At 59.4% G+C, this 219009-nt stretch carries 238 protein-coding genes, 2 tRNA genes and 1 pseudogene (2 of these 241 running past the window's edge); 157 read left to right on the plus strand and 84 right to left on the minus strand.

All coding sequences use genetic code 11. The annotated features are described in order from the left end of the window. The 4 genes from ACRQ1B_RS02465 to ACRQ1B_RS02480 form a co-directional block, all read left to right on the plus strand. Nucleotides 1-1341, plus strand: partial view of a hypothetical protein gene (locus tag ACRQ1B_RS02465; RefSeq protein WP_432292080.1) — the 3' portion only. Its footprint begins 117 nt before the window's first position; the window shows 1341 of its 1458 coding nt (coding positions 118-1458); the start codon falls outside the window, past its left edge; the stop codon is at nucleotides 1339-1341. Between the two features lie 143 nt (nucleotides 1342-1484). Continuing rightward, nucleotides 1485-2486 carry an LLM class flavin-dependent oxidoreductase gene (locus tag ACRQ1B_RS02470; protein ID WP_432292081.1) on the plus strand — a complete coding sequence of 334 codons (1002 nt, stop codon included), beginning with the start codon at nucleotides 1485-1487 and terminating at the stop codon, nucleotides 2484-2486. A gap of 90 nt (nucleotides 2487-2576) precedes the next feature. Next, nucleotides 2577-2801 carry a hypervirulence associated TUDOR domain-containing protein gene (locus ACRQ1B_RS02475; protein ID WP_432292082.1) on the plus strand — a complete coding sequence of 75 codons (225 nt, stop codon included), beginning with the start codon at nucleotides 2577-2579 and terminating at the stop codon, nucleotides 2799-2801. Continuing rightward, on the plus strand, nucleotides 2791-3144 hold the full coding sequence (locus ACRQ1B_RS02480) for a hypothetical protein (protein ID WP_432292083.1): 354 nt from the start codon (nucleotides 2791-2793) through the stop codon (nucleotides 3142-3144). The genes ACRQ1B_RS02475 and ACRQ1B_RS02480 overlap by 11 nt, the downstream gene beginning before the upstream one ends. Here ACRQ1B_RS02480 and ACRQ1B_RS02485 read toward each other — a convergent pair. The 3 genes from ACRQ1B_RS02485 to ACRQ1B_RS02495 form a co-directional block, all read right to left on the minus strand. Continuing rightward, entirely contained in the window at nucleotides 3141-4073 is a 933-nt protein-coding gene (locus ACRQ1B_RS02485; protein WP_432292084.1) for an NAD-dependent epimerase/dehydratase family protein, read from the minus strand. The genes ACRQ1B_RS02480 and ACRQ1B_RS02485 overlap by 4 nt on opposite strands. After that, the gene (locus ACRQ1B_RS02490) at nucleotides 4070-4885 is read right to left on the minus strand and encodes a glycosyltransferase (RefSeq protein ID WP_432292085.1); all 816 of its coding nucleotides are present in this window, start codon (nucleotides 4883-4885) and stop codon (nucleotides 4070-4072) included. The genes ACRQ1B_RS02485 and ACRQ1B_RS02490 overlap by 4 nt, the downstream gene beginning before the upstream one ends. 157 nt (nucleotides 4886-5042) lie before the next feature. Next, complete coding sequence (locus ACRQ1B_RS02495) at nucleotides 5043-6263, minus strand: NAD-dependent epimerase/dehydratase family protein (RefSeq protein ID WP_432292086.1); 1221 nt, start codon at nucleotides 6261-6263, stop codon at nucleotides 5043-5045. Nucleotides 6264-6385: 122 nt separating this feature from the next. On the opposite strand from ACRQ1B_RS02495, the gene ybgC reads away from it, so the two are divergent. Further along, entirely contained in the window at nucleotides 6386-6835 is a 450-nt protein-coding gene (gene ybgC, locus ACRQ1B_RS02500) for a tol-pal system-associated acyl-CoA thioesterase (RefSeq protein ID WP_432292087.1), read from the plus strand. Between the two features lie 5 nt (nucleotides 6836-6840). Here the strand turns inward: ybgC and ACRQ1B_RS02505 are convergent, their stop codons facing one another. Beyond that, on the minus strand, nucleotides 6841-7455 hold the full coding sequence (locus tag ACRQ1B_RS02505) for a DUF4760 domain-containing protein (RefSeq protein WP_432292088.1): 615 nt from the start codon (nucleotides 7453-7455) through the stop codon (nucleotides 6841-6843). 462 nt (nucleotides 7456-7917) lie between these two features. On the opposite strand from ACRQ1B_RS02505, the gene tolQ reads away from it, so the two are divergent. The 9 genes from tolQ (at nucleotide 7918) to ACRQ1B_RS02550 (ending at nucleotide 17473) form a co-directional block, all read left to right on the plus strand. Next, entirely contained in the window at nucleotides 7918-8637 is a 720-nt protein-coding gene (gene tolQ / locus ACRQ1B_RS02510) for a protein TolQ (protein ID WP_432292089.1), read from the plus strand. 35 nt (nucleotides 8638-8672) lie between these two features. Further along, nucleotides 8673-9131 carry a protein TolR gene (gene tolR, locus ACRQ1B_RS02515; protein ID WP_432292090.1) on the plus strand — a complete coding sequence of 153 codons (459 nt, stop codon included), beginning with the start codon at nucleotides 8673-8675 and terminating at the stop codon, nucleotides 9129-9131. A gap of 10 nt (nucleotides 9132-9141) precedes the next feature. Then, complete coding sequence (locus ACRQ1B_RS02520) at nucleotides 9142-10275, plus strand: UCP034077 family protein (protein ID WP_432292091.1); 1134 nt, start codon at nucleotides 9142-9144, stop codon at nucleotides 10273-10275. A gap of 34 nt (nucleotides 10276-10309) precedes the next feature. Then, nucleotides 10310-11617: a Tol-Pal system beta propeller repeat protein TolB gene (tolB, locus tag ACRQ1B_RS02525; protein WP_432292092.1), complete on the plus strand. Its 1308-nt coding sequence runs from the start codon at nucleotides 10310-10312 to the stop codon at nucleotides 11615-11617. Between the two features lie 226 nt (nucleotides 11618-11843). Beyond that, nucleotides 11844-12383 carry a peptidoglycan-associated lipoprotein Pal gene (gene pal, locus ACRQ1B_RS02530; RefSeq protein ID WP_132271649.1) on the plus strand — a complete coding sequence of 180 codons (540 nt, stop codon included), beginning with the start codon at nucleotides 11844-11846 and terminating at the stop codon, nucleotides 12381-12383. Between the two features lie 169 nt (nucleotides 12384-12552). Beyond that, complete coding sequence (gene ybgF / locus ACRQ1B_RS02535) at nucleotides 12553-13548, plus strand: tol-pal system protein YbgF (protein ID WP_432292093.1); 996 nt, start codon at nucleotides 12553-12555, stop codon at nucleotides 13546-13548. A gap of 37 nt (nucleotides 13549-13585) precedes the next feature. Continuing rightward, nucleotides 13586-14914, plus strand: coding sequence for a tRNA lysidine(34) synthetase TilS (tilS, locus tag ACRQ1B_RS02540; RefSeq protein WP_432292094.1), 1329 nt, complete (start codon nucleotides 13586-13588; stop codon nucleotides 14912-14914). Between the two features lie 122 nt (nucleotides 14915-15036). After that, nucleotides 15037-16971: an ATP-dependent zinc metalloprotease FtsH gene (gene ftsH / locus ACRQ1B_RS02545; protein WP_432292095.1), complete on the plus strand. Its 1935-nt coding sequence runs from the start codon at nucleotides 15037-15039 to the stop codon at nucleotides 16969-16971. Between the two features lie 211 nt (nucleotides 16972-17182). Continuing rightward, complete coding sequence (locus tag ACRQ1B_RS02550; protein ID WP_432292096.1) at nucleotides 17183-17473, plus strand: hypothetical protein; 291 nt, start codon at nucleotides 17183-17185, stop codon at nucleotides 17471-17473. Nucleotides 17474-17549: 76 nt separating this feature from the next. On the opposite strand, the gene ACRQ1B_RS02555 is transcribed toward ACRQ1B_RS02550, so the two are convergent. Next, on the minus strand, nucleotides 17550-18089 hold the full coding sequence (locus ACRQ1B_RS02555) for a cytochrome b (protein WP_432292097.1): 540 nt from the start codon (nucleotides 18087-18089) through the stop codon (nucleotides 17550-17552). Next, entirely contained in the window at nucleotides 18070-18546 is a 477-nt protein-coding gene (locus ACRQ1B_RS02560; protein WP_432292098.1) for a MarR family winged helix-turn-helix transcriptional regulator, read from the minus strand. Before ACRQ1B_RS02560 ends, ACRQ1B_RS02555 begins: the two co-directional genes overlap by 20 nt. A 125-nt stretch (nucleotides 18547-18671) precedes the next feature. Here ACRQ1B_RS02560 and ACRQ1B_RS02565 point away from each other — a divergent pair, with 125 nt between their 5' ends. The 3 genes from ACRQ1B_RS02565 (at nucleotide 18672) to ACRQ1B_RS02575 (ending at nucleotide 21751) form a co-directional block, all read left to right on the plus strand. Further along, nucleotides 18672-19139, plus strand: coding sequence for a DUF1772 domain-containing protein (locus ACRQ1B_RS02565; protein WP_432292099.1), 468 nt, complete (start codon nucleotides 18672-18674; stop codon nucleotides 19137-19139). A gap of 199 nt (nucleotides 19140-19338) precedes the next feature. Continuing rightward, nucleotides 19339-20691: a phosphoglucosamine mutase gene (glmM, locus tag ACRQ1B_RS02570; RefSeq protein ID WP_432292100.1), complete on the plus strand. Its 1353-nt coding sequence runs from the start codon at nucleotides 19339-19341 to the stop codon at nucleotides 20689-20691. A gap of 223 nt (nucleotides 20692-20914) precedes the next feature. Beyond that, complete coding sequence (locus tag ACRQ1B_RS02575) at nucleotides 20915-21751, plus strand: outer membrane protein (RefSeq protein WP_432292101.1); 837 nt, start codon at nucleotides 20915-20917, stop codon at nucleotides 21749-21751. 175 nt (nucleotides 21752-21926) lie between these two features. On the opposite strand, the gene ACRQ1B_RS02580 is transcribed toward ACRQ1B_RS02575, so the two are convergent. Next, entirely contained in the window at nucleotides 21927-22565 is a 639-nt protein-coding gene (locus tag ACRQ1B_RS02580) for an outer membrane protein (protein WP_432292102.1), read from the minus strand. A gap of 410 nt (nucleotides 22566-22975) precedes the next feature. On the opposite strand from ACRQ1B_RS02580, the gene ACRQ1B_RS02585 reads away from it, so the two are divergent. Further along, nucleotides 22976-23584 (plus strand): NAD(P)H-dependent oxidoreductase, encoded by a 609-nt coding sequence (locus tag ACRQ1B_RS02585; RefSeq protein ID WP_432292103.1) that lies wholly within the window; start codon nucleotides 22976-22978, stop codon nucleotides 23582-23584. Between the two features lie 193 nt (nucleotides 23585-23777). On the opposite strand, the gene ACRQ1B_RS02590 is transcribed toward ACRQ1B_RS02585, so the two are convergent. Then, nucleotides 23778-24422, minus strand: coding sequence for an outer membrane protein (locus ACRQ1B_RS02590; RefSeq protein WP_432292104.1), 645 nt, complete (start codon nucleotides 24420-24422; stop codon nucleotides 23778-23780). 439 nt (nucleotides 24423-24861) lie between these two features. On the opposite strand from ACRQ1B_RS02590, the gene ACRQ1B_RS02595 reads away from it, so the two are divergent. The 5 genes from ACRQ1B_RS02595 (at nucleotide 24862) to ACRQ1B_RS02615 (ending at nucleotide 29564) form a co-directional block, all read left to right on the plus strand. Further along, nucleotides 24862-26043, plus strand: coding sequence for a phosphoserine transaminase (locus tag ACRQ1B_RS02595; RefSeq protein ID WP_432292105.1), 1182 nt, complete (start codon nucleotides 24862-24864; stop codon nucleotides 26041-26043). A gap of 80 nt (nucleotides 26044-26123) precedes the next feature. Next, nucleotides 26124-27719: a phosphoglycerate dehydrogenase gene (gene serA / locus ACRQ1B_RS02600; RefSeq protein WP_432292106.1), complete on the plus strand. Its 1596-nt coding sequence runs from the start codon at nucleotides 26124-26126 to the stop codon at nucleotides 27717-27719. Between the two features lie 197 nt (nucleotides 27720-27916). Further along, nucleotides 27917-28240 carry a PadR family transcriptional regulator gene (locus ACRQ1B_RS02605; protein WP_432292107.1) on the plus strand — a complete coding sequence of 108 codons (324 nt, stop codon included), beginning with the start codon at nucleotides 27917-27919 and terminating at the stop codon, nucleotides 28238-28240. Beyond that, the gene (locus tag ACRQ1B_RS02610; protein ID WP_432292108.1) at nucleotides 28237-28809 is read left to right on the plus strand and encodes a DUF1700 domain-containing protein; all 573 of its coding nucleotides are present in this window, start codon (nucleotides 28237-28239) and stop codon (nucleotides 28807-28809) included. Before ACRQ1B_RS02605 ends, ACRQ1B_RS02610 begins: the two co-directional genes overlap by 4 nt. 47 nt (nucleotides 28810-28856) lie before the next feature. After that, nucleotides 28857-29564, plus strand: a complete 708-nt coding sequence (locus tag ACRQ1B_RS02615) for a GIN domain-containing protein (protein ID WP_432292109.1) — start codon at nucleotides 28857-28859, stop codon at nucleotides 29562-29564. Nucleotides 29565-29630: 66 nt separating this feature from the next. Here the strand turns inward: ACRQ1B_RS02615 and ACRQ1B_RS02620 are convergent, their stop codons facing one another. Further along, nucleotides 29631-30392 (minus strand): SDR family NAD(P)-dependent oxidoreductase, encoded by a 762-nt coding sequence (locus ACRQ1B_RS02620; RefSeq protein ID WP_432292110.1) that lies wholly within the window; start codon nucleotides 30390-30392, stop codon nucleotides 29631-29633. 138 nt (nucleotides 30393-30530) lie between these two features. Between ACRQ1B_RS02620 and ACRQ1B_RS02625 the strand changes: the two genes are divergently transcribed. Further along, nucleotides 30531-31118: a TetR/AcrR family transcriptional regulator gene (locus ACRQ1B_RS02625; RefSeq protein ID WP_432292111.1), complete on the plus strand. Its 588-nt coding sequence runs from the start codon at nucleotides 30531-30533 to the stop codon at nucleotides 31116-31118. A 3-nt stretch (nucleotides 31119-31121) separates the two neighbouring features. Here ACRQ1B_RS02625 and ACRQ1B_RS02630 read toward each other — a convergent pair whose 3' ends face one another. Next, a complete protein-coding gene (locus tag ACRQ1B_RS02630) occupies nucleotides 31122-31913 on the minus strand; it encodes a hypothetical protein (protein WP_432292112.1) in 792 nt (263 codons plus the stop codon). Between the two features lie 338 nt (nucleotides 31914-32251). Between ACRQ1B_RS02630 and ACRQ1B_RS02635 the strand changes: the two genes are divergently transcribed. Continuing rightward, nucleotides 32252-33292, plus strand: a complete 1041-nt coding sequence (locus ACRQ1B_RS02635) for a Tim44 domain-containing protein (RefSeq protein WP_432292113.1) — start codon at nucleotides 32252-32254, stop codon at nucleotides 33290-33292. Between the two features lie 48 nt (nucleotides 33293-33340). Here ACRQ1B_RS02635 and ACRQ1B_RS02640 read toward each other — a convergent pair whose 3' ends face one another. After that, complete coding sequence (locus ACRQ1B_RS02640) at nucleotides 33341-33841, minus strand: DUF1810 domain-containing protein (RefSeq protein WP_432292114.1); 501 nt, start codon at nucleotides 33839-33841, stop codon at nucleotides 33341-33343. Nucleotides 33842-33964: 123 nt separating this feature from the next. Between ACRQ1B_RS02640 and ACRQ1B_RS02645 the strand changes: the two genes are divergently transcribed. After that, nucleotides 33965-35086 (plus strand): mechanosensitive ion channel family protein, encoded by a 1122-nt coding sequence (locus tag ACRQ1B_RS02645; protein ID WP_432292115.1) that lies wholly within the window; start codon nucleotides 33965-33967, stop codon nucleotides 35084-35086. 18 nt (nucleotides 35087-35104) lie between these two features. Here the strand turns inward: ACRQ1B_RS02645 and greA are convergent, their stop codons facing one another. Beyond that, on the minus strand, nucleotides 35105-35587 hold the full coding sequence (gene greA / locus ACRQ1B_RS02650) for a transcription elongation factor GreA (protein ID WP_432292116.1): 483 nt from the start codon (nucleotides 35585-35587) through the stop codon (nucleotides 35105-35107). A 418-nt stretch (nucleotides 35588-36005) separates the two neighbouring features. Here greA and ACRQ1B_RS02655 point away from each other — a divergent pair, with 418 nt between their 5' ends. After that, on the plus strand, nucleotides 36006-36908 hold the full coding sequence (locus ACRQ1B_RS02655; RefSeq protein WP_432292117.1) for an energy transducer TonB family protein: 903 nt from the start codon (nucleotides 36006-36008) through the stop codon (nucleotides 36906-36908). A gap of 152 nt (nucleotides 36909-37060) precedes the next feature. Beyond that, complete coding sequence (locus ACRQ1B_RS02660; protein WP_432292118.1) at nucleotides 37061-38872, plus strand: putative bifunctional diguanylate cyclase/phosphodiesterase; 1812 nt, start codon at nucleotides 37061-37063, stop codon at nucleotides 38870-38872. A 5-nt stretch (nucleotides 38873-38877) separates the two neighbouring features. Here ACRQ1B_RS02660 and ACRQ1B_RS02665 read toward each other — a convergent pair whose 3' ends face one another. Next, the gene (locus ACRQ1B_RS02665; RefSeq protein WP_432292119.1) at nucleotides 38878-39441 is read right to left on the minus strand and encodes a P-loop NTPase family protein; all 564 of its coding nucleotides are present in this window, start codon (nucleotides 39439-39441) and stop codon (nucleotides 38878-38880) included. A 234-nt stretch (nucleotides 39442-39675) separates the two neighbouring features. Between ACRQ1B_RS02665 and ACRQ1B_RS02670 the strand changes: the two genes are divergently transcribed. The 9 genes from ACRQ1B_RS02670 to ACRQ1B_RS02710 all read left to right on the plus strand — a co-directional run bounded on the left by ACRQ1B_RS02670 (nucleotide 39676) and on the right by ACRQ1B_RS02710 (nucleotide 45725). Further along, on the plus strand, nucleotides 39676-40791 hold the full coding sequence (locus ACRQ1B_RS02670; RefSeq protein WP_432292120.1) for a hypothetical protein: 1116 nt from the start codon (nucleotides 39676-39678) through the stop codon (nucleotides 40789-40791). Nucleotides 40792-40895: 104 nt separating this feature from the next. After that, entirely contained in the window at nucleotides 40896-41258 is a 363-nt protein-coding gene (locus tag ACRQ1B_RS02675) for a hypothetical protein (protein WP_432292121.1), read from the plus strand. Between the two features lie 305 nt (nucleotides 41259-41563). Further along, complete coding sequence (gene mnmA, locus ACRQ1B_RS02680) at nucleotides 41564-42760, plus strand: tRNA 2-thiouridine(34) synthase MnmA (RefSeq protein WP_432292122.1); 1197 nt, start codon at nucleotides 41564-41566, stop codon at nucleotides 42758-42760. A gap of 156 nt (nucleotides 42761-42916) precedes the next feature. Further along, nucleotides 42917-42993: transfer RNA gene (locus tag ACRQ1B_RS02685), tRNA-Met, on the plus strand. A 587-nt stretch (nucleotides 42994-43580) separates the two neighbouring features. Continuing rightward, nucleotides 43581-43799, plus strand: coding sequence for a hypothetical protein (locus ACRQ1B_RS02690; protein ID WP_432292123.1), 219 nt, complete (start codon nucleotides 43581-43583; stop codon nucleotides 43797-43799). A gap of 226 nt (nucleotides 43800-44025) precedes the next feature. After that, nucleotides 44026-44358: a hypothetical protein gene (locus tag ACRQ1B_RS02695; RefSeq protein WP_432292124.1), complete on the plus strand. Its 333-nt coding sequence runs from the start codon at nucleotides 44026-44028 to the stop codon at nucleotides 44356-44358. 141 nt (nucleotides 44359-44499) lie between these two features. Further along, nucleotides 44500-44853 carry a DMT family protein gene (locus tag ACRQ1B_RS02700; RefSeq protein ID WP_112733473.1) on the plus strand — a complete coding sequence of 118 codons (354 nt, stop codon included), beginning with the start codon at nucleotides 44500-44502 and terminating at the stop codon, nucleotides 44851-44853. Nucleotides 44854-44963: 110 nt separating this feature from the next. Further along, nucleotides 44964-45380 (plus strand): DUF983 domain-containing protein, encoded by a 417-nt coding sequence (locus ACRQ1B_RS02705; protein ID WP_432292125.1) that lies wholly within the window; start codon nucleotides 44964-44966, stop codon nucleotides 45378-45380. A gap of 96 nt (nucleotides 45381-45476) precedes the next feature. Further along, a complete protein-coding gene (locus ACRQ1B_RS02710) occupies nucleotides 45477-45725 on the plus strand; it encodes a hypothetical protein (protein WP_432292126.1) in 249 nt (82 codons plus the stop codon). 395 nt (nucleotides 45726-46120) lie between these two features. Here the strand turns inward: ACRQ1B_RS02710 and treY are convergent, their stop codons facing one another. From treY to ACRQ1B_RS02735, 5 genes are all read right to left on the minus strand, one after another. Beyond that, nucleotides 46121-48802, minus strand: a complete 2682-nt coding sequence (treY, locus tag ACRQ1B_RS02715) for a malto-oligosyltrehalose synthase (protein ID WP_432292127.1) — start codon at nucleotides 48800-48802, stop codon at nucleotides 46121-46123. Further along, complete coding sequence (treZ, locus tag ACRQ1B_RS02720; protein ID WP_432292128.1) at nucleotides 48802-50655, minus strand: malto-oligosyltrehalose trehalohydrolase; 1854 nt, start codon at nucleotides 50653-50655, stop codon at nucleotides 48802-48804. Before treZ ends, treY begins: the two co-directional genes overlap by 1 nt. Nucleotides 50656-50745: 90 nt before the next feature. After that, nucleotides 50746-51525 (minus strand): metallophosphoesterase family protein, encoded by a 780-nt coding sequence (locus tag ACRQ1B_RS02725; protein WP_432292129.1) that lies wholly within the window; start codon nucleotides 51523-51525, stop codon nucleotides 50746-50748. Beyond that, the gene (locus ACRQ1B_RS02730) at nucleotides 51522-52310 is read right to left on the minus strand and encodes a nucleotidyltransferase family protein (protein WP_432293794.1); all 789 of its coding nucleotides are present in this window, start codon (nucleotides 52308-52310) and stop codon (nucleotides 51522-51524) included. Before ACRQ1B_RS02730 ends, ACRQ1B_RS02725 begins: the two co-directional genes overlap by 4 nt. Nucleotides 52311-52521: 211 nt before the next feature. Then, complete coding sequence (locus ACRQ1B_RS02735; protein WP_432293885.1) at nucleotides 52522-52740, minus strand: hypothetical protein; 219 nt, start codon at nucleotides 52738-52740, stop codon at nucleotides 52522-52524. 162 nt (nucleotides 52741-52902) lie between these two features. Between ACRQ1B_RS02735 and ACRQ1B_RS02740 the strand changes: the two genes are divergently transcribed. Together ACRQ1B_RS02740 and ACRQ1B_RS02745 are read left to right on the plus strand one after the other, a co-directional pair. Continuing rightward, nucleotides 52903-53088 carry a DUF3008 family protein gene (locus tag ACRQ1B_RS02740; RefSeq protein ID WP_432292130.1) on the plus strand — a complete coding sequence of 62 codons (186 nt, stop codon included), beginning with the start codon at nucleotides 52903-52905 and terminating at the stop codon, nucleotides 53086-53088. Nucleotides 53089-53155: 67 nt separating this feature from the next. Beyond that, entirely contained in the window at nucleotides 53156-53386 is a 231-nt protein-coding gene (locus tag ACRQ1B_RS02745; RefSeq protein WP_432292131.1) for a hypothetical protein, read from the plus strand. A gap of 10 nt (nucleotides 53387-53396) precedes the next feature. Here the strand turns inward: ACRQ1B_RS02745 and ACRQ1B_RS02750 are convergent, their stop codons facing one another. From ACRQ1B_RS02750 to ACRQ1B_RS02765, 4 genes are all read right to left on the minus strand, one after another. Further along, nucleotides 53397-54008, minus strand: coding sequence for a hypothetical protein (locus tag ACRQ1B_RS02750; RefSeq protein WP_432292132.1), 612 nt, complete (start codon nucleotides 54006-54008; stop codon nucleotides 53397-53399). Nucleotides 54009-54320: 312 nt separating this feature from the next. Continuing rightward, a complete protein-coding gene (hutX, locus tag ACRQ1B_RS02755) occupies nucleotides 54321-54845 on the minus strand; it encodes a heme utilization cystosolic carrier protein HutX (RefSeq protein ID WP_432292133.1) in 525 nt (174 codons plus the stop codon). 11 nt (nucleotides 54846-54856) lie between these two features. Continuing rightward, a complete protein-coding gene (hmuQ, locus tag ACRQ1B_RS02760) occupies nucleotides 54857-55201 on the minus strand; it encodes a heme-degrading protein HmuQ (protein ID WP_432292134.1) in 345 nt (114 codons plus the stop codon). 26 nt (nucleotides 55202-55227) lie between these two features. Then, nucleotides 55228-55590, minus strand: coding sequence for a YbaN family protein (locus ACRQ1B_RS02765; RefSeq protein WP_432292135.1), 363 nt, complete (start codon nucleotides 55588-55590; stop codon nucleotides 55228-55230). Nucleotides 55591-55754: 164 nt separating this feature from the next. On the opposite strand from ACRQ1B_RS02765, the gene galE reads away from it, so the two are divergent. From galE to ACRQ1B_RS02795, 6 genes are all read left to right on the plus strand, one after another. Next, on the plus strand, nucleotides 55755-56744 hold the full coding sequence (gene galE, locus ACRQ1B_RS02770; protein ID WP_432292136.1) for a UDP-glucose 4-epimerase GalE: 990 nt from the start codon (nucleotides 55755-55757) through the stop codon (nucleotides 56742-56744). A 13-nt stretch (nucleotides 56745-56757) separates the two neighbouring features. Further along, complete coding sequence (locus ACRQ1B_RS02775) at nucleotides 56758-57153, plus strand: VOC family protein (RefSeq protein ID WP_432292137.1); 396 nt, start codon at nucleotides 56758-56760, stop codon at nucleotides 57151-57153. 15 nt (nucleotides 57154-57168) lie between these two features. Next, nucleotides 57169-57855, plus strand: coding sequence for a uracil-DNA glycosylase (gene ung, locus ACRQ1B_RS02780; protein WP_432292138.1), 687 nt, complete (start codon nucleotides 57169-57171; stop codon nucleotides 57853-57855). A gap of 146 nt (nucleotides 57856-58001) precedes the next feature. Then, entirely contained in the window at nucleotides 58002-58895 is an 894-nt protein-coding gene (locus ACRQ1B_RS02785; RefSeq protein ID WP_432292139.1) for a VOC family protein, read from the plus strand. A 65-nt stretch (nucleotides 58896-58960) separates the two neighbouring features. Continuing rightward, nucleotides 58961-59575: an alpha/beta hydrolase gene (locus ACRQ1B_RS02790; protein ID WP_432292140.1), complete on the plus strand. Its 615-nt coding sequence runs from the start codon at nucleotides 58961-58963 to the stop codon at nucleotides 59573-59575. 251 nt (nucleotides 59576-59826) lie between these two features. Continuing rightward, entirely contained in the window at nucleotides 59827-60246 is a 420-nt protein-coding gene (locus tag ACRQ1B_RS02795; protein ID WP_432292141.1) for a L,D-transpeptidase, read from the plus strand. Between the two features lie 16 nt (nucleotides 60247-60262). On the opposite strand, the gene ACRQ1B_RS02800 is transcribed toward ACRQ1B_RS02795, so the two are convergent. Then, complete coding sequence (locus tag ACRQ1B_RS02800) at nucleotides 60263-60832, minus strand: transglycosylase SLT domain-containing protein (RefSeq protein WP_432292142.1); 570 nt, start codon at nucleotides 60830-60832, stop codon at nucleotides 60263-60265. Nucleotides 60833-61052: 220 nt separating this feature from the next. On the opposite strand from ACRQ1B_RS02800, the gene ACRQ1B_RS02805 reads away from it, so the two are divergent. Continuing rightward, nucleotides 61053-62318: a DUF3422 family protein gene (locus ACRQ1B_RS02805; RefSeq protein ID WP_432292143.1), complete on the plus strand. Its 1266-nt coding sequence runs from the start codon at nucleotides 61053-61055 to the stop codon at nucleotides 62316-62318. A 37-nt stretch (nucleotides 62319-62355) separates the two neighbouring features. Continuing rightward, a complete protein-coding gene (locus ACRQ1B_RS02810) occupies nucleotides 62356-62640 on the plus strand; it encodes a hypothetical protein (RefSeq protein WP_432292144.1) in 285 nt (94 codons plus the stop codon). Here ACRQ1B_RS02810 and ACRQ1B_RS02815 read toward each other — a convergent pair whose 3' ends face one another. After that, a complete protein-coding gene (locus tag ACRQ1B_RS02815) occupies nucleotides 62641-63537 on the minus strand; it encodes a DMT family transporter (protein ID WP_432292145.1) in 897 nt (298 codons plus the stop codon). It lies immediately after the preceding gene. 199 nt (nucleotides 63538-63736) lie between these two features. Here ACRQ1B_RS02815 and ACRQ1B_RS02820 point away from each other — a divergent pair, with 199 nt between their 5' ends. The 5 genes from ACRQ1B_RS02820 to ACRQ1B_RS02840 all read left to right on the plus strand — a co-directional run bounded on the left by ACRQ1B_RS02820 (nucleotide 63737) and on the right by ACRQ1B_RS02840 (nucleotide 70080). Then, on the plus strand, nucleotides 63737-65035 hold the full coding sequence (locus ACRQ1B_RS02820) for an adenylosuccinate synthase (protein WP_432292146.1): 1299 nt from the start codon (nucleotides 63737-63739) through the stop codon (nucleotides 65033-65035). 65 nt (nucleotides 65036-65100) lie between these two features. Further along, nucleotides 65101-67536, plus strand: a complete 2436-nt coding sequence (locus ACRQ1B_RS02825; protein ID WP_432292147.1) for a hypothetical protein — start codon at nucleotides 65101-65103, stop codon at nucleotides 67534-67536. After that, complete coding sequence (locus ACRQ1B_RS02830; RefSeq protein ID WP_432292148.1) at nucleotides 67503-68024, plus strand: bleomycin resistance protein; 522 nt, start codon at nucleotides 67503-67505, stop codon at nucleotides 68022-68024. Before ACRQ1B_RS02825 ends, ACRQ1B_RS02830 begins: the two co-directional genes overlap by 34 nt. A gap of 71 nt (nucleotides 68025-68095) precedes the next feature. After that, a complete protein-coding gene (locus ACRQ1B_RS02835) occupies nucleotides 68096-68524 on the plus strand; it encodes a DUF2946 family protein (protein ID WP_432292149.1) in 429 nt (142 codons plus the stop codon). A gap of 134 nt (nucleotides 68525-68658) precedes the next feature. Then, nucleotides 68659-70080 (plus strand): PepSY-associated TM helix domain-containing protein, encoded by a 1422-nt coding sequence (locus ACRQ1B_RS02840; protein WP_432292150.1) that lies wholly within the window; start codon nucleotides 68659-68661, stop codon nucleotides 70078-70080. Nucleotides 70081-70160: 80 nt separating this feature from the next. Here ACRQ1B_RS02840 and rpoH read toward each other — a convergent pair whose 3' ends face one another. Both rpoH and ACRQ1B_RS02850 read right to left on the minus strand, forming a co-directional pair. Then, on the minus strand, nucleotides 70161-71063 hold the full coding sequence (rpoH, locus tag ACRQ1B_RS02845; protein WP_432292151.1) for an RNA polymerase sigma factor RpoH: 903 nt from the start codon (nucleotides 71061-71063) through the stop codon (nucleotides 70161-70163). Nucleotides 71064-71494: 431 nt separating this feature from the next. Beyond that, nucleotides 71495-72520, minus strand: coding sequence for an RluA family pseudouridine synthase (locus ACRQ1B_RS02850; protein ID WP_432292152.1), 1026 nt, complete (start codon nucleotides 72518-72520; stop codon nucleotides 71495-71497). Between the two features lie 41 nt (nucleotides 72521-72561). On the opposite strand from ACRQ1B_RS02850, the gene ACRQ1B_RS02855 reads away from it, so the two are divergent. After that, nucleotides 72562-72957 carry a hypothetical protein gene (locus ACRQ1B_RS02855; protein WP_432292153.1) on the plus strand — a complete coding sequence of 132 codons (396 nt, stop codon included), beginning with the start codon at nucleotides 72562-72564 and terminating at the stop codon, nucleotides 72955-72957. Beyond that, nucleotides 72957-73793, plus strand: coding sequence for a TrmH family RNA methyltransferase (locus ACRQ1B_RS02860; protein ID WP_432292154.1), 837 nt, complete (start codon nucleotides 72957-72959; stop codon nucleotides 73791-73793). The genes ACRQ1B_RS02855 and ACRQ1B_RS02860 overlap by 1 nt, the downstream gene beginning before the upstream one ends. Nucleotides 73794-73796: 3 nt before the next feature. Here ACRQ1B_RS02860 and ACRQ1B_RS02865 read toward each other — a convergent pair whose 3' ends face one another. Both ACRQ1B_RS02865 and ACRQ1B_RS02870 read right to left on the minus strand, forming a co-directional pair. Then, nucleotides 73797-74984, minus strand: coding sequence for a coiled-coil domain-containing protein (locus ACRQ1B_RS02865; RefSeq protein WP_432292155.1), 1188 nt, complete (start codon nucleotides 74982-74984; stop codon nucleotides 73797-73799). A 128-nt stretch (nucleotides 74985-75112) separates the two neighbouring features. After that, nucleotides 75113-75712, minus strand: coding sequence for a DUF1134 domain-containing protein (locus ACRQ1B_RS02870; RefSeq protein ID WP_432292156.1), 600 nt, complete (start codon nucleotides 75710-75712; stop codon nucleotides 75113-75115). A gap of 189 nt (nucleotides 75713-75901) precedes the next feature. On the opposite strand from ACRQ1B_RS02870, the gene chpT reads away from it, so the two are divergent. Together chpT and ACRQ1B_RS02880 are read left to right on the plus strand one after the other, a co-directional pair. Next, entirely contained in the window at nucleotides 75902-76549 is a 648-nt protein-coding gene (chpT, locus tag ACRQ1B_RS02875) for a histidine phosphotransferase ChpT (RefSeq protein WP_432292157.1), read from the plus strand. Nucleotides 76550-76646: 97 nt separating this feature from the next. Continuing rightward, nucleotides 76647-77009 carry a response regulator gene (locus tag ACRQ1B_RS02880; protein WP_432292158.1) on the plus strand — a complete coding sequence of 121 codons (363 nt, stop codon included), beginning with the start codon at nucleotides 76647-76649 and terminating at the stop codon, nucleotides 77007-77009. Between the two features lie 155 nt (nucleotides 77010-77164). Here ACRQ1B_RS02880 and ctrA read toward each other — a convergent pair whose 3' ends face one another. Further along, nucleotides 77165-77866, minus strand: a complete 702-nt coding sequence (ctrA, locus tag ACRQ1B_RS02885) for a response regulator transcription factor CtrA (protein WP_112733668.1) — start codon at nucleotides 77864-77866, stop codon at nucleotides 77165-77167. 442 nt (nucleotides 77867-78308) lie between these two features. Here ctrA and ACRQ1B_RS02890 point away from each other — a divergent pair, with 442 nt between their 5' ends. Beyond that, entirely contained in the window at nucleotides 78309-78662 is a 354-nt protein-coding gene (locus tag ACRQ1B_RS02890; RefSeq protein WP_432292159.1) for a flagellar export protein FliJ, read from the plus strand. Nucleotides 78663-78803: 141 nt separating this feature from the next. Further along, nucleotides 78804-79295, plus strand: a complete 492-nt coding sequence (locus ACRQ1B_RS02895) for a paraquat-inducible protein A (RefSeq protein WP_432292160.1) — start codon at nucleotides 78804-78806, stop codon at nucleotides 79293-79295. Nucleotides 79296-79338: 43 nt separating this feature from the next. Here ACRQ1B_RS02895 and sciP read toward each other — a convergent pair whose 3' ends face one another. The 3 genes from sciP to ACRQ1B_RS02910 all read right to left on the minus strand — a co-directional run bounded on the left by sciP (nucleotide 79339) and on the right by ACRQ1B_RS02910 (nucleotide 81819). Next, nucleotides 79339-79614, minus strand: a complete 276-nt coding sequence (gene sciP / locus ACRQ1B_RS02900; protein ID WP_112733674.1) for a CtrA inhibitor SciP — start codon at nucleotides 79612-79614, stop codon at nucleotides 79339-79341. Nucleotides 79615-79813: 199 nt separating this feature from the next. Continuing rightward, complete coding sequence (locus ACRQ1B_RS02905; RefSeq protein ID WP_432292161.1) at nucleotides 79814-80536, minus strand: sugar transferase; 723 nt, start codon at nucleotides 80534-80536, stop codon at nucleotides 79814-79816. A 257-nt stretch (nucleotides 80537-80793) separates the two neighbouring features. Beyond that, nucleotides 80794-81819 (minus strand): DUF2793 domain-containing protein, encoded by a 1026-nt coding sequence (locus tag ACRQ1B_RS02910; RefSeq protein ID WP_432292162.1) that lies wholly within the window; start codon nucleotides 81817-81819, stop codon nucleotides 80794-80796. Nucleotides 81820-82087: 268 nt separating this feature from the next. On the opposite strand from ACRQ1B_RS02910, the gene ACRQ1B_RS02915 reads away from it, so the two are divergent. The 10 genes from ACRQ1B_RS02915 (at nucleotide 82088) to ACRQ1B_RS02960 (ending at nucleotide 93030) form a co-directional block, all read left to right on the plus strand. Further along, on the plus strand, nucleotides 82088-83341 hold the full coding sequence (locus ACRQ1B_RS02915) for a sarcosine oxidase subunit beta family protein (RefSeq protein WP_432292163.1): 1254 nt from the start codon (nucleotides 82088-82090) through the stop codon (nucleotides 83339-83341). Between the two features lie 25 nt (nucleotides 83342-83366). Continuing rightward, complete coding sequence (locus ACRQ1B_RS02920; RefSeq protein ID WP_432292164.1) at nucleotides 83367-83645, plus strand: sarcosine oxidase subunit delta; 279 nt, start codon at nucleotides 83367-83369, stop codon at nucleotides 83643-83645. Beyond that, nucleotides 83642-86599, plus strand: coding sequence for a sarcosine oxidase subunit alpha family protein (locus ACRQ1B_RS02925; protein WP_432292165.1), 2958 nt, complete (start codon nucleotides 83642-83644; stop codon nucleotides 86597-86599). The genes ACRQ1B_RS02920 and ACRQ1B_RS02925 overlap by 4 nt, the downstream gene beginning before the upstream one ends. Nucleotides 86600-86609: 10 nt before the next feature. Then, nucleotides 86610-87158: a sarcosine oxidase subunit gamma family protein gene (locus ACRQ1B_RS02930; RefSeq protein WP_432292166.1), complete on the plus strand. Its 549-nt coding sequence runs from the start codon at nucleotides 86610-86612 to the stop codon at nucleotides 87156-87158. Nucleotides 87159-87475: 317 nt separating this feature from the next. Continuing rightward, the gene (locus ACRQ1B_RS02935) at nucleotides 87476-88378 is read left to right on the plus strand and encodes a branched-chain amino acid ABC transporter permease (protein WP_432292167.1); all 903 of its coding nucleotides are present in this window, start codon (nucleotides 87476-87478) and stop codon (nucleotides 88376-88378) included. A 37-nt stretch (nucleotides 88379-88415) separates the two neighbouring features. Then, the gene (gene livM / locus ACRQ1B_RS02940; RefSeq protein WP_432293795.1) at nucleotides 88416-89768 is read left to right on the plus strand and encodes a high-affinity branched-chain amino acid ABC transporter permease LivM; all 1353 of its coding nucleotides are present in this window, start codon (nucleotides 88416-88418) and stop codon (nucleotides 89766-89768) included. After that, nucleotides 89768-90643 (plus strand): ABC transporter ATP-binding protein, encoded by an 876-nt coding sequence (locus ACRQ1B_RS02945; RefSeq protein WP_432292168.1) that lies wholly within the window; start codon nucleotides 89768-89770, stop codon nucleotides 90641-90643. Before livM ends, ACRQ1B_RS02945 begins: the two co-directional genes overlap by 1 nt. Next, nucleotides 90643-91371, plus strand: coding sequence for an ABC transporter ATP-binding protein (locus ACRQ1B_RS02950; RefSeq protein ID WP_432292169.1), 729 nt, complete (start codon nucleotides 90643-90645; stop codon nucleotides 91369-91371). Before ACRQ1B_RS02945 ends, ACRQ1B_RS02950 begins: the two co-directional genes overlap by 1 nt. 39 nt (nucleotides 91372-91410) lie before the next feature. Beyond that, entirely contained in the window at nucleotides 91411-91764 is a 354-nt protein-coding gene (locus ACRQ1B_RS02955; protein ID WP_432292170.1) for a DUF6867 family protein, read from the plus strand. A 144-nt stretch (nucleotides 91765-91908) separates the two neighbouring features. Beyond that, complete coding sequence (locus ACRQ1B_RS02960) at nucleotides 91909-93030, plus strand: branched-chain amino acid ABC transporter substrate-binding protein (RefSeq protein WP_432292171.1); 1122 nt, start codon at nucleotides 91909-91911, stop codon at nucleotides 93028-93030. A gap of 331 nt (nucleotides 93031-93361) precedes the next feature. Here the strand turns inward: ACRQ1B_RS02960 and ACRQ1B_RS02965 are convergent, their stop codons facing one another. The 3 genes from ACRQ1B_RS02965 to ACRQ1B_RS02975 all read right to left on the minus strand — a co-directional run bounded on the left by ACRQ1B_RS02965 (nucleotide 93362) and on the right by ACRQ1B_RS02975 (nucleotide 97971). Next, entirely contained in the window at nucleotides 93362-93568 is a 207-nt protein-coding gene (locus ACRQ1B_RS02965; RefSeq protein ID WP_432292172.1) for a hypothetical protein, read from the minus strand. A 73-nt stretch (nucleotides 93569-93641) separates the two neighbouring features. Continuing rightward, nucleotides 93642-94580, minus strand: a complete 939-nt coding sequence (locus ACRQ1B_RS02970) for a response regulator (RefSeq protein WP_432292173.1) — start codon at nucleotides 94578-94580, stop codon at nucleotides 93642-93644. After that, nucleotides 94573-97971, minus strand: a complete 3399-nt coding sequence (locus ACRQ1B_RS02975; protein ID WP_432292174.1) for a hybrid sensor histidine kinase/response regulator — start codon at nucleotides 97969-97971, stop codon at nucleotides 94573-94575. The genes ACRQ1B_RS02970 and ACRQ1B_RS02975 overlap by 8 nt, the downstream gene beginning before the upstream one ends. 276 nt (nucleotides 97972-98247) lie before the next feature. On the opposite strand from ACRQ1B_RS02975, the gene olsC reads away from it, so the two are divergent. Further along, nucleotides 98248-99069 (plus strand): ornithine lipid ester-linked acyl 2-hydroxylase OlsC, encoded by an 822-nt coding sequence (olsC, locus tag ACRQ1B_RS02980; protein WP_432292175.1) that lies wholly within the window; start codon nucleotides 98248-98250, stop codon nucleotides 99067-99069. Here olsC and ACRQ1B_RS02985 read toward each other — a convergent pair whose 3' ends face one another. Further along, nucleotides 99070-100014 carry an AEC family transporter gene (locus ACRQ1B_RS02985; RefSeq protein ID WP_432292176.1) on the minus strand — a complete coding sequence of 315 codons (945 nt, stop codon included), beginning with the start codon at nucleotides 100012-100014 and terminating at the stop codon, nucleotides 99070-99072. It lies immediately after the preceding gene. Between the two features lie 97 nt (nucleotides 100015-100111). Between ACRQ1B_RS02985 and ACRQ1B_RS02990 the strand changes: the two genes are divergently transcribed. Both ACRQ1B_RS02990 and ACRQ1B_RS02995 read left to right on the plus strand, forming a co-directional pair. Continuing rightward, on the plus strand, nucleotides 100112-101005 hold the full coding sequence (locus ACRQ1B_RS02990; protein WP_432292177.1) for a LysR substrate-binding domain-containing protein: 894 nt from the start codon (nucleotides 100112-100114) through the stop codon (nucleotides 101003-101005). A gap of 100 nt (nucleotides 101006-101105) precedes the next feature. Next, a complete protein-coding gene (locus ACRQ1B_RS02995; protein ID WP_432292178.1) occupies nucleotides 101106-101234 on the plus strand; it encodes a hypothetical protein in 129 nt (42 codons plus the stop codon). Nucleotides 101235-101376: 142 nt separating this feature from the next. Here the strand turns inward: ACRQ1B_RS02995 and ACRQ1B_RS03000 are convergent, their stop codons facing one another. Then, a complete protein-coding gene (locus ACRQ1B_RS03000; protein WP_432292179.1) occupies nucleotides 101377-101790 on the minus strand; it encodes a DUF1801 domain-containing protein in 414 nt (137 codons plus the stop codon). A gap of 207 nt (nucleotides 101791-101997) precedes the next feature. Between ACRQ1B_RS03000 and urtA the strand changes: the two genes are divergently transcribed. The 17 genes from urtA (at nucleotide 101998) to ACRQ1B_RS03085 (ending at nucleotide 115803) form a co-directional block, all read left to right on the plus strand. Continuing rightward, nucleotides 101998-103287, plus strand: coding sequence for an urea ABC transporter substrate-binding protein (gene urtA / locus ACRQ1B_RS03005; protein WP_432292180.1), 1290 nt, complete (start codon nucleotides 101998-102000; stop codon nucleotides 103285-103287). A 227-nt stretch (nucleotides 103288-103514) separates the two neighbouring features. Beyond that, nucleotides 103515-105119 (plus strand): urea ABC transporter permease subunit UrtB, encoded by a 1605-nt coding sequence (gene urtB, locus ACRQ1B_RS03010; RefSeq protein ID WP_432292181.1) that lies wholly within the window; start codon nucleotides 103515-103517, stop codon nucleotides 105117-105119. Next, nucleotides 105116-106279 carry an urea ABC transporter permease subunit UrtC gene (gene urtC / locus ACRQ1B_RS03015; RefSeq protein WP_432292182.1) on the plus strand — a complete coding sequence of 388 codons (1164 nt, stop codon included), beginning with the start codon at nucleotides 105116-105118 and terminating at the stop codon, nucleotides 106277-106279. Before urtB ends, urtC begins: the two co-directional genes overlap by 4 nt. 14 nt (nucleotides 106280-106293) lie before the next feature. Further along, nucleotides 106294-107055 carry an urea ABC transporter ATP-binding protein UrtD gene (urtD, locus tag ACRQ1B_RS03020; RefSeq protein WP_432292183.1) on the plus strand — a complete coding sequence of 254 codons (762 nt, stop codon included), beginning with the start codon at nucleotides 106294-106296 and terminating at the stop codon, nucleotides 107053-107055. A 91-nt stretch (nucleotides 107056-107146) separates the two neighbouring features. Next, nucleotides 107147-107665, plus strand: coding sequence for a hypothetical protein (locus ACRQ1B_RS03025; RefSeq protein WP_432292184.1), 519 nt, complete (start codon nucleotides 107147-107149; stop codon nucleotides 107663-107665). A gap of 20 nt (nucleotides 107666-107685) precedes the next feature. Further along, entirely contained in the window at nucleotides 107686-108381 is a 696-nt protein-coding gene (gene urtE, locus ACRQ1B_RS03030; RefSeq protein WP_432292185.1) for an urea ABC transporter ATP-binding subunit UrtE, read from the plus strand. A gap of 213 nt (nucleotides 108382-108594) precedes the next feature. Continuing rightward, nucleotides 108595-109737 carry a CE1 family esterase gene (locus ACRQ1B_RS03035; protein WP_432292186.1) on the plus strand — a complete coding sequence of 381 codons (1143 nt, stop codon included), beginning with the start codon at nucleotides 108595-108597 and terminating at the stop codon, nucleotides 109735-109737. Next, nucleotides 109674-110498: an urease accessory protein UreD gene (locus ACRQ1B_RS03040; protein ID WP_432292187.1), complete on the plus strand. Its 825-nt coding sequence runs from the start codon at nucleotides 109674-109676 to the stop codon at nucleotides 110496-110498. Before ACRQ1B_RS03035 ends, ACRQ1B_RS03040 begins: the two co-directional genes overlap by 64 nt. 21 nt (nucleotides 110499-110519) lie before the next feature. Next, on the plus strand, nucleotides 110520-110822 hold the full coding sequence (locus ACRQ1B_RS03045) for an urease subunit gamma (protein WP_432292188.1): 303 nt from the start codon (nucleotides 110520-110522) through the stop codon (nucleotides 110820-110822). Between the two features lie 10 nt (nucleotides 110823-110832). Continuing rightward, on the plus strand, nucleotides 110833-111096 hold the full coding sequence (locus ACRQ1B_RS03050) for a DUF1272 domain-containing protein (RefSeq protein WP_432292189.1): 264 nt from the start codon (nucleotides 110833-110835) through the stop codon (nucleotides 111094-111096). 11 nt (nucleotides 111097-111107) lie between these two features. After that, nucleotides 111108-111413, plus strand: a complete 306-nt coding sequence (locus tag ACRQ1B_RS03055) for an urease subunit beta (RefSeq protein ID WP_432292190.1) — start codon at nucleotides 111108-111110, stop codon at nucleotides 111411-111413. Nucleotide 111414: 1 nt separating this feature from the next. After that, the gene (locus tag ACRQ1B_RS03060; protein WP_432292191.1) at nucleotides 111415-111771 is read left to right on the plus strand and encodes a GFA family protein; all 357 of its coding nucleotides are present in this window, start codon (nucleotides 111415-111417) and stop codon (nucleotides 111769-111771) included. A gap of 19 nt (nucleotides 111772-111790) precedes the next feature. Then, nucleotides 111791-112207: a lysozyme inhibitor LprI family protein gene (locus ACRQ1B_RS03065; protein WP_432292192.1), complete on the plus strand. Its 417-nt coding sequence runs from the start codon at nucleotides 111791-111793 to the stop codon at nucleotides 112205-112207. Nucleotides 112208-112257: 50 nt separating this feature from the next. Then, entirely contained in the window at nucleotides 112258-113967 is a 1710-nt protein-coding gene (gene ureC / locus ACRQ1B_RS03070) for an urease subunit alpha (RefSeq protein ID WP_432292193.1), read from the plus strand. 4 nt (nucleotides 113968-113971) lie between these two features. Then, nucleotides 113972-114415, plus strand: a complete 444-nt coding sequence (locus ACRQ1B_RS03075) for a GNAT family N-acetyltransferase (protein WP_432292194.1) — start codon at nucleotides 113972-113974, stop codon at nucleotides 114413-114415. Nucleotides 114416-114425: 10 nt separating this feature from the next. Further along, a complete protein-coding gene (locus ACRQ1B_RS03080; protein WP_432293796.1) occupies nucleotides 114426-115106 on the plus strand; it encodes a TIGR02117 family protein in 681 nt (226 codons plus the stop codon). A 154-nt stretch (nucleotides 115107-115260) separates the two neighbouring features. Beyond that, nucleotides 115261-115803 carry a peroxiredoxin gene (locus ACRQ1B_RS03085; protein ID WP_432292195.1) on the plus strand — a complete coding sequence of 181 codons (543 nt, stop codon included), beginning with the start codon at nucleotides 115261-115263 and terminating at the stop codon, nucleotides 115801-115803. Nucleotides 115804-115859: 56 nt separating this feature from the next. Here ACRQ1B_RS03085 and ACRQ1B_RS03090 read toward each other — a convergent pair whose 3' ends face one another. Next, a complete protein-coding gene (locus tag ACRQ1B_RS03090) occupies nucleotides 115860-116903 on the minus strand; it encodes a LacI family transcriptional regulator (RefSeq protein ID WP_432292196.1) in 1044 nt (347 codons plus the stop codon). Between the two features lie 364 nt (nucleotides 116904-117267). Between ACRQ1B_RS03090 and ACRQ1B_RS03095 the strand changes: the two genes are divergently transcribed. The 11 genes from ACRQ1B_RS03095 (at nucleotide 117268) to ACRQ1B_RS03145 (ending at nucleotide 127922) form a co-directional block, all read left to right on the plus strand. Then, on the plus strand, nucleotides 117268-118500 hold the full coding sequence (locus tag ACRQ1B_RS03095) for an ABC transporter substrate-binding protein (protein WP_432292197.1): 1233 nt from the start codon (nucleotides 117268-117270) through the stop codon (nucleotides 118498-118500). A gap of 95 nt (nucleotides 118501-118595) precedes the next feature. Then, nucleotides 118596-119534: a carbohydrate ABC transporter permease gene (locus ACRQ1B_RS03100; RefSeq protein ID WP_432292198.1), complete on the plus strand. Its 939-nt coding sequence runs from the start codon at nucleotides 118596-118598 to the stop codon at nucleotides 119532-119534. Continuing rightward, complete coding sequence (locus ACRQ1B_RS03105) at nucleotides 119527-120471, plus strand: carbohydrate ABC transporter permease (RefSeq protein WP_432292199.1); 945 nt, start codon at nucleotides 119527-119529, stop codon at nucleotides 120469-120471. Before ACRQ1B_RS03100 ends, ACRQ1B_RS03105 begins: the two co-directional genes overlap by 8 nt. Nucleotides 120472-120476: 5 nt before the next feature. After that, nucleotides 120477-121595: an ABC transporter ATP-binding protein gene (locus ACRQ1B_RS03110; protein WP_432292200.1), complete on the plus strand. Its 1119-nt coding sequence runs from the start codon at nucleotides 120477-120479 to the stop codon at nucleotides 121593-121595. Nucleotides 121596-121650: 55 nt separating this feature from the next. After that, entirely contained in the window at nucleotides 121651-122412 is a 762-nt protein-coding gene (locus ACRQ1B_RS03115; RefSeq protein WP_432292201.1) for a sugar phosphate isomerase/epimerase family protein, read from the plus strand. 25 nt (nucleotides 122413-122437) lie between these two features. Then, nucleotides 122438-123571, plus strand: coding sequence for a Gfo/Idh/MocA family protein (locus ACRQ1B_RS03120; protein WP_432292202.1), 1134 nt, complete (start codon nucleotides 122438-122440; stop codon nucleotides 123569-123571). An 82-nt stretch (nucleotides 123572-123653) separates the two neighbouring features. Then, nucleotides 123654-125261, plus strand: coding sequence for a glycoside hydrolase family 43 protein (locus tag ACRQ1B_RS03125; RefSeq protein WP_432292203.1), 1608 nt, complete (start codon nucleotides 123654-123656; stop codon nucleotides 125259-125261). Between the two features lie 105 nt (nucleotides 125262-125366). Further along, the gene (ureE, locus tag ACRQ1B_RS03130) at nucleotides 125367-125879 is read left to right on the plus strand and encodes an urease accessory protein UreE (protein ID WP_432292204.1); all 513 of its coding nucleotides are present in this window, start codon (nucleotides 125367-125369) and stop codon (nucleotides 125877-125879) included. A 6-nt stretch (nucleotides 125880-125885) separates the two neighbouring features. Further along, nucleotides 125886-126557, plus strand: coding sequence for an urease accessory protein UreF (locus tag ACRQ1B_RS03135; RefSeq protein WP_432292205.1), 672 nt, complete (start codon nucleotides 125886-125888; stop codon nucleotides 126555-126557). A 28-nt stretch (nucleotides 126558-126585) separates the two neighbouring features. Then, nucleotides 126586-127254, plus strand: coding sequence for an urease accessory protein UreG (gene ureG / locus ACRQ1B_RS03140; protein WP_432293797.1), 669 nt, complete (start codon nucleotides 126586-126588; stop codon nucleotides 127252-127254). Between the two features lie 14 nt (nucleotides 127255-127268). Beyond that, nucleotides 127269-127922, plus strand: coding sequence for a DUF6891 domain-containing protein (locus ACRQ1B_RS03145; RefSeq protein ID WP_432292206.1), 654 nt, complete (start codon nucleotides 127269-127271; stop codon nucleotides 127920-127922). A gap of 3 nt (nucleotides 127923-127925) precedes the next feature. On the opposite strand, the gene ACRQ1B_RS03150 is transcribed toward ACRQ1B_RS03145, so the two are convergent. From ACRQ1B_RS03150 to ACRQ1B_RS03175, 6 genes are all read right to left on the minus strand, one after another. Continuing rightward, nucleotides 127926-128609 (minus strand): Crp/Fnr family transcriptional regulator, encoded by a 684-nt coding sequence (locus ACRQ1B_RS03150; RefSeq protein WP_432292207.1) that lies wholly within the window; start codon nucleotides 128607-128609, stop codon nucleotides 127926-127928. A 201-nt stretch (nucleotides 128610-128810) separates the two neighbouring features. Next, nucleotides 128811-132137, minus strand: a complete 3327-nt coding sequence (locus ACRQ1B_RS03155; protein WP_432292208.1) for an efflux RND transporter permease subunit — start codon at nucleotides 132135-132137, stop codon at nucleotides 128811-128813. 11 nt (nucleotides 132138-132148) lie between these two features. Then, complete coding sequence (locus ACRQ1B_RS03160; RefSeq protein ID WP_432292209.1) at nucleotides 132149-133354, minus strand: efflux RND transporter periplasmic adaptor subunit; 1206 nt, start codon at nucleotides 133352-133354, stop codon at nucleotides 132149-132151. Between the two features lie 250 nt (nucleotides 133355-133604). Beyond that, nucleotides 133605-133829 (minus strand): hypothetical protein, encoded by a 225-nt coding sequence (locus tag ACRQ1B_RS03165; RefSeq protein ID WP_432292210.1) that lies wholly within the window; start codon nucleotides 133827-133829, stop codon nucleotides 133605-133607. Between the two features lie 155 nt (nucleotides 133830-133984). Then, nucleotides 133985-135895, minus strand: a complete 1911-nt coding sequence (locus ACRQ1B_RS03170; RefSeq protein ID WP_432292211.1) for a methyl-accepting chemotaxis protein — start codon at nucleotides 135893-135895, stop codon at nucleotides 133985-133987. A gap of 205 nt (nucleotides 135896-136100) precedes the next feature. Beyond that, a complete protein-coding gene (locus ACRQ1B_RS03175; protein WP_432292212.1) occupies nucleotides 136101-136310 on the minus strand; it encodes a hypothetical protein in 210 nt (69 codons plus the stop codon). Nucleotides 136311-136585: 275 nt separating this feature from the next. On the opposite strand from ACRQ1B_RS03175, the gene ACRQ1B_RS03180 reads away from it, so the two are divergent. From ACRQ1B_RS03180 to ACRQ1B_RS03200, 5 genes are all read left to right on the plus strand, one after another. After that, nucleotides 136586-137797, plus strand: coding sequence for an RNA ligase RtcB family protein (locus ACRQ1B_RS03180; RefSeq protein WP_432292213.1), 1212 nt, complete (start codon nucleotides 136586-136588; stop codon nucleotides 137795-137797). Continuing rightward, the gene (prfH, locus tag ACRQ1B_RS03185) at nucleotides 137784-138398 is read left to right on the plus strand and encodes a peptide chain release factor H (RefSeq protein WP_432292214.1); all 615 of its coding nucleotides are present in this window, start codon (nucleotides 137784-137786) and stop codon (nucleotides 138396-138398) included. The genes ACRQ1B_RS03180 and prfH overlap by 14 nt, the downstream gene beginning before the upstream one ends. A 217-nt stretch (nucleotides 138399-138615) precedes the next feature. Next, the gene (locus tag ACRQ1B_RS03190) at nucleotides 138616-139026 is read left to right on the plus strand and encodes a DUF2325 domain-containing protein (protein ID WP_432292215.1); all 411 of its coding nucleotides are present in this window, start codon (nucleotides 138616-138618) and stop codon (nucleotides 139024-139026) included. Between the two features lie 173 nt (nucleotides 139027-139199). Then, on the plus strand, nucleotides 139200-139640 hold the full coding sequence (locus ACRQ1B_RS03195) for a hypothetical protein (protein ID WP_432292216.1): 441 nt from the start codon (nucleotides 139200-139202) through the stop codon (nucleotides 139638-139640). Nucleotides 139641-139786: 146 nt separating this feature from the next. Further along, nucleotides 139787-140095 (plus strand): FliM/FliN family flagellar motor switch protein, encoded by a 309-nt coding sequence (locus tag ACRQ1B_RS03200; protein ID WP_432292217.1) that lies wholly within the window; start codon nucleotides 139787-139789, stop codon nucleotides 140093-140095. On the opposite strand, the gene ACRQ1B_RS03205 is transcribed toward ACRQ1B_RS03200, so the two are convergent. The 3 genes from ACRQ1B_RS03205 to ACRQ1B_RS03215 all read right to left on the minus strand — a co-directional run bounded on the left by ACRQ1B_RS03205 (nucleotide 140092) and on the right by ACRQ1B_RS03215 (nucleotide 141603). After that, on the minus strand, nucleotides 140092-140412 hold the full coding sequence (locus ACRQ1B_RS03205; RefSeq protein ID WP_432293798.1) for a DUF423 domain-containing protein: 321 nt from the start codon (nucleotides 140410-140412) through the stop codon (nucleotides 140092-140094). The two genes, ACRQ1B_RS03200 and ACRQ1B_RS03205, sit on opposite strands and share 4 nt — an antisense overlap. A 55-nt stretch (nucleotides 140413-140467) precedes the next feature. Next, entirely contained in the window at nucleotides 140468-140857 is a 390-nt protein-coding gene (locus ACRQ1B_RS03210) for a group II truncated hemoglobin (protein WP_432292218.1), read from the minus strand. A 392-nt stretch (nucleotides 140858-141249) separates the two neighbouring features. Beyond that, nucleotides 141250-141603, minus strand: a complete 354-nt coding sequence (locus ACRQ1B_RS03215; protein ID WP_432292219.1) for a hypothetical protein — start codon at nucleotides 141601-141603, stop codon at nucleotides 141250-141252. 62 nt (nucleotides 141604-141665) lie between these two features. Here ACRQ1B_RS03215 and msrA point away from each other — a divergent pair, with 62 nt between their 5' ends. After that, a complete protein-coding gene (gene msrA / locus ACRQ1B_RS03220) occupies nucleotides 141666-142178 on the plus strand; it encodes a peptide-methionine (S)-S-oxide reductase MsrA (RefSeq protein ID WP_432292220.1) in 513 nt (170 codons plus the stop codon). Between the two features lie 447 nt (nucleotides 142179-142625). On the opposite strand, the gene ACRQ1B_RS03225 is transcribed toward msrA, so the two are convergent. Both ACRQ1B_RS03225 and ACRQ1B_RS03230 read right to left on the minus strand, forming a co-directional pair. Further along, nucleotides 142626-142769 (minus strand): DUF1127 domain-containing protein, encoded by a 144-nt coding sequence (locus ACRQ1B_RS03225; protein ID WP_153360014.1) that lies wholly within the window; start codon nucleotides 142767-142769, stop codon nucleotides 142626-142628. A 114-nt stretch (nucleotides 142770-142883) separates the two neighbouring features. Next, a complete protein-coding gene (locus ACRQ1B_RS03230; RefSeq protein WP_432292221.1) occupies nucleotides 142884-143186 on the minus strand; it encodes a hypothetical protein in 303 nt (100 codons plus the stop codon). Nucleotides 143187-143486: 300 nt separating this feature from the next. Here ACRQ1B_RS03230 and ACRQ1B_RS03235 point away from each other — a divergent pair, with 300 nt between their 5' ends. The 13 genes and pseudogenes from ACRQ1B_RS03235 (at nucleotide 143487) to ACRQ1B_RS03295 (ending at nucleotide 149383) form a co-directional block, all read left to right on the plus strand. Then, on the plus strand, nucleotides 143487-143762 hold the full coding sequence (locus ACRQ1B_RS03235) for a hypothetical protein (protein ID WP_432292222.1): 276 nt from the start codon (nucleotides 143487-143489) through the stop codon (nucleotides 143760-143762). 28 nt (nucleotides 143763-143790) lie between these two features. Further along, complete coding sequence (locus ACRQ1B_RS03240; protein ID WP_432292223.1) at nucleotides 143791-143991, plus strand: hypothetical protein; 201 nt, start codon at nucleotides 143791-143793, stop codon at nucleotides 143989-143991. A 382-nt stretch (nucleotides 143992-144373) separates the two neighbouring features. Beyond that, nucleotides 144374-144625 (plus strand): annotated as a pseudogene (locus ACRQ1B_RS03245) (Arm DNA-binding domain-containing protein); the annotation flags it as partial. Between the two features lie 33 nt (nucleotides 144626-144658). Continuing rightward, the gene (locus tag ACRQ1B_RS03250; protein WP_432293799.1) at nucleotides 144659-145585 is read left to right on the plus strand and encodes a tyrosine-type recombinase/integrase; all 927 of its coding nucleotides are present in this window, start codon (nucleotides 144659-144661) and stop codon (nucleotides 145583-145585) included. Between the two features lie 187 nt (nucleotides 145586-145772). After that, nucleotides 145773-145976 carry a helix-turn-helix transcriptional regulator gene (locus ACRQ1B_RS03255; protein ID WP_432292224.1) on the plus strand — a complete coding sequence of 68 codons (204 nt, stop codon included), beginning with the start codon at nucleotides 145773-145775 and terminating at the stop codon, nucleotides 145974-145976. Next, on the plus strand, nucleotides 145973-146179 hold the full coding sequence (locus tag ACRQ1B_RS03260; RefSeq protein WP_432292225.1) for a hypothetical protein: 207 nt from the start codon (nucleotides 145973-145975) through the stop codon (nucleotides 146177-146179). The genes ACRQ1B_RS03255 and ACRQ1B_RS03260 overlap by 4 nt, the downstream gene beginning before the upstream one ends. Then, nucleotides 146176-146427: a hypothetical protein gene (locus ACRQ1B_RS03265; RefSeq protein ID WP_432292226.1), complete on the plus strand. Its 252-nt coding sequence runs from the start codon at nucleotides 146176-146178 to the stop codon at nucleotides 146425-146427. The genes ACRQ1B_RS03260 and ACRQ1B_RS03265 overlap by 4 nt, the downstream gene beginning before the upstream one ends. Further along, on the plus strand, nucleotides 146424-147110 hold the full coding sequence (locus ACRQ1B_RS03270; RefSeq protein WP_432292227.1) for a hypothetical protein: 687 nt from the start codon (nucleotides 146424-146426) through the stop codon (nucleotides 147108-147110). The genes ACRQ1B_RS03265 and ACRQ1B_RS03270 overlap by 4 nt, the downstream gene beginning before the upstream one ends. Next, nucleotides 147103-147393, plus strand: a complete 291-nt coding sequence (locus tag ACRQ1B_RS03275; protein ID WP_432292228.1) for a hypothetical protein — start codon at nucleotides 147103-147105, stop codon at nucleotides 147391-147393. The genes ACRQ1B_RS03270 and ACRQ1B_RS03275 overlap by 8 nt, the downstream gene beginning before the upstream one ends. Continuing rightward, nucleotides 147390-147710, plus strand: a complete 321-nt coding sequence (locus ACRQ1B_RS03280) for a hypothetical protein (protein WP_432292229.1) — start codon at nucleotides 147390-147392, stop codon at nucleotides 147708-147710. Before ACRQ1B_RS03275 ends, ACRQ1B_RS03280 begins: the two co-directional genes overlap by 4 nt. After that, nucleotides 147707-147964: a hypothetical protein gene (locus ACRQ1B_RS03285; RefSeq protein WP_432292230.1), complete on the plus strand. Its 258-nt coding sequence runs from the start codon at nucleotides 147707-147709 to the stop codon at nucleotides 147962-147964. Before ACRQ1B_RS03280 ends, ACRQ1B_RS03285 begins: the two co-directional genes overlap by 4 nt. Before the next feature lie 108 nt (nucleotides 147965-148072). Further along, nucleotides 148073-148267 (plus strand): hypothetical protein, encoded by a 195-nt coding sequence (locus tag ACRQ1B_RS03290; RefSeq protein WP_432292231.1) that lies wholly within the window; start codon nucleotides 148073-148075, stop codon nucleotides 148265-148267. 111 nt (nucleotides 148268-148378) lie between these two features. Next, nucleotides 148379-149383 (plus strand): P63C domain-containing protein, encoded by a 1005-nt coding sequence (locus tag ACRQ1B_RS03295; RefSeq protein WP_432292232.1) that lies wholly within the window; start codon nucleotides 148379-148381, stop codon nucleotides 149381-149383. Nucleotides 149384-149385: 2 nt separating this feature from the next. Here ACRQ1B_RS03295 and ACRQ1B_RS03300 read toward each other — a convergent pair whose 3' ends face one another. Continuing rightward, nucleotides 149386-151917 (minus strand): phage tail tape measure protein, encoded by a 2532-nt coding sequence (locus ACRQ1B_RS03300; RefSeq protein WP_432292233.1) that lies wholly within the window; start codon nucleotides 151915-151917, stop codon nucleotides 149386-149388. 101 nt (nucleotides 151918-152018) lie between these two features. On the opposite strand from ACRQ1B_RS03300, the gene ACRQ1B_RS03305 reads away from it, so the two are divergent. The 4 genes from ACRQ1B_RS03305 (at nucleotide 152019) to ACRQ1B_RS03320 (ending at nucleotide 155315) form a co-directional block, all read left to right on the plus strand. Beyond that, entirely contained in the window at nucleotides 152019-152423 is a 405-nt protein-coding gene (locus ACRQ1B_RS03305; RefSeq protein WP_432292234.1) for a phage tail assembly protein, read from the plus strand. 109 nt (nucleotides 152424-152532) lie between these two features. After that, a complete protein-coding gene (locus ACRQ1B_RS03310; protein WP_432292236.1) occupies nucleotides 152533-152955 on the plus strand; it encodes a hypothetical protein in 423 nt (140 codons plus the stop codon). Beyond that, complete coding sequence (locus tag ACRQ1B_RS03315) at nucleotides 152955-154769, plus strand: prohead protease/major capsid protein fusion protein (protein ID WP_432292237.1); 1815 nt, start codon at nucleotides 152955-152957, stop codon at nucleotides 154767-154769. Before ACRQ1B_RS03310 ends, ACRQ1B_RS03315 begins: the two co-directional genes overlap by 1 nt. Nucleotides 154770-154916: 147 nt before the next feature. Beyond that, nucleotides 154917-155315 (plus strand): hypothetical protein, encoded by a 399-nt coding sequence (locus ACRQ1B_RS03320; RefSeq protein ID WP_432292238.1) that lies wholly within the window; start codon nucleotides 154917-154919, stop codon nucleotides 155313-155315. Between the two features lie 4 nt (nucleotides 155316-155319). On the opposite strand, the gene ACRQ1B_RS03325 is transcribed toward ACRQ1B_RS03320, so the two are convergent. Further along, nucleotides 155320-155640, minus strand: a complete 321-nt coding sequence (locus ACRQ1B_RS03325; RefSeq protein ID WP_432292239.1) for a hypothetical protein — start codon at nucleotides 155638-155640, stop codon at nucleotides 155320-155322. Nucleotides 155641-155702: 62 nt separating this feature from the next. On the opposite strand from ACRQ1B_RS03325, the gene ACRQ1B_RS03330 reads away from it, so the two are divergent. Then, entirely contained in the window at nucleotides 155703-156122 is a 420-nt protein-coding gene (locus ACRQ1B_RS03330; protein WP_432292240.1) for a hypothetical protein, read from the plus strand. 119 nt (nucleotides 156123-156241) lie between these two features. Here ACRQ1B_RS03330 and ACRQ1B_RS03335 read toward each other — a convergent pair. Then, nucleotides 156242-156318 (minus strand) — tRNA-Arg (locus tag ACRQ1B_RS03335). Between the two features lie 272 nt (nucleotides 156319-156590). On the opposite strand from ACRQ1B_RS03335, the gene ACRQ1B_RS03340 reads away from it, so the two are divergent. Continuing rightward, nucleotides 156591-156773 (plus strand): DUF3329 domain-containing protein, encoded by a 183-nt coding sequence (locus ACRQ1B_RS03340; RefSeq protein WP_432292241.1) that lies wholly within the window; start codon nucleotides 156591-156593, stop codon nucleotides 156771-156773. Nucleotides 156774-156821: 48 nt separating this feature from the next. On the opposite strand, the gene ACRQ1B_RS03345 is transcribed toward ACRQ1B_RS03340, so the two are convergent. The 4 genes from ACRQ1B_RS03345 to ACRQ1B_RS03360 form a co-directional block, all read right to left on the minus strand. Then, a complete protein-coding gene (locus ACRQ1B_RS03345; protein WP_432292242.1) occupies nucleotides 156822-157313 on the minus strand; it encodes a hypothetical protein in 492 nt (163 codons plus the stop codon). 66 nt (nucleotides 157314-157379) lie between these two features. Next, complete coding sequence (locus ACRQ1B_RS03350) at nucleotides 157380-158216, minus strand: transglutaminase family protein (protein WP_432292243.1); 837 nt, start codon at nucleotides 158214-158216, stop codon at nucleotides 157380-157382. An 18-nt stretch (nucleotides 158217-158234) separates the two neighbouring features. Next, nucleotides 158235-159176: an alpha-E domain-containing protein gene (locus tag ACRQ1B_RS03355; RefSeq protein WP_432292245.1), complete on the minus strand. Its 942-nt coding sequence runs from the start codon at nucleotides 159174-159176 to the stop codon at nucleotides 158235-158237. Nucleotides 159177-159185: 9 nt separating this feature from the next. Next, complete coding sequence (locus ACRQ1B_RS03360; RefSeq protein ID WP_432292246.1) at nucleotides 159186-160595, minus strand: circularly permuted type 2 ATP-grasp protein; 1410 nt, start codon at nucleotides 160593-160595, stop codon at nucleotides 159186-159188. 329 nt (nucleotides 160596-160924) lie between these two features. Between ACRQ1B_RS03360 and ACRQ1B_RS03365 the strand changes: the two genes are divergently transcribed. Further along, nucleotides 160925-161830 (plus strand): DMT family transporter, encoded by a 906-nt coding sequence (locus ACRQ1B_RS03365; protein WP_432292247.1) that lies wholly within the window; start codon nucleotides 160925-160927, stop codon nucleotides 161828-161830. Here the strand turns inward: ACRQ1B_RS03365 and ACRQ1B_RS03370 are convergent. Continuing rightward, entirely contained in the window at nucleotides 161824-162348 is a 525-nt protein-coding gene (locus ACRQ1B_RS03370; RefSeq protein ID WP_432292248.1) for a YcxB family protein, read from the minus strand. The genes ACRQ1B_RS03365 and ACRQ1B_RS03370 overlap by 7 nt on opposite strands. Before the next feature lie 151 nt (nucleotides 162349-162499). Between ACRQ1B_RS03370 and ACRQ1B_RS03375 the strand changes: the two genes are divergently transcribed. Next, on the plus strand, nucleotides 162500-162808 hold the full coding sequence (locus ACRQ1B_RS03375; protein WP_432292249.1) for a hypothetical protein: 309 nt from the start codon (nucleotides 162500-162502) through the stop codon (nucleotides 162806-162808). A 101-nt stretch (nucleotides 162809-162909) separates the two neighbouring features. Here the strand turns inward: ACRQ1B_RS03375 and ACRQ1B_RS03380 are convergent, their stop codons facing one another. Next, nucleotides 162910-164700: a DEAD/DEAH box helicase gene (locus ACRQ1B_RS03380; protein ID WP_432292250.1), complete on the minus strand. Its 1791-nt coding sequence runs from the start codon at nucleotides 164698-164700 to the stop codon at nucleotides 162910-162912. A 457-nt stretch (nucleotides 164701-165157) separates the two neighbouring features. Here ACRQ1B_RS03380 and ACRQ1B_RS03385 point away from each other — a divergent pair, with 457 nt between their 5' ends. Both ACRQ1B_RS03385 and ACRQ1B_RS03390 read left to right on the plus strand, forming a co-directional pair. Continuing rightward, nucleotides 165158-168883, plus strand: a complete 3726-nt coding sequence (locus ACRQ1B_RS03385; RefSeq protein ID WP_432292251.1) for a response regulator — start codon at nucleotides 165158-165160, stop codon at nucleotides 168881-168883. Between the two features lie 221 nt (nucleotides 168884-169104). After that, nucleotides 169105-169881, plus strand: a complete 777-nt coding sequence (locus ACRQ1B_RS03390) for a glycosyltransferase family 2 protein (RefSeq protein ID WP_432292252.1) — start codon at nucleotides 169105-169107, stop codon at nucleotides 169879-169881. 3 nt (nucleotides 169882-169884) lie between these two features. Here the strand turns inward: ACRQ1B_RS03390 and mnmC2 are convergent, their stop codons facing one another. Then, nucleotides 169885-170592, minus strand: a complete 708-nt coding sequence (gene mnmC2 / locus ACRQ1B_RS03395; protein WP_432292253.1) for a tRNA (5-methylaminomethyl-2-thiouridine)(34)-methyltransferase MnmC2 — start codon at nucleotides 170590-170592, stop codon at nucleotides 169885-169887. Between mnmC2 and ACRQ1B_RS03400 the strand changes: the two genes are divergently transcribed. The 11 genes from ACRQ1B_RS03400 to ACRQ1B_RS03450 all read left to right on the plus strand — a co-directional run bounded on the left by ACRQ1B_RS03400 (nucleotide 170591) and on the right by ACRQ1B_RS03450 (nucleotide 178437). Then, nucleotides 170591-171766 (plus strand): NAD(P)/FAD-dependent oxidoreductase, encoded by a 1176-nt coding sequence (locus ACRQ1B_RS03400; protein WP_432292254.1) that lies wholly within the window; start codon nucleotides 170591-170593, stop codon nucleotides 171764-171766. The genes mnmC2 and ACRQ1B_RS03400 overlap by 2 nt on opposite strands. A 103-nt stretch (nucleotides 171767-171869) precedes the next feature. Continuing rightward, nucleotides 171870-172577, plus strand: a complete 708-nt coding sequence (locus tag ACRQ1B_RS03405; RefSeq protein ID WP_432292255.1) for a DUF1045 domain-containing protein — start codon at nucleotides 171870-171872, stop codon at nucleotides 172575-172577. 83 nt (nucleotides 172578-172660) lie between these two features. Then, the gene (puuE, locus tag ACRQ1B_RS03410; RefSeq protein ID WP_432292257.1) at nucleotides 172661-173590 is read left to right on the plus strand and encodes an allantoinase PuuE; all 930 of its coding nucleotides are present in this window, start codon (nucleotides 172661-172663) and stop codon (nucleotides 173588-173590) included. Beyond that, a complete protein-coding gene (uraD, locus tag ACRQ1B_RS03415; protein WP_432292258.1) occupies nucleotides 173587-174084 on the plus strand; it encodes a 2-oxo-4-hydroxy-4-carboxy-5-ureidoimidazoline decarboxylase in 498 nt (165 codons plus the stop codon). Before puuE ends, uraD begins: the two co-directional genes overlap by 4 nt. 36 nt (nucleotides 174085-174120) lie before the next feature. Next, complete coding sequence (locus tag ACRQ1B_RS03420; protein ID WP_432292259.1) at nucleotides 174121-174414, plus strand: nucleotidyltransferase family protein; 294 nt, start codon at nucleotides 174121-174123, stop codon at nucleotides 174412-174414. Beyond that, complete coding sequence (locus tag ACRQ1B_RS03425) at nucleotides 174411-174770, plus strand: HepT-like ribonuclease domain-containing protein (RefSeq protein WP_432292260.1); 360 nt, start codon at nucleotides 174411-174413, stop codon at nucleotides 174768-174770. The genes ACRQ1B_RS03420 and ACRQ1B_RS03425 overlap by 4 nt, the downstream gene beginning before the upstream one ends. 16 nt (nucleotides 174771-174786) lie before the next feature. Beyond that, on the plus strand, nucleotides 174787-175287 hold the full coding sequence (locus ACRQ1B_RS03430; protein ID WP_432292261.1) for an ureidoglycolate lyase: 501 nt from the start codon (nucleotides 174787-174789) through the stop codon (nucleotides 175285-175287). After that, a complete protein-coding gene (gene uraH / locus ACRQ1B_RS03435) occupies nucleotides 175284-175640 on the plus strand; it encodes a hydroxyisourate hydrolase (protein WP_432292262.1) in 357 nt (118 codons plus the stop codon). The genes ACRQ1B_RS03430 and uraH overlap by 4 nt, the downstream gene beginning before the upstream one ends. A gap of 206 nt (nucleotides 175641-175846) precedes the next feature. Next, nucleotides 175847-177184 carry an MFS transporter gene (locus ACRQ1B_RS03440; RefSeq protein ID WP_432292263.1) on the plus strand — a complete coding sequence of 446 codons (1338 nt, stop codon included), beginning with the start codon at nucleotides 175847-175849 and terminating at the stop codon, nucleotides 177182-177184. A gap of 153 nt (nucleotides 177185-177337) precedes the next feature. Further along, a complete protein-coding gene (locus tag ACRQ1B_RS03445; protein ID WP_432292264.1) occupies nucleotides 177338-178039 on the plus strand; it encodes a L,D-transpeptidase in 702 nt (233 codons plus the stop codon). 116 nt (nucleotides 178040-178155) lie between these two features. After that, nucleotides 178156-178437, plus strand: coding sequence for a hypothetical protein (locus ACRQ1B_RS03450; RefSeq protein WP_432292265.1), 282 nt, complete (start codon nucleotides 178156-178158; stop codon nucleotides 178435-178437). A gap of 92 nt (nucleotides 178438-178529) precedes the next feature. Here the strand turns inward: ACRQ1B_RS03450 and ACRQ1B_RS03455 are convergent, their stop codons facing one another. After that, nucleotides 178530-179675, minus strand: coding sequence for an alpha-hydroxy acid oxidase (locus tag ACRQ1B_RS03455; RefSeq protein ID WP_432292266.1), 1146 nt, complete (start codon nucleotides 179673-179675; stop codon nucleotides 178530-178532). A 179-nt stretch (nucleotides 179676-179854) separates the two neighbouring features. Between ACRQ1B_RS03455 and ACRQ1B_RS03460 the strand changes: the two genes are divergently transcribed. Together ACRQ1B_RS03460 and ACRQ1B_RS03465 are read left to right on the plus strand one after the other, a co-directional pair. Next, nucleotides 179855-180100: a type II toxin-antitoxin system Phd/YefM family antitoxin gene (locus ACRQ1B_RS03460; RefSeq protein WP_432292267.1), complete on the plus strand. Its 246-nt coding sequence runs from the start codon at nucleotides 179855-179857 to the stop codon at nucleotides 180098-180100. Further along, a complete protein-coding gene (locus tag ACRQ1B_RS03465) occupies nucleotides 180090-180371 on the plus strand; it encodes a type II toxin-antitoxin system RelE family toxin (protein ID WP_432292268.1) in 282 nt (93 codons plus the stop codon). Before ACRQ1B_RS03460 ends, ACRQ1B_RS03465 begins: the two co-directional genes overlap by 11 nt. A gap of 3 nt (nucleotides 180372-180374) precedes the next feature. Here the strand turns inward: ACRQ1B_RS03465 and guaD are convergent, their stop codons facing one another. Both guaD and puuD read right to left on the minus strand, forming a co-directional pair. Then, the gene (guaD, locus tag ACRQ1B_RS03470; RefSeq protein WP_432292269.1) at nucleotides 180375-181685 is read right to left on the minus strand and encodes a guanine deaminase; all 1311 of its coding nucleotides are present in this window, start codon (nucleotides 181683-181685) and stop codon (nucleotides 180375-180377) included. A 7-nt stretch (nucleotides 181686-181692) separates the two neighbouring features. Further along, nucleotides 181693-182922 carry a urate hydroxylase PuuD gene (puuD, locus tag ACRQ1B_RS03475; RefSeq protein WP_432292270.1) on the minus strand — a complete coding sequence of 410 codons (1230 nt, stop codon included), beginning with the start codon at nucleotides 182920-182922 and terminating at the stop codon, nucleotides 181693-181695. A gap of 283 nt (nucleotides 182923-183205) precedes the next feature. On the opposite strand from puuD, the gene ACRQ1B_RS03480 reads away from it, so the two are divergent. Then, on the plus strand, nucleotides 183206-183538 hold the full coding sequence (locus ACRQ1B_RS03480) for a hypothetical protein (protein WP_306838177.1): 333 nt from the start codon (nucleotides 183206-183208) through the stop codon (nucleotides 183536-183538). 9 nt (nucleotides 183539-183547) lie between these two features. Here the strand turns inward: ACRQ1B_RS03480 and ACRQ1B_RS03485 are convergent, their stop codons facing one another. After that, on the minus strand, nucleotides 183548-184444 hold the full coding sequence (locus ACRQ1B_RS03485) for a LysR substrate-binding domain-containing protein (RefSeq protein WP_432292271.1): 897 nt from the start codon (nucleotides 184442-184444) through the stop codon (nucleotides 183548-183550). Nucleotides 184445-184617: 173 nt separating this feature from the next. Here ACRQ1B_RS03485 and ACRQ1B_RS03490 point away from each other — a divergent pair, with 173 nt between their 5' ends. Continuing rightward, entirely contained in the window at nucleotides 184618-184851 is a 234-nt protein-coding gene (locus ACRQ1B_RS03490) for a hypothetical protein (RefSeq protein WP_432292272.1), read from the plus strand. Here ACRQ1B_RS03490 and xdhC read toward each other — a convergent pair. After that, on the minus strand, nucleotides 184826-185698 hold the full coding sequence (xdhC, locus tag ACRQ1B_RS03495) for a xanthine dehydrogenase accessory protein XdhC (protein WP_432292273.1): 873 nt from the start codon (nucleotides 185696-185698) through the stop codon (nucleotides 184826-184828). The genes ACRQ1B_RS03490 and xdhC overlap by 26 nt on opposite strands. Before the next feature lie 208 nt (nucleotides 185699-185906). Between xdhC and ACRQ1B_RS03500 the strand changes: the two genes are divergently transcribed. From ACRQ1B_RS03500 to ACRQ1B_RS03510, 3 genes are all read left to right on the plus strand, one after another. Next, on the plus strand, nucleotides 185907-186848 hold the full coding sequence (locus tag ACRQ1B_RS03500) for a GGDEF domain-containing protein (RefSeq protein WP_432292274.1): 942 nt from the start codon (nucleotides 185907-185909) through the stop codon (nucleotides 186846-186848). A 99-nt stretch (nucleotides 186849-186947) separates the two neighbouring features. Next, nucleotides 186948-187862: a DMT family transporter gene (locus ACRQ1B_RS03505; protein WP_432292275.1), complete on the plus strand. Its 915-nt coding sequence runs from the start codon at nucleotides 186948-186950 to the stop codon at nucleotides 187860-187862. 121 nt (nucleotides 187863-187983) lie between these two features. Then, the gene (locus ACRQ1B_RS03510; RefSeq protein WP_432292276.1) at nucleotides 187984-188199 is read left to right on the plus strand and encodes a sunset domain-containing protein; all 216 of its coding nucleotides are present in this window, start codon (nucleotides 187984-187986) and stop codon (nucleotides 188197-188199) included. A gap of 1 nt (nucleotide 188200) precedes the next feature. Here ACRQ1B_RS03510 and xdhB read toward each other — a convergent pair whose 3' ends face one another. From xdhB to ACRQ1B_RS03535, 5 genes are all read right to left on the minus strand, one after another. Beyond that, complete coding sequence (gene xdhB, locus ACRQ1B_RS03515; RefSeq protein ID WP_432292277.1) at nucleotides 188201-190537, minus strand: xanthine dehydrogenase molybdopterin binding subunit; 2337 nt, start codon at nucleotides 190535-190537, stop codon at nucleotides 188201-188203. A gap of 2 nt (nucleotides 190538-190539) precedes the next feature. Then, complete coding sequence (gene xdhA / locus ACRQ1B_RS03520) at nucleotides 190540-192012, minus strand: xanthine dehydrogenase small subunit (protein WP_432292278.1); 1473 nt, start codon at nucleotides 192010-192012, stop codon at nucleotides 190540-190542. A gap of 61 nt (nucleotides 192013-192073) precedes the next feature. Further along, nucleotides 192074-192850 (minus strand): 3-hydroxybutyrate dehydrogenase, encoded by a 777-nt coding sequence (locus ACRQ1B_RS03525; RefSeq protein ID WP_432292279.1) that lies wholly within the window; start codon nucleotides 192848-192850, stop codon nucleotides 192074-192076. A 146-nt stretch (nucleotides 192851-192996) separates the two neighbouring features. Further along, nucleotides 192997-193842, minus strand: coding sequence for a glycosyl transferase (locus ACRQ1B_RS03530; RefSeq protein ID WP_432292280.1), 846 nt, complete (start codon nucleotides 193840-193842; stop codon nucleotides 192997-192999). Nucleotides 193843-194048: 206 nt separating this feature from the next. Further along, nucleotides 194049-195149 carry a methyl-accepting chemotaxis protein gene (locus ACRQ1B_RS03535; protein ID WP_432292281.1) on the minus strand — a complete coding sequence of 367 codons (1101 nt, stop codon included), beginning with the start codon at nucleotides 195147-195149 and terminating at the stop codon, nucleotides 194049-194051. 301 nt (nucleotides 195150-195450) lie between these two features. Here ACRQ1B_RS03535 and ACRQ1B_RS03540 point away from each other — a divergent pair, with 301 nt between their 5' ends. Further along, nucleotides 195451-195678, plus strand: coding sequence for a hypothetical protein (locus ACRQ1B_RS03540; protein WP_432292282.1), 228 nt, complete (start codon nucleotides 195451-195453; stop codon nucleotides 195676-195678). A 104-nt stretch (nucleotides 195679-195782) separates the two neighbouring features. Continuing rightward, nucleotides 195783-197288 carry a glycerol kinase GlpK gene (gene glpK, locus ACRQ1B_RS03545; protein ID WP_432292283.1) on the plus strand — a complete coding sequence of 502 codons (1506 nt, stop codon included), beginning with the start codon at nucleotides 195783-195785 and terminating at the stop codon, nucleotides 197286-197288. Nucleotides 197289-197300: 12 nt separating this feature from the next. Here the strand turns inward: glpK and ACRQ1B_RS03550 are convergent, their stop codons facing one another. The 3 genes from ACRQ1B_RS03550 to ACRQ1B_RS03560 form a co-directional block, all read right to left on the minus strand. After that, on the minus strand, nucleotides 197301-198224 hold the full coding sequence (locus tag ACRQ1B_RS03550) for a bestrophin family protein (protein ID WP_432292284.1): 924 nt from the start codon (nucleotides 198222-198224) through the stop codon (nucleotides 197301-197303). Between the two features lie 149 nt (nucleotides 198225-198373). Next, the gene (locus ACRQ1B_RS03555; RefSeq protein WP_432292285.1) at nucleotides 198374-198961 is read right to left on the minus strand and encodes an SH3 domain-containing protein; all 588 of its coding nucleotides are present in this window, start codon (nucleotides 198959-198961) and stop codon (nucleotides 198374-198376) included. Between the two features lie 43 nt (nucleotides 198962-199004). Continuing rightward, a complete protein-coding gene (locus ACRQ1B_RS03560; RefSeq protein WP_432292286.1) occupies nucleotides 199005-199499 on the minus strand; it encodes an invasion associated locus B family protein in 495 nt (164 codons plus the stop codon). A 334-nt stretch (nucleotides 199500-199833) separates the two neighbouring features. Between ACRQ1B_RS03560 and ACRQ1B_RS03565 the strand changes: the two genes are divergently transcribed. Further along, nucleotides 199834-201189 carry a D-alanyl-D-alanine carboxypeptidase gene (locus ACRQ1B_RS03565; protein ID WP_432292287.1) on the plus strand — a complete coding sequence of 452 codons (1356 nt, stop codon included), beginning with the start codon at nucleotides 199834-199836 and terminating at the stop codon, nucleotides 201187-201189. A gap of 41 nt (nucleotides 201190-201230) precedes the next feature. On the opposite strand, the gene ACRQ1B_RS03570 is transcribed toward ACRQ1B_RS03565, so the two are convergent. From ACRQ1B_RS03570 to ACRQ1B_RS03595, 6 genes are all read right to left on the minus strand, one after another. After that, the gene (locus tag ACRQ1B_RS03570; RefSeq protein WP_432292289.1) at nucleotides 201231-201662 is read right to left on the minus strand and encodes a VOC family protein; all 432 of its coding nucleotides are present in this window, start codon (nucleotides 201660-201662) and stop codon (nucleotides 201231-201233) included. Between the two features lie 89 nt (nucleotides 201663-201751). Continuing rightward, nucleotides 201752-202210: a GFA family protein gene (locus ACRQ1B_RS03575; protein WP_432292290.1), complete on the minus strand. Its 459-nt coding sequence runs from the start codon at nucleotides 202208-202210 to the stop codon at nucleotides 201752-201754. Between the two features lie 51 nt (nucleotides 202211-202261). Next, on the minus strand, nucleotides 202262-202969 hold the full coding sequence (locus ACRQ1B_RS03580; protein WP_432292291.1) for a glutathione S-transferase N-terminal domain-containing protein: 708 nt from the start codon (nucleotides 202967-202969) through the stop codon (nucleotides 202262-202264). 41 nt (nucleotides 202970-203010) lie between these two features. After that, entirely contained in the window at nucleotides 203011-203364 is a 354-nt protein-coding gene (locus ACRQ1B_RS03585; protein ID WP_432292292.1) for a type II toxin-antitoxin system RelE/ParE family toxin, read from the minus strand. 4 nt (nucleotides 203365-203368) lie between these two features. Further along, a complete protein-coding gene (locus tag ACRQ1B_RS03590; RefSeq protein WP_432292293.1) occupies nucleotides 203369-203617 on the minus strand; it encodes a ribbon-helix-helix domain-containing protein in 249 nt (82 codons plus the stop codon). 195 nt (nucleotides 203618-203812) lie between these two features. Beyond that, entirely contained in the window at nucleotides 203813-204259 is a 447-nt protein-coding gene (locus ACRQ1B_RS03595; protein WP_432292294.1) for a DUF5330 domain-containing protein, read from the minus strand. 465 nt (nucleotides 204260-204724) lie between these two features. Here ACRQ1B_RS03595 and ACRQ1B_RS03600 point away from each other — a divergent pair, with 465 nt between their 5' ends. Both ACRQ1B_RS03600 and ACRQ1B_RS03605 read left to right on the plus strand, forming a co-directional pair. Further along, nucleotides 204725-206314 carry a sensor histidine kinase gene (locus ACRQ1B_RS03600; RefSeq protein ID WP_432292295.1) on the plus strand — a complete coding sequence of 530 codons (1590 nt, stop codon included), beginning with the start codon at nucleotides 204725-204727 and terminating at the stop codon, nucleotides 206312-206314. Further along, entirely contained in the window at nucleotides 206286-207287 is a 1002-nt protein-coding gene (locus tag ACRQ1B_RS03605; RefSeq protein WP_432292296.1) for a peptidoglycan-binding domain-containing protein, read from the plus strand. The genes ACRQ1B_RS03600 and ACRQ1B_RS03605 overlap by 29 nt, the downstream gene beginning before the upstream one ends. 29 nt (nucleotides 207288-207316) lie before the next feature. Here the strand turns inward: ACRQ1B_RS03605 and ACRQ1B_RS03610 are convergent, their stop codons facing one another. Next, entirely contained in the window at nucleotides 207317-207547 is a 231-nt protein-coding gene (locus ACRQ1B_RS03610) for a hypothetical protein (protein WP_432292297.1), read from the minus strand. Between the two features lie 186 nt (nucleotides 207548-207733). Between ACRQ1B_RS03610 and ACRQ1B_RS03615 the strand changes: the two genes are divergently transcribed. After that, entirely contained in the window at nucleotides 207734-208081 is a 348-nt protein-coding gene (locus ACRQ1B_RS03615) for a DUF1491 family protein (RefSeq protein ID WP_432292298.1), read from the plus strand. A gap of 3 nt (nucleotides 208082-208084) precedes the next feature. Here the strand turns inward: ACRQ1B_RS03615 and ACRQ1B_RS03620 are convergent, their stop codons facing one another. Further along, nucleotides 208085-209008, minus strand: coding sequence for a DUF2336 domain-containing protein (locus ACRQ1B_RS03620; protein ID WP_432292299.1), 924 nt, complete (start codon nucleotides 209006-209008; stop codon nucleotides 208085-208087). Between the two features lie 711 nt (nucleotides 209009-209719). Between ACRQ1B_RS03620 and ACRQ1B_RS03625 the strand changes: the two genes are divergently transcribed. Then, nucleotides 209720-209896: a hypothetical protein gene (locus ACRQ1B_RS03625; RefSeq protein WP_432292300.1), complete on the plus strand. Its 177-nt coding sequence runs from the start codon at nucleotides 209720-209722 to the stop codon at nucleotides 209894-209896. A gap of 55 nt (nucleotides 209897-209951) precedes the next feature. On the opposite strand, the gene ACRQ1B_RS03630 is transcribed toward ACRQ1B_RS03625, so the two are convergent. The 3 genes from ACRQ1B_RS03630 to ACRQ1B_RS03640 all read right to left on the minus strand — a co-directional run bounded on the left by ACRQ1B_RS03630 (nucleotide 209952) and on the right by ACRQ1B_RS03640 (nucleotide 211891). Beyond that, a complete protein-coding gene (locus tag ACRQ1B_RS03630; protein WP_432292301.1) occupies nucleotides 209952-210494 on the minus strand; it encodes a DUF1254 domain-containing protein in 543 nt (180 codons plus the stop codon). Then, nucleotides 210487-211074 carry a DUF1214 domain-containing protein gene (locus tag ACRQ1B_RS03635; protein ID WP_432292302.1) on the minus strand — a complete coding sequence of 196 codons (588 nt, stop codon included), beginning with the start codon at nucleotides 211072-211074 and terminating at the stop codon, nucleotides 210487-210489. The genes ACRQ1B_RS03630 and ACRQ1B_RS03635 overlap by 8 nt, the downstream gene beginning before the upstream one ends. 115 nt (nucleotides 211075-211189) lie before the next feature. Further along, nucleotides 211190-211891, minus strand: a complete 702-nt coding sequence (locus ACRQ1B_RS03640) for an alpha/beta fold hydrolase (RefSeq protein ID WP_432292303.1) — start codon at nucleotides 211889-211891, stop codon at nucleotides 211190-211192. A gap of 123 nt (nucleotides 211892-212014) precedes the next feature. Here ACRQ1B_RS03640 and ACRQ1B_RS03645 point away from each other — a divergent pair, with 123 nt between their 5' ends. Continuing rightward, nucleotides 212015-212452, plus strand: a complete 438-nt coding sequence (locus ACRQ1B_RS03645; RefSeq protein ID WP_432292304.1) for a hypothetical protein — start codon at nucleotides 212015-212017, stop codon at nucleotides 212450-212452. Between the two features lie 67 nt (nucleotides 212453-212519). On the opposite strand, the gene ACRQ1B_RS03650 is transcribed toward ACRQ1B_RS03645, so the two are convergent. Then, complete coding sequence (locus tag ACRQ1B_RS03650; RefSeq protein WP_432292305.1) at nucleotides 212520-214805, minus strand: transglycosylase domain-containing protein; 2286 nt, start codon at nucleotides 214803-214805, stop codon at nucleotides 212520-212522. 165 nt (nucleotides 214806-214970) lie between these two features. Between ACRQ1B_RS03650 and ACRQ1B_RS03655 the strand changes: the two genes are divergently transcribed. The 3 genes from ACRQ1B_RS03655 to ACRQ1B_RS03665 all read left to right on the plus strand — a co-directional run. Then, entirely contained in the window at nucleotides 214971-215429 is a 459-nt protein-coding gene (locus tag ACRQ1B_RS03655) for a YcgN family cysteine cluster protein (RefSeq protein ID WP_432292306.1), read from the plus strand. A 147-nt stretch (nucleotides 215430-215576) separates the two neighbouring features. Further along, the gene (locus tag ACRQ1B_RS03660; protein ID WP_432292307.1) at nucleotides 215577-216683 is read left to right on the plus strand and encodes a helix-turn-helix transcriptional regulator; all 1107 of its coding nucleotides are present in this window, start codon (nucleotides 215577-215579) and stop codon (nucleotides 216681-216683) included. A gap of 113 nt (nucleotides 216684-216796) precedes the next feature. Beyond that, on the plus strand, nucleotides 216797-219009 hold the 5' portion of the coding sequence (locus ACRQ1B_RS03665; RefSeq protein WP_432292308.1) for a heavy metal translocating P-type ATPase. Its footprint extends 229 nt past the window's final position; only the first 2213 of its 2442 coding nucleotides appear in the window; it begins with the start codon at nucleotides 216797-216799; its stop codon lies beyond the right edge, outside the window.

Here is a 219009-nt window from a genome sequence, read left to right on the forward strand (position 1 = left end):
GCGGAGGGGCCAAACATTCTGGTTCCGCTCATGGGCGCCTCGGCGCTGTTGCTCACTCTGGCGGCGCTGATCGCGGTGGCGCGGCTGGTGCGCGATCCGCTCGAGCGACTGGAGATGGCCTTGCGCAAGCTAAGCGCGGAAGTCGCGCGGGGAGGGCAGCCGGTCTCGGGCCTCGGGCTGCCGCTTGCCTGCAGCGGAGACCTGACCGCCTCGATGCGGTCTCTCCTGCGACTGCGGCAGGTGGTTGCGGATCGTAACCGTAAAGCAGAGCAGCAGGAGCAGCACCGACGCTCCGCCGAAGATCTCCTGGCCTCGCAAGTGTTGAGGCGGTCGTCCGAGGAAGATGTGCGCCATGCCGCCGTTGCCGAACTGGCCGATGGCTTGCGGCGTCTGGCAAACGGCGAACTCGGCATGCAGCTGGAACTTGCCATGCCGCCGGAACTGGAGCCGGTGCGCCTTCATTTCAATCGCGCCTCGGTGATGATTGCCGAAAGCATTGGTGGCGATGGCAGTCATGCGGCCATCGTCCGCGACACAGGCATTGCGCTTGCTGCAAGCACCGACCTTGCCAAACAGGGCGCCGATCAGGCCAGCGGCATTATCGAATTGCGCCGTTCCGCCTCGATACTTGGGCATGGTGCCGCGGCACGTGCAGAAGAGGCGCAGGAGCTTGCCGCACTGGCGGCGTGGGCGCGCGCGGAAATCCTGCAATGCGCACAAACGATCGCATCCGCCAGAACGGCTGTGGATGCCGCCGCGAAAGCCTCGGCGGAAATGAATGAGACGGCGGATAGCGTTAGGGATATCCTGCGCGAAACCAGCTTTGCCTCGCTCAACCTCGGCATCGGCGCCGTTCAATCAGGTGAAGCGGGACAGGATATGGCTGCCTTGCTGGAGCAGGTGAGGGCGCTTGCCGACCGGGCCGCCCGTGCTGCGGGCAAGCTGTCGGGCGTGACCGTGCCCAATATGGCCAAGACAACTGCGGCCTCCGCTGCCGTGGAAAAGGCGTTGGTGGATATCGAGGCGGTTGGCCAGCAGATCGAAATTTTTGAAGATCGCGCCGCCATTCTGGCCCGCGCCGGTCACGAGGATGCCGCCGTCATCGGAGACGTGGAACTGGTCGCGCGTGAGCTTGAAGCGGGTGCACGCGGTCATGCCAATACGGTTGAAAGGACCGTGCTGGCGATGAGTGCCCTGTCGCGCAGCCTTGGTCGCCTTGAGCTGAAGCTTGCCCTGTTTCAGCAGGCCACACCGTCGCTTCCTGCCTTTCCGCCGATGCCGACGCCCGCCAACACATCCCGTCCGTCGGGGCCGAGGCCTTATCTGCGCCGCGTCAAATAGCCGCCGCCGCTACGACAGTTATGTGACGGCGATCTGGCGAAAATCAATTCGGGGGCCTTAGCATCTGGGCTAGGCTTCCCTACATGGGAGATGCGGTGGATCATCGTCCGCCGCATTTTCATGTTTGCCAGCAGGATTTCGTCATGATCCCATTTTCCATTCTCGATCTTTCGCCCATCGGCGAGGGCAAGACCGCATCCGACGCGCTCGAAGAATCTCGCCAGTTGGCCGTAAAAGCCGAGGATGAAGGGTATAAACGTGTCTGGCTGGCCGAACATCACGGCATGCCGGGCATTGCCAGCGCCGCCACCGCTGTCGTCATCGGCCATATCGGGCAGGCGACCAAACGTATCCGCGTTGGTTCCGGCGGCATCATGCTGCCCAACCACTCCCCGCTTGTGGTGGCCGAACAGTTCGGCACGCTGGAAGCGCTGTTTCCGGGACGCGTCGATCTTGGCCTCGGTCGTGCGCCGGGCACAGACATGCGCACCGCGCAGGCGCTTCGCCGCAACATGGATGCCGGGGTCGACAATTTTCCGAACGACATTCTCGAATTGCAGCATCTGTTGAGCACGCCGCTGGAAAACCAGGCCATCCTTGCCATTCCGGGCGTCGAAGCCAATGTACCGGTCTGGCTGCTCGGCTCCAGTGTCTACAGCGCGCATCTCGCAGCGGCACTCGGCCTGCCTTATGCCTTCGCCTCGCATTTCGCGCCGGACATGCTGTTCGAGGCGCTTTCCATTTACCGCGAACGGTTCCAGCCGTCTGCCATGCTCGACAAGCCTTATGTCATGGTTGGCGTCATGGGTGTGGGCGCGGAAACCGATGAGGAGGCAAAACGCCTCTTCACCTCATCGCAGCAGCAGTTCGTCAATCTGCGCAAGAATGTGCGCACGAAATTTCCGAAGCCGGTGGCCAGCATGGACGGGCACTGGACCGAGGTCGAGCGCATCAACGTCGATCATACGCTGCGTTTCGCCGCCGTTGGCTCACCGGCAACTCTGGAAAGGCAGCTTGGGGAATTCCTGACGGACACGGCAGCCGATGAGTTGATCGTTTCCATGCCGGTTCACGATCTCGGTGCGCGCCTGCGCTCCGTCGAGATTTTTGGGAATCTGTCGATGATGCAGAAGATCGGCGACTGACCCGACTTTTCCGATAACGCCTTGGCCGGAACAATCCCGGCCGGGGCCAGTTTCGCCCATGTGAGACATATCTCGCAAAGGAAGCGAAACATGAGACAAATCCGTGCCGGCACCAGGGTTGAATGGACTTGGGGTGCCAATAGCGCCGAGGGCAAGGTTGAAAAAACCTTCACCGAAGACGTGTCGCGAAAGATCAAAGGCAAACTGATCAAGCGCAAGGCCGATGACAAGGAACCGGCTTACCTGATCCGTCAGGAAGGCGGCGACCGTGTGCTGAAAAGCCGGTCTGAAGTGAGGCCTGCCCATGACAGATAAGCATGCACCCGGTAACCTTCAGTACGTTCCGCCCGAACCGGTTTCGCAGGCCGCTCGAAAGGGGCTGGCGCTCCGGCAAAAATTTCATCGTGGCGGCACAATGGTGGGCGTTGCCCGCGCCCGTGACCTCAAGAACCGCAAGCCGCTTTCCGACGATGTAATGAAGCGCATGGCTGCGTTTTTTGCCCGCCATAACGTCGATAAACGCGCCGAAAATTTTGGCAATGATGATGATCCGTCCGCCGGATATGTTGCGTGGCTGCTCTGGGGCGGCGATGCGGGAAAAACCTGGGTGGAAGGGCAGAGGCAGTCACGGCGGCAGAGGCCTGTGAAAGCGCATTAGGGACGTGAAAATCCAATCGGTCTGGCGAGAGATTGCACGGTCTCCTCAAGCCGTGACCGTCCGCCCGGCTGCCAGCCCAGTGCTTTGAGGCGCGCCGTGTCCATGGCGTTTACCGATGCATGATCGGCGGGCGCGGGCGCAGGATGTCGCACACCGCTTACCTGCGCATACAGCGACAGGATTTCGTGCGTGTCGACGATCATGTCGGATACGTTGAACGCCTTTCCCCTCACCACATCGGCATTCCGCCCCAATAGCAGACGGATCGCTGCTGCCAGATCATCGCCATGGACCTCGCTTCCGGCGCGCGACGCGACCATCTTGCCAGCACGATAATCTTCGAACATCGCGTCCCATTTGTTGGGGCGGTGATGGCCGTAAACGCCGGTGGCACGCAGGCTGGTGGTGATGAAACTGCTGGAGGAAAGCGCCGCAAGTGCCTGTTCCGACTCAAGCTTGACCTGACCGTAGAGACTATCCGGCGACAGGGGCATCTCTTCTCTCAGCACGCTGCCAGCCGGCCGGCCATCATAGACGGCACGGCTGGAGAGAAAGATGCAGCGCTTGACGCCGGCCGCCTTGGCATCCTCGAACAGCTTGACGCTGCCGTCGTGATTGAGGCGTCGGAACCGCGCCGGATCATCACCTTCGCCGCCCCGGTAGCGGCCGGGCAGGTGGTCGAAGGCGAGGTGGATGAAGGCGTCGATGCCGGCGAATGTTTCGCGCTGGTCGAGCGTCGGGTCGAGGGTGAGGTTAGTGAAGGATGGCGTGTTTGGAAAGTCCCCCACTGGCCTGCCGGCCATCTCCTCCACAAGGAGGGAGATCGACGGAGAGCGCCCGCCTACAAGCACCTCATGTCCGGCGCGCAGCAATCCATCGACGACATAGCGTCCGACAAGCCCCGTTCCGCCGGAGACAAGTACCTTCATTGCGGCCGGTCCGAGGGATTTTCGAGCGCCGAGATATCCGGCACTTCGCGACCCTCGTGGAATGCGTGCCAGAGGTCGATCAGTGGCCGCAGCTTGTCCGCCTTCGGATGATCCGTTTCCCACGGTTTTTCATACTGGTAATGCAGCACGCAGATGCTTTTCCAATCCCACAGGTCCGGCAGGGCGAACCACACATATTGCAGCATGTTCATCGTTACCGGCAGGCCGTGCCAGTCGGGGAAAAAATGTTCGAGAAACGTCTGGTCGGTACGTCGCCAGAAGGCGTCCGGCACGTCGAGCGCCGCAAGCATGGCGTCAAATGTTTCGAGCGAGGGTTTGGCGACAAAAACGCCGGAATTCATCCGGTGAAAATCGCCAAGGCCTTCATAGACATTCGGCGCAGCGCAGAATTCCGGATAGGAAAACAGCTTGTCGATGTTTTTGAGCACGAGTGCATCGGCATCGATGAAGATCACGCGTTCGTATTCGGTCAGCTGCCACAGGCGCAGCTTGCAGAAATTGTCGAGCGGCGTGTGAAATTCCGGCTTGCGGCCCTTGGTGAAGGGGGCGGCGCCATGCAGGTTTTTACGGGCATGGCGTTCGTTGAAGTCGTCTGACAGGGGAAGATGTTCGACCTTTATGAGGCGGCAGCCGAGTGCCGTCAGCGTCAACAGGTCGAGATCGGAGACGGCGCCGGTATGCAGCACGACGATATCGGCATCCGTGCCGGTATGCAGGATGGAGCGGGCGAGTGCCGTCGCGCCCATGGCGTAGTCTGCATTGGTGACGAGCGTGACGAAGGCGTGGTTCATGGTGTGGCGGCGTCCCCCAATAGTCCCAACGGTCGTCATGCTCGGGCCTGACCCGAGCATCTATCACCGTCGAATGCTCTTCAACATGCTTGGATCCTCGGGACAAGCCCGAGGATGACGGCGAGGGGAAATTCTGTTCCCCAGTGCAATGGTCTTCTTACGAAACCGACTTCAACCTCTTGCCCTCCGGATCATGCTCGATCTTGGCGGCGATATCCTTCGTCCATGCGGAAACGGCCGGAACGCGTGTACGATCAACACGATAGGCGTATTTCTTCGCAACGTCGACGATTTCCGCCAGCAGGCCCTCGCCAAGCGTGGTGGGCTGCAGGCCGAGCCCCAAAAACTTGTCGTTCTTGACGACGAGATCGTTTTCCGGCGCTTCCTTGCGCGGGTTGGGCAACCAGGCGATGTCCGTGCCGCTCATTTTCGAAATCATCTCGGCCAGATCGCGAACGCGGTGGGTTTCCGTCATCTGGTTGAAAATTTCGACGCGGCTGTTTTTGGCCGGCGGGTTGTTGAGCGCGATTTCGATGCAGCGCACCGAATCCTGAATATGGATGAAGGCACGCGTCTGGCCGCCGACCCCGTGTACGGTGAGCGGATAACCGATCGCCGCCTGGATGAGGAAACGGTTCAAGACGGTGCCGTAGTCGCCGTCGTAATCGAAACGGTTGATCAGCTGCTCGTGGCGGCGGGTCTGTTCGGTATGCGTGCCCCAGACGATGCCCTGATGCAGGTCGGTGATGCGCAGGCCATCGTTCATGGCATAGAAGGCGAACAACTGCTGATCGAGCACCTTGGTCATGTGGTAGATCGAGCCGGGATTGCCCGGATAGAGGATTTCCTGCGAAACCGTGCGGCCGTCCATCGTTTCGATGCCGACCGGCAGATACCCTTCCGGGATCGCCGCACCGACGGTGGAATAACCGTAGACGCCCATCGTGCCGAGATGCACGAGATGCGCATCGAGATCGAGCTCGACCAGTGCATTCAGGACGTTATGCGTCGCGTTGACGTTGTTGTTGACGGTGTAATTTTTGTGGCGGTCGGATTTCATCGAATAGGGGGCGGCGCGCTGTTCGGCGAAATGCACGATTGCGTCCGGGCGGTTTTTTGCCAGCCAGCCCTTCAGAAGCTCGTAGTCCTTGGCGATGTCGATCAGGTTGAAATGGATGCGGCGGCCCGTCTCGTTATGCCAGATGCGGGTGCGCTCCTGTATCGAGTCCATCGGCGTCAGCGACTGAACGCCCAATTCGGTATCGATCCAGCGGCGGGAAAGGTTGTCGAGGATATGGACGTCGTGTCCGGCATCCGACAGGTGAAGGCAAGTCGGCCAGCCGACAAATCCGTCGCCGCCCAGAACTGCAATCTTCATGATGATGTCTCCGCTGGTTTTGACAAAAATTCCTGATAGGGAAGTTTCGTGACAGGCAATAAGGCGTGATGTGTTGTCCCTCCCTTATGAAGGGCGCAACATGAAAATTCCAAGGCATATCCATGACTGAGCACAGTTTTTCGCTTTCAGGCGAACTTATCGAAAATGGTCACCGTCTGGTGCAGCGGGTCTATTACGAGGACACGGATTTCTCCGGCCTGATCTATCACGCCCGTTATCTGCACTTTCTCGAGCGCGGCCGGTCCGACTATCTGCGCTGCCTCGGTTGCGAGCAGAGCCAGTTGATTTCGGTCGATGACGAGGGGCTTGTTTTCGTCGTTCACCGCATGGAGATCGACTTCAAGCAGCCGGCGCGGATGGATGATGTGATCACCATCCAGACGATCACGGAAAAGGCCGGTGGCGCCAAGATGGTGCTCAATCAGGAGATCCGTCGCGGCGATACGTTGCTGATTTCGGCCAAGGTGGTGATCGCGGTGATCAACAAACACGGTCGCCCGAGACGGCTGCCGGAGACGATTGCGGAGAAGTTTTTGGGCAAGGCGGGGTAGGGGGCTCAGGCTGGTGGAGAGGATTCCCACCGGCGAACGAGCAATTCAAACTCCCTGTAGATTCGGTCGCTGCCAGCTTTCGTTCTGACGGCATAAATGTACGGACTGAGGACCTTGAAGTCGCGTATCATGGTCGATCTGTGCCACTGCTTGACGAACTCCTCGTCGATGACGTTCTGTTGAATGGCGATGGCCGTCAGTTCGTAATCGTTCATGATGTTGCGAAGCGCCTCGCAATAGGCTTTTGCCTCGGCAAATTCATGCTCGTCCGGCAGAACGAAATGGCTTGGATCGAGACCTTTTCTCTGAATGGTCAGATACGTTTCGCGGGCAGCAATGTAGTCCTTGTCCCACTGCTTCTTGGCGATGGAATCGTAGGCTGCCTTGACCTTGGCATTGCGTGTCTGGGCTTCGATGGAAAAGCTGGCAAACAGAAAGCCGCCGAGCATGGCGGTCAATGCGCTGATGAGCACGGCTATCGGGGGCAGAATGCCCTGATAGAAGGTCATCGCGGCGGGATAAAAGGTTTGTAGATAAAGAAAAGCCGCTCCGGCGATCAACGGCGGCGCGGCGACTGCGGTAAACGCTGGTCCGCTCAGGCGGTGGCTACCGATCTTCATTTATTTGCCGATGACGCCGCCCCAGCCTTCACGAGCAATCGTTCGATTTTTCAACATCGTAGGCCTCCTGATCGTTCGAGTTGCGTACATTGCTGATGCCAGATGGTAGTATTTCGGTTGCGAATTGCAACCAATTTCGTTCGCAGTGGATTTCGACGCTCAGACCCGCCTTTCGCCATCACGTCGGTCCTCACGCGATTTTTACGAGTCATCCCAAGGAGATGGCTGAGTTCATTGTAACCCTTTCTTAACGATAATCATGTCTTACTAAAGCGTGAGGAATTTGTGCGACGCACGCCTTCCTTTGACCAAATTTGAAAGCGAGAAGCCATGCTGAAAACCTAGGGTATCTGGGGTCAGTCGGTTTCTTTAGCGAACAGACACATACTCGCGAGAGCGCGCTTTTGAACCCGCCCGGTCTTTGAACAAGCCGGGCGTTTGGATTCGGGGATTGAGAGTTACATGGAACAGGTAGCGTTGGAAGCTGCGACACACGATGTCAGTCTGTGGGCGCTGTTCATGCAGGCCGGCTTGATCGTCAAGCTGGTCATGATCGGCCTTTTGTTCGCGTCCGTCTGGACCTGGGCAATCGTCATCGACAAATACATCAACTTCGCCAAGGCCAAGCGCCAGTTCGACCAGTTCGAGCAGGTGTTCTGGTCCGGTCAGTCGCTGGAAGAGCTGTATCGCACCCTGTCCGATCGCCAGAATGTCGGCCTTGCCGCCATCTTCGTCTCCGCCATGCGTGAGTGGAAGAAGAGCTTTGAGCGCGGCGCCCGTTCGCCGATCGGCCTGCAGATGCGTATCGACCGCGCCATGGATGTGACACTGGCCCGCGAAGCCGAAGGTTTCGAAGCCCGTCTCGGTTCGCTTGCCACCATCGGTTCGGCCGGCCCGTTCATCGGTCTGTTCGGTACGGTCGTCGGTATCATGACCTCGTTCCAGGCGATTGCCGGCTCGAAGTCCACCAACCTAGCGGTTGTTGCGCCGGGTATCGCCGAGGCGCTTCTGGCGACGGCTATCGGCCTTGTTGCCGCTATCCCGGCGGTTATCGCCTACAACAAGTTCATGGCCGATGCCGGAAAACTGTCTGCGCGCATGGAAGGGTTTGCCGACGAATTTTCGGGCATCCTGTCGCGCCAGATCGATGAAAAGCTGCAGCCGCGTCAGGCCGCGCAGTAAACCCAACGGCGCAACGCGTTCAAGGAGCATAACCCATGGGCATGTCGGCCGGAGGTGCAAAAGGTGGTGGTGGCGGTCGTCGCGGCGGTCGCCGTCGTCGCGCAGGTGGCGGCGCCATCAGCGAAATCAACGTGACGCCGCTGGTCGACGTCATGCTCGTTCTGCTTATCATCTTCATGGTGGCCGCACCGATGATGACAGTCGGCGTGCCGATCGACCTGCCGGAAACCCAGGCGAATGCCATGAATTCCGATACGCAGCCGATCACCATTTCCGTCAACCCGGCGGGCGAAATCTATCTGCAGGAAACCCCGATCGGCATCGATGAAGTCGTGCCGAAACTCGAAGCCATTGCCACGACCGGTTATAACGAACGCATCTATGTGCGCGGCGATACCGCTGCTGCCTATGGTATCGTCATGAAGGTCATGGCCCGTGTATCGGCGGCCGGCTTCAAGAATATCGGTCTGGTGACCCTGCAGGAAACGCAGTGATCGGGGTGCCATGAAGACCAGTCTCGGCACATCCTTTGCTCTTCACTCCGCGGCACTGGCCTTTGCGCTGGTGTCGATAGGCGCGCCTGCGCCCATGGAAGTGGCGCCGGTCGAGGCGCTGCCGGTCGATATCGTGCCGGTGGAATCGATCACCCAGATTCAGGAAGGCGACAAGAAAGCTCCGAAGGCTGAAAAGTCCGCGCCCACCCCGACCAAAAAGCCGACCAATGTGCCGGATGCGCAGAATGTCGGCGACAATTCCGTCGACCTGAAAAGCGCGCCTGTCCCGGTCGAGCGGCCGGTCAAGACCGAATCCGCTGCTGCGCCGCCGAAAGTGGACAAGCCGATGCCGGAAACGGCGAAGGAAAACAACGAGGTCAAGGACGTGGTGAAGGAAGAGACCGCGCCAAAGCCGGTCGAAACCGCATCGCTGCCGCAGCCGAAACCTGAAATCCAGCAGCCGACCCCAAAACCGCCGGAACCGACGCCGGCACCTGCCGAAGCCAAGACCGAAGAAACGCCGCTGCCTTCCAGCGTGCCGCTTCCGGCTGCGCGTCCTAAGCCGGAGCCGCCAAAGGAACAGGCAAAGCCCGTCGAAAAACCGCCGGAAAAGCCGGTCGAGAAAAAGCCGGAGACCAAGACGGCTGAAAAGACCCCGGACAAGAAGCCGGCCGAGAAGAAGCAGGAAACCGCCAAGACCACCAAGGCGGGCGACAGCAAGTTCAATCCGGACGATATCGAGAATTTCCTGAATAAGCAGGATGCACCGAGCAGCGGCGCGAAATCTTCGACGCAGACGGCAGCACTTGGCGGCAAGAAGACGACGGGTGGTCAAAGTCTCAGCATGTCGGAGATGGATGCTTTGCGTGGCCAGATCCAGAACAACTGGTCGACCTTTGCCGGCATCGAAGGCCTGCAGGGCATGATCATCACCGTCAGCTTCAGCCTCGATGAAGGCGGCAATATCGTCGGCAGCCCGAAGGTCTCCTCGACGGGTGGGTCCGATACGGCGCGCCGGACGATGGAAGCCAGTGCCCGCCGCGCCGTGATGAAGTCGCAGCCCTTCCAAGGCCTTCCGGCCGATAAATATGACACGTGGAGCGAGGTCATCGTCAATTTCGATCCCTCGGATTTCGCGCTCTAAACAGCTGAAAGCGTAGCTGAAAGGCTTTAGTACCATGATGAAACGTTCTTTCATCCGTCTCGTGATCGCTCTTGCGGGCATGGCCGTGATGTTTTCGACCTCGGCCCAGGCTGCCGTGACGATCAACGTCAACAAGGGCCGCGTCGAGCCGCTGCCGATTGCGATCACGGATTTCCTGTCCAATGATGCGCTTGGCCCGCAGATCTCCCAGGTCATTGCTGCCGACCTGCAGCGCTCCGGCCTGTTTGCGCCGATCAACAAGGCGGCGTTCATCGAAAAGATTTCCGATCCGAACCAGCAGCCCCGTTTCGAGGACTGGAAGGCCATCAATGCGCAGGCCATGGTTTCCGGCCGCATCACGCGCGAAGCCGACGGCCGCCTGCGCGCCGAATTCCGCCTGTGGGACACGTTTGCCCAGCAGCAGATGACCGGCCAGCAGTTCTACACCCAGCCGGACAACTGGCGCCGGGTCGCTCACATCATCGCCGATGCGATCTATCAGCAGATCACCGGTGAAAAGGGCTATTTCGACACGCGCGTCGTGTTCGTGCAGGAAAGCGGACCAAAGACCGCCCGCCAGCGTCAGCTGGCCATCATGGACCAGGACGGTTTCAACGTGCGCCCGCTGACCAGCGGCAAGGACCTGGTTCTGACGCCGCGCTTTTCGCCGAGCCGCCAGGAAGTCACCTACATGTCCTTCGAAGGTGACCAGCCGCGTGTTTACCTGTTGCAGCTGGAAAGTGGCCGCCGTGAAGTCGTCGGCAATTTTCCGGGCATGACATTCTCGCCGCGCTTTTCGCCGGATGGCCAGAAGGTGATCATGAGCCTTCAGCAGGAAGGCAATGCCAATATCTACACGATGGACCTGCGTTCGCGCACCACGACGCGTCTCACCAACACGGCAGCCATCGATACGGCGCCGTCCTATTCGCCGGATGGCCGTCAGATCACCTTTGAAAGCGACCGTGGCGGTCGCCAGCAGATCTATGTGATGAATGCCGATGGCTCCGGCCAGAACCGCATCTCCTTCGGCGACGGTTCCTATTCGACGCCGGTCTGGTCTCCGCGTGGCGACCTCATCGCCTTCACCAAGCAGTCGGGCGGAAAATTCTCGATCGGTGTGATGAAACCGGATGGGTCGGGCGAACGTATCCTGACGTCGGGCTTCCACAACGAAGGCCCGACCTGGGCGCCGAACGGCCGCGTGCTGATGTTCTTCCGACAGAATGCCGGTGCCGGTGGGCCGCAGCTCTATTCCATCGACCTGACCGGTTACAATGAACAGGCCATCAAGACCCCGACATTCGCGTCCGACCCGGCCTGGTCGCCGCTGATGGAATAGCATGCAGAACGAGGGAGGCGGGAAACCGCCTCTTTTCAATTGTGAAGACGAGATACCTATTGTGAAGATCAAAGAGGCGGTCGCCGCCTCTTTTCCGTCGCAATGTCCTGAAAAAGGCCAGAAAGGGACATTGGTGACGGATCGTTAACCATAACCGTTTGCCGGCGGTTAACCGAGAAAGGTTAGGGTCCGGCAACCGTAAAGTTTATCCAAGGAGAGACCGGCCATGAGCCGCATTGAGACCCAGGCGATGAGCCGCATGCAGACACTTGCCCGTAACCCGGCCGTCATCGCACTGACGCTCGCTCTTGCTCTGGCCGGTTGTGCCAACAAGAAGAACATGCCGAACAATGCCGGTGATCTCGGCCTGAACGGCGGCGCTGGTGGTGCAGCAACCCCGGGCTCCGCCCAGGACTTCACCGTCAACGTTGGCGACCGCATCTTCTTCGATACCGACTCGACCTCGGTTCGCGCCGATGCGCAGCAGATCCTCGACCGTCAGGCTCAGTGGCTGCAGCGTTATCCGCGTTATGCCATCACCGTCGAAGGTCATGCCGACGAACGCGGTACCCGCGAATACAACCTGGCACTCGGCGCACGCCGCGCTGCCGCCACCAAGGAATATCTCGCATCGCGTGGCGTACCGGCCAACCGCATGCGCACGATCTCCTACGGCAAGGAACGTCCGGTCGCCGTTTGCGACGACATCTCGTGCTGGTCGCAGAACCGTCGCGCCGTTACCGTTCTCGGCGGCGCCGGCATGTAATTCGAATTGCTCCGTCAGTTTCGGGGCACGAAAAGTTGAAGGCGGCCCTCGGGTCGCCTTTTTCGATTCACCTTAGTTTGGCCGAGTTTCACTTGTTTTTTGCGGTCAACTAACAAAATGTCTGCTGACGCCAATCCGGCGTAGCTTCAGATGATTCGGGATCGACGATATGAAGAAACTTGTCTTGGCAGCGATGCTGGGGCTTGCCGCCGCAGGCGGCCAGGCGGAGGCGTTCACGCTGCCGTTTCTGAACCATGCGGACAAGGCACCACAGCAGGCACCGGTCGTGCTGGCGCAGGCCGGTAACGAGGCGGTCCGTGTTCAGCAGCTGCAGGAAGAAATCCGTCAGCTGAACGGCCGCATCGAGGAAATGAGCTTCCAGCTGCTGCAGATGCAGGAGCAGATCCGCAAGGCCCAGGAAGACAACGAGTTCCGTTTCCAGGAGCTTGAAAAATCCGAGGGTGGTGGTTCCGGCAACCGTCCCGCCGTCGCTGCCGCTCCGGCAGATGGCTCAAAAAAAAACGATGAACTCAGCCAGATCATCGAACAGGATCCGGGGATGAACGGGCAGGGGGCGTCTTCACAGGCGCCGTCGTCTCAGAATTCCGGCCGGGGAACGGCCGCCCCGCCACCGACCACGCTCGGTTCGATCGAGATGGATCAGTCGGGCATGCCCAAGGGCGCGACGATGAACCAGAACGCCAACAATGGTTCGCGCAATCTGCCGGGTGTGGATAGCGGTTCGTCCAGCAGCCGCGGCGGCCAGCAGACGGCCGGGCTGACCAATGAGAGCGATGCCTATCGCGCCGCCTATGGCCACGTCCTGTCAGGTGACTACAAGATCGCCGAACAGGAATTTACGGACTATATCTCTGCCCATCCCAAGGCCGAACGCGCTGCCGACGCGAATTTCTGGCTTGGCGAGGCCCAGTATTCGCAGGGCAAATACAGCGAAGCCGCCAAGACATTCCTTGATGCCCACAAGGCGTTCGGCACCTCTCCGAAGGCACCGGAAATGCTGTTGAAGCTCGGCATGTCGCTTGCCGCACTCGACAACAAGGAAACCGCCTGCGCGACCCTCAAGGAAGTCACGCGCCGTTATCCCAATGCCCAGCGTGCCGTGACCACCAAGGTCAGCAGCGAACAAAAGCGCCTCGGTTGCTGATGCGGCCCGCGCCGTGACCTTAGCGCCTCCAGACGCCATGGCCGTTTTTTCGGATAGCAGCCAGCCGCTGATGTCGGCGCTCTCCGGTTTCCTGGCTGATCTGGAAAAGCCCGCACACCTTCTCGTCGCCATTTCCGGCGGCAGTGATTCGACCGGGCTGCTGGTCGGCCTCTCATCCCTTCTTTCCGGTTTTCCTGATATCCGGTTGTCCGCCGCCACGATCGATCACGCGCTGCGCTCCGAGGCGGCAGCCGAGGCACGCGCGGTTGCTGAACTCTGTGCTCATCTCGGCATTTTTCATGTCACCCGCTGCTGGCAGGGCGAAAAACCCGCCTCCGGCATTTCGGCGGCGGCGCGGGAAGCCCGATATACGCTGCTGTCGCAGATCGCCGATGAAATCGGCGCGACTGCCATTGTCACCGGCCACACGGCGGATGATCAGTTGGAAACGGTGGTGATGCGGGCGGAGCGATTGCCGGCCTCTTCCTCAAGAGAGACGTTCATCGGAGGCACCCCATCCCCCGGTCTCTCCGGCATGGCCCCGGCAACATTGCTGGACGGTCGCCATTGGATCCTGCGTCCGTTGCTTGGCAGCAGCCGGGCCGATATTCGCGCCTATCTCACCGGGCAGGGTTACCGATGGATCGACGATCCCAGCAATAGCGACCCGCATTACGAACGTGTCCGTATCCGCCAGACAATCGCATCCGATGTGACCGCCATCGACCCGGCCGCCATCACGGCTGCCGGGCAGGCAAGGGGGCACCTTGCCCGGAACGCCGCCGACTGGCTTGCCGTACATGCCACAATCGAACATGCCGTCATCGCAAGAATCGCGCCGTCCGGCCTGTCGGAAGACCCTTCGACCGTCCGCCATGCGCTCTCCACCCTGGCTGCCGTGCTCGGCGGGCGCCCGCACATGCTGTCGCGCGAAAATGCCGGACGGCTGATGACGTTTGTTGCCAGCGGAGCCCATGGTCGTATGACGGCTGGCCGCGTCATTTTCGATATGCGTCGCGACGGCCTTTACCTGCTGCGGGAAAACCGCAGCTTGCCGCACATGACCGTTCAGCCGGGCAGGGCGGTGATCTGGGACGATCGTTTTTTCGTCGCCAACCATTTGCTGTCGCCGGTTGAGGTCATGCCCGGACATGGCGATGCCGTGCATTTCGAAACCGTACCGTCCGGCCTCGCCAGACTTGCCTCCCGCGTCTTGCCGCAGGTGGCACATTCACATGAGACGGATGTTTCGGTGGCACCCCATCTGTCGTTGTTCGATCGGTTTCTGCCTGTCTTCGATCTGCCGCTTGCCGGCCGGATTGCCGGGCTCATGGGCCGCGCGCCCTATTTATTGCCACCCGTTTAACGCTTTCGCACGGAAAACGTGAAGGTTACTGGCGCTTTGCCTTGGCAACGGCCTGCCACAATCCTATGTTAGGGACCAATAAAGGCGGCGGCCTAAAGCTGTCGTGCATATCGGGGAGTTCGATGAACCCAAATTTTCGTAATTTTGCTCTGTGGGCGGTGATCGCCCTTTTGCTGATCGCGCTTTTCAGCATGTTCCAGACGGCGCCGTCGCAAACGAGCTCGAGAGAGATTCCGTACTCGAAGTTTCTGAGTGACGTCGATGCCGGCAAGGTCCGCGATGTCGTCGTTACCGGCAACCGTGTGATCGGCACCTATACGGATGGTAGCCCGGGATTTCAGACCTATTCTCCCGTCATCGACGATTCGCTCATCGACCGGCTGACCAACAAAAACGTTCAGGTTGCCGCGCGCCCCGAGCAGGATGGTTCCTCCGGTTTTTTAAGCTATCTCGGCACGCTGCTGCCGATGCTGCTGATCCTCGGTGTCTGGCTGTTCTTCATGCGCCAGATGCAGGGTGGATCGCGTGGCGCCATGGGTTTTGGCAAGTCGAAGGCGAAGCTTCTGACCGAAGCGCATGGCCGCGTCACGTTTGACGATGTCGCCGGCGTCGATGAAGCCAAGCAGGATCTGGAAGAAATCGTCGAGTTCCTGCGCGACCCCCAAAAGTTCCAGCGCCTTGGTGGCCGTATTCCGCGTGGCGTTCTGCTCGTCGGCCCTCCGGGCACAGGTAAGACGCTGCTCGCCCGCTCGGTTGCCGGCGAAGCCAACGTGCCGTTCTTCACGATTTCCGGTTCGGACTTCGTTGAAATGTTCGTGGGTGTCGGTGCATCCCGCGTGCGCGACATGTTCGAGCAGGCCAAGAAGAATGCGCCCTGCATCATCTTCATCGACGAAATCGACGCCGTCGGCCGTCACCGTGGCGCAGGCCTCGGCGGTGGTAACGACGAACGCGAACAGACGCTCAACCAGCTGCTCGTCGAGATGGACGGCTTTGAGGCGAACGAAGGTATCATCCTGATCGCCGCCACCAACCGTCCTGACGTTCTCGACCCCGCGCTGCTGCGTCCGGGCCGTTTCGACCGTCAGGTCGTGGTGCCGAATCCGGATATCGTCGGCCGCGAGCGCATCCTCAAGGTCCATGCCCGCAACGTGCCGCTGGCGCCGAATGTCGATCTCAAGGTTCTCGCCCGTGGTACGCCCGGTTTCTCCGGTGCCGACCTGATGAACCTCGTCAACGAAGCTGCCCTGATGGCCGCGCGCCGCAACAAGCGTCTCGTCACCATGGCTGAATTCGAAGACGCCAAGGACAAGATCATGATGGGCGCGGAACGCCGTTCGTCCGCCATGACCGAGGCCGAAAAGAAGCTCACCGCCTATCACGAAGCCGGCCATGCCATCACGGCGCTGAAGGTCGCGGTTGCCGATCCGCTGCACAAGGCGACGATCATTCCGCGCGGCCGTGCGCTCGGCATGGTCATGCAGCTGCCGGAAGGCGACCGCTATTCCATGAGCTACAAGTGGATGGTATCGCGCCTGACCATCATGATGGGTGGCCGCGTTGCCGAAGAACTCACGTTCGGCAAGGAAAACATCACCTCTGGCGCATCATCGGATATCGAGCAGGCTACCAAGCTTGCCCGCGCCATGGTCACGCAGTGGGGCTTTTCCGATATTCTCGGCCAGGTCGCCTATGGTGAAAACCAGCAGGAAGTGTTTCTCGGTCACTCGGTTTCTCAGTCCAAGAACGTCTCGGAATCGACCGCCCAGAAGATCGACCAGGAAGTGCGACGTCTGATTGACGAAGCCTATCAGGAAGCCCGCCAGATTCTCACCGACCATCACGATGGTTTTGTGGCGATTGCGGAAGGTCTTCTCGAATACGAAACGTTGACCGGTGAAGAAATCAAGTCACTGATCAAGGGCGAAAAGCCGTCGCGCGATCTCGGCGACGATTCCACTCCGAGCCGTGGTTCGGCTGTTCCCTCCGCCGGACCGAAGAAGGATGAGCCGAAGGGCGACGCCTCCGAAGGCGGTCTGGAGCCGCAGCCGCACTGATATGTGCGACGGTTGTTGATATGGAGCCACCCTTGCGCGAGTAAGGGTGGTTTTTTTGTTTAGGTCATGGCGTCGGTCTGGATCGACACCCGACCCACCGCGAAAGCGAGATCCTCGCTCTTACGCTTCCGTCGTCGTCTACATTGCGGTAGACCCAAGTGTGCGGCGCAACGGCCTGCGCAAGCGACATTGATTTCGAAAAGGTTGCCCGATGAAAAAGCTGCTTGTACTTTCGGCTCTGATGATGGCGCTTGCCGGCTGTAGCGGCACAGGCAATCCGGAATTCGCCGCCATTGATTTTGCGCCCAATATTCCCCCGATCGCCGGTAGTCTCAAATATGGCCCGCAATCGAAGGGGCGTTACCGGAACATGCCGGCCGGCTACACCTTTACGCACGAGTTCATTGGCAGTTTCGGAAGCCGCGTCAGCGAGCGTTACCGCGTCAACGAAGATGGCAGCATTGAGCTGCGCAGCCGCAGGATTTCGCCGATCAAGTTCTGAAGGCCACCCCTTCGGACAAAAGATGGCCTTTCTGGGAAAGCCGCAGTTTGCAGGCCTCACGCGGCGTGTTTGCCGGTCAATTATCGAGTGTGCGTGGGAGCCACATCCGGCCGAGCAATCCATCACGGCGAATGAATTGATGGAAAACCACGGCTCCGACATGCGCGATGAAAAGTGCGATCAGAAGTTTTGCGCCAAGGCCATGCGGCGTTCGGGGCGGGTAATCGTGGAAATTCGGTAGGGCATCGCCATGGATGAGCGCCGGGCCGGCAGCGCTCAACACCATGGTGCCGATGCCGCTTGCGATCATGCCGAGAATGACAATGTAGAATGTGAGATGAACCAGGTTTGCCAGCCGGGTCTGCCATTCATGCGCATCCTGCAGTGGCTGCGGTTTCCGATCGAAGAATGACCACCAGAAAATTCGCAGCGCGGTGAGCAGCAAAACGATAAGCGCCGCAGCGATGTGCAGGCGCAGTAAAACGGTTTTTGTGGCTGAAGCGATAGCGTTGTCCGCCAGCGCTCCCATCAGGAATGCGAAAATGATGAAAATGGCTGCCAGCCAGTGCAGCGTAACGGCGACAGAACCATATTGTCTAGGTGTGCTCCTCAGCATCTTGCTCTCCTTCGAGCTTTTGTCGCAGCGTGGCCAGGACATGCTGCGCTGTCTTGATGTCCTCAAGTGGAATACCCTCGGCCAGTTCGTTGACCTTCGGGTTGTAGTCGTTGATCGCGGCGTCGAATGCCTCTCGGCCCTTGTCCGTCAGCACCACAAGATGCGCCCTGCGGTGATGCGGATTGGTCTCAAACTTGACGATCCCATCCTTGTGCAGGTCGTTGACGATGCGTTGCACGTTCTGCCGGTTCGCACCGAGGTCACGCGCAAGCCACGACACCGGCTGCGGTCGTTGTGAATGAGCAATCGCCCCAAGAATCTGCCAACGGGCACTGGTCAGCCCGAATGGAGCGACCAGCCGATCTCCCCAGAGCAGGGTGAGATTGTTCACCCTGAAAAGGCTGAGGATAAGATCGGTCAAAACTTCACCGGCTTCGTTGCGATGCGATACGCTCATTTGTCACCATGATTGTTTATTGACATTATGATGTCAAGTTGATTTGTTTGAACAATACCAAGTTGACATCGTGATTACAAATTTGGTGGCAGGTTTTGCCTGCGTTGGTGCGGGGAACGACACACATGATCTCTTTTTTTAGAATTCTCGCGGTCATCGGGCCTGCCGTGGGGGCTGGTGTCATGTTGGCGATCGGCCTCATCCTCGGGGGGTATTGGGAAAGCCTGCCACCGGCGGAATTCATCGAATGGCTTGTCGATCACGGATGGCGGCTTCCGCCGGCGATCGAAGCGGGGATGATACCGGGCATGGTCGGGATATTGGCCATGCTCTGGCTTGACCGTCGCGATGCCGCACGCCGACGTCTCTGGTTCGGTTCTGCCGGCTGCATTGCCGCTGTTCTCGTGCTGACCTTTGTCTGGCTCGTTCCGGCCGAAGCGGCCATCGTGGATGGGTTGGTTCGGTTCGCTGAGGTGGCTGAACGGCGCGATGTGTGGCTTCTGATGCAGAATGGCCGCGTTGTTCTGGCGCTCGCCGCTTCCGTGCTTGGCACGCTGGCAATCACCGTATTTGCCGGTGGTAACAAGATGTAATCCTTTTTGACGCTATTTTACGTGTCTGATCGAGAAAACTGTGTCATCACGCGGCTCTCTGATTGCACGCGCATCGAGCGAATTTTGTATGAATGACAAAGCCACAGGTAAGGCTTCCGCACCAAAAGCGGTGAAGCCGACAACGGCCAAAACAAAGACAGCGCGCTCCAAAAAGCTGCGCGAACCCCAAGGAGTTTCCATGACACGTCGTTATTTCGGCACCGACGGCATTCGCGGCCAGTCCAACGTGTTCCCGATGACGCCGGATCTGGCCATGCGTGTCGGCATTGCCGTCGGCACGTTGTTTCGCCGCGGCAGCCATCGCCATCGTGTCGTGATCGGCAAGGATACCCGTCTGTCCGGTTACATGCTGGAAAACGCGCTGGTCGCCGGTTTCACCGCCGCCGGTCTCGACGTCTTTCTGCTTGGACCGATCCCGACGCCGGCCGTCGCCATGCTGACGCGCTCGCTGCGCGCCGATATCGGCGTGATGATTTCCGCCTCGCACAACCCGTTCGAGGATAACGGCATCAAGTTGTTCGGTCCGGACGGCTACAAGCTCTCCGACGAGCTGGAGATGCAGATCGAGGACCTGCTCGACAAGGATATCTACGCGCAGCTCGCCAAGCCGCATGAAATCGGCCGTGCCAAGCGCGTCGAGGGTGACATCTATCGTTACATCGAACACGCAAAACGCACCTTGCCGCGTGATGTGACGCTGCAGGGGCTGCGGATCGCCATCGATTGCGCCAATGGTGCCGCCTACAAGGTTGCGCCGCTGGCATTGTGGGAACTGGGTGCCGAGGTCGTCACCATCGGCAATGAGCCGAACGGCACCAACATCAATCTCGACTGTGGCTCGACCAGCCCGAAAGCCTTGCAGAAAAAGGTGCATGAAGTGCGGGCCGATATCGGCATCGCGCTCGATGGCGATGCCGACCGTGTCATCATCGTCGATGAAAACGGCCAGATCATCGATGGCGACCAGTTGATGGCGGTGATCGGCGAAAGCTGGGCGGATGCCGGCACGCTGCGCGGCAATGGCATCGTCGCCACCGTCATGTCGAACCTCGGCCTTGAGCGCTTCTTGGGTGACAAGGGCCTTTCGCTTGCCCGCACCAAGGTGGGCGACCGTTATGTGGTCGAGCATATGCGCAACCATGATTTCAACGTCGGTGGCGAGCAGTCCGGGCATATCGTTCTCTCGGATTTCGGCACGACCGGCGATGGCCTTGTCGCCGCGCTGCAGATCCTTGCCCGCGTGAAAAAGCTGGATCGCCCGGTCAGCGACATCTGCCGCCGTTTCGAGCCGGTGCCGCAGCTTCTCAAGAATGTGCGTTTTGCCGGTGGCAAGCCGCTGGAGGAGACGATCGTGCGTCAGGCAATCGCCGATGCGGAGGCGGAACTGGCCGGCAAAGGCCGTCTGGTCATCCGCCCGTCGGGCACCGAGCCTTTGATCCGCGTGATGGCGGAGGGTGATGATCGCGCCCAGGTGGAGCGTATCGTCGATGGCCTGATCGGCATTATCGGCAATGTGCGCTCCGCTGCTTGATTTCTAAATTCGCATAAACTGAAATATATTGCGGCGGCTATATTTAGTCGCCGTTTTTCTTGGTTTTTACTTGCGCTGATGAGGGGGATTTACTTCCCCATTAAATATAAATCCTTGTCACTTATGCTTAATGGCTCCTTAACCTTTATCGTTAATGATCGGGGATGAAACAAGCTGGGAGTAAAGCCCGGCATGAAGAATTCACAGCCCCGGAGTGGAAGCCATGAAGAAAATTCTGAGCGGTGCGGTCGCCCTTCTTTTGGCGACGACTGCCGCTAATGCCGCAGACCTTTATCAGCCGCAGCCGGCCCCGCTGGACGCGGCACCGGAAGTCGAAATCCAGCAGTCGTCGGGCGGCTGGTACCTGCGCGGTGATGTCGGTTATTCCTTCAATAAGCTGCGCGGCGCCCGTTTCTATCAGGGCGGCTTTTCGGGTGACGAAGTGGATTTCGCCTCAGCCCGCGTCGATGACAGCTTTACGGTCGGCGGCGGCGTCGGTTACCAGTTCAACAGTTACCTGCGCGGCGACGTTACCTTCGATCACATGACGAAGGCCGATTTCCGTGGCGGTACGATCGGCACCTGCCCGGGTGGCACCGTCTGCACCTCGGACGACCGTACGGCTTTCCGCGCCTATTCGCTGATGGCCAACATGTATGTCGATCTCGGCACTTACGCTTCGATCACGCCTTATGTCGGCGCCGGTTTCGGTGCGACTTATGTGAAGTGGGACCGGTTGCGCAACACGATCTGCGACGATCCGGACGCCGGTGGTTGCTACACGACCGAACACGGCGGCAAGGGCAAGTGGCGCGCCACCGCCGCCCTGATGGCCGGTGCTTCCGTCGATATCACCTGCAACCTCAAGGCCGATCTCGGTTACCGCTTCCGGTATGTCGATGGCGGCAACATGTTCGGTTACGCCGACAATGGCGGCCCGGGCCGCGACAAGGGTTTTTACACCCACGAAGCACGCCTTGGCGCCCGTTACATGTTCAACAACAATTGCAGCCAGCCGGTTGCCTACGAGCCGGAGCCTGCTCCGATCGTCTACAAGTAAGTCATTATAGTTTCAAAAGAAGCCGCCCTTCACGGGGCGGCTTCTTGCGTTTCCCGGTCGTAGGGAGGTGCGCGTTGCGCATCCTTCTGGAAAACAAAAAGGGGCCACGGCGGGCCCCTTTTCGCTATCGGCAAAGTCACCCCGGCGGCGGGCGAGGGGACTTTGGCGAAAAAAATCAGAACTTGAAGCCGAGGCCGACCTTCACGACGTTCTGGTCGAGATCGACATTCAGGCCGGGCAGCACGTTCTTGTCGCCAAAATCGTTGTGGCGGAATTCGCCGCGCACGAAGATCTTGTCGGTCACGGCGTAATCGACGCCGGCCGCGGCGGTCCAGCCGCTGAAGGTTTCGCTTTCTTCACGGCCAAGTACCTTCACGTAACCCTTGGTCATCGTCCAGCCGGCTGCGCCATAGACCATGAAGCGATCGACGGCATAACCGACGCGGCCGCGTGCGGTGGCCGACCAGTCGGTGCCCATTTCTAGCCCGAACAGGCGCTCCTCGTTGAAGTTGTAATCGACATCGCCTTCGAGGCCGACGACGAAACCATTGCCGAACTGCCAGTTATAACCAGCAAAGCCGCCGATCACGCCGCCATCGAAATCCTGCGAGGCGTCGATGATGCCGAGGATGTTGGCCGAGCCATCCATCCAGCCGGCGCCGCCCTGAAGACCGACATAGGCACCCGTCCAGGTGAAAGCGGGCGTTTCGATTGCGGCTGGGGCCATCGGCACTTCGTCGACGGCATCCGCCGCAAGGGCAAAGCTGGAGGTGGAGAGGATCAGGGCCGAAGCCAGGGTGACGGTTTTGAACATGGTGAACTCCGTTATGTGATGCGGAGTCACTAGGGTGTCACCTCAATAAAATCGAAGGTAAAAATACGAAAAATGAATAATTAATATTGACGCTCATCTGATATTCACAGAATAATTCATGTGATATTTTATCATTTATTTAATTATACTTTATAAGCTTGTTGCGCAAATCGCAAATTGTGGCTTTTTTGGGTGTTTTTAGTGTCTTTGCTGATCGTTATGCCTTCATGTAGTCTGTATTCGGACGTTTTGTCCAGGGTGAATATTGCATTCGACAAGACTATGTTGTCGTCGGGGTGTCGCTCTCGGCCGCCGGCGATGCGGTTGACCTGATGGCGTGTCAAAGGTAACCTACTAAAAGTAGTTTTTTGGATGGCTCGTTTTCGACAATCGCAAACCGGAGCATCGTCATGCACGCTCTTATCGTTCTTTCCCACGCCGACAGTTCCTCGCTGACGCATGCCATCGCGGCACGCCTCGGTGACGCTGTCGCCGCCGCGCCCGATGGCAATACGTTCGAGATCGCTGATCTTCACGCCGAGGGGTTCGATCCACGATTTTCGGCAGGGGATCGTGCGGCGCATCGCCATAAGGGGGCAAGGCCTGCCGATGTGGTGGCCGAACAGGCGCGTATCGAGCGCGCGGATACGGTGGTTCTGGTCTTTCCGGTCTATTGGTGGGCGATGCCTGCGCTGATGAAGGGTTGGATCGACCGTGTTTTTTCCAATGGCTGGGCTTATGACGACAGCGGTGAAAAGGTGATCAAGAAACTCGGCCATTTGCCGGTTCATCTTGTCGGCATTGGCGGCGCCGATATGGGGACCTATGAGCGACACGGTTATCTGGCTGCGATGCGCGCGCAGATCGATCACGGCATTTTCGATTATTGCGGCGCGCCGGTCATGCGCTCTGAACTTCTGTTGGAATCGGATGGTTCGGATCAATCCGCCAATCTGAAAAAGGCGCAGGCGATCGGTCGGGATGTTTTTGCTCGCCACATGCGCAGCGATGTCGGCTGACGACGGGTCCGATGCAGGCGGTCAAAAGCCTGTCGGGCGAAGGGCGACAAAAAGGGGCCGTAAGGGCCCCTTTTCGCCACTATCAAGATCGGCCTCGGCGGCGGGCGAGGGTGACCTTGATCTGCAGCGCACCACCAGGTGTGGCCTTGAAGCGGGATGCGCTGAAGCGGGTTCGATCAGGTTGCGGGACCGATCAGAATTTGACGGCGAGGCCGACCTTGACGACACTCTGGTCGAAATCGACATTCATGCCGCGCACGATCTCCTTCTCGCCGAAATCGCTGAAGCGATATTCGCCGCGTACGAAAATCTTGTCGGTCACGGCGTAATCGACGCCGGCGCCTGCGGTCCAGCCGCTGAACATCCGGCTTTCATCCACGCAGGGATACTCGATATGGCCCTTGGCCATCGCCCAGCCGGCGGTGCCGAACACGAGAAGGCGGTCGAATGCATAACCGAGGCGACCGCGAACGGAGCCTGCCCAGTCGGTACCCATTGTCTTGTTGCAGAAAATTGTTTCGTCATTGGAATTGTATTCAATATCGCCTTCGACGCCGACAACGATGCCGTTGCTGAATTGCCAGTTGTAGCCGGTAAAGGCGCCAAACGCGCTGCCGTCGAAATCCTGCTCGGCATGGTAACGACCGAACTTCTTGCTGGCAGAGCCGTCCATCCAGCCAGCGCCGCCGGAAATGCCGATATAAGCGCCGGTCCAGGTAAAGGCGGGTGTGTCGAATTCGACCGGCGGTGCAGCGCTCTGTTCGATGAGGTCTGCGGCCAATGTCATGGCGGATGTGGATAAAAATAGAGCCGAAGCCAGAATGATGATTTTGTGCATATGCCCTCTCCGTAATTTGGTGAGGGAGGCGTAAGGCGTGATTTTCAGAAAATCCAAGGTATAAATACGATTAACAAGTGCTTAATTTCATTTTTTTCGCAAAATAATGAAAATAAATCCGACATTTTGTATTTAAATAACTAAATATACCTTAGTATTTCATTTTATTTAAACATGATGTGGGCAATATATAGTTTTTAACGTGTCAAATTTCCGATTTAAACTTGAGTATTCTGTGTTTTGTTTGTGTTGTTGATGTGGCCGTCGTGGCGAATTTGTGGTGAAGCCCAATTGATTTGACCGCGCCGTGTTCCCGGCCCGCTTCCGGCATCTGCATACGGACACAGAAAGCCGCTTGCGCAGCTCCAAACTTTCCCATAAAAGCGGCGGCGGGACACCTCTCCCCAACGAGAGGCTAATTACCTGGAAGGGTATACATATGGCCAATGGCACCGCGAAGCCGGACGTACGTCCGAATAATGCCCATTTTTCTTCTGGCCCCTGCTCGAAGCGCCCCGGTTGGTCGCTCGACGCTCTCTCCGATGCCCCGCTCGGTCGTTCGCACCGCGCCAAGGTTGGCAAGGACAAGCTGGCACAGGCCATCAATCTCACCCGTGAAGTTCTGAACGTTCCGGCCGATTACCGTATCGGTATCGTTCCCGCATCCGACACCGGCGCTGTCGAAATGGCGATGTGGTCGCTGCTTGGCGAGCGTGGCGTCGACATGGTCGCCTGGGAAAGCTTTGGCGCCGGCTGGGTGACCGATGTCGTCAAGCAGTTGAAGCTCAAGGACGTCCGCAAGATCGAGGCCCATTACGGCCTGCTGCCCGACCTTTCCACGATCGACTTTGATCGTGATGTGGTCTTCACCTGGAACGGCACCACCTCTGGCGTCCGCGTTCCCAACGCAGACTTCATCCCGGCAGACCGCAAGGGCCTGACCATCTGCGACGCGACCTCGGCCGCTTTCGCGCAGGACATGGACTTTTCGAAACTCGACGTCGTCACCTTCTCCTGGCAGAAGGTTCTGGGCGGTGAGGGCGGTCATGGCATGATCATCCTCTCCCCGCGCGCCGTCGAACGCCTGACCACCTACGTTCCGGCATGGCCGCTGCCAAAAATCTTCCGCCTGACATCCGGCGGCAAGCTTTCCGAAGGCATTTTCAAGGGCGAAACCATCAACACGCCGTCCATGCTTTGCGTCGAGGACTATATCGATGCGCTCGAATGGGCAAAGACGGTTGGTGGCCTCGAAGGCCTGATCGCCCGTGCCGATGCAAATGCCAAGGTGATCTTCGATTTCGTAGAAGTGAACGACTGGATCGCCAACCTCGCGCAGGTCGAGGAAACCCGCTCCAACACCTCCGTCTGCCTGAAGATCGCCGACGCTGACGTCGCTGCTCTCGATGCAGACGCACAGGCGGCTTTCGCCAAGGGCATGGTTTCGATCCTCGAAAAGGAAGGTGTCGCCCTCGACATCGGCGCTTACCGCGACGCTCCGTCGGGTCTGCGCATCTGGGCCGGTGCCACGATCGAAACGGCCGACATGGCTGCCCTGATGCCGTGGCTGACCTATGCGTTCGAAACGCAGAAGGCCGCGCTCAACAAGGCCGCTGCCTGATTTGATTTCCGGTGCCGCCACGTGATGCGGCACCGTTTCATACCGCATTCAGAATTACACCTCTTTTAAGGAGCCCAAACATGGCACCTCGCGTACTCGTGTCCGACGAACTGTCGGAAACCGCCGTCCAGATTTTTCGCGATCGCGGCGTTGAAGTGGATTTCCAGCCGAAACTCGGCAAGGACAAGGACAAGCTCGCCGAAATCATCGGCAATTATGATGGTCTCGCCATCCGCTCGGCCACCAAGGCAACCGAAAAGCTGATCGCCGCTGCGACCAACCTGAAGGTCATCGGCCGCGCCGGTATCGGCGTCGACAACGTTGACATTCCGGCTGCGTCGAAGCGCGGTATCATCGTCATGAACACCCCGTTCGGCAACTCGATCACGACGGCCGAACACGCCATCGCGCTGATGTTCGCCGTTGCCCGCCAGCTTCCGGCAGCCGATGCCTCGACGCAGGCCGGCAAGTGGGAAAAGTCGAAATTCATGGGTGTCGAAATCACCGGCAAGACGCTCGGCGTCATCGGCGCCGGCAATATCGGCGGCATCGTCTGCAAGAAGGCGATCGGCCTTGGCATGCATGTCATCGCTTACGACCCCTTCCTGTCGGCTGAACGCGCGCAGGAAATGGGCGTCGAAAAGGTCGAGCTGGAAGAACTGCTGCCGCGCGCCGATTTCATCACCCTGCACGTGCCGATGACCGACAAGACCCGCGGCATCTTGGGCGCTGAAAACCTTGCCAAGACCAAGAAGGGCGTCCGTATCGTCAACTGCGCCCGTGGTGGTCTGGTCGATGAAGCGGCCCTTGCCGAAGCCATCAAGTCCGGTCACGTCGCCGGTGCCGGTTTCGACGTGTTCGAAGTCGAACCTGCAACCGAGAGCCCGCTCTTCGGCCTCGACAACGTCGTCTGCACGCCGCATCTGGGCGCTTCCACCACGGAAGCCCAGGAAAATGTCGCCCTGCAGGTCGCCGAACAGATGTCGGACTACCTCGTCAAGGGTGCCGTCTCCAACGCCATCAACATGCCGTCGATCACTGCTGAAGAAGCACCGATCCTCAAGCCGTTCATCCGTCTCGCCGACGTTCTGGGCGCCTTTGTAGGCCAGGTTTCGGATGATCCGATCAAGGAAATCGAGATCCTGTTTGATGGCGCGACCGCGACCATGAACACGCGCGCTCTCACCTCGGCGCTGCTGGCCGGCCTGATCCGCAACCAGGTGGCTGATGTCAACATGGTGTCTGCGCCGATCATGATCAAGGAAAAGGGCATCGTCCTTTCTGAAGTAAAGCGTGATAAAACAGGCGTTTACGACGGCTATATCAAGCTCACGGTCAAGACCGAGAAGCAGACCCGTTCGGTTGCCGGCACGGTCTTCTCCGATGGCAAGCCGCGCTTCATCCAGATCAAGGGCATCAACATGGACGCCGATGTCGGCGCCAACATGGTCTACATTTCCAACACCGACGTTCCCGGCATGATCGGCTTCATGGGCACGACCCTGGGTGATGCGGGCGTCAACATCGCCAACTTCCAGCTCGGCCGCGAAGTCGGTGGTGGCGATGCCATCGCGCTGCTTTACGTCGATGCGCCGGTGTCGCAGGCCGTTCTCGACAAGCTGACCGCCAACCCGGCGATCAAGCAGGCCCGTCCGCTGGTCTTCAACGTCGAATAAACAAATAAAAGCAAGAACCTCTGAGGGGTAAGGGAAGGCCCGGCGCTGATGTGCCGGGCCTTTTTTGCGTTGTCGCTAAACCTGTCGGCCGCGCCGCTTCGATGGCACAGGAAAAAGATGATGCCGGATTTTTCGTGTAGTACCTTGCATAACAAGATACCATGCCATATACACAATTTAAGCGAGAGGTTCTGGTCATGGATTCACTTCATGTGCAGCTGCGAAAAGGGGTCCTCGATCTTTGTGTTCTCGCTGTCCTGTCGCGTGGGGAAAGTTACGGTTACGAGATCGCCAGCACGCTCGTCGCCGCGGTCGGCATGGGGGAGGGCACGATCTATCCGCTCATGCGCCGCATGCAGGCGGATGGTCTGGTGGCCACCCGTCTTGAAGAATCCAGCAGTGGGCCGCCGCGCAAATATTACAGACTGACCGCGCTCGGGCAGGCGGCTTTCGAGGCGCACCGCCGTGACTGGCGCGCCTTTTCGGGTGCAGTCGATACACTTCTTGAGGATCTGTCATGACAAGCGATGCCTTTTTGCGCCGCCTGCGGCGCGGACTTCATGGTTTTCCAAACGACGAGATCGAGGAGATCGTCGGCGATTACGCTTCGCATTTTTCCGAATCCGTTGCTGATGGCCGCAGCGAGGCAGACGTGGCGGAAGCGCTTGGCGATCCAGACCGGATCGCGCGGGAAATCCGGGCGGATCGGGGCCTGCGGCGTTTCGAGCAGCACTGGAGCCTGACCAACCTGTTTGCCGCGCTGATGGCGCTTTGCGGTCTCGCCATCGTCGATCTGTTCTTTCTGTTGCCGCTTCTTCTCGTTGTCGTCATCACGGCTTTCGCGCTTACCGTCGTGCTGCTGGCGCTGAGTGCTGCCGGATTGAAAATCATGATCACGGCCGTTCTGCTTCTGCCCGGCATGGCGGTGATGGATGTGCTGGCAAGCCTGTTCATCGGCGCCGGGCTGATCTCATGCCTGATCGGCGGCGGTGCCCTGCTTCTGATCGGCATGGGGGCAGGTGTCCGTATCTTTGGCCATTATGCCCGGCTGCATTTTCGCGTTCTGCAACAGGAGCGCCGGGAAGCCTGAGGCATCCGCCACTTACACATTCACAATTGTCCTTGGGAGATTGGGACATGACACGCAAACTGGCATTCGTAGCGACTGCGGGATTGGTTGGTGCGGCCGTATTCCTGTCTTTAGGCTTCGCGTTGGCGGGCCCGAACTGGCATGATACGGCGTGGCTGTGGATCGCCGACAAATCCACCTGCGGGCAAAAAACATCCGGCCGGGAGGAGGTGACGTTGCCGCTGAGCTCGACCGAAGGTTTTGTCATCCGCATGCCGGCCTCTGTACATTACCAGCCGGGCGGTGAGCCGCGGGCCATTATCAGCGGTGATGCGACTGTGCTCGATCATGTCCGTATCGATGGCGGCCAATTGAGCCTTGATTGCGATCCCGGTTGGTTTTCGCCTCGCGTCGATGTGCAGCTGTCCGGTCCGCCGATCGCCCGCTGGGAAGTTTTTGGCAGCGGCGATCTCGTGCTCTCCGGCATCGATCAGCCCCGGCTGGGCGTGCTGATTAAGGGTAGCGGCAGCGCCACGGCAACCGGAAAGGCGGAGAGGGTGGATGTCACCATTACCGGTTCCGGCGATGTCTCGTTCGAAAAGCTGATCGCCCGATCGGTTGAGGTGGAGGTGCGCGGCAGCGGCGATGTCAGCGTGATGGCGGAAGCGGATGCCGATGTCTTTATTACAGGGAGTGGCGATGTCGAGCTTTTTGGGCCGGCCGTGATGCGGCGACAGGTGGTCAAGGGCAGCGGCAGCGTATCGCAAAGGCAATGATGTCGCCGCTGTAACAAGGTCCCGGCACTTTTGCGCCGGGCCTGTCATCGAACGCGGTTTCAGTCGTCAACTGGCAAGGCCGCCGGCCATATCGATCACGCTGCCCGACATGTAACCGGCATCCGGCCCGGCCAGAAAACCGACAAATGCCGAGACTTCTTCCAGCGTGGCAATGCGGCGGATCGGGTGCATGTCGAGCAAGGCGTCCGGCGGGGTCAGGCTGCCGAGCGCTTCCACCATCATGTCCGTCGGCATCACGCCGGGCTGCACGACATTGACGGTGATGTTGCGGCGGCCGAGATCGCGGGCGACGCCGCGCGCATAACCGTTGATGGCGGATTTGGTGCCGGCATAATCCGCCACGCCGGGAATGATGGCAAAAGTGCCGTTCAGCGAGCCGATGAAGATGATCCGGCCACCATCCGACAGCACCTGGGCTGCGGCGCGCGTTGTGGCGATCGTGCCCATGACGTTGATCTGCCACTGTCGATCAAGAGCTTCCGTGTTGAGGTTGGGATCATCGACCATCTGGCCCTTTGCCACCACCGCCGCATTGTTGACGAGAATATCGAGCTTGCCGAAATGCGCGATCACCTTTTCGACCATTGGCTTTGCGGCGGCCGTGTCCGCCTGGTCGCTCTTGATCGCGAGTGCGCGCACGCCCTTGGCCTTCAGTTTTTCCACGACCGCCTCAGCCTTGTCCGCCGAAGCGACATAGGTGATTGCCACATCGGCACCGAGATCGGCCAGTGTTTGCGCGATTGCAGCACCCAGACCACGTGATCCGCCGGTCACCAGCGCCACCTTGCCCTTCAATGAATTCGACATGTCGGTTCTCTCTTTTCTGCTCGGGTCCGGCCCGGATTCAATTTCGTAACGGTCGTTACGTAACGATCGGTATGAAATTTGACAGAGGTGGTCAAGCGTTTTAATAACGATCGTTATGAAATGGATTGAGGTAAGCTGATGGGGCGCCATCGCGAATTCGATTTGGAGAAGGCTCTGGACGCTGCCATGTGCGTGTTCTGGCGCAAGGGCTATGAAGGGGCATCCTATGCCGACCTCACGCAGGCGGCGGGCGTGGAGCGTCCGGCGCTTTATTCAGCCTTCGGCAACAAGGAAGCGCTCTTTAAGAAGGTGCTGGTGCGCTATTACGAGCGTCACCTTGACTATATCCCCGTCGCGCTGAAACTGCCGACGGCGCGTGAGGTGGCGGCGCATATCCTGTTCAGTGCCATCGATCTCAATACCCGTTATCCGGAACATACCGGTTGCCTCGGCATCAACGGCGTTCTGGCGGGATCGGATGAGGCGGAACCGGTGCGGCTGGCGCTGATCGCGGCGCGTGCGGAAGGCGAGGCGATGTTGCTCGAGCGTTTCGAACGGGCAAAGGCGGAAGGCGACCTGCCGGTGACAGCAAACCCGGACACGCTGGCAAAATTCTTGCTGGCCATCCTGCATGGCATGGCGGTGCAGGCCAAGGCTGGTTTCAGTTCCGATGCGCTGCGGGCCGTGGCGGAACAGGCGCTCTCGACATTTCCGAGTGAACGGTAGGCGTCAGCACCAGATCGCGTTTTCCGGGTTTTCCAAAAAACGAAATCCTGAAAAGAACGACCAGTGATAACCTATTCGGGGACTGCCTTCGGCGCCGACATAAAGGCACATGTGCGCGCGAACAGTGCGATCAGCGGAAAAGATAGATTGAAAAGTCCAGAAGCCGGGCAGGGTTTTCAGTTCCCGGTATTGAAATTTGTTCTTCTGGCCGGCCACGTATAATTTGAACGGCCGGTCACCGGCAAGCTCGGCGATATTGTTACGCATCGCGATGGGGAGAGCGATGCTGATCGTAAGCCAGCAGATCGCCATGGTGACGACACCGGCCAGTGTGAGGCCGAATTGCAACCGCATCCGCTGCCGATTGTTGGTGGCGACGAAGAGGGTGATGACAAGCGTCGGGATCGCCGTCAGTCCGACGCTGATGACGATCAGTGCGGTCCATCCGAGCGCGGGGTCTCTGGACGTGCTGATGAAGGTGAGCACAACGATGAGAACCAGCCCACCTGCGACAATGCTCAACAGCATTGGCTTCCAGATCAGTGACGGGGCCAGCGACAATCCGGCGAAGGTCCCGCCGGCATACATTGCTGCCAACGCCCAGATCAGCATGGGCAACAGCCACGCTGCCATCATCAGCGAGCTTGGTTGCTCCGGCGTGAAATTGTAAACGACCACCAGAATGAAGCCCAGTGAGACGAAGGCGCCAATCCACGCCATGGCCATGCCGAACGTTGCCTTGAGCACACTCGTGGCCACTGCCCGATTTTTGTCGGCAAAATCAAGTGTCTGCATGTGTCTTTGCGGCTCCCGTTAGCCGGTATCTTCGGGTGTCGTGCAAAGCACTGGATTATGGTCCCCAAGGGGCGATGGAGAGGGGGCTTTTACCTTATCTGTGCGGCGCACACGAAATTTCCGTCGCTGCCGAAACCGCGTGTCCGGAAAATTCCCTTATCCGATCAAATGCTTCGGTTGCCTTATCACATCCATGTGAGTGGAGTTCAGTTGGCGGGTCGCGATCTCTTGACTATCTACTGTGGCGGGAAATTGCGGTGATGCCTCTAAAATTGCGAGTCATCCATCGCCATATGATGTGGGACAGATCGCAATCGTGCGGTCAGAAGGAGAGATTGATGTTATCGAAAATTCAGCGGTTCAAGCATGTATTCGCAGTTGCCGCGCTCGGCATTGCGGTATCGCTCGTGGCCGTGGATTTCGCTGAAGCCCGTCGCGGCGGCAGTAGTTTTGGCAGCCGTGGTTCGCGCACCTATTCCGCGCCCGCCACCACCAATACCGCTCCCGGCGCTGCCACCGGCATCAACCGTTCGATGACCCCCAACACGCAGCAGAATGCCGCTTCGCCCGCCGGTGCGGCAGGCGCACAGGCTGCTCAGCAGCAGCGTCGTCCCGGCATGTTCGGTGGCATGGCCGGTGGTCTTCTGGGCGGTCTGGCCCTTGGCGGTCTGTTCGGCATGATGATGGGCAACGGCTTTGGCGGCATGGCCGGTTTCCTGGGCATGCTGTTGCAGATCGCCCTGATCGCCGGTCTCGCCATGCTGGCTTTCCGTTTCTTTGCACGCCGCCAGCAGCCGGCCGGTCCGGCCGGTGGTTACGGTTCGCAGCGTAACGCCCATGATACGCCCCGTGGCGGCAATGGCAGCAATGGCGGCCAGCAGCCCGGTTTCCGTATTCCTTCCATGGGTGGCGGTGCTGCCGCTGGTGCGGCGGCTGCAACGGCTGCTCCACGTCAGGCAGGCCCGCAGACCGACGAAATCGGCATTACCGATCGCGACCTCAACCAGTTCGAAAAACTGCTTCAGGACGTTCAGGGTGCTTATGGCACGGAAGACTACGCGAAGCTGCGTGACCTGACGACGCCGGAAGCCATGTCCTATCTGGCCGAGGAACTTGGTGAAAATGCAACGGCGGGCGTCAAGAACGACGTGAAGGACATCCAGCTCCTGCAGGGTGATCTTTCGGAAGCCTGGCGCGAAAACGGTCAGGAATACGCCACCGTCGCCATGCGTTACTCCAGCATCGATATCATGCGCGACCGTAACACCGGCGCCGTTGTCGAGGGCGACGAGCACACACCGAGCGAAACCGTCGAACTCTGGACTTTTGTCCGAAAGACCGCCGGCGAATGGAAGCTTTCGGCGATCCAGGGGGCATAAGCTCTGCCGGGCGCGTGATCGCGCCCGGACCTGTCCGCGATCAGGCGGTCAGTTCAGAAAGGCCAGTGTGCGTTCGTCACGCCGGCCATCGCAGAATGCATCAAGGGCTTGCTCGAAGAGCGAGCCCTTTTTGCTGACTTCGGCAAACAGCGTCATCGACGAGCAGAATTTCATGTTGTCGGGCGAACCCAGAATGTCATGGGCGGAACTATCGGGGTGCGACAGCATGGCCTGTGTGCATTCCGCCAGCCGCGCGCCCAGAATGGGATCGGCGAGATAGGCTTCCGCCTCGGCCCGAGAGGCAATCGCGTAACGTTGCGCCATCGGAGAGTGGCCGAGCCCCTTGGCTTGCGGAAAGATGAACCACATCCAATGGCTTCGCTTGAAGCCTTCGCGCAATTCCTCCAGCACGGATGGGTAGACAGCCTGCTGGGCGGCGAGAAAGCGGCCGAGGTAGAAATCGTCGTGCCATTCGGCGCGTGACACCGCCTGTTTCGCCTGCGATTTCCTGTCGAACCCGGGTGGCTGGTTTGCCAATGCCTGTACCATGATTGTCTCCTTGTCCTCCTTCCCAACGAGCAAGATCGCAAACAGTTCGCTTCGCTGTTGACGAAAGCGTGAAATTTTCCGGAGAGGGGTTTTATATGCTGCATTGCACCCTAGCTGGGTAGCATGGACCAATTTATTGCTGATTTCCGCGCCTATACCGATTGGCTGCCGAACTGGTTGGTCAGTATCGGCGTGCTCGTTCTTGCGCTTTTCGTGGGGCTTGCAATCCACCGGCTCGCGTTCCGTGTTCTCACCCGACTGGTGGAAAACAAGGACCTGTTCTGGCGGTCGATCGTCTCGCGCGGCAAACGGCCGTTGAAACTGGCCATTCTCACCTTCACGCTTTCATTCGCTGCCACCGTCGCGCCGCTGGCGCCGGGGCCGGCCAATTTCATTCGCCATGTCCTGCTGCTGGGCTTCATTCTTCTTCTGGGCTGGTCGGCCAAGGCTGCCCTGCATATCTGGATGACGGTCTATCTGCGCCGCTTCAAGCTGGATGCGGAAGACAATCTGCTTGCCCGCACGCATGTCACGCAGTCGCGCATCGGCGAGCGCGTGGGTGGTTTCATGATCGTCGCTTTGACGATTGCAGCCATGCTGATGACTTTTCCGGCCGTGCAGCAATATGGCGTCAGTGTTCTGGCATCTGCCGGTGTCGCCGGTATCGTTCTGGGTCTGGCCTTGCAGCCGATGCTGAAAAACATCTTTGCCGGTATCCAGCTTGCAATCACCCAGCCGATCCGCATCGATGACGCGCTGATCGTTGAGGGCGAGTGGGGCAATGTGGAAGAAATCACCTCGACCTATGTGGTCGTGAAGCTGTGGGATTGGCGGAGGATGATCCTGCCGCTCTCCTATTTCATCGAGACGCCGTTTCAGAACTGGACCCGTGAAGGGTCGGCACTGATCGGGACCGTGATGGTCTATCTCGATTATTCGGTGCCGGTTTCGGCCATTCGCAAACGAGTGGAGGAAATCGCCAACGAGTCGAAGATCTGGGACCGCAAGGTGGTCAATGTTCAGGTGACGGATTTTACCGAAAGCGTCATGCAGATCCGTATCCTGATTTCTGCCGCCAGTGCCCCGAAGACATTCGACATGCGCTGCGAAATGCGCGAAAAAATCATCGATTTCATCCAGCGCGAATATCCGGCAGCGTTGCCGCGCGTGCGGGCGGAAGGCGCTGCCAATGCCAATGGCGCCGCCGTCATGGGCGGTGCGCATCAGCATGTGATGCAGAGTTGAGATGCGACTGCGGCCTGCTCACCCGATCGCCACGATTTCCAGTTCCTGTCCACTGAGGCTCACCACATCGCCCACAGCCTTGCCGGACAGTGAACGGGCGACCGGCGAGACGTAGGAGATTGACCCGGTTTTCGGATCGGCCTCGTCCTCACCGACGATACGGTAGGTCTGCACGCGGCCATCGTCGCGCTCGAAGGTGACGGTGCTGCCGAAAGCAACCACATCATTGGACACTGGGGCGGCCATGAGCTGCGCCGTGCGCAGGCGTTCGACAAGATAGCGGATGTCACGCAGCGGGCCCGCGGTCTGCCGCCGCTTTTCGTTGACGTCCTCGATGTCTTCCACGGCGGCATAGGCGGTGCGCGCCGCCTCAAGCTGGCTTTCCAGGGACCTCAGGCCGGTTTCGGTCACGAGATTGGGATGCGGCGAAATCGGTCGCTCAGGCAAAAGCGTTTCGGCCGCCGTTTCCGCACTTTCTTCCTTGGTAAAGGCAACGCTCACGTTACAACTCCGTATGGCAAACGGAGATTATGCCCCGTTTCGAGCCGATATGACAGACCGGCAACCGCCTGAACGCGGGTCTGCGAGGTCTAAAACCATTTTTGGGTGCCACGCAAATTTTGCTGCATCTGCGAACAGTTCAATATTTACTTAATTTGCAATTAATGGTTTTGGTTCATTTTGACCTGAGACCCGAATCGTCGGGCGTCGCCGGATTTTCAGTATGGATACAATCCACAATCTGTTTCCCCTGTTCATCGCTTCCGTCGCCATCTATTTTTTCTTTCGCTGGGTCGTGCATGACATGAACCGCCGCGGCTGAGCCGGGTTCGCTCCCTTTATCCGTCCTGTTTATCTGCTTGAAATATGAGGCAAATAAGCTAGTTTTCGCCGGGCGTATCGTATGGACGGGGATGACATGAAACGGACCGGATTTTTGCTCGTGGCGTTCTTTTGCGCCGCCACAGGCGTGATGGCGCAGAACAAGGGCGCCAGAGTGCAGCAACCACCCGCCAATGAAGCCGAATGGAACGCAGCACTCTCCACTCGCATCTCGCGTTTCGTGCGTTTTCCCAAACCGATCGAAGGCATTAGTGGGCCGCATACGGCAACGGTATCCTTTGTCGTGCACAAGGATGGAATGGTCACTGATGTCGCGCTGAAGGAAAGTTCAGGGGTTCGGCAGGTCGATGACAACGCCTTGTGGGCTGTGTCCCGCATGTCGCCGGTTGCGCCGTTTCCACCCGACATGACGAAGGATATGCAGAAAATCACTGCTCCGATCCGGATGATGCTCGAACTGCCAAACTACACCACCAAGGATACCGCAACGGGTTTCACCTTCACCAGACCGCGCGAGCTGGAGGCAAGCCGTAATATGGAGCCTGCCGGCACCGACACGTTGAAATACGTTCTTGCCAGCACCGTGCCCGATCGTATCCCGAACGTGCAGGAAAAGCCTGTCTGCGAAATCGGTTTCCGCTCATGGGCCAAGGACCATCCGCGTTACGGCTGGTCTCAGGAAAAGCTCAACGAAGCCGCCATGTTCGACGAGCTTGGCGAGAGCGTGCGCGCAGAGCAGGAAGGTGCCGGAAGGACAATCGAGGACAGGCAGGTTATCGACATGAAAGGCGCCAAGGCCGTGGAAATGATCCTGGCGAACGGTTCAGGTCCGGATGCCGAAACTCTGGTGACCTACAACGCGGTTGCCGACACACCGACCGGCCGTATCACCGTTGCTTGTGTCGCTCCGCGCGAGGCGATGATGGCCGCGCGCCCAGTGTTCGAGGCGCTGGCGCAGACGGCGCAGGTCGTACGGTAAAGGCGCCCGCCGTTTTCCGTGTTCGGGCAGCGGCAAATCCGCTGCGCTGTGCGCGTCGCTTTTAAACCTTAGATTAGAATTTAGCGATATATAAAAGGCCCTAGCAATTCCGGTGGTTTACACAGGGGATCGCTTCTTGTCCGGGCCAGACCATGATTCTTGAACTGCAGAATGCCATTCTTGAAATGATCGCGCGGGGCGAACCGCTCGAAACGACGATCGATCTTCTGTGCCGTGAGGTGGAAGTGATCGCGCCGGATATCGTCTGTTCGGTTCTGGCGGTGCGGGAAGGGCTGCTTCATCCGCTGGCCGGCCCGTCTTTGCCGCCACATTTTTCGGCTGCCGTCGATAATCAGCCGATCGGCCCGCTGGCCGGCTCCTGCGGCACCGCCGCGTTTCTGGGGGAGCCGGTGGTGGTGACGGATATCGCCACCGATCCGCGCTGGAGCGCCTTCAAGGCGCTCGCCCTGCCGCTTGGGCTGGTTGCCTGCTGGTCCTCGCCGATCATGGTGTCCGAAAAGGTCGCAGCCACCTTTGCCTTCTATTTCCGTTGCAACCGCGGTCCCAACGAAACAGAGCGGCAGATCGTCGAGGCTTGCGTGCATCTGTGCGCGATCGCCATCGAGCGCAACGAGCGGGTGACGGAACGCGAGCGGCTGACCTATACCGACGCGCTCACAGGCCTGCCCAATCGTGCCCGTTTCAACAAGGTTCTGGCCGGTCTCGACAATGCCATCAGCCCCTGGGGCATTCTGCTTGTCGATATCGACAACCTGAAGCTGGCCAATGATACGTTTGGTCATGCCGCCGGCGATGGCCTGATTCAGGCGGTCGCCAGCCGTGCCTGCGCCATTGGCGGCCCCGACAGCACGTTTCGGCTGGGCGGCGACGAATTCGCCGTCATCGTCTATCGTGACAACGCGCCGAATGACCTTGAAAAGATGGCGGCCGGCATTCTGTCGTCACTCGCTGCTTCGTGCAATTGCGCCGGCCATGTCGTGTTTCCCAAGGCGACGATCGGCGGTGCCATCTGCGGCGAAGGTGAGAGCCCTGATACGGTTCTGCAGAATGCCGATCTGGCACTCTACCATGCCAAGGAGCACAGCCGTGGCCAGTATGTGCAGTTTGCCGACGGGCTCGGCACTGCCATCACCCGTCGCTTCCGCGCCATCCGCGATGTCGGCCTGGCACTTGCCCAGGCACGCATCCACGCCTGGTATCAGCCGATCGTGCGGCTCGATACACGCGAGGTCGTGGGGTTCGAAGCGCTGGCGCGCCTGCGCACGCCCGGCGGCGACATCGTCTCGGCCGCGCATTTCCACGAGGCCACCAAGGACGCGCAGGTGGCGGCCGAACTGACACAATGCATGCTGGAACAGGTGGCGCGCGACATGCGCGTCTGGTTGGACGAGGGCTTGGCGCTACAGCATGTCGGCGTCAATCTTTCCGCCGCCGATCTTGCGGGCGGCAACCTCAATGACCGCCTTTGCAAGGTCTTTGCAGATGCCGGTGTGCCCTTGAAACACGTCATCGTCGAAGTCACCGAGTCCGTCTATTTCGGTCAGGGCGGGTTCGATATCGGCGACGAGATCCGAAAACTGCGTGGCAGCGGCCTGCGCGTGGCGCTCGATGATTTCGGCACCGGCTTTGCGTCGCTCACGCACCTGCTGACGGTGCCGGTGGATATCATCAAGATCGACAAATCCTTTACCGACCGTCTGCGCCCAAGGGATCCGGCCGCCTTCATCGTCGAGGGTGTCATCGATATCGCCCGAAAGCTCGGCATTCGCGTCGTGGCGGAAGGCATCGAGGAAAATGCGCAGGCCACGCAACTGCTCGATCTCGGCTGCGCGCTTGGCCAGGGTTATCTGTTTTCCAAGGCCGTCGATCGTGATGCCGCAGCTGTGCTTTTGCGCAATCGCGGGCAAGCGGTGAGAGAGCCGGGCCAACACCGACGAGCCTAAGCCTATCACTCTCGTGCAAGCGAGAGAAGATGATCCATCTGCCGATGTGAACGCAGCATCACCACCGGAACATTTGGCCCATAAAGATCGATGCTGTGGACGAAGACCGGAACGTATTTTTTCTCGAAGTTCCAGATGTAGGAGAGAAAATCCATATTCGGAAACGGCTCCGGGCAGCCCGGCGCCATATCAGGGCGCACCGAGCCATGATAGCGCCAAACCCGCCGGGCCACGCCTAAAAGTGCAACTCGACGTGGCACTCGGATCCAGCAGATGAGGTCGGTATCGGGTAATCGCAGATCGAAGGTGGATGCACCGCTGCCATCCATCACCCACCGATCGCGTTCAACCAAAGCCTTGATGATTGTCCTCTGTTCCTGCCGGTCACGTTCCTTCCATCCCGGCAGCCAACGGACATCGCGGTCGATCGACTGGTATTCAAGTCCGAAAAGTGCTGCAATTTTTTGGGAAAAGGTGGATTTTCCACCACCTGAACAGCCAATGACGAGCACTCGGTTCGCTTGTGCCAAGGTCTCGGCGGCATTTCGCAAGGAGATATATCGAGGCATTGTTGAATTCGTCCCGTCAACACTCACCGCTCGAGCATGGCAGGTGCGCTGCTGAACCTGCCATGCTCGAGGCCGACAATCCAAAATATTGGATGTTCGCCTCAACCGACAGTCCCGATCGCCGGAAAAATACCCAATCGCACCGGATCGCCCCGAACAGCGCGTCTTGACCATTGCCGGATGGGGCGGTTTTTCCATATTGGCCGGTGACTGCAATGGAGAGACGCCGCGTCGATGGATAGAACCGCAGCCGTGCCTGTCAGGCCCGAATGGACCCTGGCCGATTTTCTCGGGTCATATCGCTTCTGGGCATTGTTCCTGTCTTCGTCGCTCGTGGCGGCAAGCGAGCAGTCTCTCCGCACCATGTTGCCGTCCATCGCCAATGCGACGGGCAGCACTTACCAGGCGATCAGCCTGTTTTATTTCGGCGGCACCAGCGGCTGGTTGATCGGCGCGTTTCTTGCGTTTTTCGTCGGCAGTCGAAAGCCTTTTCCGGCATTGGTCTGCCCGGCAATCGTTTGCCTGTTGGTTGCCGGCTCGCTGCTGGCGACGCTCGATCTGTTCGCATCGCCGCTGTTTCTTCTCCTGTTCGGGCTGACGTCCGGAACGGTTCTGACGGTTTTTTCGCTGGTGACCGTGATTGCGCTGATCGGCGGAAGGCCGGGGAGAATCGATTTCGCCTGCCTTTTCACCCTCATGTCGACGCCGCTGATTGCCGTCGCTTTCGCGCCGATGGTGGCATCATGGTTTTTCGAGATCGGCGGCAGCGCCCTGATCGTCATTGCCTTCATGCTCTGCCTGGTGCTGGCGATGTTGCTGCTTCTGCCGGCCGGTCGTCTCTCCTTCGAGGAAGCGCCGCGTCTGCGCCATAGTCCGCTTGCCCCGCGCCGACGCTCGCCAATATTGGTGGCACTCGTTCTGCTGGCGGCGCAGATCGTCACCGTCATCTCTGCCCTGATCTGCTATTTGTTCGTGACCGATTTCCTGGATCTTGGATCTCCGATCATCTTTATGCTGTCGCCTGGCATATTGTGCCTCAGCCTGGCCGGCATCGTCTATTTTGCCCGCTGGGTTTATCGCATCCACGGCGAACTGGCCGGCGCGCAGGCCTCAGCGAGGCTGTTGAGCCCGCACGTGGCCTTGCTGACTGCGCTCTTCATTCCGCTTGGTCTGCCGATCCTGCTGATGACGCTTGCCGATCTTCTCAACGACCGCGCGGCGGCCCGCGGGCAGGCACGGCCCGTCTCGCTTGTCTGGCTCGGCATCTGGAGCTTTTGCCTGCCGCCGATTGCGATTGCTCTCATCCAGCACGGGGCGAACAAAAGTTACATCGGCGCGGATGGCGGCTGATTGCCCAACCGCCCGATTTATCGCCCGGCGGCGCAGAACCGACGCAATCGCGCCTCACCATATTCATGGCCAATGCGTTCGGCCGCTCACTGGAGATCGCTCACATGTCCGACAGTTGCCCCGTCCTCCCCCCGGCTCAACGGCACCTCAACAATATCACCCACCGCGCCGGCGAGGGCATGATGGAGACGGTCTTGAACGCGCTGGATGCGGCGACGAAGCAGGTAGCGGAAGAATGGCAGGCGGCCGACACGACCGACACGCCGCCGCCCTATGAATATTTCGCCGCGGTCGTGCATCAGCGCATGTTTCTGCTTTTGTGTGGCGCCGATGCGGAAACGATGAAGGGTGGCAATCCGGTTCTGGCGGGTCATCTCATCCGCAACCAGCAGAATATCGCCGAACATTATTGGACTGACGGCCGGGATGGAACCGCCGATGGTGCTGCTGCCGAAGACGCGAAGTAAGGCGCGATCAGCGGATTTTGGTGGAGGGTAAAAGGCGAGGAGATGGTCGCCTGATCCGGTCATGCGAGGCGCCTTGAAATGGCCGGGCCGCGTTTCCGGCGGGGCGTCCGCACCCGGGGAAAATCCCATGCGGACAGGCGCCATGCAAAGACCGCCAGACAGCCACGCGCCGCGTCGTCTTGCGCAGACGCTCAATCCTTTCTATATCCGGCGGACTTGAACAACAGGCCCGGTCACGGTCGATCCCGCGTCCCGGCAAACATCAGCCGCCCGAAGGCGAGCGTAAGAGATATCGAGAGAGCTTCGTGAACACGCTGGATTTTGACAAGAGGCCGGAAGACACGCGCGTTGTCGTCGCCATGTCGGGCGGCGTGGATTCCTCGGTCGTTGCCGGCCTTCTGAAGCGTCAGGGCTATGATGTGCTGGGCATCACGCTGCAGCTTTACGATCATGGCGCTGCCGTCCACCGCGCCGGTTCCTGCTGCGCCGGTCAGGATATCGATGATGCACGCCGTGTATCGGAAACGCTTGGCATTCCGCATTACGTGCTCGATTACGAAAAGCGCTTTCGCGAAACGGTGATCAATCCGTTCGCCGAAGCCTATGCCATGGGTGAAACGCCGGTCCCGTGTGTTGCCTGCAACCAGACCGTCAAGTTCGCCGATCTTTTGGCGACCGCTCGCGAACTCGGGGCCGATGCGCTGGCAACCGGCCACTACATTCGCTCGGCGCTCAACCCGTCGGCAGACAATCCCACCCGCCGGGCGCTGTATCGCCCCACTGATGCCGATCGTGACCAGAGCTGGTTCCTGTTCGCCACCACGCAGGAGCAGATCGACTATCTGCGTTTTCCGCTTGGCGGCATGGGCAAGGCGCAGGTGCGCGAGCTCGCGGAAGAAATGGGCCTCGTCGTCGCCAAGAAGGCTGATAGCCAGGATATCTGTTTTGTTCCTGCCGGCAAATACACCGACATCATCAACAAGGTGAAGCCCAACGCGGCGCTGGGTGGCGATATCGTTCATATCGATGGCCGCGTGCTCGGCCGTCACGAGGGCATCCTGCATTACACGATCGGACAGCGTCGTGGCATTGGTGTTGCCACCGGCGAGCCGCTTTACGTCGTATATCTCGACGCACGCTCGCGCCGCGTCATCGTTGGCCCGAAAGAAGCGCTCGACACCCATCGCGTTTACCTGCGCGATGTCAACTGGATCGGCGATGGCACTCTTGCCGACGATGCGGCGAACGGTTTTGCCTGTTTCGCAAAGGTGCGCTCCACCCGTCCGCCGGCACCGGCCGTGCTGCGCGCGGATGACAATGGCATCTATGTCGATCTGGCCGTCGGTGAAGCGGGTGTCGCGCCCGGCCAGGCCTGCGTGCTTTATTCCGGTGAAGGCGCCGATTCGCGCGTTTATGGCGGCGGTTTCATCGAGCGTTCCGAACGGGCCGCCGATGCCGAGCTGGCGCTGAAGGCTTTGCTGGCCGTACCGGTTGCGGCCTGAAACAAGGGTTATGCTGCCGGCAGGGCAGAGGGAAACCAACGGGATTTTCATCTTCCCCGATTTTTGCCGAAAGCCTGCTTGACACTTCGATGACATGGGTTTTATAAGCCGCACATCAAAACGGCGGGACGATCAAACGGTCTTCCCAACCGGTGTGGCTGGGTAGCTCAGTTGGTGAGAGCGCAGGATTCATAACCCTGAGGTCGGCGGTTCAATTCCGCCCCCCGCTACCAAATTTCCCTCAATCAAAATATTGATGTGGTGCGGACAGGCTGCGCCTGTTTTGAACTCGAATGTCGGACACCGATAGAGGTGCTGCTATAATCCTTCGCTGGCCGCAGACCACCTGGCAACCAAGTATTAACAACAGACCAGTTTTTTCATCATGAGCGTGTTTTCGCGCTGTATGATCCTTCATGGTTGTGAGGGCTCCCCATGCACTATGTCGAGGCAGCCTTTGTTGGCGCGGGAATTGGTATTGTCGCCATATGGATATGGGCAAACATTCGCCAGTTGATACCCCCAAATGAATATCTGAAAACATCTCTCATCGAGAATGAATTCCGAACCGTTTTTTCTGTGATGTCAGAGGAAAGGCGGCAGTCTCTGGTTCGGCATATCATGGCAACGCGGCGATGCAGTCGCGCTATGGCAATGCGGTTTGCCATCGACGATCGTGCCCGGGACGAGCGCCGGTGGGATTAGACCGACCGACAGAGAGTTGGCGATTGCATCATTGGCCATGCTCTGGCAGTGTTCCGGTTATAAAATGCCACGTCGGGTCGTCCCGCCCTGGCGATAAGGGGAGCTCGAAACTGGCATGAATTCCAAACGCTTCAACGAATGCCTGCGTGTCATTCGCTGGACGCCCATCAATATCGCTTCGGCACTGCAGTGCGACTTGTCCTGGATCGAAGCGTTGGAGGCCGGGAACGAGGAGGTTCCCGAGGGCTTGGCAGAATGGCTGGAGCATCTGGCGCAGGTTCACGAGGCGGCGCCTCCACCAAAGACATATGCCGGTCATCGGGCAAAGCTCTAGTATTCCACACAGCCGATAGCGCCGGTCATTGCGCGAGGAAGTAGACAATCGGCTTTGTCTTCACAAGGTTTTAGGGCTTTCCGGCTCTGTTTTGCTTCACGGTATCCGCTTTATTTTCGAGATTGCTTGTTTTCACAGCGGAACAAAAAACCGTGACTCCACGTTTCCTTGACGTCAGACAATTGTGTGCGACCGGCTCGGATGGGCGGACGCCAAGGAGGAGCAAATGCTGAAGTTCTTGACTACCGCCGGCCTGGCGCTGGCGATGAGTGCAGGTGCCCTGACCGGCGCCGTTACCACTGCGCAGGCACAGGACGTGCAATTGCGCATTGGCCCGGATGGCATTCGTCCCGTCGTTCCGGATCGCGACCGCGATCGTTACGACCGACGTGGCGGCGGTTGCAGTGAACGCGAAGCCCGCCGGGCGGCGCGTGAATCCGGTCTGCGCGATGCCGAAGTCACCCGCGTTACCCGTCGCAGCATCACGGTTGAAGGCATGACCCGCCGTGGTCCGGACCGTATCACCTTCGCCAATGAGCGTGGTTGCCCGGAAATCTGATCCGCAAGATATCGTGTTCGAGGAAGCCCTGCCAATCCGGTGGGGCTTTTTCTATGGGATTAGACCTTGCAGCCCCTTGAGCGGCGTCACGGCCAGGTCCATTCTCCGCCACCGCCTCGTCTCCACAGGATTTAGCCAAACATGCCTTTCTCGCTCAGCCCCGCTGCCGTGTGGCCTATCGTCATGCTGCTCGCTTCCAACGTGTTCATGACCTTCGCCTGGTACGGCCATCTCAAGCACAAGGGCAGCGCCATCTGGATCGCCATCGCCGCCTCGTGGGGTATCGCCTTTTTCGAATATTGCCTGGCGGTACCCGCTAACCGCATGGGCTCGGAAGTCTATACGACGGCGCAACTGAAGACGATTCAGGAGGTCATCACCCTTGTCGTTTTCGCCGGCTTCTCGGTGTTCTGGCTGGGCGAAAACCTCACCATCAATCATGTCATCGGTTTTGCCATGATCGCCATCGGTGCTTCCTTCATCTTTCGTGCCTGATGATCGTCGGACCGGGGCAGATTGCCGCGGTCGCGCCATCATCCTTGCGGTGGCGCGATGTTTCGCCATAGTTGCATTCGTCAAGTCCGACAGTCGCAGGGAGTGGCAACGTGGATCAGGCGAATGACAAAGGCCATTACGAGCCGCTGCCGCCATTTCAGACGGGTATTCGCGGCCTCTGCCCGCGTTGCGGCAAGGGGCGCCTGTTCAATGGTTTCCTGACGCTGCGGCCCGGCTGTGATGTCTGCGGGCTCGATTATTCCTTCGCCGATCCGGCAGATGGCCCGGCGTTTTTCGTCATCTGCTTCGGCTGCGTGCCGAGCGTGGCGCTGGCGGTGTGGATCGAGGTGGCGTTACAGGCGCCCTATTGGGTGCATCTCTTCACCTCGCTTCCTTTCATGCTTCTCACCTGCATCCCGCCGCTCAGGCCGCTCAAGGGCTGGCTCGTGGCCAGTCAGTATTTTTACAAGGCCCGGCAGGGCGAGCTGGCACGGCGCGATGCGCCGGATGCACCCAAGTCTTCCTGATCCCCAAATCTCCCTGACCAATGCCATTTTCGCGGCGCGCGAAGGGAACAAAGCACCCATTGAACTCATTCGTCTGAGGCAATCAGGGAGCAAATCATGTCGGATGCGGAAGTCATCGAAAACGAACACCAGCGGCGCGCACTCGCGGTCGAAGGGGCGTTGATGCTGCTGATCGATGGGCTTGCCTCGCGCGGCACCATATCCGTCGATGAGGCAGAAGATATGCTGCGGGTTCTCTCCAGCAGCTCTCAGGGTTCGGCATTGCGGGCATCAAGCTCGCTCAAGGTCATGAAGCAGATTCGCAAGCTGCGCCGCGGCGATGGCATGGCGACGCCCGGTGCGTGATTTTCGGGGACCGGAAGCTTTCGGGCACAGGTGTTCGGAGCTGTCCCAAAAACGGAACCTTTTCACCCTTTCAACCGTTCGCTTCACAACACATAAAAAGGAGAGTTCATCATGAACAGCATCGTTTGGCTTGTCGGCGCCGTCGTCATCGTCATCGCCGTTCTCAATCTGGTTGGCTTCGCCTGAGGCCACAAATATCTGATTTAACAGAGGAAAGGAGACTATCATGAACAGTATCGTCTGGCTCGTCGGAGCCGTAGTCATCGTTCTTGCCGTCCTGTCCTTCGTCGGCATCGCCTGACACCGGGCGACTTAAGGGCAAGGAATCAAACAGGGCGCCGATCGGTTGGATCGGCGCCCTGTTTGCGTTCACTCTCGAACCAGAATGCCGAGGGTTATTCCTCGGCAACCAGCAGCGTGAAATGTTGGCCGGCGAGGGCTTCAGCCACCGACAGTCTCTCATCCGCAGAAATAATCCTGCCGGAAAAAAGGTCACGATACCGTCGGTTTGCAAGGCCGGTTTCCAACGTCAGCGTGGTTTCCTCCCAGCCGTCAAGGGCCGCGGGTGACGGGTGATCTGCAAAGGCCGCGAGCACCAGCCGGGGTGCGATCAGAAGCACAGTCTCTTCGCCCTTGTTGCGGGCAAAGCTGACGATGTTTCCGGCGCGTTTTCCCGAAGCGGTGAGAGGGATGTAACTGCCCTCGGCAAACAGATCCGGCCTGTCCTGACGCAGCCGTAGCGCCCGCGCGATCACCTGCTGCTTGACGGCACCATTCAGCCAGTCTTCATCCGAAACGGGCAGGTGGGTCGTAGCTGCAAGCTGTTTGGCCAGATGCTGGAAATCCGGCACGCGGCGATTGTCGGGATCGACAAGGCTGAGATCGAGCGTTTCGCTGCCCTGATAGATATCGGGAATGCCTGGGCCTACGAGCTTGATCAGTGTCTGGGTGATGCCATTGACGGCACCCGCCCACCAGAAAGGCTGCATCGTGGCGATAAAATCGGATAGAAAGATCCGGTTGCCGAACAGCGACCGGACATAATCCGCCACCGCCGCCTCATAGGCTTCGTTTGGTTCACCCCAATTGGTGTGGAGTTTTGCCTCGCGCAGCGCCTTTTCGACAAAGGTTAGAAACCGCCGTGACAGCGCTTCAATGCCATCGGCATCCTTGATCGTCAGTTCCGGTGGCCAGACGCCGGCAAGCGACTGGTAGAGCATCCATTCGAGCGCCGGTTCTGGCGCGGCGCCATCGGGCAACGAATGGATGGCGGCCGAATTGAGCCCACGCCAGCGGTTGACCGCTTCGGAAAACAGATCCGGGGCTTCCGTCAAGGCGAGAAGGCGCGCGCGCGAATCCTCGCCGCGCTTGGTGTCATGGGTGGAACTGCAGGACAGACCGTTTGGCTGGTTTTCAAGCCGCGCTTGCATGGCGGCATGGAAGTGCTTGAGGTCATGCTCGCGAGGATAAGGCTCGCTGCCGACTTCGTTCAAGGCGATCAGCGGATTGATGCGGAAAAACAGTGTGTCCTCGATGGATTTCGCCGTCAGCGGGCCGCTCAGCTGTTGCAGGCGGATGCGAAATGTCGTGGCCCGGTCCGCCAGACTATCCGGCACGTTGCCAAGGAGAATATGCTTGATGAAGGTAAGCGCTTCCGCATCGGCGCGACCGGCTTCACGCACCTCGTTCATCACATCGGCCAGAAGTTTTTTTCCGGCGGTCGGCATGCCCGCGGCCGTGCCATAGGTGCGGTATACCGGGAAGGTCAGGAGAACCTCGCGAAGCGCCGTCCGCATGGCGTCGGCGGGAATGGCCGGTTCGTTTTTGGCCGCACGGATTTCCGTTGCCAGCCGCAGCAGGGTTGAAACCTCGCCGGCAAAATTGACATCGAACATCAACCCCTTGGCATCGCGCACCTCGGAAGTGATATGCGTCGGGCGACCGCGCAGGCGATCATAGGCATGGTTGAGCGCCTTCAATCCGGTATTGTCGACCATGACGTCGGTCAGTTCGGAGATGAACTCGTAACCCGTGGTGCCGGCGACCGGCCAGTCAGCAGCGACGGTTTCGCCATGACCAAGGATCTTTTCGATGATGAGATAGGTATCGGGGCCGATTTTCTGGCGCAGTTGATCGAGATAGGTCTTGGGGTCTGCAAGGCCATCGACATGGTCGATGCGCAGCCCGTCGACACTGCCGTTGCGGACGAGCTCGAGCACGGTTCGGTGAGCGTCGTCGAATACGGCCTCGTCTTCGACACGCAGGCCGGCCAGACCGGTGATTTCGAAAAACCGGCGATAGCTCAGACTGTCGGCGGCGGTGCGCCATGAGGTCAGGCGCCAGGGCTGCCTTGCGTGGATTTTACGAAGGTTTTCAGGATCGCTTGAGAGCTTTTCGAGAGCAGACGCCAGCGCCATCGTATCGGCGGGGCTGAAGCGCGCCTCGGCGCCTGCTGCAAGCGCTGTCCTGATGGCGGCATGGAAAGCCTCGCCATCGGCCGGCGATGCCGTGGCGGCGATGGTCGCAATCTCGGCTGCGATCGGCAGGTTGATATCGTCCAGCACGGCTGCATAGGTTTTCGGATGCAGCGGGTAGCGGCTGTCGTAATAGGCAAGTGCCAGGCAACCGGCTTCAACATCAGCGGTAATCGAAAGGTCCGATATGACGGTGTCAAACTCATCGCCGAGGAAGGGCAGCGTCAGCGGCCGCGACCAGTCGACGTCGAAATGGCGGGCATGAACGCTGTCTTGTCCCCACTCGACGATGCTGCGCCACCACGGGTTTTCCAAGGATGCCGCCATGTGGTTCGGCACGATATCGAGGATAAGGCCGAGACCTGCTTTTCTCAGTGCTGCTGAAAGCCTATCGAAACCTTCGCGGCCGCCGAGCGACGGATCGATCTCGTTGGCGTTTGTCACGTCATAGCCGTGGGTGGCGCCGCTTGTTGCGGTGAAGATCGGCGATGCGTAGAGGTGGCTGATGCCAAGCTTTTGCAGGTACGGCACCAGTGCCGTCGCATGGTCGAAGGTCATGCCGTTGCGAAACTGCAGGCGATAGGTAGAGGTGGGCAGAGCCATTACTTGCCGCCCTCCGCGTCGTCGATGGTCACCACCACGCTCCATGGCGGAAGCAATCCGTCATTGGCGCCAGCCTTGCCGTTACTCTTGCCGCTGGTGGTTTCGTGAATGATCTTGCCGTTGAGTTTCGGTCGCGCTGATTCCTTGTCCGAAAGGTTGGAGGCCATGGAAAGTGTGGCCTTGCCGAGCTTCCAGCTGACGGCGATCGTGCCGCCGTCGACGCTCAGCACCTTGCCGGCATGGCCTTTTGCTTCGCCCAACAGCGGCACGATTTTTTGCCGTCGCAGGCTCAGCATGTCCTCTACAAACCCGGTCCAGTTCCGGCCGATCTGGGTTTCGAGCTTGTCCCAGTCGAGCTTGCAGGCATCAAAAGTCTTTTTCGCGTTGGGATCAGGAATATCGGATGTGTCGCCTTCACCATCGCGGAAACCGGCATGGCCGGCAAATTCCTTGCGGCGGCCCTCACGGACGATCTTTGCGAGATCGCCGTGGAAATCGGTGAAGAACAGGAAGGGGCGCTCCTCGCCGAATTCTTCGCCCATGAACAGAAGCGGGATATGCGGGGAGAGAAGAAGAATGGTCATGAGGGCCTTCACCTTGTCTTCGCCTGCCAGTGTCAGCAGGCGCTCACCGAGCGCGCGGTTGCCGACCTGGTCGTGGTTCTGGATGAAATCGACAAATGCTGTCGGCGGCTGGTGCGTGCTTTTGGAGCCGCGCTTCTTGCCGGTCGAAGACGCGACCTCACCCTGATGGGCAAAACCCTCGGCCAGCACGCGGGCGAGGTGTTTGTGAGGATCCTTGGCAAAATCCTTGTAATAGGCATCGGTTTCGCCTGTGGCGATGACATGGATGACATTGTGAAAATCGTCGTTCCATTCGCCGGTATGGTGCGGCACCGCGCCATCATCGCCGCGCTCGTGCAGGCTGGTGATGTTGCGGTTGTCCTCGGTGGTGAGATGGATATGGCGACCCGGGTTTTCGGCGCGGATCTTTTCGGCCACCTCGATGAGAAAGTGTTTTTCGCTGTCGTCTCGGATCTGGTCGACTGCGTCGAAGCGCAGGCCGTCGAGATTGAATTCCTCCAGCCAGTAGAGTGCGTTTTCGAGGAAAAAGCTGCGCACGGCGGGTTTGTCGTAGGCGATTGCCGCACCCCAAGGCGTCGGCGTATCGGGATGGAAAAATTCCGGGGCGCAGGCGGGCAGGTAATTTCCGTCCGGGCCAAAGTGATTGTAGACGACGTCAAGCAGGACCATTAGGCCATGTTCGTGGGCGGCGTCGACAAAGGCTTTAAAGTCCTCCGGTGGGCCGTAGGCGCTGTGCGGCGCATAGAGCAAAACGCCATCATAACCCCAGCCTCTGGTACCGCCGAACTGGGCGACCGGCATGATTTCCACGGCCGTAATACCAAGCTTCGCGAGATAGGGCAGGCGCCCGATAGCTGATTGGAATGTGCCATCCGCCGTGAACGTGCCGATATGCAGTTCGTAGATCACCGCCTCTTCCCAGGGGCGACCGTTCCATTCGGTCGCGCGCCATGGATAATCGGTCGGATCGATGACGAGGGAGGGGCCGTGCACATCACCCTTCTGGGCGCGGGAAGCCGGATCGGCGATGGCAAGGCCGTCGTCGAGAACGAACTGGTATTCGGCGCCGGGTTCGACACCGGTGGCAAGGATCTCGAACCAGCCGCCGCTGCTCTCCGTCATCGGCGTATCCTCGCCATTCAGACGCAGCAACACTTGTTTCTGGCCCGGCGCCCAGAGGCGAAAACGCACTTCGCCGGCGGCGACGTATTCGGCGCCCCATGTCTTTGGAAAGGTTCGGAATTCGGTCACGATGTCGGCTGCAGGCATCAAAAATCCCCGATGTGATTATCGATGCCCTCAACGGCGGATCGGCCCCGAGGTTCCGCCTGTCGGGGCCGATCACTAAAAAATCAGCAGCTACAATTCCAGCAGTGCATAGGGCCTCCCGGTCGGCTTTTCGATATGGGCGGCGACATTGTAGACGGGCGCTCCACCGGGGGTCTTGCCCTCATAAGTGCCGCGATGGGCGTGCCCATGCACGACGGCCGAGACCGGGAAACGGTCGATGGTTTCCGCCAGCCGTGACGAGCCGAGGAAGGGGTAGATCGCCTCTGGCTCACCCGCCACGGTTTCGGCAATCGGCGCGTAGTGCAGCACGACCATGGCGCGGTGTGAACGCACCTGCCGCAGCGCATTTTCCAGCCGCATGGATTCCTCCACGCTTTCGGCCACCATGGCCTTGATAGCCGGCTCGCCGAAGGAACCGAGCATGTGGCGGCCGAAACCACCCGCAAAACCTTTGACACCCGCAAAACCGACACCGCCGATTTCTACGGCCTGACCTTCAAGCAGATGCACGCCGGCATCCTTCAGGATGTCTTTGACCTCATCGACCGCGCCGCATTCGTAATCATGATTGCCGAGCACGCCGACGACCGGAATGGTGCAACTGCGCAGGTCTGAAGCCAGAAGCTCGGCTTCCTTGGGCTTGCCGAGATCAGTGAGATCTCCGGCCATGACCAGCACGTCGGCCTTGGAGGAAATCTCGGCAAACAGCTCTTTGTAGCTCTGTGATCCGTTTTCCTTGACATGCAGGTCGGCGACGGCAGCGATGCGCAGGGGTTTATGCACCGGTTCGTTCTCCGCCAGATCCTGCGGCGGGTTGTTGGCGCTCTGGTGGATGGCTTCGTCGATCATAACAATGCTCCTTCCTGGGCTTCATCGCGCATTTCGCCTTCGCCGCCCACATCGGCAAAACCCCATTCCTTGACGTCGATTTCGAAATCGATGCGCGAGAACATGCGGCCGCGACAAATCTTCATCTGCGGCGGCGGCAGCTGGCGCTGGGCGGCAAGGCGGTCGAGCAACTCGTCCATCAGCCATGCCGGCACCTTGTCGCGCTCGGTCGGGTAGATCCAGCGGAAGTTCATCAGGTGGATGAGCAGCACTTCCCAATGCACTTCCATGTGGCCGAGCAGGCGTTCCCAATCGATCTGGTCATGGGCCTTGAGGATGACATGCACGACATCGGCGCCGTCATAACGATGGCGCAACTGCACGAAACATTTGGACCAGATCAGTTCAGTCGGTGCTATGACCCGGACGTTGTGGCCATGCATTTCCATCTGGCGGGCATTGTCGAGCCAAAGGTCGCCGATTGGCATCGTGCCGTTGGAGCCTGCAAAAATGACATCGAGAAAATGCCGGCCGCGCTTGACCTTTCCGAGCCAGCGATCGTCCTCCACTTCCACCTCAAAACCTTTGGATTTGAAGTGTGCGAGAATGCGGGCGTAATCACCCGCCTTGCAAAAGATGTCGAGGTCCTTGGTCGGGCGGGAGATGCCGGTATAGGCACTGACCGCAAACGTACCGGCGACAAGGAACGGGATGTGACAGGCGACGAGTTCATCGATCACTTCCGCAGCAAAGGCTTCCGCCTCGGCGTCGGCGAGCGTGGGCGAAGCCTTGGCCTCGATATTCATCTCGTTGCCGGCGCTTTCGTCGGCCGAAATGCGGGCTTCGCTCCGCCGCGGATCGTTTTTCTGCTCCGTGGCCGGGCCAGTGTCTCGAATGTCTGCCAGCGCCTGATCCTGCACGGCCTTCTTTTGGGCGTTCATGCGTTTCCTCCAGAATGTTGCGCGGGACAACAGTTTTGCCGCCCTCAGGTTCCGCGAGAGCGACGTTGGCGATCAATCACTTTTCAGGATTGTCGGCATTGGCCAGCGGGCTTGGGCGACCGTCTTCACCATCTTGGCCTTCGCGTTGGTCGGCGTCTTCAAGGTCGGATTTGACAAGGAATGTGTCGATCGTACCAAGCCGAGCCGCTTCGCGCAGCGCATCCGGGTTGGTCGTGTCCAGCTGTTCCTGTTCGATCGACTGGTCGAGCTTTTTGGTCTGGTCGAGCTTGTCCATAGTGAAGGCCTTTCGGGTTTGGGTTCGTTAGCAACAACCCGCGGCGACTGGCTGCGGTTCCACCCTGTTCACATAAGCCCTCGATTTTCGGAACTTCCATCGTTGCATGTCTGTTGGGTATGCAGGCGCAGATGTCGCCGTCACCAGCAGGGAGTTTTCAAAATGCCAGCAGTCTCGAAAGCACAGCAGAAGGCCGCCGGTGCGGCTCTGTCCGCCAAGCGCGGCGACACCAAAAAGAAAGACCTGAAAGGCGCCTCGAAAAGCATGGAAAAATCCATGACGGAGAAAGAATTGGTGGATCTCGCCTCCACCAAGCATAAGGGCAAGCCCGAGCATCGCCCTTCCTGATTGCTTCCCGATCCGATACTCTCCGGCAGCACACCCCGTGACCTTGAGACTTTCGAAGGAGAACGCGATGCCGCCGGACGAGCTTGATCGAACTTTGGAAATGCTGCCGCTGAGGGTGGGGATCTACATTCCCGACGATCTTCTGGAGGATTGGTTTGCGCCCGGAACAGGCATGAACCCGCCGAGCGAGGCAGCATTAAAGGCGGCGGAAGCCTATGGCCGCCGCTTTGAATGCGAGTTCAAATATTATCCGGAACGGCGCGAGGCGGTGCTGTGGAAATGGGTGCCGGCGATGTGAGCGGACAGGTTCAGGCGGCTGCTTCGCCCGTCTGCTGTTTCGCCAGATAGGCAGCCCTGTCCTGCTCAGTCTGCTGATAGTGTTCGCGCATCTTTTCGATCTGCTGGTAAAGGGGATCGTTTTTCATGCTGTCGTAATCGACTTCGCCGGGAATGATCTGCGGTACAGGCAGGGCGTCGAACTGGCTCTGGCTGATCGCGGTGGAGGACTTGAGAACACGTCCCCCCAGCAGTTTTGCGGCTGCCTCGGCGCGCGCCTGCGCCAGATCCGGTCCGCCCTTGCCGTTGATATCGTCCGGTAGCTTGTCCTTCAGGCGAGCTGCGATGCTGTCGTCGTAAATCGTTATGACGCCCTGATTGTCGACCTTCGCGACGACCTTGCCGCCAACAACGACATCGGCATAGTTTTTTGTGCCGGGGTAATTTGTGAGGTCGGGGAATTGCGGTTCGCCGGTGTATTGGTTTTTCAGGTATCGGGTGTTTGCCTCAATCCTGCGCCTCTCTCCTTCCATGAAGCTTTGATATTCATCTTCAGGTAGTTCGGCGATGTTGATGATCTTCGCCTTTCCGGAAGCTATCAGATCGGCGAAGCGTATAAGCTGAGTTCCCGGTGTGATCGCCATACGGTGACTTGATGCTTCTGTTTCCGATGAGTCGCTGGCGCTTGTTTTCTTGGCCCTCGCTTCGGTCTGTTCCCAGATGTCGCCGAACGAGCAATCATCGGATACACTGCCACTGTTTGAGGATCTGCGTGGCACATTCAAGTGATCATAAACTGATCCAACAGACGTCATGGCGGGTCTCCCCTTAGGTTCTCCTCAAACCCTTTCATCTCATCCTTGTCTCAACCTGTATTTGTGATTTATTGTCATTTTTCAAAATTTGGTTGCAATCCCACCCGGCCCTGGAGGTCCGCCCGGCCGGGTGGGACTTGCTCAACGCGCCTTATAGCTGTCGCGCAGTGCCTCGAATTTTGTGAGCTGTTCGGCAATCAGTTCGCGATTTTCATCGCGGCGGACAAAGACCTTGAACATGGCAGATCCCTTGGCGTTCATAAACCAGACGGAGCAGGAACGGCGTCCATGGAAAGCGCGATCGACGAAGGTCACTGAGGCGCAATTATCCTTCTTGATGTGACCGCCGATCGGGCTGTCGCCATGGATGTTGAACCAGCCATGGCCTTCGGAGCCTTCCGGCAGAGTGCCTTCGGCTTCCAGCACGATGTCATCAGTATGGACGATGAAGAGGACTTTTCCCCACTGTGTGAGGTCTGTCCAGATCGGTGCGAACTCCTCCCTTGCTGCGATGATAGCGGCACCTTCCGGCAGGATTTCCAGAATTTCCGCAGGTGTTACCTGGGCGTTGGCGGCAATCGCCTCGACCACGCCATCGGGTTTTTCCGCAAGTGCCGCAGTCGCACGGGTGCGGCGGTCGGAACTGTTTTCAGCGGTGACATCCATGGGTGGAACCCTCACGCCGCGTCGGCGCGCTGGCCGTTCTTGTCTTCGTGGATAATGACTTCGAAACCTTCGAAATGCGGGCCGGAGAGATACTCGACCTTGCCACGATTGGCGCCGGCATTGGCGTGGGCGGCGCGGAACTGTTCCGACTTCGTCCAGGCGACAAAATGCTCCTGGCTTTCCCAGACAGTGTGCGAGGCATAAAGCGTGTGGTCTTCCGCCTTCGGGCCTTTCAGCATGTGAAATTCGAGATAACCTGGCAGGGTGGAGAGGTGACGCTCGCGGTTTTTCCAGATGTCTTCGAAAGTTTCTTCGAAGCCGGGGACGACGCGAAAACGGTTCATGGCGATATACATTTTGATCTCCTCAATGAACTTTCAAGTCAGGTGCGGCCATCCGGCCGGGTGATGATGAAGGCGGACGAACCGAGCATGATGGCGGCCACCAGCACGGCCAGCCACGGCGCCGGATGGCTGCCGAACCAGAAACCCGCATAGCTGGCAGCCATCAGACAGATGGCCATGATTTTTGCGCGGCGGGAAATGCCGCCATGTTCCTGCCAGTTGCGCAGCGGCGGCCCGAATGTCGGGTGGTTCAGAAGCCAAGCTTTCAGTCGCGGCGACGAACGGGTGAAACAGGCAACGGCGAGCAGCAGAAAGGGTGTTGTCGGCATGACCGGCAAAAATGCCCCGATCACGCCGAGCGCAACGAAAAACCATCCGAGACAGAGAAAAACGATGCGCATTCCAAAATCCAGTTGCCAACCGGCGCGACGATAGGCGCTTGGCACGAAGGTCGCAATTCCTTTCCGCAAATCTCCACTTTTGTTGAGGCTGCCACACTCTGGATAATTGAGTCTTGCTCGCTATATTGCGCTGCAACACTCAAACCTGAAAACTCGAGGTGTCGATGTCGAAGAAGAAAGTGCTCGTGGTCGGTGGCGCCGGCTACATTGGTTCGCACAACTGCCTGCTGCTTGCGGAAAGGGGTTACGAGCCAATCGTCTTCGACAATCTCTCCAACGGCCATGCCGAATTCGTCAAATGGGGACCGCTCGAGCAGGGCGACATCCGCGACCGCGCGCGTCTGGACGAGGTGTTTGCTAGATATCAGCCGGATGCCGTGCTGCATTTCGCGGCGCTGATCGAGGTGGGGGAATCGGTCAAGAATCCGGTCGCCTTCTACGACAACAATGTCATCGGCGCTCTGACGCTGCTTTCTGCTGCCATGGATGCCGGTGTGAAGGCTTTTGTCTTCTCCTCGACCTGTGCGACCTATGGCCTGCCGGACTCGGTGCCGATGGATGAAACGCACAAACAGGCGCCGATAAACCCTTATGGGCGCACGAAATTCATCGTCGAACAGGCGCTGAAGGATTACGGCACCTACAAGGACCTGAAGTCGGTCATGCTGCGGTATTTCAACGCCGCCGGTGCCGATTTCGAGGGCCGCATCGGCGAATGGCATACGCCGGAAACCCACGCCATTCCGCTTGCCATCGAGGCCGCACTGGGCCGCCGCCAAGGCTTTAAAGTGTTCGGCGACGACTATGACACGCGCGACGGCACCTGCGTGCGTGACTATATCCACGTGCTGGATCTGGCCGATGCGCATGTGCGGGCGGTGGATTATCTGCTGGCCGGCGGCGACACGGTCGAGCTTAATCTGGGGACAGGCACCGGCACGACGGTGAAAGAACTGCTCGGCGCCATTTCTGCGGTTTCGGGAAAACCGTTTCCGGTGGAATATGTCGGCCGACGCGATGGTGATTCTACCACGCTGGTTGCCAACAACGACAAGGCTAAAGCCGTGCTCGGCTGGGAACCGCAATACACGCTGGACGATATCATCCGGTCCGCCTGGGACTGGCATTCGCGCAGCAACCATATTTTGACGTAAGGGACGTTTGCCGATGGCAAAGCTGGTGCATTCGATGATCCGCGTACTCGAAGAGGCGCGGTCGGTCGATTTTTACGACAAGGCGTTTGGCCTGAAAGTCGCCGAACGCGTGCCCTTCGATGGTTTTACGCTGATCTATCTTTCCAACCCGGAGACGGGTTTCGAGCTTGAGTTGACCGTCAATGACGGCAAGGCGGAAGCCTATGATCTTGGCAATGGGTATGGTCATCTCGCCGTGACGGTCGAGGACATCGAGGCGGAGCACAAACGCTTCGCCGATCTCGGCCTCACCGTCGGCAAGCTGGTCGAGATGCCGCATGAGGGAAAACCGTTCGCGAAATTTTTCTTCGTGACCGATCCGGATGGCTACAAGACCGAAGTCATCCAGCGCGGCGGACGGTTTCAGTAAGACGGAGGATTGGTCATGGCGGACATCAAGCTCGAAGAGACATGGAAGTTTGCGCTCGAAGAGGAGTTTTCCAGTCCTTACATGGCCGATCTGAAACAGTTTCTCGTGGCTGAGAAGCAGGCCGGCAAGCATATCTTTCCCAAGGGCTCGGAGTATTTTCGCGCACTCGACCTGACACCGCTCGATGAGGTCAAGGTCGTGATCCTCGGGCAGGACCCTTATCATGGAGCGGGGCAGGCGCATGGCCTGTGTTTTTCCGTGCAGCCGGGTGTGCGCACGCCGCCGTCGCTAGTCAATATCTACAAGGAGATGCAGGCCGATCTTGATATCCCGCCTGCAAAACACGGTTTTCTCGAACACTGGGCGGAACAGGGCGTGCTTCTGCTCAACAGCGTGCTGACCGTCGAGGAAGGCAAGGCCGCCGCGCATCAGGGGCAGGGCTGGGAAAAGTTCACCGATGCGGTCATCCGCACCGTCAATGATGAATGCGATGGCGTGGTCTTTATCCTCTGGGGCTCCTATGCCCAGAAGAAGGCGGCTTTTGTCGATCAGGAGCGGCATCTGGTACTGAAATCGGCGCATCCGTCGCCACTCTCGGCCCATAACGGTTTCCTTGGCTCACGACCATTTTCAAAGACGAACGAGTATCTGCTGTCGATCGGCAAGGACCCGGTGGACTGGCAATTGCCGGAAAGCGTTTGATGGCGCTTAAGTGAACGACGGATCTTTTCCGTCGTCATTTATCGAACAATGCGTTCGGAAGTGATCGTCTATCCAAATTGCGATCCATCACCCATTTTCCCTTCATCAAACGCGGTTCAAACGAGGCCGCAGAAGGGACGAATATCATGCTCGACCAGATCAAAGGGCTTCACCACGTCACCTCGATGGCTGGCAGCGCCCGCACCAACAACAAGTTCTTCACCGACACGCTCGGCCTGCGCCGCGTCAAGAAAACCGTCAATTTCGACGCGCCGGATGTCTACCACCTTTATTACGGTGATGAGGTCGGCACGCCCGGTTCGGTGATGACCTATTTTCCGTTCCCGCATATCGCTCAAGGGCGGCAGGGCACCGGCGAAGTCGGCACCACCGTTTTCTCCGTACCGCAGGGCTCGCTTGGTTATTGGACCGATCGCCTGACCGCGGCCGGCTCGCAAGGCCTGAAGGCCGACGAGGCTTTTGGTGAAAAGCGCCTGCATTTCGCCGGCCCCGATGGCGATGGTTTTGCGCTGGTGGAAGTGCGCGACGATGCCCGTGCGCAGTGGACCGGCAATGGCGTCGGCGCGGATGAAGCGATCCGCGGTTTCCATTCCGCCTCGCTGCGCCTGCGTGACGAAGGTGCCACGGCCGAACTTCTGAAGTTCATGGGCTATGAACAGGTGGACAAGAAGGACGGTGTGCTGCGTCTCGGCATGCCCGGCGGCAATGGTGCCGATTTCATCGATATCGAAACCATGCCGAACATTGCTGGCGCACGGCTTGGTGCCGGTTCCGTCCACCATATCGCCTTCGCCGTCGAGAACCGCGAGAAGCAGCTCGAAGTCCGCAAGGCGCTGATGGATACCGGTTATCAGGTGACGCCGGTGATCGACCGCGATTATTTCTGGGCGATCTATTTCCGCACGCCGGGCGGGGTCCTGTTCGAGATCGCCACAAATGAACCCGGCTTCGATCGCGACGAAGATACCGCCCATCTCGGCGAGGCGCTGGAAGAACATCTGGAGCCGCTGGAAGGCTGACGCCTCCTTTGGGCCACTGGTTCAAGCCGGTGGCTCACTCTTCCTCTTTGACAAGGATTTTTACGATGAGTGCTGACAGTTATTTGCACCGCGCCCGTGCGGGCGCTCCGGGTGCACCGATCCTGTTCGTGTTCCACGGCACAGGCGGCGATGAAAACCAGTTCTTCGACTTCGGCAGTCGCCTTCTGCCGGTGGCGACCGTGATCTCGCCGCTCGGTGACGTGTCCGAACATGGAGCGCCGCGTTTCTTCCGCCGCACCGGCGAGGGTGTCTACGATCTGGCCGATCTGGCGCGGGCGACCGCGCAGATGAGCAAGTTCGTGGCCGCCAACAGGGAAAAATACGGCGCATCCGATGTGATCGGGCTGGGTTTTTCCAATGGCGCCAACATTCTCGCCAATGTCATGATCGAACAGCCAGGCCTGTTTGATGCCGGCGTGCTGATGCATCCGCTGATCCCGTTCCAGCCGAAGGCAAGGGTAGGGGATGCAAAGGCGCGCGTGCTGATTACGGCTGGTGAACGTGATCCAATCTGCCCCGTGCCGCTTACCAACGGGCTGGCCGAATATTTTCGAAAACAGGGGGATGATGTGACGCTGGAATGGCATCCGGGCAGCCACGAGATCCGCCCGAACGAGATCGAGGCCGTGAAACTGTTTCTTGCACCCTATGGCGCGTGATGCCGGAATGGAGTGCCGCTTCGGTGGTGCTCCATTCTGCTGGGATACCAAAGGGTAGATATTCCCGTATTTTTACTGGGTTTCCGGCGATCTGTGCTGCATAAATGCAATACTGTTCTGTTTTGTTAAGAACAGTTTTGTTTCGGCATGTGTTTTTATAATATTTTCATTTGATTGGCTGAGCGTTTTTCAGCTTATTGCTCTCACGGACGGTGTGGCGGACTCCGTTGTATCTAGTGAGAGGGAAATTTATGCGTATGTTCGCTTTGGGGGTGATTGCCGCCCTGTTGATGTCGTTTCAACCGGCCGCAGCTGCCGTTGTTGCCAATGTCAGCCTGTCCAGCCAGACCATGACGGTGACGGAAAACGGCGCCGTTCTTTATCAGTGGAAGGTATCGACCGGTCGCAAGGGCTTTGTCACGCCGAAGGGCAAGTGGACGGCGAAGTGGCTGTCGAAAAACCATCGCTCGCGCAGATACAACAACGCGCCGATGCCTTATGCGGTGTTCTACAATGGCGGTTACGCGGTGCATGCCACCTATGAGACGAAGCGTCTCGGCCGCCCCGCCTCGCATGGCTGTATTCGCCTTCACCCGGAAAACGCAGCGGCCTTTTACGCGCTGACGCACCGTTACGGGCTCGCCAATACGCGGATCACCGTCAGCCACTGACTGGCTGACGAGTGGATCAATAACCGCATTGGCGCAGTTGTGCTTCGTAACGCTGCGCCATGTTTGCGGATTTTTGGGCCGCACCACGGATCGCCGTGGTGAACTTGCCGCGCTCGAAACCGCGATGGCCGGCATAATAGGCGAGGTAGAGGTTGCGGCTGTCGGTCGGCGAGATGCCGTTCGTCCTAACGCTGCGATTGTGGTACCAGCCGACAAAATGGATGGCGTCGCCAAAGTTGCTGCGACGCGCGTTCCAGCGGCCGGTATCCTTCTGGTAGGTTTTCCAGGTGCCGTCGAGCGCCTGCGCATAACCATAGGCTGATGAGATACGGCCCCAGGGAATGAAGCCGAGCACATATTTGCGGCGTGGCTTGGCATAGGGCTGGAAACTGGATTCGACATAGATCGTCGCCATCAGCACCGGCACGGGCACGCCGAATTCCTGTTGGACGCGTTTGGCGTCTCGGGCCCAGTTGTTGAACAGGCCGTCTCTTTGTTCGAAAATAGCGCAGGCATTGTTGATCCGGCTCGGCGCACTGGCGCAACCGGTCAGAGCCAAAAGCGCGATGAAAAACGCAATACGCATCGCTGAAACTCGGGTCATACGAAAAGTGATGCTCCCTAAAATTTAATGAAAAGTTTACGTAATCCGGTTCGGTGTGATTTGCCTGTTGAGATCGCGGTTCTGTGAAGAGCAGGACAATGTTATTTTTCTGCGGCAAAGCGTCATCTCGCACCGCGCTTGCGATTTGATAATAGCCAAGATCAAGAACTGGCCGATGGGGCACAGTCGGGGAGCCAGGCATTTGTCGAAACGCAGTTTTTCGTTTCCAGTCGCAGAGGTCCGGGCGCGTGCGCTCGGCGAAATCCATTCGCGGCCCTATACGCTATTGCCGCTGCCGCGCGTCATCTTTCAGGTGGCTTTCCTGACCGAGGCGAATTTTGCGGGCGATCAGGCCATTTTGGCCGAATTGTCATTGGGGCAGGGCGTTCCGGCACCGGCCGCCGATACCAGCCACCACACGATGACATGGGGCAGCGGCACGCTGCGCTGGGAGCGACATACGGAATTCTCGACCTATTTCTGGGACACGCCGGCACCCGCCAACTTTGGTGCCGAAATCCCCGTTAATCCTTTTGGAGCACGGTTTGCAGCGCCTGGCCCGTTCATCTCCGGTGTGCGCATTGAAATCCGCCCTGCGAATGAGGACATGGCGGATGTCATTATCGGGTTCGACCAGACCAGTCTCTGTCAGAGTGTGGTGGCAGACGGGCAGGCCACTGTTGTCACCGATTTCCGTCAGGATGGCGACGGGCTGACGAAATTTCTCGTCCTCGATCACGGCATGACGGAAGCCGCACGCGGCATGCTCGCCCAGCGTATTCTCGATATCGAGACATACCGTACACTGGCGATGATGGGATTGCCGCTGGCGCAAAACCTATCGCCTGAAATCCGCGAAATCGAGGCGCGCTTTACCGCGATCACCCAGCGCATGAAGCAGCATGCCCGCAGCGAGGCGGATGCGATGCTTGCCGAGATCACCGCGCTTGCGGCCGAACTCGAGGCCAATGCCGCGTTCAGCCTCTATCGTTTCGGCGCCAGCCGCGCTTACAACAATATCGTGTTGGACCGTGTGTCCACGCTTGGCGAGAAGGCTGTGCCCGGTTCGGAAACGCTGGGTGGTTTCCTGCAACGCCGTCTGGCTCCGGCCATGCGCACCTGTCAGTCGGTCGAGGAACGGCAGGCCAACCTCTCACGCAAGCTGACGCGCGCAACCGCTCTTCTGCGCAGCTGGATCGATGTCGATCTGCAAAAATTCAACACCGAGATTCTCGCTTCGATGGACAAGCGCGCGCATCTGCAATTGCGCCTGCAGCAGACCGTCGAAGGGCTTTCGGTGGCGGCGATCTCCTATTACGTTATCGGTCTTGTGGGATATCTGGCAAAATTCGCGCATAATCTCGGCGTGCATATCGCGCCGGAAACTTTGACCGGTGCGGCCGTTCCGTTCGTGGTTCTGGGGATCTGGTTGACGGTTCGGCGCATTCGCAACAAGCACAGCGACTGAGGTTTTCGTGCGCTGTCATGATAGGGGGAGGCCTGACATGCTTCGTTTGACCTGTGCCTGCATGCTTCTGTTTTCCGGTGCTGCCGCGTCGGCGGCTTCACTGCCGGTCGATGTCCAGACCTTTGTCACCGAGCGGGAGAGTTGCGATCATTTTCGTGGCGAAGAGCCCTATGATGCCGAGCGCCGACGCGAGATCGAGGCAGCGCTCGACCGTTATTGCCGCGGCACCGATGCAAGGCTGCAGGGCCTGAAGAAAAAATACCGCAATGCGCCGGCTGCCGTCCGCGATGTGCTGAACGGGTTTGAATATCCGATCGAATGATCAGGCCGCCGCCGTTTCTTTCGGTTTCCAGCGTTCGGCAATGGCGATGCCGCCGAGCGCGAGCGCCAGTGCGATGATGTGGAAGGCGAAAAGTTGCTCGCCGAGGATGGCGACAGACAACAGCGTGCCGAACACGGGCACGAGGTTGATGAACAGGCCGGCGCGGTTGGCGCCGAGTTCGATCACACCCCTGATGTACAGGGTCTGCGCCACCAGCGAGGCGAATATGCCGGTATAGAGCGTGGCGCCCCAGCCGGTGAGGTCCGGCATCATCAGGTCACCGGCCGCATATTCCCAAGCCGTCAGCGGTATCGAAAAGACAAGGGCGGCGATGGCCGGAATGGCCATCAGCGTGCGCCAGTCCACCGGCGGGCGCCAGCGCAGCGCGATCGTGTAGGCGGCATAAGCGAGGATGGCAAAAATCATCAGCCCGTCACCGTAATTGAGCGTCAGCGTCACCAGTGAGGCGATGTCGCCGTGTGCGGCCGTCAGGGCGACGCCGACGAGTGTCAGCGAAAATCCGAAAATCTGTGCGGCCGACACGCGGATGCGAAACAGCGCGAAATTGGCGACGAAGATCAGGAAGGGAATGGCAGCCTGCTCGATCGTGACGTTGATCGCCGTGGTGTAATGCACGGCGGAATAGAGCAGGGCGTTGAAGAAGGTATAACCGACGACGCCGAGGAAAATCAGCACCGGAAGATGTTTTTTCGCGACCGGCCAGTCCTTCTTGATCTGCGGCAGCGAGATAGAGAGAATCACGATGACGGCCACCACCCAGCGCAGGAAAGTGAAGGTCATCGGGCTGATATGGCCGACCGCCAGCTTGGCCACAACCGCGTTTCCGCCCCAGCAAAGCGTAGCAATGATCAGAAAAAGATAAGCTCTGCCGTGCACGCGTGTCCCTCTCGAATACCCCGTCGGAGCGCTGTTCTGGCACCTTTTCGGTCCCGCAGTTACCGGTCCGGCTGGCGATTTGTCACGTAAAAACCACAGACAAGTTGATAAAGCGGTCGCTTTCCGCGGATCGGCGCAGTATAGATGCGCCGGTTTGAGTAGGCGCAACGTCTTGCGCCGCAAGGCAGGATATCGTGAAATGACGAATGTCGTGGTAGTGGGTTCCCAGTGGGGTGACGAGGGCAAGGGCAAGATTGTCGACTGGCTTTCGGAGCGTGCGGATATCGTTGTCCGTTTCCAGGGAGGCCACAATGCCGGCCATACGCTCGTCATCGATGGCGTCAGCTACAAGCTGTCGCTTCTGCCGTCGGGCGTTGTGCGTCCGGGCAAGAAGGGTGTCATCGGCAATGGCGTCGTGGTCGACCCGCATGCGCTGATCGCCGAAATCGGCCGTCTGGAAGCGCAGGGCGTCATCGTCACCTCGGAAAACCTGCGAATCGCTGAAAACGCCACGCTGATCCTGTCGCTGCACCGCGAACTCGACGGCATGCGCGAAGACGCGGCCTCCAACAGCGGCACCAAGATCGGCACGACCCGCCGCGGCATCGGCCCGGCTTACGAAGACAAGGTCGGCCGTCGCGCCATCCGCGTCATGGATCTGGCCGACCGCGATGCGCTGGAAGCCAAGGTCGAGCGCATTCTGACCCACCACAATGCCCTGCGTCGCGGTTTCGGTGCCCCCGAAGTCGAGCACAAGGACATCATGGACGAGCTGACCTCGGTTGCCGACCGCATCCTGCCTTTCATGGAAAGCGTTTGGGAACTGCTCGACAAGGAGCGTCGCCAGGGTTCGCGCATCCTGTTCGAAGGTGCGCAGGGCTCGCTGCTCGACATCGACCACGGCACCTATCCGTTCGTCACCTCGTCCAACACCGTCGCCGGTCAGGCTGCTGCCGGTTCCGGCATGGGTCCGGGCGCTCTCGGCTACATCCTCGGCATCACCAAGGCCTACACGACCCGCGTCGGCGAAGGTCCGTTCCCGACCGAGCTGAATGACGAGATCGGCCAGTTCCTGGGTGAGAAGGGCCATGAATTCGGTACCGTCACGGGCCGCAAGCGCCGTTGCGGTTGGTTCGATGCGGCACTCGTTCGCCAGTCGGTTGCCACAAACGGCATTACCGGCATCGCGCTGACCAAGCTCGACGTTCTCGATGGTCTCGAAGAACTGAAGATCTGTGTCGGCTACATGCTCGACGGCAAGCGGATCGACCACCTGCCGGCAGCCCAGGCGGCCCAGGCCCGCGTCGAGCCGATCTACATCACGCTGGAAGGCTGGAAAGAGTCGACGGTCGGTGCCCGTTCCTGGGCTGACCTGCCGGCGCAGGCGATCAAATACGTCCGTCAGGTCGAGGAGTTGATCGGCGCGCCCGTCGCCCTACTTTCCACGAGTCCTGAGCGGGACGACACGATACTTGTGACGGACCCGTTTGAGGACTAATATCCTAGTTTGACACATCTTTCACGCGACCCCATGTTCGGGTTGGTGATCAAGAGAAAGTATCGATGGCTGATTTTGTAGCGGTTATTCGCCGGGCGGTAGACGGTCTGGCGAACAATACTCCCGAGATGCGGCTTCGGGTGTATGACAAGGCGCGTGGAGCTGTTCAAAGACAGCTCGAAAACATGAAGCCGCGCCCGTCGGACGACATGCTCCGCCGCCAGATGGATAAGCTGGAGGCGGCCATCACGTCCGTCGAGGCCGAGCATGCGGAAGCATTGCCGGCGACGGAGCCGGATGCCGCGCCCGCTGTTGCAGCCGCCGCGCTTGCGCCTGCCGTCATCGATCCGCCACGGGAGCCTGAACCGGAGCCTGTTGCCGCGCCGGTTGAGGATGATGCTGCATCCTCCTATTCCGACAGCGTTTATCAGCCGGAGGAACGCAAGGCGGAGACTTACGAACCCGCCGCTTATGAGCCGCCGGTCTACGAGCCGGAGCCAGCGACCGAAACGCGCGCTGAACATTATGAGCCTGCCGTCGAAGATGACCGGTCGGACGATTATGCCCGCCGCGAGGATTACGCGGCCGTCGAGCCTGCGGAAGTACCTCGATGGGATGAGCCGGCAGCGCCGGTCGCCGCGCCTTATCCGGACGAACCGCCTTTCGGTCGTCACGCCGAACTGTCGGAAACCAGGTCCTATGGCGATGACCAGGATCGCCTGATCCCGTCGCATGAGCCGACTTTCCCGACGCAGACGCCGGTCTGGCCGGAAGATCCCGCTTCACCGCAGCACACGGCTGACGAAACGCATGAGGCTGTCTTTGGCGGCGAACGCGATACGCATCATGCGAGTTCGCGCCTTGTCGAGCCGATGGCCGATTTTTCCGAGACGCCGGAAAACGTCGAGGAGCCAAGCTGGTTCGCCGCCAGCGAGGCGCGCACCGAGCCGGAGTTGCCATCGACCCCTGCCTGGGCTGATGCGGTCGAGTTGCCGCGCCATTCGGATGAACCGGCTTCGTTCTCCTTCGGTGAGCACAAGTTCGACGACCGGCCGGCTGCTGAACATTTCGACGCGCATTTCGAGACGCCGGTCAGCGCGGCCGCAACGGCAAAAATGCCGTCGGTTGCCGAATTGCCGGAACTCGGCGCGACGCCTGCGCAGGGCTACCAGGCCGGCAACGACCCGTTCGAGGAATATCTGCGTGGCCAGCCGGATGCGGCGACCACCGCCGGCGTCGCGGCCGTGGGCGCTGCTACAGTGGCTGCGGGTGCTACGGCCGGACAGTCCAAACCGGCCGATCCCGACCCATGGAACGATCTTGAAGAGCTGATCGGCTACAACAAGGCCGCGGCGGCTGCCGCTGAAACGGCGCCGGCCGGACAGGACGACGAGCTTCATGATGACATGATGCCGCCGCCGGTTCGGCCTTATCGTGCGAAGCCTAAGCCGAAGCGGAGCTTTGGCCCGATCATTCTTGCTGTTCTTGGCCTCGTCATCGTTGGTGGCGGTGGTTACGTCGCCTGGGCGAACTGGGACAAGGTCGGCGAGATGATCGGCAGCATCAGCGGCTCCGATTCATCCACTGATTCTGCACAGCAGGCACCGCCGGCCACCACTACGCCACCTGCGGACCAGACGGCCCCGGCTGGCAATACGCCGGCTCAGACCCCGGCCAACGGACAGGCATCCAACGGTGCGACGCCGCCCGCAGCCGATGGTGCGGCATCCGGCCAGAAGTTCACACAGCGCCTTTTGGCCAACGGCACCGAAGTTGACGAAGGTGCGGGCGGCCCGCCCGCGGGCGGCGGCGGCCAGTCCGTGGCGCAGCTGAACAGCCCGCCCGGCACGCCGGCAACGACGCCGAATGAAGCGGCACCAGCCGCCGGTGGCACGCCGCCTGCAAATGCGCCGGCCGTCAACCCGGCCGATACGGCGGCCGTCAGCGGCGAAAAGATGTTCCTTTATGAAGAACGTCTCGGCCAGCCGGCGCCGACCGCCGTCGAAGGCAATGTGTCCTGGTCGCTGCAGAACGAGCCGGGTGAAAACGGTCGTCAGGAACCGACCGTGCAGGCGCGTATCAACATTCCCGGTCGCGGGCTGACGGCGCTCGTCACCTTCAAACGCAATACCGACCCGTCGCTGCCGGCCAGCCATCTGATAGAACTTGTCTTCTCGGTTCCGCCGGACTTCGAGGGTGGTGCGATCGACAGCGTCCAGCGGATCGCCATGAAGGATACCGAACAGGATCGCGGCACGCCGCTGGTTGCGGTTCCGGCCAAGATCACCGACGACTTCCACATGATCGCGCTCAACGATTTCCCGGATGCACGCGCGACCAATCTGGAACTGCTGCGGTCCAAGAACTGGCTCGATATTCCTCTGGCCTATCGTAACGGCCGTCGCGCGCTTCTGACCCTGCAAAAGGGGCAGGAAGGCATTCGTGCCTTCAACACGGCCATTCGCGAATGGTCGACCGCGACGCCTTCAACAGGCCAGTGAGCGACGCGGGAGACCATAAGCTCGATCAGACCGGCCGCAACGCTGCGGCCGGAAACGGCGCAGCACCGCAAGGCGGATTTAATGCGCTCGTGCCGGAGCTTGATGTTTCGGATATAACCGCAAGTCTGCGTTTCTGGTGCGATCTTCTCGGTTTTCACGTCGTTTATGACCAACCCGCCGCAGGTTTTGCCTATCTTCAGCGGGAAGGCGCGCAGGTCATGCTCTGCCAGATCAATGGCGAGTGGGTGACCGGTTCGCTCGAACGGCCTTTCGGCCGGGGCATCAATTTCCAGATCGAAGCATCGGATGTGACCGTCATTGTGGCCGCGCTCACGGCTGCCGAATGGCCGTTGTTCCGTCCCGTCAGGGAAAGCTGGTACCGCATCGGCGCGGACGAATTTGGCGCCCGCGAATTTCTGGTGCAGGATCCGGATGGTTATCTTGTCCGATTTTCGCAATCGATCGGCAGACGCTCCGCCACGGCCTGAGCCATGGCATAACTGCGACAACGCAAAATTGCCGCAGTGACAGATTGCTTGCCAAATGCCATGGAATGGCCATGCGTTTCGTCAGACAGATCATTGCGGACAGAATGAGCGGCGGGGTTCTTGCCCTGCTGCTGTCGTTCATGATGATGCTCGATGGCGCGGTCGGGGCGCATGCGCTGGGGGCGATGGCGGCGGCGGAGCAGATCGCTGCCGGCCAGATCATCTGTTCCACCGATTTGGTCAGCCATGATGACCATGGCGACGAAAGCGCCAAACCTGTCCATCACAAGCATGGCGGCGCGATCGATCATTCTGAATGCTGTTCGGCTGCCTGCCAGTTTGCGGCGCAGGTGGCTGCCACCGCTCTGCCGACCATACTCACACTGCAATGGCCGCTCCTGCAGAGTGATGAAACGGCCGCATGGTATGCCGTGCCTGTCGCATCGCGTCCTGCCGGGCTGTTCACGGATGCACGTGGACCACCTGTTTTCTCCCTATGACGATGTTTGCTGCCGGATGTCGATCCGGCCTGTTTCTGTCCATGGAGAGGCATCATGCCCTGTTCTTTTTCCGCAGCGCCCCCGCGCGCGCTTGATCATCCGATTTTTTCCCTAAACCTGCTCTGGGTTCTGCCATGACCCAGACATCCAGCACCAAGTCGATCGCTCAGGATGGCGCGGCCTTGCGCGCCTTCCTGACCCGGCTTCATTTTTACGTTGGACTGTTCGTCGGGCCATTTCTGTTGGTGGCGGCGATCACCGGCACGCTTTATGTGCTGACGCCGCAAATCGAGAACGTCCTGTATCGCGACCAGTTGGTGGCAAAAACCCAGGGGCCGGCGCGGGCCTTGTCGGAGCAGATCGGCGCAGCGCGCGTATCTATCGGCGAGGGGCCGCGCCTGTTTGCGGTTCGCCCGGCAAAAAATGAAACGCAAACCACGCGCGTGATGTTCACCGAACCGGGGCTTGGCGAATCCGAAACGCGCACGGTTTTTGTCGATCCGTCGTCTCTGGCCATACAGGGTGAGTTGATCACTTATGGCACCAGCGGCATCCTGCCATTTCGTATCACGCTTGATTATCTTCATCGCAACCTGCTGCTGGGTGATATCGGCCGCCATTACAGCGAGCTTGCGGCTTCGTGGCTATGGGTATCCATTCTCGGCGGCATGTTGCTCTGGTATTGGCAGCGTGGCGTAAAGAGGCCGGCCGGGGCTAAGGTCAGCACGCATCAGCGCTCGCGCCGGCTGCATGTGGTGATCGGTCTGTGGACCGCGATCGGTTTTCTCTTCCTGTCCGCCACCGGCCTCACATGGTCGCGCTGGGCGGGTGGCAATATCGATGTCTTCCGCAATGAAGTGGGCTGGATCACGCCGGCGATTACCACCGCACTCAACCCTCAAGCGGCAGCGCCGGTTCTGGGCGAACATGCGGCCCATGGCATGGGTGCGGCGGTGGAAACCGCGCCGGCCGTTTCGGAAAGCGATATGGTGGCCCGCTTCGACGCCGTCGTGGCATCCGCCCGCGCTGCCGGTATCGATAGTCCGATGATCGAAATCCGTCCGCCGCGCACGGTCGACCAGGCCTTTCGCGTCAGCGAATATGATCGCAGCTGGCCGACACAGGTGGATACGATCGCGGTCGATCCGAATACATTTGCCGTCACAAGCCGAGCCGATTTCGAGACCTTTCCGATCGTCGCGAAATTGATCCGCTGGGGCATCGATGCGCATATGGGCGTGCTGTTCGGTGTTGCCAATCAGGTGCTGATGGCTGTGCTCGGCATCGCACTCACGGCAATGATCGTCTACGGTTACCGCATGTGGTGGACACGTCGTCCGGCACCGGGCGGGTCGGTGCGCACGCTGATCCGCAGTTTCTCCTACCTGTCGCCAGTGGCCAAGATGACGTCGCTGATCGTGGCTGTCGCCTTCAGCGTGGCGCTGCCGGTGATGGGCGTCAGCCTGCTTGTGTTCCTGCTGATCGATTTCTTCAGGGCGGCGCTGGGCGAGATGATGGCGGCAGAACAGCGCAACATACCGCCCGGCATGCGATAGGGCAGCATGCAGTAAGCCAGAATCGAAAAAAAGCCCGCAGCGCAAGCTGCGGGCTTCTCGTTATCGGTGTCTGTAAGGGCTCAGGCGTCGACGACGCGCAGGGCCTGCGCCTGTGCCAAGGCTTCCTTGCGAACGGCTTCCTGAACCTTTTCAAAGGCGCGGACTTCGATCTGGCGGACGCGCTCACGCGAGATGTCGAATTCGCTCGACAGTTCTTCCAGCGTGACCGGATCCTCGGCCAGACGGCGGGCTTCGAAAATGCGGCGCTCGCGCTCGTTCAACACACCCATCGCCTTGGAAAGCATGCGGCGACGGGTATCGAGTTCGTCCTGCTCGACCAGAACCTGTTCCTGGGTCTCGCTGTCATCCACCAGCCAATCCTGCCACTGGCCGGACTCGCCTTCGGTGGCGCGGATCGGTGCATTGAGCGATGCATCGCCGGAAAGACGGCGGTTCATCGAGACGACTTCTTCCTCGGACACCTTCAGCGTCGTGGCGATTTCCTTGACCTGATCGGGTTTCAGGTCACCGTCTTCAACGGCCTGCAGCTTGCCCTTGAGGCGGCGCAGGTTGAAGAACAGGCGCTTCTGGTTAGCGGTCGTGCCCATTTTTACCAGCGACCACGAGCGCAGGATATATTCCTGGATCGAGGCCTTGATCCACCACATGGCATAGGTGGCCAAACGGAAACCGCGTTCCGGGTCGAACTTCTTCACGGCCTGCATCAGGCCGACGTTACCTTCCGACACGACTTCGCCGATCGGCAGGCCATAGCCGCGATAACCCATGGCGATCTTGGCGACCAGACGCAGGTGGCTGGTGACGAGCTTGTGGGCGGCATCGCGATCGCCGTGCTCGGCGTAACGTTTCGCCAGCATGTATTCCTGCTGCGGCTCCAGCATCGGGAACTTGCGGATTTCGTCGAGGTAACGGTTGAGACCGCCTTCACCGGCGGTAATGGATGGCAGAGTATTGCGGGCCATAAAGCACCCCCTTCTGATCGTATATTGCCGGCTCCCTCGGGCTGACGCCATCTTGCATGGACGTCATCAAAAACCCTTTCAGGCAAGCCGCTTCGGCGTGGGTCAATTCTTCAACCCCACTCCGACCCGGATACCAGATAAGTACGGCGGAACGGTGATTCAATGCCTTCGCAGGCATCACAGGCGCGTTACATCATTACAAATTCGTAAGCTTCCGTCGCCTGTGAAAACCGGAAATTCCGTCGTTGGCTCGGCTGTTCCTCAAGCCCGTTTCTATCGCACTTCCTTGCAGATTGCTCCGGCAATCTTGAAGGCTGGCGGTGACGGACTGTTTCTAAAAACGCACAAGAAGGGATGACGTTCCAGCACATCAAACAAAATGGCCGGACAAGAGGCCCGGCCATGATGCATTTTCTTGCGCCGCGGCGGTTTCAGGCCCGCAATGCCTCGATCAGTTCGGCCATGTCGTCGGGGATCGGCGCTTCGAATTCCATCACCTCGCCAGTTCGGGGATGTTCGAAGGCGAGCAGGAAGGCGTGCAGGGCCTGACGTGGAAAACGGCTGACCACCGCGCGCGCCTCTTCCGGCAGCGTGTTCACCTTGGTCTTGAAGCCGCCGGCATAATCCTGATCGCCGATCAGCGGCGTGCCGACATGTGCCATGTGCACGCGGATCTGATGGGTTCGCCCGGTTTCGAGACGGCATTCGATGAGCGCCGCGAGCGAGGTGGCGTCGGGCTTTTCGTGAAAACGCTCCATCACCTCGTAATGGGTGACGGCATGGCGGGCGTCGTCGCTGTCTTCCTTCTTGACCGCACGTTTGGTGCGGTCGCCGCCGGCGCGACCGAGCGGCGCGTCGATTGTACCCTTCAAGCCGTTGGGGCGGCCCCAGACGACGGCCATGTAGGCGCGTTCCAGCGGGCCGGTACGGCCATGGTCGGCGAACTGGTCGGAGAGATGGCGGTGGGCGGCGTCGTTCTTGGCGGCCACCATGACCCCGGATGTGTCCTTGTCCAGCCGGTGGACGATGCCGGGGCGTTTTACGCCGCCGATGCCAGACAGGCTGTCGCCGCAATGGTAGATCAGCGCATTAACCAGCGTACCGGTCCAGTTGCCGGCGCCGGGGTGGACAACGAGACCGGCCGGCTTGGCGATGACGATGACGTCATTGTCCTCGTAGAGAACTTCCAGCGGGATATTCTCGCCCTTGGGTTCCGGGTCTTCCGGCTCTGGCAGAGCGATCTCGATCACATCGCCGGGGGACACCTTCTTTTTCGGCTCCATGCAGGGCTTTCCGTTGAGGCTGACGGCGCCCTGTTCGATCAGCGCCTTGAGGCGATTGCGCGAAAACTCGCCGCCGAGTTCGGCCGTCAGCCATGCATCGATGCGGCCTTCGGCATCTTCTCCGGCGTTGAGGACTTTCCTTGGCTGCTCGCCTTGGTTAAAGGGGTCGTTCATTCATTCATCCGATGTTGAAAATCTGACGCAAGGACCGTTCCATGACCAAAGCCGAAATCGAGGATCAGAGCCCGGAAGAGCCGCTCGATCCGGCAATGGAGAACATCCGTCGCAAGATGATCAAGCTGCAGCTTGTCTCCGGCGGGATCTTGTTGGTCTGCTTTATGGCCGTCCTTGCCGCCATTGTCTACAAGATCACGCGCCCGGCCCCGCAGAGTGCAGCAACAACAGTTCAGGCTTCCGGTGGTCTTTCCGTGCCGGCAGATCAGCCACTGGCTGCCACCGCCAACCTGCCGGCCGGTTTCGTCGTGCAGTCGGTCTCGCATTCCGGCAGCCAGATCCTGTTTTATGGTCAGCTTAACGGCGCCTCCAAGGCACTGATCTTCGATCTGTCCGTCGGTCGCGTGATTGCCGACGTCACGGTCGGCAGCCACTGATGCGCGTCGAGGGGAACGGATTGATCCGGATCGACGATCCGGCCGATCCCCGCATCGCCGAGTTTCGGGATATCAAGGAGCGCGACCTTGCCGGACGGCAGGGTCGTTTCATCATCGAGGGCACGGTCGTGTTGCGCATGGCCGCTGCCGCCCATGGCGCCGGCGTTTTCCGGATCGAAAAGATCCTGCTTCTCGAAAACCGTGTTGATGGTGTGCGCGATATTCTGGCCGGTGTGCCGGAAGACGTGCCGATCTATGTGGCGAGTGGCGCCATTCTCGATGCGATTGCCGGTTTTCACCTGCACCGGGGGATTGTTGCGCTCGGGCGGCGTGTTGGCGAACCTCAACTCGATGATCTCATCGATCATCTGCCGGAACGAGCACTTGTCGTTACCGCCTGCGGCATTTCCAACCACGACAATATCGGCGCGATGTTCCGCAATGCCGCCGCCTTCGGAGCGGATGCGGTGCTGCTGGATGAGACCTGCTGCGATCCGCTTTACCGCAAGGCGTTGCGTGTGTCGGTCGGGTCCGTCTTGTCGGTGCCGTATGCGCGGGGCGGGACCATTCTGTCGCTGCTGGAACGACTGGCAGAGCGTGGCTTGTCGATCTGGGCGCTTTCACCGTCCGGCCGTGCGGACCTTCGAGACATTCCGTCCGAAACCCGTGGCATTGCGCTGGTCACGGGAACGGAAGGCGAGGGCCTGCCCGATGCGGTCATGAACCGTTTCAGCACGGCGCGGATTTCCCAACGCCCCGGTCTCGATAGCCTCAATGCCGGCATGGCGACGGGTATCGCGCTCTACGAAATTGCGCGTATCCAGCAGAAAATATAGTTTTCAGGCGTTTTCGGTCTGCTCGGCGATCGCTTCCCGGGCCCGGTCCGCGAGGCTTACCCGGCCATTTTCGGCGGGTTCTGCCGGAGCCTCCAGCAGTGCGTGGATCGGCGAGGATGGGCCTTCCGTGGCGGCCGTCAGCGCCACCATGCTGGCGGCGATCGAGGCCATTTCGGCGCGGATGGCATCATCGCCAGCCTTGCCACGTGATTTTGTCAGGCGCTCGCCAAGGGCCGTGCCGCGGTTGCGGATGTCCTGTGTCAGCGCCGTCAGGTCGGTGCCGACCTCCGCGCCGTCCGCCATCTCGGCGATGATGGGCGTCAGGTCCGTGGCTTTTTCCGGGGCGTCCGCCTTCTTTTTCGGGGCGGGCAGGGCGATGCCTGCTGCCTTGAGGGCGCGGGTTGCTGCACGGGTTTCGGAATTGGCGGTCTTTACCTTTTCGCGCAGACGGGTGATTTCCACGTCACGGCGCTCCAGCGCGCTGTCCCTGTCGTTACGCTCGGCGACTTCGCGGGTAAGCTTGTCTTCCAGGCGCAGCGCGCGATGCTCTTCCTGCGTCAGGCGGCTTTCAGCTTCCTTGGCACGGGTGGTGATCAGTTTCACATCGTGCCGGAGCGCATCGCGTTCGTCGCGCAGGGCCGAAACGCGGAATTTCAGGTTTTCAACCTCGGTGTCGCGGGTCGACAGGTCGATCGTCAGATTGTCGAGATCGGCGCCCAGCTTCATGACGCGCTTGTGCAGCGTCTCTATTTCCAGATCCTTGCCGGCACCGGCATCCTCGACCGTGTGCAGGGCGGCGCGTAACTGCTGGATATATACGTCTTCACGGCGCAGGCGCGAACGCAGGTCGGCTGCCTCTGTGTTCATGTCGTCGATCTGCATATGCAGTTCGTGGTTTTCCGACTGCAGGCGGGTCGCGTCGGCGGTCAAGCCGTCGTGGCGCAACTGCAGGGAAACCGCATTGTCGCGCGCCTTGACCAGATCCTGTTTGGTGCGGGCGTTCTCGGCTGCATAAACGGCGCGTGCCATATCTCGCTGGGCCCGCACTTCCTGCGGGCTGATCGGCATGGTCGCCTGAATGCGGTTCTCCGTATAACGCACGATACGCCGATGGATGGCGGGCGCGATTATCATGACAAGAAGAACGGCAGTCAGAAAGCCGAGGCCGAACAACAGGGCGAATTGGATCACGTCAGGGCCATCCTGCAGTCTGAAATATCGAGCCTATTACGATTACTTGCCAAGTATAAACTAAGCATGAGGCGTGCGAGGCGGCAAGCGCTTCGCACGCCTAAAAGGCGAAAGTTAGGTAGCAGGGATCAGAAGGGATTCCAGGTCGGATTCGGCGTCAGCTTCAAATAGCCGACATTGACGCCGAGGCGCGCGCCGAGACCGGTGCGGATCGGTACCAGAACGACATTGCGGTTCTTGAGCACGGTCATGCCGACGCCGGCAATCACGAAGGCCGAGCCGCTGACGCCGCCGTAACGGGCGTAAAGCGCCTCGATGGACTGCAGGTCATAGACCAGCATCATCGCACGGGTTCCCTGGCCACCGTAATCGATGCCCAGCGACGGGCCCTGCCAATAGACTTCATGCTGGCCAGCATTCTTGGTGTAGAGTTGGCCCTCGCCATAGGTGAGGCCGGCGATAAACGCGCCGGAGCCTTCCTGGCCGAGGATATAGCCGTTGGGCAGGCCATATTGCTGGAACGCGCGCTCGACGACCTTGGCAAGGCCACCACTGGCATTACCGAAGAAGTTATGTCCGGCATCGACGATTTCCTGTGCCGTATACTGTTCACCACTCTGTTGTTGGGCGGCGGCAACGGTGGGGAGGGCAAGAGGCATTGCAAGAACAGGGGCAAGCAGGCTCTGAAAACCCAGGCGGGCGATGGCGTAAAGTTTGCTCGGGCGCATCGTTCTTTCCGTGGTTTGCATCGAATCTAGTCGCATATAGCGGTCTAACCATCTTGAGGCGATGGTGTTAACAATCGGTTTACCAAAAATGGTGTTCTTAAGGCGCAACGCTGACGTCATTCTCGCGCAACGTTGGCGTGCTCTGGTTCTCGCCATTCGCGGCCGACATCCAAACAACAGGAACTCCCGATGCCGAAGAACCCCAATCTCACCTTGAGCGGTGCCGACCTCGCATCTCTTCTGTGCAGCCGTGTCTGCCACGATGTCATCTCGCCGGTCGGTGCGATCAACAATGGCCTTGAGCTTCTGGATGAAGGTGGCACCGATGAAGAAGCGCTGGACCTGATCCGCGCCTCGGCACTGAATGCTTCTGTTCGCCTGAAGTTTGCCCGGCTTGCGTTCGGCGCTTCCGGCTCTGTCGGCGCGTCGATCGATACCGGCGAAGCGGAAAAGGCTGCCAAGGATTTTGCCGCTGCGGACAAAAAGGTCGAAGTGACCTGGACCGGTCCGCGGGCGATCATCCCGAAGAACCGGGTCAAGCTGCTGCTCAACCTCTTTATGGTTGCCTATGGCTCGATTCCGCGTGGTGGCAGCCTGGATGTCATGCTGGAAAACCCGGAGGGTGATGCCAAGTTCACCATCACCACCAAGGGCCGGATGCTGCGCGTGCCGCCGAAATTCATCGAAATCTGCTCCGGTAACATCGAAGAGGCGATCGATGCCCATTCGATCCAGCCCTACTACACGGTGCTTCTGGCGGAAGAGGCAGATATGGATCTCAAGCACGTGGTCTTCGAAGATAAGATTGCCTTTATCGCAGAAACAGCAATCGCGTGATTTATCTGGCTGATCGGTAACCATTCATTAGTTGAGCCACCCTTAGGATCAGGTCCCGGCGCTTGTCGTCAAGGCCGGATCCATTGGGGAGTCCACCATGCAGCGTCTGATGATTGCCGACAGTTCCGATATCGTCCGGACCGTTGCGAAGCGTATTCTCACCGAATTGAATTTCATGGTGTCGGAATCGGCGAGTTCCGGTGAAGCCCTGCAGCGCTGCAAGGCGGAGCTCCCAGCCGTGCTGGTTGTCGATGCCGGTCTCGAGGGCGCATTGGAACTCATCGCCGGTGTCCGCGCTATCCCGAACGGCGATAAGGTGCGTATTTATTACTGTGTCATCGAGGCCGATCTGCGCAAGATGATGCAGGGCAAGCGTGCCGGCGCCGACGATTTCCTTTTGAAGCCGTTCGACCGCAAGATCCTCTCCTCGGTCTTCGCCAATCTTTCGATCGCCGCCTGATTTCATCTCCATACAATGACGAAAGCCGGGACATTTTCGTGCCCGGCTTTTTCGTGTCTGTCATTTTCCTTGCGGATTTTCCGATCCCGAACGTGCAAAGGCCCGCGCGATGACGTTCGCGCGGGCCTTGCGGAAGGGGAATTCCGATATTTCTATCAGGCCGTTTCGGCGTATTCCGCGCCATCCGGCTCGCGCAGCACATAGCCGCGGCCCCAGACGGTTTCGATATAGTTGGCGCCATCGGCGGCATTTGCGAGCTTCTTGCGAAGTTTGCAGATGAACACGTCGATGATCTTCAGTTCCGGTTCGTCCATACCGCCGTAAAGGTGGTTCAGGAACATTTCCTTGGTGAGCGTGGTGCCCTTGCGGAGCGAAAGCAGCTCCAGCATCTGGTATTCCTTGCCCGTCAGGTGAACGCGCTGACCACCGACTTCAACGGTCTTGGCGTCCAGGTTGACGATCAGTTCACCGGTGATGATGATCGACTGGGCATGACCCTTGGAGCGACGAACGATCGCGTGAATACGGGCAACCAGTTCGTCCTTGTGGAACGGCTTGGTCATGTAGTCGTCTGCGCCGAAACCAAGGCCTCGTACCTTGTCTTCGATGCCCGCCATGCCCGAAAGAATGAGGATCGGGGTCTTTACCTTGGAGAGGCGCAGCGTCCGCAGCACTTCGTAACCGGACATGTCCGGCAGGTTAAGATCCAGAAGAATGATGTCATAGTCATAGAGTTTGCCGAGATCGACGCCCTCTTCACCGAGATCGGTGGTGTAAACGTTAAAACTTTCGGACTTCAGCATAAGCTCGATGCTCTGAGCCGTTGCGCTGTCGTCTTCGATCAATAGAACCCGCATGTTTTTCCCCTTTACCGCCGCGAAAGGTTTGCAACCCCCTAACGCGCACCGGATCCAGTCGTTGCCTGATTTGGAGGCTGCCACCAAATGGTTAACAAACTCTGACTCGTGTTGGCAAGGTACAGGAATTTGTTAAACAAAATTGGTACTGGCCTGATTTCAATTGAGAATCCGTCACCGCCAAAACGTGAATCATCGCGCGAGGAAATTGCGCTAAGTGACTCATACGACTCGTCATTGTCGTTAGTCGAATAATCGACCATGGCATTTACTGACCCTTAAGCGATCGGCCTTATCATTAACGATGCCCGTAAACGAAAGGTTACCGCGACGAAAAATTCATTAACGTCGTGGAAATTTTTTTGGTCCTATGTGTAACAACTCGGACACAGGCTCGATTGTGAATTTGGCCGGGGTCTCGCTATCCACGGGAGTATTGCGTATGAAATCGCGTGACAGTTTGGTTCGTCTGAAAGAATTTCAGGTGAATGACAAGCGCCGCCAGCTGCAGCAGCTGCAGATGATGATGGCGGAATTCGAAAGAATGGCGAAAGAGCTGGAACACCAGATCACGCTTGAAGAAAAGAAATCGGGAATTACCGACCCGAATCATTTTGCCTATCCGACCTTTGCAAAGGCGGCACGGCAACGGGCGGACAATCTCCAGGTTTCGATCCGGGAGTTGAAGACCCAGCAGGACGCCGCCGAACTGGTGCTTGAAGAAGCCCAGGCCGAGCTGTCCAAGGCAACGGCTCTGGAAGAGCGTGACATCGGAAACCAGCGCGCCCGCGCGTAAAGGTTTTCCGGCGCTCATTTCCGGGTCCGTAACGTTAACGTGGCCGGGCAGGTCTTCCTGCCGGGCCCGTTGTCGTTTTTGTCGGGTGTTTTTGGTTTGTCCGATACGCTATATCCGGTCGCGACGTGACCGGAGCGATCGATGGACCTGCCGAAACTTTTATTGATATGTGTTGCTGCGGTTTTTCTGGCGCTTGGCTTGTTTCTGCCGATCATGCGCTTCGACAGTTTTTACTTTTTTACGAAGACGCCGTCGCTGATGGATATCGTTTCATCGCTTTGGACGAGCGGTGATTTTCTGCTGGCCTTGCTGGTCGGCGGATTTTCAATCCTGTTTCCGATCCTGAAACTTGCGGTGATGGCGCTTGGCGCATTGCGCGGGGAGGGCCGGTTGAAGCGTGGTCGACTGGGGCGGTTGATGCCGCATCTTTCCAAATGGTCGATGATGGATGTGATGCTGGTGGCGATCGTGGTTTTCGCGGCCAAGACGAGCGGGCTGGCGGAAGCGATCACCCAGCCGGGCCTGTGGTTCTACGCCGGCTCGACTCTGATTTCCGCCGCCCTTCTGCCGCTATGGGAGCAGCATGCGCTCAGAAGGCGTCGCCTGAAAAAGCAGAACCCCTCGCGGCCTTGAGGTCGAGAGGGGTTAAAGCAGGCCGAATTTGGCAAAACAGGCGTCAGTGACGGTACTGCTGGATGCGGGTTGTTCTCAGGCCGGCTAGGCCATGATCATTGATCGATGCCTGCCAGGACAGGAATTCTTCTACTGTGAGCGTATAACGCTCGCAGGCTTCTTCCAAGCTCAACAGGCCACCACGGACCGCAGCGACCACTTCAGCCTTGCGACGAATGACCCAGCGGCGCGTATCGGCCGGGGGCAAGTCCGCAATCGTCAGTGGGCTGCCATCGGGTCCGATGACATATTTAACTCGGGGTCGGATCATTTCGGTCATTGGACTCTCTACACTACACAAGACCACGTGAGAGAGCCTAAGGCGGCAGTTTTAACATTTACCTAAGCGGTTCACGGGATTTTGTCCCTGCTGTGGAAAAGTTGAGCCAATAACGGAAAAAGTTAGAAAAAAAGCGCCCTGGAGGAGGCGCTTTTTTCGTTGGCAGGGAATGCAGAGGGGAGGAAAAAGACGGGACGGCTCAGAAACCCTTGCCGCCGCGCAGTTCGGAAACGACCGTGCCGACCATGATGCGGATATCAAACCAGACCGAAAAATTGTCGATATAATGCAGGTCGCAGGCAATACGGGCTCGTGCCTTGCCGGGACGGTCGGTCGGGCCACGCAGGCCTCGCATCTGTGCAAGGCCGGTCATGCCGGGCTTGACCATGTGGCGGCGATGATAGTCCGGCACCAGATCCTCGTAAGGAATGCCGGCAGCCAGCATGCCAATCGCGTGGCAGCGCGGGCCGACCAACGACATGTCGCCCTTCAGCACGTTCAGAAGCTGAGGAAGTTCATCGATATTGGTCTTGCGAAGAATGGCGCCCAGCTTGGTGATGCGGGGATCATTCTTGATGGTTTGTGCCACCCCTGTGGCATCACCAAGGTCGGTGCGCATGGAGCGGAACTTGTAAACCCTGATCTTGCCGCAGTTTTTTCCCCAGCGGGTCTGGCGGAAAAGCACCGGACCGGGACTGTCGAGTTTGATCAGGACGGCAACCGCCAATAGCAGAGGTGCCAAGGCAATAAGGGCCATCAGTGATACGGAAATGTCGACCGCACGCTTGGCGGCGAGATGCCCCGATCTCAGTCGGGGTTTGGAGAATGCAACTGCGCGACTGTTGCTTTTCGCAACCGCGAAGGACTCGCGACTCCGGACGGTGGCATAGGCGGCGCTTTTGTGGAGATCGGATATGCTCACGACGTTCACCCGCGTTATCTATGTTTTCAATCGTTTGTCTACGTCCCGATATAACACAAACTCAGGACTGCTCAACCCGCTTGATTATCGATCAATTAAGGCTGTCATGAATTCATTGGGATATTTTTGCATTGCAGCAATTTCATGACAGCCTTGATTCAAATTTTACGCGATAACGTCCATCCCTATGTTTCTTCAGGGTTGCGCTTGTTCCTACCACTTTGGAGTGTTGATGCGTCCAAACCAAGGCAGCCTGTTCAGAGCATGGCCAGCGTCAATTGTGTGAACCCCGCCATATTGTAGATCTGTGCCGATCCGGTGTGCCTCAGCGACAGTTCATCTCCGGCTTCCAGAGTGACGACCTGGGTGTGGGAGATGGTGAGTGGCGCCACGGCCGGTGCCCAGAGATTGAACAGAATCTCGGCCCGGTTGCGGAGCACGCCTGTGGCATGGTTGGAAGAGGATGTGTAGGCGGTCATGCACGATATGAGATACAGACCATCGACCGGCACCGTCAGCGTCCGATCTCCGTTGCTCAATGTCGAGCCGAGCGCCATGCCGCCATTGGCCTGATCCAGCGTGGTAAAGCCGCTCTCGCTGTCTGGGGCCGGAGAAACCGTGCCATCAGTCTTGTATGCACGCCCTTTCGGCCGGTGCGGCAGGCTGACCGTGCCGTTTTGTCGGATTTTGAGAGCTGTCAACCACTCAGCGCCATTGCCGACCTTGATCGAGAAATCATTGTCGCCGGCAAGGCCCATTTCGGCATGGCCTGTCCAGTTGGATTGGAACAGTAGCGTTGCGGTGTCCGCCGGGGCGGATTTGTTGATTTTCGCCTGATGGCCATGGCCGACATGGGTGAACAGGCTGGCTTCGGAGGCAACGGCGAGACGATTGTAACTGTCGGCAGCCGTGTTGATGCCAAGCGTGGATAATGCTGCATCGCTCGGATCAAGATCGCTCCACGCCGCACCACGAAAGATTTTCAGTTTCTGGGCGCTGGTGAACCAGGCGAGCCAGCCTTCTTTCGGCGTAAAAAAAGACCATGCTGCATCCTGGTGGGCAGCGATCTGGCCGTCATGGGTTGCCCACGCTCCCACGGCACCGCTCGCCACGATAAAACGCGCGCCCTCGGCCGGCGTGGCCGGCGGTGCCGTAGCTTCGCCCTCCACGGTCAGTTGCACCACCGCATCCAGCGCCTGCAGCGCCTCGTTATGGGTGACATGTTTTTGAGCCTGCGAAGGCAGGATGAAGGGCATGGAAAGGTTTGTCGTCCGGTCTGCCATCAGTCGTCTCCTTTGACGAGGTTGAACAGGCGGTATTTTAAGCCAGGCCCGGAATGCGGGGATGAACTCGGAGTCAAGTGATTGAAAAGGTTGAATCGGGCATCGAAAACGTACACGCTGGAATGCATGATTAAGGGATGATACGAAGCATGGTTTCGCGTCCGCATCAGCGAAAAATGGTCGCAAACAGAATGTTGTGACCGGGTTTGCGCTTGTTCTTGTGAGTGCTTATGCGCATGTTGACCGCGTTTGAAAACAGGACCTTCGCATGCGTTATTCCGCCCTTTCCATTCTCAGGCAGGCGCTGTCGGGCAATCGCGGCTGGAAACCGACTTGGCGCGAACCGCAGCCGAAACCGCATTACGATGTGATCATCGTCGGCGGTGGCGGGCATGGTCTGGCAACGGCCTATTATCTGGCCAAGGAATTCGGCATCAAGAATATCGCCGTGCTGGAAAAGGGCTATATCGGCTCCGGCAATGTCGGGCGCAACACCACGATCGTGCGTTCCAACTATCTGCTCGAAGGCAATATTCCCTTCTACGAGTTTTCACTGAAGCTGTGGGAAGGGCTGGAAGCGGATCTCAACTACAATGCCATGGTCAGCCAGCGCGGCGTGATGATGCTCGCCCATTCCGATGGCCAGCGCGACGCTTATGCGCGGCGCGGCAATGCCATGCGCATGCACGGCGTCGATGCCGAACTGCTGGATCGCGAAGGTCTGCAGAAGATGATGCCTTACCTCAATTACGACCACGCCCGCTTTCCGATCAAGGCCGGGCTATTGCAGAAGCGCGGCGGCACGGCGCGCCACGATGCTGTTGCCTGGGGTTATGCGCGCGGCGCCGACCGGCATGGCGTCGATATCATCCAGCATTGCGAAGTGACTGCCATTCGCCGTGACGAAACGGGCAGGGTGACCGGCGTAGAGACCTCGAAGGGTTTCATCGGCTGCAACAAGCTGGCTCTGGCGACAGCCGGGCATTCGTCCGAGACCGCGCGCATGGCCGATCTGCGCCTGCCGATCGAGACGCATGTGCTGCAGGCTTTTGTGTCGGAAGGCATCAAGCCGGTGATCGATAATGTCATCGTTTATGGCGGCGGGCACTTCTATATCTCGCAGTCCGACAAGGGCGGTTTGGTGTTTGGCGCCGACATTGACTACTATTCGTCCTATGCGCAGCGCGGCAATCTCGCCATCGTCGAATCGACCATGGAGGAAGGCGTGTCGCTGATCCCCGGCCTTTCGCGTCTGCGGGTACTGCGCAGCTGGGGCGGCGTCATGGACATGTCGATGGACGGTTCGCCGATCATCGACCGCACGCCGATCGAAAACCTCTATCTCAACGCCGGCTGGTGTTATGGCGGCTTCAAGGCGACGCCGGCCTCCGGTTTCTGTTTTGCCCACCTGATCGCCAAAAACGAACCGCACCATGTGGCGCGCGCGCTGCGGCTCGACCGTTTCGAGCGCGGTTATGCGGTGGACGAAGCGGGCAAGGGCCCGCAGCCGAACATTCATTGATGATGCATCGACCGAGATTTTACTGATGGCAAGCCTGATCACCTGCCCGCATTGCGGACGACGACCCAAGGAAGAGTTTTCCATCCGCGGCGATGCCGTGCCGGAACGGCCGGCGCCTGCTGCCTCGGAAGAGGCGTGGCATTCTTACGTCTATCTGCGCGACAATCCGCGTGGCGCCATTCGTGAATATTGGCACCATGTGGCCGGTTGCCGCCGCTGGCTTGTGGTGGAGCGCGATAATCTCACCCACGAGGTTTTTGCCGTGACAGATGCGCGTGAGCTGGCCAAGGGAGATGTCGCATGACCTCTTCCCGTATCGCCAATGTCGGTCTGGTCGATCACAGCCGTGTCGTAAAATTTTCGTTCGATGGCAAAACCTACAAGGGTTTTGAAGGCGACACGCTCGCCTCGGCGCTTCTGGCCAATGATCAGATGCTGATGGGCCGCAGCTTCAAATATCATCGCCCGCGCGGGCCGGTGACGGCAGGCGTGTCGGAACCGAATGCGCTGGTGACGATCGGCAAGGATGGCCGCACCGAACCGAACACGCGCGCGACCGTGGCCGAGCTTTACAGCGGTCTGGTGGCGAAGAGCCAGAATGCCTGGCCGTCGCTGAAATTCGATGTCGGTTCGATCAACGGTGCGCTGTCGCCGATGCTGGGTGCCGGTTTCTACTACAAGACATTCATGTGGCCGGCGGCTTTCTGGGAAAAGGTTTACGAGCCGCTCATCCGCCGCGCTGCCGGTCTCGGCAAGGCGGTTATGGCCACCGATCCGGATCGCTATGAAAAAAGCTGGGCGCATTGCGATCTGCTGGTGGTTGGTTCCGGCCCTGCGGGTTTGATGGCTGCCTTGACCGCTGGCCGCGCTGGTTTGCGCGTTATTCTGGCCGAGCAGGATTTTCGCCTTGGTGGCTCGCTGTTGTCCGAGACCGCGATGATCGGCGGTGTGTCTGCGCCGGATTTCGTGGCTGCGACGCTGGTCGAACTGGCGGATATGCCGAATGTGACGGTTATGTCGCGCACCACCGTGTTCGGATGGTATGACGACATGGTGTTTGGTGCCGTCGAAAAGGTGCAGAAACATGTGGCCGTCCCGAGCGCCGACAAGCCGGTGGAACGGCTGTGGCGCATCGCTGCGGGTCGCGCCATCCTCGCGTCCGGCGCTGAAGAACGGCCGCTGGTATTCGGCGGCAATGACCGCCCCGGCATCATGACGGCGGATGCGACGCGTACCTATCTCAATAGATATGGCGTTGCCACTGGTCGCAAGGTGGCGATCTTCACCAATGGCGGTTCCGGTTATCGCACCGCCGCCGACCTGTCGGCACGCGGCGTCAACATCGCTGCCATCATCGATAGCCGTGCCACGTCTTCGGATTTCGCGCCCTATGGCGTTCGCGTCATCCGCAGTGGATCGATTGTCGATACCAAGGGTGGCAAGCGCCTGTCCGGCATCATGACCAACCGTTTTGGTTATGACGAAATGATCGATTGCGATGCGCTGGCCATGTCCGGCGGCTGGTCGCCGATCGTGCATCTGATGTGCCAGCGCGGCGCAAGGCCGGTCTGGTCGGAAGAGGCGCAGGCGTTTCTGGCGCCGAATGTCGGGCCGCTGTTTGCCGCTGCCGGTTCGGCGGCGGGGCAGTCAACGATTTCGCAATGCCTGCGCGACGGTGCCACCAAGGCGCATGCAGCGGTGGAAGCCGTCGGCCGTCTGGTCGGGCATGTGAATACGCCGGAAGTGGAGGGTGAATACGATCCGTCCTTCGCACCGCTCTGGTATGTGCCGGGTGCGCGTTCAAAGGCGTTTGTCGATTTCCAGAACGATGTGCATGTCGATGATCTGGCGCTTGCGACCCGCGAAGGGTTTGGCCATGTCGAACATGCCAAGCGTTACACCACCAACGGCATGGCGACCGATCAGGGCAAGCTCGGCAATGTCAACGCCGTGGCGCTGCTGGCCGGGATGCGCGGTGTTTCTCCTGCGGAAGTGGGCACCACCACCTATCGGCCGTTCTACACACCGGTTTCTTTCGGCGCTCTGGCCGGCACTGCACGGGCAGAACAGTCGCGCCCGGTCCGCACTTCGCCGCTGCATGGCTGGGCGAAGAAAAACGGTGCGACATTCCTCGAGGCGGGCCTCTGGTATCGCTCGGCCTATTTCGTGCAGGGTGAGGAAAAGACCTGGCGCGAAAGCGTCGATCGCGAAGTGCTGAACGTGCGCCAGAATGCCGGTCTCTGCGATGTCTCGACGCTCGGCAAGATCGAGATTTTCGGCAGCGATGCCGCCGAGTTCCTCAATCGCGTCTACTCGAATGCCTTCCTGAAACTGCCGGTCGGCAAGGCGCGTTACGGGCTGATGCTGCGCGAGGACGGCATGGTTTTCGATGACGGCACGACCAGCCGGCTTTCGGAAAATCACTATGTGATGACCACCACGACAGCCTATGCTGCCGAGGTGATGGCGCATCTGGAATTTGCCGCGCAAACCTTCTGGCCGGATCTGGACGTGCGGTTCGTTTCGACCTCGGATCAATGGGCGCAGATGTCGCTGGCCGGGCCGAAATCGCGAACAATCCTGCAAACGCTGGTCGAGGACGATCTTTCCGATGCCGCTTTTCCGTTCCTTGCTGCGCGTGAGGTGCAGTTGAAGGGCGGGCTGAAGGCGCGTCTGTTCCGTATCTCGTTCTCCGGCGAACTGGCCTATGAAATGGCGGTGCCCGCCGGTTACGGCGAGGCGGTCGCCGATGCGATCATGGAAGCCGGGCGCGGCGAGGGGATTTGTGCTTACGGTGTCGAGGCACTCGACGTGCTGCGCATCGAAAAGGGGCATGTCACCCATTCCGAACTCGATGGCCGCACCACGGCCGATGATGTGGGGCTCGGCAAGATGATGTCGGCGGCCAAGCCCGATTTCATCGGCAAGCGTCTCTCCACACGTTATGGCCTGACCGCTGCCGATCGTCTGCAAATGGTCGGCCTCAAGCCGGTCGAACTCGACAAGCCGCTCAAGGCAGGTGCTGCACTCCTGCGCGAAGGCGTGGAGCCGTCGATGACGGCAGGGCAGGGGTTCGTTTCCTCGGCCTGCTTCTCGCCGCATATCGGCCAGTGGATCGGGCTTGCCATGCTGAAATCCGGCCGCGAGCGCATCGGCGAAAAAATTCTCGTCTGGGATGCCGTTCGAGCCACGGAATTCCTGGCGGAAGTCTGCGCGCCCGTGTTTGTCGATCCCGAAAACCTGAACCTGCATGTCTGAGGTGCCGCCGATGTCGATTTCCTTCACGCACCGGCATAGTCTCGAGGACCGCATGAGCGGTTACGAGCCGAGCCCGAATGCCAACCATCTGACGGTTTTTCGCCGCCCGGTGATTTTTTCCGCACTCGCGCATGCCGGCCATGACGCCGCTGTGGCGGAGGCTCTGTCGCTTGTCGAAGATGTGAGCGTGCGCTCGGTCAGTCCGTCGGACTCTCTGGTTGTTTCGCAAAGCGCCGATGCCGCAACGATAGCCGCGTCGCTTGCCACCATTGCCGGCCTTTCGTTCGCCGAGCAGAGTGATGGTCAGGTGCTGATGGCAATCTCCGGCCCGGATGTGCGCACTATTCTTGCCAAATGCGTGGCTGTTGACCTGCATGCGGATGTGTTTGCCGAAGGTTTTTCCGCGCCGATGATGATCTGCCGTGTTGCCGGCAATCTGGCCTGCACCGCGACTGACACGTTCGAGATTATCGTGCCGCGCTCCTTTGCCGGTTACGTTTTTGACGAACTGCGTGAGGCGGGCCGCGAATTCGCAATGACGCGTGGATTTGGCGAGTAACCACGCTGGTGGCGGCTCCCCTGACAAAAGTCAGGTCCGTGCGCTGAAATTGCAATTTATTGAAACTATTGAGGCGCTAACCGGTGTCTCTACATCTAATTTACGCACAGATTTTGTGACGTTCGTGCCGTTTTTTTAGTACGAATGGGCGTAAATGCGCCATCCTGGGCAAAAGCCCACTAAAAATATTCTGCCTTTTTATTTTGCACTTCACATTTCTATCGAAACGGGTAGGAATCAAAAAAATTGAAGATCCCTTAAGGGACACTGACACGAAGAGATGCGGCCGCCCAAGGATCGCATCCAGGGGAAACTACATGGAATATTTTATCCAGCAGCTCGCCAACGGGCTGACTCTCGGATCGATCTATGGCCTCGTGGCAATTGGTTACACGATGGTCTACGGCATTATCGGCATGATCAACTTCGCCCATGGCGATATCTTCATGCTCGGCGGTTTTGCTGCCCTGATCGTCTTTCTCATTCTCACCACGTTCTTTGCAGGCATTCCGGTGGCGCTGGCGCTGCTGCTGATGCTGATCATCGCCATGCTGATGACCGGCCTGTGGAACTGGACGATCGAGCGCATCGCCTATCGGCCGCTGCGCGGCTCGTTCCGCCTTGCGCCGCTGATCACCGCGATCGGCATGTCGATCGTGCTGTCCAACTTCATCCAGGTGACGCAGGGCCCGCGCAACAAGCCGATCCCGCCTCTCGTAACCGACGTCTACCACATCGGTAACATCACCATTTCGCTGAAGCAGATCCTGATCGTCGTGATCACCTCGGTCCTGCTGTTCGCCTTCTGGTACATCGTCAACAAGACGCCGCTTGGCCGCGCCCAGCGCGCCACCGAGCAGGACCGCAAGATGGCGGCTCTTCTCGGCGTCGACGTCGACCGCACGATATCCATCACCTTCGTCATGGGGGCGGCACTCGCGGCCGTCGCCGGTACCATGTACCTGATGTATTATGGTGTCGCGGGCTTCAACGACGGCTTTATCCCCGGCGTGAAAGCCTTTACCGCAGCCGTTCTCGGCGGCATCGGTTCGCTGCCGGGCGCTGTGCTTGGTGGCCTGCTGATCGGCCTTATCGAAAGCCTGTGGTCGGCCTATTTCTCGATCGCCTACAAGGATGTCGCGACCTTTGCCATCCTCGCCATCGTGCTGATCTTCAAGCCCACCGGCATCCTTGGCCGGCCGGAAGTGGAGAAGGTGTAACATGGCAAACGGATATCAAAACGTTCAGGAAGACGTGATGGCCAAGGCCGTCAAGGAAGGTGCCGTCGCCGGCATCATCGCCTTCCTCATGTTCCTCGTCTTCGTCGGTATCGAAACCTATCAGGACATCAACAACCAGCTGGTCTGGCGCACGCGCTGGGGCCTGCTTGCCGTCTTCGTCATTGTCGCTGCCGTTGGCCGCTTCCTGACGGTCGGTTTCATCAAGCCGCATCTCGACAAGCGCAAGCTTGCCAAGGCCAAGACCGGCGTTCTGGAAATCTCGGAAGAGAAAAGCTTCTTCCACAAGCATTTCCTGAAGATCGCGCTGGTTTTCCTGCTCTGCTATCCTTTTCTGGCGATGATGATCTTTGGTCGTCAGGGTTCGCTGAAATATGTCGACAACTTTGGCATCCAGATCCTCATCTATGTGATGCTCGCCTGGGGCCTCAACATCGTCGTCGGCCTCGCCGGTCTGCTCGATCTGGGTTACGTCGCTTTCTATGCGGTCGGTGCCTATTCCTACGCGCTTCTGTCGGCCAATTTCGGCTTCTCCTTCTGGCTGCTTCTGCCGATGGCCGGCATTCTGGCCGCCATGTGGGGCATCATCCTCGGTTTCCCGGTTCTCAGATTGCGGGGGGACTATCTGGCGATCGTGACGCTGGCCTTCGGTGAAATCATCCGACTTGTGCTGATCAACTGGACGGATGTCACCCGCGGCACGTTCGGTATTTCGGGCATCGCCAAGGCTTCCTTCTTCGGCATCTGGTCCTTCGACGTCGGTGCGGCGAACAACTTCAACAAGGCCTGGGGACTTCCGTCTTCCTCGGTCTATTACAAGATGTTCCTGTTCTACATCATTCTGGCGCTCTGCCTGCTGACGGCCTATGTCACCATTCGCCTGCGCCGCATGCCGATTGGTCGTGCATGGGAAGCCCTGCGTGAAGACGAGATTGCCTGCCGTTCGCTCGGCATCAACACCGTTGCCACCAAGCTGACGGCCTTTGCCACCGGCGCCATGTTCGGCGGTTTCGCCGGCTCCTTCTTCGCCGCACGTCAGGGTTTTGTGTCTCCGGAAAGCTTTGTCTTCCTGGAATCGGCGGTCATCCTTGCCATCGTGGTCCTCGGCGGCATGGGCTCGCTCACCGGCATCGCCATTGCCGCGGTTGTCATGGTCGGCGGCACCGAACTGCTGCGTGAAATGGAATTCCTGAAGCACATCTTCGGTCCCGATTTCACCCCGGAACTCTATCGTATGCTGCTGTTCGGCTTAGCGATGGTCATCGTCATGCTGTTCAAACCGCGCGGCTTCGTCGGCACCCGTGAGCCCACAGCCTTCCTGAGGGAGAGAAAGGCTGTCTCCGGCAGCTTCACCAAGGAAGGCCACGGCTGATGGCGACGGGTACGACAATGACAAAAGACACGATCCTCAAGGTCGAACACCTGTCGATGAAGTTCGGTGGCCTGATGGCGATCAACGACTTCTCGTTCGAAGCCAAGCGCGGCGAAATCACCGCGCTGATCGGTCCGAACGGCGCCGGCAAGACCACGGTGTTCAACTGCATCACCGGCTTCTACAAGCCGACCATGGGCATGCTCACGCTCAAGCGCTCGAACGGCAAGGAATTCCTGCTGGAACGTCTGCGCGATTTCGAGATCAATAAGGTGGCGGGCGTTTCCCGTACCTTTCAGAACATCCGGCTGTTTTCAGGCCTGACGGTTCTGGAAAACCTGCTCGTCGCGCAGCACAATGTGCTGATGAAGGCATCGGGTTTCACCATCCTTGGTCTGCTGGGGCTTCCGGCCTACAAGACCGCGGCCAAGGAAGCGATCGACAAGGCAACCTACTGGCTGGAAAAGGCCGATCTGATCGATCGTGCCGATGATCCGGCGGGTGATCTTTCCTATGGTGCGCAGCGCCGTCTGGAAATCGCCCGCGCCATGTGCACCGGTCCGGAACTGCTTTGCCTGGACGAACCGGCCGCCGGCCTCAACCCGAAGGAATCGCTGACGCTGAACTCGCTTCTGCGCGGCATTCGCGACGAAGGCACGTCGCTGCTTCTGATCGAGCACGATATGTCTGTGGTGATGGAAATTTCCGACCATGTCGTCGTTCTCGAATATGGCCAGAAGATTTCCGATGGCACGCCGGATCACGTCAAGAACGACCCGAAGGTGATCGCAGCCTATCTCGGTGTCGAGGATGAAGAAGTTGAAGAAATCGAGGAAAAGCTCGAAAAGGGCATTATCGAAGAGGGGTCCATCTGATGGCCGGTGAACCCCTTCTGAAAGTCCAGGGTGTCGAAACCTTCTACGGCAATATCCGTGCTCTCTCCGGCGTCGATGTCGATGTGCATCAGGGCGAGATCGTCAGTCTGATCGGCGCCAACGGCGCCGGCAAATCAACGCTGATGATGACCATCTGCGGTAGCCCACAGGCCAAGAACGGTCAGGTCATTTTCGACGGCGAGGATATCACCAAGCTGCCGACGCACCTGATTGCGCGTAAGCGCATCGCCCAGTCGCCGGAAGGCCGTCGCATCTTTCCGCGCATGACGGTGCTCGAAAACCTGCAGATGGGCGCCAATCTCGACAACCTCAAATATTTCAAAGAGGACGTCGAAAAGGTGTTTGCGATGTTCCCCCGTCTGAAGGAACGCCAGAGCCAGCGTGGCGGTACGCTTTCGGGTGGCGAACAGCAGATGCTGTCGATCGGCCGCGCGCTGATGGCGCGTCCAAAACTGCTTTTGCTGGACGAGCCGTCGCTCGGTCTGGCACCGCTGATCGTCAAGGGCATTTTCGAGGCGATCAAGAAGCTAAACAAGGAAGAGGGCCTGACCGTCTTCCTCGTCGAACAGAATGCCTTTGCGGCGCTGAAATTGTCCGATCGCGCTTACGTGATGGTCAACGGCAAGGTGACAATGTCGGGCTCCGGCAAGGAACTGCTGGCAAACCCGGAAGTTCGTGCGGCCTATCTCGAAGGAGGCCGGCATTGAGCACGATCCTTTCTACCCTCTCGATGGGGAGCAACTGACATGCAGGGCCTGTTTTTCGAAGACGATACGACGGTTCGTTATTTTCTCCGCGGCATTGTCATGCTGCTGGGTTTCTGGACCGCGTGGCGGGCCGGCAAGGCGGCAGCCGAAGGCTGGAACGGTTATCGCGAAGTAGTGATCTATGCGGTTCTTCTGACCTGCGCCATGCAGTTCCTGCATTACGCGCTGTTCCAGGGACCGTTTATCGACGCCTTCTATTTCGTTCTGGATCTCGTGCTTCTGTTTGCTTTTGCGCTGGCCGGTTTCCGTATCCGTCGCACCAAGCAGATGGTCCAGAACTATTACTGGCTCTACGAGCCAACCTCCGCGTTTTCGTGGAAGAACAAAGATTGACAGCCGGTCTAATCTGAATTCAGATCGGTTTGAACAAGAACAATAATACACCAAAAGGTGGAACAGCTTTCCGGCGCGACGATGGTGGGTGTCGCGCTGGATCCCAAATAATCGCTCACCTCATAAATAACTGGGAGTTATTCAATGAAGAAGTCTCTTCTTTCCGCTGTTGCGCTGACGGCCATGGTTGCCTTCGGCGGCAACGCCTGGGCTGACATCGTCATTGGCGTCGGCGGTCCTCTGACCGGCCCGAACGCCGCATTCGGTGCACAGCTCCAGAAGGGCGCCGAACAGGCCATCGCAGACATCAACGCTGCCGGCGGCATCAACGGCGAAAAGCTGTCGATCGCACTCGGCGACGACGTATCGGACGCCAAGCAGGGCGTTTCGGTTGCCAACAAGTTCGTTGCTGACGGCGTCAAATACGTTGTCGGTCACTTCAACTCGGGCGTTTCCATCCCGGCGTCGGAAGTTTATGCCGAAAACGGCATCCTCGAAATCACGCCTGCTGCAACCAACCCGGTCTTCACCGAGCGCAAGCTGTGGAACACGTTCCGCACCTGCGGCCGTGACGACCAGCAGGGCGGCGTTGCCGGCAAGTACCTTGCCGAAAAGTTTGCTGACGCCAAGGTCGCCATCATCGACGACAAGACACCTTACGGCCAGGGTCTCGCTGAAGAGACCAAGAAGGCTTACAACGCGCTCGGCAAGAAGGAAGTCGTGCGCGAAGGCGTCAACACCGGCGACAAGGATTTCTCCGCCCTCATCGCCAAGATGAAGGAAGCCGGCGTTTCGATCATCTACTGGGGTGGTCTTCACACCGAAGCCGGCCTGATCATCCGTCAGGCAAAGGATCAGGGCCTCAAGGCAACGCTCGTGTCTGGTGACGGTATCGTCTCCAACGAACTGGCCTCGATCGCCGGCGATGCCGTCGAAGGCACGCTCAACACGTTCGGTCCTGACCCGACGCTGATCCCGGAAAACAAGGCGCTGGTCGAAAAGTTCAAGGCCGCCGGCTTCAACCCGGAAGCCTACACGCTCTACTCCTACGCCGCCGTCCAGATCATTGCCGAAGGCATCAAGGCCGCCGGCAGCGCGGAAGACGCGGAAGCTGTTGCAGCCAAGCTCAAGGAAGCCACGTTCAAGACCGTTCTCGGCGACATCGCCTTCGACGAAAAGGGCGACCCGAAGCTTCCGGGCTACGTCATGTACGAATGGAAGAAGGGCCCGGACGGCAAGTTCAGCTACTTCCAGCAGGGCAGCTAAGTCGGATAGGCTTGAGCCTTGGATTGTTAAGGGAGCCCGGTGTCATGCCGGGCTCTTTGTCGTTTGGGGGACAACGGAAGTTATGTCTCAAGTCTCCCGATTGGGGCAGGGCGGTGCGCCCATCCGATCTCCCCCATGTGGGGGAGATGCCCGGCAGGGCAGAGGGGGTAATCCTGGCGCAAATGCCGCTTAGGTTTCCTCTGCCGCACCGTTGCTTACCCCCTCTGTCACCTTTCGGTGACATCTCCCCCTCAAGGGGGGAGATTATTGGGAGCAATCCGCGTCCTCAAAATTCCTTCCGCAAACTCCGGTTTTGAGGAGCCAGCAACGCCTATTGCGTATCCCGTTCCTGCCTCCGCATCAGATCCCGTTCCGACGCCGTCACCTCATCCGGTGAGGCCCGCTCATCCTCTATCTCGACCTTTGCCGCACCGCCGCCATCCCGCCAGACCTTTTGAACGGCATCGGTCGCTTCCCGTGCGGTTTGTGCCTCGAAACTGGGGCGGTTGCCATCGAGTGGCTTGATCTTGAACGACATGGTTTTGACCTCCGGGTTGTGAGGCACAACAGGGAGCGGGCAGATCGGTTCCCGTCATGGCGCGGAAAGAGCGTCACATCTCGTGCAGAACATGCGCGGCCTTGACCGCCGCCGACGCCCGGTTTTCGACGCCGAGTTTGACGTAAATCTGTTCGAGATGCTTGTTCACCGTGCGCGCCGAAAGCCCCAGAATATCGGCGATATCGCGATTGGCCTTGCCCTTGGCAATCCAGAGCAGCACTTCGGATTCGCGCTGGGTCAGCGGAAAATGCTGGCGCAGCACGGCATCGTCGGAACGTTCGCGGGCGGCGGTGAGGCGGAACAGAAACTCGTCGGCGCCGATCGCGCCGAGGAAGGAAAATTGCAGGCTGGCGGCCTCGGCCGCATTGGCCGTGGGTGCGGGGAGCGAAAAGCTGGCATCGCGGGAAAAGCCGGGCTTGCCGCGCTCGGCCATCCAGCCGGCGAGGCGGGTGGCGACGATTTCCAGCCCCTCGTCGCTGCCGGTGGCGGCATTGATCAGCCGGGTTGCCTGCGGTGTGGACCAGTGGACCGCGCCGGAGCCACGCGCGGCGAGTAGATGGCGGCCGGCGGCATCGAGCGCGACGCGGGCGCTCTGGGCCGAACGGGCATTGGACAGGTGAACGCGGATGCGGGCACGCAGCTCGTCGATATTGATCGGCTTGGTCAGGTAATCGACGCCGCCGCTATCAAGCGCGTTGACGACATGTTCGGTTTCGGTGAGGCCGGTCATGAAGATCACCGGCACCTGCGCCACCGCACCATGCGCCTTGAGGCGCCGGCAGGTCTCGAAACCGTCCATGTTGGGCATGACCGCATCCATCAGCACAAGATCGGGCGTGATGCGTTCGACGATGGAGAGGGCAGCCTGTCCCGAGGTGGCGATCAGAACGGAAAAACCGGACTGTTCCAGTGCATCGGTGAGGAAACCCAGTGCCTCCGGGCTGTCATCGACCAGAAGCACGATATCGCGGGGCGTCGTCGTGTCAGGCATGGTCGGTGTTTTCCTCGTCAAAACGGTTCAGGAAGGCCATGTAGCCGGCAATGTCGAAAGCCTGCACATAAGCGCCGGCCTGTTCCGCAAAGGGGCGATTTTCTTGCGTCTTTGCAAGATCGGCAAGTTTCGCTTCTATACCACGGACATAACCGATCTCGCCAAGCTGTAGAAGGTCCTGCAGGTGTGCGGAGCCGGGGCTTTTGACCACGGCCGGTTTTGGTGGCGGCTCAGTCGGCTGATCCTCTTCATAGGTCCATGTCAGGCCGAGATGGACGGCGAGCTTGTCGGCCAGCCGTCGGACATTGACCGGCTTGGCGATCGCGTCGTTATGCCCGTCCGTGCCTTCGGGCATGCCGGCGCCATCACCGATATTGGCCGAGAGCATGACGATCGGTGCCTTCTGTTCCAATTCGCGCAGTTTAGCGACCAGTTGCCAGCCGTTCATGCCGGGCATGGAAATGTCGACGAGAAACAGGTCCGGTTTCACCCCTTCGATCAGGGTCAGACATTCCGGCCCGCTTGCCGCCGTCAGCACGACAAAATCCATGGGCGTCAGCACCTGCCGCATCAGCTCGCGGTGGTCCTCGTTGTCATCGACCACGACGATGGTGCGGCGCGGGCCGGTATAGGAGGTAATCTTCTTTTCGAGCGCGGGCGCAGTGCTGGGGCGATGCACGGCAGACAACATCAGCCGCACCTTGAAGGTGGAGCCTTCGTCCTTGACGCTCGTCACCGCGATTTCGCCGCCCATCGTGTTGGTGAGGAGTTGGGTGATGGTCAAGCCAAGGCCGAGGCCCGGCATCGGGCGGACACTATCCGCTTCACCGCGTTGAAAAGGTTCGTAGATGCGGCCGAGGTCCTTTTCGGCGATGCCGCGTCCGGTATCGGCAATGGTGAAGGTGGCGACCTGGCTGCGATAGGCAATGTCGAAACGTACCGTGCCGTGATCGGTGAATTTGATGGCGTTGGACAGCAGGTTGACGAGGATCTGGCGCAGGCGCTTTTCGTCGGTGCGGACATATTGCGGCAGGGTTTGGGCGCGGTCGTGGGCAAAGGTCAGGCCCTTTGCCTGCGCCTGCAACGAAAACATCTCGACGATCTGGTCGAGAAAATCCTGGATGTTGATCTCGTTGGAATAGACCTGCAGGCGGCCGGCTTCGATCTTGGAAATATCCAACAGCCCGTCGATCAGACCAGACAGATGATCGGCCGAACGCTTGATCACCTTGATGGCGGATTGGCGCGGGGCAGGGATGGTGTCGTCGCGCTCGAGAATCTGGGCGTAGCCGAGGACGGCATTGAGTGGCGTGCGGAGTTCATGGGAAAGGCCGACGACATACCGGCTTTTGGCGCGGTTGGCGGCCTCGGCGGTTTCCTTGGCTTCCTGCAAAGCGGCGTCAGTTTTTTTGTGGGCGGAAATTTCTTTCAGGAGGAGGGTGTTCTGGCGTGAGGATTCCTCTTCCGCCACCACCCGGCTGTCATGGGCCAGCACATAAAACCACGAAACGATGCCGGCCATGATGGCAAAGACGAAAAACACGATGGAGATCGTGCCATAGATGATTTCGGCGTTCGCAGGTGCGGCTTCCCCGGCTTGATAGGCGATCATGCCGAGAATGCCGCCCATGGCCGAGATCGAGATGACGGCGGTGGTGGCGTATCGGCCGAGCCGGGTCGTCAGCTTGGTGATGACCGTTCCGGGCAGAAAAGTGCGGGCGACGGTGCCGACCTGCGTGTTCAGCCGCGCATGCGGTTTGCACATGTCGTGGCAGCGGCTGTCCAGCGAACAACAGAGCGAACAGATCGGAGCGGCATAGGCGGGACACCATGCCATGTCCTCGTGTTCGAACGGGTGTTCACAGATCGAACAGGTGATCGATCCGAGGGATGACCAGCTTTTGCGCTGTTTTCGGGCAAGGTAATATTTGCCCTTGGTGGCAAAGGCGATGGCTGGCGACAGGATGAGCGCGATCAGGGTGATGTAGGTGGAGAGCGACGCCCAGAGCGAGCCAAAAAGGCCGAAATGGGCGGCAAGCGCGATCGTGGCAGAGCCGAACATGGCGCCGATGCCGACCGGGTTGATGTCATAGAGATGCGCACGCTTGAACTCGATGCCCTGAGGCGACAGGCCGAGCGGCTTGTTGATGCAGAGATCGGCCGAGATGGTGCAGAGCCATGACATGGCGATGATCGAAAAGATGCCGAGTGTCGCTTCCAGCAGCCGGTAGATACCGAGTTCCATCAAAAGAAGCGCGATTGCGACGTTGAAGACCAGCCAGACGACACGGCCGGGATGGCTGTGGGTGAGGCGCGAGAAGAAATTCGACCATGCCAGCGAGCCGGCATAGGCGTTCATCACGTTGATCTTCAGTTGCGACACCACGACGAAAGCGGCCATCAGGAGCAGCGCTGCCGTCTCGTTGGGGATCATGTAGCCGAAGGCGGTGAGATACATGTGGGCGGGATCGGCGGCTTCATGCACAGGCACGGCGGTCGAAAGCGTCAGGACGGCCAGAAAGGAACCGGCCAGCAGTTTCGGCACGCCGACGACGACCCAGCCGGGGCCGGCGAGAAACACGGCGATGCGATGCCGCCATTTCCTCAGGCCGGTCGATGTCGGCAGTTCCGGTGGAAGAAAGCGCAAGAAGTCGACCTGTTCGCCGATCTGCGGCATCAGCGCCAGAATGACGGCGGAGGCCGCGCCGAATTCAACGAGATCGAAGGGAGCGGCACCGCCGATTTCGCCATTGGAATGGCCGATGCCGGCAAAGGCGCGCCAGAGATCGAACTTTTCCCAATCCAGAAACGCGATGAACACGAAGGGCAAGATGTTGAGCACGATCCAGAAGGGCTGCGTCAGAAGCTGGAAACGCGAGATCAGCTGCACGCCATAGATGACCAGCGGGATCACCACCACGGCGCTGATGATATAACCGATCCATGGCGGGATGCCGAAGGCAAGCTCCAGCGCGCCGGTCATGATCGAGGCCTCGATCGCAAACAGCATGAAGGTGAAGCTGGCATAGATCAGCGAGGTGATGGTCGATCCGATGTAGCCGAAGGATGCACCGCGCGTCAGAAGGTCGATATCGACGCCGTGGCGGATGGCATAACGGCTGATCGGCAGGCCGACGAGAAGCATGACGATGGCGGCGGCGATGATCGCGAAAAATGCGTTGGTGGTGCCGTAGGAGAGGGTGATCGTACCGCCGATCGCTTCCAGCGCCAGAAACGAGATCGCGCCGATGGCCGTCTGCGAAATGCGGCTGGAGGAAAAGCGTCGCGCGCTCTTGGCGGTGAACCGCAGCGCATAATCTTCCAGCGTCTGGTTGGCCACCCAGCGATTGTATTCGCGCCGGACAGGGATGATGCGTTGCCGTGCGGCCATGCCTAAAATCCAGCGCCTTTTGTCGAGAGGTCGATTATTGGGCAGTTTTGACTGTGGCGCAGGTTTTGACAAGCGGCTTCAAAGGGTCGTCAGCCATTGTTTTGCCGGAGTTTGCGCAAAAAATCCTGTGCCGGCTATCAAAAAAAGCCCGGTGAGACTCAAGTTTGCCATCGGTTCTTGCAAGTCGTTTTGCACGCACCATGTCAAACCTGTGACACGACGGGCAAAAGATGACCCGCATCCTGCCCGATCAACCCTTTCACTCCAGGCCCTCCCGTGACATCCACATCTCAAAATGTTCCTGAACCTTCGCAGGATTTCGGCACTTCCGGCATTGCGCCGATGGAACGTGCGAGCCCCATCACCCGCTTTTTCATGGGCATCGTTGCCTGGGCGGAGAGGCTGAATTTTAAACATGCCAAGCTCGGCAATCCGCCGGTCTATGACAATGCGACCTTTCCCTGGTCCGCCGAGATCGAAAAGGCAGCGCCTGCCATTCGTGCCGAGCTCGATCGCATTCTGGTGCGCAAGGACGAATTGCCGAGTTTTCAGGACATTTCCACCGACGTGAAGACGATCTCCACCGATCAGGGCTGGAAGACGTTTTTCCTGCTCGGTTTCGGCGTGCGCTCCGAACAGAACATAAAAGCCTGCCCCGAGACGTGGAATGCCTGCCAGAAAATCCCCGGCCTGACGACAGTGATGTTTTCGATCTTCGAACCGGGCAAACATCTGCCGGCGCATCGCGGTCCTTACAATGGCGTGCTGCGGCTGCATCTCGGCCTGATCGTGCCGGAAAATACAGGCGACAATCTCGCCATTCGCGTGAAGGACCAGATTTGCCACTGGGAAGAGGGCAAGGTGCTGATCTTCGACGATGCCTATGAACACGAGGCGTGGAACCACACGGACAAGACCCGCGTGGTGATGTTCGTGGATTTTGTCAAACCGCTCAATTTTCCGGCCCGGCTGGTCAACTGGATGCTGATGCACATGGCCATTTTCACGCCGTTCATTCGTGAGGGGCTGGATAACCACAAGGAGTGGGAAAAGAAGTTTTATGCGCAGGCCGAGGCGTTGAGGAACCGGCCGAATTGATCAACCGGTTGGCCCGATCAGCGCCAGATAGAGGCTGACGGTCACCACCGACAGAACCGTCGAGGTCAGGATGACGTTTGAGGTGACGCCGGCTTCGCGCTTGTAAAATTCCGCCAGCATGAAGGAGCCGGTGCCGGTTGGCAGCGCCGCCAGAAGCACCGCGGCATGGACGAGATGCGGCGGCAGCTCGAAGATGAGCGTGGCCAGTACCCAGGTGATAGCCGGTTGCAGCAACAGCTTGAAACCGGTCAGCAGGGTCGCAGACTTGATGTCGCGCTCCGAGCTTTCGCGTTTTGCCGCCAGAAACAGGCCAAGCGCCACCAGCGCGCAAGGGGAAGCTGCGCCGCCGAGAAGTTTCAGGAAGGTTTCGACGGGTGCGGGGACGGCCAGACCGCAGATCGGGATGATGGCGCCGATGACGGGGGCGATCAGCAGCGGATTGCGGATCAGCGAACCGCCGACCTTGATGAACAGTTTCGAGCGGCGTTTTTCGGTCTGCAATCCGGTTTCGATGAGAATTATGGCGACCGCGAACAGCACGCAGACGGTGATGATGGTGGCGATCAGCGTCGGGGCGAGTGCGGCCGGGCCAAGCGCTGCGGCCGCCAGCGGAAAGCCGACAAAACCGGTATTGGCATAGGCCGCATTCAGCCCGTCAATCGTCGCATCGGCCAGATGGCGCGGGCGGCGAAGGCGAAGAAAAATGGTCAGCACGAAGACGATGAACGCGCCGAGTGTGAAGGCGGCGATGAAGCCGGGCTGCCAGACATCGATCCAGCGTGCATGCGCGGTGATATCAAGCAGCAGCGCGGGCAGCGCCAGATAAACGACAAAACGATTGAGTTCGCTGGTGGCGTTGGGTCCGAGCGCACCGATGCGGCGGGAAAGCCAGCCGGCAAAGATCAGCGCAAAAATCGGAAGAACGACGGTAAGCGTGGCAAGCATGGTGATGACCGGAGGAAAAACTCTACGCCCGGTCTAGTCCTTGCAATCAATTCCATCCAATACTGATTTCTGTCTCAATTCATACCGGATCGGTATCATGATCGACATCAGGCAGATGCGTTATTTCGTGGCTCTGGCGGAAACCCTGCATTTCGGGCGAGCGGCCGAGCGGCTGCATATCAGCCAGCCGCCGCTCAGCCGGCAGATTGCAGCGCTGGAAGCAGAGCTAGGCGTGACGCTGCTGGAACGGCATTCGCGGCAGGCGGTGCTGACCTATGCCGGTCGCCGGTTTCTGGAGGATGCGCGCGCCGTCATCGCCAATTTCGATCAGGCCTGCCGCAATGCCGAGCTGGCCGAACATGGAGATCTGGGTGAAATCTCCATCGGCTTCATGATGCATGCCGCCTATACCGTCCTGCCGGGGCTGACGCGGCGATATGTCAACGCGCATCCGGGCGTGCATCTGGAACTGCGCGAAGTGGTGCCGGGCGGCTTGGCCGATGCGGTGCTGAAAGGCCGGTTCGATGCGGCGATCATGTTCAATCCGGGTTTCGTGCGCGGATTGGAGACCGAGATCATTCATCACGAAAACCTGTGCCTCGTCTTGCCGGTGGGGCATGTTTTGGCGGACCAGACTGTAATTTCGGCGAAACAATTGGATGGCGAGCCGCTGATCGGGGTGCCGATGGATGTGGCGCCGGTTCTGCGCGAGGCGATCACCAATTATTGCCACGCCGCCGGTTTTGCGCCGTCCTTCCGGCTGGAGGTGGAATTGCAGCAGACGATCGTCAGCCTTGTTGCGGAAAAGCTGGGCATCGCGCTGGTGCCGCAATCGATGGAGCGGCTCGGCCTGCCGGACGTGGTGTTTCGGCCGCTTCAAAATGCGCCGGTCATTCAGCATGTGGTGGCGTGGCGGTCCGGTAATCTCAACCCGGCGCTGCCGCCGTTTCTGGCCGAGGCGCGGGCAGGGCGTAGTGACAGGCCGGCGTGAGCTTCCAATCTGGCCTGCGCATGGCTCAAAGCTGCAATATCGCTTGCTATTTCACGTGGATGAGCGGCTATTCCTGAGTGTCAACATGAGGAGACATTCCATGGCCAAAGGTCAGGTACGAAGCAACAAGGAAGCGCGCAAACCCAAGAAGCACAAGGTTGCAGCAAAGGCAGCTCCGACCTTGGGATCGCAGGTCAAGCAGGCCGAAAGCGGCGACAAGAAAAAATAGGGTTGCAAACAAGGTCCGCGCCGGTCTCGTCGAGGCCGCAGAAAATGTGTTGCGCAGCGGCGGATGTTTGCGCCGCCGTTGCAAGGCCTCTTCCCCACGTCGCCGGTCACGCCGGCATGAATTTCCTTTCGGGATCGCCGCGTTACATCTTTTCGCCCGGCAGTTTTGCCGCCTGTCTTATCCAGTCGCTCAGCTTTTCCTCGAAGTCTTCACCTTCGCGGATATGGAAATAACGGGTCTCGGCATGTTTCGATGCTTCCGGCGGCATCGGGTCAAGTGACGTGCCGCGAAAGAAGGCGATCTTGATGTATTTGTCGAAGCAGTGAAGGTTCATGAACCACAGGTCGGTCTCGGTGCCGTAAAAGGGTGAGTTCCATTTCACCGCCTTGACCACGCCCGGCACGGTTTTGGTCACGATGTCATCGATCTTTTGGCCGATCGCGCTTTTCCAGCCCGGCATGGCGGCGATATAGGCGTTGACTGGCTCCTCTCCATAACCCTTGGCGATCTGTGGATTGCCGCCGGACAGCAGAACCGGCTTTTTGGTCTCCGTCATGTTTCTCCTCCCCTGATGGTGTGCGTGGAGCGTACCACTCCGCTCTGCCGGAACCAATGCTTGCGCGAAATGTCCATTTCTCCCCCTGCGAGTACGTCATTTTGCGTATTCTTGTTTGCAGTGCAGCGGCCGATAGTCCGATTAAGCAGGAGTTAACAAGAGGCTTTGCCCACCCTGCTTGAACGAACAAGAAGAGGGGTTCGACCAATGACATTCAAGGCAAAACTGGGAGGCGCGCTGCTGGCCGCCGCTTTGTCCACGACGGCTTTCCACGGCGCGTTCGCGGCCGACGACACGATCAAGATCGGGGTGCTGCATTCGCTTTCCGGCACGATGGCGATTTCGGAAACGACGCTGAAAGACGCGATGTTGATGCTCGTCGAAGAGCAGAACAAGAAGGGTGGGGTGCTCGGCAAAAAGCTCGAAGCCGTCGTTGTCGATCCGGCTTCCGACTGGCCGCTGTTTGCCGAAAAGGCCCGCCAGCTGATTTCCCAGGACAAGGTTGCCGCCGTTTTCGGTTGCTGGACGTCTTCCTCGCGCAAGTCCGTGCTGCCGGTCTTCGAGGAACTGAACTCGATCCTGTTCTATCCGGTGCAGTACGAGGGTGAGGAATCCTCGCGCAACATCTTCTATACCGGCGCCGCACCGAACCAGCAGGCCATTCCGGCCGTCGATTATCTCGCTTCCACCGAAGGCGTCGAGCGCTGGGTGCTCGCCGGCACCGACTATGTCTATCCGCAGACGACCAACAAGATCCTGAAGGCCTACCTGATGTCGAAGGGCGTCAAGGAAGAGGACATCATGATCAACTACACGCCCTTCGGTCATTCCGACTGGCAGACGATCGTCTCCGACATCAAGAAATTCGGCTCGGCCGGCAAGAAGACCGCCGTCGTTTCCACCATCAACGGTGACGCCAACGTTCCCTTCTACAAGGAACTCGGCAACCAGGGTGTGAAGGCGGAAGACATTCCGGTCGTCGCCTTCTCTGTCGGTGAAGAAGAGCTTGCTGGTCTCGATACCGCGCCTCTCGTCGGCCACCTTGCCGCGTGGAACTATTTTCAGTCCGTCGATGCGCCGGTCAATGCCGAGTTCATCAAGAGCTGGCACGCCTATACCAAGAACGACAAGCGCGTGACCAACGACCCGATGGAAGCCGCCTATATCGGTTTCAACGCTTGGGTAAAGGCCGTAGAGGCTGCCGGCACGGTCGAGACCGACAAGGTTCTCGACAGCATTATCGGCGTGTCCGTGCCCAACCTGTCTGGCGGCACCTCCACCGTCATGCCGAACCACCACATCACCAAGCCGGTGCTGATCGGTGAGATCCAGGCCGATGGCCAGTTCGACATCGTGCAGGAAACACCCGCTGTCGTCGGCGACGAATGGTCGGATTATCTGCCGGACTCGAAGGACCTGATTTCCGATTGGCGCAAGCCGATGGAATGCGGAAACTTCAACGTCGCCACTGGCAAGTGCGGCGGCAAGGGCAGCTGATCTCCGGATTTTGATAGGCGCTCCACGCAGACACTGGCTGGAGCTTGCCCCTCACCCTAGCCCTCTCCCCGTCATGACGGGGAGAGGGGACGTGCCCCAATCTGCCTCGACACTTGAGGCGGGGGACGGTGCCACATCTCCCTTCTCCCCGCTTGCGGGGAGAAGGTGCCGGCAGGCGGATGAGGGGCAGTTACGCCCGCGGCGCCAGCCACCTGGGGAACACACATATGCTTATCCGTTTCATCACTCTCATCTTCCTGATCCTCGCCTCGGCAGCGCCCACTTTTGCGCAAGGCACCGATCCAAAACCGCTGTTCAACCAGCTGGCCGACGCCAATTTCAACGAGGCGGAAAAGCTGGTGGGCGAAATCGCCGCCACCGGCGACACCCGTGTCGTACCGGCCCTTAACGCCTTTGCCGAGGGTGACCTTTATTTCCGCAAATCCGACAAGTCCGTGTTTGCCGCCAAGACCGCAGGTTCGCAGCTCGAACTGATCGATCCGGTGACGGGAGAAAGCGCCGGTCAGGTCGCCAAGGGCGCGGTGACGAAAATCAAGGTCAACAACAATCTGCGCCGTGCCATCCGCGCTGCTCTCGGCGGCCTGACGCTGATGAGCCCGGATCGTGGTGCCCGCCTTTCCGCCGCCGATGCCGTTTTGCGCTCACCGAGCGCCGAAGCGCTCGAACTGGTGGATGCAGCGCTTGCCAAGGAAACCGACGGCGAGGTGAAGGCTCGCATGGAAGAGGCGCGCGCCGTGTCGCTGCTCTCCTCCGACCGTTCCATCGATGAAAAACGTGCGGCCATCGAAACCATTGCAGGTCTCGGTGCCTCCGGCCTCGGTGTGTTGAATTCCGTGTCCTCCTCTATCGACGCCAGCCTGAAGCCCGATCTCGATGCGGCAATCACTGCGATCCAGAACGAGCAGCAGATCTGGAACATGGCGCAGAATGTCTGGTACGGCTTGTCGCTCGGTTCCGTGCTGCTGCTCGCCGCCATCGGCCTCGCCATCACCTTTGGCGTCATGGGCGTCATCAACATGGCGCATGGCGAAATGGTCATGCTCGGGGCCTATTCCACATTCGTGGTGCAGCAGGTGATCCGTGAAAACGCCCCCGGCCTGTTCGACTGGTCGCTGGCGATTGCGCTGCCGGTCGCCTTTATCGTCACCGGTGCCGTCGGCCTCGTCATCGAGCGCGGCGTCATCCGCTTTCTTTATGGCCGGCCGCTGGAAACCCTTCTCGCCACCTGGGGTGTGTCGCTGATCCTGCAGCAGGGCATCCGCACGATCTTTGGCCCGACCAATCAGGAAGTCGGCAATCCGTCATGGATGTCCGGGTCGTTTCCGCTCGGCGGCATGACGATCACCTGGAACCGCATGTGGATCGTCGTGTTTTCGCTGTCGATCTTCCTCGGCCTGCTTTTGCTGATGAAACGCTCCGCCTTCGGGTTGCAAATGCGCGCCGTCACCCAGAACCGTCGCATGGCCTCGTCGATGGGCATCAGGACGCCGTGGGTGGATGCCTTCACGTTTGCCTTGGGTTCCGGCATTGCCGGTATCGCCGGCGTGGCGCTTTCCCAGATCGACAACGTCTCGCCGAACCTAGGCCAGAGCTACATCATCGATAGTTTCATGGTCGTGGTGTTCGGCGGTGTCGGCAATCTCTGGGGCACGCTGGTGGGGGCGCTGTCGCTCGGCGTGCTCAACAAGTTCCTCGAACCCTCCGTCGGGGCCGTGCTCGGAAAGATCCTCGTGCTCGTGCTGATCATCCTCTTCATCCAGAAACGTCCGCGCGGCCTGTTCGCGCTCAAGGGAAGGGCGATCGAAGCATGATCTCCGCCTTCATTTTTCGCGCGCTGAAAGGCCATATTCTGGCGACGGTCGCGGTCATTCTGGCCGCTGCGGTTCTGGTGCCGGCTTCCAACCTGCTTTTGCCCGCCGACCATGCCCTGCATATCCCGACCTATGTCATGTCGCTGATGGGCAAATATCTTTGCTACGCGCTCTTGGCCTTGGCGCTCGATCTGGTCTGGGGGTATTGCGGCATTCTTTCGCTTGGTCACGGCGCGTTTTTCGCGCTTGGCGGTTATGCCATGGGCATGTACCTGATGCGGCAGATCGGTTCGCGTGGCGTCTACGGCAATGCCGATCTGCCGGATTTCATGGTTTTTCTCAACTGGAAGGAACTGCCGTGGTTCTGGTACGGGTTCGACATGTTTTCGTTCGCGATGCTGATGGTGCTGTTCGTGCCGGGCCTGCTCGCCTTCGTGTTCGGCTGGTTCGCATTTCGCTCCCGCGTCAACGGCGTCTATCTGTCGATTATCACCCAGGCGATGACCTATGCCTTGATGCTCGCCTTCTTCCGCAACGACATGGGCTTCGGCGGCAATAACGGCCTGACCGACTATAAGGAAATCGTCGGCTTTTCCGTGCAGGCCGGTGGCACGCGTGCGGTTCTCTTCGCCTTGTCCGCGCTCATGTTGGCGCTCTGCCTGCTGATTGCCTCGGCCATCGTCAATTCGAAATTCGGCAAGGTTCTGGTCGGCGTGCGCGATGCCGAAAGCCGGGTGCGTTTCCTCGGTTTTCGCGTAGAAAACATAAAACTGTTCACCTTCGTCGTCTCGGCCATGTTTGCCGGCATTGCCGGGGCTTTGTTCGTGCCGCAGGTGGGCATCATCAATCCGGGTGAGTTTGCACCGGCCAATTCCATCGAAGTCGTCGTGTGGACGGCAGTCGGCGGGCGCGGAACGCTGATCGGCCCGATCATCGGTGCCGTTGTGGTCAATGCCGGCAAAAGCTATTTCACCGGCGCTTTCCCGGAACTCTGGCTGTTTGCGCTGGGCGGCCTGTTCATTGCTGTCACGCTGTTCCTGCCGAAGGGCATTGTCGGCACCATCCAGAGCGGTTTTTCGGTGCGCAAGGCGATGAAGGCGGCTAGCGATGCCGAAAAGGGGCGCGGTGACGTGGCTCCGATCGCGCAGGCGGCGGAATAGGAGAGGGCGGGATCATGAACACCATTGCCGAAACACGCTCGAAAAGCCTGCTCTATCTCGAAGATGTTTCCGTTTCCTTCGACGGGTTCAAGGCGCTCAATTCGCTGTCCTTCGTGGTCGAGCCGGGAGAGCTGCGCGCCATCATCGGCCCCAATGGTGCGGGCAAAACGACGATGATGGATATCATCACCGGCAAGACCCGGCCGGATACGGGTCGGGTTCTGTTCGAGGACGAGATCGACCTGACCAAAAAGGATGAGGCAGATATCGCCCAGCTCGGCATCGGCCGCAAATTCCAGAAGCCGACCGTGTTCGAAAGCCACACGGTCTGGGACAATCTGGAGCTGGCGCTGAACCGGCCGCGCGGGGTGTTTTCGACGCTGTTCTACAAGCTGTCGGCGGATGATACGGCCCGTATCGAGGAAATTCTCGACACGATCCGCATGAGCCATCGCAAAAATGAACTCGCCGCCAATCTCAGCCACGGCCAGAAACAGTGGCTGGAGATTGGCATGCTGCTGGCGCAGGAGCCGAAATTGCTGCTGGTGGATGAGCCGGTGGCGGGCATGACCGATGCGGAAACGGCGGAGACGGCAGTGCTGCTGCGGGAGATCGCCAAAAGCCGTTCGGTCGTGGTGGTGGAGCACGATATGGGCTTTATCCGCGAGCTGGGCGTGAAGGTGACTTGCCTGGCGGAAGGTTCTGTTCTTGCGGAAGGCTCGATCGACTTCGTTTCCAACGATCCGAAGGTGATCGAGAACTATCTCGGGCGATGACACAAGTTGGCGCGGTGATGAAAAACTTCAAGTCTTGCTGGATCCAAGGGAAAAAGCTTTAAAGCCAGCAGTTTTACTTAGAGGTTTCATCATGGCTTTGATTGGCATTCTGGTTATGGCGATCGGCGGCGCGGCCGTCTGGTACTGGCGATTGAAAATGGTCCGCGAGGCGGGCAGCGAGGTGATCGATAGTATCGAACGCATGCGTGGCGCCTTCAAACGCCGGCAGTTTCGCAAGAAAGCCGAAGCGGCGCCGCTGGCTTCGATTGCCGATCCGGCGATCGCGGCGGTTGCCTTCTTCTTCTGCATCGCCAAGGAAAAGCCGATGTACCTGGAGGCGGCCAAGGATGTCATTCGCAGCCGCATGGCCGGCATCATCCGGCCGGGCGACATGGATGAAGTGATGGTGTTTTGCGAATGGGCTTCGAAAAACACCATCAATCCGGAGGATCCGATCCGCCGCTTCCGCGACATGTGGATGAAGGCGCTGGATACGAACGAGCGGATACAGCTGATCGGCATTGCCGAGGAAGTCGCCGAAGTCGGTGGCGGCCGGACGAGTGAACAGGAGCAGGCGCTGCAGGTGCTCAGGCGCACGCTCATGAGTTAATAAGTAGAGGGAAGTCGGGGATGCTCGCAGTCAACAATGTCAATCTGCATTATGGTGCCGCTCAGGCGCTGCGCGGCGTCTCCATCCATGCCGAGATGGGCAAGATCACCTGCGTGCTCGGTCGCAACGGCGTCGGCAAGTCGTCGCTGCTTCGCGCCGTCACCGGCCAGAAACCGGTGAGCGGCGGGACGATCTCCTTCGATGGCGTGTCGATGAACGGGCTTTCGCCTTATGTCCGTGCCAAGCAGGGCATCGGATATGTGCCGCAGGGCCGTGAAATCTTTCCGTTGCTGACGGTGAAGGAGAACCTCGAAACGGGTTATGCGCCGCTCGCCCGTCAGGATCGCAACATCCCCGACGAGATCTTTACGCTGTTTCCAGTTTTGAAATCGATGCTTTCCCGTCGCGGTGGCGACTTGTCCGGTGGACAGCAGCAGCAACTCGCAATCGGCAGAGCCATGGTCACGCGTCCAAAAATCCTCGTGCTGGACGAGCCGACCGAGGGCATCCAGCCATCGATCATCAAGGATATCGGCCGCGCCATCCGGTATTTGCGGGATTCGACCGGCATGGCGATCCTGCTGGTGGAGCAATATCTGGATTTCTGCCGCGAACTCGCCGACCACGTCTACATCATGGATCGTGGCGAGATTGTGCATGAAGGGGGAGCTGAAACGCTGGATACGGCAGAAGCAAGGCGGCACCTGACCGTCTGACGCAAATTTTATGTCACAGGATGCAATTTATTGCATGGCTGCCACCCGGTGGAGCCATTTAAATCGCTTCTAATAAGTGTTATTCAGCCGGCATTCAGACAGACAAACACCACCCCGCACCCGACAATGAGGCGCTTGATGGCATTTGAACGCATGAAAGCTCGATCTGGTTCCCAAGCTCTTGGCACTTTTTTTGCGACAGGAGCTTTTTTCTTGGCCGGTGGCCTTGGAATGGCGCATGCCGGATGTGGCGAGACCTATAAGCCCGGCCGTCACGTCACAACGATCGAAGCCGATGGCGTCAAGCGTTCAGCCGTCTATTACGTGCCGTCCTCCTACACGGGCAAAGATAAGGTCGCGGTCGTGTTCGATTTCCACGGCAGCAACAGCAATCCGAACGGCCAGCTCACGCGCTCTTCCTGGGACAAGGTTGCCGAAAAGAACGGCTTTATTGCGGTGGCGCTGCAGGGCAGCCTGCCCGGCAAGGCACCTGGCACCTTTGCCTGGAATGTTCCCCATGTCGAAGTCAGCAAGGAAATCATCCCGACCGGCGGTCAGGGTGGTCTCGACGAGATTTCCTTCATCGATGAAGCCGTCGATGAGGTGAAGGAAGATTTCTGCGTCGATCCGAACCGCGTATTCGCGTCCGGTTATTCCGGTGGCGGCCGCATGCTTTCGGCTTACCTGTGCTCGGGTGGCGATGAATTCGTCGCTGCCGGCTTCGTGAATTCGCTGCGCGCCGGTCGCCCGGTGGAGACCGACGGTAAATGGGCGCCTGAAAAGGCCAATTGCAGCCCGGCCAAGCCTGTGTCGATCGTTGCCTTCGCAGGCGAAAAGGATCGCCAGAACCCCTATGCCGGCGGCGGCGCCGCTTATTGGCAATACAGCTTCAAGACCGCGATCCAGCGCTGGACCGATATGGACGGCTGCACCGGTAATGGCCGCACGGACACGGTCAACGGCGTGACCTACGGCATTTACGACACCTGCAAGAATGGTGCGCGCATCGCCGCCTATTCCTTTGCCAACGGCACGCATGACTGGCCGAAGCCGACGGAAAAGGAAACCGTGATTGCCGCCGCAACTGACAGCGCCAATGGTGTGGTCAAGGTCTCGGCCGTTGCCAAGAAGCCGGCCTTCGATGCCAATATTGACCCGGCCTATCGTATGTGGGACTTCTTCGGCAAGGCCGACAGCACCGATGTCGTGGCAACCGCCGCGCAGCCGAAGGCCAAGATTTCGGAAGCCGCTGCAAAGGACTGCATGGCAACCGGCGACAGCCAGGACATGACGTGCAGCACCAGCCAGACGACAGACATGCGCCGCAGCGGGCAAGGGGCGAAGGGCGCCTTGTAACTAAGGCATTCCAGGGTCGCACGCGGCTTTCCGAACTGTTTCAGGAAGGCTGCGCAAAAATCCGCCTGCCGGAGACTTTTTCTCCGGAGATGGAAGCGGTTCTGATCAATACGTCCGGTGGTCTCACCGGCGGAGATCGAGTGGGGTGGAAGATCGTCGCCGGCTGTGGGACGGCGGCGACGATCACGACCCAGGCCAATGAAAAGATCTACAAGGCATCCGCCGATACCGCGACGCTTTCGACCCGGATCGAAGTCGGCGAGGGGGCGGCCATCCACTGGCTGCCGCAGGAAACCATCCTTTTCGACCAGTCTTCACTGACGCGCAGTCTCGACGTCGATCTCCATGAAAATTCCGATTTTTTAGCCGTCGAAGCGGTTCTGCTTGGCCGCAAGGCGATGGGTGAAGCCGTGTCTCAAGGCTTTTTCCATGACCGTTGGCGCATTCGCCGTGGCGGCAGGCTGATCCATGCCGAGGATCTGCGTCTGGATGGCGCGGTCGAATCGTTGTCGGCCCAGTCTTCAGTCCTGTCGGGGCAGGTGGCGTTTGCGACGCTGTTTTACACCGGGCCGCTTGCGGAAGCGCTGCTTTCGCCGCTGCGAAGCGCGCTCTGTGATGCAAATGCAGGCGTAAGCGTCTGGAATGACAAACTGATTGCCCGAATAACCGCCATTGACGGCTTTGCTTTGAGAAAAATCCTCGTACCGGCAATTTCCGTATTGCGTAATGGCGCGCCAGTGCCGAAAGTCTGGCATATCTGATCCGATAAGCCGGGACGTTCCATGAACCTGACCCCACGCGAAAAAGACAAGCTGCTGATTTCCATGGCGGCCATCGTCGCCCGCCGCCGCCTCGAGCGCGGCGTTAAGCTGAATTATCCCGAGGCCATTGCGCTCATTACCGACTACGTTGTCGAAGGCGCGCGTGATGGCCGTTCGGTTGCGGACCTGATGGAGGCGGGCGCCCATGTCGTGACCCGCGAACAGGTGATGCAAGGCATTCCGGAAATGATCCATGACGTGCAGGTGGAAGCGACGTTTCCGGATGGAACCAAGCTTGTGACCGTGCACGAACCGATCCGCTGAGGAGCAAGTTATGGCTTTGGCCCTGCGACCCAATTGCGAATGCTGCGACACCGATTTGCCCCCGGAAAGCCGCGCGGCGATGATCTGCACGTTCGAATGCACATTCTGCGCCGATTGCGCTTCGGACAAGCTTGGCGGTTTTTGCCCCAATTGCAGTGGCGAACTGGTGCGCCGTCCGGTGCGGCCCGTGGCGGCACTGGTCAACAATCCGGCTTCCACCGTTCGGGTGCTGAAGCCCGAAGGCTGCGGGCCACAAACTGCTTTAACCGCCTGAGGGAGTGATTCATGATACCCGGTGAAGTCATTGCCGCAAAAGGCGAAATCGAGCTGAATGCCGGTGTGCCGACGATTTCCGTCGATGTCTCGAATACCGGTGACCGGCCTATCCAGGTGGGCAGCCACTATCATTTTTTCGAAACCAACAACGGCCTCGCCTTCGATCGCGACAGCGCGCGGGGCATGCGGCTCGATATTCCGGCCGGCACCGCAGTCCGTTTCGAACCGGGCCAGACGCGCTCGGTGACGCTGATCCCGCTTTCGGGCAAGCGCGAAGTTTATGGTTTCCAGCAAAAGATCATGGGAGCGCTCTGACATGGCGACCAAACATTATATCGGCGGCTGCCAGTGCGGCGCCGTTTCCTTCGAGGCGGATGCCGATCTCGACAAGACCGTGACCTGCAACTGCTCGCGCTGCCAGCGTCTCGGTGCCGTTCTGGCCTTCACGCCAAAGGCGGCTTTCTCGCTGAAATCCGGCGAGGAGAACCTCAGCGAATACCGGTTCAACTCGATGAAGCTGCAGCACCTGTTCTGCAAGACCTGCGGCATTCAGAGCTTTTCCTACGGCACCGCGCCCGATGGTGCGGAAATGGTGGCGCTCAACGTCAATTGTCTGGAAGGCGTCAATCCACGCGAACTGACCTCGTATCATCACGACGGCGCGGCAGCGTGAGATGCGAAAGGGTCGGAAAATGCTGAAACTGGCGATGATGCCGCTTTTGTGCGGTTGCGTGTTGTTGGTCGATGGCCCGGCACCGGCGCAGGAGCCGCAGCCGGATTGCAAGGCACCGCAGACACAGACCGACATGACGATCTGTGCCGGCAGGGATTTGGCCGATGCCGATGGCGCGCTGAACGTCCAGTATCAGGCGACCCGCAAGGCGATGAAGGCGCGCGATGCCGACGCAGTGACGGAAGACCAGAAGGGTGCGGAAGCGGCGCTGGTCAAGGCCCAGCGTGCGTGGGTCGCGTATCGTGACGCCGAATGCGATCTGCAGGGTTTTCAGGCGCGCGGCGGGTCGATGGAGCCGATGCTGATTTCGACCTGCGCCGCCAACCTGACGCGCGAGCGCACCAAGGAATTGAAGGCGCTTTCCGAAAATATGTAATCAGGCCGATCCTTGCCGATTGGCGACGACCGAATTTCAGAGGGGAAACCATGTCCTACAAGATGTCCCGTGCTGCCTACGCCTCGATGTTCGGTCCGACCACGGGCGACAAGGTGCGGCTGGCCGATACCGAGCTTTTCATCGAGGTGGAAAAGGACTTCACCACCTATGGCGAAGAGGTGAAATTCGGCGGCGGCAAGGTCATTCGTGACGGCATGGGTCAGAGCCAGGCGACGCGCGCGCAAGGGGCTGTCGATACCGTCATCACCAATGCGCTGATCGTCGATCACACCGGTATCTACAAGGCCGATGTGGGCTTGAAAAACGGTCGCATCCACGCGATCGGCAAGGCCGGTAACCCGGATACGCAGCCGGGCGTGACCATCATCGTCGGGCCTTCCACCGAGGCGATTGCCGGTGAGGGCAAGATTTTGACCGCCGGCGGCATGGATGCGCATATCCATTACATCTGCCCGCAGCAGATCGAGGAAGCGCTGATGTCCGGCGTGACCACCATGCTCGGCGGCGGTTCCGGCCCGGCGCATGGCACGCTTGCCACCACCTGCACCGGCGCGTGGCATATCGAGCGCATGATCGAAAGTTTTGACGCTTTTCCGATGAACCTGGCGCTCGCCGGCAAGGGCAATGCGGCGCTGTCGGCACCGCTGGAGGAAATGATCCTTGCCGGTGCGTCCTCGCTGAAACTGCATGAAGACTGGGGCACGACGCCTGCCGCCATCGACAACTGCCTGACGGTGGCCGATGCGTTCGACGTGCAGGTGATGATCCATACCGACACGCTGAACGAATCGGGTTTTGTCGAGGACACGGTTGCCGCCATCAAGGGCCGCACCATCCACGCCTTCCACACGGAAGGGGCGGGCGGTGGCCACGCACCTGATATCATCAAGGTTTGCGGCAATCCCAACGTCATCCCGTCTTCGACCAATCCGACGCGGCCGTACACCGTCAATACGCTCGCCGAACATCTCGACATGCTGATGGTCTGCCATCACCTGTCGCCGTCCATCCCGGAAGACATTGCGTTCGCCGAAAGCCGTATCCGCAAGGAAACCATCGCGGCGGAAGACATTTTGCACGACATGGGTGCCTTCTCGATCATCTCGTCCGACAGCCAGGCCATGGGCCGCGTCGGCGAAGTGGCGATCCGCACATGGCAGACGGCCGACAAGATGAAGCGCCAGCGCGGTGCGCTGAAGGAAGAAACCGGCGACAACGACAATTTTCGCGTTCGCCGCTATATCGCCAAATACACGATCAACCCGGCCATCGCCCATGGTGTCAGCCATGAAATCGGCTCGGTGGAAGTGGGTAAACGCGCCGACCTCGTATTGTGGAACCCGGCCTTTTTCGGCGTGAAGCCGGAAATGGTGCTGCTCGGCGGCTCGATTGCGGCGGCTCCGATGGGCGACCCGAATGCCTCGATCCCGACACCGCAGCCGATGCATTATCGCCCGATGTTCGCCGCTTATGGCAAGCTGCGCACCAATTCCTCCGTCACTTTCGTAAGCCAAGCGTCGCTCGATGGCGGTCTGGCGCAGCGTCTGGGCGTCGCCAAAAAACTGGTGGCGGTGAAGAACGTGCGTGGCGGCATCGGCAAGGCGTCGATGATCCACAATTCGGCAACGCCGCATGTGGAGGTCGATCCGGAGACCTACGAGGTGCGGGCCGATGGTGAGTTGCTGACCTGCGAACCGGCAACGGTGCTGCCGATGGCACAGCGGTATTTTCTGTTTTGATCCCATGGCCTATTTAATCCGTCGATGTGAACCTGCGGATAATGCCGAATGGGCGCGGTTGAGGCATGCACTCTGGCCGCATGGGGGACTAGATGAACATCGCGCGGAAATCGAAACTGGCTTGCCGGGCAACGTTTTGCGCGGTTATCTCGCCTTCGATCTGGCTGGCGAGACGGTCGGTTTTGCTGAAATTTCCATCCGTCGATATGCCAATGGAAGCACGCGATCGCCGGTGCCGTTTCTCGAGGGGATCTGGATCGCGGATGAGCACCGTCGCCACGGGATCGGTCGTTTGCTGATCGAAAATATTTCGGAAGATTGCGCGGCCGAAGGCTTTGTCGAACTTTGTTCAGATGCCGATATCGCTAATCTCGCCTCACATCATGCCCACCAAAGATGGGGTTTTGCCGAAACGGAGCGGGTGGTCTATTTCCGCAAGGCGCTTTGACATGGGGAGGATAAGGCTTGTTTTTGCGGCGGCGCTGGCGATTGTTGCCACCTTCATACTGGCCGTCATCGTTGGCACGTTTGTCCCACGTCCGCTATTTGCACCGGAACGCACTGCCGTTGCCGATACGCGTCGCATTCTCGTGCTGTCCAACCCGATCCATACCGATATCGCCATCCCGCTGAATGACGAGACGCGCGTAGCCTATGCGTTTCTCGGCGACACCGGCATTCCTGTCGCCGATCCACGGGCCGCTTGGCTGATAATCGGATGGGGAGGGCGGTCGTTTTATCTGGAAACGCCGACATGGGCCGAACTCAAGCCGATGCCGGTCTTTCGCGCACTCACCGTCGACCGTTCGGTCATGCATGTCGATATCGCCGGGCCGATCGACGAGGCGCATCCGTCCATTCGGGCTTTCGACCTGTCCGCCGACGCTTTCCAAAACCTCTCCGGCTTCATTCAGGCGAGTTTCGTCCGCGAGCAGGGCAAGGTCGCCCTCATTCCCGGTGCCGGTTACGGTAACCATGACCAGTTCTTCGAGGCGCATGGCTCGTTCAATGCGCTGGTTGGGTGCAATACCTGGACGTCGGGTGCTTTGCGGGCTGCCGGATTGCGAACCGGTTTGTGGAACCCGCTGCCACAGACGCTCGGCATCTCGCTCGATCTCTACAATCACGCCGAAAATTGAGGCCGCTTTGCCGCCGAGCAATGCTTCCTGTGAATAGCTGCTGTGCAATGCAAGATTTTATTAATAACCTTGCTGCGCTGCGGGAGAATTGTCTTTAGAGAAGTTCCATCTGCCTCGGTACGGGGCAAATGTTCAATTTCTTTTGGAGACAGTCATGCTGGGCAAACGCGTTCCCCAAGTCACTTTCCGCACTCGTGTTCGCGATGAGGCCGTTGGCGGCCCGAACCCCTACCGTTGGCAGGATGTGACCTCGGCCGATTATTTCGCCGGCAAGCGCGTTGTTCTGTTTTCGCTGCCGGGCGCTTTCACGCCGACCTGCTCGACCTTCCAGCTGCCTGATTTCGAAAAGCTTTTCGGCGATTTCCAGGCCGAAGGCATCGATGCCATCTATTGCATGTCGGTCAATGACGCGTTCGTCATGAACGCATGGGCCAAGAGCCAGAACCTTGCCAACGTCACCGTTATTCCGGACGGTTCGGGCGAGTTCACCCGCAAGATGGGCATGCTGGTCGCCAAGGACAATCTCGGTTTCGGCATGCGCTCGTGGCGTTACGGCGCCGTCGTCAACGATGGCGTCGTCGAGCAGTGGTTCGAGGAAGAAGGTTATTCCGACAACTGCGAGAGCGACCCGTATGGTGCGTCTTCGCCGCAGAACATTCTGGACAATCTGCGCGCCATGAAGGTTGCCGCTGAATAAGGTTTTGCCTTTATCGCAATGTCTCGAAAAGCCCGGCAGTGCCGGGCTTTTTGCGTTTAGTCCTGTGGGCCCATCGTGGACCAGACCGGAGTGCCGATCGTCTGCAACAGTTCTGATGCCACGCCATCGATGCGCGCCAGAACGGCCTTGGCAAGCTCTTGGCCCGCGTGGCGCACATCCTCGGTGACGGTGAGGATTTCCGGCCTTATCCAGTTCAGGAACTCGGCCGACTGTTTGGCGACGATATCGACATCAGCGCCGAGCCTGAGGCCTGCCGCCTCGATCCCGGCAGTGAGTGCGATGGTGGAGGAACCGCTGAGCGAGACGATGCCGTCGGGTGGCTCGGGAAGGCGGCACAGACGTTCCGAATGGGTACGCAGCTCGTCAAGCGGTGTTTCCGTCGTCAGGCGCCCCATCGAGACCTCGACCGCCTGAAAATCGGCAAGAGCACGTTCGAAGCCGGCACGACTGTGAGCGTGATAGGACCGGCTTTGTGGTGCCAGAAGTGCGATGCGGCGGCGTCCGCGTTTCACCAGCCGCTCGACCGACTGGTAGACATAGGCCTCGTTGTCGAAGTCGTAGAAGGGGTGGGCGATGCCCATGTCAGTGCGGCCGTGGGTGACGAAGGGCAGGTTGCGCTCCTGCATGAGCCTGACACGCTGGTCTTCAGGCTCGATGCGGGAAATGATCACGCCATCGGCCGAGCCGGTATCGAGAATATAGCGGATCGGCACCATCGGGTCCTTCTCAAAGGAATGCGGCGTGACCACGAGATGGTATTGCGTACCGCCCAGCACTTCGGAAATGCCCTGCACGATCTGGCTGGTAAAACCCATCAGTTCCTGTTCGATGCCGAGAACCAGTGCGATCACATTGGTTTTTCCGGTGCGCAGACGCACGCCGGCACGGTTCGGCTGATAACCGAGCTGGCGCGCCACAAGGCGTACGCGCTCCTTGGTATCGGCACCGATATCGGGGGCATCCTTCAAGGCGCGCGAAACCGTGGTGATGCCGAGCCCGGTCATATAGGCAATCGTCTTCAGGGTCGGACGCTCGGTGGCTGGCGTCCCGCGGGAAAATCTTCTGTCTTCGTCGTCCATGGCTGCGTTCGCGTTAGAAGTGCCGCATTGATGGGTGGCTCAATTGTCTATTTCGCGTCTTACGGCAAAAAACTGTAACGTTACAGTGATTTTTGTACTGGTCATTCTGTGTAGGGGACACAGCCTGCAATTCAGCGTAGGCATGACGCAGACGCACAAATTTTTTGCGTCTGCGAAGGTGCTGATGTGGGAATAATTCATAAATAACTGAATTTATTTGATATTGAGCATGGTCGATGAATTGTGAAATTCTTCTCAGGATTGAATCGATGGGGGCGATAAAATTATTCGTTCCCTCGCGGGTTGCCACCCATAAAACTTTGCCCTAGCTTTTACTGCAACGTTTCAGTGAGGGAGGAGACTCATGCGTATTCGTGCTTTTGCGGCCGTTCTGGCTGCCACTGCGGCACTGCCTTGCCTTGCGCAGGCTGCCGATCTGGAGGTCACGCATTGGTGGACGTCGGGCGGTGAGGCTGCCGCGGCCAAGGAACTGGCAACCGCATTCAATGCTACCGGAAACAAGTGGGTGGACGGCGCCATTGCCGGCGCTGGCAGCACCGCGCGCCCGATCATGATCAGCCGTATTACCGGCGGCGATCCGATGGGGGCCACCCAGTTCAACCACGGCCGTCAGGCCGAGGAACTGGTACAGTCCGGCCTGATGCGCGACCTTTCCGAGGTCGCGGAAAAGGGCAAGTGGAAGCAAGTGATCAAGCCGGCGAGCCTGCTCGACAGCTGCACCTATGAAGGCAAGATCTATTGCGCGCCGGTGAACATCCATTCATGGCAGTGGCTGTGGCTTTCAAATGCGGCTTTCGAGAAGGCCGGCGTACCCCTGCCCAAAGACTGGAACGAGTTTGTTGCTGCCGCGCCAAAGCTGAGGGAGGCCGGCATCCAGCCTCTGGCACTTGGTGGCCAGGCCTGGCAGGCCACCAACCTGTTTGATGTTCTCGTGCTTTCGCTGGGTGGCAAGGAGCTTTACGAAAAGGTCTTCAAGGACAAGGACGAAGAGGTTGCGGCCGGACCGGACATGGCCAAGATCTTTGCCGCCGCCGATCAGGCTCGCCAGATTGCCAAGGGCAACAACGTGCAGGATTGGAACCAGGCCACCAATATGGTCATTACCGGCAAGGCCGGCGGCCAGATCATGGGCGACTGGGCGCAGGGCGAATTCCAGCAGGCCGGCCAGACTGCCGGCAAGGACTATTCCTGCCTTGCAGGGCTCGGGCTGAACCAGGTTTTGGCGACGGGCGGTGATGCCATCTACTTCCCGCTGATCGACAACGAGGAAACCGCTAAGGCACAGGATGTGCTGGCGGAAACCATCGTCGATCCGAAGGTGCAGGTGGCCTTCAACATCAAGAAAGGCTCCGTGCCGATCCGCGGCGACGTCGATATGGCATCGGCCAATGATTGCATGAAGAAGGGTATCGAGATCATCGGCAAGGGCGGCACGACGACCAGCATCGAGCAGCTTGTTTCCGCCGATACGCAGAAGCAGAAGGAAGACCTCATGTCCGAATTCTTCGCCAATGCGTCCATGACGCCGGAGGCCGCACAGGAGCGGTTTGCCGAGATCATCGGTTCGGCGGACTGACAGCCGCTTTCCAGCGCTCAACCTGCCCGGCTCCGCTGACATGCGGGGCCGGACGGATAGGTCACGCACCGTGCAGGGCCGATCGAGGAGGAAACATGCCCCAATCCATGCCGTCGTCAACCGGTTCATCCGGACAGATATCCAGGTTTTCCGGCCGACCCAACCAGCTTTTCCGCAATCTCAATTCGAAGATCGCCTCCATCCCGATGATCTTTGTCGCCCTCGTCATTTTCCTTGGCGGCTCCATCTGGACCATCGTTTATTCTTTCACCAATTCCCGGCTTCTGCCGCGCGCGAATTTCGTCGGTTTCGATCAGTATGAACGTCTCTGGGCCTCGTCGCGCTGGATCGTCTCGATCCAGAATCTGGCGATCTACGGCATCCTGTCGCTGATCTTTTCGCTGGTGGTCGGTTTTGTGCTGGCAGCACTGATGGATCAGAAGATCCGTTTCGAAAACGTTTTTCGCACCATCTTCCTTTATCCCTTTGCGCTGTCCTTCATCGTTACCGGCCTTGTCTGGCAATGGATCCTCAACCCCGATTTCGGCATTCAGGCCATCGTCCGTTCGCTCGGGTGGGAAAGTTTCGAATTCAATCCGATCTATGACGCGGATATCGTCATCTACGGCATCCTGATCGCCGGTCTCTGGCAGGGCACGGGCCTCGTCATGTGCCTGATGCTGGCCGGGCTTCGTGGCATCGACGAGGATATCTGGAAGGCGGCGCGTGTCGACGGCATCCCGATGTGGAAGACCTATATCTTCATCGTCATCCCGATGATGCGCCCCGTCTTCGTCACCACGCTGGTCATCATCGGTGCCGGCATCGTCAAGCTCTACGATCTTGTCGTGGCGCAGACCTCGGGCGGCCCGGGCACATCGTCGGAAGTGCCGGCGAAATATGTCTATGACTACATGTTCCTGGCGCAAAACCTGGGCCAAGGCTTTGCCGCATCCACGATGATGCTGCTGACCGTCGCCATCATCATCATTCCCTGGGCCTATCTCGAATTTGGAGGGAAGAAACGTGGCTGATGTTTCCACTCTCAACACCGCTGCCGTCGGCAATGATGCAGCCAGAAGCAGGCTCTCCACCGGGCCGCGCGGCAGCAAGCCGAAAAAGACCCTGTCGCGCCGCAACATCATGCTCTACGGCATTCTCGGGCTGGCTGCGCTCTATTACCTGCTGCCGCTTTATGTGATGGTCGTGACCTCGCTGAAGGGCATGCCGGAAATCCGTCTCGGCAACATCTTTTCACCGCCGGTGGAAATCACGTTTGAGCCCTGGGTGAAAGCCTGGGCGCAGGCCTGCACCGGCCTCAACTGCGACGGTCTTTCACGTGGTTTCTGGAACTCGGTTCAGATCATGGTTCCATCCGTGATCGTGTCTATCCTCGTTGCCTCGGTTTCCGGTTATTCGTTGGCCAACTGGCGCTTCAAGGGCTCCGAACTGTTCTTCTCCATCCTCATCGTCGGCGCCTTCATTCCCTATCAGGTGATGATCTATCCGATCGTCATCATTCTGCGGGAAATGGGTATCTACGGCACGCTGACCGGGCTGATCATCGTCCACACCATTTTCGGCATGCCGATCCTGACGTTGCTTTTCCGCAACTATTTTGCCTCGCTGCCGGAAGAACTGTTCAAGGCGGCGCGTATCGACGGGGCCGGATTTTGGCAGATTTACGGGCGCATCATGCTGCCCATGTCGCTGCCGATCTTTGTCGTGGCGATGATCCTGCAGGTGACCGGCATCTGGAACGACTTTCTGTTCGGCGTCGTCTTCACCCGGCCCGACACCTATCCAATGACGGTGCAGCTCAACAACATCGTCAACTCCGTGCAGGGCGTGAAGGAGTATAACGTCAACATGGCGGCGACGCTGTTGACCGGTGCCGTTCCGCTCATCGTCTATTTCGTTTCCGGCCGCCTTTTCGTCCGTGGCATCGCCGCCGGCGCAGTGAAGGGATGACCCTCATGAATGTAGTTCCCATCAATACCACTCGGGCCAGCCATAGCGTCTCAGTCCGCGATCTGACGTTATCATTCGGATCACTGACGGTTCTGGAAAACCTCAATCTCGACATTCACAATGGTGAGTTCCTCGTCCTGCTCGGTTCATCCGGCTGCGGAAAATCGACTCTGCTCAACTGCATCGCCGGCCTGCTGGAGCCGACAGAGGGGCAGATCTTCATCAAGGACAAGAACGTCACCTGGGAGGAACCCAAGGATCGCGGCATCGGTATGGTGTTCCAGTCCTATGCGCTTTATCCGCAGATGACGGTGGAGGGAAATCTCTCCTTCGGCCTGAAAGTTGCCGGCATGGCGAAAGACGAGATCGCCAAGCGCATTGCCCGTGCCGCCGAGATCTTACAGATCGAGCCGCTTTTGCAGCGCAAGCCGGCGGCTCTGTCCGGTGGCCAGCGCCAGCGCGTAGCGATCGGGCGCGCACTGGTGCGCGATGTCGATGTATTCCTGTTCGACGAGCCGCTGTCCAACCTCGATGCAAAACTGCGCTCCGAACTGCGTGTCGAGATCAAGCGGCTGCATCAACAGCTGAAAAACACGATGATCTACGTGACCCACGACCAGATCGAGGCCCTGACGCTGGCGGATCGCATCGCCATCATGAAGTCGGGTGTCATCCAGCAGCTGGCGGACCCGATCACAATCTACAATCGCCCCAACAACCTGTTCGTTGCCGGTTTCATCGGTTCGCCCTCCATGAATTTTCTGCGTGGCGAACTGGTGGAGCAGGGCGGGCGTATCGTCTTCAGCACGCATGGCGTCACCTTCGGGCTCGATGGCTACGAGGCATCGGAATCGTTGACTGCCGGACGCAAGGTCGTGCTCGGTGTGCGGCCCGAGCATATCAAGGTCGATGGCGATCTTTCCGGCGAGGAAGCGCATGACGCGGTCGTCGATATCGAGGAGCCGATGGGTGCCGATAATCTCATCTGGCTGAAACTTGCGGGTCATACGATCTCGGTGCGCGTCGGTGGTGCGCGGCGTTACGCAGTCGGTGCGCAAGTGCGGCTCGGTTTCGACATGACCATGGCATCGCTGTTCGATGCCGGGACGGAGGAACGGATTTGATGGTCCGGTCGGTCTGACACGGATCAGGCAGAATTTTCATTTCATGGAGGATGACATGACGACTTTAGGTTTCCAGCTTTACAGCGCCCGCAATTTTCCACCGCTGTCCGATACGCTCAAGCTCGTGGCCGGCGAGGGCTACAAGGAAGTCGAAGGATATGGCGGCCTTTACGCCACGCTCGACGAGGCGGCTCTCAAATCCTTCCGTGCCGAGCTCGATGCCAACGGCCTGAGCATGCCGACCGGCCATTTCGGTCTCGATCTTCTGGAAAACGAACCGGCGCAGGCTCTGCTGATCGCCAAGACACTTGGTCTTTCCGGAATTTATTGCCCGTATCTTGGCGCCGATCAGCGCCCGGCCGATGCCGAAGGCTGGTATGCCTTCGGTAAACGTCTGGCCGAGGCTGGCAAGCGTTATCAGGATGCCGGCTACACCTTTGGCTGGCACAATCATGATTTCGAATTCAAGGCATTGCCGGATGGCTCGACCCCGCAGGAGCAGATTTTTGCGGGCGGTCCAGACCTTGCCTGGGAAGCCGATATTGCCTGGGTCATCCGCGGGGGGGCTGATCCGTTCGCCTGGATCGAAAGCTATGGCAAGAAGATCACGGCCGTGCATGTGAAGGATATCGCGCCGGCCGGCGAGAACACAGACGAGGATGGCTGGGCCGATCTCGGCCATGGCACCGTGCCGTGGAAGGATCTGCTTGAGGCGCTCAAGAAGACCCCGGCGAAACATTACGTGCTGGAGCATGATAACCCCAACGATGTCGTGCGGCTTGCCAAGCGCTCCATCGCCTCGTTCAACACCTACTGATTGCAAGAGATTTCGGAGTATTTCCATGTCCAAGGAACTGGGCGTCGGCATCATCGGATGCGGCAACATTTCCACCACCTATTTTGCGCTGTCGCCACTGTTCAAGGGCCTGAAAATCCTTGCCTGCGCGGATCTCAATCCGGAGGCGGCAAAACTCAAGGCCGAAGAATTCGGGGTTAAGGCGCAAACCATCCCCGAGCTTCTCGCCAATGACGAGCTTGACGTGATCGTCAATCTCACCATTCCGGCGGCACATTTTACCGTGTCGAGGGCGATCCTCGATGCCGGCAAACATGTCTATTCGGAAAAGCCGCTGACGATTACCCTCGAGGAAGGCAAGGAACTGCAGGCGCTTGCCAAGTCGAAAGGCCTGGCCGTCGGCTGCGCGCCAGACACGTTTCTCGGCGGTGCGCACCAGCTTGCCCGTCAGTATATCGATGAGGGTGGTGTCGGCCGCATCACCTCGGGCACATGCCATGTGATGAGCCCTGGTATGGAAATGTGGCATCCCAATCCGGGTTTCTTTTTCCTTACCGGTGGCGGGCCGATCCTCGATCTCGGGCCGTATTATATCGCCAACCTCATCAACTTCCTCGGCCCGATCAAGCGCGTGGCGGCCTTGACCTCCATGGCAAACCCGACACGGCTGATCACCAGCGAACCGCTGAAGGGGCAGAGCATTCCGGTCGAGACACCGACCAATATCCATGCGCTGCTGGAGTTCGGCAATGGCGCGACCATAACGCTGTCGGCCAGCTGGGATGTCTGGTCGCACCGCCACGCCAATATGGAACTTTATGGCACCGAAGGTTCGATCTATGTGCCCGATCCGAACTTTTTCGGCGGCGTGGTCGAGGCGAGCGGGCGGGACAAGGATATCCAGCCGCTCAAGGACTGGGATCACCCATTCGGCAGGGCCAACCAGGAAAGCCCGCAGGGGCCGCGTGCCAACTATCGCACCGCAGGCCTCGCCGACATGGCAATGGCGCTGATCGAGGGACGCGATGTGCGTTGCTCGATCGACCGCGCCCTGCATGGCGTCGATGTCATGACCTCCATCCTGCGCTCAGGGCAGGAGGGCAATTTCGTCGCGACCACCACGACCTGCACTCAGCCGGCAGCCCTCGGCATTGACGAGGCCCTGGCGCTGCTGCGCTGACAAAGTGGTGTAGACGCGCAAGATCCACCCGGTGCCCCTCCCGGGTGGATCTGCTTTTCTGCTGGAACGCATGGGAGAAGACATGATCCGCAACCCGATCTTGCCCGGGTTCAACCCGGACCCCTCGATCTGCCGTGTCGGCGAGGATTATTATATCGCCACCTCGACCTTCGAGTGGTTTCCCGGCGTGCAGATCCATCACTCGCGCGATCTGGCGAACTGGACGCTGGTGCGCCGCCCGCTGGAGCGCGCAAGCCAGCTCGACATGCGCGGCAATCCGGATAGCTGCGGCGTCTGGGCGCCATGCCTGTCCTATGCCGATGGGTTGTTCTGGCTGGTGTTTACCGACGTCAAACGCCTCGACGGGAATTTCAAGGATGCGCATAATTACATCGTTACCGCGCCGACGATCGAGGGTGAATGGTCCGATCCGGTCTATGTCAATTCATCCGGTTTCGACCCGTCCCTGTTTCATGACGATGACGGACGCAAATGGTTCCTCAACATGCAATGGAACCACCGGACGGAAAGTTATGGCGGGGCACCGAAATCCCCGGCCTTCGACGGCATCCTGCTTCAGGAATGGGATCCGAAGACGGGACTGAAGGGGCAGATCAGGAACATCTTTGCCGGCAGTTCGCTCGGTCTCGTCGAGGGGCCGCATCTCTTCAGGCGCAACGGCTGGTATTACCTGACCGTTGCGGAAGGCGGCACCGGCTACAATCACGCCGTCACCATGGCGCGGTCGCGCACGATCGACGGACCTTATGAACTGCACCCGCAGACGCATGTGATCACCGCGAAGGATCATCCGGAAGCGCCGTTGCAGCGCGCCGGGCATGGGCAATATGTCGAGACCCCGGACGGCCAAGTCTATCATACACATCTGTGCGGGCGACCGATGCCGCCCAACAGCCGTTCGCCGCTCGGTCGCGAAACGGCATTGCAGAAATGTGTCTGGAAAGACGACTGGCTCTATCTTGCGCAGGGTGGCGTGGTGCCGGATGTAGACGTCCCGTCGCCGGCCGCTGCCGAGGCCAAGGAGAAGGCTGCGCGTATAGAAACCGTCTTCGACGGACCGTCGTTGCCTCATGAGTTCCAGTGGCTTCGTTCCCCGGCGAAGGACCGTCTATTCAGCCTGTCCGAGAAGGAGAGCGTTTTACGCCTTTTCGGCCGTGAAAGCATCGGCTCGTGGTTTGAGCAGGCGCTTGTCGCCCGACGTCAGGAACATCATCGTTTTCGTGCCGAAACGACGGTCGAGTTTTCTCTGGATACCTATCAGCAGGCCGCCGGGCTGACCCATTATTATAACCGCCACAAGTTTCATGCGGTTGTTGTTACCCTGCATGAAAAGCTTGGCCGGGTGGTGACGATCTTTTCCTGCCCCGGCGATTTTCCCAATGCCCGTATGGTCTTCCCGGTCGAAGGCGGCGTGTCGGTGCCGGAGGGACCGATCGATCTGGCGCTCGAGGTGACCGACAACGACCTGCAGTTCTTCTGGCGCCCGGGTGGTGCGAATGACTGGCAGGCGCTCGGCCCGCAACTGGACGCCAGCGTGATCTCCGACGAGGGCGGGCGTGGCGAGCATGGCTCGTTCACCGGCGCGTTCGTGGGCATGTTCGCCTTCGACACATCGGGGCGCGGCAACCATGCCGATTTCGGGCGTTTTGTGTATGAGGCTCTGGTCTAGCGGCTGTTCGGCGGAGCGCGGTTTTTGTGTGCAGGACGGATAGGCTCTTGTGCTTGCACGGGCGCATGGCAATGATGCGCGCAATCGTATTCGAGTGGGAAAGCCATGCAGCATATCCATTATTATCGCCCCGCCGGTGTCGTCACCGATCCGCCGATTGATACCGTCAGTCTGCCGCACGACCTGCGACACCTTCGCCGCAAGCTTCTGCATCTGTCGAATGGCGACATGGTGATGCTCGACCTCAAGGAAGCGGTGCTGTTTCAGCACGGCGACCGGCTGATCCTCGACAATGGCGATACGATCGAAGTGCAGGCCGCACCTGAGAAGCTTTTTGAGGTGAATGCGCGCGACACGCTGCATCTGATCGAACTGGCATGGCATCTCGGCAACCGGCATCTCTCGGCGCAGATCGAGGAAGGCCGCATTCTCATCCTGCGTGACCACGTCATCCGCTCGATGCTCGAGGGCCTCGGCGCCAAGGTCTATGATGTGGAAGAACCTTTTCAGCCCGTGCGTGGCGCCTATCACGCGCATGGCGGTCATAGCCATGGCCACGATCACGGCCATCACCACGACCATGGCCATGTGCACGGTCCCAACTGCAATCATGACTGACCGGACATGACGGCTGCTTTTGATACGCAGGGCCTGCTGCGGCTGATGGCATGGCTGTCGCCTGCTTTTCCGGTGGGCGGTTTTGCCTGGTCGGGCGGGCTTGAGCGCGCCGTGCATGACCGGCTGGTGACGGATGCCGCGGGTTTAACCGACTGGATTTCGACCGTGCTTTCGCATGGCTCGTTGTGGAACGATGCCGTGCTGTTCTGCGAAGCTTGGCGGCAGTGCGAGGATGCTGAGGCTTTGGCCTCGGTCGCCGAACTCGGGCTGGCGCTGGCCGGTTCGGCGGAACGTCATGCGGAAACGCTGTCGCTCGGCAAGGCATTTGTCGCCGGTGCCGCCGCTTGGCCGCATCCTGTGTTCGATCGTGTGCCGTCCGATCTGCCGTTTCCTGTCGCGGTCGGCGCTGTTGCGGCCGCGCATTCCGTGCCGGTCGACAAAGCACTGGCAGCCTATCTGCATGCCGCCGTTTCGCAGTGGATTTCTGCGGCCATCCGGCTCGGCGTCTGTGGGCAGGCGGATGGTGTGCGGGTTCTTGCCGGTACCGAAACCGTCATTGGCGAGATGTCGGCAAGGGCAGGAGCGCTGACGCTCGACGATCTCGGCACGGCCACGGTACAGGCGGAAATTGTCTCGCTCAGGCACGAGGTGCAGCATTCGCGGCTGTTCCGTTCCTGACGGTCTAAGCGACACCGGTATCTTCCGTATTGAAGCACAATTCGCTGACGTTATTCTCGCGGCAGAGCATTTGAGAGGACATTTCATGAAATCGGCAAACGGTCCCCTGCGGGTCGGCATCGGTGGTCCGGTCGGCTCCGGCAAGACGGCGCTGACGGAAAAGCTTTGCAAGGCGATGCGCGAAAAATATTCGGTCGCTGTCGTCACCAATGACATCTACACCAAGGAAGATGCCGACGCTCTGGTGCGCATGCAGGCGTTGTCGTCGGATCGCATTGTCGGTGTCGAAACGGGCGGATGTCCGCACACCGCCATTCGGGAGGATGCGACGATCAACCTGCAGGCCATTGCCGGCTTGAACCAGCGTTTTCCCGATCTCGACGTGGTCTTCATCGAATCGGGCGGCGACAATCTGGCGGCGACTTTTTCGCCGGATCTGGCCGATATCACCATCTATGTGATCTCCACCTGTCAGGGGGAGGAAATCCCGCGCAAGGGCGGGCCGGGGATCACGCGTTCGGACCTGCTGATCATCAACAAGAAGGATCTGGCGCCTTATGTCGATGTCGATATCGACGTGATGGACCGCGACGCTGCCCGCATGCGCGAACAGAAACCGCATGTGTTCACCGATTTGAAGCGCGGCGAAGGCGTCGAGCATGTCGTGCGGTTTCTGGAATTGCATGGCGGCCTTTGAAGTCGGAGGCGTTCATGAAATTTCTGAAAATCCTGTTTGCCGGCCTGTTTACGGCATCAGTTGTGTCGGCTGTTCAGGCCGCCGAAGCGCTTGACAGACATGTGACCGGATTGACAATCCGCAACCTTGTGTGGGGCGGTTTCGAAACGCAGGCTGACATTGAGGAAACCATCAGCGAGGAATATCTCGATCCGGCAGACCTGAGCGAAGCCGACCGGCAGTGGATTCGCGAGGAAACGGTGGGGCTGTTCGAGGAAAAGCGCGATGAGGAAAAGACCTGGCCGAAGGAGACGGATGTCGATCGTCTCGAGGCCGCCTTCGCGCAATTGGAAAAGGTCGACATCATCGCCCTTCACAATGCAGGCGTCACCCAGTCGGACGGGCGTTCGGATGTCAGCGAAGAATTCCATGCTCGCGGAGATGCCGGGCAGTCCTCGCGCGGCTGGGTGTTTTATCACTCCCAAGATGTCGACGGTGCGCTTGCCGGCGGCGACCTCTACCTTGCTTTCGGTGCCTTCAGGAACGCCGACTCAATGGCGCCGGTCGTTGCCCGAGAAATTATGGCCGTGCTTGGTCAGCACGGCCTCAAGGCGACGTGGGATGGCGATGTCGGCCAGCGCATCCGCATTGCGCCATTCATCTGGCGCAAGCGCAGTCCGGCCGATTGAGTTTTACACGACCTCGCGCAGCGCCTGCACGTCGCCGATCTGGATCATGCGGCCGCGAACGGTGACGCCACGCGGACGAAGCGTGGAGAAAGCGCGCGACAGCGCTTCAGGTGCCAGGCCCAGCATGCCGGCCAGAAGGTTTTTCTGGAAGGGAAGCTGAACGGAGGCCGGGCCGCGATCAAGCGGGCAACGTTCCAGCAGGTAATCGGCCACACGCTGCGGAGCGGTGTTCAGGCGGTCGCTGCCGACGCAATGCATGGTGTCGATGAGGTGCTGGGACAGGCAGGTCATGACCGAGCGGGCGATATTGCTGTCCTCTTCGGCCAGGCGGCGAACGGTGCCGAGATCGAAACGGGCAAGCGTCGCCGTATCGGCGGTCTGGGCGTTGAACGTGTAGTCATCACCGCCATAGATCATGCATTCGGCGAAAACGTCACCGGGCTGGCAAATGCGCACATCGGCATGACGGCCTTCACGGCTTAGCCGGAACAGGCGTACATAACCATTGAGAACACAATAGAATGCGTCGGCATTTTCACCCTGGCGGAACACCGAGGAGCGTCCCTCGCGTTCTTCCACGATGGCGCTGTCGAGCATGCGCTGCAGGGAACGTCCCTGAAGGCCGGTCAGCAGCGTTGTCTTCAAGAGCTGACCACGTTCGCTTTCGGTGATGGCGTGTTTGTTCATCGTTGCAGTTCCTCCTTTGCCGGGGGCTAAAGGGCCGGCGGTTCTTCGATGAGAGGAGGATAGCCGATGGTCCGACCGGCAATTTGATGTTCATCAAAGTGTCGGCCGGAAAAACGGGCTTGTGTCATTTGACCGCAGTGGTGAGCCTCGCAGCTTCAGAGACCACTCATCCTTGCGTGCTGCAGTGCGAGAAAACTCGACCTATTCAGCGGCGAGCGGTGGCAAGCGCAGCACATTCGTGCCCTGACCGCCCGGCGATCTGTCTTCAGTCTTGTCGCGTTCGATCCGATTGATTCGCTCTTCCAGTGCCGCAATGCCTTCCGCATGGTCGCGGGCGGCCTTGCTGAGCGCTTCTTCCGACATCGGCAATTCTTCCTCGTCCTTCTTGCCGACCAACCGGCCGAAGAGACGGGCAAGCAGGCGCGACAGGTCATCCATGATGAGGAAGAAGGCGGGCACGACCAGCAGCGACAGCACGGTCGAGACGATGATGCCGCCGATCACGGCGATCGCCATCGGCGCGCGGAACGAGCCACCTTCACCGACGCCGAGCGCCGACGGCAGCATGCCAGCCGACATCGCGATTGAGGTCATGATGATGGGGCGGGCACGTTTGCGACCGGCTTCGACCATGGCATCCACCCGGTTCATGCCGGTATGTTTCATCTCGATCGCGAAATCGACCAGCAGGATGGCGTTTTTGGTGACGATGCCCATCAGCATGAGTATGCCGATCAGCACGGGCATGGAGAGCGCGTTCTGCGTGATGATCAGCGCCACCGCCACGCCGCCGATCGCCAATGGTAGCGAAAACAGGATGGTGAAGGGCTGGATCACATCCTTGAACAGCAAGATCAGCACGACCAGCACCAGAAGCAGGCCGAGCAGCATGGCATTGGCAAAGCCGGCCAGCATTTCGTTCTGCACTTTCGCATCGCCGCTTTCCGCCAGTTTCACGCTCGGCGGCAGCTTGGTTTCGTCAACGATGCGCTTGAATTCCGCCGTCGAGGTTTCGAGTGCCGTGCCCTGCGGCACGTCGGAACCGATCGCGACGACACGGTTGCGGGCATTGCGCTTGATCGAGCTCGGTCCCTCCGAATAATCGATATCGGCAACGCTATAAAGCGGCACGGTCGCTCCCGAAGCGGTCTTGATCTTCAATGAGCGGATGCGTTCGAGATCGCGCCGCGTATCGAGCGAGGTCTGAACACGGATCGGGATCTGCCGGTCATCCAACGAGATTTTCGTCAGCTGCGCGTCTATATCGCCGATCGTGGCGACACGAACGGTCTGCGAAATCTGCTGCGGCGTCACGCCCAGACGTGCGGCCTCATCCTTGCGCGGACGGATCTGCAGTTCGGGGCGGGGCAGGGCGCCATCCTGCGAGACATTGGCGAGGATAGGCGAGGCGCGCAGGTTGGATTCCAAGAGCGCGACAGCCTCGTTCAGCTCGTCATTGTTATCCGAAAGGAAGTTGAAGGTGAGTTCGCGCTCGGCGCGGTCGTTGATCTTTGAAATGCGCACATCCGGGATGGACTGAACCTTTGCGAACAGCTCCTTCTCGATATCCCATTGCGGACGCGTGCGGCCGTGGTCCTCCATCTTCGGCAGATAGGCACCGATCAACGGGATGTTGCCAAAACCCTTGTTGACGATGGTTTTGACCAGCGAGTGGTCCATGTTGCGCAGAATGACGCGGATGGTGGCGCGGCGCAGTTCGAGATCGCCCTTGGGCGAAGCGCCGCCCAGCACGAACACGCTTTCGACGCCGTCGAGATCCTTCACCGTATCGTAGATCTGGGCGCTGGTTTCGTCGGTTTCTTCCAGCGTTGCATTCGGAGGCAGTTCGACGGAAAGCACGATGCGTGAAGAGTCTTCCGGGGGCAAAAAGCTGCCCGGCACTTTCGACAGAAGAAAGAGAGAGCCCGCCAGAAAGGCAATCGCGCCGAGCAGCGTCGCATAGCGCCAGTACCATTTGTGGGTGGTGCCGGAGACGACCTTCGAATAGGCGCGCATCAGGCGGCCGTCATTGTCGTGATGGTCATCCATCGCGTCTTCGGCACGCATCAGATAGGCGGCCATGAGAGGCGTGATAAGGCGCGCCACCATCAGCGAGAAGAACACCGAGAATGCGACGGTCAGGCCGAACTGGATAAAATATTGGCCCGGAATGCCCGGCATGAACGATACCGGCACAAAGACGGCAATGATCGTAAAGCTGGTGGCGATGACGGCGAGGCCGATCTCGTCGGCGGCTTCAAGCGCTGCCCGGTACGGCGTCTTGCCCATCTTGATATGGCGGGCGATGTTTTCGATCTCGACGATTGCATCATCGACAAGGATGCCGGTTGCCAAGGTCAGCGCCAGAAAACTGACGAGATTGAGCGAAAACCCCATCACGTCCATGATCCAGAAGGTCGGCACGGCCGACAGCGGCAGGGCGACGGCGGCGATCAGCGTGGCGCGCCAGTTGCGCAGGAAGAGGAAGACGACGATGACGGCAAGGACTGAACCTTCGACCAGCGTGTGCAGGGCGGATTCGTAGTTTCCATAGGTAAAGTAAACGGAATCATCGACCATCTGGATGGCGACGTCAGGATGGGCGGCACGAACCTGATCGAGACTTTCCGCCACGGTTTCGGCGACGGAAACCTCGCTTGCACCCTTGGCGCGGAACACGGCAAAGGTGACGGCGGGATTGCCGTTGAAGCGCGAGAACGACTTCTGTTCGGCATAGGTATCAGTCACCCGACCGAGCTGCGAGAGTTTTACAAAGTTGCCGGTGGGCAGGGTGATGGTCGTGTTGCTCAGTTCCGCGACATCGCGGGCATCGCCGAGCGTTCGAATGGCCTGTTCATTGCCACCGATCTGGCCACGGCCGGACCCGAGATCGACATTGGTGCCGCGCAACTGCTCGTTCACCTCGGCAGCGGTAATGCCATAGGCATCGAGCCTGCCGGGTTCGAGCATGACCTGCACTTCGCGGTCGGAGCCGCCGTAACGGTCGATACGACCGACGCCAGCCTGACCCTGCAGGGCGCGTTTCACCGTATCATCGACAAACCACGAGAGTTCCTCCAGCGTCATGTTGGGGGAGGAGACGGCAAAGGTCTGAATCGCCTGGCCTTCGACATCGACCTTGGAAACGACCGGTTCCTCGACATCAGCGGGAAGATCGCTGCGGATGCGGTCAATGGCGTCCTTGGTGTCCTGAACCGCTTCGGCCGTGGGTTTTTCGATGCGAAACAGCACGGTTGTCGTCGACTGGCCGTCGACCACCGTCGACTGGATTTCATCAATGCCGCTGATCGAGGCGACAGCGTCCTCGACCTCCTTGGTGACCTGCATTTCCAGCTCGGCCGGTGCGGCACCATTCTGCACGACGCTGATCGACACGACCGGCACGTCGATATTGGGGAAACGGGTGATCGGCAGCGCATAAAAGGACTGAATGCCGACGAACATCAGCAGCACGAAGCCGAGGATCGGCGCGATCGGATTGCGGATCGACCAGGCGGAGAAGTTCATCGAGACAGTCCTCAGTTCGACGCTTGTTTCTGCGCTTCGCTATTCTTGGGCTCTACAGGGGCTATGCGGTCGCCGTCGCGCACGAAGGCGCCGGCCTTGGCCACGACCTTGTCGCCGGCCTTCAGGCCGCTGATGATTTCGACGAAGCCGGAATCCTGAATACCGGTCTCCACGGCAGCCTGCCTGACAACATCGCCTTCCACTTTTCGTGCGACAGAGCCATCGCGGCCGCTGGTGACCGCCGATTGCGGCAGGGCGAGCGCCGTCTTCTGTGCGACGATCACCTCGGCGCTGGCGTACATGCCGGCGCGTGCCGTGCTGGTGGCATCAACAACGATGTGAACGGCACCAAGGCGGGTGGAGGCATCGACCGTTGGCGACACGAGGCGCACGACGCCTTCGATGCCGCTGCGGTTGCCGGCCACGCGGATGGTTGCCTTCTGATCCCGCTTGATCTTGCCGATATCTGTTTCTGCCAGATCGGCGACAAGTTCGATGGCGCCGTCACGGATGACGTTGAACAGCGGCTCGCCGCTGCCGGCGGCAATGGCGCCAACCTTGGCGTTCTTCACCGAAACGACGCCGGCGACCGGTGATTTAACCTCGGTACGGGCGAGTTTGAGATCGATATCGGCGATCTGCGCGTCGACAACCTTGATATCGGCTTCGGCGACACCTATGGCTTGCTGGGCCGCCTTCAGCTTGGCATCGGCGACTTCGGCCTGTGCTTGTGCCTGCTCGACCTGAGAGACGGAACTGGTGCCGTTCTGGCCGAGTCGTTTAGTGCGGTCACGTTGGCGTATCGCGTCGTCATAATTGGCCTGCGCTTCCACGACCTGGGCCTTCGACTGCGCCAGACCCGCCTCAGCCTTTGCCTTGTTGGCCTGATACTGGCTCTTTTGCAGGACCAGCGCATCACCATCGAGGACAGCCAGCACGGCACCCGCAGCGACACGGTCGCCGACATCGACGTTCAGTGTCTTGATCGGCAGGCCGTCGACAAGCGGCTGGACAAGGATTTCATCGATTGGACGGATTGTGCCTGTGGCGATGACACGGTCGGTCAACGGTCGTTCTGCCGCCTGTGTGACGACGATCGCGGGCAGTTTCGGCTCCGCCTTTGGCTGAGGCTCCTGCGCATGCAAAGGGCCTGCAAATGCGGCAACGAACACGATGACGGCGGCTGCTGGCAAAAGGTCAAGGCGGCGTCGTGACATACGGACTCTTTCATGGGTAGGGGAGAGAATCCAATCGCGACCGATCGAGATTGCGCCTCCCAACGCAACGTCGCCGCTGAAATGTGCATCGACATTTGCGATTGCAAGTACCGGCTTCACGTTTGCGTGAGCTTATCGGCTTGGGTAGCGCAAATCAATCACAGCGACGTAACACCCGCTTTGCAGTTTCTTTGCAATTTGTAACAGCGAATCTTCAATGCATGTGGGCTGTTTGCGGCTTTGTTGAGGCTCAGGCCTCGACGAGTTCGAGACGCTTTTCGATGCGCAGGATGCGTTCATCCATACGATCGAGACGATTGGAGATGCTGGCATATTGCGCCGTCAGAATGCCGACCTGCGTTTCGAGGATGCCAAGTCTGCCTTTGATTTCCTGTACGTCTTCAGACAAACGATCCTGCGTGGCACGAATGGCGCGCAGATGTTCAAGCACGAGGTTTTCGACTGCCGGTGACATGCGGTTGGCTCCGCGTTGCAGGTTTTGCAAATATAGCGGTCAATGGGTCATGCGACAATCGCGATATCTTGCCGGCGTCTGATCATGAGCAGGCGCAAAAAAGCCCGAAGCATCGCTGCTCCGGGCGTTTGTCTGTCGATTGCTTTGGAGGCGGATCAGGCTGCCGTACGGTAGCGCTGGCCTGTGTGCGAAGCGTGGCCTTCTTCCAGTTTGAAGTTCTGCAGGATGGTCTGCAGCTGGCGGCTTTCCTCGGCCAGCGTTTCGCTGGCGGCGGTGGTTTCTTCCACCATGGCCGCGTTCTTCTGGGTCATCTGGTCCATGTGGTTGACCGAGGAGTTGATCTCGGCCAGCGCCATTGACTGTTCCTTGGCGGCGGTAGCGATCGATTCCACATGCTCGTTGACACGGTTGACGAGGTTTTCGATTTCCAGAAGCGCATCGCCGGTGGAGCGAACGAGGCTGACGCCGCCTTCGACTTCCGAAGCCGAGGTGCTGATCAGCGTCTTTATTTCCTTGGCGGCATTGGCGGAACGCTGCGCCAATTCGCGGACTTCCTGGGCGACGACTGCAAAACCACGACCGGCCTCACCGGCACGGGCGGCTTCGACACCGGCGTTCAGCGCCAACAGGTTGGTCTGGAAAGCGATTTCGTCGATCACGCCGATGATCTGGCTGATCTTGTTCGAAGACTCTTCAATGCGGCCCATCGCGGTGACGGCCGAGCGAACGATGTCACCGGATTTCGATGCGCTCTGCTTGGTCTGGTGCACCATGTCGCGGGCTTCGTTGGAACGGGCGGAAGCCGCGCGCACCGTCGCGGTGATTTCGTCGAGTGCTGCGGCGGTCTCTTCCAGCGAGGCTGCCTGCTGCTCGGTGCGCTTGGACAGATCGTTGGCAGCTGAGGAAAGTTCGGCCGAGTTGTTGTTGATCGTGCCGGCAGCGCCGCGCACATTATGCATGGTGGCGCGCAGCGTCACCATCGTGGCGTTGACATTGCCCTGCAGTTCGGCGAACGCGCCCTGGAACTGGCCTTCCATCGTCTGGGTCAGGTCTGCATCGGCGAGAGCTGCGACGACGCGGCGGACTTCGGTAATGGCGCTATCGACGCTCGCCACCAGTTCGTTGACGCTGCCGGCAAAACGGTTGAGGTCTTCGCTCTGGTAATCCTTGCGGATACGGGCGGTGAAGTCACCGGCAACGGCGGAAGCGACGACGGTGGCGATGCTGGACTGCAGGTCGGAGCTGCGCTCATGCAGCACGGCTTCCTGTGCCTTCAGCTGGTTCATCGCCAATGCGTTCTGGCGGAACACGTCGACGGCGCGGCCCATCTCGCCGATCTCGTCCTTGCGCGACGCATCGACGGCGCTGCCTTCGAGATCGCCCTTGGCGAGCTTCGTCATGGCGTTGGTAATATCACGGATCGGGCGCACGATGCCGCGGCGGGCAACCAGCGTGCTGATGACGCTGCCGAGCGCGATGAAACCGAGGGCGGCGAGCGCCGAAATGAGAAGTGCTGTCGAGGAGGATTCGACGGCAGATGCGCGGGCTTCCGCCAGCGACTTGCCGGAATAGGTGCTGTAGACCTTGACCGTGTCGGTCACGACCTTTTGGCCATCGAGTGCCTTCTTGAGGCCAGCCGCGATGGCTGCGGTGTCTGCCGGGTTCTTTTCGGCAACATCGACCATCTTGCGGATCTCGCCAAAATAGCTCTCCATTGCGCCGCGAATGGTTTTCAGCTGGTCCCTTTCGGTGGCGTCAGCCGTGGATTCGATTTTTGGCAGGCGCCCCAGCATTTCATTGGAACGCTTTTCAGCCTCTGCGCGAAAATCCTTCGCCTTTTCCGGCGCTGCGGCCAGCTGATAGGTCATGCGGCTGATGGCGATGATGTCGACGCGCAGGTCCATCGCTTCGCGCGCAACTTCCTCACGGGCGCCGACGGAGACCATCGCCTGCTGGAGACCGTAAAGGCCGCTGCCGGCAACACCGGCGATGACGACCGAGGACAGGCCCATCACGACCGTGACGATGCCGAGTTTCTTTGAAATGGCCATATCTTTGAATGCCATAGTGCTACACCCCACCCATAAAACTGCACAACACAATAGCGCGCGGCGCCGCACTCCATCAGGAAAGCGCATCAGCATGCTCTTGCGACAAGATGACAGGTTCGCACTAATTGGCGGTTAAAATGAAAACCGATAGTTGTTGTGCCAATAAAGTATTGGGTGGACTTTATTGTATCGAATAAATGTTATTCGAGTGGGCGATTGCTCAATGCGGGTGTGCTAAAATTCTTTTGAATGCAAATACTTCATTTTCTCGCATCTTTGCCGGAATATCTCGCGCATGCCGCGAAAATGTTGCGGCGCGGAATATATTGCGATGCACAATAAGTTCCCATTGCCATGCGCGCAAATAAATTTTCGTTTTATCTCGATAAAAGGGAGGCGGGGTTTCGGCCACGTTGCGCGATGTCGGCATCGTCAGGCGCCCCATAGTAGCGGCGACTTTTTTGCCACGGCTCCACCCAAAGTCGTGCGTCGCACCGATCCCGCCACTTGCGTGCAGGAAACCTTTGGCCTATTTCGGCGGCATTGATTTCTGGAACAAGGGAGCGCCCGATGCAAAACATCTCCGCACGCCCCAATGGGGTTTCGGCTTAACTCGGTCATTGTGCCGATGAATGCCGATTGACCTGCCGCGCCGATTTTTTCGGCTTTGCGGCAGACGATCACTCCTACCCAGAGTTTTTCAAAATGGGCACTTCCATCGGGAGCGACAGCTCCCACATGCCGTCCGGTGAGCCGGCGGCCATTCACCGTGTCTTTTCGGACAAGGCCTGGATCGAAGGCGCCGCCCTTCACCAGCTAGACGAAATGGCACGCCTTCCGGGTGCAAAGGAAATCGTGGCATTTCCTGATCTTCATCCCGGCAAATACGGGGCGACCGGTGTCGCGCTGTTGTCTAAGCGTCTTCATCCGCTGCTGATCGGCAACGATATCGGCTGCGGCATGTCGCTGTTTGCGCTGGATCTGCCGCTGCGCAAGCTGAAGATCGACAAGGCATCCGACCGTTTGCGCACATTCGAGGCGCAAGAGGTTGGCGACGTCTCTGCGCGTCTTGAGGCGGAGGGTCTGCCGCCAGAACTTTTCGAAAACTCGCTCGGCACGATCGGCGGCGGCAACCATTTCTGCGAGTTGCAGGCAATCGACAGGGTGGCTGAGGGCGAGGATTTTGACGATCAGCGTCTTTATCTCCTTGTCCACTCCGGTTCTCGCGGTTTGGGTGCCTCGGTTTTCGACGGTACGGTTTCAGGCCATCCTTCGCTGAAGGACGGTCTTGATCCGGCATCCGAAGCGGGGAAGGCGTGGCTTGCTGCGCATGACCGCTGCGTCGCCTGGGCCTCGCTCAATCGGCAGATGGTGGCGGAGCGGGCGGCGATGGCTCTCCGGGCCGGAGTCGAACCGATTGCTGACATTCCGCACAATCTCGTGCGGATGTCTGATCGTGGTTTTATCCACCATAAGGGCGCAGCAGCGGTGCGGCCGGGGGAGTTGGCGCCCGTTGCCGGTTCCCGTGCCAGCCTCAGCCATCTGGTGCGGGCAGGTGAGGGCGTGTCTGGCGCGCTCGGTGCGATCTCTCACGGGGCGGGCCGCAAATACGACCGCGCCAGCATGTATGGCCGTGTCGGCAAAACGCGGTCGGATCGCGAGCAGTTGCTGCGTAATGCCTGGGGTGGGGTGGCGATCTGCGATGACCGCAATCTCGTCATCGAGGAGGCGGCTGCTGCCTACAAGGATGCGGGCCATGTCGTGGCCGATCTTGTTGCCGCAGGTCTGGTCGAGCCGGTCGCGACCTTGCGGCCGCTTGTCACCTACAAGAAGGCGGTGGACGAGGTCGAGGCCGAACGCCGCGAGCGCAAGACCGATCATCGGGATGCACGGAGGCAGAAACATGGCTGGCGTTGATCTTCTCGTCACCTCCGGCGACGGTCCGGTCGAATGCCGGATTGCCGTGGCGAAACTGGTCGATATCCTGCGGGTGGAGGCCGGCAATCGCGGTTGCGGTTTCGGGGTCAGTTTCGGGCCGATGCCGGACAGGCATGGGCCGAAATCGGCGATCGTCAATCTCGACGGCGAGGGGGCAGCAGCGTTGGCCGGTGATTATACCGGCTCGATCAAGTTCATGTTCAAGAGCCCGGTCCGGCCGGGGCACAAAAGACAGAACTGGTTCGTGGCGGTGCAGCCGGTCGATCTTGCCGCCGAGCGGGTCGACAATTCTCTTGATCCCGCCGACTTGCGGTTCGAGACCTTGCGGGCAGGCGGGCCGGGTGGGCAGCACCAGAACACCACGGATAGCGCCGTGCGTGTCGTGCATATCCCGACCGGGCTGACGGTTCTGGCGCGTGACGAGCGCTCCCAGCATCGCAACAAGGCGCTGGCGATCCGGCGTCTTGCCGGCATGCTGGACATGCTGGAACACGGCAAGGCGGATGCGGCGCGGCGGGACCGTTTTCTTGCGAACCGCAATCTGGAGCGCGGCAACGAGATAAAAACCTTCAAGCTGTGAACCTGAAACGGCCCCATCCGGGGCCGTTTCATCAGCTCGTTCCGCCTCGTCGGTCGCGCCATTTTTGGCATCGGGTAAATTTCCTGACCAAAATCATCAACTTTAATCTTTACTCTCAAAATCAAGTTTATTAGTGTGCGCATCAACACAGCATTCCCGCTCTAGGGGATTGTTCGAAATTCGATTGCAGCACTTTGATTGCGACACGAGGTTGGTGATGGCGAAGAAGCAGAAGCGCAAGGGCGGAAACAGCGGTGCCGAAGAGCAGGCGCGTGAAGCCACCAGCATTACCGAGGCGCAGCAGGATATCCGCAGCTTCCTTTATGTCGGTGGACGTGACTGCCAGGTGGCGCATCTGCGCGCGATTGCCAGCGCGCATGGCGCCGAATTGATCCACCATGACGGCGGCCTGCGCGAGGCGGTCTCCCGCATCGATACCGTGCTGCCTTCGGTCGACTGTGTGTTCTGCCCCATCGACTGTATCAGCCATGACGCGTGTCTTCGCGTCAAAACGGGCTGCAAGAAGTTTGGCGTCACCTTCGTGCCGCTGCGCAACGGCTCCAAATCCAGCCTCGATCGCGCCCTCCAGACCATGAAGGATCGCCGCGAAGAGCGCCGTGTTTCCTGAGTTCTCGACATTGCAGATGCATCACGCAGCCCGGTCGCAAGCCGGGCTGTTTTGTTTTGTGGGCGATCGGGAAAAGAAGCGTGCACCCCTAAATGTGACAGTTGAACATTTTTTCGCGGGGCGATACAGGGTTAAGGATTGTTTAACCAAATCGTTTGCCTCGGACCATTCCTTTGAGACCCCAGAAACCTCGCAATTATCTGTCGCAGTTTTACAGCGCCAATGACAACGCGCTGCCGCGCATGCGCAAGGCGAATATTCTGGCACGGGCCATTTATCCGAAGTCGGGCGTCAAATCCTTTGCAACGATGCAGGTCCGTATCGTCGGCTTGCACGAGAAGGGCGCGATCATCCAGTCCAAGGCGATCGAATTCCTCCCGGAACATTTTTACATCTGCCTCGGCGCCGGTGAGATCTTTTTCACCTGCGCGCGGAAGAACATCATCAAGGGCGAAATGGTGGTGGCCTTTTCGGAGGCAGAAGATTCGTTTTTTATCGAGGCTCTGTCGCGCCTCGTTCTGCCGTTGGAATCGCTTGGCGGCATTCGTGATGCCTGCCCGCCGGTCGTTCAGGCCCGCATGCGCGGAAAACACAGGCCGACAGCCACGATTTAATGTGACTCTGTGTCGTTTTTGATCGATGCTGCAGGCGTCGCTGTGGGTGTTTACTGCTCGTTAAGGTTTGCGGCCATTCAGCCGCGATTTGGCAAATCCTCCGGGTTAACCTGTGATTCACCGTAGATTTTTAGAGGGTAGTCATAATGAACAACGATGCATCCACCGGCCATCCAAATTCCCGCTCCGCCATGCCGGCCACATCGCTGGAACTTTCCTCGCCGCGCGTGCGTGACATTCCGATCGAAGTGCAGGCTGTGCTCGGCAAGGTGAAGGTGTCGGTTTCGCAGCTGATGTCGGCAAAGCCCGGCGAGCCCTTCTGGCTCGACAAGCATTTTGGCGAACCGGTCGAGCTGCAGGTCAACGGCAAACGTATCGGTTACGGCGAGATCATCGCTGATGAACGGGAAAACATCATCGGCATCCGGATGATCTCCGTTGAGGCTGACCTTTAGGCTTTCCGAACCGGCAGGAAGGCGCCTGCGGCGGTGACCAGCCAGCCGAGCATCATCATCGAGCCGCCGAAGGGGGCGGCAAACGGAAACAGCCGGTCGCCGAGAAAATGGCGCGAGACGAGATCGCCGGCAAACACGATCGTGCCGAGGGCGAGGATCAGGGCCGCAAGCGTTGCGGTGCGGAAACGGGTATCGGCCAGATAAAGCCCGAGCAGGACCGGCGCATGCGCCAGGCACATGGTGGAGGCCGAGCCGAGCAGATGGGTATCGCCGCTGTGGCTGGCCGCTGCCGCAAGTGCTACGCCCGAAAGACCCATCAGGCCGCTTGCCAGCAGGATCAGCGGGCGCAGTTTGTCTATACCGGTCAACAGCTTATTCCTTGTTCTGCATGTGAAAGCCCAGCCGTTCGATCGGCGGCCAGATGATGTCGCGCAGTTTTGGGTTTTCGATCGTCTCGTCCAGCGCGCGGCGGAAACACAGCAACCATTCGTCACGTTCGGCGGGGCCGATTTCGGCGCCGAAATGGCGTGAGCGAAGGCGCGGATGGCCATATTTTTCGACATAGACCGGTGGGCCGCCGAGATAGCCCGTCAGGTAGTCGTACAGCTTGGCTTCGCTTTGCGTCAGGCTCTGCGGATGAATGGCGCGGCAACGTGCGGCTTCCGGCAATGTGTCCATCAGCTCGTAAAACCGCCGGCAAAGCGCGCGCACCGCCGCATCGCCGCCGATTGCCTCATAGAGCGTGATGGTTTCGCCTGTCATGCAAGATCCGTTGTTTCCGCCGCAGGCCGGTATGAGCGCCGAGCAGTTCCCGGCACATAGGTGGGCTTCGGTTTCGATTGGTGTTTGATATTTGTTACGCTGCCTAGCCTTGGGCGGCAAGCCGCCAACGCGTCGCAGGACAGAACATGCGGCTCAGGTTGGCTGGCGAGCCGGTGAGCGAGTAAGGTAGGTAGCCGGTGCGAAGTCTTCGCCGACCGCCATACCGGCCGATGGTTCAAGCAGCATGGGTGACGCGGGCCAGCGCGCCTGCCGCATCACAGGATGCTGTGGCCGATCTGTTGGCGTACGGCATGAGGGAACTGCGCCAAGCCCGGATGCGGGTTCCCTAAACCTCGATAACGGCCTGTTGGTGCTGCCTGTATCGTTCGAAATCATGCCGCACCCATCACGTCCGCGCTGCGGGGACCGCTCGGCGCATCGGCGATGGCAATATCGAGCCTTGCGCGCTCAACCTGTGCCCTTTGAATGCGGGCGGCGCTTTGCAGAAGCTGTACAAAAGCTGCCACTGGCACGTTATCGGCCTTGAGCAACTGCACGATCATGGGATCGCTGACGGCTTCGCTGATTGTCAGATCTCTACTCATTCGCGCTCCTCCTTCGCAACCGAGCAGTCCGCTGAAATTGCGCTCATTTGATGTCCCGGACAAGCGCTTTTTTAGCGAGGTCGAAAGTACCAGAATGGTGCATGCGACCGCCTTGATCTCGCGCAACCGCACCGGCGCCATCTGTCATTATCGCGGCAGGGCTCCTATATAGACGGGGACATATCAAACAGTGGAGACACGTCATGACAACAGAACGCGCAGTGCTGGCGGGTGGCTGCTTCTGGGGGATGCAGGATCTCATTCGAAAGCTGCCTGGCGTCATCGATACTCGCGTCGGCTACAGCGGTGGTGAGGTGCCCAACGCCACCTACCGCAACCACGGCAACCATGCCGAGGCGATCGAGATCGTCTTTGATCCGGCCCGCATCAGCTTTCGCGACCTTCTGGAATTCTTCTTCCAGATTCACGACCCATCGACACCGAACCGTCAGGGCAATGATCTTGGTCCGAGCTACCGTTCGGCAATCTTTTATGTCGACGATGTCCAGAAGCAGGTGGCGGAAGACACGATTGCCGACGTCGATGCCTCCGGTCTGTGGCCGGGCAAGGTAGTGACCGAGCTTTCACCTGTCTCGGATTTCTGGGAAGCGGAACCGGAGCATCAGGATTATCTGGAGCGTATTCCGAACGGCTATACCTGCCATTTCGCGCGGCCGAACTGGAAGCTGCCACGACGTCAGGTTTTGACGGCCTGATTTTATCCGGCCTTGCTGTCGTAGATGCCAATAAGGCGACGTCTGCCAAGAGCGGACGTCGCTTTTTTTATTTCAAGAGGATTTGAAGAGAATAAAGCCCAAGAAAAAAGGCCGGGCGAAACTCGCACCGACCTTCCTCACTCCATCTCAACGACACTGCCAGTACATCCGTGGTCAGGCGGAGATGAATTCTCGTATGGGTTAAATATGGATGTGCTTTGTGAAAGTTTCAAGACGCGCTCGCGAAAAATATGCGGCGCCGTGCCGGCAGCATTGTGGCGGCAATCAACTTTCGTCCGATGTTGGTATTCTTGCGCCGTTCAAGGCGTTTTTCCCAAACGCGGACTGGCGGCACTGATATCTGCGTTCCGCCTGCAGGTGCCGTGAGAGGCGAAAGATTTCGCCTCCGGCTTTTACAGCATATGAATGCGCAAGCCGAAGATCGGCTTAGCGACCGGCGCCCAGAACAGCGGCGCGGATGGTCGAGCGCGAAATGCCGAGATCGTGCAGAGCGCGGTCGTCAAGCTGGTCCAGTTCGCGCATGGCGCGGCGGTTGGCAGCGTAATTCTTCAGTTTTTCAGCGATACGCATGTTTTCTCTCCTTTGTTCGATGCACATTATATAATCGGTTTAATGCCGATTTTGTATGCATTTGAAAGCAACGGAGGCATGCATTTGCTGCGTAACTGTGCGGATGACCAGGCTTCAGTCGTCGTAACCAAAAGGCCTGCGGATGACACGGCGGCTGACCAGAAGCAGGCTGCGGTCCGGCTGGATGACGTAACGTTCGATGACGCGGTAACCGAACTGGTTTTCGAATTCGTGGGTGAGGCTGCTGCCGATGGGTGACTTGGTGAGTTTCGTGCGCGGCTGGCCGCCATAAGTGATGCTGCCGGGAATGGGCTGCAGGCCCGGGCCGGCATCGAACCGGCGCATGCTCGGGTCTGGCGTGGCGGTGCAGCCTGCAAGAAAGATTGCCAGCGCGGCGAAGAGGATTGGCTTGTTCATGAAAATGTCCTTGCCGGAACGGAATATGCTTGCGACTTATCTGTCGTTTCCGGCGGCGATGACAAGGTGGCGCCTTCTTCCGGAGAATGGCGTGGCAGCCCGGCGGGGGAGCCGCACACTGTTGTCGAGGCTTGGGTATCCTTCAGACAGTATGGAATTCGGCTTCTGCCTGCATCCATGGTCAACGGCATCTCTTGTCGGGATATGCCCCTCGCAACCTGACAAACTGTAGAATTCTGTAGGAAATGGAACCAGATAGGTCCCGCGATCGTTTGTGTGTCTGATAATGAGGATGCACCTATGACGACGCTTTTCGCCTACGAAATCAGCCCCATCTCCAACCCTGATCGTCTTTATTTCACCGCGACGCTGGACGAGTGCCGTAAAGCCGCAAGGCAGCAACGATCCGAACTGCGGTCTGACCCGGAATATGGTGAGGTCGATCCGATGCCGATCTATCGCGTCGATATGGAAATTCCCGACCTTCAAACGCTTCTGAACGGGCTGAACAACAGCGATGATTTGACCAATGCCATCATCATCGACCGCAAGCTTGTCGAAACGGTCAATGATTGAGCACCACGTATTGCGCGGCAGGTGAGATATGCATCAAAGCAAGCAGTTCACATGCGAGGAGCTTGGCGTTCTGTCCAAGGCGAGCATCGAGATATGCGAAGCCCTGCGCATTGCGCCTGACAGCGAACAGGCATTGGCGGTGCGGCGGCAGCTTTTCGAAGATTGCACCGGTCAGGAGCCCGTCGACGCCATCGTCGAGCGATATCTTTCGACGCGCGTTCGGACCTAGAAACTCTGTAGAAAATATTTGCGATCGAACGCAACCTTCCTGCCTCATTCGCATTAAGTGGCGATTGCTGGTCAGCGGGGTAGGGCAATGCGGACGATATTTAAGCTGGAAATGGTTGGCTGGATGGCAATGGCGGCGTTTGTGGCTGTCTGTCTTTTCCTGCCTGCGTGACGCGTGGCATTGGGCTTTGGCCAACTTCGCTAACCCTAGCTCAAAAGCTATCGATTTTTCACATTGAAATGGCGCACCCGGCAGGCGACAAGTGCCTGAAACTGCTGACCTTATCGACACCAAACCTTGATTTACCAAGGGCTTATTGCAACATGGTCATCACAGTTGACCATAGTGGCAACACCCAAAGTTATGAAAAAGGTTATGAAGGTTGGCGCGTCACAAGCTCACTGACAGCAAGATTAAGGCCCTGACGAAGACCGGAATCCACGGTGATGGTGACGGGCTTTATCTCCGCGTCCAGCCCTCGGGTTCGCGCTCCTGGATCTTTATCTGGCGCCGTTTCGGCATCCGCCGCGAGATAGGCTTGGGTCCGTATGGGTCCGGTTCTGGTCATGTATCGCTCGCGGCTGCCCGCGCCAAGGCGCAGGAGGCCCGCGATATCGTTGGAGCCGGAGGCGATCCGAAAAGTGACCTTGCCGAACGCAAAGCTGCAGTGAAGACGCTCACCTTCGGAAAGGTCGCTGATCAGTACATTGAGGCGATGACGCCCAAGTGGAAGTCCGACAAGACGCTCGCCAAGTGGACGAGGTTTGCCGACACGCACGCGAAAGATATTCGCGGCGTGCCGATCCAGAATGTTTCCACGGACGATATCCTGAAGATCATCCGGCCAATGTGGGCAGAGAAGCCGGAGACGGCCGGCAACGTTCGAGAATGCGCGAAGCTTGTTCTCGACCACGCAAAGGCCAGAGGGCTCCGATCAGGGGATAACCCAGCGCAATGGCGCGGCCATCTCGACCAGATGTTGCCGCCTCCCAAAAAGCTCGTGCGAGGTCACCACGCCGCCATGGCGTTTGTTGAGGTCGCTGCCTTCCTGGAGAAGCTGGGGGAGATCACTGGCGTCGGTGCCCGCGCGCTTGAGTTCACAATCTTCACGGCTGCGCGATCGGGGGAGACGCGGGGGGCCACCTGGGGTGAGATCGATTTTGCCTCCAAGGTCTGGACCGTGCCTGCCGCACGCATGAAGGGTGGTCGTGAACATCGGGTGCCATTGTCGGCACCAGCTCTGGCGGTCCTCGAGAAGATGAAGGAGAGGGCGGTCAACGACATCATCTTCCCCGGAGCTAAAAGCGAAAGGCCGCTGTCGGACATGACATTGGCGAAAGCATTGAACGCGGCGGGTGGTGCCGATTTCACAGTGCATGGTTTCAGATCGAGTTTCAGAGATTGGGTTGCCGAGGCGACATCGTTTCAGCGCGAGGTCGCTGAGGCGGCATTGGCCCATGCCGTCGGCGATCACGTTGAACGAGCTTATCGTCGCGGTGATGCGTTGGATAAGCGTCGTCAGTTGATGGACGCTTGGGCCATCTATGTCACCGGGGCGACGTCGGACGTGATCAAGCTGCCGAACAGAGCGTAACGCGAGACGTCAAACGACGGTTGAATCAAAATATTTTTCGAAAAGTGATAGCTCAAAGAACGCAGGTAGATAGCCTGTGAGTTAATACGTAACGTATTGAACCTAATACGCAAATCGATTTTCGGGGTATTGCGTGTACACAAACTTATCGTGATGGTTGCCTAAGTTAACAACGACGAGGCAACTAATGACGAACCAACCAAAACTGATCAGCTTGAACGACGCCTGTGTGCTTACCTCTCTCTCGCGCACGGCGATCAACAAATACCGAGCTGAAGGCCGCTTCCCGCAGGCCGTGAACCTCGGTGAAAAAAGGATCGCTTTCGTTCGTGAGGAAGTTGTCGCCTGGATCGACAGCCGCATCGCAGAACGCACCGGGAGGGCGGCATGATTCTCTCCACCCCTGCAGAAAAGGTCGCTGATCTCGTCACCTTCGCCTCCATGGCCGAAGATCTCGTGCATCAACACCTCAACTTCGCCACTGACCACGATGGCCGGCCCGCCGTGATCGTCCCGCCGTCGGCAGCCGACCAGCTCCACACGCTGGTCCGCGAAATTGCACGTCGGGCTCGCGAGCTGGAGGTGCAGCTATGAATGCCGAGCCGCACCCCGCCCATGTGCGGCTGACGCTCGCGGCGATAGCAGCTGCGCCGACCGATGACCGTATGGCATTCGCCGCATTCGTTAAGCGCTGTGGCGATCCGTTCACTGCCACTCTGGTTGCCGCGCTGCGCCAGGCGCCGGAGTTTCTCGAAGAACATTTCCCTGAAATGCCAGAAGACGAACGAGCTGAACGCCTTCGATTGTGCCGCCTTTGGCTTGATTTCGAGGAGGCACGATGAACGCGCTCCAAGCCCATCTGAAGAACCTGCCGACGTTCGAGCTCGATGCCCTCCGCGCCGATCGGTGGAACGAGGTCGAACGGCTGGCAGATCAGTTCAGAGCTGATGCTGGCGTCGTTCGCCGCCTGCTGCAGGAGATGAAGCCGAAGCACAAGGCTGACCGGTTTGAATGGTTGCAGGCTGTCTGCCGGCGGCATGACCTGGGTGTCCGCGCCCTCCGCACCGCGGTTGCCATTTTCGGTTTCGCCGGAAACTCAGGTTATCTCTGGCCGTCACAGAAGTCGCTGGCGCACCGCGCCGGATACACCGATGACGCGGAAGTTCGTCGCGGGCTGGCATCATTGGTCGCCATCGGCGCAGTCCGCAAGGTCAAGGTTGTCAATCTGCCGGAAGACCTTGCGGGCAAGGCGCTCACGTCTGCGAAGGACGGCGGATCAGGCCGCAGCGCGAGAGGAACAGCTTACGCTCTGGTTGCGCCAGAAGATTGGCCCGAAAAGCCGCTTACAGGGACACCATGTCCCTCCGGCAAGAGGGACATGGTGTCCCTCTATAACCACCAGGGAAAACCTCAACATGCTTCGCATGATTTTTCACACTCAGGTGTTGGAGATTCTATCTCAACATTAGAGCGTGTTGATAGGTCTCTATATGGCAATGATAGGAAGGAAACAGCTCATGGTTGAGTTTCATTTCATTCCCCTGAGCCTCCATTCACGTGCCCGTCTGCTGGCTGCTGAGCTTCAGTCCCGCACCAAATCAATTCGCCACCGTGAGATCAGGATAGTCGCAGGCAGACTTGCCGAGCGCATGCGCGCGAACGGTGCGGAACGGTGGCAAGCCGTCCAAGTCGAGGACACGTTCATCGAGATGGTGCTGGAGCGCCTCCAGCGATTGGACAGCCTGCCGAAAGCAGGCGCGACTGTCCGGAATGTCACAGCACTGCGCCGCAGAGGAGCCGCAGCATGAGCGCCGCATGGGACACCCTCACGCAAGCGATGATTATGGCCGAAGAGCGCAAGCCGCGGCCGAACAGAAGGAAAATCATCATGACAGCATTTGCAGTAGTAACCGCCGCCATCGCCGCCCAGACGCTCGTGCTTGAAGACGGCCAGGCGATCTACGTCGAGACCGAAACGCCGCCCATCGTGTGGGCTCTGATGAGAAAGGACGAAAGCACCGTCACCATCAAATCGATGCACCACACACAGGAGGAAGCAGAAGCTCGCATGAAGGCAGAGGAAGCCCTTGCGGAGCGGAGCGAGAGCGGGAGCACCATGCAATGATCGGCGTTATCTCCCACCCCGTCACGGTCAAGGCCTGTGTCGTAACTGACGGTAAGCGCGAATGGACCATGCCCCTTGTCGAGGCGCTGCCCGGCTTCGTCACCGCCATCACCAACCAGTTCGGAGACACGCAATCGTCGCGTCTGTTCTGGACCGAGGCTGATGCAGAGCGCGCCATGGACGAAGCCAAGGAGACACTGAGCGCGCATGGCTACATCCGATACATCGGCCCAGCCCCCACCCACCCCGAATAGGTTCTTCCATGCCCACCCCCATGGCCCGCGGGTCGGGAGCAGCGCATGCTTTGAGTCATTTTGGCTCAAAAGTTTTTACGATTCGGACTCGTTTTGAGGAGACAGAAAATGAATATCGCCCCCACTGAAGTAACAACCGCCGATATGGCCGAGATCTTGGGCGTCCACGAGCGTACCCTGCAGAAGCTCGCGAAGGATGGATGGATCAACGGAAAGCTTGGTCACGATCGCTGGGACATGAAAAAAACCGTCCAGTACTACACGACGCATGTTCGACTGACGAAGCTGACCGGCAAGCCGTGATGGGAATTTGATCCGCGGGAACGAGCAAGCATAGAGACAGTTCGTGTTTTCTATGCTTGCTATTTTCAGCAAGCATGCCATCTTAATGTTCAGCAAGCATAGGAGCTGAGCATGACTGACGAAATCGACGACGACAGCCCTCAGAGCCAGGGCGGTAAAAAGCGGGCAGAATCGCTGTCTGCAGACGAGCGCAAGCTGATCGCGAGCAACGCCGCAAAGGCGCGTTGGCTGGAAGCCGCCAACCTTCCGAAAGCCACTCACATGGGCGAGCTTCGCATCGGCGATTCAATCATCCCCTGCGCCGTATTGTCCGACGGCGCTCGACTGTTGACCCAGGCAGGATTTTTGGGAGCGTTGGGGCGCTCCACCAAGCCAAAAGGCAAGTCGCAGCAGGTGACCGACGGTTTGCCCCCGTTTCTAGCAACGCGCAGCTTGGTGCCCCTCATCACGCCAGCAATTTTCGAGGCAAGCGTTCCTATCGCGTTCATAACCCCTACGGGTGGCAAGGCTCTCGGCTTCCGGGCGGATCTGCTTCCGATGGTTTGCGATCTGTTTCTTGAAGCACGCAGCAACGGCATGCTTACGGCTCAACAGGCTCCGCTGGCGGAAAAGAGCGAAGTGCTGATGCGCGCCTTGGCGAAGGTCGGCATTGTCGCTCTTGTCGACGAGGCCACGGGCTTTCAACAGGAGCGTGAGCGTGACGAGCTGCATCGGTTGCTCTCCGTGTATCTGTCCGAGGAGAGACTGGCTTGGGCGAAACGTTTTCCAGATGAGTTTTACAAGCAGGTATACCGGCTCAAGGGTTGGAAATGGCCGGTCGGCAGGGCCAAGACGCCTTTGCTCGGCCACATTACAAATGATGTCGTTTACCAACGTTTGCCGGATGGTGTGCTCGATAAGCTTCGCGAGCTAAACCCGACCGACGACGACACAAAGCGCCGTAAGCACAAGCACCATCAGTTCCTATCGGCGGAAGTCGGGCAGCCCGATCTGAGGGACCATATCCTCCAAATCATCCCGCTGATGAAGATCTCGAAAGACTGGAATGTCTTCAAGCGGCATTTGGACCATGCTTTCCCGAAGGTCGGCACGCAACTGGATATGATCCCTGATTAGTATCACTTGTCCCCGTAGCTTCCATTCACGAACGCCGTTTGCGCTGCGCGGTTAAGTTGGCGGTCGAGGCCATTGGTAATGCCTTCTACCATTGACCTCGCCGCCTCCCGTGCAATCCGACGGACATCGTTCTCGGTGGAACCGTGGAAGGAGAGTGTAATCGGCGCGTGAACGGTTACTGGTCCCGATCTACCGCCGATCTGATGGTTAGGCACAATCCCGCCGCTTCGACCCGGCGTGAAAATCTCAGGACCGCGCTCGCCAACCAGATACGGCCGGCCGCCAGTCACCGGACCACCCTTGGCACGAGCACCAGCAATCGGCTCCGCAGAGGCTGCAGGAGCGGAGGAGCCGCGAAGCGTGGTCGCATACTGCCGAGCCTTGGCGATGGCGCCGTCGAGCTGGCTGGTGTCGAGGCTCAACGATCCATTGATCTGCAGTTGCTCTTTGATCGCCTGTGCTGCCGTGGCGGCCTTCGCTTCGCCCTCAGCGCCGCCTTGCATGATCGCGCTGACGAACTCGTTCATCGCGAGCTGCGCAGCCAGAGGCCAGCCCTTTGTTTGCTGTGCGAGGTTGTCGCGCTCTACGCCTGCCTTCTGCCGATCGACCACCGGCGCCGGCTCGCTGGGCTTGTCCAGGCCGAGCCAGCTGCGAGGAGATCCAACGTTTTTCTCGAGCCACTGATTCCAGCCCTCGCTGCGTTTTCTGTTCTCCTCCATGAAAGCGGCAAGCTCGTCCTTGTCGGACGGGATGTTGTTGACGAGATCGATTGCACCAAGCGCGCCGAAGGCCATGCTCCATATGCCAGGACGACGGATGCCCTGCGCTCTGGTGGCCGATGCGTTGACCTGGTCAAGAGCCGCAGCCGTTGCCTTCACCCCGCCGGAAACCTTCGCAAGCCGAGCGATCAGCCGAACAAGGGCGCCCACAGGCCGCAGGATCGGCCCCAGGAGCGCAGCGGATGCTGCGACGGCACCCAAGCCCACCGCGACAGCGCCAAGCGTCTGGCCCCAGCCAGCGCCATCGACAGAGTCCAGCCAGGCGCGGAGAGCGCCGCCCTCTGCCGACATCTCCCGAAGAGCAGCAACAACCTTCTGTGCGCCTTCGCCCATGGTATTCAGCGCGCTGCCAGCACCCTCGAGGAACGACTGCACGAATTTCGTTCCGGCAAGGTCCGTTGCCAAGGCCTTCAGGTCCGTGAGGGCAGCCGAGATGCTGTCAAAGTTCTGATAGGCGAGATAGCCGAGGCCGGCCAAAAGCAGGTTCGTCGGGCGCAGCAGCGCGAACATGCCCGCACGCAGGCCCGTCATTGCCAAACGAGTTGCCGCTAGGCCGAGCCCGACCTTTGCCACCTTGGCGACCATCTCCTCATTCGACTCGATGAATTTGCTCGTTCGGTCTACGAGCGGTCCAAGCGCGTCGGCTGTGTCGCGTATGGATGGCAGCAGCGCGTTGCCGAACGCGATGCCAGCGGCCATTACACGGTTGCGGAGCTGCTTCGCCTTGCCGCTCGTGGTGTTGATCCGGGTCTCGAACTCGCGGAGCACGCTGCCGCTGATCTTTCCTTCGTCAGCAAGCACCTTGAGAGAGTCCGCGAGCAAGCCCGTGTTTTCGATAAGCGGCAGGAACGTCCGGCCTTCATCGCCGAAAAGCTGATTGACCACAGAGGCACGTTCCCAATCCGGCAGCTTCCGAATGCGCGCCAGGACGTCCTGTGTCGTGCCCAGGGCATCCTTCGCCATGCTCTTGGCAACGTTCTTCGAAGTGAGGCCGAGCCGTTTATAGGCCTTGTCCTGCGTGCTCGTGGCGGCATTGCCTTTGACCAGGGCGCGACCGACCGCCTGGAAGCCCGTCGAGGCTTGTTCGGCGGTGGCACCTGCGCTGATCATTGCGGAGCCGATCGCGAGCGTCTGATCGATGCTGAAACCATATTGCTCACCCATTGAGCCCACACGGCGGCTGAAATCGAGCAGATCCGGTGCCGAGCTGGCCGTGGCGTCGGAAAGCGCATTGACGACGTCGGCATATCGCTCGGTCTGAGCTGTGGTCAGCTGCAACGCTGCGCGGATCTTGCCAAGGTTTTCGCCCGCCTGCTGCCCGGTGATGCCGAATGCTGTGCCGGCGCGCGCAACGAGTTTTGTCATCCCCTCCAGATCGGAGGTCGGGACACCCGCCGCGGCGAGCTCCGCAGCGAGGCCCGCAAGCTCATCGGCCGCCATTGGCGTTTCCCGGCTCAGTTGGATGAGCGTGCCTCGCAGACGCTGAAGCTGGCTATCCGATAGGTCGCTGACCTTGCGGACGTCTGCCATTGCGTCCTCCAGACGCGCTGCTGCCCGGATCGGCTGAAGCATGGCGGCGCCTATTGCGACGGCCTGAAATGCTTGCCCCTGGAACGCAGCGTTTGCAGCGGCGGCCCTCGCGTTGAAAGCGGTGACCGCACCGCTCACCGTTTTTATCGCCAGAGCGGCGGCCTTGGCGGGACCGGTCACCCCGTCGATCAATTTCAGGCGGAGAACCGCATCTCTGACGGACATAAGGAAATCCTTTCACAGGAATAAATATCGATAGGAGAAATCTATCCTAATCCATCAATATTTGATATCTGTAGGAAGGAAATCATTTATGGAGCTGATGGATGGACCAGGTGACCAAGGCGGCAACGCCGGAGCAGATCGCAGCATTCGAAGCCACGAAGGCGCATCCCGTCACACGCCACGTTGCAAAGCAGGTTCTGCCGGCCGGTTTCGAAGCCTCGAAAACCATCGGACTCACTGTCCCCGTCGAGTTCGATGGCACTGTCTATAGCGAGGTGCATATCCGTCGCCTCAAGGGCCGCGACTTCCTGAAGCTGCAGCAGATGACCGGCAATGAAGACGTGAGCCTGCTGGCGATCGTGACGGCCATTCCGGCGGCGGTCATCGAAGAGTTGGACGCCGAGGATTTCGTAACGCTCTCCGAGGCAGCGCAGGATTTTTTGCCCCGCGCCTTGCGGCAGGCGGTCGCGCAGACTTCCGACAATGGCCCGGGTTCGCAGCAATGACCGCGCGCACTCTCGGTTTCAGCCGCTCGGATCTGATGGACATGCCCTTCTGCGAGCTTTGCAGTGTGTGGCTGCCGGAGATCAAGCGAATTTCACAGGAGGAACAGGCATGACGATCCGCCAAGCCGATCTCGCCCGCGAGCTTGAGGTCAGCGAAATGACCGTGCATCGCGTGTTGAAGACGCTTCACCGCAACGGGCAGCCGCTCACCGAGCTTGATGCCATTCTCGTTTTCACATGCGCCGAGCTGCAGGCTCTGGAGCGTTTGAATGCGCCCACGTCGCTCCGCATTATCGGCGAAGTGGCGGACGAAATCCGATACGTGGCGGCTGACCGCAAGCGGCGTTGCTGGGTTGTGTTCGTTGAAAATGCCAATGGCAGCTTCCGGCTTCCCGCACTCAGTGCCGCCCATTACGAGGCTCTGCTGTGCGCGTTTCCGCTTAGCCTGGTGCTTCCCCTCCATCAGGTCGTAAGCCGCGCTGTAGAGCGCCTGGACGGGCTGCAGGCGAAGCTTTCGAGGGAGGCCGCCTGATGCCTGCAGAAACACTCGAAATGCTCCAGCGCGCTACGTCTGTGGCCGGCTCGCTCAATGTGGAGGATCGGACGATCGACGTGATCTTCGCTTCCGAGCAACCGGTACGCCGCCGATCCTGGGACACCGGTGCTTATGATGAGGTGCTGCTGTGTGGACGAAACAACGTCGATCTCTCCCGCGCCGACAACATGTCGCTGCTGGACACCCACGGCACCTACAATCTCGATGACCGCCTTGGCACCGTTGTGCCGGGTTCTATCCGGTTTGAGCGCGGACAGGTCATCGCGAAAGTGAAGCTCAGCCGCAAAGCCCGCGCCGAAGATCTCATGCTTGATCTTCAGGACGGGATGAGCCTGCCCGTTTCCGTCGGCTATCGCATTCTGAAGGAAGAGCGAGCCGAGGCTGCCCAGGGCGAAGTACCGACGGTCACCGCCACCCTGTGGCAGCCGGTGGAAATCAGCGTCGTGCCCATTCCGGCCGACTCGAACGCAAAGACACGAGGACACGAGATGCCACAGACCATTGAACACGAGCGCCAGGAGCAGCAGCGGCAGGCGCCGACCAACATCATCAACGAACGCCGCCGTGTTTCCGAGCTGCGCGGCATTGCCCGCACGGCCGGTCTGGACGACGAGCAGCTTGATCGCGCAATCGATGACGGCACGACCGTCGATGCCTTCCGCGCGATCGCTCTGGACGGCATGGTTTCCCGCCAGGCTCAGACTCCGACCTTTCCGCATGCCGATCACAGCGAAAACCGCCACGGCGGCATGACGCGCTCGCAGGCGATGGCGGACGCGCTGATGACCCGCGTCAGTGCCGCGCACAAGCCACAGGATGCCTCTCGTGAATTTGTCGGCCTATCCTGTGTAGAGCTGGCACGCCGCTCACTGGAGGGGCATGGTGTCAGCACGCACGGAATGGCGGCTGGTCAGGTAATCGAGCGTGCCCTGCACACCACCAGCGATTTCGGCAAGGTTATCAGCTCGGTCGGCCAGACCACGCTGCAGGCCTCCTACGGTGCCGTTCCGAGCGCGCTGAAGGCCGCAGCAAGGCGGACCACCGCGCGGGACTTCAAAGCCAAGACTGCCGTGCGCTTGGGCGGATTCTCCAATCTGGAGAAGGTCAACGAACACGGTGAGTTCAAGCGTGGCACGTTCTCGGAAAGCGCGGAGTCGCTGAAGCTGGAAACGTTCGGCAAGATCTTTGGCATGACCCGCCAGATGCTGGTCAATGACGATCTCGGTGCCTTCTCGGAGGTCGCGCAGCGGCTTGGCAAAAAGGCGAGCGACCTCGAGGCAAAGATCCTGGTCGATCTCCTGAAGTCCAATCCGAAAATGGGCGATGGCCTGACGCTGTTTCACGCCACCCACAAAAACCTCGGCACGCCGGCAGCACTGAGCGTAGACGCTCTCAGCACCGCGCGCACGAGCTTCCGCAAGCAGACCGATGACACGGGCGAGCTGATCAGCGTCGGCCCTCGCTACCTTGTCGTGGGTGCTGATCTCGAAACGCAGGCCGAAAAGATCCTGACGTCGATCCAAGCAAACCAGACGCAGGACGTGAACGTCTTCGGTGGCAAGCTGGAGCTGGTTGTCGAGCCCCGCCTCACGAACGCAACGGAATGGTTTTTGGCCGCTCCCGCGGAGCAGGTGCCCGGCCTGGAGTACGCCTATCTCGAAGGCGAAGAAGGCCCGCAGTTCTTCGAGCAGTTCGGCTTTAACGTCGATGGCGTCGAGATCAAAGTCCGCTTGGACTTCGGCGCCAGCTTCATGGATTGGCGCGGCTGGTATCGAAACGCCGGCGCCTGACGAAATTGCCCGGGAGGCCTTGCGGCTACGCGCCCCGGGCATGTCGCCGAGCCGGTGATCTTGGCAGTTCACAACAATCACCCCAGGCCAATGGTGGTCAGCCCGGAGGTTGCCCCTCCGGGCTTATTATTTGAGAGGATGAAAAACATGTCGCTATTCGACAGACTCGACAGAATGACGAGCCGGCAGGCTGACCGGATCTATTCGGTATCGGCCGTCATCGACGCCATGGCGAGCTCCCCAAATGGCCGGCCGACGAAAGACACCGCGCGAGGCGAGATCCATGTCCGTGGCATTCTGGACAGTGCAGACGAGTTCGCAGCGATCGAGGCGGGAGCACGCGACCGAGCTGGCAGCGATTTCCGCACCATGGTTTCCGGTCAACGGTTTCAGTTCTCGGTGGACACAGCACGCTATCCCGCCGCCAAGGAAGCCCGCCAGGGCGATCGGCTGACGTTGGACGACACAAGGCGCTTTGAGATCGCAAACGCCTCTCCTGACGGCCAGAGCCGCGTTGTGTTCGCCCTGGTGGCGGTGAAGGGATGAGGCGTCAGTCCTTCGCGAAAAACTTGGCCTTGTCGTGCTTGCAGCCCGAGCAGAGTTGATCGCCGTGCAGAGCCTCGTAAGCGTCATCATAGGGAATGCTGGTGCCGCATTGCTCGCATTTGAGATTGAGGAACGGCTCTCTCACGTCGCGATTGAAAACGAATTCCTGTTTCTGCGAGAGCGATTCTTCACCATCAGCGATCACCTGCTTGGTGATGCCGGCCGCTGCGCCGGTGATTTCCTCGCCGTTCAAAAGTTGTTCGAGATAGCCGTTGAGCGATTTCCGCTCCTGCTCGCGTTCGTGATGCTCAACAATGCTGCTCATCGTCATTCCCTCCAGTTTTCGGTTTCCGAGAAACTGCCAGTTTTTATCGAGGAGTCAACGAAATGAAACCAAAGGTTGGAGGCGACGTCCGCATGATGTTGGTGGGATTTGCCGGCCTGTTGATGGCCACCCCCGCCGCAGCACTCACCGAATCGGACTATCGCGAACGGTTCTGTGCTGGCATGGCTCAGGAGCGCGTGCTGGCGAACGGCACACGGGTCGACTGCCTCACGGACGAGATGGCGATCGAAGTGGACTGGACGCACAAATGGGCAGAAGCTGTGGGTCAGTCGTTGTCATACGCGGCGACGACGGGAAGGCGACCCGGCATTATTCTGGTTTGCAAAGTCGGTGAGCAGGCGTGTCTGAAGCATGAGCTACTGATCAACGAATCGGTGTCGCACTGGAATTTGCCGGTCACGCTCTGGCTTTGCTTACGAGGTGACGAAGATCTCGCGCACTGCAAGCGCGGTGACTTCTGATCCTCAATACGGTTCGTATCGCCGTTTTCTTAGCGACTTCGCCGTTATGAACAAAATTATGTAAGCAAGTGTAGTTGCGCCGTTTAACGCAGTGATATCAATCGCTTAGGTGATTGTTTTGGCGCACCCGGCAGGATTCGAACCTGCGACCTTTGGAATCGGAATCCAACACTCTATCCAGCTGAGCTACGGGTGCTAACCGTGCCGACGATGACTCGCCGGTGACCGATGATTGGTTCTTAGCCTAGCTCGGCTAAGGCTTCAATGCCCATAGCAGTATCGAACATGGAAAAATTGCTGTGCCTTTAGTTTCCCACCCAAGTGCTTGGTTTTTGTGTGGGACACGCAGAGTTGTGGGCGACCATGCCGCAAAATCTTGCCCGTTCATCGTTCGCGCTTGCATTTTTCGGCGCCAGCCCGGATATCCGCGGATAAGCCAAAAATGTCCGGCGGAGGAGACGCGCAGATATGATCGATCCCAACCATCCCTTTTATGACGCACTCTGGCGCCGCGTGGCTATCGTGGCCTTCTGTTTCGGCTGGGTGGTGATCGAGCTTTTTGTCGGCAATCTCATGTGGGCAGGCATTGTCGGTGCGATCGGCGTGTTTGCCGCTTACAAGCTTTTCTTCGAACGCAAAAAATCCGGGTGAGATAACGTCAGCGCACCGGGCCTGTCGTGGCCTTCGCGGATATGCGTATCACACTCGATTGAGCGATGAGAGCGCCCGATCAATCAGAAGATTGGCGATCTTCATCCGGGTGGTGGCGTTTTCACGAAATTCCGGCCCAACCCGATCGGGGTGATTGAGCTTGGCGAACTGCCGGCGTTTTTCGTTGAGTTCAGCCTCGGTGTGTTGCTGCGAAATCGCCAGATCCTCGATGATTTCAGCCTCGGTCAGGCGCTCGAGATAGTCCGGCATGATAGGCGCTGCCGGTGCGTGTGCGCCATCTGCCGCATCTGATGCTTCCGGCTGAGCTTCGGGTTTTTCATCGAGCCATTCCGTCAGATGATCGAAATAGGCGCTGGTGTCGGCATCCGCTGCTGTCGGCCGGCCTTCGGCCACGACAAAACCGGCGCCGAACCCGCGAATGCGAAAATCCGTGCCTTCTGCCGAAGCGTTTTCGGTTTCTGCCTGTTCGTCCTCCAGCCGGTTAAGCACCGATTGGAAAATGGACTGCCCTAACAGCATGCGCCCTCCATAGTGGAGTGCGCATTCAAGCAGCCGGAGATGGCGCCGGGCTTGCGTTTGTTTTGGTCAGGATTGGCTCTGGCTCTGTCCGTCCTGGCTCTGCCGCTGGTTTCCCTCAACGGTCAGTGACACTTTCAAGTTCTCGCCCGCCGAGCCGAGGCGCATGCCGGAGATCGGCGCGGCATCGGCATAATCCAGCCCGCAGGCGATGCGCACATAACGTTCGTCCGGGCAGATATTGTTGGCGGCATCAAAACCCACCCAGCCGAGACCGGGGAGATGCACTTCCGCCCAGGCATGTGTGGCCACCTGTTCCGTCTGGCCTTCCATCAGCAGATAACCGGACACATAGCGGGCCGGGATGTCGAGCAGACGTGCGGCAGTGATAAAGATGTGCGCGTGGTCTTGGCAGACGCCCGTTTTTGCTTCCAGCGCCTGTTCGGCGGTGGTCTCGGTGTCGGTGCTGCCGGGCGTATAGGCGACGGTCGTGTGGATCGTCTCCATCAGCGCGTGCATTTTTGCCAGTTCGCTATCGCCGGAAAGCCCGCGGGACAGCTCACGTGTCAGCTTGCCGGGTTTTGTCCGTGCCGTTTCGCGCAGGAACAGCCACAGTGGGCAAAAACCCTGATGTGGGCCGAAAACACCGGCCTTGTCGGATGTTTCCACTTCGCCGGATGCGGTGATGCGGATCGTGTGGGCGTCGCCTTCGGTGGAGACGAGTTCGGTGCGGTTGCCGTATTGGTCGGCATAACCGGCCTCGACGGCAGCGCCTTCCACGTCAATCTGCCAGGACAGCACTTTCTGGGCCGGCGTATCGACCGGCGTCAGGCGCAGGCGCTGCAGCGAATAGGGCACTGGCGCGTCATAAAGATATTCGGTCGTGTGGGTGATCTTCAGGCGCATCGGCAAAAGCTCTCCGGCTCACTGATAGAAACGATAGCCGTCGGAAATCTCGGCGCTCAACTGGCTGTTGCGGGAAACGAAATCCTCGAGAAATTCATGCAGGCCTTGATCCATGATCTCGGCAACCGTTCTCTGTTTCAGCGTCTTGCGGATCGCGTCTGCCGTTTCGTGTGCTTTGACGCGACCGCCGTAATCCTCGGCCAGATATTTCAGATTGCTGACGATCTTTTCATAACAATAGGCGAGCGAGCGCGGCATCTGCACCTGCAGGATCAGGAAATCGGCGATATTGGCCGATTGATAATCGCCGTCATAAACCCAGCCATAGGAGCGGTGTGCCGAGACCGAGCGCAGGATCGATTCCCACTGCATGTTGTCGAGTGCCGAGCCGACCTGACTGACGGAGGGGAGCAACACGTAATATTTGACGTCGAGGATGCGGCTCGTATTGTCGGCCCGCTCGATGAAGGTGCCGATGCGCGAGAAATTGTAGAGATCGTTGCGCAGCATCGAACCGTGGAAGGCGCCGCGAATGAGACCGCAACGGTGTTTGATCACGCCGATCAGTTCCGGCAGGTCTGCGGGTTTCAGCTTTTTCGCGAGGCGCGCCTTCAGGTCGATCCAGGCTTCGTTGGTGGCTTCCCATGTCTCGCGCGTCAGTGCCGTGCGCACCATGCGGGCATTGTTGCGGCCCGCCTCGATGCAGGACATCACGCTCGACAGGTTGGCGCTGTCACGCAGCAGGTAATCGATGGCGTCAGCGGCCGTCAGCGTGTCGTGAACCTCGGAATAGGCTTCGCGCACGCCGGCACTTTCCAGGACGCCGTGCCAGTCCTCGTCGGAATAACCGACGCGGGTGAGCGAGACACGCAGGCCCGCATCGACAAGACGGGCGATGTTTTCGGCGCGCTCGATGTAACGAAACATCCAGTAGAGGCCGTTTGCAGTTCTTCCCAGCATGTTACGCCCTCAATCTTCCAGAACCCAGGTGTCCTTGGTGCCGCCACCCTGGCTGGAATTGACCACCAATGATCCCTGTTTCAGGGCGACGCGCGTCAGCCCGCCGGGAATGATCTTTACCTTGTCCGACACCAGCACATAGGGGCGCAGGTCGACATGGCGTGGCGCAATGCCCTTGTTGACAAAGATCGGTACGGTGGAGAGCGCAAGCGTCGGCTGGGCGATGTAGTTGCTCGGTTTGGCCTTCAGCTTTTCAGCAAACTCGCTGCGCTCCTTTTTAGAGGCGGTCGGACCGACCAGCATGCCGTAACCGCCGGAGCCGTGAACCTCCTTGACCACCAGTTCCTCCAGATGCTCCAGCACGTATGTGAGGCTGGAGGCTTCGGAACAGCGCCATGTCGGCACGTTTTCGAGAAGCGCCTTGCGGCCGGTATAGAACTCGACGATTTCCGGCATGTAGGAATAGATCGCCTTGTCGTCGCAGATGCCGGTGCCCGGTGCGTTGGCGATGGTGATGTTGCCGGAGCGGTAGACATCCATGATGCCGGGAATGCCGAGCGCCGAATCCGGGCGAAACGTGAGGGGATCGAGAAAATCGTCATCGACGCGGCGGTAAAGCACGTCGATCGCCTCGTAACCCTTGGTGGTGCGCATCTTCACCTTGCCGTCGATGACGCGCAGGTCCGATCCTTCCACCAGTTCGACGCCCATCTGGTCGGCAAGAAACGAGTGTTCGTAATAGGCGGAATTGTAGATGCCCGGAGTGAGCACCGCCACACGCGGCCGGCCCTTGCAGCCGGCCGGTGCCAGCGAAGCAAGCGACTGGCGCAGAAGCCGCGGATAATCCTCGACGCGCTGCACCTTGTTGAGGGCAAACAGCTCGGGGAACATCTGCATCATGGTTTCGCGGTTTTCCAGCATGTAGGAAACGCCGGAAGGGGTGCGGGCATTGTCTTCCAACACGTAGAACTGATCCTCGCCGGTGCGAACGATATCGGTGCCGACGATATGGGTATAGACGCCGCCGGGTGGGCGAAAACCGATCATTTCGGGCAGGAAGGCAACGTTCTTTTCGATCAGTTCACGCGGAATGCGGCCGGCGCGGATGATTTCCTGCTTGTGATAAATGTCTTCAAGGAAGGCGTTGAGCGCCAGCACGCGCTGCTCGATGCCCTGCGCCAGCTTGCGCCATTCGCGCGCGGCGATGATGCGCGGGATGATATCGAAGGGGATCAGCTTTTCCGAACTGTCCGCATGACCATAAACGGCAAAAGTAATGCCGGTTCTGCGAAAGATGTTTTCGGCATCGCGGGTCTTCTGGATCAGGTGCGCCGGATCCTGGCTCGAATACCACTCATGATAGGTCTGGTAGGGCGACCGCGGAAGATCTTCCGCAGTTAACATTTCATCAAATGCCAATGGCGCGTTCCCCTTTTTTGACCATAAGAATACAAGCATCGGGGCTTTGCAAGCAGGATGCACATTTCGCGCGCAGAATTTATATTTGGCTTGAATCTGCTGAATTCGCAGGCTTTATGCTGATAAACAGGGCAGGCGGTGGTTGATGGCGGAAACGCGTGGGGTTGGCGCGGTTGGCCCTGTCTTCAAGCGGTTCGTCATGCCTCGATTTTCGGCATGGCTGCCAGTAGTGAGCCACGCTGATGGCAGAGTTCAATTTTTCTTCTTTGACCCGGAGGTTGCGGCGGCCTTAGAGCATTTCAGCCTGCTCACACAACCGGAGCCCGCGCATGCTCGATCGTCTGGCTCCGGCCGTTTTCGTCTTTCTCTGGTCGACCGGCTGGATCGTTGCCAAATATGCGGCGGCGCATGCGGATCCGATCACTTTCCTCGCTGCGCGCCACGCGCTGGCGGCGATTGCCTTTGCCGATGTGGCATTTGCCATGGGCGCGGTCTGGCCGAAAACTGCAAAACAACTTGGCCGGACGCTGTTTTCCGGCATTTTTCTGCATGGGCTTTATCTTAGCGGTGTGTGGTATGCGATCGGGCAGGGTGTGCCGGCCGGGCTTTCGGGGGTAATCGCCGGGCTGCAGCCGCTTTTGACGGCGATGATTGCCCCGCTTTTCCTGAGCGAGCGGTTGGGGCGGTTTCAGAAACTTGGTCTCGGCCTCGGTTTTGCCGGCATCCTGATCGCCATCTCACCGCAGCTTCTCGATGTCACCGAGCGTGGATTGTCGGGTCTGGCGCTGCCGGTGCTGATCAATCTGATCGCGATGTTTTCCGTCACCTACGGCACGCTTTACCAGAAGCGGCATCTGCAGCAGGGCGATCTTCTCTCCATCGCCTCGCTGCAATTCGTCGGCGCCTTCATCGTCACCCTGCCGCTGGCGCTTTTTCTGGAAGATTTGCGTTTCGACTGGACCATGCAGGCAGTCGCCGCCATGGCATGGTCGGTGATCGGTATCTCGATGGGGGCGGTGGCGCTGCTGCTTTATCTCATCCGGCGCGGGCAGGTGTCGCGTGCCGCCTCGCTCATCTACCTGATGCCGCCGACGGTGGCGATCGAGGCGGCCATCCTGTTCGGCGAACCGCTGACGCCGCCCATGGTGATCGGCACGATCATCGTCGTTGCCGGTGTGTGGATGGTGAACCGCAAGAGGGCAAAAGGTGAGGCGCGACCGGCCGCTGCTCAGTAGAAAAGCAGCCGCGCGCGTTTTGCGCCGGCAGCGGAGAGATGGCTCTTGATCTCGGTGAGATCGTCGGAGGTCAGCGCCCGCTTCGGGATCGGGTTGAACATGCCGTCTGCACTCAGCAGCACGAACGTCGTGTCGTTTTCGGCCCAGCGGGAAATCTCGCGCCATGCCTGCGTGCGATAGGCCTTGTGCTGACGGAACTCGATCTTTTCCGCATTCCAAGTTACTCGTACCTCACGGCTGGCACCTGTCGCCTGACTGAAGGCGATGGCTGACATGCGGCGGGATTGCCGCTTACCGTGCCAGAGCGTGACGGCTCCCAGAGCCAACACGAGGATCAGAATGAAGAGCACCGTGAGGACGAGGGAAAGCTCGGTCAGAGTGCGTGCCATATAGGCGGAGATCAGCAGCCATGAAAAAGCTAGCACGGTAACGAGCGGCCAGATATTGACCTGCTGGCGCCGCCACAGATCGTTGCCGGACACCACGTCCTGTTCGGTCAGTGAATAGCGGGCAGGCATTGGGATCTCCGTTGTTTGCCGACTTGGTAACGGGCTGTCTTGCAAAAGGCAAAGGCAGAGTGCTCGCCGCACGCGCCATCAGGCTATTGTTGCGTGGCACCTTGCCAAATCCGGGCAGCGCCCGATGTGTGCGTGGCATGAAGGAGCAGATATGATCAGAACGTTTACAACACTCGCCGCCACCGCGCTTGCCTGTCTGACGCTGGCCGGTTGTGTCAGCGAAGGCGCGACCTATCGCACACACGAGCGCGTCTATGTGCGTCCGTCCGGCCCAAGCCATCATTATGACGCCCGTCATGATCGCAGGGACTGGGGTCGCGGCCGCCATCATGCCCGTGACGACCGCCGTGATCGCCGCGACTGGAACCATGATCGTCGCGCAGACAGGGATGATCGACGTGGCCGCGACGGGCAATTCATCTACCGTGATGGTCGCCGTATCTGGGTGCCGAACCGCTAAAGGCCAACGGGATTCTTCGCGATCCCGAAGTGCAGATGCTGCAAAAGCAAACGGCCGGGCTGAAAGCCCGGCCGTTCGTGTTTTTCAGTGCATATCAGACATTACGCCGGGCGGCGCTTACGACCCTGCATGCCACCTTCGGTGCGGCCGGCATTGCCGAACTTGACCGGGCCGCGGGCTTCGCCCTGTTTCTGGCCCGCACCCTGACCACCACGGTGGTTGTTGCGCTGTGCGCCCGGCTCATGCGCGCCGTGGGCTGCATGCTCCGGCTTGCCCTGGCCACCCTTGCGGTGATCATCACGGCGTTCGCCGCGATTGTCATTGCGGGCCGGACGGCCTTCATGACGATTGCCGCCATCCTGGCCGCCGAACTGCTTCTTCGGACGGAAATCCGAGGTCGAGGCGAGATCGTTGTCGCCATGCGACTGCGGAACGCTTTCCTCGCGGCGCTGGCCACGAAAATCCTCATTGCGACGGTTCGGGCGAGCCGGACGGCCACCATTTGCACGTTCGCCGTGGGGGCGTGCGCCGTGAGGACGGTCACCACGTTCTCCCGAACGGGCACCGGCTTCAGCATTGGCGCCATCACCGAACGGCTGGCGGGCAGGGCGTTCTCGACGCGGCTTGCGCGCCTCGCCGGATGCGTTCCGGCCTTCGCCGCCGCCATTGCCACGACCGCCACGGCCCTGGGACTGGCCGCCACGGTTGCCGCCGCGATTGTTGTTATTGCCGTTGCCACGCACCGGACGGTTCATGGTCTCGGGGCGCTCGCCCGAAGCCGTTGCAATCTCGATGCCCATCAGCTTCTCGATGTCGCGCAGCAGCATCGTTTCGTCGGGTGCGCAGAATGCGATGGCGATACCGTCGCGACCGGCGCGGGCCGTACGACCGATACGGTGAACGTAGGCGTCCGGCACTTCCGGCAGGTCATAGTTATAAACGTGGCTGACAGCCGGAATGTCGATGCCGCGGGCGGCAACGTCGGTGGCGATCAGCGTCTTGATCTCGCCGTCACGGAAACCCTTCAAGGCTCGCTCGCGCTGGCCCTGGCTCTTGTTGCCGTGAATGGAAGCGACCGAGAAGCCGATATTGTCGAAATGCTTCATCAGCTTTTCGGCAGTGTGCTTGGTGCGCATGAAAACGATCGAGCGGCCATCCGGGTTTTCGAGCAGCGTCTTGCGCAGGATTTCCGTCTTGTCGCCCTTGCCGGCAACGAAGTGAACATACTGCTCGACCTTGTCGGCAGCCTTGCCCGGAGGCGTCACTTCGACCTTGACCGGATCGGTCAGGAATTCGGCAGCCAGATCGGCGATCGCCTTCGGCATGGTGGCCGAAAACAGCATGGTCTGGCGCTTCTTCGGCACGATCTTGGCGATCTTGCGCAGGTCATGCACAAAGCCGAGGTCGAGCATCTGGTCGGCTTCGTCGAGCACGAGGAAGCGAACCGTGGTCAGGCCGATGGCGCGGCGGGCAACCAGATCGAGCAGGCGGCCGGGGGTGGCGACCAGAATGTCGGTGCCCTTTTCCAGCTGCAGCTGCTGCTTGTTGATCGACACGCCGCCGACGACGAGGTTGATCTTGAGGGGCTTGCCCTTGATGAAGGTCTTCAGGTTGGCGGCGATCTGGTTCACCAGCTCGCGGGTCGGGGCAAGGATGAGCGAACGCGTCGTGCGGTTATCGGGACGACGGTCTTCGGCCAGCAGGCGCTCGATCAGCGGCAGGCCGAAAGCGGCGGTCTTGCCGGTGCCGGTCTGTGCCAGGCCGATCAGGTCGCGGCCTTCGAGCAGCAGAGGGATGGCCTTTTCCTGAATAGGAGTAGGCGTTTCGATCCCGAGCTGCGACAGCGTTGCGACGATCTGCTTGGAGACGCCAAGCGTTTCGAAATTGGTCAAGTCATAAACCTTTCGGGGCGCCAAAAGCACAAGTGCCGGCGCGGCACCATGCCGGGTCGGCTGCTTTAGGCGTCAAGAACCCCGCGTGAAGTGGGAACTTGTGTGTTGGAAAATACTTTCCAGCGCTTGAACCCTCGTCGTGAGGGCGATCTATCTATGCGCCTTGTTCCTTCTTCGCGAATGCAGAAATTCGTCGCGGGGCCAGCTCACGCGGCGGCCGGAAGGTGAAAGCTGGCCGCCATTTGGTTGTTTTTTGAAGAAAAGTCAAGAGCAGCACGACGCGGAGCCTATTTGCCGGACATTCTCACCGCCTGCCCGGCTGGCCTATGCCCGTCAGGATTGCTGAAAGCTGCGTTGCAGGACAACCCATTGTTAACCATCATCGTGATGATATCCCGTGATCTGATGACATATCGAATCACGCGTCGCGGATAGGCGCGCGGTCAGCGAGGGCGGGTTGACAAGCGATAGCGAGCTTTTGGGCGTGGCCTGCGAGCGGATCAACGATCTGCGAGCGCCAGCCTTCATCAAGGACAGCGCCCTGCGGTACGTTGCTGTCAACGATGCCTATGCGCGTCTGTTCGGCTTTTCTCGCCAGGATTTCAAGGGCAAGCGCACGTTCGATCTCGCAGAACGCCTCGATACGTTCGACTGTGAGGAAAAGGAACGTCGCTCGCTGGTATTCGGCAACGACGAAACAGCGCTGTCGCTTGATGAGCGCGGCGTTACCCGACACAAGATCCATATCGAGCGATTTCTGACCGAAGACGACCGGGCCTATGTTTATGGCGTGCTGGAAACCATGGCGGATGCGCCGGTCATTGCGACCGCGTCCGAGCGACCGGTTGCCAGGGATAGCATTCCGGGTGAAGGACCAGAGGGCATTCTGCAGTATGGCGAGAGCAATCGGCCGCAATTTGATGAGTTGCTATTGAACGATGCTCTCGATCTGCTCGATATCGGCGTCGGCATCTATGGAGAAGACGACTACAGCGACGACAAGACGCTGATTTATTGCAATGCGCAGTTCGTCCGTTTTTATGCGCCGCTCGGCATTGATGTTGCCGTGGGTCTGACGATCGGCGACATGTCGCGTGCCATCTATGATCGTGCTCTGGAACGCGCGCCGGATGAGATGCGGCTGGAAAATCCCGATCGTGATACGTGGATTGCCGCGCGGATCGCTCGTTTTGGCGAGCCCAACAGCGATGTCATCGAACACCTGCCGGGTGGGCGGTGGTTGCGTAGCGTCAACAAGCGTCTCGACAATGGTCTTGTGATTGCGCTTCGCCTTGATGTCACCGAGTTCAAGGATCAGGAAATCCAGCTTCGTGAAAAAGCCAAGCAGAGCGAACTTTTCCGTGCCGTGCTGGAAGATTTGCCGGTGCCTGTTTTTCTGCGGGACGCCGATCGCCGCCTGAGCTTTGCCAACGACGCCTATGAGGAAATGCTCGGCGGCAAGCGCGAGGATTTTCTGGGCAAGACCGAGGCGGAGATGTTTCCGTCTGCCGGCCAGCGTTTTGTCGATGAAAACACCCGCGTGCTGCGGGATGGCACCCCGATCGACAAGGTCGAGGAGGTCACCTTTCCGGATGGCGACGTCATTCCCGTCATCACGCGCCTTCGCCGCATCATCTCGCCTGATGGCGAACGTCATCTCGTCTGCTCGCGCACCGACATCACCATGGTCAAACAGGCGCAGGACAAGGCCGAAAAAATGCATCGGGATCTGCAGACGATCCTCGATGCCATGCCGGTCGGTATCGGCATTCTCGATGACGGCCTGCGCTTCGAATATGCCAATTCGGCCTTTTACGGTTTTTGGGATGCCGGCGAACAGTTCGAGCTCAAGGGGCGGGCCTACAGGGATTTTCTGAAGGTCAATTACGACCACGGCATCTATGCCGGTGATCCCCGTTCGTTCGACGAGATTTACGCCGATCGCATCCGCCGTCTGACGGATGGCGAGATTGGGCCGCCGATCGAGGTGAAAAGCCGCGATGGCCGCACCATCGTCATCTCCGGCACGCCGCTGACCGGTGGCAAGATGCTCTTGAGCTACATGGACATCTCGGCCCTGCGCAAGCGCGACGAGGAAGTGTTGCAGGCGCGTGCCGCACTGGAACTGCAGGGCGCGCTGATGCGCGATGCCACGAGTGCCATGAGCCAGGGGCTGCTGATCCTGCACGATGGTTTCATCGTATTCTCCAACAATGCGCTGGCCGCCATGCTGGACCTGCCGGAAAATCTGGCGACAGTCGGCTCGGCGTGGCGCGACATTTTCCGTTTTTGCCACAAGCGTGGCGATCTCGGCGGCCATGATCAGGCGATGGATGCGCTGCGCAGTTGGGAAACCAGTATCGAGCTTGGTCACCCGGTTGCCCTGACTTTTTTGATCGAGAGCAAGAAATGGGTGCAGGTCGAGGCCAAGCTGACCGGTGACGATCACTGGCTTGCCGTCTTTACCGACATTACCGAGATGAAGCTGCGCGAGCAGGAACTGACACGCCTGCTGCAACGCGCCGAGGCCGCCGACCGCGCCAAGTCCGAATTCCTCGCCAATATGAGCCACGAGATCCGCACGCCGATGAATGGTGTGCTCGGAATGGCCGAACTCCTGTCCAAATCGCAGCTCGATCCGCGCCAGAAAACCTTCATCGACATTATCGTGAAATCCGGTAATGCGCTGCTGACAATCATCAACGACATTCTCGATTTTTCCAAGATCGATGCCGGTCAGATGAAGCTCCGGAAGGCGCCTTTCGATCCGGTTGAAGCGATCGAGGATGTGGCGACGCTGCTGTCGTCTTCCGCCGCCGACAAGGATATCGAACTTTTGGTGCGCGGTGATGTCACCGTGCGGCATACGGTGATGGGTGATGCGGGCCGTTTCCGCCAGATCGTCACCAATCTCGTCGGCAATGCGGTGAAATTCACCGAAAAGGGCCATGTCTTCATCGAACTGTCGGCGACGCCGGCAGCCGGCAACCAATTGACGCTGGCGATCCGCATCGAGGATACCGGTATTGGCATCCCCGAAGACAAGCTGCGCACCGTCTTCGAGAAATTTTCGCAGGTCGATACGTCCTCGACCCGCCGACATGAAGGCACCGGTCTTGGTCTTGCCATCACTGCTGGCCTCGTCAATCTGTTCGGAGGCTCGATTGATGTGGAAAGCAAGGTCGGTCGTGGGTCCGTCTTCACCGTCAGCATGCCGCTGGAGGTCGTCAGCGAGCGCAACAACGCACCGGCGCTGCCGCTGGCCACCGAAGGTGCAAAGATCCTCGTGATCGACGACAACGCCGTCAATCGCCGCATCCTCACCGAGCAATTGGGCATGTGGGGCTTTGATACGGTTGCCGCCGATGGTGGCCCGGAAGGGCTTGCTGTTCTGGCCGAGGCAAGCCGATTGGGCATCACAATCGATGCGGTCGTGCTCGATTATCACATGCCAGAAATGAACGGCATGGAAGTGGCCGCCCATATCCGCGGCGATGGCCGTTTTGCCGATATTGCCATCGTGTTTTTGACCTCGATGGACATGGCCGGTGATGACAGCGTCTTTGCAGCGATGAACGTGCAGGCGCATCTGATGAAGCCGGCGCGTGCCAATCTTCTGCGCAGTACGATCGTTGATGTGGTCCGAGGCGTTCGCACGCGCCGCCGGGCCGCCGCCATCGCCGAAGTTGCCGGGCCGATGCTATCGCCGCGACATCAGCCGGCTACCGTGTCCGTCCTCATTCCTGAGCCCGAGGCTACGACAGCAACGCGCACGGTCGCGCCATCGCTGCATGTGCTGGTGGCGGAGGACAATGACGTCAATCAGATCGTCTTCACGCAGATCCTGCAATCGACCGGCCTGAGCTTCGTCATCGCCAAGAATGGTGCCGAAGCGGTGGATATCTGGCGTGAGCGTGATCCCGCCATCATCCTGATGGATGTGTCCATGCCGGTCATGAACGGCCACCAGGCGACCAGAAAAATCCGTGAGCTGGAAGCCGAAACCGGCGCTCATGTACCGATCATCGGTGTGACGGCGCATGCGCTGGAAAGTGATCGCGAGCTTTGCCTTTCCGCAGGCATGGACGATTATCTGTCCAAGCCCATCAGCCCGGAAATGCTGGAGCAGAAAATCAACGCCTGGCTTGGAAGCGGCGCCATCAATGGTGCGGCCCAGAAGTGAGGTCATCGTCCGTGTAATGCGAAGACGATATCGACATGCTCGGTAAGTGGTTCGCCGGGTGTCGAGTTTGTGCAACTATCCGAATATTTTACTTTTCTGAAGGGCTGCAATATTGCGGTCGCGCGCATTGTTGTCTACTGGCGGCCAACTTCTCATAGCGCAATCAGGAAAGGGTCGGGAGATAAACTCTCGCACCGTAGCTCATGACATCTGACGTCACGATGGTTGTAACCAGCTGCCGGCGATTTGATCTTCTCGAAAGAACGCTGCGGTCCTTTTTTACCTATAACGACTACCCGCTCAAGGAAGTCATTGTCATTGAAGACAGTGATGATGAGGGAATTTTCAAGCTTGCTGAAATGTTTCCCGAGCAGCCGATCCGTATCATCTTCAACAAAGTAAATATCGGTCAGTCGCGTTCTGTCGATAAGGCTTATGCCGAGGTGGAAACGCCTTATATATTCCATATCGAAGATGACTGGGAATTTACCAATCCCGGTGTCATCGCCGCATTGAAGGAAACGCTTGTCGCCGAGCCGGAAACGCTGCTGGCGCTGGCGCGCACGGAAACCGACATGCAGGGATATGTGCGCAGCGTCCGCACCCGGACCCGAAATGGCGTGGCCTACAAGCGCCTTTATCCGGAACTGCATTTTATGTGGTATACATTCACCTTCAATCCGAGCCTCAAGCGGACAGCCGATTATCGCCAAATTGTCGGCGGTTACAGCGCCGTTGGCAACGAATATGCGTTGAACCAGTATTACAAGGCACAGAGCCGCACGATGTGCTGGGTTCTGGCGCAGGACGTGCGCCATATCGGTGGTCACGGCCGCAGCAATTACGGCAAACGCAAAGACCCGCTTTTCAGCCGGAACAATCGCTTGAAATGGTCGCAGTCGTTACAGCGCAAGTTCTGGCACGCATTGCGGAAATTGGGAATCGATACGGAACGGCCGCAGCGTTGGTTGACGTCTCGACCCAAGACAATGGTCTGAAGTTCAGCCCTTCTTCCCGCACAGCATCTCACGTTTGCCGGCAAAACCCGGTCGGCGCTCGACGGTGAAACCGGCTGCCTGCAGGTTTCGGCGCACGAAACCGGCTGCGGCGTATGTGGCAAACGATCCGCCAGCCGTGGTCTTTTCGCAGACCGCAGACATCAGTTCGGGTGACCACATGTCGGGATTGCGCGACGGCGCAAAGCCGTCGAGGAACCAGGCATCGAACCTGATCGCGTGGCCAACCACATTGTCGAGCGCAGCGCCACAGACGACTGTCAGTTTCGTTTGTTCGTCGAGCTGCAGTTCGATCCGGCCTTGCGGATTGTCCGGCCAAAGTCTTGTCAGTGCCTCGCGCTCGGCGTCGAGCTCCGGCCAGTGTGACAGCGCCCGGTCGATCGAGGCGCGATCCATTGGATAGAGCTCGAAAGAGGTGAAATGCAGGCCTGCGCCCGCATGCCGCACATGCTTCCATTGCCGCCAGGTTTCGCAAAAATTCAGGCCGGTGCCGAAGCCGAGCTCGCCGATCGCAAAGTTTTCGGGGCTTTCCCAGCGTTCCGGCAGGCCATTGCCCGCCAGAAACACATGGCTGCATTCCAGCCGGCCATCCGTCTGGCAATAAAAATGATCGCCAAACTGTGGCGAATAGGGCATGTCGCCATCACGCCAGTCGAGCGGCTGTGCTTCCGGAACGGGATTGGAATCTGTCATGGGAAAAGCCGATAATCCGGCTGTGTCTTCTGGTCAATCATCCACAGAGCTGTTGATCATCGGCGGCGGCGTCATGGGCCTGTGGGCTGCGGTAAAGGCGGAGCGCCTCGGCATTCCCACGATCCTCGTCGAAGCCGGTGGTCTGGGGCAGGGCGCCAGCTACGGCCTGGTTGGTGCGCTGATGCCGCATCTGCCCGACAAGTGGAACGACAAGAAGCAATTTCAATTCGATGCGCTCGTGACGCTCGAAGGCGAGGTTGCCCGGCTGGAAGCGGAGACCGGTGTTTCCTGCGGCTATAATCGCTGCGGCCGTTTGATCCCGCTGCCCAAACCACATCTCATCGACATTGCCCGCCGTCACTCCCACGATGCTGAAACGCAATGGCTCGCCGGTGATCGGCAGTTTCACTGGCATGTTCTGGAAAAGACGCCGCATCCTGAATGGCTGGATGCCTCGATCGGTGAGGCGGGGGTCGTCCACGACACGCTGGCGGGCCGCGCTTCTCCAAGGCGTTTCGGGGCAGCACTGGCGGCCGCCTTGAAACAGGCGCGACATATCCGCATCATCGAGAACAATGGTGTCGCACGACTTTCCGGCGATCAGGCGATCCTCGCCGATGGCAGCCGCATCACCTTCGGTCATGCCATCGTGGCGAACGGGCATCAGGCATTTCCGCTGCTGGAGAAACTTGGAGCACCGATGCCGCGCCCACTCGGCATGCCGGTCAAGGGGCAGTCTGCTCTCCTGAAGGCCAATGTGGATATCGATCTGCCGGTGATTTTTCTCAAGGGGCTTTACATTGTTCCGCATGAAGGTGGCACGGTCGCCATCGGCAGCACCAGTGAAGAGGTTTTTGCTCATCCGTCTTCCACGGATGAGCAGCTCGACATGTTGATTGCGCGCGCCCGTGATATGTCGCCCATGTTGGCGAATGCGCCTGTCGTTGAGCGTTGGGCTGGTCTGCGGCCAAAAGCGATCGATCGTGATCCGATGATCGGCCGGCACCCGGATCACGCACGCATCCTGTCGCTTGCGGGTGGCTTCAAGGTCAGCTTCGGCCTCGCCCATAAACTGGCCGATGCGGTGCTGGATGCGCTTGCAGGCCGGACCATGGATGTGCCGCCAAGCTTTTTATTAGAAAATCATCTCACAGTTGCGCGAGCAGCCGTGTAACGCCGCCGAATCGTCGTCATCCTGTTACGCAAATCACCTAACCCGGTCCTTGGGGATGCTTGAGCAATGCGTGAAGTACAACCGCAATTCAGGATGATGACGCATGCGCTATTCGATCAATTTTACGCCGCCGGCGCATGATCCGCTGACGCTCGGTGCTGCGCAATGGCTTGGTCGCCACCCCTTTTCCGGTGCGGCCTTCGATCACCCGGCTCTGCGGGGCTTGAGCCTGCACGATATAGCCTTCAACACGGCGCTGCCGCGTCGCTCGGGTTTTCATGGCTGCCTGCGACCAGGTTTTCGTCTGGTGCCGGGCACGACCGAGCAGGAACTGCTGCGCGAGCTAATGCGCTTTGCCGGCAAACACCGCCCGTTCACGCTGCCGCAGCTGGAAGTGGTACGGATCGGCTCCCAGTTTGCACTCGCGCCGGTCATTCCGTCTCAGTCCATGCATCTTCTGGCCGGTGCCGTCGTCACCGAATTTGAGCGTTTTCGCCTGCCGATGCCGGATGACGAAATGGAGCGCGCTGACCCCGGAAATCTGTCGGCCGGCCAGTTTGCCAACATGCTGCGTTGGGGCGACCCTTATGTGATGGACGAATTCCGTTTTCACATGATGCTGACAGGCCCCTTGGCGCAGACGGACCTTGGCCGGTTCGAGGCCGCGTTGCGCGGCTATTTCACGCCGCTCCTCACCGAGCCGGTCGAGGTGACCAATCTTGCCCTGTTCGTGGAAGAAGAGCAGGGCGCGCCGCTGACGGTCCACTCGCTCCATCCGCTCGGTCGCGTGTCGGCCCGCAAGACCGCCTGACTGCCGTTTTACTTGAGCTTGCCCATCTCGACATCGGTGCCATACGGCTGATACCGTTGGTAAAAATGCATCGAGGGGATGTCATGCTGCTGCCGGTCGAAAGTCCACGCAATTTTGTCGGCTACGGCCGTATGGCGCCGCATCCGAAATGGCCGGATGGCGCAAATATCGCTGTACAATTCGTGATCAATTACGAAGAGGGCGGCGAAAGCTGCATTCTCGATCAGGACAAGGCCTCGGAAAATCTGCTGTCGGAGATCGTCGGGGCGGCGCCCTGGCCCGGCCAGCGCAATCTCAACATGGAATCGATCTATGAATATGGGTCGCGTGCGGGGTTCTGGCGGCTTTGGCGGCTGTTTACCGAACTGAATGTTCAGACCACCGTTTATGGCGTGACGCTGGCGATGGCGCGCAATCCGGAAGCGGTGGCAGCCATGAAGGAAGCCGGTTGGGAAATCGCCAGTCACGGTTACCGCTGGCTGGAATACAAGGATTTCTCTGAAAGCGACGAGCGCGGGCATGTCCGGGAGGCGGTGCGGCTGCATACCGAACTAACGGGCGAGCGCCCCTACGGAATGTATCAGGGCAAACCTTCCGACAACACGCTGAAACTGGTGATGGAGGAGGGTGGTTTTCTCTATTCGTCAGACAGTTATGCCGATGACCTGCCCTATTGGGTGAAGGGTGCCGATGCGAAACCTTTCCTGATCATTCCCTATACGCTCGAAACCAACGATATGCGCTTTGCCACGCCGCAGGGGTTCAATACCGGTGACCAGTTTTTCACCTATCTGAAGGATGCCTTCGACACCCTCTATCGCGAAGGCCAGGAAGGGGCACCCAAAATGATGTCGGTTGGCCTGCATTGCCGGCTGGTCGGGCGGCCGGGGCGTATGGCGGGGCTGCGGCGCTTCATGGAATACGTGCTCTCGCATGAAAAGGTCTGGATCCCGCAACGGATCGAGATCGCCCGCCACTGGCATGAACACCACCAGCCGACGGGTGCCCTTTGACAGCGCGTTCAGACTTTATCGAGACATTCGGCGGCGTGTTCGAGCACTCGCCTTTCATTGCAGAACGCGCTTATGACGCGGGTTTCGTCACCGTGCCGCTGACGGCCAAGGGTCTGCATGACGGCATGGTTCTGGAGTTCCGCAATGCCGCGCGCGAGGAACGGCTGGGCGTATTGCGCGCCCATCCCGATCTGGCCGGCAAGCTGGCGATCGCTGGCGAACTGACCGAAGACAGTGCAAGGGAACAGGCCGGCGCCGGTCTTGGTCGCCTGTCTGCGGCAGAACATGCGCGTTTCACCGAGCTCAACAGCGCCTATATGCAAAAATTCGGCTTTCCCTTCATCATTGCGGTGAGGGGGCTGAACAAGGACGATATTCTTGCAGCTTTCGAGCGCCGTATGGGCAACGACGCAGACGAGGAGTTCGAAACGGCGGCGGCGCAGGTGGAGCGTATAGCGCTGTTGCGGTTGCAGGCGCTGTTGCCGCAAGCATGATGCGACTATAGTGTCGGCACAGGGAGCAACGCCGCCATGAGACCGTCGGAAGTGCTGGACAAGAACAGGCAGGCCATCCGCGAAGCGACAAAGCGCTTCAATGCGGCGAACCCGCGTGTTTTCGGCTCAGTGGCGCGCGGGGAAGACCGACCGGGAAGCGATATAGACATTCTTGTTGATGCCCTACCGGGAAGTACCCTGCTGACACTGGGTGGGCTACAATACGAACTCGAGCAGCTGTTTGAAGGCATCAAGGTCGATCTTCTGACGCCCGGCGATTTGCCGGAGACGATCCGGTCGCGGGTGCTGGCTGAGGCCCGGCCTTTATGAGTGACAGGCTGCAGCTTTATGTTAAACAGATGGAGACGTCAGGCGTGGATGCCTGCAACTTCGTTGAGGGGATGAGCCGTGACGCATTCCTGAAAAATGTTCTTGTTCAGCGTGCGGTCGGCATGAGCCTTTTGATGCTGGGGGAAGCCGTCGTGCGGCTGGCAAGGGAATATCCCGAAGTTCTTGTCGATCATCCATCGATACCTTGGGCTGAAATCCAGGGATTGCGGCACCGCATTGCTCACGGGTATTTCGACATTGATCTCTCTATCGTCTGGGAAACGACACAAGCATCGCTCCCTGATCTCATCGGTCAGCTTCAGGCTCTGCGCCATTGGCGCGCCCAAGGCGAATGACAAGCGAGGCCAACCATTGACCGCAATTCTTCAAATCCGGCCGCTGACCAAACATGACTTCGCCCGCTTCGGCGACGTCATCGAGGCCGATCCTTCCCGTATGCGGCTGATCAACAATGGCACGACCGAGCGTTATCACGCGCTCGCAGAACCGGTTGTTATCGGCGCGCCGGAACGCCTTATCTTCAATATCTTTCGCGGCCAGCCGCGAAAATTTCCCTATGCGGTCGATATGATGGAGCGTCATCCGTTCGGCAGTCAGAGTTTCGTGCCGATGTCCGGCCGTCCGTTTCTTATGGCGGTATCCGATGATGAGGACGGCCGGCCGGGCAAGCCGCAGGTGTTTCTGGCCGGCGCGCATCAGGGCGTGAACTATTTTGCCAATACATGGCACCATCCGCTGATGGCGCTCGACGACGTCAGCGATTTTCTTGTGGTCGATCGTGACAACACAGCGGAAAACCTCGAGGAGTTTTTCTTCGAAACTCCCTACCGGATCGAGGAGCCAGAACGATGACCGGCCTCACCACCCATGTGCTCGACACCGCCAGCGGCAAGCCGGCTGAAGGGCTGGTGATCGAGCTTTACCGGATCGAAGGGGAGGCGCGCGAAAAAATCAGGACGGTGACCACGAACGGTGATGGCCGTATCGATGGCGGCCCCATTTTGAACGAGGAGACCTTTGTTGCCGGCATTTATGAACTGGTCTTTCACGTGGGAGATTATCTGCGCGGTCAAGGCGTGACGCTGGCCGAGCCGGCATTTCTCGACATCATCCCGATCCGTTTCGGTATCGCCGACATCTCCGCGCATTATCACGTGCCCTTGCTGCTCTCTCCTTACGGTTATTCCACCTATCGCGGCAGCTGAGGGTTTGCCGATGTCGCCGAGATCGATACAGATCGTGACGGGCTCTCTGTGGGATAAAAATATCATTGGCCCGGAAATGACGCCCTCCTGTTGTGGGTGAGGCGCCGTTTGGGCTTGTCAATCAACGGTGAATGACGCAATGCCGGGAAAGCGGCCCTTTGCCTCGCGCAAAGCTGCCGTCCTGCAGTTAACGACCGGATCATGCAATGTCCCCGACATCTCCCGGCGCCGCACCGCGCCGTCTCACCGCCCAGGATTTTCGCACGCTTGGATTGGCCGCCCTCGGCGGTGCGCTGGAATTTTATGATTTCATCATCTTCGTGTTTTTCGCGGCGGTCATCGGCAAGCTGTTTTTCCCGGCGGACATGCCGGAATGGCTGCGCCTGATCCAGACATTCGGCATTTTTGCCGCCGGTTATCTGGTGCGCCCGCTTGGCGGCATCGTGCTTGCCCATTTTGGCGATATGTTCGGTCGCAAGAAGGTGTTTGCCTTCTCCATTCTGCTGATGGCGCTGTCGACGCTCGGAATGGCGATCATGCCGACCTATGCAACGATCGGCGTGCTCGCCCCGATCCTGCTCGTTGTCATGCGCATCCTGCAGGGTGCCGCCATCGGCGGTGAAGTGCCGGGCGCCTGGACCTTTGTCGCTGAGCATGTGCCACTGCGCCGCGTCGGTTTTGCCTGCGGATTTCTCACCTCGGGTCTTTCGCTCGGCATTCTGCTTGGCTCCTCCATCGCCACCGTCATCAACACCGTCTTCACGCCGGAAACGATCGAAGCCGGTGCATGGCGCATTCCGTTTTTCCTCGGCGGTATTTTTGGCCTTCTGTCGGTGTGGATGCGCCGCTGGCTGCAGGAAACCCCGATCTTCAACGAGATGAAGGAAAGCCGCGCGCTGGCACCCGAGTTGCCGCTGAAAACGGTTCTGCGCGATCACATGCGTGGTGTCGTGATCTCGATGCTGCTGACCTGGCTTCTGTCGGCCGCAATCGTCGTCACCACGCTGATGACCGCTACGCTTCTGCAGAAGATTTACGGTTATACGGCGCAGCAGTCTCTGGCGGCGACCAGTTTCGGCACGCTGTTCCTGATCTTTGCAACATCGGCCGCCGGTACCATTATCGATCGTGTCGGGTCGGGCCGCTTTTTCATTGTCGGCGGCATCTTTTTCGGTGCAGCGACATGGGCCTTTTACAGCTATGCCGGCACCTCGCTCACGGTCATGTTCGCGCTCTACGCGGTCATGGGGCTTGCGGTCGGCATTGTCGGTGGTGTGCCCTATGTCATGGTCCGGGCTTTCCCGGCGCGTGTTCGCTTCTCCGGCCTGTCATTTTCCTACAACGTTGCTTACGCCATCTTCGGCGGACTGACGCCGATCGCCGTCACATCCATGCTGGCGATCAACCCGATGTCTCACGCCTATTACCTGCTGTTCATCGCGGCTCTGGCAATCGCCATCGGCATTTACCTCAGCCTGCGTGGCGAGACGGTCGAGGCCGCAGCCGGCATCGAGGAATTGACCGAGCGTCTGGCCCGTACCTGATTGGTTCTGGCTCACCGGGAGGGGCGGTCGTCGCCCCTCGGGGGGCGGTTCCCTCCGAGGCAGGTTAAGTTGATCGGTGTTCACGATCTTTTGCGATCTGTTTACGGCAGGGTTGGGTATAGCGGGGACCTATCGGAATAAAGAGGTTCACCGTTGAACAATATCATCCTGACGCGGCGCACGCTCGTCCTTGGTGGCGTGGGCGCGGCCACGGCTGCGCTTGCCGGCTGCACGACGACGGCCGCGGAGCCGGAAGTCGCTGCTGCTCCCGTGGTCGATAATTCGATCTATGCCACCATGTATGCCGCAGTGCCCGACGAACAGTTTCCGCTGCCCGCCATACCTTACAAGCGCATCAACAGGCGTTTCTATCGTCAGATGGTTGCCAATCCGACCGGCGAGCGCCCCGGAACCATCGTGGTCGATACGGCCAATTTCTTTCTCTATCTGACCTATGAGAATGGTCAGGCGATGCGTTACGGCGTCGGGCTCGGTCGACAGGGGTTCGAATGGTCCGGCCGCGGCGTCATCCAGTACAAGCGCGCATGGCCGCGCTGGACGCCGCCGGATGAAATGGTGGCCCGCCAGCCGGAACTGCAGCCCTACAGCATCGCCAATGGCGGTATGGATCCGGGCCTCAACAATCCGCTCGGTGCGCGTGCGCTCTACATTTTCCAGAACGGTGAGGACACGATCTATCGCATCCATGGCTCGCCGGAATGGTGGACCATGGGCAAGGCGGTGTCTTCCGGCTGCGTGCGCATGCTCAATCAGGATATCATCGATCTCTACAATCGCGTGCCGCCCAAGGCTCCAATGGTGGTGACAAGCCTGCCGAATACGTTGGGGGCCTGAGGCCAGGGGAAATGGCTGGTGCCGGATGGCGCTGCGCCATTTGCGTGCGGGATGGAACCTTGACCGTGTTTCGGCGTTTTCAGTCGCTCCCAGCGACAACAGAGAAGGAACGCGTTTTGGCCCGAGATCTCAATTCCACCGTCGAAGCCCTGCAGGATCAGCTTTCGCAGCTTCGCTCCGTGCTGCAGCAGCAGGCCCGTGAAAAGGCATCGGAGGCATCCTCCTATTTTTCGCCGCGCGCGCACCGTCTGTCGAAGGAATTGACGAGTGAAGGCTATGGCCTTGCCGAGGCTGCGAAACGTCATCCGACGGCGGCAACCGGTGCCGTTTTTGGCGCACTGGCGCTGGGCGCGGTGCTTGGCCTGTTTTTGTCTGGTGCCATCCGCGACCGCGATTGACCATCTCGAATAGCAGGCTTTGCCTGTCGATTTTGAAGAGTGCCCGCCATGTTGCCGTCAGGAAAACGGTCATAAGGTGGGCATTTTCCGTTTCAGAACGGGTTTTCTGCGATCACGTTCGAATTGACATCGCGGATGTCGCGCTTGCCGCACAGAGCCATGGTGATGTCCATTTCCTTGCGGATGATTTCCAGCGCGGTCGTGACGCCTTCCTTGCCCATGGCGCCGAGCCCGTAGAGAAACGGTCGGCCGATATAGGTGCCCTTGGCGCCGAGTGCGACAGCCTTCAGCACATCCTGACCAGAGCGGATGCCGCCATCCAGATGCACTTCCATGCGGTCGCCGACTGCCGCCACCATCTTTGGCAGCATGCTGATGGAGGAGGGGGCGCCGTCGAGCTGACGGCCGCCATGATTGGACACGATGATCGCATCGGCACCGGTATCAGCGGCGGCACGTGCGTCTTCCTCATCGAGAATACCCTTGATGATCAGCTTGCCGCCCCACAGATCCTTGATCCAGCGGATGTCGTCCCATGACAGCCGCGGGTCAAACTGTTCTGCCGTCCAGGCCGACAGCGAGGAAAGGTCGGAGACGTTGGAGGCATGGCCGACGATATTGCCGAAACCGCGACGTTTGGTCTGCAGCATGTCCAGGCACCAGAAGGGTTTCGTCGCCAGTTGCATGGCGCTGTTCAGCGTCCATTTTGGCGGTGCCGACAGGCCGTTTCGCAGGTCCTTGTGACGTTGGCCGAGGATTTGCAGGTCGGCGGTGACGACGAGCGCCGAGCATTTGGCCACGCGGGCGCGCTCGATCAGGCGTTCGATAAAACCGCGATCTTTCATCACGTAAAGCTGGAACCAGAAGGGTTTTGTCGTGACCGAGGCAATGTCCTCGATCGAGCATATGCTCATGGTCGACAGCGTGAAGGGTACGCCGGCTTCTTCCGCCGCCTTGGCTGCCAGCATTTCGCCATCGGCGCGCTGCATGCCGGCAAGCCCGGTGGGCGCCAGCGCTACCGGCATGGACACATCATGGCCGATCATCTGAGTGGCCAGAGAACGGTTGGTCATATCGACCAGCACGCGCTGGCGCAGCTTGATTTTCGAAAAATCCTCTTCGTTGGCCCGGTAGGTGCTCTCCGTCCATGCGCCGCTATCGGCATAATCGAAGAACATTTTTGGCACGCGACGCCGGGCCATTGTCTTCAGATCGGCGATGGTAAGCGGCTTGGACATGATGCGTCTCCCTCCCTGACATGATGTCAGAGAGGTAGCATATCGATGTCGCGAGGGAACAGAAATTCGACATGTTCCATGTTTTTTGCAAGCCACTCGCCTGATTGTAGAAGGTCTGATAAATGTACGGAATAAAGGTCTTTAAATAGATCTTGATATGGCGCGAAAGGGCAAAAACCATGCAGCGTGTCGAAGCGGAAATGGCGGTCAGCGTCTCTGATCTGAAAAAAAATCCGTCTGCAATCGTCGAGGATGCCGGCGGCGGCGCCGTCGCCATCCTCAATCACAACAGGGTCATGGCCTATATGGTGCCGGCCAGCACCTATGAGGCGCTGATAGACGCCTTGGACGACCAGGCACTTGTCGAGATTGCCAAGGCGAGGGCTGGCGAGAAGGGCGTGCCGGTCAATCTCGATGACCTATAGGCTGGAATTCCTTCCAGCCGCGCGCAAGGAATGGGACAAGCTTGGCGCCACGCTGCGCGAACAATTCAAGCGCAAGCTTTCCGAACGTCTTCAACGGCCGAGAGTGCAGGCCGATGCGCTGCACGGCATGCCGGATCATTTCAAGATCAAGCTGCGCGCTGTAGGGTATCGGCTCGTTTATCGTGTTGAAGACGAAAGGATTACTGTCGTCGTCGTCGCAGTTGGGCGGCGGGAGCATTCCGACGTCTATAAGGCTGCGAAGAGGCGCTGAGCTTCAAAGTTTGTTTTTCATCTCCTTGCCCGCCACATAGGTCTCCACCACGGCGCGGTCATCGCCCATGGTTTGCAGCAGAAACAGTTCTTCCGGCAGCGTTTTGATCGTTTCCACGCGCAGTTTCATCGCCGGTGTCGATCCGGCATCCAGCACGACCAGATCGGCAACGGAACCGACATCCAGCGTGCCGATATCTGCCTGCATCGACAATGCCTCGGCATTGCCTCGCGTCGTCAGATAAAAGCTTTCGAGCGGATTGAGGCGCTCGCCGAGCAATTGCTGGATCTTGTAGGCTTCGTCCATCGTCTTCAGCATCGAATAACTGGAGCCGCCGCCGATATCCGTAGCGACGGAGACGCGGACCGATTTTTCACGACGCATCATCGCCTTCATCGGAAACAGGCCGGAACCGAGAAAAAGGTTCGAGGTCGGGCAGTGTACGGCGATGCTGCCGGCTTCCGACAGCGCGTCCATTTCGCGTTCCGACAGGTGGATGGCGTGGCCGAGGAGGGTCTTTTTACCCAGCAAGCCGTAACGGGCATAGATGTCCGTGTAGTCGGTCGCTTCTGGGTAAAGCTCGCAGGTGTATTTGATCTCGTCGTGGTTTTCCGAGAGATGCGTCTGGATGAACAGGTCCGGAAACTCCTGCGCCAGCGCTTGCGCCGCCTGCATCTGGCCGGGAGTCGAGGTGATGGCGAAGCGAGGTGTGATGGCGACGTGGTTACGGCCCTTGCCGTGCCATTGTTCGATGACCGCGCGGGTCTCATCATAGCCCATTTCGGGCGTATCGAGCAGGCCCTGCGGGGCGTTACGGTCCATCATCACCTTGCCGCCGACCATGCACATGTTGCGCTTCAGGGCTTCCGCAAAAAAAGCGTCGGCGGAGGTTTTGTGCACGGAACAGTAGGCGACGGCTGTCGTAGTGCCGTGGCGCAAAAATTCGTCATAGAAATGCGTGGCGATGCGGGCGGCATGGTCGCTTTCGACGAAGCGGCATTCCTCTGGAAACGTGTAGGTGTTCAGCCATTCCAGAAGGTTGGCGGCGTAGGAGGCGATCACCTGCATCTGCGGGAAATGCACATGCGTGTCGATAAAGCCCGGCAGGATCAGATGCGGGCGGTGGTCGATCTCGACCACATCGTCCGGCGCTCCGGCCTTCACCGTTGCATAATCACCGGCCGCGGAAATCCTGCCATCCTCGCCGACCAGAAGACCACCATCATGCTCATAAAGATAGCTGTCGCTATCGGTGAGCGAATGGGGCGCGCGGTGGAAGGACAGGAGGCGTCCGCGGATCAGGGTGTTTGTCATCTAAAACCTATTGTGCTGCCACGCTGCTTTCATACCAGGCGACCAGCAGTTTTCGTTCCTCGGGCGTCAGGTCGGTGACATTGCCGGGCGGCATGGCGTGGCTTCGTCCCGCCTGGATGTATATCTCGCGGGCATGGGCGGCAACCTGCACATCCGTCTCCAGCTTCACCGATTTCGGCGCAAACGTGATGCCGTCCCACACAGGTTCGGCCGCATGGCACATGGAACAGCGGCTGGTGACGATGTCGCGGGCTGCTGTGAAATGGGCATTTGACGCAAACTTTTGCTGGATTGGTGTCATCGACACGTCTGTCTCGCCGGTCAGCGCTTTTGGCACTGTGGAAAGCCACATGATGGTGATGAACAGCAAAACCGTCACCAGCCATGTCCATGTCGGTTTGCCCTTGCGGGCATGGGTGGTGTTGAACCAGTGCCGGATCGTCACGCCCATCAGGAAGACAAGTGCTGCGATCACCCAGTTGAACTGCGTGCCGAATGCCAGCGGATAGTGGTTGGACAGCATGAAGAAGATGACGGGCAGCGTCAGGTAGTTGTTGTGCAACGAGCGCTGCTTGGCGATGCGGCCATATTCGGCATCCGGCGTGCGGCCGGCGATCAGGTCGGCGACGACGATCTTCTGGTTGGGGATGATGATCATGAAGACGTTGGCCGACATGATGGTGGCCGTGAATGCACCCAGATGCAGGAAGGCGGCGCGGCCTGTAAATACCTGTGTATACCCCCAGGCCATGGCCACCAGCGCTGCATAGAGCACGATCATCAGACCCCATGTGTTATTGCCGAGCGGCGACTTGCACAACTGGTCGTAAAAAATCCAGCCGACCCCGAGCGAGGCCAGCGACAGACAGATCGCCTGCCAGGGTTCGAGCTCCATCACTGTGCGGTCGATCAGAAACAGGTCAGCGCCGCCGTAATAAACGACACAGAGCAGGAAAAAGCCCGAGAGCCATGTGAAATAGCTCTCATATTTGAACCATGTCAGGTGTTCGGGCACCTGCGCGGGCGCGACCAGGTATTTCTGGATGTGATAAAAACCGCCGCCATGCACCTGCCATTCCTCGCCATAGGCGCCGGGCGGCAGATGCGGGCGTTTGACCAGCCCCAGATCGAGTGCGATGAAATAGAAGGACGAGCCGATCCAGGCGATCGCGGTGATGACGTGCAGCCATCGCACCGCAAAGCTCAGCCATTCCCACGCTATGGCATATTCATACATTCGGGTTCCCCGATACATTCCCCTTTTTTGACAGAGTGCGGAAAAAAGTGGCGAGAGGGAAGGGGAATTCGTGGCCAAGATATCGCTGTGGGCTGATCTTCCTTGCAACGGAACCGCTTTGCCGGTCGCGCGTTTTAGCGTTCGCGCAAATATAAATTGTGCATCGCAAGATTTGCCAATTAGTCGGCTAATCCGACTCAGCTAATATTTCTCGTGCAAGGCAGCCGGTGAGGTTGAGTATTGCGGTTCACCGGTGGTGCGTTCATCAACGGAGAATGAGCTTATGCGCAGTATTCTGGCGAGTGTGATGATTGCATATGCATCCGGTGCGGCGGCTCACGAGGCGCATACCGGCTGGAAGTATGAAAGCTATTGCTGCAACGGCGACAACCATACCGGCGATTGCCAGATGATCCCGACGAAAAACGTCAGGATCGTCAAGGGCGGTTACGAAGTGATCCTTGGCCCCGGCGATCATCGACTGATCACCCGCAATCATGATTTCAGGCTGCGGCAGAGCGAGGCAAGGCGCTCGAAGGACAGCGAATATCATGTCTGCCTCTATCCCAACGAGGACACGCTGCGCTGTTTTTATGCGCCGGACATGAGCTATTGAGGCTTCAAGTCAGTCCCTGAAAGTCGGCATCATCTTGCGCATGAACTCGCGGAATGCGCGGATTTTTGGCGAATTGCGGCGTGCCTCGGGATAGGCGAGCCAATAGTCACTGCCATCAGATGCGGTTATGTCGAAGGGCTGGATCAGACGACCGAGCGCGACATCGTCCTTGTAAAAATCCGGCCGCAGGATCGCCACGCCCTGACCGGCAATGGCAGCGGCTGCGTGAAAGGCCTGCGCGCCGAACTGGCTCGACGGGCCGTTCCTGAAATCGGCATCCGGCAGACCGGCCGCCGCAAACCAGACCGGCCACCACACGTCATCGGGATCGATGATCCGGAATTTCAGCAGATCGGCCGGTTCTCGGATGCCACCGATCGAGGCGGCCAGCGCCGGGCTGAGCATGGGCGTGAAATCGCTGGTCATCAGGAAATGGGTTTTTAGGCCCGGCCAAAATCCCTTGCCGGAGCGGATCGCCACATCCCCCTCGGTACGCGAAAAATCGATAACGGTCTGAGAGGTTTCCAGCCGCACGGCGATACCGGGGTTTTCCATCTGAAACGTGCCGATATGGTGTGCCAGCCAATGCGAGGCGAAAGTGGCCGTGGTGTGGATGGTGAGCGTGCCTTCCGACTGATCGCGCATGCCGCCAATCGCATCGCTGATCGCCTGAAATGCTTCCGAGATCTTTGGTGCGAGCTTTTCACCCGCCTCTGTCAGCGTCACCTGGCGAGTCCGTCGCAGAAACAGCGGCTCACCGAGCGTGTCTTCCAGTAGCTTGATCTGGTAGCTGACCGCCGTCTGCGTCATGCCGAGTTCTTCGCCTGCCTTGGTGAAACTCATCAGGCGGGCAGCAGCTTCGAAGACGCGCAGCGCATTCAGCGGGAATTGTCGCGACAGGTTCATGGATAAGCTCTGTTGATCCATGCAGCCGGTAATTCGATTGGATTTCGGCTGCTTTCGGACGCACTTTAGTCTCACAAACATCAAATGCAAGCGGGGTTTCCCGCAGGGCAAAGCGACCGGAAACCCTGGTTTTCGGAAGCGGAAACTGTGCCCGGAAATCGAGGAGAAGCACCATGTTTTCTATTCCGAGACAGCCCTTGATCCGGTTCTGGCCGGATATCGATATTGTCCGTTTCCTGTCGCAAAAGCCGGTGCGTCGTGCCATTCCACTCGATCTGGAAGAGATGCCGGAAAACCTGCAGCGCGACATCGGTATTTTTGATGGCCGGGCCAGGCGCGGCGAGCGGCCGGAGGAAGAGGGCGCCTTCCGGGCGGCGCGGCTTATCTATTCTCAGCGGCCTTTATGATGAGGCCGGCTCCCTCCGGATGCGAGACCTGTCGTTCTGATCTCATTGCCTGCCGAGCGGCATAAACCGTCAGCAGTTCAGCGGCCACCAGTGCGGCGATCACTTCCGGGCGCTTGTCGCGCACCGCATTGCCGCCGATCGGCAGGGTAAGGCGCGTTATCAGGCTGTCATGCTCGCCTTCGCGTTTCAGCCAATTGGCAAAAGTGGCGCGTTTGGTGGCGGATCCGATCATGCCGACATAGACGAAATCCGGCCGGGCAAGCGCCGCGCGGGCGATCAGGAAATCCAGCGCATGGTCATGGGTGAGGATCAGCGCCGCGCTGCCCGCCGGCATGTTTTGCACTTCAGCTTCGGGCAGCGGCGTCAGCCGGGTGCGGATATCTTGCGGTATGGACTGCAGTTCTTCCGCGCGTGATTCGATCATGGTCAGCGTGAAGGGCAGGGGCGAAAGTGCCCGCACCAGAGCCCGTCCGACATGCCCGGCGCCGAACAGGGTGATGTGGGGCAGGGCGCTACGTTCGCCCTCCAGCCGATCGCTGAGACTTTTCGCCATCGCACGCGTCATGGCCGTGAATGTCAGGCATGTGCGACCGCCGCAGCACTGGCCGATCTCAGGCCCGAGCGGAATATTCATTTCCGGCAGGCCATCGCCGCGAAGCAGTGCGCGCGCGTTGTCGATCGCCATATATTCCAGTTGGCCGCCGCCGATCGTGGCCCAGATCGCGTCAGCAGAGACGAGCATGAATGTCCCGACATCGCGCGGCGTCGAACCTTTCGCCTCCGTCACCTCGACGAGGACGCATGTCTGGTGATCACTGAGAAAATCGACAACGGACAAAGGGTGCATGATCGGCAGTCTAGCACTGCATTCCAGAGCCCGCATCATCTGGTTTGAAGCGGAGGCGCAATCATTTTTTGTCCCGTTATACTGGTGCTGGGTTCCATGTGGCCAGTAAGACGAGTTTAAAATTTATCAGCAATTTGAGGTTAAATCTTGCGCAATATCAAGTTTGGCGCCGCATTACTTTGCGGCTGCGAGAGTTCGGCCCGACATTATGGCAAAAAGAGAATCGATCGCCTCGCTGATTCCCGCGTCGCAGGATATCTATCGCAAGATCGTCTTCGAGATTGCCGACGGCATTATCGGTATCGATAGTCATGGCACGATCCGTCTGTGCAATCCCGCTGCAGAGGCGTTGTTTGGCTGGAAGCCGGGCGAACTTTTGGACAAGCCGCTGGATGTGCTTTTGCCGGAACGGCTGCATTCGTTTCATCACACGCTGGTTTCCGGTTTCGAACATGGCAATGCCGATGCCCGCTACATGGGGCAGCGTGATGCCAACACCGTCGGGCGTCGCTCCGATGGTTCGGAAATCCATTGTGGCATCACCATTCTGCGCACCTCGGCCGCCGGCGAACCGATGATGATCGCCGTCGTGCGCGATATCAGCGACCATGTGCGCTATCAGAACGATCTCAAGCGATTGGCGGAAACGGATAGCCTGAGTGGTCTGCTCAACCGGCGCGCTTTTCGCGAGCAGGTCGCGCGCAGCCTGATCCGCGACGCCTCGAAATCCGTGTCGGTGGCGCTGTTCGATCTCGACGGTTTCAAAAGCGTCAACGATCGTTTTGGCCACGATGCCGGCGACGAGGTGATTGTACGCTTTTCCGAGGTGCTGCGCAGCACGGTGCGCAATGACGACATCATCGGCCGCTGGGGCGGGGAAGAGTTCATTCTCTGTCTGCCCGGCCCGGCAGACGTGGCCGCAAGCGTGGTCGAGCGTATTCGGGCGTCTTTCACCAAGATCGATTTTCATTGGGAAGGCCATGAGCCGGTCAATCTCACCGTCAGCGCCGGCATTGTGACGACGCTTGCAGGCCAGGCGCGGCTGGACGAGATGGTCGCCTGCGCCGACAAGGGACTTTACGAGGCCAAGCGTGGCGGTCGTGACCGACTTGTTTCGATGGTGATGGAAGACGTCGCACTGGCCTCGTGATTTTCCCTGAGAACCGAAGGGGCCGTGTCGCGAATGGCATGGCGAAGCCCTCGTGCTTCGGTTATGGATCATGCCACTTCAACGCGTGAACCTGCCTTCATGAAACCTCGTGATCTTGCCATCTATCTTTTTCTTGCCCTTGCCTGGGGTCTGTCCTTCCTTGTCATCGTCAAGGTAGTCGAGGCTTTCGGTTTTGTCGCTGCGACCGCAATCCGCTCGTTCATCGCCTGCGGCACGCTGTTTTTCATTGCCAAACTCACGCGCCGACGGCTGGATTTCGGCGATGGCTGGCAGCCGTTCCTGGTCGTGGGCGCAACGACGGTCGCAGGTCAGCTTCTCGGCCTTTCTTATGCAACGCCGCTGATCGGTACGGCCATGGCGGCCATTCTGGTCGCCTCCATTCCGTTGTTTTCCATGGTGATCAGCCAGATCTGGGGGCTGGAGCGCATGAAGCCGAGCGGTCTGCTTGGGCTTGTTCTCGGCACGGCGGGCATTGTTTTTCTGGTCGGTTTTCCGGCGGTGCCCGTCACGAATGAATTCGTGTTCGGCTGCGCGGCCGCACTCGCCGCCTGTTTTTCCGCGGCCTTTGGCAGCAATTATGCCAGCCACAAGCTGAAACATACCGGTTCGTGGGAAGTCACCATCGGTTCCTTCCTGTTCGGTGGGTTGATATCCGCACCTTTCATGATCGCTTTGCCGGTGCCGGGCATGCCGAGCGCGCTCGATATTCTCTATCTGCTGATTTCCGCCTGCATCATGAGCGCCACCACTTACGTGCTTTATTTCAAGCTTGTTGGCTCAATTGGCGCGACAAAAGCGATCAGCGTCGAGTTCGGGGTGACGGTGGTGGCGGTTTTCGCAGGTGTCGTTCTGCTTGGCGAACCGCTGTCGACCATCCAGATCCTTGGTGCTGCGGTGATCATTCTCGGCTGCGCACTGGTGCTCGGGCTGTTCCCCTGGCAGCGGACCAAGGTGGCGGCGGTGCCGCTGCCGCATCAGGATGGCGTGCCGTAATAATCTGACATTTGGTTGTATTTTATAAATTCAATCAACCGAAAGGAAAAAGGCCGCCGGGCATGCTGCGGTCATGAGCAATTTTACACTTGTCACGGCGCTGATTTCGGGTGCGGTTTTTATGGCAGCTGGCGGCTACACATTGCTGCCGCGCCAGGTGTTTGATCCGGCCTGCAATATCAAGGGCAACATTTCGATCAATTCCGGCGCCAAAATCTATCACGTTCCCGGCCAGGAAAACTATGCGGCCACAATTATTCGTACTGAATACGGTGAACGTTGGTTCTGTTCGGAAGCTGACGCAAGAGCGGCCGGTTGGCGCAAAGCCGGACGCTGAGTTACATCGCTTTTAACCGCTCCACCGCCATCAGCACCCGTTCCGGCGTCGCTGGCGCATCCAGTTTTGGGCATACGGCATAATCGGCAATGCTCGCCACCGCCATGGAGATCGCCTCAAGCACCGAGATCGCCAGCATGAAGGGCGGTTCGCCGACCGCCTTGGAGCGGCCGATGGTCGGCTCCGCATTTTCGGCCCATTCCGCCAGCCTGACATTGAAGATACGTGGCCGGTCGGAGGCGAGCGGGATCTTGTAGGTGGAGGGCGCGTGGGTGCGCAGGCGTCCCTTGTCGTCCCACCACAACTCTTCTGTCGTCAGCCAGCCCATGCCCTGCACGAAAGCGCCTTCCACCTGGCCGGTATCGATCGCCGGGTTCAGCGATTTTCCGACATCGTGCAGAATATCGGTACGATCGACCATGTATTCGCCGGTCAGCGTATCGATCGAGACTTCGGATACAGCCGCGCCATAGGAAAAATAATAGAAGGGATGGCCGCGTCCGGCCGCGCGGTCCCAGTGAATTTTCGGCGTCTTGTAAAACCCTGCGGCGGAAAGCTGCACGCGGTCGTAATAGGCGGCGCGCACCAGCGTGTCGAAGGGTACGACTTCTGTGCCGATCCGCACCCGGTTCGGCAGGAATTCGATGTCGTCCTTGTCCACTTTCCACTGCCGGCAGGCAAAATCGATGAGCCGTTCCCGAATTTGCCGGGCCGCATCGTAAGCCGCCATGCCGTTAAGATCGGAGCCGGAGGACGCGGCGGTGGCGGATGTGTTGGGCACCTTGCCGGTCGTCGTCGCGGTGATTTTTATCCGCTCGATATCGACATTAAAGGTATCGGCCACCACCTGCGCCACTTTGGTGTAGAGGCCCTGACCCATCTCGGTGCCACCGTGGTTGAGGTGGATCGAGCCGTCCTGATAGATATGCACCAGAGCGCCCGCCTGATTATAGGCGGTCATGGTGAAGGAGATGCCGAATTTGACCGGCGTCAGCGCGATGCCCTTGCGGATGACCGGGCTTGCCTCGTTGAACGCGACGATCGCCTCACGCCGGGCGCGGTAATCGCTGGACGTTTCCAGTTCCTCGACGAGGCGCAGGATGATGTTGTCCTCGACCTCCTGATGATAGGGCGTGGCAGTGCGGCCCGATCCCGGCTGGCCATAAAAGTTCAGTTTTCGGATATCAAGCGGATCTTTTCCAACGGCGTAGGCGATCTCCTCGATGATGCGCTCAGCTCCGAGCATGCCCTGCGGCCCGCCAAAACCGCGAAACGCGGTGTTGGAGACGGTGTGTGTCATCAGTGGTTTAGAGCTCAGTCTTACATGCGGATAAAAATAGCTGGAATCCGCATGAAAAAGCGCGCGATCGGTGACCGGGCCGGAGAGGTCCGCCGACCAGCCACAACGTGCCGCATAGATGGCGTCCACCGCATGGATGCGGCCATCTTCATCGAACGCGACGTCGTAATCCACGCGAAAATCATGGCGTTTGCCGGTGACGACCATATCCTCGTCCCGGTCAGGACGAAATTTGACGGGGCGTTTCAGCGTCTTCGCCGCAAGTGCGGCGAGACAGGCGAACAGATTGCCCTGCGTCTCCTTGCCGCCGAAACCGCCACCCATGCGCCGTGTCTTCACCTCGACGGCGTGGTTGGCGACGCCGAGCACATGCGCCACCATGTGCTGCACCTCGCTCGGGTGCTGGGTGGAAGACCAGACCAGCACATCGTCGTCCTCGCCGGGCATGGCGAAGGCGATCTGACCCTCCAGGTAAAAATGCTCCTGACCGCCGATCTCCATCGAGCCCTGCACGCGCAGCGGCGGTTTTTCGATCTCTGTCTCCGGTTCGCCGCGTAAAAGCGTCATCGGCTGGGTTACCAGCTTGCCACCGTTTTCGAGCGCGCCTTCGATATCCGACCAGTGCGGCAGATCGCGGTATTCTATCCTTGCCAGCTTTGCCGCCCGCCGCGCCTGATCGCGGGTTTCGGCGATGACGGCAAAAATCGGCTGGCCGTGGAAACGCACGTCGCCCACCGCAAGCAGCGGCTCGTCATGCTGACCGGTGGACGCGATGTCGTTAAAACCGGGCACGTGATCGGCCGTCAGCACGGCAACGACTCCCGGTGCCTTTCCAACGGCTTCGAGATCGACCGACACCAGTTCGGCATGGGCGCGATCAGACAAGCCAAGTGCGCCGTGCAGCGTGCCAGCCGGTTCGGCAATGTCGTCGATATATTCGGCGGTTCCGGTGACATGTTTATGTGCTGAATCATGTTTCAGCGCGGCGTGCATCGCGCCGTTGATGATGGTTTTGGGCTCGGTCGTGAGCTTGTCCATGGTCACGCCTCCTCCATCTCGAAGCGCTGCAACTGCACGGGCGCGCCGGCCGTTTCCAGGAAGAAGCGCGTCAGCAGGTTCTTCGCCGTCAGGCTGCGATAGTCGGCACTGGCCCGCCAGTCGGTCAGCGGCTGGTAATCCGCGTCGAAAGCCAGGCTCGCCTGTGCCACCGTCTGCCAGCTCCAGGGCTGCCCCAGAAGCGCCGCCTCCACCGCATGCGCCCGCTTTGGTGTCGCCGCCATGCCGCCGAAGGCTATGCGGATAGTGTCGACACAGCCATCGCCGCCAACGGTGAGGATAAAGGCGCCGCACAGTGCGGAAATGTCCTCGTCGCGGCGCTTCGAGATTTTGTAGACGGAAAAGAACGCATCCTCATGCGGCCGAGGCACAAAAACCTTTTCGACAAATTCGCCCGGGCGCCGGTCCTGTTTGCCATAGGCGATGAAAAACGCTTCGAGCGGCAGGATGCGTGTTCCATGGACGGAACGCAGCGTGATGCTGGCGCCGAGCGCGATCAGTGGCGGCGGCATGTCACCGATCGGCGAACCGTTGGCGATATTGCCGCCGATCGTACCGGCATTGCGCACCTGAGCCCCGCCGATGCGGTCGATCAGGTCACCGAGCGCCGGAATTTCCGTCAGCAGCGTGGCAAAAGCCTGCGCGTAGGTGACACCGGCGCCGAAGGTGATGCCGGTCTCGTCGGTTTCGATCGTCTGAAGTTCCGTGAGATGATTGATGAAGATGACCGGGTCGAGCCGGCGCATCTGTTTGGTCACCCACAGGCCGACATCGGTTGCTCCGGCAACGATGGTTGCCTGCGGGGCTTCCGCCAGCCTTTGCGCCAGCGTTTCGACCGTGCCGGGGATGATGGCCAGCGCGCCGTCCTTCTCAACCAAGATCGTTTCGCTGGAGGATTTCAGCGTCCAGAGCTTGGCCATGATTTCGGCGCGGTCCCGCTCCAGAGGATCGAACAATGCGCTTGGACGGGTTTTGGAAACCTGTTCGGCCGCTTTTACGATCGGTTCATAACCGGTGCATCGACAGAGATTGCCTTGCAGCGCGAGTTCGATTTCCGAGCGATCCGGTTCCTCGTTCGATAGCCACAGACCATAGAGCGACATGACAAAGCCGGGCGTGCAGAAACCGCATTGCGAGCCATGACAATCGACCATGGCCTGTTGAACCGGATGCAGCGTGCCGTCTTTTGCCACCAGATGTTCAACCGTCACCACATGGGTGGCGTGCAGCGATCCCAGAAAGCGGATACAGGCATTGATGCTTTCATAGATCAGCCTGCCTTCCACCAACCGCCCCACCAGTACGGTACAGGCGCCGCAATCGCCCTCTGCACATCCTTCCTTGGTGCCGGTCAGCCGTCGGCGCAGGCGCAGGTAATCAAGGAGGGTTTCCGTTGGCGCAAAATCGCCGAGACGGACTTCTTCCGTATTCAGAATGAAGCTTATCGCAGAATTCATGTTGTTCCCCATGAGCTTCGCACCGTTTTCGGGGTCTGTTTCGAGCTCTTGAGTCCCGATCCTATTGCGCCGTCCACCCGCCGTCGATGGAAATATGCGTGCCGGTAATGCTGCGGGCGGCATCGCCGGCAAGATAGAGCGCGGCGTTGGCGACCTCCTCTATGCCGACGAATTCCTTCGTCGCCTGCAAGCGCAACAGAACCTCATCCTTCACCTGCGCCTCGCTGATGCCTTTTTCGCGGGCCTGGTCGGGGATCTGCTTTTCGACCAGCGGCGTCAGCACGAAGCCGGGGCAGATGGCATTGACGGTGATATTGTCTCGCGCCAGTTCCAGCGCTGCCGTCTTGGTGAGGCCCATGATGCCATGCTTGGCAGCCACATAGGCGGATTTGAACGGCGAGGCGACAAGCCCGTGGGCCGAGGCGATGTTGATGATGCGGCCTCTGCCTTGTGCCTTCATCAGCGGGATCGTGTGGCGCATGGCGTGGAAGGCGGAGGAGAGCAGGATGGCGATCAGTTGATCCCATTTTTCCGGCGGAAAGTCCTCGATCCGGGCCACATGCTGGATACCGGCGTTGTTGATGAGCACATCGATCGTACCGAATTTTTGCGCGGCAGAGGCGATAAGGTCTTCGATCTCGCCCGGGTTCGTCATGTCGGCAGGGTGGTGGATGACCTTGCCGGAGGTGAGGGCGGATAATTCTTCCACCGCGCTCTCGATGGCATCCGAGGGGCCAAGGCCGTTTATGACGACATTGGCGTTTTCCCGGGCAAAGGCGCGAGCGATGCCAAGCCCGATGCCGGAGGTGGAACCGGTAATCACGACGGTTCTTGTCATACGCGTTTCCTCCCGAACGTTCTATGAACCTTTTCGGCAGGTTACTCTCGATTGTTGCGGTTCGGCAATGCTTGCCGTCAGGCCTGTGGGCTTGCCGTCAGGCCGATGGTCTCATCGTCAGGCTGATGGCGCCGCCGGCCAGCCGATCATTCGCGCCAATAATCCGCAACCCACGGGGTCGGCCGGATAAAATGGCGCAGATAACGGAAGAATGGCTCATTGCCGCGGTTGCTGCGATTGAAGGCATTGCGCAGATGCCCCAGTGGCGAACGAACGCTTGCGCCGTAACCGAACCTGCCTTCCACCGCATTTTCCGGATAGAAGCCACGTGGGAACAGCACGATACGCGCCTTCGAAGGCAGGGTCGGCACGAGGAAGTAGTTTAGCGGAAAAGGCCAGCGACAATCCTGCTTGAAATGCAGGACGGCGCGCCGCGGGAAAAATTTTACGCCGCCAGGAGCGTTACGTGTCACGAAACGCTGCTCGAACCTGTACTTGTCGGCAGTGCCCTGTGGGTCTGCGGTGAATTTTTCCAGAAGAGGCGCGAGTTTTCCAACGGGGAAGCGCAGGACGGACGACTGTCCGAGCCTTTCGAAGGGGGTCGTCTGATTGCGTGCCATGACGACGTCGTCAGGTCCGCCCACCTCGAAAAAAGCATCGATCGAGCCGACGATGACGATATCGAGGTCAAGAAAGAGGACCGGTCCGCTGAGCGAGCCGAGCTGCGTGTTCCAAAGCCGCGACTTGTTCCATATCCCGAGTGTGCGCTCTGGCATTTTCTCGACGCCAAGCGGTGGCAGATCCTCGCAGAGGATTTCCGGGTTCAGGTCGCTGCGATTGTCGGTGAAACAGGTGAAGGTAAAAGGCGGTGTTATGTTGCGCTTTACCATCGCGTAAAGGCGATTGATAAACGGTGGTCCGTATTTGGTGCCCCAGTTGATGCAGATGATCTGCTTGACGCCCGAGGTGGCTGCAAGGACGCTGTTCGTCATCGAAATAAAAACTCTATAATGTTTGGCGACAGCCGTTGGCTGATGACGCCAAAGCATCATCCTGCTCGCCACTGCGCTAAAGAACGTCAACAGAATGGTTGGCGGCATCTATGGCCGATGCCGGCGCTCTTGGCAACTTACTTTGGATTTAAAGGAAGTGCAGCGTTAATCGAATACGGTAATCACCAGTAAGGCGAGATGCTTTATCAAATATCGAAAGCCTCGCGGATCGCTTCGTCGCTTTCGGTTTGCTGCACCACCACGCCGTGCCAGCCGAGCCCATCATAATCCTCATAACCAAGCGTTTTTGCATAAGCAACGATCGAGCCGTTGTTGTCGTAATAGCTGCCGCACGCTTGCCCGTTTTGTCCGGCCAGCATGAAATGAGAAAACATCAGTGTCGGATCGGTGCTGGCAATCACCCGGCTTTCACCATCCAGCAGCATGACCTTGGTGCGTGCCACCGTCTGCGGTGGCAGGTTGGCTTCCTTTTCAACGATCGCCTGACCCTGGTTCTGCCAGTCGAAATAGACGCCCAGTGTGCCCAGCAACGCACCATCCGTCTTGCCGCCTTCGCGAATGCCGGTCGCATAGACCAGTGCATGGTGGTCATCATGCAGGAGGCTCGGTTTGACGGTGTCGACGATATAGTCGTCACCGGTTGCGGTGCGGCGGGCTGCTTCAAACCAGGGGGAGCCGGAAAGCGGGCGGCCGATGACCTTGCGCTGGAAACGTGGATTGGCGGAGGCGACGACCTTGCCGTTGAGATCGGTAACGACCAGATCGAGATAGACCGTGTAAAAACGGTTGATCACGCCGAGCCGTTCGCTGGCAAAGGCAAGACTGTCCGGCGTTGGTTCGGACAAGGCCTGCCAGAGAGCTGTATCGGTTGCCCACCAGCGTACGTCTGCGGTGCGCTCAAACAGGTTGCGGACGATCAGCTGCACCAGCGTCTGGGCGAGATCGGTCAGCCGTACACCTTCCATCTCGGTGACGAGCGCGTCTGCCATATGGCGGTTGAGGCCGATGCGTCCGACGACATTGCTTTCGAACTTGGCGGCAATGTCGGATGCCACCTGCGCCAGACGTTGCACCTCGTTGGCGACCACGGCAAAGCCCTTGCCCATGTCGCCGGCGCGCGCCGCCTCGATCAGGGCATTGATGGCGAGCAGCCGGATCTGTCGGACCACATGGGTGTTGTCCGTGCTGAAGCGCTCAAGATCCTTGCCGATCGCTTCCGTGACCAGACGAACCGAACGTGGCGTGGCAGCCTGCTTTTCATGCATATGCGCTTGAAGAGGGATCATGGCGAATATCCGAAAGTGACCGAAAATGAAACGTGACAGCTTGGCACATTTAGCCATTGTAAGATTGTCGAAGTCTTAACGAAGGTCGCGACTATTCAGTATTCCATCCTGCCAAATATTTGAGCACGTTGATGATTTTATTGACATTGACCTTTGTCGCCGAAACCGCACGGTGGTTTTGCTGCAGCGACAAGATCAAAAATACTGCGCGCAATAATAGCGATCACTAAACTTGGAGCGATCATTTTCAGTGGCTATCAATCTCGCTGGTCTATGGTGCCGTTTATCGGAGGAAACGCCCATGAAAGAGGCCGAGGACATGCCACAGGCAGCCGCAGCAGACGGTTTTGACCGCGATACCGCCTACAACAACAAGATGTCGATCTTTTCGCTGATCGTCACGGTCCTGTTCGTGATGTTTCCGCGCCTGCCGATGCGCTGGTTGCCGCCCGTGCCGCAGCCGGCTCCGGATGTGCCGCCAAGCCATCGTGACGGGCATGACGAGACGCCGCGCATCGCGGCCGAATAAGTATCTGTATGCTAATGGCGTAAGCCTGTCGGCCAACGGTTGACAGGCGTCATTTGCTTCTGCTCAAACCAAGGCCGGTCATTTCGGGCTTGAGGAGGAGCGATATGGCGGCTGCCAAGGGTTATGTTCTGGCGATCGACCAGGGTACGACATCGACACGGGCGATCGTGTTCGACAAGGACATGAAGATCGCCGGGTTCGCCCAGGAAGAGTTTCCGCAGATCTTTCCCAAATCCGGCTGGGTCGAACATGATCCGGAAGACATCTGGTCGAGTGTGCTGTCGACGATCCGCAAGGCGATCGCCGACGCCAAGATCAAGGCTGGCCAGATCGCCGCCATCGGTATTACCAACCAGCGCGAGACCGTGGTCGTCTGGGACCGTGAAACCGGCAAGCCTATCCACAATGCCATCGTCTGGCAGGATCGCCGCACTGCGCGTGATTGTGACAAGCTGAAGGCCAAGGGGCTGGAGAAGAAATTCGTCCGCCGCACCGGCCTCATCCTCGATCCCTATTTTTCCGGCACGAAACTGTCCTGGCTTCTATCTAACGTCAAAGGCGCGCGGGCGCGGGCGGAAAGAGGCGAACTGTGCTTCGGCACCGTCGATACGTTTCTGATCTGGCGACTGACCGGTGGCAAAAGCTTCGTCACCGATGCGACCAATGCTTCGCGCACGCTGATCTTCAATATCGCTGAAAATCGCTGGGACAAGGATCTGCTCGACATCCTGAACATACCCGCCGCCATGCTGCCGGAGGTGAAGGATTGCGCCGCCGATTTCGGTGTGACGGAAGAGGGGCTTTTCGGCGCCGAAATCCCCATCCTCGGTGTTGCCGGCGACCAGCAGGCGGCGGTGATCGGCCAGGCGTGTTTCGAACCCGGCATGGTGAAGTCCACCTATGGGACCGGTTGCTTTGCGGTCCTCAACACCGGCACGCAGATGGTGCGCTCGAAGAACCGGCTGCTGACGACGATCGCCTACCGGCTGGACGGCAGGACGATCTATGCGCTGGAAGGATCGATCTTCATCGCCGGTGCTGCCGTGCAATGGCTGCGCGACGGCCTTGGCATCGTCGACAAGGCGTCCCGAACCGGGGAACTGGCATCACAGGCCGATCCGCAACAGGAGGTTTATCTCGTGCCCGCCTTTACCGGCCTTGGAGCGCCGCATTGGGATGCGGATGCGCGTGGCGCCATGTATGGCCTGACCCGCAGCACGGGCCCGGCCGAATTCGCGGCGGCAGCACTTGAAGCCGTCTGCTTCCAGACACGCGATCTGCTCGATGCCATGCACAAGGACTGGCGATCGGCCTCCGGTGAAGACACAGTATTGCGCGTCGATGGCGGCATGGTCGCCTCCGACTGGACGATGCAGCGGTTGGCCGACCTCATCGAGGCGCCGGTGGATCGGCCGACCATTCTCGAAACCACTGCCCTCGGTGCCGCCTGGCTTGCTGCCAGCCGCGCCGGTCTGTGGCCGGATCGAAAGACATTCGCCAAGACATGGGCACGCGAGCGCCGGTTCGAGCCGGAAATGGATACGAAGACCCGCAAAGCACGCCTGGCGGGTTGGAAGGATGCGGTCAGGCGCACGCTCAGCCGCGCCTGACCCATTCAAAACTCACGTGAGCACATAATCGACCGGCTGCGGCAACGGCGGCAGGTCGGTTTCACCCAATGCTTCACGCAGATTGTGTTCGATGACCGCAGCAAGCGTGTTGATCGGCAGGTCGTTGGGGCCGAGCCCAAACGGCTCTTCAAGCTCGTCACCCAAGGCGTCGAGGCCGAAGAAGGTATATGCGATCAGCACCGTCACGAATGGCATGGCCCAGCCGAGGAGATCGGAAAAACCGAAAGGCAGCAGGAAACAGAAAAGATGCGCCGTGCGATGCAGGAGCAGCGTGTAACCAAAGGGCAGGGGTGTGAAACGGATGCGCTCGCAATTGGCAACCGCGATGCCCATCTGCTGCACGTTTTCATCCAGCATCTTCAATTGAATATCGCTGAGCATCTCGTCCCGGCGCAGGCCGGCCAACTGCCGTGAGATCTGGTTCAGCAGCACTTCTGCCGGCATTTTCGAGGCGCTGATGGCATCGCGAATCTCGGCCGGCAGCACCGGCGTTACGGTCTGCACTCCGTCCGGCCGCAGATAGCCGACGAGGACATGCGGAAGCGCAATCATCAGATCCAAGAGCGAGTGTCGGGCCGTCTCGCCACGTTCGCCGTGCAGTGTCGGCAAAAGCAGCGACTGGCGAGCAAAGCCGCGCGTTGCATAGATCAACTGACCCCAGCATTTGCGCGCTTCCCACCAGCGGTCGTAACAGGCGTTGTTGCGGAAGCCGAGAAACACGGAGATGGCGATCCCGAACAGGGCAAAGGGCGCGCCGAGCGAGCCGGGGACGATCGACGGAAGGTCGCGATGGGCGATGACCACGATGGTCGATACGACGAAGACAAACAGCATCTGCGGAAAGATTCGCACGATGATCGAGCCTTTGAGAATGAAGAAAAGTTTGAAAAGGGAGGGGCGGGAACGGACAATCATCTGGGGGCTCTGAAGGGAGGCGAGGGCAGGCGCTTCTTGCGAATCGTCAAGGGTGCCTGTCCTATAGGCCCAATGAAGGCCGAATTTTATCCCGTTTCCCGATGTCGGCTGCGGCGTATTGAAGCAATCCGCCAGCCGCCTCTTGCCGCCTACTTGATCGTTTCGCCGGGATAGACGCCCCAGAGTGCAGCCTGTTCGACATATCCTTTCAGATCATGTCCGATCAGCGATACGCGGCACCAGTGGCCATCACAATTGTCGAGCGACATCCGCACGCGTGCTTCGAGGTCGGCGACGATCGACGACCGGCTGGAGGCCGAGCGGTGCAGCGGCACGGTCTTATCGATCCAAGGTCCGATGACGGCCGTGCGCCGGCCGGAAAGAAGTGGTGCATACATCCAGCCGGTAATGCCGTCGTAATCGCGCACCTGACGCCAGTTTCCGAATTCCTCGGTAATTTCCATTGGCAGGCCTTGCGCCTTGTAGACCCAACGGCTGCCGTAATCGGTCGAAGGGCCGACGCGCATGCGGGAATTGCCGAACTTCAAAGAGACGTAACGGGGGACGGGAAAACCGGTTTCCCGGCCCTTTTTCCATTTGGCATTGAACGCCGGAGCGGCTTCGACCGGATCGCTGACGCTGGCGGGGGCGATGAAGGCGGCCGCCAGCGCAATCCCGACGAGTATGGCCGAAAAAACCACGGCAAGCATGCCGTGGCCTTTGTGACGCTTCGTCATGATCTGATGTTTCGCTCGCGGCCGCATCGGCGCGTTCGTCACATCAGTTGCAGCGGTTGGCTTCGTTCAGCGCGGCTGTCACGCCGGAGAGTGAGTAGGAATATTGGGTGTTGGTGCCGCGCGCCGAAGTCGCGCTGAGGTTCATGCTGGAACCGCCGCGCATGGCTGTCACCATGGCCGGTTCGCGATCCTTGTTTCGCACCCATGCGGCATTGTCCTTGGGCTGCATGTCAAAGCTGTTGCCATCGATGTTGACGGTGACATCGGAGGTCGAGCGCAGATCGTAACCCATGATGGCCTGCGGCATGATCGCCCCGCCGGACTGCGGTGCGACGATGAAAAAATTGTCGCCGTGATTGACGGAGGAGGGCTGCGAGGACGTCGGCACACTGAGTGCATAGCAGTGCTTGCGGCCGCCGCTTTCATAGGAATAGACGCCCCAGGCGTCGAACTGCTTGACGCGGGCCGGCTGAGCCTGGGCAACGGCGGCGGACAGAAGGGTGATGGAAACTGCAGCGGAAATGGACTTGACGAGCATCGGATGTCCCTGACGAGTGATGTTGGCATTAGAGGTCTGGACAGACCGGCCGGCGAAGCCCGATCAAAGGCGGGCCGGGTTACTCATTAGTTAAAATCTTAGCTTTCCGCTGTTCAAGCAGGCTCACGAAGCCGTGAAGTCGCCGCAATCTGGCCGTCTGTTGGCCATAGACCATGTGCAATAGGCGGCTTGTTAAGTGTGTAATGCTAAGGCGGGGACAATTGGCAAAGGTGATTGCAACCACCACCAGCGAAGGATTAATGTCCCGCGTCATGGGCTGGGTCTGGTCGGTCGCGTGCATCGCGCGCGGCCCGAACGCATCGATAGGACGATAATGCGCATGATTTCCGCGGCCCAAAACCGCTTTCTCCACATTTTCGCCGGCCTGTTCTTCATCGCCTTGTGCATGAGTGCGAACGCTGCCCGTGCCGGTTATGCGCATTTTATCGTCGACGCCAGGTCGGGCGAGGTTTTCGCCGCCGAGAATGCCGATGTGATCAACCACCCGGCGTCACTGACCAAGATGATGACTCTCTATCTTGCCTTCGAGGCGATCAGGCAAGGCCGCCTTTCCTGGGATGAGCAGATCATCATGACGCAGAACGCGGCGGACAAGATTCCCTATAAGCTCGGCATTGGAGCCGGCAAGCCACTCACCTTCCGCGAAGCCGCTTATGCTACCGCCATTCGCTCCGCCAATGATGCGGCGCAGGCGATCGGCGATCATATCGGCGGTAGCGAAGAGGGATTTGCCCGTATGATGACGCTGAAAGCGCGGGCGCTCGGCATGCGCAGCACCGTATTCCGCAATGCATCGGGCCTGCCGGACGATGCCCAGGTGACCACGGCGCGGGACATGGCCGTGCTGGCCGCCGCGCTGATCCGCGACTATCCGCAGGAATACCGCATCTTCTCCGAACGCTCCTTCAATTTTCGTGGCCGCACGATCCGCGGCCATAACAACCTGATGTATCGTTATGCCGGCATGGACGGCGTCAAGACGGGTTACGTCAACGCATCCGGGTTCAACCTCGTCAGTGCCGTCAACGAGAATGGTCGCCGCATCATCGGCGTCGTGCTGGGCGGCAAGAGTGCCCGCAGCCGCGATGCCCAGATGGAAGCGCTGCTCGACCGGGCGCTCGGACGCGAAACGCTTGTTGCCGGCGCAGACGCCAAACGGTCTGCCGCGGGTGTTTCCGAAGGTTTGGCAAACGTGCCCACGCCTTTCCGAAATCCGTCGGCGACACCCTCGACCACCGAGGTAATGGCGCGGACAAAATTGGCTGGCAAGTCCAGCTCGAGCCTGCCGGGTGTGACCCGCTCCGGTCCGGTGCCTGCTCTTGCCTTGGGGGCATCATCACGCTCTGCCGCGCAGGATGGCATTGCTGCGGTTGCGCCATCCGCGCCCGGCGCCGCCGTCGTTTCCGCCGATCCCAAAGGCTGGCGGGTGCAGATTGCCGCTGCCGGCAGCCGCAGCACCGCATCCAGGCTTCTCACCCGCGCGCAGGCAATCCTTGCGGATCATTTTGGTGCGGTAGCGCCTCTTATCAATGAGGCGACCAGCGGTTCCGGCTCTGCCATGTACCGTGCGCAATTGGTGGGCTTTGGTGATCGCAGAGGCGCCATGGCAGCCTGCAGCGCCCTGCAGCAATATTCGGTCGAATGTTTCGTGTTGCAGGGATCCGGCTGAGTGCGAGGACGAGGCCATGGGTCTCGCCACTCGTAATCGGCTTATTTCCCTGCTGGCTCGTTCATCGCCCAGAGGACGCCGAACGGATCGCGCAACTGCCCGTATCGGTCACCCCAGAACATCACCTGTAATTCGGTGACCACGGTAAAACCGGCGTCGACAGCGCGTTTCCACCAGAAATCGATGTCGGTCACCGGCAGCATGACAGTAAAGGCCTGTGGCTTTTCCAGCGGATAGCCGTAATCGGGATAGGGATCGCTCAGCATTAGCGATGAGCCGTTGATGTAGAGATGCACATGCATGGTGCGGCCCTGATCATCGGGGGGATGCGTGCCGGCAAGCTCGGCGCCGAGCGCCTTGCCGTAGACTTCCGCGGCCTTCATGGCGCCATCCACCTGCAGATAGGCGACAATGCCGCCCTTCACGGGAACCGGTTGCTGCTCACTGACATTCTGTTCGACTGCGGATTCCATTTGATCCTCCTATGATCGCCGCCTGACATTGACGGGATATCTCTAGGACGCGGGGCTGGGCGTGTTGCCGACAACTGGATGACATTATTTTACGGTTGCCACGCCGCAAATTCCTTTGTCAGTCCTTCGTATGCTTCCATCGGCGGAAACTCTTCAAAGCTGCGCACCGCGCCGGTCTCCGCCCATGCGAATTTGGTGGAGGTGTAGGTTTCGATATAGGGTGCGAACCGCGACGCATCATCAAGCATGGTCGGACGGATGTTGACGAACCAATCCATGCCGACTGGCTTCGTAAACAGCCAGCTTTTGCAGCGCGGGCAATGATAGTGGTGGGTGTCGTCGCCATGGGCGCCGCCAATCACCGGCTCACCCGCCGTCACTTCAAAGCCTTGTGCCGGGATTGCTGCCGAACAGGAAAAGGCGCTGGCACTCATCTTCTGGCAGCCGCGGCAATGGCAGGCCATGGTGATCATCGGCGGTGCGCTGATCTTCAGGCGGACATCACCGCAACGGCAGGACCCTTCGACTGGCAGGTTTGGCATCGGCATGGCTATCTCCCTGTTATACCTTCAGGGAGATAGTGCGGTCCGTGCGTGAAGTCAGGCGGGGCGCTTGGGAATATCCAGCCCGCGTTGAACGGCCGGGCGGGCAAGACCGCGCTCCAGCCATTTTGGCACGTTCTTCAGCTCGTCATACTGCACCAGTTCGGCAGCACCATAAAAGCCGATCAGATTGCGCACCCAGCCGAGCATGGAAATATCGGCGATCGTGTATTCGTCACCCATGATCCAGTCGCGACCCTCAAGCCTTGTTTCGAGCACGCGGATCAGGCGAGCGCTTTCCTTGGCGTAGCGGTCACGCGGGCGTTTGTCCTCAAAATCCTTGCCAGCGAATTTGTGGAAGAAGCCGAGTTGCCCGAACATCGGTCCAAGGCCGCCCATCTGGAACATCACCCACTCGATGACTTCATATCGCCTAGCCGGATCGACGGGCAGAAACTTACCCGTCTTCTCTGCAAGATAGATGAGGATGGCACCGGATTCGAACAGAGCGAGCGGCTCGCCATTCGGCCCATCGGGGTCGAGGATGGCCGGGATCTTGCCATTGGGATTGAGCGACAGATATTCCGGCCCCCAGGTCTCGTCAGCGCCGATATTGATAAAATGCGGCTCGTAAGGCAGGCCGGTTTCTTCCAGCATGATCGACACTTTCACACCGTTCGGCGTGGGCGTGGAATAGAGCTGCAGGATGTTCGGGTCCTGCGCTGGCCATTTACGGGTTATCGGAAATGCGGAGAGATCGGCCATGGGGTTTCCTCGGGCTCTGTTGGCATCGCATATGAAGGAACTCATGTCGGGTTCTGTCGCGTGATATTCAACAGATCATCCGTTAGTCGAACGGGCAAATCCATTCGCTCATGGAGCAGGCTTATAATGCCAATCCGTCCGTCGAAGAGTTTTCGGAAAAAGATGTAGTGATGTTCGTAACGGTTGAACCAGACATCGACGTCAAGAGTTTCCGGAACGGCGAGAGATCTTGGCAGGACGCGCCATAGGGCTGGAGTAATCGACAGTTTTTGCAGATGTCGGTGAAGCCCAAGAACGTATGCTTCGGCCTGGCTTTCTCCCCATCTCTCTACCGTGTCGCGCCATATTCGGTCCTGCGCTGTGTCTGCCGGTGGATAGAAGAGATAGCCGACCATCTCATCACGTCTTGTTGCGTCTTATGACGTCCTCGGCGGAGACCTCGCGGAATTCGCCTTCGTCGGCGCGCAGTCCCGGCTCAAGATGCTGTTTCAGCCAATCCCAAGCGTCATCGCTGTTTTGAATGTCCTTGCGGATCAGCGAGCGGATATATTCGCTGGCATTGTCATAAAGGCCGTTTTCGCCGGTCTGCTGACGAATATGGTCCTGCAGCCGACCGGCGACGCGCACGTGGATGCTTTCTGATCCCATCTCATCCTCTCGTTATTTACCAGCATTGTTGCAGATGTTGCCAATAAATGCGACGGCAGTTGAGGGCCAATAGCGCAAAAAAACGCCGCAAGACAGGGATCTCGCGGCGTCAGCAGGGGCTGTAGGTGGTCGCGCCGCGGGCAAGGCAGTCCGTGGCGGATAGGTGCTCCGCGCACGGCTGCGCGGAAAAGCTTGTCAGAGTTGCGGGCGTTTCGTCGGAACCGGAATGTTGATGACGGTGCCGGTGAAGACGTTGTCGGCCGGCTGGACGTTTGTCGCGGCGGCAATCTTCTGCGGCATCGGCTGCTGCGACGGATCGGAGATGATGGCTTCGACGGTCTTTGCCTCGACAGTCTTGGCTTCGTCTTCGGCAAGGCTCTTGTCGAGCAGTTCATAAGCCACGCGTGCGCCTTCCTTGGCGCGGTAGCCGAGTGCGGTGAAGGTTTCGGCACCCTTCACGCAGACATCAGGCTTTTCGACGCAGATCGAAGAGACGTAGTCGTAAGCGCCGGTGGCGGCGGCAATGGCATTGGCCATTTCGAACGGTTTTGGACCGTTTGCGTCGTCGCCTTGGGCGCTGAAATAGGACAGGGCCACCAGGCCGAGACCGAAATAAGCGCTACCCTTGATCAAAAACCACATTGTCTTTTCCGTTTCGCCCTGTTGTCGGCCGCCGGTTCTTGCCCGGTTCTGACCCTGACTTTAGGCGTCATCCCCGAATGCCGGCTTATGGCTGAGCCGCGAATTTTCGCAAAATTTGTATCGAATTTTATCTTTTCAAATGCCTGTGCGTATTCGACACACATTCGATGCTTGTTTGCCTCAAGTTTTAGCGGTTCCGATTAAGCATATTTGTGGCGGCGAGGCCCGAAGTCACGGGTATCCACAGGCAAGAGACCCGCCCAAATCGTTAACGCGGAGCGGAAAATACAGGCAAATCCGCTGCTTACGCCCCGTTAACCATACCGGGAAAAGTACCCTGAAAAAGCGTCGGAAAGTCATGTTTGGGCCTCGCCGCGGGAGTGGATGAGGCCATTTTTATCCTTTCCTTAAGTCGCCGACGCCTATTGTCGGCTCCATGAAAACCGTGAATTTTTGGGTCCGGGCGTGCGTGTATTGAGTAACATCGGCTTGAGGGTGGTCGCGATTGTCGACCATACCGCGGTTCGCTGGCTACAGCACCTCGGCGAGGGCGATGCAGCCCGTGCCGGCGAGGTTGTCGCTTTGCGATGCCTTGCGTTTGCAGCCCTGCCTTCTTTTGTGATCGTGCCGCTTCTTCTGGCTGCCGTCATGGCGCCTTCGCTGGCGCTGCCGCTTGGTGTGGCCATCGTTCTGTCTTTCTTTCTGGCTCTGGCCACCGCCGTGATTGCGCTGCCGCGCTCGCGCGGTGAGCGTGTTGCCGCGCCAGTCACGGATTTGGATCAGGTCATGTTCGATGCCTGCCCCGGTCTGGTGCTCTTCGCCGATGTTTCCGGCCGCATCCAGCGTGCCGGCGGACGTGAGCGCAGCCGCATGCCGTCTATGCTGATCGAACCGGTTGGCCTAACACTTGCCGATATCGTTCATGTTTCCGATCGCATTGCTGTCGGACAGGCTTTTGATGCCCTGCGGCTCGGTGCCGACAGCATGGTTGTCGATGCGCGTGTCGAACGCCCGATCGAGCCGGAAACCGGACGTCAGTTCATGGCCTCGCGGCTGGACATGACCGCTGTTCGCAATGATTTTGGCGATCTTTCCGCCGTCTTCGTGCAGCTGCGTGATGTTTCGGAAGAGATGAAGCTGCGCGAGGAAATCCGCCTGGGTGCCGAAGAGGTGCGTTCCGCGCATGAAGCCAAGTCGCGTTTCCTTGCTGCTGTCAGCCACGAACTGCGCACGCCGCTCAACGCCATCCTCGGCTTTTCGGACGTGCTTGCCGGCGAGTACTTTGGCAAACTGGCCAACGACCGTCAGCGCGAATATGTCGGTCTGATCCGTCAGTCCGGAGCGCATCTTCTGTCGGTGGTCACCACCATGCTCGACATGAGCAAGATCGAGGCCGGCCGTTATGAGCTGATGACCGAGCCCTTCATGATCGCGGATGCCGTCGAGGCCTGCCGTGCGATGCTCGATCTGCAGGCCCGCGAAAAGGGCGTGACGTTGACGACCCGCATCCAGCGTGGTCTGGGCGAGGTAACCGCCGATCGCCGTGCGTTGCAGCAGGTGCTGATCAACCTTGTCGGCAATGCCATCAAGTTTACGGATGCTCATGGCGTCGTGTCGGTCGATGCAGCGCTTTCCGGCGGTGATCTCGTGCTGACGGTTTCCGATACCGGCATCGGCATCGCCGCAGACAAGTTGAATCAGATCGGCCAGCCTTTCGTGCAGGTTCAGGATCATTACACCCGCGCTCATGAAGGCACCGGGCTTGGCCTGTCGCTGGTCAAGGGGCTGGTGGCGCTGCATGGCGGCACGTTTGCAATGGCCAGCCATCCCGGCGTCGGCACTGTCGTGACGATCGTTCTGCCGGCCGATGGTTCCGGTGTACTGGGTGCCAGCGAGGCTGCCGAGATCGCCTTCGAGTTTCCTCCGCGCCTGACTTCGGCTGTGGAAAACCAGCGTCTCCTTGCTCATGACAAGATCGGACGGCTAGAAACCGACCAGACAGATATTCAGGCACAGGACTTTGCGGATGAACGCGCAGAAGCGAAAATCGCCTGATCGCAAGAAGGGCACGGCCAAGGGCAAAAACAGCCAGCCGGCTCTCTTCATTCAGGCCATCCATGCGGTGGGCAGCTTTGCCGCGCGTTATCCACGCGTGATCGGCGGAAGCGCCTGCTTTGCGATCATTTTCGGTTTCGTTTCGGCCAATGCGCTCTGGTATCAGCCGGGTGGACATCCGTCGCCCTTCCTGCGCACGCGCGATATCGACAATCCCAACGGTATTCCGGGCTATCACCTTGCCCGCCCGCAGCCACCAAGCGATGTGACGACGTTTCGTATCGAGCGCGCGGATGACAGCAAGTTGGTGACCGCGACGCCTGCAGCACCTCAGCCGACCGTGCAGCCGAGCCAGCTTGTGGCCGATATCCAGCGCGAGCTGACACGGCGTGGCCTCTATGACGGCGCCCATGACGGCGTGATCGGCACCCGCACGGAAGCCGCCATCCTGTTTTTCGAACAGACCGCCGGCCTGCCGCAAAGCGGTGCGCCGACAGAGGGCCTGTTGGCGGCGCTGAGAGCGGAGCCACAGGCAGCGCCCCCTGTAGCCGCTGCGCAGCCGTCCGCACCACAGGTGGCGACCAATCCGGTGCCAAAACCGCGTCCGACGGAAAATCTGAAGGGTGAGGATCCGGTTGCAGCAGCGATCCGCGCGGCCGAAAGTGGGCAGACAAAACCGGCTGCAACGCCCGTGAAAGCGACGCCGGCGTCGGTTCGGCCGGAACCTGCAGCGATCCGCACGGCTGATAACCGCGCCGCTACAACGGGCAGCGGCTTGCCGTCACCGGACATGGTGCAGCAGATCCAGCGCGGCCTTTCCAATATCGCCTATACGGATGTGTCGGTGGACGGAGTCGCGGGCTCGCAGACCAAGGCGGCGATCCGCCATTTCGAGCGCCATTACCGCCTGCCGGAAACCGGCGAGCCCAACGAATTGGTGCTCAAGAAACTTAAGTCGATCGGCGCGCTTTAAGCGCGCTGACTATCGTCTGCAGGGTCGGATCAGGGACGCTGCTGCGCAAACACGATCATCTGCCAGGCGACGGGGCCGAGCATTTCGTGGCGATGATGGTTCATCGGCAGCGCGCCGCCCTTGGCCACGGCGGTTTCATCACCGCAGGTCCTGCAACGATAGATGCCGCCATTGGCGACCACCTGGCCGGGTTGCCAGTCGCGATCGAAGGCCGGGACATTGGCTTCCCGCAGAAAATTCGAATATTTGAACTGTGCCATTGCAGATCCGCTTGCCGGCTTTTCCAGACTTTCGATACTGTCGCGGCCTGCCGGACCGGGTGCGACATCAAGACTATGCAGGCCCTTGTCTTGACAATTGATGAAATGGGCAGCGCGGCTCGTTTCGATTGCGCCCGTCGGCTCAACGGGTTCCGGTTGCCGTCCTGATGCGTTACAGATCGGCGCATGCGCATTCGTTCCGACATTTTTGTGTCCGCCCTGATCCGTCGTGCTTTTTCCGCAGGCGGTTTTGCTGCCGTTGTCAGCAAGGGTGCGGAGGAGGCTGGCGCCATCTTCATTCGACAGCGGTTTCGCGATGGGCTGGAAAGCGTTTATGGGCCAGCGCCGCAGACTTTTGCCCGTGACGATGATGGGATGCGGAGGTTCGAGGTGCGGCTTGCTCATGCCGAGCCGTCCGCCGTGGATGCGGTCATCGCCCGCGAGGCACGGTTCGATTCCGATCTCTGGGTGGTCGAGCTTGAACTGGATGCGATCGACGACCTGTTCGAGATCGTCAAACCCGACACGAACTGAAACTCAACGACGGTCGGTGCCGGTGCGTGGCGCTGCCGGTTCGGCCGTCGAAGTTTCCGCAACGGCGGTCCTGCGATCCTCGTAGGTGTAACGATCCGCACGACCCCAGGCCTCGACCCGGCGGCCGCACTCGTCGGCATCCAGTGCGTCCCACACATGCTCGGATTGCGGTACATCGCCGGCGAGTTCATCGAGATGGCGATAAAGTCGCTCGAGGATCAGCAGTGCCTCGTTGCGCGGCATGCCGATGCCCTTCAGCGTGGTGGCCAGTTGACGGCCGGAAATGTCGAGCATGATACGTTCGGCAAGCCAGCGGCTGGCGGAGAGCGTATCGGCAAGGGCGGTGGCGAAAAGATCGGTTTCGCGGTTGCGGGCAAAGCGCACCAGCAATGCTTCCTGCATGGCAGTCACGGTGCGCAGGCCCAGACGGTCGCTTTCCGGGCGAACCACATGGGCAGCCATGGCGCGCAGGCGCTCACGCAGCGCTTCGTCGCGGGCAGGGTGTTCGGCTTCGTCCAGCAGCGATGGCGGTGGTGTTGCCGCCTTCGGATTTTCGGCAGTCACCTTGCTGGTGTCCGGAGCATGGCGCAGGCCGACGAGTGCGTCGATGACCATCGGCGACAGATTTTCCCGGCGCACGATGGCGCGAGCATGCGCTGCCCCTTGCGTGCGGGCAATGGTGATCAGCGTCTGGTCGTCCAGGCATTTCGATGCGGCTATGAACGGTGCTGAAAAGGTGATTGGCTGGCTGGCGATGAAGAAGGCGACAGCGGACGGAATGTTAGGGCATTGCGACAGTGCTGCAACCGCCTGTCGGCGCGCCTCCTCGCTGGAGGCCGCGTAAAGCGGTTCGAACAATTCGGCAAACTGACGCAGTTCCGATCTCGAAGGGCGTTCGAGCGCCTCAAAGCTCGTGACGGTGGCCATGAGAACCACATCCTTCCTGCGCATGGCCTGCGGCCTTTCAAGTTCCCGAAACCGGTCCACGGATACTTCCAACAACGCAATACTTTGACACCGAAACCGACCGGTTTGACACATCCGGGCGGGAGGACTGGTTTTGCAAAGTATCGCCCGGCGCACGTATGGCCGGCCGCAAGCTTTGTCTCACCATGAGGCATGAGCATAGGCAGATCAGGGTTAATGAGCGGTGAAGAATGACCGGTTTCGAGACGTCGACCGCCCGTCATCCTCATCTGTCAGTGGATTGTTCGGCCAAACTGATTTTTTCTGCCGGCGGCCGAACCGAAACTTCGCTCATGCGTTTCTTTGGGAGCTTTGCGTTAGCGCAAGCCTGGCACAACTTTTAATAAGGATAAAGTCGCTTATTAGCATTAGTGAATTGTTAATCATCCTGCCTGACATTGGCATATAGGCCCCGAAATATAAGGGTTGTTAGCGAAAAAATCGTGAGCACCCCTGAGTTGCGGAGGTCTTCTGAAGCGGAAAGTCAGAGAAGTCGGCAACCTCCGGTTTCAGGTCAGGATGGAATGTCACTAAGTCCCGTTCAAGGCGAACCGGACATGCTGACGAGAAAGGCGCAGATGACCCCGGCTACGGGATGCGCCGGCCCCTGAAAAGGGCAGGGTGAAATCGGTCCGTCCTTCATCCGTCTCGCAACCCCTATGGAGACGTGCAATGGCTGAGATCATTGTTTTAAAGAAATGGCGTGAACAACATTCAGGCCGCGTGCCGGTCCGCACAGCACAATCGGTAACGGCAACGATTCTGATCTACACGGGTGTTCGTTACGAACGGCATGAGCCGGTCGATCACCGTTCGATGGATCTCACTCCGGTTCGCGCCGAAAACTGAGACTAGCCTGTCTAATGCCGCGTAGGACTTACGTGAGCGCCAGACTGTCCGTGTATCAGTCTGCCGGCAGGCAGCCGGCGGCGGATAGGAAAGCTGCGGCCAGGGGCCGGTAGCTCGGTTGCGGCGCCATGGCGCGCAACACCGCATATCCCTGCGTCAAAGGGGTTTCGATAAGAATGGACTGGTTCAGCCCTTCAGGCATCGCCTTGCGCAAGGCCGTGGCCTGCAATGGTGTGGCGACGATCACGTCCAGCTTGCCGCCGGACGACGTGCGGTCATTGATCGAAAAGGTCTCGTTTGATGCAGGATCGTAAACCGCCAGCGACCAGAATGGCACGCCTGAACCGGCACTGAAGCGCACCGGGCGCTCTTCGATGTCGAAGGAACAGACGGCCGTTTCGAGGAAGGGATCTTCCTGCGCCAGGCCGGCCTCGTCCGGTTTCTGCTCAAGGATGTGGAAGGTGAAGGGTTCGCCCTCTGAAATCACCCGGCTATAGGCGTCACGATCGCTGAAATACGGCAGTGACAACACGATGACGAGATGCAGAAGCGCGGCGCCGACAAGGCCGACCAGAATAGCGAGCAGAATTTTAAGCATTGCCGCATCCGATCTTTTCCACTTTCGGCATCGACAGGTCGATCAGGCCGGAACTACCGGCCGTCGGTGTATCGAACAGCGTCAGCACAAGGCGAAAATTCTGGCGGGGGGCAATGGCCAGCCAGTTGCCGGGCTGGGCAGAGGCGGAAATCTCGACGGAAAAATCACCATTGGCACCACGCAGGACGGTGCGTGAATTCAGTGCCGCCGGCAATTCGGCGCTTTCAGACGGCGGCCGGCCATTGGCGTCGTTGGTGAACAGTGTCCACAGCCGCGCTGGGGGCGTATGGCCGGTCATGCGGTAAGTGCAGTTGCCGTCGAGACGCGCACCGCTTTCATCGACCGCTGCAGTAAAGGTCAGGCCTTCGGCGGTGCCATAGAGCAGCTTGCCGGCATTGGCGCGGTGCGATTTCGCATACGGATCTGCATCAGCTGTCTGCGCGCGTGGAAATGCTTCCCAGGCGCCGAGCTTTATCGCCCCGAAACCGATCGTGGCTTCCAGCGCCACCAGCGTCGACCAGATGCCGCCGCCAAAGGCGATGGCAAGCGAAATGGCAATGAGAAGGGGGACACGCAGCACGTTCTATTCTGGACCTCGCAAACGGTGGCCGAGGCTTAGCACTGATTCTGGTCGGAAGGAACCGGGGAGGGCGTGATTGGCCTTTGACATCGACATGCCGCGACGTTGGCTCCGCTCAGGCTTGCCGGTCGCTGCAGCCGGCAAGCCACTCGTTCATCACCTCTGCCAATCTTTCCGGCGCCTCCATCGGCACCATATGCCCGGTTTTTTCAATCACGACGAAGGCCGAGCCGGCAATTCCTTCGTGCAGTTCGAGTGCCTCTTCACGTGAACGCAGGCGGTCTTCGCCGCCCGCAATAACCAGCGTCGGGCAGCGGATCGCGTCGAGTTCCTCTCGTTCGTCGCGGCGGTCGAGCAACGATTGCCGCCGGAAGACATCACCGCCGAGACGCTGGCCCATTTCCTGAATGCGGGTGATGAGATCACTGCGGCCGGCATTGTCCGGATGAAGAGAGGAGGCGACGGCTGTGGTGCTGAGACCTCGGAAGGCGATGCCATCGGGTTGTTCTGTCAGCGCCTGCTTGCGCTTGGCCTGTATCTCGCTGTCGCCGCGCGCCGACGTGGCGATCAGGATCAGTGCCTCCACTCGTTGCGGATCCTGTCGCAGGATTTCGCGGGCGACATACCCTCCCATCGAAAAGCCGACCAGTACGAAGCGCGGTGGCGCATTCTTGAGAATGGCCTGTGCCATCTCGGCAAGGGTGTCGCCCTCACTGGCAACCGCATGGGTGACCTCGCCCCATTGCGCGAGCGCCGGCTCGATCCCGCGCCAAAGATCGGCATCGAGCATGAAACCGGGGATCAGAAGCAGTGCCATGTCGTGTTACCTCGATGTTCTGGATCAATATCGGACGTATTGACGGAATGTATAGATTTTTAAATCTCGGCTTATGAACGCGTTATAGGTCTTCTGGTACCTCCCGCCTCGAAGGGGTAAGGTATGAAAATCAGATTATTTGTAATATTTGGGGTGACCTATTCCGTGTTGCTTGCCGCGCTGGCCGGCGTCGATAATATTCTGTCCGATCTTCTCGACTGGAACCCAACTGCGGATGGTATCGGCAATCTTTTAGGTCTGCTGTTCTTCGTTGTCGCCATTCTGCTGGCGATGAGCAGGCCGGTTCACGGAATGCTGGGCGGGGCATTGGATTCCTGTGCCTTTCGGAGTGTCTTGTCGGAGAACCGCTGGAGCCTGATTATCGGGGTCGTTCTCATCACGACGATCGTCAATCTCGCGGTTGCGTTGATTTCATCCTCTTACATGGCCGATGAGATGGTGTGGCCATCGGCCTTGCGTGCCGCGGTCCTGTGCGTCGTTTACGGCATCCTCGCACGTGTCATCATCGTCGAAAGTGTGGAGCGCATGCGATATGCGTGAGTGATCGGCCGCCGCGGTTTCAATCTCTGCGGCGGCAATGGCTCCGGTCTTAGGTGGGCACCTGATCTTACGGCTTCAGATCCAGCTTGATCGGGGTGACTTTCACCGTCTGCGGCCGGGCCGGGGCGGTATCGGACACAGTGCCCGACGCTGCGCCTGCAACAACCGGCCCAGCACCCTTCAGGTTCTCTGAAATGCCACGCAGAACCCTGGCCGTTTCGGCTGAAAGCGTGCGCGGACGCACCAGTGCCGGTGCGATCGGCTCGCCTGCCTTGTGGCCGGCGTCTGCGACGGCGGGACCGGTGGCATGGTTGCCGTGCGGCAGCGGGTTTTCGATGCCGGGGATGGGGCGCAGTTCGATGCCCTGATGGGCATAGTCCATCAGTTTCTTGAAGGTCATGGCCGGCAGGGCGCCACCGGTCATGTTGTTCATCGAGGTAAAATCGTCGTTTCCGAACCAGACGGCGCCGGTGTAATTGCCGGTATAGCCGATAAACCACGCATCGCGATAACTCTGCGAGGTGCCGGTCTTGCCGGCCGTGACGACACCGCCATCGAGAGCCGCGCGCCGCGCCGTGCCGATCACCGGGATCTGGGTGAGAATGCGGTTCATCGACGACATCGCCTGTTCTGAAACAACCCGTCGGGCTTCAGGCTCATCGCGGTTGAAGTCGTAAAGCACCTGGCCTTCGTAATTGATGATCTGCTCGATGCCGTGGCGGTGTGACTGCAGACCTCCGGCAGGCATAACGGCATAGGCGGTCGCCTGGTCCATCACGGTGACTTCCGATGTGCCGAGTGGAATGGTCTTGTCGCGGCGCAGCGGCGTTTCGACGCCCATTTTGATGGCCGTATCGGCAATCACGCCGGTGCCGAGTTTTTCCTTTGCAAGCCGCACCGGCACCGTGTTGAGCGATTGCGCCATGGCTGTCAGCAGGCTCACCCGGCCCTTGTAGGAGCGTGCATAGTTCTGCGGCGACCAGCCATTCCAGGTGATCGGTGCGTCGGAAACCATGGTTTCCGGCGTAAAGCCGTTCTCCATGGCGGCGGTATAGGTGAACAGCTTGAACGAGGAACCGGGCTGGCGCAGTGCCTTGGTGGCGCGGTTGAACTGGCTTTCGCCATAATCCCTGCCGCCGACCATGGCGCGCACGGCGCCGCCGTTCTCGATCATCACAAGCGCGCCCTGCTTGACGCGGTAACTGTCGCCGAATTCACGCAGGCCGGACTCGACGGCTGCTTCTGCTGCCTGTTGCAGGCCGGTATCGACGGTGGTGCGCACGACGACCGAACGCTGGTTAATCTTTCCGGCAGCCGCCAGCCGCTGCACTTCGTCAAAGGCCCAGTCGAGAAAATAGTCCGGCGCCATCACTTCGGCGCGGTCAATGGCCGTGGCCGGGTTGCGGCGCGCGGCCACGACCTGGCCTTCGCTCATCATGCCGCTCTGCACCAGGTTGGTCAGCACATCAGCGGCACGCGCACGAGCTGCCGGCAGGTTGACATGCGGCGCATATTTGGCCGGTGCCTTGAACAGACCGGCCAGCATGGCGCTTTCTGCGAGGTTCACTTCGGTAATGTTCTTGCCGAAATAGAATTGCGATGCCGCCGCCGCGCCGAATGCGCCGCCGCCCATGTAGGCGCGGTCGAGATAGAGCGACAGGATTTCCTTCTTCGACAGGTTTACTTCCAGCCAGACCGACAGGAAGGCTTCCTTGATCTTGCGTTCGATCGAGCGTTCGTTGGTCAGGAACAGGTTTTTCGCCAGCTGCTGGGTGAGCGTCGAGCCGCCCTGTACCACACCGCCGGCCTTGGCATTTTCCGAAAGTGCACGGCCAAGGCCGATGAAGTCGATGCCGTAATGGTCGAAGAAACGACGGTCTTCCGTTGCCAGAACCGCCTTGATCAGGTGATCCGGCAATTCGTCGATAGGCACGGAGTCTTCGTGGATGATGCCGCGATGGCCGATCACGTTGCCGTAACGATCAAGGAAGGTGACGGCGAAATCGCCGCGATTGCGCCAATCCTCCTTGGTCTCCTCAAAGGCGGGCAGGGCAAGCGTCAGCAGCACGACAGAGCCGACGGTGCCGAGTGTCATCGCTTCGCCGGCAAATTCGAAGCCGATACGTTTCCAGCCGCGTACGCGAAAGCGGCGGAAGAAGATGGTGATCTCTTCCCAGGTTTCGGCGAGCTTGAAGCCGAGATTCCAGACGGTGCTATCGATCCAGCTGTCCAGCTTCAGGAAAAAATGGCGCTTGCGGCGCGGACGTGGCTTTTCAGCTCCGCTGCCCGGCACTGTTTTTTGGCTCTCTTCGGAGCCATTGTCGTTCTGCACGCCGGCGCTCCCACGTCTCATTTTACATCCGAGCCTTGACGCTTCCATCGGGAAGGATCAAAAGCTGCCAGCAACTCCCATAGGAAGCATTAGCTTATAAAAGGTTGACCGGCGAGATAAGACGCGCCGCCGGCACCGCTTCCGGGACAATTATTTGCAGGCCGCGTTGCGAAAATAAAACAAATCATGGTCGATGAATTCTGGAAGACGAAACAGCTGGAAGAGCTTTCGCCCGTCGAGTGGGAAAGTCTTTGCGATGGTTGTGGCCTCTGTTGTCTCAACAAGCTGGAGGACTGGGATACGGGTGCGGTTGCCTTCACCTCGGTTGCCTGTCGCCTGCTTGACGGTTCCACCTGTCGCTGTTCCGACTATCCGAACCGCCAGGCGACCGTGCCCGACTGTATCCAGCTGACGCCGCAGGAGGTGCGGGAAATTTCCTGGTTGCCGCCGACCTGCGGGTATCGCCTGGTTCGCGACGGAGAAGACCTGAAATGGTGGCATCCACTGATTTCCGGAGACCCGGAAACGGTCCATATCGCCGGAATATCGGCGAAGGACCGGACGGTCAGCGAGAAGGATGTCGATGTCGATGATTTTGAGGACTATCTCGTCGACTGGCCATTACATGTCGGCGAGAAGGCTTAGAAACTGCGTTTTGTGAAGTTATCCCGTAGGGACATAAGGATGTCTTCGCCATTTTGCTGATGTACTGATTGCTGATGAAGCGCTAGAAAAAAATCTGACCCGGCGTGGGGCCGGGCAGGTTTTGTGATCGCACATCGTGGATGGGTAATGAACGCTGAAGGCACATTGGCCGATCGTCTCTACGAGGCGGCGATGATACCGGAACTGTGGAGCGATGCTTGTACCGCGCTGGCGGATACGGTCGGGTCCTCCACGGCTTCGATCTTTACTGTCGATACGCTGGGCAAGCACCGGTTCGTCACCACGCCCAATATTGCCGAGGCGTTCGCCGGTTTCATCGAAAGCGAGCACCGTTTCAACAATCTGCGGCCGATCCGGGCGATGGAGCGGTATCCGTTTTCCTTCGCCCGTACAACCGATCTTATGTCGCCGGAAGAGTATGCCAGCGACGCGATCAATCGTGACTTCATCCATCCGCACGGAATGGAGTGGGAAGCGGGGTATGCCTTTCAGGAACCGACGGGTCACATCGTCGTCATTTCCCTGATGCGTGCCTTCGGGCTCGCGCATTTCTCGCAGGAACAGCTTCAGCATCTCAACATTCTGAAGCCGGATATCGCGCGTGCCGCCTACATGGCATCGCGTTTGGCCTTCAAGGAAGCACGGTCGATGACGGAAACATTGTCCATGCTTGGTCTGCCGGCAGCGGTGATCGGCGATGCCGGCCAGTCACTGGCGACCAATCCGGAGCTTGAGGCATTGTCGCCGCGTATCCGCACGGGAGCCGGAAACCGGCTTTTTCTGGAAAGTGCCGGCGCCCGCGTATTGCTGGATGAAGCGATTGCCCGTTACCGGGCGCAGGCCGCGCCGACGGTGCAGTCCGTACCAATGCTGGGAGAGGATGGCGCATCTCCTCTTATTCTGCACCTTCTGCCCATCCGACGTGCCGCCCGTGATATTTTTTCGCGCGCAATGGCCGTTCTGGCGGTGACAGAGGTGGGGCAGGTCGGTCCGCCGGATATGCGGGTTTTATGCGGCCTGTTCGATCTCACGCCGGCAGAGGCCCGCGTCGCGCGCGGCATCGCCATGGCGCAGACACCTGAAATGGTAGCGGCTTCACTCGGCGTTTCGGTGGAAACCGCGCGCTCGCATCTCAAGCGCATCATGCACAAGACAGGCACGACCCGACAGGCGGAGCTGGTGCTGCTGCTTTCAGGTCTGACGCCCCCGGGCGGCGGGCCGGGTGGGTTCTGAGAATTCATGCGATAGCCGCAGGAGCGCGTTGCGACATTTTATCTTTTGGCGCGCCCTTGACCTTCCCATGATGGGAAGGCCTACATGGGGACGCGAAAGGATCACGCTTCGCCATGAATAGACCCATCGAACCACTCACCAGACCCTTTACGCCGATCGAACCGCTGACCATTCCGGTAGAGGGCATGACCTGCGCTTCCTGCGTGCGTCGTGTGGAAACCGGTGCCGCCAAGGTGCCGGGCGTGGAGAAGAGCATCGTCAATTTCGCGACGAAAAAGCTGACCGTCGAGACCGGCGAGGGGTTCGAGCCCGAGGCACTGGAAAAGGTGATCCACAAGCTGGGTTACGAAATTCCTGCGGGTGCCATGCAGGCGGCTTTGCGCGAGGCGGGGTATGTTACGGTCACGGATGTCCATTCATCCGCTGGCCGGCAATTGGTTCCCATGGCGGGGGAAAGGGGTGATGTTTCAACGCCGCAAGACGGCAGCGCAAACGGGGAGAAGGTGGCCGGCGACCACGCGCACCAGTCTCATGGCCATGCGCATTCGCATGCAGGCGAGGAAGCATCTCTGAAGCGCGATCTTGCCGTCGCCTTCGCGCTGACGTTTCCGCTCTTCCTGCTGGAAATGACGGGGCATGCCTATGAGCCTTTCCATCACTGGCTGATGGAGATGATCGATACGCAGATTCTCTATTACTTCTATTTCGTGCTGGCGACGGCCGTGATTTTCTGGCCCGGCCTGCGTTTTCTGCGGCTCGGCCTGCCGGCGCTCTGGCGGGGTCACCCCGAGATGAATTCGCTGGTCGCCGTCGGTGTGCTTGCCGCTTACGGTTATTCGGTCGTGACGACCTTTGCACCGGACCTGCTGCCCTATGAGGCACAGCATGTCTATTACGAGGCGGCGACGGTGATCGTTACCCTCATCCTGTTCGGGCGTCTGCTCGAAGCCCGTGCTACCGGCCGCACCGGTGAGGCGATCCAGAAACTGGCCGGGTTGCAGGCAAAAACCGCACGCGTCGAGCGCAATGGTCAGGTTGTCGATGTTCCAACGGCCGACGTTCTGGTCGGGGATGTTCTCGTCATCCGTCCCGGCGAGCGTATTGCCGTAGATGGCATTGTCATCGACGGTCAGTCGAATGTCGATGAATCGATGATTTCTGGTGAGCCGCTGCCGGTGGAAAAGGTGGCGGGCGCATATGTCACCGGCGGTACGGTGAACCGCACCGGCTCCTTCCGTTTTCGTGCGCAAAAGGTTGGGCGCGATACGGTTCTGGCCGGCATCATAAGGTTGGTCGAGCAGGCCCAAGGGGCAAAACTGCCGATCCAGGCGTTGGTCGATCGTGTCACCGCATGGTTCGTGCCGGTGGTGATGGTGCTTGCCGCGTTCACCTTTCTTATCTGGCTTCTGGTCGGGCCGGAACCGGCGCTCACGCATGCGCTGATCAGTGCGGTGGCGGTGCTGATCATTGCCTGCCCTTGCGCCATGGGGCTGGCCGTACCGGTATCGATCGTGGTTGGCGGCGGGCGTGCCGCCGAATTCGGTGTGCTGTTTCGCAAGGGCGAGGCCCTCCAGACATTGTCCGACGTTGATCTCGTCGTGTTCGACAAGACCGGTACCGTCACCAAGGGGCGGCCGGAACTGACGGACCTTATCGTCGCTGATGGTTTTTTCGAGGATGATGTTCTGTCGCAGGTTGCGGCGGTGGAAAGCCGCTCCGAACACCCGATCGCCGAAGCTATCGTCACCGCTGCCAAGGCGAGGGGACTTGTCGTGCCGGAGGCGCAGCAATTCGAATCCATTACCGGCTACGGTATTTCTGCGATTGTGAATGGTCGCAACATTGCCGTGGGTGCTGACCGATTTATGGAGACGCTCGACCTTGCGGTATCGGGTTTCTCCGAGGCCGCCGCAAGGCTCGGCCATGCGGGCAAAACACCCATTTACGCGGCCGTGGATGGTCGGCTTGCGGCCATCATCGCCGTCGCCGATCCGCTAAAACCGTCGAGCGTGGCAGCTATCAGGAAACTGCGGGCGGAGGGCATCGAGGTGGCGATGGTGACCGGCGATAACGCGCAGACGGCGCGGGCGATCGCGGCGCAGGTCGGCATCACCAAAGTCGTTGCAGAGGTGCTGCCGGAGGGCAAGGTGGCGGCGATCCATGATCTGCGCGCCAATGCCAAAAAGCTTGCCTTTGTCGGCGATGGTATCAATGACGCACCGGCATTGGCCGAGGCCGATATCGGCATTGCCATTGGTACCGGCACCGATGTGGCGATCGAAAGCGCCGATGTCGTTCTGGTCGGTGGCGAATTGACGGGCGTCGT

This window comes from Endobacterium panacihumi (assembly GCF_050847465.1).
GTDB lineage: Bacteria > Pseudomonadota > Alphaproteobacteria > Rhizobiales > Rhizobiaceae > Neorhizobium > Neorhizobium panacihumi.

Excerpts from the sequence above, each read along its gene's own strand:
- ACRQ1B_RS02970 (WP_432292173.1), bottom strand. The coding sequence starts at position 94,580 with ATGCCTGACACGACGACGCCCCGCGATATCGTGCTTCTGGTCGATGAC.
- ACRQ1B_RS02880 (WP_432292158.1), top strand. The coding sequence starts at position 76,647 with ATGCAGCGTCTGATGATTGCCGACAGTTCCGATATCGTCCGGACCGTT.
- ACRQ1B_RS02550 (WP_432292096.1), top strand. The coding sequence starts at position 17,183 with ATGAAAAAGCTGCTTGTACTTTCGGCTCTGATGATGGCGCTTGCCGGC.
- ACRQ1B_RS03160 (WP_432292209.1), bottom strand. The coding sequence starts at position 133,354 with ATGTCACGACGCCGCCTTGACCTTTTGCCAGCAGCCGCCGTCATCGTG.
- ACRQ1B_RS03465 (WP_432292268.1), top strand. The coding sequence starts at position 180,090 with ATGACCTATAGGCTGGAATTCCTTCCAGCCGCGCGCAAGGAATGGGAC.
- urtD (WP_432292183.1), top strand. The coding sequence starts at position 106,294 with ATGAACACCATTGCCGAAACACGCTCGAAAAGCCTGCTCTATCTCGAA.
- ACRQ1B_RS02605 (WP_432292107.1), top strand. The coding sequence starts at position 27,917 with ATGGATTCACTTCATGTGCAGCTGCGAAAAGGGGTCCTCGATCTTTGT.
- ACRQ1B_RS03135 (WP_432292205.1), top strand. The coding sequence starts at position 125,886 with ATGACGGCTGCTTTTGATACGCAGGGCCTGCTGCGGCTGATGGCATGG.
- ACRQ1B_RS02485 (WP_432292084.1), bottom strand. The coding sequence starts at position 4,073 with ATGAAGGTACTTGTCTCCGGCGGAACGGGGCTTGTCGGACGCTATGTC.
- ACRQ1B_RS02850 (WP_432292152.1), bottom strand. The coding sequence starts at position 72,520 with ATGAACGACCCCTTTAACCAAGGCGAGCAGCCAAGGAAAGTCCTCAAC.
- ACRQ1B_RS02615 (WP_432292109.1), top strand. The coding sequence starts at position 28,857 with ATGACACGCAAACTGGCATTCGTAGCGACTGCGGGATTGGTTGGTGCG.
- ACRQ1B_RS03085 (WP_432292195.1), top strand. The coding sequence starts at position 115,261 with ATGCTGGGCAAACGCGTTCCCCAAGTCACTTTCCGCACTCGTGTTCGC.
- ACRQ1B_RS03605 (WP_432292296.1), top strand. The coding sequence starts at position 206,286 with ATGAACGCGCAGAAGCGAAAATCGCCTGATCGCAAGAAGGGCACGGCC.
- ACRQ1B_RS02840 (WP_432292150.1), top strand. The coding sequence starts at position 68,659 with ATGACCCAGACATCCAGCACCAAGTCGATCGCTCAGGATGGCGCGGCC.
- ACRQ1B_RS02920 (WP_432292164.1), top strand. The coding sequence starts at position 83,367 with ATGGCAAGCCTGATCACCTGCCCGCATTGCGGACGACGACCCAAGGAA.
- ureE (WP_432292204.1), top strand. The coding sequence starts at position 125,367 with ATGCAGCATATCCATTATTATCGCCCCGCCGGTGTCGTCACCGATCCG.
- ACRQ1B_RS03550 (WP_432292284.1), bottom strand. The coding sequence starts at position 198,224 with ATGATTGTCCGTTCCCGCCCCTCCCTTTTCAAACTTTTCTTCATTCTC.
- ACRQ1B_RS02930 (WP_432292166.1), top strand. The coding sequence starts at position 86,610 with ATGTCGATTTCCTTCACGCACCGGCATAGTCTCGAGGACCGCATGAGC.
- mnmC2 (WP_432292253.1), bottom strand. The coding sequence starts at position 170,592 with ATGACAGATTCCAATCCCGTTCCGGAAGCACAGCCGCTCGACTGGCGT.
- tolR (WP_432292090.1), top strand. The coding sequence starts at position 8,673 with ATGGGCATGTCGGCCGGAGGTGCAAAAGGTGGTGGTGGCGGTCGTCGC.
- ACRQ1B_RS02620 (WP_432292110.1), bottom strand. The coding sequence starts at position 30,392 with ATGTCGAATTCATTGAAGGGCAAGGTGGCGCTGGTGACCGGCGGATCA.
- ACRQ1B_RS02665 (WP_432292119.1), bottom strand. The coding sequence starts at position 39,441 with ATGCCTCGATATATCTCCTTGCGAAATGCCGCCGAGACCTTGGCACAA.
- ACRQ1B_RS02835 (WP_432292149.1), top strand. The coding sequence starts at position 68,096 with ATGCGTTTCGTCAGACAGATCATTGCGGACAGAATGAGCGGCGGGGTT.
- ACRQ1B_RS02585 (WP_432292103.1), top strand. The coding sequence starts at position 22,976 with ATGCACGCTCTTATCGTTCTTTCCCACGCCGACAGTTCCTCGCTGACG.
- ctrA (WP_112733668.1), bottom strand. The coding sequence starts at position 77,866 with ATGCGGGTTCTATTGATCGAAGACGACAGCGCAACGGCTCAGAGCATC.
- sciP (WP_112733674.1), bottom strand. The coding sequence starts at position 79,614 with ATGACCGAAATGATCCGACCCCGAGTTAAATATGTCATCGGACCCGAT.
- ACRQ1B_RS03270 (WP_432292227.1), top strand. The coding sequence starts at position 146,424 with ATGAACGCGCTCCAAGCCCATCTGAAGAACCTGCCGACGTTCGAGCTC.
- puuD (WP_432292270.1), bottom strand. The coding sequence starts at position 182,922 with ATGTATGAATATGCCATAGCGTGGGAATGGCTGAGCTTTGCGGTGCGA.
- ACRQ1B_RS03585 (WP_432292292.1), bottom strand. The coding sequence starts at position 203,364 with ATGGTCGGCTATCTCTTCTATCCACCGGCAGACACAGCGCAGGACCGA.
- urtC (WP_432292182.1), top strand. The coding sequence starts at position 105,116 with ATGATCTCCGCCTTCATTTTTCGCGCGCTGAAAGGCCATATTCTGGCG.
- ACRQ1B_RS03300 (WP_432292233.1), bottom strand. The coding sequence starts at position 151,917 with ATGTCCGTCAGAGATGCGGTTCTCCGCCTGAAATTGATCGACGGGGTG.
- ACRQ1B_RS03065 (WP_432292192.1), top strand. The coding sequence starts at position 111,791 with ATGCTGAAACTGGCGATGATGCCGCTTTTGTGCGGTTGCGTGTTGTTG.
- msrA (WP_432292220.1), top strand. The coding sequence starts at position 141,666 with ATGACAACAGAACGCGCAGTGCTGGCGGGTGGCTGCTTCTGGGGGATG.
- ACRQ1B_RS03050 (WP_432292189.1), top strand. The coding sequence starts at position 110,833 with ATGGCTTTGGCCCTGCGACCCAATTGCGAATGCTGCGACACCGATTTG.
- ACRQ1B_RS03480 (WP_306838177.1), top strand. The coding sequence starts at position 183,206 with ATGCGCAGTATTCTGGCGAGTGTGATGATTGCATATGCATCCGGTGCG.
- ACRQ1B_RS03440 (WP_432292263.1), top strand. The coding sequence starts at position 175,847 with ATGTCCCCGACATCTCCCGGCGCCGCACCGCGCCGTCTCACCGCCCAG.
- ACRQ1B_RS03530 (WP_432292280.1), bottom strand. The coding sequence starts at position 193,842 with ATGACGAACAGCGTCCTTGCAGCCACCTCGGGCGTCAAGCAGATCATC.
- ACRQ1B_RS02890 (WP_432292159.1), top strand. The coding sequence starts at position 78,309 with ATGAAATCGCGTGACAGTTTGGTTCGTCTGAAAGAATTTCAGGTGAAT.
- ACRQ1B_RS02995 (WP_432292178.1), top strand. The coding sequence starts at position 101,106 with ATGGCCAAAGGTCAGGTACGAAGCAACAAGGAAGCGCGCAAACCCAAG.
- livM (WP_432293795.1), top strand. The coding sequence starts at position 88,416 with ATGGCCAAGGCCGTCAAGGAAGGTGCCGTCGCCGGCATCATCGCCTTC.
- ACRQ1B_RS02630 (WP_432292112.1), bottom strand. The coding sequence starts at position 31,913 with ATGCAGACACTTGATTTTGCCGACAAAAATCGGGCAGTGGCCACGAGT.
- ACRQ1B_RS03620 (WP_432292299.1), bottom strand. The coding sequence starts at position 209,008 with ATGGCCACCGTCACGAGCTTTGAGGCGCTCGAACGCCCTTCGAGATCG.
- ACRQ1B_RS02925 (WP_432292165.1), top strand. The coding sequence starts at position 83,642 with ATGACCTCTTCCCGTATCGCCAATGTCGGTCTGGTCGATCACAGCCGT.
- ACRQ1B_RS03295 (WP_432292232.1), top strand. The coding sequence starts at position 148,379 with ATGACTGACGAAATCGACGACGACAGCCCTCAGAGCCAGGGCGGTAAA.
- tilS (WP_432292094.1), top strand. The coding sequence starts at position 13,586 with ATGGCCGTTTTTTCGGATAGCAGCCAGCCGCTGATGTCGGCGCTCTCC.
- ACRQ1B_RS03045 (WP_432292188.1), top strand. The coding sequence starts at position 110,520 with ATGAACCTGACCCCACGCGAAAAAGACAAGCTGCTGATTTCCATGGCG.
- ACRQ1B_RS03460 (WP_432292267.1), top strand. The coding sequence starts at position 179,855 with ATGCAGCGTGTCGAAGCGGAAATGGCGGTCAGCGTCTCTGATCTGAAA.
- ACRQ1B_RS03580 (WP_432292291.1), bottom strand. The coding sequence starts at position 202,969 with ATGGCCGATCTCTCCGCATTTCCGATAACCCGTAAATGGCCAGCGCAG.
- ACRQ1B_RS03405 (WP_432292255.1), top strand. The coding sequence starts at position 171,870 with ATGCGCTATTCGATCAATTTTACGCCGCCGGCGCATGATCCGCTGACG.
- ACRQ1B_RS02955 (WP_432292170.1), top strand. The coding sequence starts at position 91,411 with ATGCAGGGCCTGTTTTTCGAAGACGATACGACGGTTCGTTATTTTCTC.
- ACRQ1B_RS03575 (WP_432292290.1), bottom strand. The coding sequence starts at position 202,210 with ATGCCGATGCCAAACCTGCCAGTCGAAGGGTCCTGCCGTTGCGGTGAT.
- galE (WP_432292136.1), top strand. The coding sequence starts at position 55,755 with ATGTCGAAGAAGAAAGTGCTCGTGGTCGGTGGCGCCGGCTACATTGGT.
- ACRQ1B_RS03340 (WP_432292241.1), top strand. The coding sequence starts at position 156,591 with ATGATCGATCCCAACCATCCCTTTTATGACGCACTCTGGCGCCGCGTG.
- ACRQ1B_RS03285 (WP_432292230.1), top strand. The coding sequence starts at position 147,707 with ATGATCGGCGTTATCTCCCACCCCGTCACGGTCAAGGCCTGTGTCGTA.
- ACRQ1B_RS03595 (WP_432292294.1), bottom strand. The coding sequence starts at position 204,259 with ATGTGGTTTTTGATCAAGGGTAGCGCTTATTTCGGTCTCGGCCTGGTG.
- ACRQ1B_RS02790 (WP_432292140.1), top strand. The coding sequence starts at position 58,961 with ATGAGTGCTGACAGTTATTTGCACCGCGCCCGTGCGGGCGCTCCGGGT.
- ACRQ1B_RS02950 (WP_432292169.1), top strand. The coding sequence starts at position 90,643 with ATGGCCGGTGAACCCCTTCTGAAAGTCCAGGGTGTCGAAACCTTCTAC.
- ACRQ1B_RS03115 (WP_432292201.1), top strand. The coding sequence starts at position 121,651 with ATGACGACTTTAGGTTTCCAGCTTTACAGCGCCCGCAATTTTCCACCG.
- ACRQ1B_RS03490 (WP_432292272.1), top strand. The coding sequence starts at position 184,618 with ATGTTTTCTATTCCGAGACAGCCCTTGATCCGGTTCTGGCCGGATATC.
- ACRQ1B_RS03400 (WP_432292254.1), top strand. The coding sequence starts at position 170,591 with ATGGGAAAAGCCGATAATCCGGCTGTGTCTTCTGGTCAATCATCCACA.
- ACRQ1B_RS03455 (WP_432292266.1), bottom strand. The coding sequence starts at position 179,675 with ATGTCCAAGCCGCTTACCATCGCCGATCTGAAGACAATGGCCCGGCGT.
- ACRQ1B_RS03095 (WP_432292197.1), top strand. The coding sequence starts at position 117,268 with ATGCGTATTCGTGCTTTTGCGGCCGTTCTGGCTGCCACTGCGGCACTG.
- ACRQ1B_RS02820 (WP_432292146.1), top strand. The coding sequence starts at position 63,737 with ATGACGAATGTCGTGGTAGTGGGTTCCCAGTGGGGTGACGAGGGCAAG.
- ACRQ1B_RS03375 (WP_432292249.1), top strand. The coding sequence starts at position 162,500 with ATGATCAGAACGTTTACAACACTCGCCGCCACCGCGCTTGCCTGTCTG.
- ACRQ1B_RS03640 (WP_432292303.1), bottom strand. The coding sequence starts at position 211,891 with ATGGCACTGCTTCTGATCCCCGGTTTCATGCTCGATGCCGATCTTTGG.
- ACRQ1B_RS03290 (WP_432292231.1), top strand. The coding sequence starts at position 148,073 with ATGAATATCGCCCCCACTGAAGTAACAACCGCCGATATGGCCGAGATC.
- ACRQ1B_RS03215 (WP_432292219.1), bottom strand. The coding sequence starts at position 141,603 with ATGGCGCCGGTGCGGTTGCGCGAGATCAAGGCGGTCGCATGCACCATT.
- ACRQ1B_RS03420 (WP_432292259.1), top strand. The coding sequence starts at position 174,121 with ATGAGACCGTCGGAAGTGCTGGACAAGAACAGGCAGGCCATCCGCGAA.
- prfH (WP_432292214.1), top strand. The coding sequence starts at position 137,784 with ATGGCTGGCGTTGATCTTCTCGTCACCTCCGGCGACGGTCCGGTCGAA.
- ACRQ1B_RS02495 (WP_432292086.1), bottom strand. The coding sequence starts at position 6,263 with ATGAAGATTGCAGTTCTGGGCGGCGACGGATTTGTCGGCTGGCCGACT.
- ACRQ1B_RS03540 (WP_432292282.1), top strand. The coding sequence starts at position 195,451 with ATGAAAGAGGCCGAGGACATGCCACAGGCAGCCGCAGCAGACGGTTTT.
- treZ (WP_432292128.1), bottom strand. The coding sequence starts at position 50,655 with ATGCCTGCAGCCGACATCGTGACCGAATTCCGAACCTTTCCAAAGACA.
- ACRQ1B_RS02750 (WP_432292132.1), bottom strand. The coding sequence starts at position 54,008 with ATGGCGATCACACCGGGAACTCAGCTTATACGCTTCGCCGATCTGATA.
- ACRQ1B_RS02635 (WP_432292113.1), top strand. The coding sequence starts at position 32,252 with ATGTTATCGAAAATTCAGCGGTTCAAGCATGTATTCGCAGTTGCCGCG.
- ACRQ1B_RS03510 (WP_432292276.1), top strand. The coding sequence starts at position 187,984 with ATGGCAGCTGGCGGCTACACATTGCTGCCGCGCCAGGTGTTTGATCCG.
- ftsH (WP_432292095.1), top strand. The coding sequence starts at position 15,037 with ATGAACCCAAATTTTCGTAATTTTGCTCTGTGGGCGGTGATCGCCCTT.
- ACRQ1B_RS03175 (WP_432292212.1), bottom strand. The coding sequence starts at position 136,310 with ATGCCGACATCGCGCAACGTGGCCGAAACCCCGCCTCCCTTTTATCGA.
- ACRQ1B_RS03315 (WP_432292237.1), top strand. The coding sequence starts at position 152,955 with ATGCCTGCAGAAACACTCGAAATGCTCCAGCGCGCTACGTCTGTGGCC.
- ACRQ1B_RS02810 (WP_432292144.1), top strand. The coding sequence starts at position 62,356 with ATGCTTCGTTTGACCTGTGCCTGCATGCTTCTGTTTTCCGGTGCTGCC.
- ACRQ1B_RS03485 (WP_432292271.1), bottom strand. The coding sequence starts at position 184,444 with ATGAACCTGTCGCGACAATTCCCGCTGAATGCGCTGCGCGTCTTCGAA.
- ACRQ1B_RS03330 (WP_432292240.1), top strand. The coding sequence starts at position 155,703 with ATGAAACCAAAGGTTGGAGGCGACGTCCGCATGATGTTGGTGGGATTT.
- hutX (WP_432292133.1), bottom strand. The coding sequence starts at position 54,845 with ATGGATGTCACCGCTGAAAACAGTTCCGACCGCCGCACCCGTGCGACT.
- ACRQ1B_RS03320 (WP_432292238.1), top strand. The coding sequence starts at position 154,917 with ATGTCGCTATTCGACAGACTCGACAGAATGACGAGCCGGCAGGCTGAC.
- ACRQ1B_RS03280 (WP_432292229.1), top strand. The coding sequence starts at position 147,390 with ATGAGCGCCGCATGGGACACCCTCACGCAAGCGATGATTATGGCCGAA.
- ACRQ1B_RS02575 (WP_432292101.1), top strand. The coding sequence starts at position 20,915 with ATGAAGAAAATTCTGAGCGGTGCGGTCGCCCTTCTTTTGGCGACGACT.
- ACRQ1B_RS02990 (WP_432292177.1), top strand. The coding sequence starts at position 100,112 with ATGATCGACATCAGGCAGATGCGTTATTTCGTGGCTCTGGCGGAAACC.
- ACRQ1B_RS03150 (WP_432292207.1), bottom strand. The coding sequence starts at position 128,609 with ATGAACAAACACGCCATCACCGAAAGCGAACGTGGTCAGCTCTTGAAG.
- guaD (WP_432292269.1), bottom strand. The coding sequence starts at position 181,685 with ATGACAAACACCCTGATCCGCGGACGCCTCCTGTCCTTCCACCGCGCG.
- ACRQ1B_RS02965 (WP_432292172.1), bottom strand. The coding sequence starts at position 93,568 with ATGTCGTTCAAGATCAAGCCACTCGATGGCAACCGCCCCAGTTTCGAG.
- ACRQ1B_RS02895 (WP_432292160.1), top strand. The coding sequence starts at position 78,804 with ATGGACCTGCCGAAACTTTTATTGATATGTGTTGCTGCGGTTTTTCTG.
- ACRQ1B_RS02470 (WP_432292081.1), top strand. The coding sequence starts at position 1,485 with ATGATCCCATTTTCCATTCTCGATCTTTCGCCCATCGGCGAGGGCAAG.
- ACRQ1B_RS02825 (WP_432292147.1), top strand. The coding sequence starts at position 65,101 with ATGGCTGATTTTGTAGCGGTTATTCGCCGGGCGGTAGACGGTCTGGCG.
- ACRQ1B_RS03155 (WP_432292208.1), bottom strand. The coding sequence starts at position 132,137 with ATGAACTTCTCCGCCTGGTCGATCCGCAATCCGATCGCGCCGATCCTC.
- ACRQ1B_RS02855 (WP_432292153.1), top strand. The coding sequence starts at position 72,562 with ATGACCAAAGCCGAAATCGAGGATCAGAGCCCGGAAGAGCCGCTCGAT.
- ACRQ1B_RS02480 (WP_432292083.1), top strand. The coding sequence starts at position 2,791 with ATGACAGATAAGCATGCACCCGGTAACCTTCAGTACGTTCCGCCCGAA.
- ACRQ1B_RS03590 (WP_432292293.1), bottom strand. The coding sequence starts at position 203,617 with ATGGGATCAGAAAGCATCCACGTGCGCGTCGCCGGTCGGCTGCAGGAC.
- ACRQ1B_RS02785 (WP_432292139.1), top strand. The coding sequence starts at position 58,002 with ATGCTCGACCAGATCAAAGGGCTTCACCACGTCACCTCGATGGCTGGC.
- ACRQ1B_RS02800 (WP_432292142.1), bottom strand. The coding sequence starts at position 60,832 with ATGCGTATTGCGTTTTTCATCGCGCTTTTGGCTCTGACCGGTTGCGCC.
- ACRQ1B_RS03090 (WP_432292196.1), bottom strand. The coding sequence starts at position 116,903 with ATGGACGACGAAGACAGAAGATTTTCCCGCGGGACGCCAGCCACCGAG.
- ACRQ1B_RS02695 (WP_432292124.1), top strand. The coding sequence starts at position 44,026 with ATGCTGAAGTTCTTGACTACCGCCGGCCTGGCGCTGGCGATGAGTGCA.
- ACRQ1B_RS02765 (WP_432292135.1), bottom strand. The coding sequence starts at position 55,590 with ATGCGCATCGTTTTTCTCTGTCTCGGATGGTTTTTCGTTGCGCTCGGC.
- ACRQ1B_RS03225 (WP_153360014.1), bottom strand. The coding sequence starts at position 142,769 with ATGCGTATCGCTGAAAAACTGAAGAATTACGCTGCCAACCGCCGCGCC.
- ACRQ1B_RS03660 (WP_432292307.1), top strand. The coding sequence starts at position 215,577 with ATGAACGCTGAAGGCACATTGGCCGATCGTCTCTACGAGGCGGCGATG.
- ACRQ1B_RS03000 (WP_432292179.1), bottom strand. The coding sequence starts at position 101,790 with ATGACGGAGACCAAAAAGCCGGTTCTGCTGTCCGGCGGCAATCCACAG.
- ACRQ1B_RS02935 (WP_432292167.1), top strand. The coding sequence starts at position 87,476 with ATGGAATATTTTATCCAGCAGCTCGCCAACGGGCTGACTCTCGGATCG.
- ACRQ1B_RS02675 (WP_432292121.1), top strand. The coding sequence starts at position 40,896 with ATGTCCGACAGTTGCCCCGTCCTCCCCCCGGCTCAACGGCACCTCAAC.
- ACRQ1B_RS02710 (WP_432292126.1), top strand. The coding sequence starts at position 45,477 with ATGTCGGATGCGGAAGTCATCGAAAACGAACACCAGCGGCGCGCACTC.
- ACRQ1B_RS03610 (WP_432292297.1), bottom strand. The coding sequence starts at position 207,547 with ATGGCACAGTTCAAATATTCGAATTTTCTGCGGGAAGCCAATGTCCCG.
- ACRQ1B_RS02700 (WP_112733473.1), top strand. The coding sequence starts at position 44,500 with ATGCCTTTCTCGCTCAGCCCCGCTGCCGTGTGGCCTATCGTCATGCTG.
- urtE (WP_432292185.1), top strand. The coding sequence starts at position 107,686 with ATGCTCGCAGTCAACAATGTCAATCTGCATTATGGTGCCGCTCAGGCG.
- ACRQ1B_RS03650 (WP_432292305.1), bottom strand. The coding sequence starts at position 214,805 with ATGAGACGTGGGAGCGCCGGCGTGCAGAACGACAATGGCTCCGAAGAG.
- ACRQ1B_RS03260 (WP_432292225.1), top strand. The coding sequence starts at position 145,973 with ATGATTCTCTCCACCCCTGCAGAAAAGGTCGCTGATCTCGTCACCTTC.
- ACRQ1B_RS03200 (WP_432292217.1), top strand. The coding sequence starts at position 139,787 with ATGAACAACGATGCATCCACCGGCCATCCAAATTCCCGCTCCGCCATG.
- ACRQ1B_RS03365 (WP_432292247.1), top strand. The coding sequence starts at position 160,925 with ATGCTCGATCGTCTGGCTCCGGCCGTTTTCGTCTTTCTCTGGTCGACC.
- ACRQ1B_RS02625 (WP_432292111.1), top strand. The coding sequence starts at position 30,531 with ATGGGGCGCCATCGCGAATTCGATTTGGAGAAGGCTCTGGACGCTGCC.
- glmM (WP_432292100.1), top strand. The coding sequence starts at position 19,339 with ATGACACGTCGTTATTTCGGCACCGACGGCATTCGCGGCCAGTCCAAC.
- ACRQ1B_RS02860 (WP_432292154.1), top strand. The coding sequence starts at position 72,957 with ATGCGCGTCGAGGGGAACGGATTGATCCGGATCGACGATCCGGCCGAT.
- xdhA (WP_432292278.1), bottom strand. The coding sequence starts at position 192,012 with ATGAATTCTGCGATAAGCTTCATTCTGAATACGGAAGAAGTCCGTCTC.
- ACRQ1B_RS03560 (WP_432292286.1), bottom strand. The coding sequence starts at position 199,499 with ATGCTCGTCAAGTCCATTTCCGCTGCAGTTTCCATCACCCTTCTGTCC.
- ACRQ1B_RS02520 (WP_432292091.1), top strand. The coding sequence starts at position 9,142 with ATGAAGACCAGTCTCGGCACATCCTTTGCTCTTCACTCCGCGGCACTG.
- urtA (WP_432292180.1), top strand. The coding sequence starts at position 101,998 with ATGACATTCAAGGCAAAACTGGGAGGCGCGCTGCTGGCCGCCGCTTTG.
- serA (WP_432292106.1), top strand. The coding sequence starts at position 26,124 with ATGGCACCTCGCGTACTCGTGTCCGACGAACTGTCGGAAACCGCCGTC.
- ACRQ1B_RS02670 (WP_432292120.1), top strand. The coding sequence starts at position 39,676 with ATGGATAGAACCGCAGCCGTGCCTGTCAGGCCCGAATGGACCCTGGCC.
- ACRQ1B_RS02945 (WP_432292168.1), top strand. The coding sequence starts at position 89,768 with ATGGCGACGGGTACGACAATGACAAAAGACACGATCCTCAAGGTCGAA.
- ACRQ1B_RS03565 (WP_432292287.1), top strand. The coding sequence starts at position 199,834 with ATGCGCATGATTTCCGCGGCCCAAAACCGCTTTCTCCACATTTTCGCC.
- pal (WP_132271649.1), top strand. The coding sequence starts at position 11,844 with ATGAGCCGCATTGAGACCCAGGCGATGAGCCGCATGCAGACACTTGCC.
- ACRQ1B_RS02475 (WP_432292082.1), top strand. The coding sequence starts at position 2,577 with ATGAGACAAATCCGTGCCGGCACCAGGGTTGAATGGACTTGGGGTGCC.
- ACRQ1B_RS03180 (WP_432292213.1), top strand. The coding sequence starts at position 136,586 with ATGGGCACTTCCATCGGGAGCGACAGCTCCCACATGCCGTCCGGTGAG.
- ACRQ1B_RS03235 (WP_432292222.1), top strand. The coding sequence starts at position 143,487 with ATGACGACGCTTTTCGCCTACGAAATCAGCCCCATCTCCAACCCTGAT.
- ACRQ1B_RS03370 (WP_432292248.1), bottom strand. The coding sequence starts at position 162,348 with ATGCCTGCCCGCTATTCACTGACCGAACAGGACGTGGTGTCCGGCAAC.
- ACRQ1B_RS03110 (WP_432292200.1), top strand. The coding sequence starts at position 120,477 with ATGAATGTAGTTCCCATCAATACCACTCGGGCCAGCCATAGCGTCTCA.
- ACRQ1B_RS02735 (WP_432293885.1), bottom strand. The coding sequence starts at position 52,740 with ATGGACAAGCTCGACCAGACCAAAAAGCTCGACCAGTCGATCGAACAG.
- ACRQ1B_RS03100 (WP_432292198.1), top strand. The coding sequence starts at position 118,596 with ATGCCCCAATCCATGCCGTCGTCAACCGGTTCATCCGGACAGATATCC.
- ACRQ1B_RS02580 (WP_432292102.1), bottom strand. The coding sequence starts at position 22,565 with ATGTTCAAAACCGTCACCCTGGCTTCGGCCCTGATCCTCTCCACCTCC.
- ACRQ1B_RS02910 (WP_432292162.1), bottom strand. The coding sequence starts at position 81,819 with ATGGCAGACCGGACGACAAACCTTTCCATGCCCTTCATCCTGCCTTCG.
- ACRQ1B_RS03205 (WP_432293798.1), bottom strand. The coding sequence starts at position 140,412 with ATGGGTCTTTCGGGCGTAGCACTTGCGGCAGCGGCCAGCCACAGCGGC.
- ACRQ1B_RS03255 (WP_432292224.1), top strand. The coding sequence starts at position 145,773 with ATGACGAACCAACCAAAACTGATCAGCTTGAACGACGCCTGTGTGCTT.
- ACRQ1B_RS03630 (WP_432292301.1), bottom strand. The coding sequence starts at position 210,494 with ATGCTTAAAATTCTGCTCGCTATTCTGGTCGGCCTTGTCGGCGCCGCG.
- ACRQ1B_RS03615 (WP_432292298.1), top strand. The coding sequence starts at position 207,734 with ATGCGCATTCGTTCCGACATTTTTGTGTCCGCCCTGATCCGTCGTGCT.
- ACRQ1B_RS02610 (WP_432292108.1), top strand. The coding sequence starts at position 28,237 with ATGACAAGCGATGCCTTTTTGCGCCGCCTGCGGCGCGGACTTCATGGT.
- ACRQ1B_RS03310 (WP_432292236.1), top strand. The coding sequence starts at position 152,533 with ATGACGATCCGCCAAGCCGATCTCGCCCGCGAGCTTGAGGTCAGCGAA.
- ACRQ1B_RS02730 (WP_432293794.1), bottom strand. The coding sequence starts at position 52,310 with ATGAATATCGAGGCCAAGGCTTCGCCCACGCTCGCCGACGCCGAGGCG.
- rpoH (WP_432292151.1), bottom strand. The coding sequence starts at position 71,063 with ATGGCCCGCAATACTCTGCCATCCATTACCGCCGGTGAAGGCGGTCTC.
- ACRQ1B_RS02645 (WP_432292115.1), top strand. The coding sequence starts at position 33,965 with ATGGACCAATTTATTGCTGATTTCCGCGCCTATACCGATTGGCTGCCG.
- ACRQ1B_RS03625 (WP_432292300.1), top strand. The coding sequence starts at position 209,720 with ATGGCTGAGATCATTGTTTTAAAGAAATGGCGTGAACAACATTCAGGC.
- ACRQ1B_RS03060 (WP_432292191.1), top strand. The coding sequence starts at position 111,415 with ATGGCGACCAAACATTATATCGGCGGCTGCCAGTGCGGCGCCGTTTCC.
- ACRQ1B_RS02655 (WP_432292117.1), top strand. The coding sequence starts at position 36,006 with ATGAAACGGACCGGATTTTTGCTCGTGGCGTTCTTTTGCGCCGCCACA.
- ACRQ1B_RS02660 (WP_432292118.1), top strand. The coding sequence starts at position 37,061 with ATGATTCTTGAACTGCAGAATGCCATTCTTGAAATGATCGCGCGGGGC.
- hmuQ (WP_432292134.1), bottom strand. The coding sequence starts at position 55,201 with ATGTATATCGCCATGAACCGTTTTCGCGTCGTCCCCGGCTTCGAAGAA.
- xdhC (WP_432292273.1), bottom strand. The coding sequence starts at position 185,698 with ATGCACCCTTTGTCCGTTGTCGATTTTCTCAGTGATCACCAGACATGC.
- ACRQ1B_RS02915 (WP_432292163.1), top strand. The coding sequence starts at position 82,088 with ATGCGTTATTCCGCCCTTTCCATTCTCAGGCAGGCGCTGTCGGGCAAT.
- ACRQ1B_RS03655 (WP_432292306.1), top strand. The coding sequence starts at position 214,971 with ATGGTCGATGAATTCTGGAAGACGAAACAGCTGGAAGAGCTTTCGCCC.
- glpK (WP_432292283.1), top strand. The coding sequence starts at position 195,783 with ATGGCGGCTGCCAAGGGTTATGTTCTGGCGATCGACCAGGGTACGACA.
- ybgC (WP_432292087.1), top strand. The coding sequence starts at position 6,386 with ATGACTGAGCACAGTTTTTCGCTTTCAGGCGAACTTATCGAAAATGGT.
- ACRQ1B_RS03275 (WP_432292228.1), top strand. The coding sequence starts at position 147,103 with ATGGTTGAGTTTCATTTCATTCCCCTGAGCCTCCATTCACGTGCCCGT.
- ACRQ1B_RS02595 (WP_432292105.1), top strand. The coding sequence starts at position 24,862 with ATGGCCAATGGCACCGCGAAGCCGGACGTACGTCCGAATAATGCCCAT.
- tolB (WP_432292092.1), top strand. The coding sequence starts at position 10,310 with ATGATGAAACGTTCTTTCATCCGTCTCGTGATCGCTCTTGCGGGCATG.
- treY (WP_432292127.1), bottom strand. The coding sequence starts at position 48,802 with ATGGCTCTGCCCACCTCTACCTATCGCCTGCAGTTTCGCAACGGCATG.
- ACRQ1B_RS02775 (WP_432292137.1), top strand. The coding sequence starts at position 56,758 with ATGGCAAAGCTGGTGCATTCGATGATCCGCGTACTCGAAGAGGCGCGG.
- ureC (WP_432292193.1), top strand. The coding sequence starts at position 112,258 with ATGTCCTACAAGATGTCCCGTGCTGCCTACGCCTCGATGTTCGGTCCG.
- ACRQ1B_RS03345 (WP_432292242.1), bottom strand. The coding sequence starts at position 157,313 with ATGCTGTTAGGGCAGTCCATTTTCCAATCGGTGCTTAACCGGCTGGAG.
- ybgF (WP_432292093.1), top strand. The coding sequence starts at position 12,553 with ATGAAGAAACTTGTCTTGGCAGCGATGCTGGGGCTTGCCGCCGCAGGC.
- ACRQ1B_RS03120 (WP_432292202.1), top strand. The coding sequence starts at position 122,438 with ATGTCCAAGGAACTGGGCGTCGGCATCATCGGATGCGGCAACATTTCC.
- ACRQ1B_RS02690 (WP_432292123.1), top strand. The coding sequence starts at position 43,581 with ATGAATTCCAAACGCTTCAACGAATGCCTGCGTGTCATTCGCTGGACG.
- ACRQ1B_RS03240 (WP_432292223.1), top strand. The coding sequence starts at position 143,791 with ATGCATCAAAGCAAGCAGTTCACATGCGAGGAGCTTGGCGTTCTGTCC.
- ACRQ1B_RS02590 (WP_432292104.1), bottom strand. The coding sequence starts at position 24,422 with ATGCACAAAATCATCATTCTGGCTTCGGCTCTATTTTTATCCACATCC.
- ACRQ1B_RS02975 (WP_432292174.1), bottom strand. The coding sequence starts at position 97,971 with ATGGCCGCACGGCAACGCATCATCCCTGTCCGGCGCGAATACAATCGC.
- ACRQ1B_RS03645 (WP_432292304.1), top strand. The coding sequence starts at position 212,015 with ATGAAAATCAGATTATTTGTAATATTTGGGGTGACCTATTCCGTGTTG.
- ACRQ1B_RS03055 (WP_432292190.1), top strand. The coding sequence starts at position 111,108 with ATGATACCCGGTGAAGTCATTGCCGCAAAAGGCGAAATCGAGCTGAAT.
- urtB (WP_432292181.1), top strand. The coding sequence starts at position 103,515 with ATGCTTATCCGTTTCATCACTCTCATCTTCCTGATCCTCGCCTCGGCA.
- ACRQ1B_RS02640 (WP_432292114.1), bottom strand. The coding sequence starts at position 33,841 with ATGGTACAGGCATTGGCAAACCAGCCACCCGGGTTCGACAGGAAATCG.
- ACRQ1B_RS03325 (WP_432292239.1), bottom strand. The coding sequence starts at position 155,640 with ATGAGCAGCATTGTTGAGCATCACGAACGCGAGCAGGAGCGGAAATCG.
- ACRQ1B_RS02565 (WP_432292099.1), top strand. The coding sequence starts at position 18,672 with ATGATCTCTTTTTTTAGAATTCTCGCGGTCATCGGGCCTGCCGTGGGG.
- ACRQ1B_RS03305 (WP_432292234.1), top strand. The coding sequence starts at position 152,019 with ATGGACCAGGTGACCAAGGCGGCAACGCCGGAGCAGATCGCAGCATTC.
- ACRQ1B_RS03505 (WP_432292275.1), top strand. The coding sequence starts at position 186,948 with ATGAAACCTCGTGATCTTGCCATCTATCTTTTTCTTGCCCTTGCCTGG.
- ACRQ1B_RS03535 (WP_432292281.1), bottom strand. The coding sequence starts at position 195,149 with ATGATCCCTCTTCAAGCGCATATGCATGAAAAGCAGGCTGCCACGCCA.
- ACRQ1B_RS03075 (WP_432292194.1), top strand. The coding sequence starts at position 113,972 with ATGGCCTATTTAATCCGTCGATGTGAACCTGCGGATAATGCCGAATGG.
- tolQ (WP_432292089.1), top strand. The coding sequence starts at position 7,918 with ATGGAACAGGTAGCGTTGGAAGCTGCGACACACGATGTCAGTCTGTGG.
- ACRQ1B_RS03025 (WP_432292184.1), top strand. The coding sequence starts at position 107,147 with ATGGCTTTGATTGGCATTCTGGTTATGGCGATCGGCGGCGCGGCCGTC.
- ung (WP_432292138.1), top strand. The coding sequence starts at position 57,169 with ATGGCGGACATCAAGCTCGAAGAGACATGGAAGTTTGCGCTCGAAGAG.
- ACRQ1B_RS03555 (WP_432292285.1), bottom strand. The coding sequence starts at position 198,961 with ATGACGAAGCGTCACAAAGGCCACGGCATGCTTGCCGTGGTTTTTTCG.
- ACRQ1B_RS02555 (WP_432292097.1), bottom strand. The coding sequence starts at position 18,089 with ATGCTGAGGAGCACACCTAGACAATATGGTTCTGTCGCCGTTACGCTG.
- ACRQ1B_RS02830 (WP_432292148.1), top strand. The coding sequence starts at position 67,503 with ATGGTCGACCGCGACGCCTTCAACAGGCCAGTGAGCGACGCGGGAGAC.
- chpT (WP_432292157.1), top strand. The coding sequence starts at position 75,902 with ATGCCGAAGAACCCCAATCTCACCTTGAGCGGTGCCGACCTCGCATCT.
- ACRQ1B_RS03350 (WP_432292243.1), bottom strand. The coding sequence starts at position 158,216 with ATGCGCCTGAAGATCACCCACACGACCGAATATCTTTATGACGCGCCA.
- ACRQ1B_RS02490 (WP_432292085.1), bottom strand. The coding sequence starts at position 4,885 with ATGAACCACGCCTTCGTCACGCTCGTCACCAATGCAGACTACGCCATG.
- ACRQ1B_RS02740 (WP_432292130.1), top strand. The coding sequence starts at position 52,903 with ATGCCAGCAGTCTCGAAAGCACAGCAGAAGGCCGCCGGTGCGGCTCTG.
- ACRQ1B_RS02745 (WP_432292131.1), top strand. The coding sequence starts at position 53,156 with ATGCCGCCGGACGAGCTTGATCGAACTTTGGAAATGCTGCCGCTGAGG.
- ACRQ1B_RS03190 (WP_432292215.1), top strand. The coding sequence starts at position 138,616 with ATGGCGAAGAAGCAGAAGCGCAAGGGCGGAAACAGCGGTGCCGAAGAG.
- ACRQ1B_RS02870 (WP_432292156.1), bottom strand. The coding sequence starts at position 75,712 with ATGCGCCCGAGCAAACTTTACGCCATCGCCCGCCTGGGTTTTCAGAGC.
- ACRQ1B_RS02560 (WP_432292098.1), bottom strand. The coding sequence starts at position 18,546 with ATGAGCGTATCGCATCGCAACGAAGCCGGTGAAGTTTTGACCGATCTT.
- ACRQ1B_RS02960 (WP_432292171.1), top strand. The coding sequence starts at position 91,909 with ATGAAGAAGTCTCTTCTTTCCGCTGTTGCGCTGACGGCCATGGTTGCC.
- ACRQ1B_RS03210 (WP_432292218.1), bottom strand. The coding sequence starts at position 140,857 with ATGACAGGCGAAACCATCACGCTCTATGAGGCAATCGGCGGCGATGCG.
- ACRQ1B_RS03390 (WP_432292252.1), top strand. The coding sequence starts at position 169,105 with ATGGTTGTAACCAGCTGCCGGCGATTTGATCTTCTCGAAAGAACGCTG.
- ACRQ1B_RS03145 (WP_432292206.1), top strand. The coding sequence starts at position 127,269 with ATGAAATTTCTGAAAATCCTGTTTGCCGGCCTGTTTACGGCATCAGTT.
- ACRQ1B_RS03500 (WP_432292274.1), top strand. The coding sequence starts at position 185,907 with ATGGCAAAAAGAGAATCGATCGCCTCGCTGATTCCCGCGTCGCAGGAT.
- ACRQ1B_RS03230 (WP_432292221.1), bottom strand. The coding sequence starts at position 143,186 with ATGAACAAGCCAATCCTCTTCGCCGCGCTGGCAATCTTTCTTGCAGGC.
- ACRQ1B_RS02795 (WP_432292141.1), top strand. The coding sequence starts at position 59,827 with ATGCGTATGTTCGCTTTGGGGGTGATTGCCGCCCTGTTGATGTCGTTT.
- ACRQ1B_RS03265 (WP_432292226.1), top strand. The coding sequence starts at position 146,176 with ATGAATGCCGAGCCGCACCCCGCCCATGTGCGGCTGACGCTCGCGGCG.
- ACRQ1B_RS03125 (WP_432292203.1), top strand. The coding sequence starts at position 123,654 with ATGATCCGCAACCCGATCTTGCCCGGGTTCAACCCGGACCCCTCGATC.
- uraH (WP_432292262.1), top strand. The coding sequence starts at position 175,284 with ATGACCGGCCTCACCACCCATGTGCTCGACACCGCCAGCGGCAAGCCG.
- ACRQ1B_RS03425 (WP_432292260.1), top strand. The coding sequence starts at position 174,411 with ATGAGTGACAGGCTGCAGCTTTATGTTAAACAGATGGAGACGTCAGGC.
- ACRQ1B_RS03165 (WP_432292210.1), bottom strand. The coding sequence starts at position 133,829 with ATGTCACCGGCAGTCGAAAACCTCGTGCTTGAACATCTGCGCGCCATT.
- puuE (WP_432292257.1), top strand. The coding sequence starts at position 172,661 with ATGCTGCTGCCGGTCGAAAGTCCACGCAATTTTGTCGGCTACGGCCGT.
- ACRQ1B_RS03355 (WP_432292245.1), bottom strand. The coding sequence starts at position 159,176 with ATGCTGGGAAGAACTGCAAACGGCCTCTACTGGATGTTTCGTTACATC.
- ACRQ1B_RS02725 (WP_432292129.1), bottom strand. The coding sequence starts at position 51,525 with ATGATCGACGAAGCCATCCACCAGAGCGCCAACAACCCGCCGCAGGAT.
- ACRQ1B_RS03170 (WP_432292211.1), bottom strand. The coding sequence starts at position 135,895 with ATGGCATTCAAAGATATGGCCATTTCAAAGAAACTCGGCATCGTCACG.
- xdhB (WP_432292277.1), bottom strand. The coding sequence starts at position 190,537 with ATGGACAAGCTCACGACCGAGCCCAAAACCATCATCAACGGCGCGATG.
- ACRQ1B_RS02505 (WP_432292088.1), bottom strand. The coding sequence starts at position 7,455 with ATGAAGATCGGTAGCCACCGCCTGAGCGGACCAGCGTTTACCGCAGTC.
- ACRQ1B_RS03570 (WP_432292289.1), bottom strand. The coding sequence starts at position 201,662 with ATGGAATCCGCAGTCGAACAGAATGTCAGTGAGCAGCAACCGGTTCCC.
- ACRQ1B_RS02985 (WP_432292176.1), bottom strand. The coding sequence starts at position 100,014 with ATGCTTGCCACGCTTACCGTCGTTCTTCCGATTTTTGCGCTGATCTTT.
- ACRQ1B_RS03525 (WP_432292279.1), bottom strand. The coding sequence starts at position 192,850 with ATGACAAGAACCGTCGTGATTACCGGTTCCACCTCCGGCATCGGGCTT.